Source organism: Rhizobium sp. BT03, assembly GCF_030053155.1.
Taxonomy (GTDB): Bacteria; Pseudomonadota; Alphaproteobacteria; order Rhizobiales; family Rhizobiaceae; genus Rhizobium.
On sequence record NZ_CP125645.1, the window covers coordinates 1 to 230686 of the forward strand.

211 protein-coding genes, 5 pseudogenes and 1 riboswitch (1 of these 217 cut by a window edge) are annotated in these 230686 nt (G+C 62.0%); of the genes and pseudogenes, 124 read left to right on the forward strand and 92 right to left on the reverse strand.

What is annotated here, in order from left to right; translation table 11 throughout:
- The 4 genes from QMO80_RS31075 to QMO80_RS31090 are packed head-to-tail and all read left to right on the forward strand — an operon-like array spanning position 1 to position 5027.
- Positions 1-939, forward strand: a complete 939-nt coding sequence (locus QMO80_RS31075; RefSeq protein ID WP_283201649.1) for an ABC transporter permease — start codon at positions 1-3, stop codon at positions 937-939.
- Positions 936-1787: an ABC transporter permease gene (locus QMO80_RS31080; RefSeq protein ID WP_283201650.1), complete on the forward strand. Its 852-nt coding sequence runs from the start codon at positions 936-938 to the stop codon at positions 1785-1787. Before QMO80_RS31075 ends, QMO80_RS31080 begins: the two co-directional genes overlap by 4 nt.
- Positions 1784-3493 carry an ABC transporter ATP-binding protein gene (locus tag QMO80_RS31085; protein ID WP_283201651.1) on the forward strand — a complete coding sequence of 570 codons (1710 nt, stop codon included), beginning with the start codon at positions 1784-1786 and terminating at the stop codon, positions 3491-3493. Before QMO80_RS31080 ends, QMO80_RS31085 begins: the two co-directional genes overlap by 4 nt.
- A 19-nt stretch (positions 3494-3512) precedes the next feature.
- Positions 3513-5027, forward strand: coding sequence for an ABC transporter substrate-binding protein (locus QMO80_RS31090; RefSeq protein ID WP_283201652.1), 1515 nt, complete (start codon positions 3513-3515; stop codon positions 5025-5027).
- 84 nt (positions 5028-5111) lie between these two features.
- Here the strand turns inward: QMO80_RS31090 and yghU are convergent, their stop codons facing one another.
- From yghU to QMO80_RS31130, 8 genes are all read right to left on the reverse strand, one after another.
- On the reverse strand, positions 5112-5987 hold the full coding sequence (gene yghU, locus QMO80_RS31095) for a glutathione-dependent disulfide-bond oxidoreductase (protein ID WP_283201653.1): 876 nt from the start codon (positions 5985-5987) through the stop codon (positions 5112-5114).
- Positions 5988-6143: 156 nt separating this feature from the next.
- On the reverse strand, positions 6144-7223 hold the full coding sequence (locus tag QMO80_RS31100) for an ABC transporter ATP-binding protein (RefSeq protein ID WP_283201654.1): 1080 nt from the start codon (positions 7221-7223) through the stop codon (positions 6144-6146).
- 22 nt (positions 7224-7245) lie between these two features.
- A complete protein-coding gene (locus QMO80_RS31105; RefSeq protein WP_283201655.1) occupies positions 7246-7626 on the reverse strand; it encodes a cupin domain-containing protein in 381 nt (126 codons plus the stop codon).
- 16 nt (positions 7627-7642) lie between these two features.
- Positions 7643-8734 carry a Gfo/Idh/MocA family protein gene (locus QMO80_RS31110; RefSeq protein WP_283201656.1) on the reverse strand — a complete coding sequence of 364 codons (1092 nt, stop codon included), beginning with the start codon at positions 8732-8734 and terminating at the stop codon, positions 7643-7645.
- A 2-nt stretch (positions 8735-8736) separates the two neighbouring features.
- Entirely contained in the window at positions 8737-9564 is an 828-nt protein-coding gene (locus QMO80_RS31115; protein ID WP_283201657.1) for a carbohydrate ABC transporter permease, read from the reverse strand.
- Entirely contained in the window at positions 9561-10556 is a 996-nt protein-coding gene (locus tag QMO80_RS31120; RefSeq protein ID WP_283201658.1) for a carbohydrate ABC transporter permease, read from the reverse strand. The genes QMO80_RS31115 and QMO80_RS31120 overlap by 4 nt, the downstream gene beginning before the upstream one ends.
- Positions 10556-11812: an ABC transporter substrate-binding protein gene (locus tag QMO80_RS31125; protein ID WP_283201659.1), complete on the reverse strand. Its 1257-nt coding sequence runs from the start codon at positions 11810-11812 to the stop codon at positions 10556-10558. Before QMO80_RS31125 ends, QMO80_RS31120 begins: the two co-directional genes overlap by 1 nt.
- Positions 11813-11848: 36 nt before the next feature.
- On the reverse strand, positions 11849-12544 hold the full coding sequence (locus QMO80_RS31130) for a GntR family transcriptional regulator (RefSeq protein ID WP_283201660.1): 696 nt from the start codon (positions 12542-12544) through the stop codon (positions 11849-11851).
- Between the two features lie 130 nt (positions 12545-12674).
- On the opposite strand from QMO80_RS31130, the gene QMO80_RS31135 reads away from it, so the two are divergent.
- Positions 12675-13886 carry a Tm-1-like ATP-binding domain-containing protein gene (locus QMO80_RS31135; protein ID WP_283201661.1) on the forward strand — a complete coding sequence of 404 codons (1212 nt, stop codon included), beginning with the start codon at positions 12675-12677 and terminating at the stop codon, positions 13884-13886.
- Positions 13883-14707, forward strand: a complete 825-nt coding sequence (locus QMO80_RS31140; protein ID WP_283201662.1) for a phosphoenolpyruvate hydrolase family protein — start codon at positions 13883-13885, stop codon at positions 14705-14707. The genes QMO80_RS31135 and QMO80_RS31140 overlap by 4 nt, the downstream gene beginning before the upstream one ends.
- A 74-nt stretch (positions 14708-14781) precedes the next feature.
- On the opposite strand, the gene QMO80_RS31145 is transcribed toward QMO80_RS31140, so the two are convergent.
- On the reverse strand, positions 14782-15627 hold the full coding sequence (locus tag QMO80_RS31145) for an NAD(P)-dependent oxidoreductase (protein WP_283201663.1): 846 nt from the start codon (positions 15625-15627) through the stop codon (positions 14782-14784).
- Between the two features lie 215 nt (positions 15628-15842).
- Between QMO80_RS31145 and QMO80_RS31150 the strand changes: the two genes are divergently transcribed.
- The 9 genes from QMO80_RS31150 to QMO80_RS31190 all read left to right on the forward strand — a co-directional run bounded on the left by QMO80_RS31150 (position 15843) and on the right by QMO80_RS31190 (position 22451).
- A complete protein-coding gene (locus QMO80_RS31150) occupies positions 15843-16310 on the forward strand; it encodes a universal stress protein (RefSeq protein WP_283201664.1) in 468 nt (155 codons plus the stop codon).
- Between the two features lie 93 nt (positions 16311-16403).
- On the forward strand, positions 16404-17318 hold the full coding sequence (locus tag QMO80_RS31155) for a J domain-containing protein (RefSeq protein WP_283201665.1): 915 nt from the start codon (positions 16404-16406) through the stop codon (positions 17316-17318).
- Positions 17319-17320: 2 nt separating this feature from the next.
- On the forward strand, positions 17321-17644 hold the full coding sequence (locus QMO80_RS31160; protein WP_283201666.1) for a chaperone modulator CbpM: 324 nt from the start codon (positions 17321-17323) through the stop codon (positions 17642-17644).
- Between the two features lie 163 nt (positions 17645-17807).
- Positions 17808-18002, forward strand: a complete 195-nt coding sequence (gene napE / locus QMO80_RS31165) for a periplasmic nitrate reductase, NapE protein (protein ID WP_283201667.1) — start codon at positions 17808-17810, stop codon at positions 18000-18002.
- 3 nt (positions 18003-18005) lie between these two features.
- A complete protein-coding gene (gene napF, locus QMO80_RS31170) occupies positions 18006-18509 on the forward strand; it encodes a ferredoxin-type protein NapF (protein ID WP_283201668.1) in 504 nt (167 codons plus the stop codon).
- Complete coding sequence (locus tag QMO80_RS31175) at positions 18502-18786, forward strand: chaperone NapD (protein ID WP_283201669.1); 285 nt, start codon at positions 18502-18504, stop codon at positions 18784-18786. Before napF ends, QMO80_RS31175 begins: the two co-directional genes overlap by 8 nt.
- On the forward strand, positions 18761-21265 hold the full coding sequence (napA, locus tag QMO80_RS31180; RefSeq protein WP_283201670.1) for a periplasmic nitrate reductase subunit alpha: 2505 nt from the start codon (positions 18761-18763) through the stop codon (positions 21263-21265). The genes QMO80_RS31175 and napA overlap by 26 nt, the downstream gene beginning before the upstream one ends.
- On the forward strand, positions 21235-21735 hold the full coding sequence (locus QMO80_RS31185; RefSeq protein ID WP_283201671.1) for a nitrate reductase cytochrome c-type subunit: 501 nt from the start codon (positions 21235-21237) through the stop codon (positions 21733-21735). Before napA ends, QMO80_RS31185 begins: the two co-directional genes overlap by 31 nt.
- Positions 21736-21743: 8 nt before the next feature.
- Positions 21744-22451, forward strand: a complete 708-nt coding sequence (locus QMO80_RS31190; RefSeq protein ID WP_283201789.1) for a NapC/NirT family cytochrome c — start codon at positions 21744-21746, stop codon at positions 22449-22451.
- A 24-nt stretch (positions 22452-22475) separates the two neighbouring features.
- On the opposite strand, the gene QMO80_RS31195 is transcribed toward QMO80_RS31190, so the two are convergent.
- The 3 genes and pseudogenes from QMO80_RS31195 to QMO80_RS31205 form a co-directional block, all read right to left on the reverse strand.
- The gene (locus tag QMO80_RS31195; RefSeq protein ID WP_283201672.1) at positions 22476-23405 is read right to left on the reverse strand and encodes a phosphatidate cytidylyltransferase; all 930 of its coding nucleotides are present in this window, start codon (positions 23403-23405) and stop codon (positions 22476-22478) included.
- On the reverse strand, positions 23402-24022 hold the full coding sequence (locus QMO80_RS31200; RefSeq protein ID WP_283201673.1) for a 1-acyl-sn-glycerol-3-phosphate acyltransferase: 621 nt from the start codon (positions 24020-24022) through the stop codon (positions 23402-23404). The genes QMO80_RS31195 and QMO80_RS31200 overlap by 4 nt, the downstream gene beginning before the upstream one ends.
- Before the next feature lie 35 nt (positions 24023-24057).
- A pseudogene (locus tag QMO80_RS31205) lies at positions 24058-24202 on the reverse strand (CDP-alcohol phosphatidyltransferase family protein); the annotation flags it as partial.
- A gap of 292 nt (positions 24203-24494) precedes the next feature.
- On the opposite strand from QMO80_RS31205, the gene QMO80_RS31210 reads away from it, so the two are divergent.
- The 6 genes from QMO80_RS31210 to QMO80_RS31235 are packed head-to-tail and all read left to right on the forward strand — an operon-like array spanning position 24495 to position 31726.
- Positions 24495-25481, forward strand: a complete 987-nt coding sequence (locus tag QMO80_RS31210) for a BMP family protein (protein WP_283201674.1) — start codon at positions 24495-24497, stop codon at positions 25479-25481.
- An 8-nt stretch (positions 25482-25489) separates the two neighbouring features.
- The gene (locus QMO80_RS31215; RefSeq protein WP_283201675.1) at positions 25490-26902 is read left to right on the forward strand and encodes an amidase; all 1413 of its coding nucleotides are present in this window, start codon (positions 25490-25492) and stop codon (positions 26900-26902) included.
- Positions 26899-28431: an ABC transporter ATP-binding protein gene (locus QMO80_RS31220; RefSeq protein WP_283201790.1), complete on the forward strand. Its 1533-nt coding sequence runs from the start codon at positions 26899-26901 to the stop codon at positions 28429-28431. The genes QMO80_RS31215 and QMO80_RS31220 overlap by 4 nt, the downstream gene beginning before the upstream one ends.
- The gene (locus tag QMO80_RS31225; RefSeq protein ID WP_283201676.1) at positions 28421-29470 is read left to right on the forward strand and encodes an ABC transporter permease; all 1050 of its coding nucleotides are present in this window, start codon (positions 28421-28423) and stop codon (positions 29468-29470) included. The genes QMO80_RS31220 and QMO80_RS31225 overlap by 11 nt, the downstream gene beginning before the upstream one ends.
- Complete coding sequence (locus tag QMO80_RS31230; protein WP_283201677.1) at positions 29467-30411, forward strand: ABC transporter permease; 945 nt, start codon at positions 29467-29469, stop codon at positions 30409-30411. Before QMO80_RS31225 ends, QMO80_RS31230 begins: the two co-directional genes overlap by 4 nt.
- Before the next feature lie 25 nt (positions 30412-30436).
- Positions 30437-31726: an amidohydrolase family protein gene (locus tag QMO80_RS31235; RefSeq protein WP_283201678.1), complete on the forward strand. Its 1290-nt coding sequence runs from the start codon at positions 30437-30439 to the stop codon at positions 31724-31726.
- A 264-nt stretch (positions 31727-31990) separates the two neighbouring features.
- Here the strand turns inward: QMO80_RS31235 and QMO80_RS31240 are convergent, their stop codons facing one another.
- Both QMO80_RS31240 and QMO80_RS31245 read right to left on the reverse strand, forming a co-directional pair.
- Complete coding sequence (locus QMO80_RS31240; RefSeq protein WP_283201679.1) at positions 31991-32689, reverse strand: ribonuclease activity regulator RraA; 699 nt, start codon at positions 32687-32689, stop codon at positions 31991-31993.
- Positions 32690-32714: 25 nt separating this feature from the next.
- On the reverse strand, positions 32715-33500 hold the full coding sequence (locus QMO80_RS31245) for an SDR family oxidoreductase (RefSeq protein ID WP_283201680.1): 786 nt from the start codon (positions 33498-33500) through the stop codon (positions 32715-32717).
- Between the two features lie 97 nt (positions 33501-33597).
- Here QMO80_RS31245 and QMO80_RS31250 point away from each other — a divergent pair, with 97 nt between their 5' ends.
- Positions 33598-34470 (forward strand): LysR family transcriptional regulator, encoded by an 873-nt coding sequence (locus tag QMO80_RS31250; protein WP_283201681.1) that lies wholly within the window; start codon positions 33598-33600, stop codon positions 34468-34470.
- A 4-nt stretch (positions 34471-34474) separates the two neighbouring features.
- Here QMO80_RS31250 and msrA read toward each other — a convergent pair whose 3' ends face one another.
- The 8 genes from msrA to QMO80_RS31290 form a co-directional block, all read right to left on the reverse strand.
- Positions 34475-34984, reverse strand: a complete 510-nt coding sequence (gene msrA, locus QMO80_RS31255) for a peptide-methionine (S)-S-oxide reductase MsrA (RefSeq protein ID WP_283201682.1) — start codon at positions 34982-34984, stop codon at positions 34475-34477.
- A 94-nt stretch (positions 34985-35078) separates the two neighbouring features.
- Positions 35079-35912 carry an inositol monophosphatase family protein gene (locus QMO80_RS31260; protein WP_283201683.1) on the reverse strand — a complete coding sequence of 278 codons (834 nt, stop codon included), beginning with the start codon at positions 35910-35912 and terminating at the stop codon, positions 35079-35081.
- 112 nt (positions 35913-36024) lie between these two features.
- A complete protein-coding gene (locus tag QMO80_RS31265; RefSeq protein ID WP_283201684.1) occupies positions 36025-37095 on the reverse strand; it encodes an ABC transporter ATP-binding protein in 1071 nt (356 codons plus the stop codon).
- Positions 37092-37919: a carbohydrate ABC transporter permease gene (locus QMO80_RS31270; protein ID WP_283201685.1), complete on the reverse strand. Its 828-nt coding sequence runs from the start codon at positions 37917-37919 to the stop codon at positions 37092-37094. The genes QMO80_RS31265 and QMO80_RS31270 overlap by 4 nt, the downstream gene beginning before the upstream one ends.
- The gene (locus QMO80_RS31275; RefSeq protein WP_003595640.1) at positions 37916-38818 is read right to left on the reverse strand and encodes a carbohydrate ABC transporter permease; all 903 of its coding nucleotides are present in this window, start codon (positions 38816-38818) and stop codon (positions 37916-37918) included. Before QMO80_RS31275 ends, QMO80_RS31270 begins: the two co-directional genes overlap by 4 nt.
- A 270-nt stretch (positions 38819-39088) precedes the next feature.
- Positions 39089-40321, reverse strand: coding sequence for a sugar ABC transporter substrate-binding protein (locus QMO80_RS31280; protein ID WP_097666700.1), 1233 nt, complete (start codon positions 40319-40321; stop codon positions 39089-39091).
- A 61-nt stretch (positions 40322-40382) separates the two neighbouring features.
- Positions 40383-41285, reverse strand: coding sequence for a sugar phosphate isomerase/epimerase (locus QMO80_RS31285; protein ID WP_283201686.1), 903 nt, complete (start codon positions 41283-41285; stop codon positions 40383-40385).
- A gap of 11 nt (positions 41286-41296) precedes the next feature.
- Positions 41297-42331: a Gfo/Idh/MocA family protein gene (locus QMO80_RS31290; RefSeq protein WP_283201687.1), complete on the reverse strand. Its 1035-nt coding sequence runs from the start codon at positions 42329-42331 to the stop codon at positions 41297-41299.
- 215 nt (positions 42332-42546) lie between these two features.
- Between QMO80_RS31290 and QMO80_RS31295 the strand changes: the two genes are divergently transcribed.
- From QMO80_RS31295 to QMO80_RS31320, 6 genes are all read left to right on the forward strand, one after another.
- Entirely contained in the window at positions 42547-43590 is a 1044-nt protein-coding gene (locus QMO80_RS31295) for a substrate-binding domain-containing protein (protein ID WP_283201688.1), read from the forward strand.
- A gap of 99 nt (positions 43591-43689) precedes the next feature.
- Positions 43690-43941: a type II toxin-antitoxin system Phd/YefM family antitoxin gene (locus QMO80_RS31300; protein ID WP_283201689.1), complete on the forward strand. Its 252-nt coding sequence runs from the start codon at positions 43690-43692 to the stop codon at positions 43939-43941.
- Positions 43941-44372 carry a type II toxin-antitoxin system VapC family toxin gene (locus tag QMO80_RS31305; protein WP_283201690.1) on the forward strand — a complete coding sequence of 144 codons (432 nt, stop codon included), beginning with the start codon at positions 43941-43943 and terminating at the stop codon, positions 44370-44372. The genes QMO80_RS31300 and QMO80_RS31305 overlap by 1 nt, the downstream gene beginning before the upstream one ends.
- Positions 44373-44481: 109 nt before the next feature.
- Complete coding sequence (locus tag QMO80_RS31310) at positions 44482-44763, forward strand: type II toxin-antitoxin system ParD family antitoxin (RefSeq protein ID WP_003595651.1); 282 nt, start codon at positions 44482-44484, stop codon at positions 44761-44763.
- A complete protein-coding gene (locus QMO80_RS31315) occupies positions 44753-45064 on the forward strand; it encodes a type II toxin-antitoxin system RelE/ParE family toxin (protein WP_283201691.1) in 312 nt (103 codons plus the stop codon). The genes QMO80_RS31310 and QMO80_RS31315 overlap by 11 nt, the downstream gene beginning before the upstream one ends.
- A 257-nt stretch (positions 45065-45321) precedes the next feature.
- Positions 45322-46539 carry an SfnB family sulfur acquisition oxidoreductase gene (locus tag QMO80_RS31320; RefSeq protein ID WP_283201692.1) on the forward strand — a complete coding sequence of 406 codons (1218 nt, stop codon included), beginning with the start codon at positions 45322-45324 and terminating at the stop codon, positions 46537-46539.
- Between the two features lie 236 nt (positions 46540-46775).
- Here the strand turns inward: QMO80_RS31320 and QMO80_RS31325 are convergent, their stop codons facing one another.
- Together QMO80_RS31325 and QMO80_RS31330 are read right to left on the reverse strand one after the other, a co-directional pair.
- Positions 46776-47984, reverse strand: coding sequence for an acyl-CoA dehydrogenase family protein (locus tag QMO80_RS31325; RefSeq protein WP_283201693.1), 1209 nt, complete (start codon positions 47982-47984; stop codon positions 46776-46778).
- Positions 47985-48061: 77 nt separating this feature from the next.
- Positions 48062-49108: a substrate-binding domain-containing protein gene (locus tag QMO80_RS31330; protein WP_283201694.1), complete on the reverse strand. Its 1047-nt coding sequence runs from the start codon at positions 49106-49108 to the stop codon at positions 48062-48064.
- A 235-nt stretch (positions 49109-49343) separates the two neighbouring features.
- On the opposite strand from QMO80_RS31330, the gene QMO80_RS31335 reads away from it, so the two are divergent.
- From QMO80_RS31335 to QMO80_RS31375, 9 genes are all read left to right on the forward strand, one after another.
- On the forward strand, positions 49344-50828 hold the full coding sequence (locus QMO80_RS31335; protein ID WP_283201695.1) for a sugar ABC transporter ATP-binding protein: 1485 nt from the start codon (positions 49344-49346) through the stop codon (positions 50826-50828).
- Positions 50825-51886: an ABC transporter permease gene (locus QMO80_RS31340; protein WP_283201696.1), complete on the forward strand. Its 1062-nt coding sequence runs from the start codon at positions 50825-50827 to the stop codon at positions 51884-51886. Before QMO80_RS31335 ends, QMO80_RS31340 begins: the two co-directional genes overlap by 4 nt.
- A gap of 18 nt (positions 51887-51904) precedes the next feature.
- The gene (locus tag QMO80_RS31345; protein WP_283201697.1) at positions 51905-53302 is read left to right on the forward strand and encodes an LLM class flavin-dependent oxidoreductase; all 1398 of its coding nucleotides are present in this window, start codon (positions 51905-51907) and stop codon (positions 53300-53302) included.
- A gap of 125 nt (positions 53303-53427) precedes the next feature.
- Positions 53428-55038, forward strand: a complete 1611-nt coding sequence (locus tag QMO80_RS31350; RefSeq protein WP_283201698.1) for an ABC transporter substrate-binding protein — start codon at positions 53428-53430, stop codon at positions 55036-55038.
- A 40-nt stretch (positions 55039-55078) separates the two neighbouring features.
- Positions 55079-56068: an ABC transporter permease gene (locus QMO80_RS31355; RefSeq protein ID WP_283201699.1), complete on the forward strand. Its 990-nt coding sequence runs from the start codon at positions 55079-55081 to the stop codon at positions 56066-56068.
- Entirely contained in the window at positions 56065-56898 is an 834-nt protein-coding gene (locus QMO80_RS31360) for an ABC transporter permease (protein ID WP_283201700.1), read from the forward strand. Before QMO80_RS31355 ends, QMO80_RS31360 begins: the two co-directional genes overlap by 4 nt.
- Positions 56895-57692, forward strand: a complete 798-nt coding sequence (locus QMO80_RS31365; protein WP_283201701.1) for an ABC transporter ATP-binding protein — start codon at positions 56895-56897, stop codon at positions 57690-57692. The genes QMO80_RS31360 and QMO80_RS31365 overlap by 4 nt, the downstream gene beginning before the upstream one ends.
- Positions 57689-58468, forward strand: coding sequence for an ABC transporter ATP-binding protein (locus tag QMO80_RS31370; RefSeq protein ID WP_283201702.1), 780 nt, complete (start codon positions 57689-57691; stop codon positions 58466-58468). Before QMO80_RS31365 ends, QMO80_RS31370 begins: the two co-directional genes overlap by 4 nt.
- An 11-nt stretch (positions 58469-58479) precedes the next feature.
- On the forward strand, positions 58480-59613 hold the full coding sequence (locus tag QMO80_RS31375; protein WP_283201703.1) for an alanine--glyoxylate aminotransferase family protein: 1134 nt from the start codon (positions 58480-58482) through the stop codon (positions 59611-59613).
- 119 nt (positions 59614-59732) lie between these two features.
- Here QMO80_RS31375 and QMO80_RS31380 read toward each other — a convergent pair whose 3' ends face one another.
- Complete coding sequence (locus QMO80_RS31380; protein ID WP_283201704.1) at positions 59733-60626, reverse strand: NAD(P)/FAD-dependent oxidoreductase; 894 nt, start codon at positions 60624-60626, stop codon at positions 59733-59735.
- Between the two features lie 204 nt (positions 60627-60830).
- Between QMO80_RS31380 and QMO80_RS31385 the strand changes: the two genes are divergently transcribed.
- Positions 60831-61478 carry a TetR/AcrR family transcriptional regulator gene (locus QMO80_RS31385; protein ID WP_283201705.1) on the forward strand — a complete coding sequence of 216 codons (648 nt, stop codon included), beginning with the start codon at positions 60831-60833 and terminating at the stop codon, positions 61476-61478.
- A gap of 33 nt (positions 61479-61511) precedes the next feature.
- Positions 61512-62375, forward strand: a complete 864-nt coding sequence (locus tag QMO80_RS31390; protein WP_283201706.1) for a class I SAM-dependent methyltransferase — start codon at positions 61512-61514, stop codon at positions 62373-62375.
- Positions 62376-62718: 343 nt separating this feature from the next.
- Here the strand turns inward: QMO80_RS31390 and QMO80_RS31395 are convergent, their stop codons facing one another.
- Both QMO80_RS31395 and QMO80_RS31400 read right to left on the reverse strand, forming a co-directional pair.
- The gene (locus QMO80_RS31395; protein WP_283201707.1) at positions 62719-64122 is read right to left on the reverse strand and encodes an aminomethyl transferase family protein; all 1404 of its coding nucleotides are present in this window, start codon (positions 64120-64122) and stop codon (positions 62719-62721) included.
- 50 nt (positions 64123-64172) lie between these two features.
- Complete coding sequence (locus QMO80_RS31400) at positions 64173-65051, reverse strand: methylenetetrahydrofolate reductase (RefSeq protein WP_283201708.1); 879 nt, start codon at positions 65049-65051, stop codon at positions 64173-64175.
- Positions 65052-65346: 295 nt separating this feature from the next.
- On the opposite strand from QMO80_RS31400, the gene QMO80_RS31405 reads away from it, so the two are divergent.
- The 8 genes from QMO80_RS31405 to QMO80_RS31440 all read left to right on the forward strand — a co-directional run bounded on the left by QMO80_RS31405 (position 65347) and on the right by QMO80_RS31440 (position 73567).
- Positions 65347-66099 (forward strand): GntR family transcriptional regulator, encoded by a 753-nt coding sequence (locus QMO80_RS31405; RefSeq protein ID WP_283201709.1) that lies wholly within the window; start codon positions 65347-65349, stop codon positions 66097-66099.
- 118 nt (positions 66100-66217) lie between these two features.
- Positions 66218-67396 (forward strand): ABC transporter substrate-binding protein, encoded by a 1179-nt coding sequence (locus tag QMO80_RS31410; protein ID WP_283201710.1) that lies wholly within the window; start codon positions 66218-66220, stop codon positions 67394-67396.
- Between the two features lie 80 nt (positions 67397-67476).
- The gene (locus QMO80_RS31415) at positions 67477-68337 is read left to right on the forward strand and encodes a branched-chain amino acid ABC transporter permease (RefSeq protein ID WP_283201711.1); all 861 of its coding nucleotides are present in this window, start codon (positions 67477-67479) and stop codon (positions 68335-68337) included.
- Positions 68334-69380 (forward strand): branched-chain amino acid ABC transporter permease, encoded by a 1047-nt coding sequence (locus tag QMO80_RS31420; protein WP_283201712.1) that lies wholly within the window; start codon positions 68334-68336, stop codon positions 69378-69380. Before QMO80_RS31415 ends, QMO80_RS31420 begins: the two co-directional genes overlap by 4 nt.
- Positions 69377-70126 (forward strand): ABC transporter ATP-binding protein, encoded by a 750-nt coding sequence (locus QMO80_RS31425; protein WP_283201713.1) that lies wholly within the window; start codon positions 69377-69379, stop codon positions 70124-70126. The genes QMO80_RS31420 and QMO80_RS31425 overlap by 4 nt, the downstream gene beginning before the upstream one ends.
- A complete protein-coding gene (locus QMO80_RS31430) occupies positions 70123-70848 on the forward strand; it encodes an ABC transporter ATP-binding protein (RefSeq protein ID WP_283201714.1) in 726 nt (241 codons plus the stop codon). The genes QMO80_RS31425 and QMO80_RS31430 overlap by 4 nt, the downstream gene beginning before the upstream one ends.
- A gap of 105 nt (positions 70849-70953) precedes the next feature.
- On the forward strand, positions 70954-71817 hold the full coding sequence (locus QMO80_RS31435) for a glycerophosphodiester phosphodiesterase (RefSeq protein WP_283201715.1): 864 nt from the start codon (positions 70954-70956) through the stop codon (positions 71815-71817).
- A gap of 94 nt (positions 71818-71911) precedes the next feature.
- The gene (locus QMO80_RS31440; protein WP_283201716.1) at positions 71912-73567 is read left to right on the forward strand and encodes a diguanylate cyclase; all 1656 of its coding nucleotides are present in this window, start codon (positions 71912-71914) and stop codon (positions 73565-73567) included.
- A 27-nt stretch (positions 73568-73594) separates the two neighbouring features.
- Here the strand turns inward: QMO80_RS31440 and QMO80_RS31445 are convergent, their stop codons facing one another.
- From QMO80_RS31445 to QMO80_RS31475, 7 genes are read right to left on the reverse strand one after another with little or no spacing between them, the layout of a single operon-like run.
- Entirely contained in the window at positions 73595-74404 is an 810-nt protein-coding gene (locus QMO80_RS31445; RefSeq protein ID WP_283201717.1) for an inositol monophosphatase family protein, read from the reverse strand.
- The gene (locus QMO80_RS31450; protein WP_283201718.1) at positions 74404-75408 is read right to left on the reverse strand and encodes a LacI family DNA-binding transcriptional regulator; all 1005 of its coding nucleotides are present in this window, start codon (positions 75406-75408) and stop codon (positions 74404-74406) included. Before QMO80_RS31450 ends, QMO80_RS31445 begins: the two co-directional genes overlap by 1 nt.
- Positions 75392-76171 (reverse strand): glycerophosphodiester phosphodiesterase, encoded by a 780-nt coding sequence (locus QMO80_RS31455; protein WP_283201719.1) that lies wholly within the window; start codon positions 76169-76171, stop codon positions 75392-75394. The genes QMO80_RS31450 and QMO80_RS31455 overlap by 17 nt, the downstream gene beginning before the upstream one ends.
- A complete protein-coding gene (locus QMO80_RS31460; RefSeq protein WP_283201720.1) occupies positions 76171-77226 on the reverse strand; it encodes an ABC transporter ATP-binding protein in 1056 nt (351 codons plus the stop codon). Before QMO80_RS31460 ends, QMO80_RS31455 begins: the two co-directional genes overlap by 1 nt.
- A complete protein-coding gene (locus tag QMO80_RS31465; protein ID WP_283201721.1) occupies positions 77226-78068 on the reverse strand; it encodes a carbohydrate ABC transporter permease in 843 nt (280 codons plus the stop codon). Before QMO80_RS31465 ends, QMO80_RS31460 begins: the two co-directional genes overlap by 1 nt.
- A gap of 2 nt (positions 78069-78070) precedes the next feature.
- Positions 78071-79372 (reverse strand): carbohydrate ABC transporter permease, encoded by a 1302-nt coding sequence (locus tag QMO80_RS31470; protein ID WP_283201722.1) that lies wholly within the window; start codon positions 79370-79372, stop codon positions 78071-78073.
- Between the two features lie 59 nt (positions 79373-79431).
- A complete protein-coding gene (locus QMO80_RS31475) occupies positions 79432-80778 on the reverse strand; it encodes an extracellular solute-binding protein (RefSeq protein ID WP_283201723.1) in 1347 nt (448 codons plus the stop codon).
- A gap of 348 nt (positions 80779-81126) precedes the next feature.
- On the opposite strand from QMO80_RS31475, the gene QMO80_RS31480 reads away from it, so the two are divergent.
- The gene (locus tag QMO80_RS31480; protein ID WP_054184262.1) at positions 81127-81585 is read left to right on the forward strand and encodes a YbaK/EbsC family protein; all 459 of its coding nucleotides are present in this window, start codon (positions 81127-81129) and stop codon (positions 81583-81585) included.
- Positions 81586-81668: 83 nt separating this feature from the next.
- Entirely contained in the window at positions 81669-82676 is a 1008-nt protein-coding gene (locus QMO80_RS31485) for a Tim44 domain-containing protein (RefSeq protein ID WP_283201724.1), read from the forward strand.
- Between the two features lie 295 nt (positions 82677-82971).
- Here the strand turns inward: QMO80_RS31485 and QMO80_RS33100 are convergent.
- Positions 82972-83166, reverse strand: a pseudogene (locus QMO80_RS33100) (hypothetical protein); the annotation flags it as partial.
- 74 nt (positions 83167-83240) lie between these two features.
- Positions 83241-83789: a hypothetical protein gene (locus tag QMO80_RS31495; RefSeq protein WP_283201726.1), complete on the reverse strand. Its 549-nt coding sequence runs from the start codon at positions 83787-83789 to the stop codon at positions 83241-83243.
- Between the two features lie 254 nt (positions 83790-84043).
- On the opposite strand from QMO80_RS31495, the gene QMO80_RS31500 reads away from it, so the two are divergent.
- The 4 genes from QMO80_RS31500 to QMO80_RS31515 all read left to right on the forward strand — a co-directional run bounded on the left by QMO80_RS31500 (position 84044) and on the right by QMO80_RS31515 (position 88180).
- Entirely contained in the window at positions 84044-84211 is a 168-nt protein-coding gene (locus QMO80_RS31500) for a hypothetical protein (protein ID WP_190237540.1), read from the forward strand.
- A gap of 88 nt (positions 84212-84299) precedes the next feature.
- Positions 84300-85268, forward strand: a complete 969-nt coding sequence (locus tag QMO80_RS31505; RefSeq protein WP_369685956.1) for a hypothetical protein — start codon at positions 84300-84302, stop codon at positions 85266-85268.
- A 23-nt stretch (positions 85269-85291) separates the two neighbouring features.
- Positions 85292-87226: a flagellar biosynthesis protein FlhA gene (locus tag QMO80_RS31510; protein WP_283201728.1), complete on the forward strand. Its 1935-nt coding sequence runs from the start codon at positions 85292-85294 to the stop codon at positions 87224-87226.
- 39 nt (positions 87227-87265) lie between these two features.
- The gene (locus tag QMO80_RS31515) at positions 87266-88180 is read left to right on the forward strand and encodes a pectate lyase (RefSeq protein WP_283201729.1); all 915 of its coding nucleotides are present in this window, start codon (positions 87266-87268) and stop codon (positions 88178-88180) included.
- Between the two features lie 61 nt (positions 88181-88241).
- Here QMO80_RS31515 and QMO80_RS31520 read toward each other — a convergent pair whose 3' ends face one another.
- From QMO80_RS31520 to QMO80_RS31585, 14 genes are all read right to left on the reverse strand, one after another.
- Positions 88242-89039, reverse strand: coding sequence for an EscU/YscU/HrcU family type III secretion system export apparatus switch protein (locus tag QMO80_RS31520; protein WP_283201730.1), 798 nt, complete (start codon positions 89037-89039; stop codon positions 88242-88244).
- On the reverse strand, positions 89026-89835 hold the full coding sequence (locus QMO80_RS31525; protein WP_283201731.1) for an EscT/YscT/HrcT family type III secretion system export apparatus protein: 810 nt from the start codon (positions 89833-89835) through the stop codon (positions 89026-89028). The genes QMO80_RS31520 and QMO80_RS31525 overlap by 14 nt, the downstream gene beginning before the upstream one ends.
- A gap of 10 nt (positions 89836-89845) precedes the next feature.
- Complete coding sequence (locus QMO80_RS31530; RefSeq protein WP_046977183.1) at positions 89846-90115, reverse strand: flagellar biosynthetic protein FliQ; 270 nt, start codon at positions 90113-90115, stop codon at positions 89846-89848.
- Positions 90116-90180: 65 nt separating this feature from the next.
- The gene (gene sctR, locus QMO80_RS31535; RefSeq protein WP_283201732.1) at positions 90181-90834 is read right to left on the reverse strand and encodes a type III secretion system export apparatus subunit SctR; all 654 of its coding nucleotides are present in this window, start codon (positions 90832-90834) and stop codon (positions 90181-90183) included.
- A complete protein-coding gene (locus tag QMO80_RS31540; protein ID WP_283201733.1) occupies positions 90834-91853 on the reverse strand; it encodes a FliM/FliN family flagellar motor switch protein in 1020 nt (339 codons plus the stop codon). The genes sctR and QMO80_RS31540 overlap by 1 nt, the downstream gene beginning before the upstream one ends.
- Complete coding sequence (locus QMO80_RS31545) at positions 91850-93169, reverse strand: FliI/YscN family ATPase (protein WP_283201734.1); 1320 nt, start codon at positions 93167-93169, stop codon at positions 91850-91852. The genes QMO80_RS31540 and QMO80_RS31545 overlap by 4 nt, the downstream gene beginning before the upstream one ends.
- Positions 93162-93725: a type III secretion system stator protein SctL gene (gene sctL, locus QMO80_RS31550; RefSeq protein ID WP_283201735.1), complete on the reverse strand. Its 564-nt coding sequence runs from the start codon at positions 93723-93725 to the stop codon at positions 93162-93164. The genes QMO80_RS31545 and sctL overlap by 8 nt, the downstream gene beginning before the upstream one ends.
- Complete coding sequence (locus QMO80_RS31555) at positions 93722-94351, reverse strand: hypothetical protein (protein WP_283201736.1); 630 nt, start codon at positions 94349-94351, stop codon at positions 93722-93724. Before QMO80_RS31555 ends, sctL begins: the two co-directional genes overlap by 4 nt.
- 2 nt (positions 94352-94353) lie before the next feature.
- Positions 94354-95184 (reverse strand): type III secretion system inner membrane ring lipoprotein SctJ, encoded by an 831-nt coding sequence (gene sctJ / locus QMO80_RS31560; protein ID WP_283201737.1) that lies wholly within the window; start codon positions 95182-95184, stop codon positions 94354-94356.
- The gene (locus QMO80_RS31565; protein ID WP_283201738.1) at positions 95181-95657 is read right to left on the reverse strand and encodes a hypothetical protein; all 477 of its coding nucleotides are present in this window, start codon (positions 95655-95657) and stop codon (positions 95181-95183) included. The genes sctJ and QMO80_RS31565 overlap by 4 nt, the downstream gene beginning before the upstream one ends.
- A gap of 50 nt (positions 95658-95707) precedes the next feature.
- The gene (locus QMO80_RS31570; protein ID WP_283201739.1) at positions 95708-95965 is read right to left on the reverse strand and encodes a hypothetical protein; all 258 of its coding nucleotides are present in this window, start codon (positions 95963-95965) and stop codon (positions 95708-95710) included.
- 304 nt (positions 95966-96269) lie between these two features.
- Positions 96270-99113: a hypothetical protein gene (locus QMO80_RS31575; RefSeq protein WP_283201740.1), complete on the reverse strand. Its 2844-nt coding sequence runs from the start codon at positions 99111-99113 to the stop codon at positions 96270-96272.
- A gap of 230 nt (positions 99114-99343) precedes the next feature.
- On the reverse strand, positions 99344-101953 hold the full coding sequence (locus QMO80_RS31580) for a hypothetical protein (protein WP_283201741.1): 2610 nt from the start codon (positions 101951-101953) through the stop codon (positions 99344-99346).
- Positions 101954-102110: 157 nt separating this feature from the next.
- Positions 102111-103142, reverse strand: coding sequence for a hydroxyacid dehydrogenase (locus tag QMO80_RS31585; RefSeq protein WP_283201742.1), 1032 nt, complete (start codon positions 103140-103142; stop codon positions 102111-102113).
- 302 nt (positions 103143-103444) lie between these two features.
- On the opposite strand from QMO80_RS31585, the gene QMO80_RS31590 reads away from it, so the two are divergent.
- The 7 genes from QMO80_RS31590 to cydX all read left to right on the forward strand — a co-directional run bounded on the left by QMO80_RS31590 (position 103445) and on the right by cydX (position 111279).
- Positions 103445-104044, forward strand: a complete 600-nt coding sequence (locus QMO80_RS31590) for a HupE/UreJ family protein (RefSeq protein WP_283201743.1) — start codon at positions 103445-103447, stop codon at positions 104042-104044.
- Between the two features lie 291 nt (positions 104045-104335).
- Positions 104336-104914: a GbsR/MarR family transcriptional regulator gene (locus QMO80_RS31595; RefSeq protein ID WP_283201744.1), complete on the forward strand. Its 579-nt coding sequence runs from the start codon at positions 104336-104338 to the stop codon at positions 104912-104914.
- Positions 104915-104918: 4 nt separating this feature from the next.
- Positions 104919-106649 (forward strand): thiol reductant ABC exporter subunit CydD, encoded by a 1731-nt coding sequence (gene cydD, locus QMO80_RS31600; protein WP_283201745.1) that lies wholly within the window; start codon positions 104919-104921, stop codon positions 106647-106649.
- On the forward strand, positions 106646-108334 hold the full coding sequence (locus QMO80_RS31605) for an amino acid ABC transporter ATP-binding/permease protein (protein ID WP_283201746.1): 1689 nt from the start codon (positions 106646-106648) through the stop codon (positions 108332-108334). Before cydD ends, QMO80_RS31605 begins: the two co-directional genes overlap by 4 nt.
- A gap of 76 nt (positions 108335-108410) precedes the next feature.
- Positions 108411-109991 (forward strand): cytochrome ubiquinol oxidase subunit I, encoded by a 1581-nt coding sequence (locus QMO80_RS31610; RefSeq protein WP_283201747.1) that lies wholly within the window; start codon positions 108411-108413, stop codon positions 109989-109991.
- A 6-nt stretch (positions 109992-109997) separates the two neighbouring features.
- The gene (gene cydB, locus QMO80_RS31615) at positions 109998-111152 is read left to right on the forward strand and encodes a cytochrome d ubiquinol oxidase subunit II (protein WP_283201748.1); all 1155 of its coding nucleotides are present in this window, start codon (positions 109998-110000) and stop codon (positions 111150-111152) included.
- A 13-nt stretch (positions 111153-111165) separates the two neighbouring features.
- Positions 111166-111279, forward strand: coding sequence for a cytochrome bd-I oxidase subunit CydX (cydX, locus tag QMO80_RS31620; protein WP_283201749.1), 114 nt, complete (start codon positions 111166-111168; stop codon positions 111277-111279).
- A gap of 46 nt (positions 111280-111325) precedes the next feature.
- Here the strand turns inward: cydX and QMO80_RS31625 are convergent, their stop codons facing one another.
- The 7 genes and pseudogenes from QMO80_RS31625 to QMO80_RS31655 form a co-directional block, all read right to left on the reverse strand.
- Positions 111326-112027 (reverse strand): uridylate kinase, encoded by a 702-nt coding sequence (locus QMO80_RS31625; RefSeq protein ID WP_283201750.1) that lies wholly within the window; start codon positions 112025-112027, stop codon positions 111326-111328.
- Positions 112028-112703: pseudogene (locus QMO80_RS31630) on the reverse strand (DJ-1/PfpI family protein). It lies immediately after the preceding gene.
- A gap of 181 nt (positions 112704-112884) precedes the next feature.
- Positions 112885-114888: an aldo/keto reductase gene (locus tag QMO80_RS31635; protein ID WP_283201751.1), complete on the reverse strand. Its 2004-nt coding sequence runs from the start codon at positions 114886-114888 to the stop codon at positions 112885-112887.
- 35 nt (positions 114889-114923) lie between these two features.
- Positions 114924-116006 (reverse strand): ABC transporter ATP-binding protein, encoded by a 1083-nt coding sequence (locus QMO80_RS31640; protein WP_283201752.1) that lies wholly within the window; start codon positions 116004-116006, stop codon positions 114924-114926.
- Between the two features lie 12 nt (positions 116007-116018).
- A complete protein-coding gene (locus QMO80_RS31645) occupies positions 116019-116855 on the reverse strand; it encodes a carbohydrate ABC transporter permease (RefSeq protein ID WP_283201753.1) in 837 nt (278 codons plus the stop codon).
- Positions 116852-117712, reverse strand: a complete 861-nt coding sequence (locus QMO80_RS31650) for a carbohydrate ABC transporter permease (protein ID WP_129416998.1) — start codon at positions 117710-117712, stop codon at positions 116852-116854. The genes QMO80_RS31645 and QMO80_RS31650 overlap by 4 nt, the downstream gene beginning before the upstream one ends.
- A gap of 82 nt (positions 117713-117794) precedes the next feature.
- Positions 117795-119069 (reverse strand): extracellular solute-binding protein, encoded by a 1275-nt coding sequence (locus QMO80_RS31655; protein ID WP_283201754.1) that lies wholly within the window; start codon positions 119067-119069, stop codon positions 117795-117797.
- 86 nt (positions 119070-119155) lie between these two features.
- On the opposite strand from QMO80_RS31655, the gene QMO80_RS31660 reads away from it, so the two are divergent.
- From QMO80_RS31660 to atzF, 8 genes are all read left to right on the forward strand, one after another.
- Positions 119156-120076: a helix-turn-helix domain-containing protein gene (locus tag QMO80_RS31660; protein WP_283201755.1), complete on the forward strand. Its 921-nt coding sequence runs from the start codon at positions 119156-119158 to the stop codon at positions 120074-120076.
- A gap of 214 nt (positions 120077-120290) precedes the next feature.
- Positions 120291-120399: riboswitch (guanidine-I (ykkC/yxkD leader) on the forward strand.
- A gap of 74 nt (positions 120400-120473) precedes the next feature.
- Positions 120474-121547 (forward strand): putative urea ABC transporter substrate-binding protein, encoded by a 1074-nt coding sequence (locus QMO80_RS31665; RefSeq protein WP_283201756.1) that lies wholly within the window; start codon positions 120474-120476, stop codon positions 121545-121547.
- A 62-nt stretch (positions 121548-121609) separates the two neighbouring features.
- Positions 121610-122428, forward strand: a complete 819-nt coding sequence (locus tag QMO80_RS31670) for an ABC transporter permease (RefSeq protein WP_283201757.1) — start codon at positions 121610-121612, stop codon at positions 122426-122428.
- Positions 122425-123255: an ABC transporter ATP-binding protein gene (locus tag QMO80_RS31675; protein ID WP_283201758.1), complete on the forward strand. Its 831-nt coding sequence runs from the start codon at positions 122425-122427 to the stop codon at positions 123253-123255. The genes QMO80_RS31670 and QMO80_RS31675 overlap by 4 nt, the downstream gene beginning before the upstream one ends.
- The gene (locus tag QMO80_RS31680; RefSeq protein ID WP_283201759.1) at positions 123252-124073 is read left to right on the forward strand and encodes an urea amidolyase associated protein UAAP1; all 822 of its coding nucleotides are present in this window, start codon (positions 123252-123254) and stop codon (positions 124071-124073) included. The genes QMO80_RS31675 and QMO80_RS31680 overlap by 4 nt, the downstream gene beginning before the upstream one ends.
- Before the next feature lie 12 nt (positions 124074-124085).
- Positions 124086-124736, forward strand: a complete 651-nt coding sequence (locus QMO80_RS31685; protein ID WP_283201760.1) for an urea amidolyase associated protein UAAP2 — start codon at positions 124086-124088, stop codon at positions 124734-124736.
- Between the two features lie 3 nt (positions 124737-124739).
- Positions 124740-128279: an urea carboxylase gene (uca, locus tag QMO80_RS31690; RefSeq protein ID WP_283201761.1), complete on the forward strand. Its 3540-nt coding sequence runs from the start codon at positions 124740-124742 to the stop codon at positions 128277-128279.
- 2 nt (positions 128280-128281) lie between these two features.
- A complete protein-coding gene (gene atzF, locus QMO80_RS31695) occupies positions 128282-130087 on the forward strand; it encodes an allophanate hydrolase (protein ID WP_283201762.1) in 1806 nt (601 codons plus the stop codon).
- 213 nt (positions 130088-130300) lie between these two features.
- On the opposite strand, the gene QMO80_RS31700 is transcribed toward atzF, so the two are convergent.
- The 4 genes from QMO80_RS31700 to QMO80_RS31715 form a co-directional block, all read right to left on the reverse strand.
- The gene (locus tag QMO80_RS31700; protein ID WP_283201763.1) at positions 130301-130696 is read right to left on the reverse strand and encodes a VOC family protein; all 396 of its coding nucleotides are present in this window, start codon (positions 130694-130696) and stop codon (positions 130301-130303) included.
- A gap of 17 nt (positions 130697-130713) precedes the next feature.
- Positions 130714-131808 carry a Gfo/Idh/MocA family protein gene (locus QMO80_RS31705; protein ID WP_283201764.1) on the reverse strand — a complete coding sequence of 365 codons (1095 nt, stop codon included), beginning with the start codon at positions 131806-131808 and terminating at the stop codon, positions 130714-130716.
- Positions 131809-131818: 10 nt separating this feature from the next.
- Positions 131819-132829: a Gfo/Idh/MocA family protein gene (locus tag QMO80_RS31710; RefSeq protein ID WP_283201765.1), complete on the reverse strand. Its 1011-nt coding sequence runs from the start codon at positions 132827-132829 to the stop codon at positions 131819-131821.
- A 121-nt stretch (positions 132830-132950) separates the two neighbouring features.
- Positions 132951-133202 (reverse strand): hypothetical protein, encoded by a 252-nt coding sequence (locus QMO80_RS31715; RefSeq protein WP_283201766.1) that lies wholly within the window; start codon positions 133200-133202, stop codon positions 132951-132953.
- Between QMO80_RS31715 and QMO80_RS31720 the strand changes: the two genes are divergently transcribed.
- The gene (locus QMO80_RS31720) at positions 133194-134354 is read left to right on the forward strand and encodes a fumarylacetoacetate hydrolase family protein (RefSeq protein WP_283201767.1); all 1161 of its coding nucleotides are present in this window, start codon (positions 133194-133196) and stop codon (positions 134352-134354) included. The two genes, QMO80_RS31715 and QMO80_RS31720, sit on opposite strands and share 9 nt — an antisense overlap.
- A gap of 69 nt (positions 134355-134423) precedes the next feature.
- On the forward strand, positions 134424-135185 hold the full coding sequence (locus tag QMO80_RS31725; RefSeq protein WP_283201768.1) for a hypothetical protein: 762 nt from the start codon (positions 134424-134426) through the stop codon (positions 135183-135185).
- Positions 135186-135242: 57 nt separating this feature from the next.
- Here QMO80_RS31725 and scpA read toward each other — a convergent pair whose 3' ends face one another.
- A complete protein-coding gene (gene scpA, locus QMO80_RS31730) occupies positions 135243-137381 on the reverse strand; it encodes a methylmalonyl-CoA mutase (RefSeq protein WP_283201769.1) in 2139 nt (712 codons plus the stop codon).
- Positions 137382-137478: 97 nt separating this feature from the next.
- On the opposite strand from scpA, the gene QMO80_RS31735 reads away from it, so the two are divergent.
- Complete coding sequence (locus tag QMO80_RS31735) at positions 137479-138837, forward strand: LLM class flavin-dependent oxidoreductase (RefSeq protein ID WP_283201770.1); 1359 nt, start codon at positions 137479-137481, stop codon at positions 138835-138837.
- Between the two features lies 1 nt (position 138838).
- Here QMO80_RS31735 and QMO80_RS31740 read toward each other — a convergent pair whose 3' ends face one another.
- From QMO80_RS31740 to QMO80_RS31760, 5 genes are all read right to left on the reverse strand, one after another.
- Positions 138839-139492, reverse strand: a complete 654-nt coding sequence (locus QMO80_RS31740; protein ID WP_283201771.1) for a methionine ABC transporter permease — start codon at positions 139490-139492, stop codon at positions 138839-138841.
- A complete protein-coding gene (locus tag QMO80_RS31745) occupies positions 139473-140561 on the reverse strand; it encodes a methionine ABC transporter ATP-binding protein (protein WP_283201772.1) in 1089 nt (362 codons plus the stop codon). The genes QMO80_RS31740 and QMO80_RS31745 overlap by 20 nt, the downstream gene beginning before the upstream one ends.
- An 88-nt stretch (positions 140562-140649) precedes the next feature.
- A complete protein-coding gene (locus tag QMO80_RS31750) occupies positions 140650-141489 on the reverse strand; it encodes a MetQ/NlpA family lipoprotein (RefSeq protein ID WP_283201773.1) in 840 nt (279 codons plus the stop codon).
- A 244-nt stretch (positions 141490-141733) separates the two neighbouring features.
- Positions 141734-142294, reverse strand: coding sequence for an FMN reductase (gene msuE / locus QMO80_RS31755; RefSeq protein WP_283201774.1), 561 nt, complete (start codon positions 142292-142294; stop codon positions 141734-141736).
- A 216-nt stretch (positions 142295-142510) separates the two neighbouring features.
- The gene (locus QMO80_RS31760) at positions 142511-143713 is read right to left on the reverse strand and encodes an MFS transporter (protein WP_283201775.1); all 1203 of its coding nucleotides are present in this window, start codon (positions 143711-143713) and stop codon (positions 142511-142513) included.
- A 355-nt stretch (positions 143714-144068) separates the two neighbouring features.
- Between QMO80_RS31760 and QMO80_RS31765 the strand changes: the two genes are divergently transcribed.
- The 8 genes from QMO80_RS31765 (at position 144069) to QMO80_RS31800 (ending at position 153861) form a co-directional block, all read left to right on the forward strand.
- The gene (locus QMO80_RS31765) at positions 144069-144527 is read left to right on the forward strand and encodes a helix-turn-helix domain-containing protein (protein WP_283201776.1); all 459 of its coding nucleotides are present in this window, start codon (positions 144069-144071) and stop codon (positions 144525-144527) included.
- 15 nt (positions 144528-144542) lie between these two features.
- Positions 144543-146507 carry an SARP family transcriptional regulator gene (locus tag QMO80_RS31770; RefSeq protein ID WP_283201777.1) on the forward strand — a complete coding sequence of 655 codons (1965 nt, stop codon included), beginning with the start codon at positions 144543-144545 and terminating at the stop codon, positions 146505-146507.
- A 129-nt stretch (positions 146508-146636) separates the two neighbouring features.
- The gene (locus tag QMO80_RS31775; protein WP_184344110.1) at positions 146637-146876 is read left to right on the forward strand and encodes a hypothetical protein; all 240 of its coding nucleotides are present in this window, start codon (positions 146637-146639) and stop codon (positions 146874-146876) included.
- A 266-nt stretch (positions 146877-147142) separates the two neighbouring features.
- Positions 147143-148357 carry a plasmid partitioning protein RepA gene (gene repA / locus QMO80_RS31780; protein ID WP_283201547.1) on the forward strand — a complete coding sequence of 405 codons (1215 nt, stop codon included), beginning with the start codon at positions 147143-147145 and terminating at the stop codon, positions 148355-148357.
- Between the two features lie 42 nt (positions 148358-148399).
- A complete protein-coding gene (gene repB, locus QMO80_RS31785) occupies positions 148400-149452 on the forward strand; it encodes a plasmid partitioning protein RepB (protein WP_283201548.1) in 1053 nt (350 codons plus the stop codon).
- Positions 149453-149601: 149 nt separating this feature from the next.
- Positions 149602-150894 (forward strand): plasmid replication protein RepC, encoded by a 1293-nt coding sequence (gene repC / locus QMO80_RS31790; RefSeq protein ID WP_283201778.1) that lies wholly within the window; start codon positions 149602-149604, stop codon positions 150892-150894.
- Positions 150895-151177: 283 nt separating this feature from the next.
- The gene (locus tag QMO80_RS31795; RefSeq protein ID WP_283201779.1) at positions 151178-151744 is read left to right on the forward strand and encodes a sugar transferase; all 567 of its coding nucleotides are present in this window, start codon (positions 151178-151180) and stop codon (positions 151742-151744) included.
- Between the two features lie 122 nt (positions 151745-151866).
- The gene (locus QMO80_RS31800) at positions 151867-153861 is read left to right on the forward strand and encodes a nucleoside-diphosphate sugar epimerase/dehydratase (protein ID WP_283201549.1); all 1995 of its coding nucleotides are present in this window, start codon (positions 151867-151869) and stop codon (positions 153859-153861) included.
- Between the two features lie 112 nt (positions 153862-153973).
- On the opposite strand, the gene QMO80_RS31805 is transcribed toward QMO80_RS31800, so the two are convergent.
- The 3 genes from QMO80_RS31805 to QMO80_RS31815 form a co-directional block, all read right to left on the reverse strand.
- Positions 153974-155248, reverse strand: a complete 1275-nt coding sequence (locus QMO80_RS31805) for an O-antigen ligase (protein ID WP_283201550.1) — start codon at positions 155246-155248, stop codon at positions 153974-153976.
- Positions 155249-155597: 349 nt separating this feature from the next.
- Positions 155598-155846, reverse strand: coding sequence for a hypothetical protein (locus QMO80_RS31810; protein WP_283201551.1), 249 nt, complete (start codon positions 155844-155846; stop codon positions 155598-155600).
- Between the two features lie 37 nt (positions 155847-155883).
- On the reverse strand, positions 155884-156285 hold the full coding sequence (locus QMO80_RS31815) for a DUF2934 domain-containing protein (protein ID WP_283201780.1): 402 nt from the start codon (positions 156283-156285) through the stop codon (positions 155884-155886).
- Between the two features lie 156 nt (positions 156286-156441).
- Here QMO80_RS31815 and QMO80_RS31820 point away from each other — a divergent pair, with 156 nt between their 5' ends.
- Positions 156442-157161 (forward strand): GntR family transcriptional regulator, encoded by a 720-nt coding sequence (locus tag QMO80_RS31820; RefSeq protein WP_283201552.1) that lies wholly within the window; start codon positions 156442-156444, stop codon positions 157159-157161.
- A gap of 43 nt (positions 157162-157204) precedes the next feature.
- Positions 157205-158392 (forward strand): mannonate dehydratase, encoded by a 1188-nt coding sequence (uxuA, locus tag QMO80_RS31825; protein ID WP_283201553.1) that lies wholly within the window; start codon positions 157205-157207, stop codon positions 158390-158392.
- Between the two features lie 206 nt (positions 158393-158598).
- On the opposite strand, the gene QMO80_RS31830 is transcribed toward uxuA, so the two are convergent.
- Entirely contained in the window at positions 158599-159468 is an 870-nt protein-coding gene (locus QMO80_RS31830; protein WP_283201554.1) for an aldose 1-epimerase family protein, read from the reverse strand.
- 100 nt (positions 159469-159568) lie between these two features.
- Positions 159569-159898 carry a DUF6665 family protein gene (locus QMO80_RS31835; RefSeq protein WP_283201555.1) on the reverse strand — a complete coding sequence of 110 codons (330 nt, stop codon included), beginning with the start codon at positions 159896-159898 and terminating at the stop codon, positions 159569-159571.
- A 143-nt stretch (positions 159899-160041) separates the two neighbouring features.
- Here QMO80_RS31835 and QMO80_RS31840 point away from each other — a divergent pair, with 143 nt between their 5' ends.
- From QMO80_RS31840 to QMO80_RS31860, 5 genes and pseudogenes are all read left to right on the forward strand, one after another.
- Positions 160042-161664 (forward strand): ABC-F family ATP-binding cassette domain-containing protein, encoded by a 1623-nt coding sequence (locus QMO80_RS31840; protein ID WP_283201556.1) that lies wholly within the window; start codon positions 160042-160044, stop codon positions 161662-161664.
- Between the two features lie 166 nt (positions 161665-161830).
- Positions 161831-162421 (forward strand): hypothetical protein, encoded by a 591-nt coding sequence (locus QMO80_RS31845; protein WP_283201557.1) that lies wholly within the window; start codon positions 161831-161833, stop codon positions 162419-162421.
- A 101-nt stretch (positions 162422-162522) separates the two neighbouring features.
- The gene (locus QMO80_RS31850) at positions 162523-162687 is read left to right on the forward strand and encodes a DUF1328 domain-containing protein (protein ID WP_003571841.1); all 165 of its coding nucleotides are present in this window, start codon (positions 162523-162525) and stop codon (positions 162685-162687) included.
- A 419-nt stretch (positions 162688-163106) separates the two neighbouring features.
- On the forward strand, positions 163107-163628 hold the full coding sequence (locus tag QMO80_RS31855) for a DUF992 domain-containing protein (RefSeq protein WP_283201558.1): 522 nt from the start codon (positions 163107-163109) through the stop codon (positions 163626-163628).
- Between the two features lie 38 nt (positions 163629-163666).
- Positions 163667-163753: pseudogene (locus QMO80_RS31860) on the forward strand (GNAT family N-acetyltransferase); the annotation flags it as partial.
- A gap of 15 nt (positions 163754-163768) precedes the next feature.
- Here the strand turns inward: QMO80_RS31860 and QMO80_RS31865 are convergent.
- The gene (locus QMO80_RS31865) at positions 163769-164698 is read right to left on the reverse strand and encodes a LysR family transcriptional regulator (protein WP_283201559.1); all 930 of its coding nucleotides are present in this window, start codon (positions 164696-164698) and stop codon (positions 163769-163771) included.
- 72 nt (positions 164699-164770) lie between these two features.
- On the opposite strand from QMO80_RS31865, the gene QMO80_RS31870 reads away from it, so the two are divergent.
- From QMO80_RS31870 to glpK, 14 genes are all read left to right on the forward strand, one after another.
- Positions 164771-165688 carry a DMT family transporter gene (locus QMO80_RS31870; RefSeq protein ID WP_283201560.1) on the forward strand — a complete coding sequence of 306 codons (918 nt, stop codon included), beginning with the start codon at positions 164771-164773 and terminating at the stop codon, positions 165686-165688.
- A 362-nt stretch (positions 165689-166050) separates the two neighbouring features.
- On the forward strand, positions 166051-169578 hold the full coding sequence (locus QMO80_RS31875) for an adenylate/guanylate cyclase domain-containing protein (RefSeq protein ID WP_283201561.1): 3528 nt from the start codon (positions 166051-166053) through the stop codon (positions 169576-169578).
- 41 nt (positions 169579-169619) lie between these two features.
- On the forward strand, positions 169620-169880 hold the full coding sequence (locus tag QMO80_RS31880; RefSeq protein WP_003595804.1) for a DUF4242 domain-containing protein: 261 nt from the start codon (positions 169620-169622) through the stop codon (positions 169878-169880).
- A 428-nt stretch (positions 169881-170308) separates the two neighbouring features.
- A complete protein-coding gene (locus QMO80_RS31885; protein ID WP_283201781.1) occupies positions 170309-170773 on the forward strand; it encodes an Hsp20 family protein in 465 nt (154 codons plus the stop codon).
- 52 nt (positions 170774-170825) lie between these two features.
- Positions 170826-171059: a hypothetical protein gene (locus QMO80_RS31890; RefSeq protein WP_116275571.1), complete on the forward strand. Its 234-nt coding sequence runs from the start codon at positions 170826-170828 to the stop codon at positions 171057-171059.
- A 409-nt stretch (positions 171060-171468) separates the two neighbouring features.
- Positions 171469-172242, forward strand: coding sequence for a DeoR/GlpR family DNA-binding transcription regulator (locus QMO80_RS31895; RefSeq protein WP_049733243.1), 774 nt, complete (start codon positions 171469-171471; stop codon positions 172240-172242).
- Positions 172243-172363: 121 nt separating this feature from the next.
- Positions 172364-173878: a glycerol-3-phosphate dehydrogenase gene (gene glpD, locus QMO80_RS31900; RefSeq protein ID WP_283201562.1), complete on the forward strand. Its 1515-nt coding sequence runs from the start codon at positions 172364-172366 to the stop codon at positions 173876-173878.
- A 42-nt stretch (positions 173879-173920) separates the two neighbouring features.
- A complete protein-coding gene (locus QMO80_RS31905; RefSeq protein ID WP_283201563.1) occupies positions 173921-175015 on the forward strand; it encodes an ABC transporter ATP-binding protein in 1095 nt (364 codons plus the stop codon).
- A 9-nt stretch (positions 175016-175024) separates the two neighbouring features.
- Positions 175025-176095 (forward strand): ABC transporter ATP-binding protein, encoded by a 1071-nt coding sequence (locus QMO80_RS31910; protein WP_283201564.1) that lies wholly within the window; start codon positions 175025-175027, stop codon positions 176093-176095.
- Between the two features lie 3 nt (positions 176096-176098).
- Entirely contained in the window at positions 176099-176962 is an 864-nt protein-coding gene (locus QMO80_RS31915) for a carbohydrate ABC transporter permease (protein WP_283201565.1), read from the forward strand.
- A gap of 12 nt (positions 176963-176974) precedes the next feature.
- A complete protein-coding gene (locus tag QMO80_RS31920; RefSeq protein WP_283201566.1) occupies positions 176975-177796 on the forward strand; it encodes a carbohydrate ABC transporter permease in 822 nt (273 codons plus the stop codon).
- A gap of 13 nt (positions 177797-177809) precedes the next feature.
- Positions 177810-178091, forward strand: coding sequence for a DUF2160 domain-containing protein (locus QMO80_RS31925; RefSeq protein WP_097607526.1), 282 nt, complete (start codon positions 177810-177812; stop codon positions 178089-178091).
- A gap of 79 nt (positions 178092-178170) precedes the next feature.
- A complete protein-coding gene (locus tag QMO80_RS31930) occupies positions 178171-179895 on the forward strand; it encodes an ABC transporter substrate-binding protein (RefSeq protein WP_283201567.1) in 1725 nt (574 codons plus the stop codon).
- Positions 179896-180044: 149 nt separating this feature from the next.
- Entirely contained in the window at positions 180045-181547 is a 1503-nt protein-coding gene (glpK, locus tag QMO80_RS31935; RefSeq protein WP_283201568.1) for a glycerol kinase GlpK, read from the forward strand.
- Positions 181548-181583: 36 nt separating this feature from the next.
- On the opposite strand, the gene QMO80_RS31940 is transcribed toward glpK, so the two are convergent.
- The 4 genes from QMO80_RS31940 to QMO80_RS31955 form a co-directional block, all read right to left on the reverse strand.
- Positions 181584-182585, reverse strand: coding sequence for an ABC transporter permease (locus QMO80_RS31940; protein WP_283201569.1), 1002 nt, complete (start codon positions 182583-182585; stop codon positions 181584-181586).
- 2 nt (positions 182586-182587) lie between these two features.
- On the reverse strand, positions 182588-183607 hold the full coding sequence (locus QMO80_RS31945; protein ID WP_283201570.1) for an ABC transporter permease: 1020 nt from the start codon (positions 183605-183607) through the stop codon (positions 182588-182590).
- Positions 183597-185147: a sugar ABC transporter ATP-binding protein gene (locus QMO80_RS31950; protein ID WP_283201571.1), complete on the reverse strand. Its 1551-nt coding sequence runs from the start codon at positions 185145-185147 to the stop codon at positions 183597-183599. The genes QMO80_RS31945 and QMO80_RS31950 overlap by 11 nt, the downstream gene beginning before the upstream one ends.
- A 64-nt stretch (positions 185148-185211) precedes the next feature.
- Entirely contained in the window at positions 185212-186225 is a 1014-nt protein-coding gene (locus QMO80_RS31955) for a sugar ABC transporter substrate-binding protein (RefSeq protein ID WP_283201572.1), read from the reverse strand.
- Between the two features lie 226 nt (positions 186226-186451).
- Here QMO80_RS31955 and QMO80_RS31960 point away from each other — a divergent pair, with 226 nt between their 5' ends.
- The 5 genes from QMO80_RS31960 to QMO80_RS31980 all read left to right on the forward strand — a co-directional run bounded on the left by QMO80_RS31960 (position 186452) and on the right by QMO80_RS31980 (position 191413).
- Positions 186452-186883 (forward strand): antitoxin Xre-like helix-turn-helix domain-containing protein, encoded by a 432-nt coding sequence (locus QMO80_RS31960; RefSeq protein ID WP_049733229.1) that lies wholly within the window; start codon positions 186452-186454, stop codon positions 186881-186883.
- A complete protein-coding gene (locus QMO80_RS31965) occupies positions 186880-187362 on the forward strand; it encodes an RES family NAD+ phosphorylase (RefSeq protein ID WP_283201573.1) in 483 nt (160 codons plus the stop codon). The genes QMO80_RS31960 and QMO80_RS31965 overlap by 4 nt, the downstream gene beginning before the upstream one ends.
- 197 nt (positions 187363-187559) lie before the next feature.
- Positions 187560-188645 carry a polysaccharide pyruvyl transferase family protein gene (locus QMO80_RS31970; RefSeq protein ID WP_283201782.1) on the forward strand — a complete coding sequence of 362 codons (1086 nt, stop codon included), beginning with the start codon at positions 187560-187562 and terminating at the stop codon, positions 188643-188645.
- Between the two features lie 20 nt (positions 188646-188665).
- Entirely contained in the window at positions 188666-190192 is a 1527-nt protein-coding gene (locus QMO80_RS31975; RefSeq protein ID WP_283201574.1) for a lipopolysaccharide biosynthesis protein, read from the forward strand.
- Between the two features lie 129 nt (positions 190193-190321).
- A complete protein-coding gene (locus QMO80_RS31980; RefSeq protein ID WP_283201575.1) occupies positions 190322-191413 on the forward strand; it encodes an acyltransferase in 1092 nt (363 codons plus the stop codon).
- Between the two features lie 22 nt (positions 191414-191435).
- Here QMO80_RS31980 and pdxA read toward each other — a convergent pair whose 3' ends face one another.
- The 4 genes from pdxA to QMO80_RS32000 all read right to left on the reverse strand — a co-directional run bounded on the left by pdxA (position 191436) and on the right by QMO80_RS32000 (position 196016).
- Entirely contained in the window at positions 191436-192422 is a 987-nt protein-coding gene (gene pdxA, locus QMO80_RS31985; protein ID WP_283201576.1) for a 4-hydroxythreonine-4-phosphate dehydrogenase PdxA, read from the reverse strand.
- Positions 192423-192436: 14 nt separating this feature from the next.
- Entirely contained in the window at positions 192437-193570 is a 1134-nt protein-coding gene (locus QMO80_RS31990; RefSeq protein WP_283201577.1) for an iron-containing alcohol dehydrogenase, read from the reverse strand.
- A 347-nt stretch (positions 193571-193917) separates the two neighbouring features.
- Positions 193918-195102 carry an exo-alpha-sialidase gene (locus QMO80_RS31995; protein ID WP_283201578.1) on the reverse strand — a complete coding sequence of 395 codons (1185 nt, stop codon included), beginning with the start codon at positions 195100-195102 and terminating at the stop codon, positions 193918-193920.
- 11 nt (positions 195103-195113) lie between these two features.
- A complete protein-coding gene (locus QMO80_RS32000) occupies positions 195114-196016 on the reverse strand; it encodes a dihydrodipicolinate synthase family protein (RefSeq protein ID WP_283201579.1) in 903 nt (300 codons plus the stop codon).
- A gap of 328 nt (positions 196017-196344) precedes the next feature.
- Between QMO80_RS32000 and QMO80_RS32005 the strand changes: the two genes are divergently transcribed.
- The 7 genes from QMO80_RS32005 (at position 196345) to QMO80_RS32035 (ending at position 203877) form a co-directional block, all read left to right on the forward strand.
- Positions 196345-197982, forward strand: coding sequence for an ABC transporter substrate-binding protein (locus tag QMO80_RS32005; protein ID WP_283201580.1), 1638 nt, complete (start codon positions 196345-196347; stop codon positions 197980-197982).
- 127 nt (positions 197983-198109) lie between these two features.
- Positions 198110-199066 (forward strand): ABC transporter permease, encoded by a 957-nt coding sequence (locus QMO80_RS32010; RefSeq protein ID WP_283201581.1) that lies wholly within the window; start codon positions 198110-198112, stop codon positions 199064-199066.
- Between the two features lie 2 nt (positions 199067-199068).
- Complete coding sequence (locus QMO80_RS32015) at positions 199069-200028, forward strand: ABC transporter permease (protein ID WP_283201582.1); 960 nt, start codon at positions 199069-199071, stop codon at positions 200026-200028.
- A complete protein-coding gene (locus QMO80_RS32020; protein WP_283201583.1) occupies positions 200025-201032 on the forward strand; it encodes an ABC transporter ATP-binding protein in 1008 nt (335 codons plus the stop codon). The genes QMO80_RS32015 and QMO80_RS32020 overlap by 4 nt, the downstream gene beginning before the upstream one ends.
- On the forward strand, positions 201032-202024 hold the full coding sequence (locus QMO80_RS32025; RefSeq protein WP_283201584.1) for an ABC transporter ATP-binding protein: 993 nt from the start codon (positions 201032-201034) through the stop codon (positions 202022-202024). The genes QMO80_RS32020 and QMO80_RS32025 overlap by 1 nt, the downstream gene beginning before the upstream one ends.
- Complete coding sequence (locus QMO80_RS32030; protein WP_283201585.1) at positions 202021-203091, forward strand: four-carbon acid sugar kinase family protein; 1071 nt, start codon at positions 202021-202023, stop codon at positions 203089-203091. The genes QMO80_RS32025 and QMO80_RS32030 overlap by 4 nt, the downstream gene beginning before the upstream one ends.
- 21 nt (positions 203092-203112) lie before the next feature.
- Positions 203113-203877, forward strand: a complete 765-nt coding sequence (locus QMO80_RS32035) for a FadR/GntR family transcriptional regulator (RefSeq protein WP_116408825.1) — start codon at positions 203113-203115, stop codon at positions 203875-203877.
- Positions 203878-203896: 19 nt separating this feature from the next.
- On the opposite strand, the pseudogene QMO80_RS32040 reads toward QMO80_RS32035, so the two are convergent.
- The 3 genes and pseudogenes from QMO80_RS32040 to QMO80_RS32050 form a co-directional block, all read right to left on the reverse strand.
- Positions 203897-204206: pseudogene (locus tag QMO80_RS32040) on the reverse strand (HigA family addiction module antitoxin).
- Between the two features lie 104 nt (positions 204207-204310).
- Positions 204311-204763: a DUF421 domain-containing protein gene (locus tag QMO80_RS32045; RefSeq protein ID WP_283201586.1), complete on the reverse strand. Its 453-nt coding sequence runs from the start codon at positions 204761-204763 to the stop codon at positions 204311-204313.
- A 10-nt stretch (positions 204764-204773) separates the two neighbouring features.
- Positions 204774-206006, reverse strand: a complete 1233-nt coding sequence (locus tag QMO80_RS32050) for a protein-L-isoaspartate(D-aspartate) O-methyltransferase (protein ID WP_283201587.1) — start codon at positions 206004-206006, stop codon at positions 204774-204776.
- Positions 206007-206408: 402 nt separating this feature from the next.
- On the opposite strand from QMO80_RS32050, the gene QMO80_RS32055 reads away from it, so the two are divergent.
- From QMO80_RS32055 to QMO80_RS32070, 4 genes are read left to right on the forward strand one after another with little or no spacing between them, the layout of a single operon-like run.
- Positions 206409-207929 carry an ABC transporter substrate-binding protein gene (locus tag QMO80_RS32055; protein WP_283201588.1) on the forward strand — a complete coding sequence of 507 codons (1521 nt, stop codon included), beginning with the start codon at positions 206409-206411 and terminating at the stop codon, positions 207927-207929.
- An 11-nt stretch (positions 207930-207940) separates the two neighbouring features.
- Entirely contained in the window at positions 207941-208879 is a 939-nt protein-coding gene (locus QMO80_RS32060) for an ABC transporter permease (RefSeq protein ID WP_283201589.1), read from the forward strand.
- A complete protein-coding gene (locus tag QMO80_RS32065) occupies positions 208876-209700 on the forward strand; it encodes an ABC transporter permease (RefSeq protein WP_283201590.1) in 825 nt (274 codons plus the stop codon). The genes QMO80_RS32060 and QMO80_RS32065 overlap by 4 nt, the downstream gene beginning before the upstream one ends.
- On the forward strand, positions 209697-211118 hold the full coding sequence (locus QMO80_RS32070) for an ABC transporter ATP-binding protein (RefSeq protein ID WP_283201591.1): 1422 nt from the start codon (positions 209697-209699) through the stop codon (positions 211116-211118). The genes QMO80_RS32065 and QMO80_RS32070 overlap by 4 nt, the downstream gene beginning before the upstream one ends.
- A gap of 36 nt (positions 211119-211154) precedes the next feature.
- On the opposite strand, the gene QMO80_RS32075 is transcribed toward QMO80_RS32070, so the two are convergent.
- Positions 211155-211703: a DUF3299 domain-containing protein gene (locus QMO80_RS32075; RefSeq protein WP_283201592.1), complete on the reverse strand. Its 549-nt coding sequence runs from the start codon at positions 211701-211703 to the stop codon at positions 211155-211157.
- A gap of 310 nt (positions 211704-212013) precedes the next feature.
- On the opposite strand from QMO80_RS32075, the gene QMO80_RS32080 reads away from it, so the two are divergent.
- Both QMO80_RS32080 and QMO80_RS32085 read left to right on the forward strand, forming a co-directional pair.
- Positions 212014-212280: a DUF2277 domain-containing protein gene (locus tag QMO80_RS32080; protein WP_283201593.1), complete on the forward strand. Its 267-nt coding sequence runs from the start codon at positions 212014-212016 to the stop codon at positions 212278-212280.
- Positions 212281-212373: 93 nt separating this feature from the next.
- A complete protein-coding gene (locus QMO80_RS32085) occupies positions 212374-212766 on the forward strand; it encodes an SMI1/KNR4 family protein (RefSeq protein WP_283201594.1) in 393 nt (130 codons plus the stop codon).
- 64 nt (positions 212767-212830) lie between these two features.
- On the opposite strand, the gene QMO80_RS32090 is transcribed toward QMO80_RS32085, so the two are convergent.
- From QMO80_RS32090 to QMO80_RS32120, 7 genes are all read right to left on the reverse strand, one after another.
- On the reverse strand, positions 212831-214129 hold the full coding sequence (locus QMO80_RS32090) for a mechanosensitive ion channel family protein (RefSeq protein ID WP_283201595.1): 1299 nt from the start codon (positions 214127-214129) through the stop codon (positions 212831-212833).
- A gap of 393 nt (positions 214130-214522) precedes the next feature.
- On the reverse strand, positions 214523-215596 hold the full coding sequence (locus QMO80_RS32095; RefSeq protein ID WP_283201596.1) for a GDP-L-fucose synthase: 1074 nt from the start codon (positions 215594-215596) through the stop codon (positions 214523-214525).
- A complete protein-coding gene (gene gmd, locus QMO80_RS32100; RefSeq protein ID WP_283201597.1) occupies positions 215589-216692 on the reverse strand; it encodes a GDP-mannose 4,6-dehydratase in 1104 nt (367 codons plus the stop codon). Before gmd ends, QMO80_RS32095 begins: the two co-directional genes overlap by 8 nt.
- 64 nt (positions 216693-216756) lie before the next feature.
- Positions 216757-218961, reverse strand: a complete 2205-nt coding sequence (locus QMO80_RS32105) for a polysaccharide biosynthesis tyrosine autokinase (protein WP_283201598.1) — start codon at positions 218959-218961, stop codon at positions 216757-216759.
- Positions 218958-220100 carry a glycosyltransferase gene (locus QMO80_RS32110; protein WP_283201599.1) on the reverse strand — a complete coding sequence of 381 codons (1143 nt, stop codon included), beginning with the start codon at positions 220098-220100 and terminating at the stop codon, positions 218958-218960. Before QMO80_RS32110 ends, QMO80_RS32105 begins: the two co-directional genes overlap by 4 nt.
- Positions 220094-221194, reverse strand: coding sequence for a glycosyltransferase family 4 protein (locus tag QMO80_RS32115; protein ID WP_283201600.1), 1101 nt, complete (start codon positions 221192-221194; stop codon positions 220094-220096). The genes QMO80_RS32110 and QMO80_RS32115 overlap by 7 nt, the downstream gene beginning before the upstream one ends.
- The gene (locus QMO80_RS32120; protein ID WP_283201601.1) at positions 221191-222141 is read right to left on the reverse strand and encodes a glycosyltransferase; all 951 of its coding nucleotides are present in this window, start codon (positions 222139-222141) and stop codon (positions 221191-221193) included. The genes QMO80_RS32115 and QMO80_RS32120 overlap by 4 nt, the downstream gene beginning before the upstream one ends.
- Before the next feature lie 610 nt (positions 222142-222751).
- Between QMO80_RS32120 and QMO80_RS32125 the strand changes: the two genes are divergently transcribed.
- The 6 genes from QMO80_RS32125 to QMO80_RS32150 form a co-directional block, all read left to right on the forward strand.
- The gene (locus QMO80_RS32125) at positions 222752-224071 is read left to right on the forward strand and encodes an O-antigen ligase (protein ID WP_283201602.1); all 1320 of its coding nucleotides are present in this window, start codon (positions 222752-222754) and stop codon (positions 224069-224071) included.
- Complete coding sequence (locus QMO80_RS32130; RefSeq protein ID WP_283201603.1) at positions 224068-226194, forward strand: right-handed parallel beta-helix repeat-containing protein; 2127 nt, start codon at positions 224068-224070, stop codon at positions 226192-226194. Before QMO80_RS32125 ends, QMO80_RS32130 begins: the two co-directional genes overlap by 4 nt.
- A gap of 511 nt (positions 226195-226705) precedes the next feature.
- Positions 226706-227563, forward strand: a complete 858-nt coding sequence (locus tag QMO80_RS32135; RefSeq protein ID WP_283201783.1) for a WecB/TagA/CpsF family glycosyltransferase — start codon at positions 226706-226708, stop codon at positions 227561-227563.
- A 15-nt stretch (positions 227564-227578) separates the two neighbouring features.
- Positions 227579-229072, forward strand: a complete 1494-nt coding sequence (locus QMO80_RS32140; RefSeq protein WP_283201604.1) for a sugar transferase — start codon at positions 227579-227581, stop codon at positions 229070-229072.
- 45 nt (positions 229073-229117) lie between these two features.
- A complete protein-coding gene (locus QMO80_RS32145) occupies positions 229118-230170 on the forward strand; it encodes a UDP-glucuronic acid decarboxylase family protein (RefSeq protein WP_283201605.1) in 1053 nt (350 codons plus the stop codon).
- Between the two features lie 125 nt (positions 230171-230295).
- A protein-coding gene (locus tag QMO80_RS32150; RefSeq protein WP_283201606.1) for a glycosyltransferase family 2 protein crosses the window boundary here: on the forward strand, positions 230296-230686 show its beginning. 425 nt of this gene lie beyond the right edge of the window; the window shows 391 of its 816 coding nt (coding positions 1-391); the start codon lies at positions 230296-230298; its stop codon lies beyond the right edge, outside the window.

The following is a 230686-nucleotide window of genomic DNA, read 5'->3' on the forward strand; positions in this document are numbered from 1 at the left end:
ATGCATCGCTATAAATTCGTTCTGACGCGACCGCTGCAGTTTCTGCCCGTCATCTTCGGCATCAGCGTCATCACTTTCATTCTGGTTCGGCTGATCCCCGGCGATCCGGCGCGCAACATTCTTGGCACGCGCGCGACGCCGGCGGCTCTCGCCAGCATCCGCGCCCAGTACGGTCTCGACCAGCCGATGTGGCTGCAATATGTCTATTTCCTCAAGAACCTCGCCAATGGCGAGATGGGCAAGTCGATCCTTTACAAGATCGACGTGCTGAAGCTGATCGTCACCCGCATCGAGCCGACGCTCGCCCTCGTCGTCTCCAGCGTGGTGCTTTCGGTCCTGATCGCGGTGCCGATGTCGGCAATCGCCGCACGCAATGCGGGCCGGGCGCCGGACCATGCGGTGCGCATCGTCTCGACCCTCGGCATCGGTTTCCCGCCCTTCTGGCTGGGGCTGATGCTGATCATCCTGTTCAGCGTCGAACTCGGCGTGCTGCCGGTTTCCGGCTATGGCGCCACACTCGGCGAAAAGCTCGCGCATCTCGTGCTGCCGAGCCTGACGGTGGCGCTGTCGCTTTCGACCGTGCTGACGCGCAGCCTGCGGGCGGCGATGATCGAGCAGCTGAAGTCGGACGTCGCGACGGCGGCGCGAGCCCGCGGCATGCCCGAAGGCATCGTCTTTTGGCGGCATGTGCTGCCGAATTCGCTGGTGCCGACAATCAACCTGCTCGCCGTCAACATCGGCTGGCTGATCGGCGGCACGGTAGTAGTCGAGAGCGTCTTTGCGCTGCCCGGCATGGGGCAGCTGCTGGTCAGGGCGATCTTCTCACGCGACTACATGGTGGTGCAGGGTGTCGCCATGGTCTTTGCCTGCGCCACCGTGCTCATCAACTTCATCGCCGACATCGTCACCGTCGCCGTCGATCCGAGGGTGAAGCTATGAGCATCGAGGCGATCGCCCCCGCATCTCTCGGCTGGCGCCGGTTCTTCGGCCGGCGGCCGATGCTTGTGCTCAGTGTCGGCCTGCTGCTGTTCTTCGTCCTGCTGGCGATCGGCGCGCCCCTCGTCGCGCCCTACGACCCGATCATGCAGAATGCCGAGGTGCGCCTGCAGGCGCCTTCATTGTTGCATCCTTTCGGCACCGACAACTTCGGCCGCGATATCCTCTCCCGCGTTATCTGGGGCGCGCGCCTCGACCTGCAGATGGCGCTGATCGGCGTCATCTTCCCGTTCCTGATCGGCACGACGGTCGGCACGATCGCCGGCTTCTTCGGCGGCATCGTCGATGCGCTGTTCATGCGTCTTGTCGATATCATCCTCGCCTTCCCCTTCCTGGTGCTGATGCTGTCGATCATCGCGATCCTCGGCCCGGGTCTTGGCAGTTTCTATATCGCCATGGCGCTGGTCGGCTGGGTCTCCTATGCGCGGCTGATCCGGGCGCAGATGCTGGTGCTGAAGGGCAGCGACTATGCCGTTGCCGCTGTCAGCCTCGGCTTCAGCCGCCCACGGATCATGTTCCGCCACCTGCTGCCGAACGCAATCGCCGGCTCGATCGTCTTTTCGATGTCCGATGCGACGCTGGTGCTGCTCAGCGGCGCTGCCGTCAGCTATCTCGGCCTCGGCGTCCAGCCGCCGATTGCCGAATGGGGCGTCATGGTCGCCGAAGGACAGAGCTTCATCACCACGGCATGGTGGATTACGCTGTTTCCCGGCCTCTCGATCGTCTGCCTCGCCTTCGGCTTCAGCATGCTGGGCGATGCCCTCGGCGAACTGCTGGGGGTGCATGAATGAGCGGCTCGGTGCTATCCGTTCGCGATCTCACGGTCAGGGCGCATGTTGATTCCGGCCCGCGCACGCTGCTCGATGCGGTCTCGCTCGACCTCGGCAAGGGCGAGATCCTCGGCCTCGTCGGCGAGAGCGGCTCGGGCAAGAGCCTGTTCTGCCGTTCCCTGGTGCGCTTGCTGCCCTCCTCGCTGCTGAAGATCGAAAGCGGTAGCGTGCTGCTCGAAGGGCGCGACCTCATGCGGATCGACGATGGCGAGATGCTTGAGGTGCGCGGCGGCGAGATCGGCATGATCTTCCAGAACCCGACCAGCCATCTCGACCCGGTGATGCGGATCGGCGATCAGATCGCCGAGGGCATCCGCTATCACCAGGGCCTCGGCGCCCGCGAGGCCCGCACCGCGGCGACGGAGATCCTGGCGCAGGTCGGTTTTCCCGATCCCGTGCGCCAATATGACAGCTACCCGCACGAATTTTCCGGCGGCATGCGGCAGCGGGCGATGATCGGCGTGGCGCTGTCCTGCAATCCGAAGATCCTGATCGCCGACGAGCCGACCACGGCGCTCGACGTGACCATCCAGGCGCAGATCCTGCGGCTGTTGATTGACATTCGCGATCGGCGCGGCCTGTCGATCATTCTGATCACCCACGATCTCGGTATCGTCGCCCAGACTTGCGACCGCATCGCCGTGCTGCGCGGCGGCAAGCTCATCGAAGAGGGGCCGAAGCGGACGATCCTGGCGCGGCCGCAGCATCCCTATACGATCAACCTGATCAACAGCCACCCGTCCTTGCCGGGCGCAATATCAGCGCCGTTGCCCGAGCTTGCCCAAGCCAGGAACCCAGCAAGACCGTTGCTCGAAATCGATGATCTCCACGTGCGCTTCAGAGCCGGCGGCGCCCTGCTCAGGGGCGGCGCCAAGACGGTCAGCGCCGTTGCCGGCGTCAGCCTGCAGATCATGCCGGGCGAGACGGTCGGCATCGTCGGCGAATCCGGCAGCGGCAAGAGCACGCTTGCCCGCGCCGTGCTCGGCCTGACGCGGCTTTCCTCAGGTCACGTCACGTTCGACGGCGTCGATCTCGCCCTGCAGAAAAGCGCCGGCCTGGCAAAGCTCAGGCGCGAGACGGCGATGGTGTTCCAGGACCCCTACAATGCGCTCAATCCGCGGCTGACGATCGGGCAGATGCTGGCCGAGGTGCTGAAGGTGCAGGGCAAGGTCGCCAAGGCCGATATTCCGGCGCGGATCGACGAACTGCTCGATCTCGTCGGCCTCGAACGCGAATTCGCCGGCCGCAAACCGCGCAGCATGAGCGGCGGCCAGTGCCAGCGGGCCGGCATCGCCCGGGCGCTCGCCGTCGACCCGAAGCTGATCATCGCCGACGAATGCGTCGCCGCCCTCGACGTCACCATTCAGGCGCAGATCATCGAACTCTTTCGCGAACTGACGGCGAAGATGAATCTCACGCTGATCTTCATCGCCCATGATCTGGCGATCGTCCGCAGCCTTTGCGAACGCGTCGTCGTGATGTATCGCGGCGAGATCGTCGAGCAAGGCCGCTCCGAAGAGGTCTTCGCGCGGCCGAGGCATGCCTATACGGCGTCGCTGATCGCCGCCATTCCCGACATCGATCCTGACAAGCCGCTGCTGCAAGACGCCGGCGGCAGGGACGATCGGCAATCGATACCGATCCAACCCATCAAACGCATGCCATAACAACGAAGGGAACGAATTCATGACAAACAGGTGGAAATCAATCGGGCTCGCGGCCTTGCTCGCCGGCCTGACGCTCAGCGCAAGCTATGCCGAGGCCGCCGGTGTGCTCACCATCGGCCGCCGCGAGGATTCGACGACGTTCGATCCGATCAAAACCGCCCAGAACATCGACAACTGGGTGTTCTCAAACGTTTACGACGTGCTGATCCGCGTCGACAAGACGGGCACCAAGCTGGAACCGGGCCTTGCCGAAAGCTGGACCGCCTCGGATGACGGGCTGACCTATACGCTCAAGATCCGCGACACGAAATTCTCCGACGGTTCGCCGCTGACGGCTGAGGATGCCGCCTACAGCCTGCTACGCATCCGCGACGATCCTGCCTCGCTCTGGAGCGATTCCTACAAGGTGATCGACACGGCGGTCGCGACCGACGCGCATACGCTGACGATCAAGCTCAAGAATCCGTCCGCGCCGTTCCTCTCGACGCTTGCGCTGCCGAATGCCTCGGTCATTTCCAAGAAGGGCATGGAATCGCTAGGGCCCGATGCCTATGCCGAGAAGCCGATCGCATCCGGCGCCTTCGTGATCGACGAATGGCGGCGCGGCGACCGCGTCATCCTCAAGAAGAACCCGAATTTCTGGGAAGCCGACCGCGTCAAGCTCGACGGTGTCGAGTGGATCTCGGTGCCCGACGACAACACCCGCATGCTGAACGTCCAGGCCGGCGAACTGGACGCGGCGATTTTCGTTCCCTTCTCCCGCGTCGAGGAGTTGAAGAAGGATCCGAACCTCCATGTCGATATCGATGCCTCGACCCGCGAGGATCATCTGCTGATCAACCACGCGCATGGCGCGCTCGGCCAGAAGGAAGTCCGCCAGGCGCTGGATCTTGCGATCGACAAGAAGGCGATCGTCGACACGATCACCTTCGGCCAGGGCACGATCGCCAATTCCTACATTCCGAAGGGCGCGCTCTACTACTATGCCGACAATCTGCAGCGGCCCTATGATCCGGCAAAGGCCAAGGAAATGCTGGCGGCAGCCGGGGCCTCCGACCTGACGCTGAATTACCTGGTCCGCGCCGGTGACGAAGTCGACGAGCAGACGGCCGTATTGGTCCAGCAGCAGCTGCAAAAGGCCGGCATCACCGCCAATCTGCAGAAGGTTGATCCCAGCCAGCAATGGGACATGCTGGTTGCCGGCGACTACGATGTCTCGGTCAACTACTGGACCAACGACATTCTCGACCCTGACCAGAAGACCACCTTCGTCCTCGGCCACGATTCCAACAATAACTATCTGACCAATTACAAGAACGAGGCGGTGAAGGACCTGGTCGCCAAGGCCCGTCTCGAACTCGACCCGAAGAAGCGCGAAGCGATGTATGTCGATCTGCAGAAGATGGCCAAGGACGACGTCAACTGGATCGACCTTTATTACAGCCCCTATATCAACGTCTCGCGCAAGAATATCGAGAATTTCTACCAGAACCCGCTCGGCCGGTTCTTCCTGGAAGATACAGTGAAGAACTAAGTTCCGGCAGCATGCAAATGCTCCCTCGCCGTAAAGGCGGCGGAGCGTCGTTTATGGCTGCGAAACGTGGCTGGGGCCGCCCGCTTACTCGGCGGCCGCGAGCTTGTCCTGCGTCCTGGTGTCGAAGTCGCTGGCGTCGTGGCGCTCGTGCAACTGGCTCGAAGGGTCGCCGGAGAGGCGGTTGACCATCCGGCCGCGCTGTGCGGCTGGGCGGCTGTGGACAGCGTCGGCCCAGCGCAGCACGTTCTTATAGTCCTCGACCTGCAGGAACTCGGCTGCCCCGTAGGTCCAGCCCTTCACCAGGCCGCCATACCAGGGCCAGACGGCAATATCGGCGATCGTATATTGGCTGCCTGCCAGATATTCGCTTTCGGCCAGGCGACGATCGAGCACGTCGAGCTGACGCTTTACCTCCATGGCGAAGCGGTCGATCGCATATTCGATCTTCGTCGGCGCATAGGCGTAGAAATGGCCGAAGCCGCCGCCGAGATAGGGTGCGCTTCCCATCTGCCAGAACAGCCACGACAGGCATTCGGCGCGTTCGCCCGGTTCGGTCGGCAGGAAGGCGCCGAACTTTTCGGCGAGATAGGTGAGGATGGCGCCGGATTCGAACACTCGGATCGGCTTTTCGCCGCTGCGGTCCATCAGCGCCGGGATCTTCGAATTAGGATTGATCTTGACGAAATCGCTTCCGAACTGGTCGCCATCGCCGATCCGGATCAGCCAGGCGTCGTATTCCGCGCCGCTATGGCCAAGGGCCAGCAGTTCCTCGAGCATGATCGTGACCTTCTGGCCGTTCGGCGTGCCGAGCGAATAGAGCTGCAGCGGATGACGGCCGATCGGAAGCTCCTTCTCATGCGTCGGGCCTGCTATCGGGCGGTTGATGCTGGCAAACTGGCCGCCATTCGCCTTGTTCCAGGTCCAGACCTTCGGGGGGGTATAATCGGAAGAACCGCTCATCTTTCAAACTCCTGGCATTGATCGGATCGAGCACGGCGCCTCGTTGGGCCGTCGCATTTTTCCTGACATAGCAGAGGCGATGAGGGTTTGGTACAGGTCTCAGAGCTGTTTCACGCAATCGTCAGAGTCTTGGCAAAGCTCAAGAAAACGACGGTTTCAGGCGTTCGCTTCGGGAAGGCGTCTGCCCGTCGCGGCCGAAAACAGATGTTCGCCGGCCGCTCGCAAGGTGAAGCGGATCGTGTCGCCGGGGTTTATCGCGATGCGCTCGCGAAACAGCATATTGACGTTTTCCTCGCCGATCCGGGCGACGACCTGCGTCTCCGCGCCGGTCGGTTCGACGACGACGATCTTCGCCGGTGTCCCCTCCTCGGCGATAGCGAATTGTTCCGGCCTGATGCCGTAGATGAGTTCCTCGCCGGGATCGGCCGTGCCGGGGCGCAGCGATAGCGGCATGGCGACGCCGCTGTCGGTGCGGAAGATCGAAGGCGCATCGGCCTGGATGCGGCCCTTGAGCAGGTTCATTGCCGGCATGCCGATGAAACCGGCGACGAAGGTGGTCGCCGGTCGGTCGTAGATCTCCAAAGGCGTTCCGATCTGCTCGACGATGCCGTCACGCATCACGACGATCCGATCGGCCATGGTCATCGCCTCGGTCTGGTCGTGGGTGACATAGACGGTGGTGATCTTCAGCCGCTGGTGCAATTCCTTGATCTCGGCGCGCATGGCGACCCGCAGTTTGGCGTCGAGATTGGAAAGCGGCTCGTCGAAGAGAAACACTTTAGGATCGCGCACGATGGCGCGGCCCATGGCGACGCGCTGGCGCTGGCCGCCGGAGAGATGGCGCGGATGACGGTCGAGATAGGGTTCCAGCGCAAGGATCCTGGCGGCGGACTGCACCCGCCGGTCGATCTCGTCCCTGGCCGTGCCGCGCAGCTTCAGGGAGAAGCCCATATTGTCGGCCACGGTCAGATGCGGATAGAGCGCATAGCTCTGAAACACCATGGCAATGTCCCGCTCCTTCGACGGCAGGCCGTTGACCATGCGGCCGTCGATAGAGAGCCGTCCCTCCGAGATTGTCTCCAGACCGGCGATCATGCGCAGCAGCGTGGACTTGCCGCAGCCCGAGGGGCCGACCAGCACGATGAACTCGCCATCGTCGATATCGACGTCGACGCCGTGGATGACAGGCAGAGCCCCGTAGGATTTGCGGATACTGTGAAGTGCGATCGACGCCATGATGGTTCCTCCCGTGTCGTGTTCAGGCCGCCCCCTCACCTTCATGATTGACCGCCGTCCTGGTGCCGGAGGAAAACATGATCAGGGCGAAGAGCGGTTCGCTGCCGACTGCGCGCGCCCAATGGCGTACGCTGCGGGGAATACGGATCGCATCGCCGGCTTCGAGCCGGTAAAGCGCATCGCCGAGCTTGTGCTCGCACTGGCCGGAAACGACGTAGAGGATCTCCTCGCAATCGGGATGCGAGTGCAGCTGGTTGCGCTCGCCGGGATTGATACGGCAGGTGCCGAAGGTCATCTCGGCGCCGGGCGTGCCGTCGCCGGTGATCTTCCAGTTGAGTTCGCCCCATGCGGTCGGCATGGATTCGCCGCCGGTTTTCCTGAATATAACGTCGGTCTCGCTCAAGGCGGTCCCTCCCCTGTCAGAGATTGGTGGTGACGCCGGCATCCGTGCGTCTGTAGAATTCGAAGAGCTTCATGATCTCGCGGGCGATTTCGAGCGTGCCCCTTGTGATCGGCGCGCCGGAAAGGATCGCATCGGTCAGGTGCAGGATCTCCGGCACATAGCCGAGATAGAAGAGGTTGTTGTTGTAGAGCTGGCCGAGCGAATGCTCCGGCTCGTAGAGCAGCGCCGCATTCTCGTCCGGCTGGATGAAGCTTGCGGCTCGGCCGTAGGACGGCAGATCCGCCTTGCGGAAGTAGGTCAGCCGGCTGCCGTTTTCGACGATGGCATTGGCGCCTTCGCCGATGATCTCGACCCGCTCGAAGATGCTGCCGCCGGATTGGCCGGCGGCAAGGTGCAGCGTGCCGATCGCGCCGGAGCGGAAGCGCAGGCTGGTGACCGTCGCCCCGGCCAGCGCTTCCCATTCATAGCCGGCGCGTTCGATCTCGCCGCCGAGGAAATTGAGGATCGCGCCGGGATGATAGATATGGTCGAGGAAGCTCTGCATCCTGACGAGATCGGCGCGGTCCTCGGGTCTCGGCAGGCTCTGGGGATAGCGGACATTGATCGAGGTCAACCGGCCGAAACCGGGCGAGCCGATCAGATCCTTGAGCTTCTCGATTGTGGGGAAGAAGGTCTTCTTGAGACCGGTCATGACCATGCGGCCGGCCGCGGCACTTGTCGCCTGCAGCCTTTCGATATCCTCGAGGCTCGCCGCGGTCGGCTTCTCCATCCAGACGTGGGCGCCGGCTGCCAGCGCATCGAGCGCCAGATCGGTCGCCTGCACCCGGCCGTCGGGATGATAGGCGGTGACGAGAAAGACCAGGTCCGGCTTTTCCTGATTCAGCATCGCGCGATGATCGGTATAGGCCTTCCCTGCCCCGAAGAGTTTGGCGAATTTCTCGGCGCGGCCGAGATCGAGATCGCAGATGCCGGCAAGCTCGACCGGCGCGTAACGCAGCGCCGGATAGACATTGCGATAGGCATGGCCGCCGGCGCCGATGAAGCAGGCCTTGATGCGGTGGTCGAATTCGAAATTGTAGCGGATTTCCCGCTGGACGTGGTGCGACATGGTCAGCCCTTGATTGCTCCCTGCGTCAGCCCCTCGGTGAAGCGGCGCTGCATCAGGATGTAGAGAAGAATGATCGGCAGGAAGGAAATGACGGTCCCTGAGAAGACCAGGCGGTAATCGGAGGCATAGGTGCTGGCGAAACGCACCAGCCCGAGCGGCAGCGTTTGGACCTCAGGGCTGATCAGCACGATCAGCGGCAGGAAGAAATCGTTCCAGGTGGAGAGTGCGCTGATGATGACGAGCGCCTGCACCGCCGGCGTGGAGATCGGCAGAAAGACCTTGGTGAGGATCTGGACATGCGAAGCGCCGTCGATCTTGGCGGCCTCGATCAGATCATCCGGCACGCCGATGAAGAAGCTCCGCATCAGGAATATGCCGAAGGGAATGCCGTTGCTGACCTGCACCAGCACGATACCAGCCAGCGTGTTGACGAGATTCAATCCGAAGAGCACCTGGTAGAGCGGGATGACGATCGCCTGGACCGGCACGGTGAGGCCGAGGATGAAGGCGTAGAACAGCCATTCCCGGCCGGGAAAGCGGATCTTGGCGAGCGCATAGCCGGCCGGCGCGCAGGTGATCAGCGACAGGGCGACGACGCCGACGAGGTTGATGAGGCTGTTGCCGACGAGGTCGCCGAAGCCGCCGATCTGCCAGGCGTCGAGATAGTTCCGCCACATCAGGTCGGCGGGCCAGGTGAAGGGATCGGCCCGGCCGATCTCGGCCTCGGTCTTGAAACTCGAGACCAGCAGCCAGACGAAGGGGGCGAGGATCAGGATCAGAACAGGGGCCAGTGCCAGCGCCAACGGCCATTCGCGATTGCGCACACTCATTGGGAAAGCCTCGCGCGCCAGCGGTTGAAGACGATGGTGATGGCGATCGCAAGTAGGCTGAGCAGGATGCAGAGCACTGCCGCAAGTCCGTGATCCTGGGACTGGAAGGCAAGCCGGTAAATATAGGTGGTGATCAGTTCGCTCTGGTAGAACGGCCCGCCATTGGTCATGACGAAAACCGTGGCGAAGCCTTTCAGGCCGTTGATCATCGCCAGCGAAACGACGAAGGTCGTCACCTCGCGAAGCCCCGGCAGCGTGACATGGATCAGCTTCTGGAAGCTGTTGGCGCCGTCCACCTCAGCCGCGTCGTAGAGCGAGCGGTCGATATTCTGCAGGCCGGCGATAAAGAGCAGCATGTAAAGGCCGAAACCCTGCCAGGAGCTTGCGAGATTGACGGAAAAGAGCACCAGCGCCGGATCGGAAAGCCAGCCCTGCGTGAAGGCGCCAAGCCCGATCCGCGTCAGCGCCGTATTCATGAGGCCGAAAAACGGATCGTAGATATTGGCCCAGATGACGCCGACCACGGCCAGCGACACCAGATGCGGCAGGAAGAACGCGGTGCGGAAGAAGACCTGGGTGATCCTGAGCCGGCTGACGGCAAGTGCCAGCAGCAGGCCGAGCCCGCCCGCCATCACCACGTGATAGGCCAGCCAGACGAAGGTATGGGCCAGGCTCTTCCAGACGATCGGATCATGCGCCGCCTTGGCATAATTTCCGAAGCCGACGAAGCTTGCGGACGTATTGAAGCCGGCCGAGCTGTTGAAGCTCAGCCAGAAAGTGGCGGCGATCGGCAGCAGGGTGAAGACGGCATAGAGGCCGAGCGCCGGCGCCATCAGCCAGAACGCGGTGCCGGCATCGCCGTCGGGCGAGGCGGACCTGGCCGTCCGGCGTTTGGACATACGGGCGGACAGACCGCCCGTATGTCCCGCCACGGCAGGTGCATCCCTGAGAGGAGCCACGACCTTGCTGCCTGATGTTTCGGGGATGGCCACTATTTCGCCTCTGCCATTTTGGCCTGGATCTGCTTCATGCCTTCCTCGCCGCCGATCTGGCCGGAGATCAGGCCCTGGATGACCTGGAAATAGGTGTCGAGCACGGTGCCCGGCAGATAGACGCTCGGATTGTAGCCGACGCCGCCGGTCGCGGCCGCGAAGATATCCTTCAGCACGGGGGTCGGCGGTTCGACGCCGGCGATTTCGCGCGGATAGATCATCGTGCTCGCCGGATCCTGGGCGCGCTTCTTCATCACCGCATCCGACAGCATGAAGTCGATCCATTTCATCGCGAGTTCCGGCTGCTTGGAGTTGACGGGCACCAGCCAGCTCCAGCCGACGCCGCCGGTCGGCATCGCCGCGCCCTTGATGTCGGAAGGCATCGGCGCATAGCCGGCATTGGTGAGGTCGTAGCCTGCCTTGCGGGCATTGGCGGTGAACCAGGGGCCGGCGACGAACATGGCCGCGCGTTTGTTGAACCAGAGGCGCGAGGCGCCATCGAGATCGAGACCCGCCATTTCCTTTTTGATGTCGCCTGCCTCGACCAGTTTCTGCAGCCGGATGGCGCCGGCGGCGACCGAGGGATCATCCCAGGCGATCTCGCGGCGCAGCGCCTTGCCGATCACCTCCTTGCCGCTTGCCGATTGCAGCAGGTTGCCGAAGAGATGGCCGGCGCTGCCCGGCGTGCGCGGACCGATGGCGATCGGCTGCAGGCCGGTCTCCTCGATCGATTTCATCAGCGCTTCGAATTCGCTCCAGCTCGCCGGGATCTTCCAGCCGGCCTGCGCGAAAAGATCCTTGTGATACCAGATGCCAAGCGCGTCGAGGCCATCGGGAACCTCATAGATCTCACCGCCGAACTGGCCCTTCAGCTCGGTGTAGAGCCAGGGATAGATCTGGTCCTTCCAGCCGCGCTTTTCATATTGCTCGGTGAGCGGCATGACCTGCTTGGCGTTCTTGACGACGCTGATGCGGCCGATGCCTGAATTGGTGAGGATCACGTCCGGTCCGGCATCCGATTGGATCGCCGCCTGTACCGCACCATTGCTGATCGTCCCCGTCGGCGGCATGAACTCGACGGTCACGCCGGGATTGGACTTTTCGAAATCGGCTTTGATGCCGTTCCAGAGCTGCGCGACCAGCGGTTCGGTGATTTGTTCCGGACCCCACATCTTCAGGGTCTCGGCATGTGCCGCCAGCGAACTTGCGGCAAGCATCGCCGCCAGTGCCGTGCTGCGGGCAAGAAATTTCAGCATTGTTCCCTCCTCCGGGCCGCTCCTCGACCCATATTTTCAGTTGCTGAAGGAGACCTCCCTCTCCTTCACCTCCGTCGGATAACCCTTCTGAAAGCGCGCCATCACCGCCTGCTGGACGTCGCTGATATGCGCGTGCATCAGCGCCTTGGCGCGGGCAATATCGCGCGCTCGGAAAGCCTGCAGGATCTGATCGCGCTCCTCGGCCGCCCTTTCGGCCAGGTCGCGGCTCTCATTGGCGATCGAACGGCAGATCTGGATCTGCAGCGCGAGCCGCGCCAGCGTCTCGATCAGCGGCAGGCTTCCCGACAGCTCGGCGATGGTCTCGTGAAATTCCTTGTCGCGGATGCCATAGGTTTCCATGTCGCCGCGGCGCAGCGCCGCCACCGCCTCGTCCAGGATGCGTTCGAAGCCTGAAATGTGCCGGTCGCTCATCTGCGGAACGGCGAGCTCGACGGCGAAGCATTCGAGCGTCTTGCGCAGATTGTAGAGGTCGTCGATCTCCTTCGGCGTGAAGCTGCGCACGAAAAAGCCGCGATAGGGCTTGATCTCGATCAGCCCTTCCTTGGCAAGCGTGCCGATCGCCTCGCGGAACGGCGTGCGGCTGACCTGCAGGCGTTCCGTCAGTTCCTTTTCATCGATCGACACGCCGCTCGGCAGCTCGCCGGAGACAATCAGGCGAACGATTTCCTCGTAGATCCGCTCGCGAAGGGTGAGGTGGCGCGGTGCGTTCATGGTCTCCATTTCCGTCTGGCGTTCGTGATTTAAGTATGCAATATACGAAAGAATATACAATATGGAAAATACAAAATCGGAAATTTTATCGAAAACACACAGAGAAAGTTCAAAAAGAGGAGGAAAACCAATGGGAAAGGTCTATGTCGTCGGCACCTGCGACACCAAGGGAGCGGAACTGAATTACGCCCGGGAGGTGGTTCGTACGGCCGGCGCCGATGCCGTGCTGGTCGATGTCGGCACAGTTGGGGAGGGTGCCGAAGCCGACATACGGGCGCGCGAAGTCGCCGAATTTCATCCCGAGGGTGCGGCGGCCGTGCTCGGGCAGACCGATCGGGGAACGGCGGTCTCGGCCATGGCCAAGGCGCTGACGGCATTCCTCAGATCGCGGGATGATATCGGCGCCGTTCTCGGCCTCGGGGGGACCGGCAATACCGCGCTGGTGACGGAGGCGATGCGCTCGCTTCCGATCGGCCTGCCGAAACTCATGGTCTCGACGGTCGCCTCAGGCAATGTCGCGCCCTATGTCGGACCGAACGATCTGACCATGATGTATTCGGTCGTCGATGTCGCCGGCCTGAACGCGATCTCGCGCAAAGTGATCGGCAATGCGGCGAACGCTGCGGCCGGCATGGCCTGCAACCCCATTCCCGCGTCGAGCGACGATCGGCCGGGTATCGGCATGACCATGTTCGGTGTCACCACGCCTTGCGTCACGCAGGCGCGCGAGATGCTCGGCAAGACGCATGAACTCTACGTCTTCCATGCGACCGGCGTCGGCGGGCAGTCGATGGAGAAACTTGCCGATTCCGGCCTGCTGCAGGGCGTGATCGACGTGACGACGACGGAGGTTCCCGACCTTCTCGTCGGCGGTGTCTTTCCGGCGACCGAGGATCGCTTCGGCGCCATCATCCGCACCGGCCTGCCCTATGTCGGTTCGGTCGGCGCCGTCGACATGGTCAATTTCGGCGCGCGGGAAACCGTCCCGGCGCCTTTCCGCGACCGCAGGCTTCACGTCCATAATGCACAGGTGACGCTGATGCGCACCACGCCGGAGGAAAACGCCAGGATCGGCGCCTTCCTCGTCGAAAGGCTCAACCGGATGCAGGGTCCGGTCCGCTTCCTGCTGCCGCTCCAGGGCGTTTCGGCGATCGATGCCGCCGGCCAGCCATTCCACGATCCTGAAGCCGATGCGGCGCTGTTTTCAGCCATCCGAAACGGCTGGCGCGATGCGCCGAACAGGCGCCTTGTCGAGATCGACGCCCATATCAACAGCCCGGAATTCGCTGCGGCACTCGTTTCCAATTTCCACGATATCCATGCCCCAAGGAGAGAGTTTTGACCCGTATCGACAGAAACGACATTCTGACCAAGCTTCGCCGCAAGATCGCCGAGGGCCGCCCGATCATCGGCGGCGGCGCCGGTACCGGCCTTTCCGCCAAGAGCGAGGAGGCCGGCGGCATCGATCTGATCGTGATCTACAATTCCGGCCGTTACCGCATGGCCGGGCGAGGCTCGCTCGCCGGCCTGCTCGCCTATGGCAATGCCAATGAGATCGTCAAGGAGATGGGCCGCGAGGTCCTGCCGGTCGTGCGCCACACGCCGGTGCTCGCCGGCGTCAACGGCACCGATCCTTTCATGCTGCCCGATTTCTTCCTCGACGAATTGAAGGCGATGGGTTTTGCCGGCATCCAGAACTTTCCCACCGTCGGCCTGATCGACGGTACCTTCCGCGCCAATCTCGAAGAAACCGGCATGGGCTTCGATCTGGAAATCGACATCATCGCCCGCGCCCACGCCAAGGACATGCTGACGACCCCTTATGTCTTCAGCAGCGAGGACGCTATAGCCATGACCAAAGCCGGCGCCGATATCGTCGTCTGCCATCTCGGCCTGACCACGGGCGGCGCCATCGGTGCCGAAACGGCGCTGACGCTCGACGGATGCGTGGAGAAGATCAATGCATGGGCCGATGCCGCGCGGTCGGTGCGCGACGACGTCATCGTACTCTGCCATGGCGGACCGGTCTCCATGCCGGCGGATGCCGCCTATGTGCTCGCCCGCTGCAAGGGCTGCAACGGTTTTTACGGCGCAAGTTCGATGGAGCGCTTGCCGACCGAGGTCGCGATCCGGGCGCAGGTCGAGGACTTCGCCAAGATATAGGCGCGGTTTGGACCGGCCGTACGCCAGCTGTCGGCGCCTGCGTTGGGGGCGCCGGCGGCGAAGAGCCATAGTGGTCAGCCGCCGGTTTCCGCCAGGATCTCATCCAACTGACTGACGAGCATGCGGCTGCCCTTGACGTCGTCCGCCAGCCTGGCAAAAACCTCCGCCATGCCCCGAAAAATCGTCGCAGCCGGATCGTCTTCTCCGAGGAAATCGGCGATCTCCTGCATTTCGGCGACCCAGCGATAGGCTTTCGGATACATGTCGGGAATGGATTTCGAGAGCTTGCGGTCGACATCGGGAAGGCTTTCGGCAAGTTCGGCCTTCAGGCTTTCGGCAGCACCCGAGCGCGATGCGGCAAGCAGCATCGCCGCGCCGAGGCCGGTAAATCCCTTGTTGATGCCGGCGTAACACATCTTCAGCGCCGAAGCTGCGCCAAGCGGCCCGTCGAGTCTGCGGACCTTGAGGCCGTAATCTTCGAGCAGCCTGCTTCGCTCGGCGCTATCGCCGCTGACATAAAGGGTCGGGCCTGGTTTGCCGGTAACCGGAGGCCCGCCGATGATGGCGCCGTCCAACACGTCCACCGTGCCGCCGCCGAACCGTGCCGCCAATGCCTGCATGGTTTTCGGCGCAATCGCGTTGAGGTCGATGAAGGGCGGCGGCGCCTGTACCCCCGACGATATGTCCGCGATGAACTCGGCAACGCCGATCGCTTCCGCCGGCGGAACGATCGACAGGATGAGCGCGGCCTTCGCCAGATCCTGCCTGCCGACCGGCACCATGCCGGCGGCCGCAGCCCGTGCGATCGTCTGTTCACTGCGGCCTTCGAGGCAGGTCCGCACCGTGGCGCCATGGTCGATAAGCCGTTTGGCGACAGCGCTTCCCATGGCGCCCGCTCCGATAATCGCAAAATCCTGCATGTGAACCTCATGGTGTGACGGCATCGCATGAGAGCTATGGCCGATCGGGCCGCCGTCAACTGCGACAAGTCGGCGGAACTCTCGTGTTGAAGGGGCGTTTCCGTCCGCCCCGCCGATGCGTGGTTGCGCATTTCGGTTTGATTTTGGTCAAAGCAGACACGGTCGATACGGGTATGATCGGGGCGGCTATCTGCATTCTCAGGACATGGATCTCAATGTATCGGACGATCATCTGCGGCATCGGCATGGGTTCCAGGCAAACGGCAAACCGGCTGTTGCGCCGGGCGGCGGCGCTGGTGGAGGAAGGCGGCAGCATCGTTGTCGTGCACGTCGTCGAAAATATCCCGCACCGTCACCTGATGGAGCTTCCCGAGGAATTCGAAACGACTGCCATCGCCGATGCGGAAAGGAAACTTGCAGCGCTCTGCAAGGAGCTTGGGATTCCGGCGACGATCGAGGTTCGCGTCGGCACCGCCGCCTCCCTGCTCGTCACAGTCGCCAGGGAGACGTCGGCCGATCTTATTCTGCTGTCATCGCATGTGCTCGATATCACCGACTACGTCTTCTCCTCGATCGTCGACAAGGTCGTGCGCCACGCCGGATGCTCGGTTCTCATTGATCGGCGTTTCGATTGCAGGCACTCCGGCGCGGAGTCGCAAGCGGAAGACACAGCGCTGCTCTAATCCAATGCAGTCTCCCCTCCCCAGCGGCGGCCTGAGAGCCTATATCTCTGCTAAGCCAACCGGCAGTATCGACTGCCCTGACCGGAGATATGCATGAGCCAGGATCCCTATGAGCTTCTGGGCGTGAAACGGGATGCGACGCAGAAGGATATTCAAAGCGCCTTCCGCAAGCTCGCCAAGAAACTTCACCCCGACCTTAACCCCGGCGACAGAAAGGCCGAGGAGCGGTTCAAGGAAATTTCGACCGCCTACGAGATCTTGAGCGACGAGGAAAAACGCGGACGCTTCGATCGCGGCGAGATCGATATGACGGGCGCCGAGCGGGCGCAGCGCAGCTATTACCGCGACTATGCCTCGGCGAGCGGTCCCGGTAATCCCTACCGCAACAGTTCCGGTTTTGCCGATTTCGCCGATGCCGATAATTCCTTTGCCAATTTCTTTTCGCGCCGCGCCGGCGGAGGGAGGATGCGCAGCCAGGGCCAGGACCGGCGTTTCTCCATGGAGGTCGATTTTCTCGAGGCGGTCAACGGCACCCGGACCGAGATCAAACTGCCGGACGGGCCGCAGCTCGATGTGCAGATCCCGCCCGGCACCCGCGACGGCCAGACCTTGCGACTGCGCGGCAAGGGCGAGCCGGGCATTGCAGGCGGGCCGCCGGGCGATGCCCTCATCGAAATCCGCGTGGGGCCTCACCGCTTCTTCACGCGCGACGGCGACGACATCCGCCTGGAGCTGCCGATCTCGCTTGGCGAGGCGGTGCTCGGCGGCAAGGTCCGCGTACCGACACCGTCGGGACCGGTCAACCTGACGCTGCCCCCGCACTCGAATGCCGGCAAGGTCCTGCGTCTCAAGGGCAAGGGTGTCGCTACACGCGGCGGCGGGCACGGCGACGTCTATGTCGCCCTGAAGATCGTGCTGCCCGACAATCCCGACGAACGGCTGACGTCTCTGATGAAGGAATGGGCGACGGCAAATTCATACGATCCGAGGAAGAACATGGAGGCTTGATCGTGGATGATCTCGAATTCCGTCTTTGCTTGAAAATCGATGTCGTCCAGCTCGATCTCTGGGTCGAACAGGGCTGGCTGATCCCGGAGATGTCGAATGAAGGACGGCAGTTTCATGACGCCGACGTCGCGCGCGCCCGGCTCATCCTGGACCTGATGGGCGACATGGGCGTCAACGAAGCCGGCGTCGATGTCGTCATGGATCTGGTCGACCAATTGTACGGCCTGCGGGGAACGATGGACAGGCTGGTGACCGCCATCGGCAGGCAGGAGCGGGATGTTCAGCGCCGGCTGTTCGAGAGCCTCGAGGATATCGACCGGTTTTAGACGTGCACCTGCGCGAATGGTTTTGATCGCCTGCTTCTATGGCGGCTATGGCTGCGACAATGCAGGTCATGCCACCAGATCGGAGATAGTTGTAGCCTGGGGAATGCACGTCAACTGGTCATGATTGCCTGAGCATGCTACCATCTGCACTTGGGGGCCTGTCATGTCTGAATTGCTTCAAAAAGCATCGGGGCAGAGCGATCCGCGCGCGAAGCGCCGGGCGGAAATGCTGGCTTTCCTTGTTCTTGCATTCGGAATATGGCCTCTGGTGGCCGTCGGTGTCGTTGGCGGCTATGGCTTCCTCGTCTGGATGTTTCAGATCATTTACGGCCCTCCGGGGCCGCCGGCCGGACATTGAGCCATGTCCCAAGCGCCGATGTCGCGACGTCAATTCCTTTCAGGCCGGCCGCCAATGGCCGATCATCGGGTTTGCCCGCCGGGAGCCTCGATGGAAACCCTTGCCGCGGCATGCACGGCGTGCGGACGATGCGAGGAACGCTGTCCGACCAACATAATCCGCCTCGTGGGCGGATTGCCATCGCTCGACTTTACCAGAGGCGAATGCACCTTCTGCGGTGAATGCAAGGCAGCGTGCCCTGAACCCGTCTTCGCGGCGGACCGGGTCGATCGCTTTGCCCATGTTGCTGCGGTCGGCGATACCTGCCTGGCAAGGCAGGGCATCACCTGCCAGTCCTGCGGAGAAGCTTGCCCTCAGCAGGCGATCCGTTTCCGGCCCCGTATCGGCGGCCCGTTTCTTCCCGAGCTGCGCGCCGACCTCTGCAACGGATGCGGGGGATGCATTGCCGGATGTCCAGTCAGCGCCATCACGCTGCAGCCACGCAGCATGGAGGTGGCCGATGCCTGAGCGAGGCCAGCGCTATCATATATCGAGCGCCGTGGTCGCGACCATGCCGGCCCGCACCGAGGCGGTTCTCGAGGAAATCGCCAAAATGCCAAGCGTGGAAGTTCACGGTCAAGCCAATGGCAAGATCGTCATCGTCATCGAGGGAACGAGCACGGGCATGCTCGGCGATCGTCTGTCGCAAATCTCGCTCCTGGACGGGGTGATCGCGGCGAACATGGTGTTCGAGCATGTCGAGGAGGAGATGCAAGGCCATGACGGGAGAATTGAGCAGGCGTGAGATTCTGAAGGCCCAGGCCGCTGCCATAGCCGCGGCCGCCGCGGGAATGGCGATGCCGGCCGCCGCTCAGCCGGTGCCGGGCGGCGTCAGTGCGCTGGAGATCAAATGGTCGAAAGCTCCTTGCCGTTTCTGCGGCACCGGCTGTGGCGTCATGGTTGGCGTCAAGGAGGGCCAGGTCGTTGCGACACACGGAGACATGCAGGCGGAGGTCAATCGCGGCCTGAACTGCATCAAGGGCTACTTTCTGTCGAAGATCATGTATGGCGAAGACAGGCTTCAGACTCCCCTGCTGCGCAAGCGCGATGGCCGTTATGCCAAAGACGGCGAGTTCGAACCGGTGAGCTGGGACGAGGCCTTCGACGTGATGGCCGAGCAATGCAAGAAAGTGCTGAAGGACAAGGGCCCGACGGCCGTCGGCATGTTCGGTTCCGGCCAGTGGACGATTTTCGAAGGCTATGCCGCCACCAAGCTGATGCGGGCCGGCTTCCGTTCCAACAATCTGGATCCCAACGCCAGGCATTGCATGGCCTCGGCCGCCTATGGGTTCATGCGCACCTTCGGCATGGACGAGCCGATGGGCTGTTACGACGACTTCGAAAACGCGGACGCCTTCGTGCTCTGGGGCTCCAACATGGCGGAGATGCATCCGATCCTCTGGACGCGCGTCGCCGATCGCCGGCTCGGGCAACCGCATGTGCGCGTCGCGGTGTTGTCGACGTTTACGCACAGGAGCATGGATCTCGCCGATATTCCCATCGTGTTCAAGCCGGGAACCGATCTGGCAATCCTGAACTTCATTGCCAACCACATTATCCAGACGGGACGCGTGAACGAGAATTTCGTCCGCGATCACACGAAGTTCGCAAGGGGCGTCACCGATATCGGTTACGGCCTGCGCCCGGACAATCCGGTGGAAACCGCTGCGGCCAATGCCAAAGATCCCGGCAAGACCGAGCCGATGGATTTCGACGCCTTCAAGGAATTCGTCGGTGAATATACGTTGGAGAAGACCTCCAAGCTCACCGGCGTCGATCCGGAATTCCTGGAGCAGCTTGCGGAACTCTACGCCGATCCCGGCCGCAAGGTGATGTCGCTGTGGACGATGGGCTTCAACCAGCATGTCCGCGGCGTCTGGGCAAACCAGATGGTCTACAATCTGCATTTGCTGACCGGGAAGATCTCCGAGCCGGGAAACAGCCCGTTCTCCCTCACCGGCCAGCCGTCGGCCTGCGGGACGGCTCGTGAGGTGGGAACCTTCGCGCATCGTCTTCCCGCCGACATGACGGTGACGAACCCCGAGCACCGCAAGCATGCCGAAGAAATCTGGCATATCCCGCAGGGGATTATTCCGGAACAGCCCGGATATCATGCGGTCCAGCAGGACCGTATGCTGAAGGACGGCAAGCTGAACTTCTATTGGGTGCAGGTCAACAACAACGTCCAGGCAGGACCGAACACCAGCAACGAGACCTGGCAGGGTTATCGCAACCCCGACAATTTTGTCGTGGTTTCGGATGCCTATCCGACCATAACCGCGTTGAGTGCCGACCTGATCCTTCCCGCAGCGATGTGGGTCGAGAAGGAAGGCGCCTATGGAAATGCCGAACGGCGCACACATGTCTGGCACCAGCTCGTCCAGGCCAAGGGCGAGGCGCGATCCGATCTCTGGCAGATCGTCGAGTTCTCGAAGCGCTTTACCACCGACGAGGCGTGGTCGAAGGAGATCCTCGACGCCAATCCGGACTATCGGGGAAAAACGCTCTTCGACGTGCTCTTTCACAACGGCGAGGTCGATCGATTTCCGCTTGGCGAGATCAGCGCCGAATATGACAATGCCGAAGCCAAGGCCTTCGGATTCTATATCCAGAAAGGCCTGTTCGAGGAGTATGCCTCCTTCGGGCGCGGGCACGGCCATGACCTCGCGCCTTATGACACATATCACGAGGTGCGTGGGCTGCGCTGGCCGGTGGTCAATGGCCAGGAAACGCGTTGGCGATATCGGGAAGGCTACGACCCCTATGTAAAACCCGGCGAGGGAGTGAAGTTCTACGGCCAGAAGGACGGCAGGGCCGTCATCCTGGCCGTGCCCTATGAGCCGCCGGCCGAATCTCCCGACGACGAATTCGATTTCTGGCTCGTCACCGGGCGTGTCCTCGAACACTGGCACTCCGGATCGATGACGATGAGGGTCCCGGAGCTCTACCGGGCGTTTCCCGGCGCGCGATGTTTCATGAACGCCGAAGATGCCCGCAAGCGCGGCATCAACCAGGGAGCGGAGGTGCGCATCGTTTCCCGCCGCGGCGAGATTCGCTCGCGCATCGATGTCAGGGGCAGGAATCGAATGCCGCCGGGTGTCATCTTCGTCCCCTGGTTCGACGCCAGCCAGTTGATCAACAAGGTCACGCTGGACGCCACCGATCCCATCTCCAAGCAGACGGATTTCAAGAAATGCGCGGTCAAGATTCTTTCCGCCGTGTAAGGCGACCGGAATGGCAGGCAATCGCAGCCGGCATCGTCGTATTCCTGGCGACGGCAGCCGTTGGCCAGGTGCTCCAGCAAACCGTCCCGCAGCTGGAGGGCCCGACAGCCTCCATGGAAACCGGGGCTGCCAAGCCCCTGCCGAAGTGGATCGTCGATGACCAGCGCAGGATGCGAGCCTATCCGGATCAGCCGCCGATTATCCCGCATTCGATCGAAGGCTATGAACTGTCGGTCAATGCCAACCGCTGCCTCTCCTGCCACAAGCGGGAATTCACCCAGGACAGCGGCGCCCCGATGATCAGTGTCACGCACTATATGACCCGTGACGGCCAGATGCTCGCCGACGTCTCCCCGCGCCGCTACTTCTGTACGGCATGCCATGTGCCGCAGGCCGATACCCAGCCGCTCGTCCCCAATCAATTCAAGGATATGAGCGACCTGGGTTTCAAACCAGCCGGAAGCGAGTGAGCGTCATGATCGCATTTGTCAGGAAAGCGATTTTGTGGGCGTGGTCGATCCTGACGACGCCGGCGGCAACGATCGGGTTGGGCGTGCTGACGCTTGGCGGCTTTGTCGGCGGCGTCATCTTCTGGGGCGCGTTCAATACCGCGCTCGAACTGACCAACACCGAAAAATTCTGCACCTCCTGCCATGAAATGCACGACAACGTGTATCAGGAGCTTTCGCGCACCATCCATTTTTCCAACCGGTCGGGTGTGCGGGCGACCTGTCCCGACTGCCACGTGCCGCATCAGTGGACCGACAAGATCGCCCGCAAGATGCAGGCCTCGAAGGAGGTCTGGGGCAAGATATTCGGCACGATCAACACCCGGCCGAAGTTTCTGGAGAAGCGGCTGGAGCTCGCCCAGCACGAATGGGCGCGCATGAAGGCCAATGACAGCCTGGAATGCCGCAACTGCCATTCGGCGGTGGCAATGGATTTTCAGAAGCAGACACAGCGTGCCGCCGATATCCACAGCCGATATCTGCTTTCAGGCCAGGCGACCTGCATCGACTGCCATAAGGGTATCGCCCACGAACTGCCGAACATGGAAGGCATCGATCCTGGCTGGAAAATGCCGAAAGAGCTCGAGGGCAAGAAGATGGTGGACGCGACGCCGATCGACGATCTCCAGGACGCCATGGCGAGGGCGCACGCATCGTCGATGGAGATGATGAAATAAGCCTTCGCTTTCGCGTGTCGATCTTCAGGTGGTGAACCAGTAGCGGACGATGTGGAAGAACAGCGGTGCGGCGAAGGTGATGGAGTCGAGGCGGTCGAGCACCCCACCATGGCCTTCGATCACATAGCCCCAATCCTTGGCGTTGAGGTCGCGTTTGATCGCCGACAGCACGAAGCCGCCGAAGAAGCCGGCGACGACGATGACGGTGCTGACGGCCGCCGCCTGCAGCGGTGAGAACGGCGTCAGGCGATAGAGCAGCGTTCCCAGAAGGATGGCCGAGGCGCCGCCGCCGATCAGGCCTTCGAGCGTTTTCGACGGGCTGATATTCGGCGAGAAGCGGTGCTTTCCGAGAAGCTTGCCCCAGACATACTGGAAGACGTCGCTGAGCTGCACGACGATGACCAGATAGACGAGAAGAAGCGCGGACGGCGTACCGGTCTCAAGCATCAGCAGTGCCGGCGCGTGGCTGATCGAATAAACCGTCAGCATCAATCCCCATTGCACCCTGGCGGTCCGCGCCAGGAACTCGTTGACGTCGCCCGTCAGCGTCGCCACTGCCGGCAGGATCAGGAAGGCATAGACCGGGATGAAGATAGAAAACAGGCCGTACCACTGCGTTCCGAGCAGCACGTAATGCACCGGCAGGACCACGAAAAAGGACAGGAACAGTGCCAGATGATCGCCGCGCCGCGACGGCGTCAGCGTCCAGAATTCGCGCAGCGCCATGAAGGACAGAACTGCGAACAGGATGACCGTCGCCGTATCGCCGAGCAGGATGGCGCCGCCGAACACCGCGACCATGATCCACCAGGAGCGGATACGGGCGTTGAGGTTGTGGACGGTGGCGACGGAGCCGGGCTCGGTCGCGCGCCGCTGCAGGATGAAGCCGATCGCCGAGGCGACGGCAAGCAGGCCGAGGATTGCGGCAAGGACGATGGAGAAAAGGCTGGTCATGCGATGTGCCCTCCATCCGCGAGCTCGATGACGGCGGCGCGGGCGCGGGCCAGGAAGGCGCCCTTTTCCTCGCCCGGTTCGACGCGCAGCGGCTTGCCGAAGCGCGCCGTGCAGGTGATCGGCACGATCAGCATGCTCCCCTTGGGCAGGATGCGCTGGAGGTTGTCGAGATGGATCGGCACGAGATCGACGTCGGGGAAACGGCAGGCCAGGCGATAGATGCCGCTGCGGAACGGGGCGACCTCGTCGGTGGCGCTTCTCGTCCCTTCCGGAAAAATCAGGATCGAACGACCCTCCTCGAGCAGGCGCTCGAGTGGTTCCAGCGGGTTGCTGTCCGGCAGAGGCTTGCGGTCGATCAGGACGGCGCGCAGACCTTTCTCGGCGATGAAACGACGAAAGGCGCCGGTACCCCAATAATCGCGCGCTGCAACCGGATGGGTCAGCCGCCGCACCTGATACGGCAGGGCGGCCATGACGGCGACCGTATCGACATGGCTGTTGTGATTGGCGAAATAGATGCGGCGGCGCGTGTCGGGCGTACAGCCCCGCCACTCGCTTCGGGCGCCGACCATGACACGGACGAGCAGCACGAGAAGACGACGGACGAGTGCGCTCATAGTCTCTCCAGTGAACGGGCAAGCCTTGTCGTGCGCGTGACGCCGGTGCGCGCCTGCCACGCACTCAGGCCGATCGCCCAGGACGACGACCGGCTCGCGATCGGCCGCCGCGAGGCGTCTTCTCCATCACCCATTTTCTTATTTCCCCACCCAATAGTTCTCTGCATATCCTGCAAATATCGTCGCGCCAAGCCCTGCGGATCCGGTCCGCGCTCTCCTCGCGCCGAAGCGAAAGAGGTGATTATTGGAACGGAAATTCTCAACCGGGAAGCGCGGCGGTATCGGGGTGCAGCCTGCCACGCCGCGGTCTTTCCGCCAAGTCGCGACGCCATGGAGGCACGCAAAAATTCGGCGGACGAGGAAAGAGCCGAAGGGGTCGATCAGCCTGATTTTTAAGCCTGTTCTCTCCTTGACACCTTTTTAGGCGCTACTATGATTTTTGAACCAGACGGTAAAAAAAGGGGAGCAATCGATGACCAAAGACATCCTGATTTCACGCCGGGCAGTGATTGCATCGGGCATTGCGCTCGGCGTCAGCAGCTTCGTCCCGCTCGCAAGGGCCGCCGCCCCGCTGAAAGTTGCCGGCATCCATGCGTCGCCGGTTGAAAACGCCTGGAATTCCTGTCTTCACAAGGCCCTCCAGGACGCCGCCAAGGAAGGCGTCATCGAATATGTCTTTTCCGAAGGTGTCTCCGGCACCGATTATCCGCGCGCCATGCGCGAATATGCCGAACAGGGCAACAAGCTGATCATCGGCGAAGCCTATGCGGTGGAGAAGGAAGCGCGGCAGGTTGCTGCCGACTATCCCGACACCGCTTTCGTGCTGGGTTCGAGCGGCGAGCAGGCCGGCGACAATTTCGGCGTCTTCGGCACCTGGAATCATGACGGCGCCTATCTGGCCGGCATGCTTGCGGGCAAGATGACCAAGTCGAACGTCGTCGGTTCGGTCGGCGCCATTCCGATCCCCGAAGTCAACATGCTGATCAACGCCTTTGCCGCGGGCGTCAAGGCCGTCAATCCCGACGCGAAGCACCTCGTCTCGTTCATCGGCACCTTCTTCGACCCGCCGAAGGCCCGCGAGGCCGGCCTCGCCCAGATCGACGCCGGCGCCGATATCCTGTTCGGTGAGCGCATCGGCACGGCCGATGCCGCCAAGGAACGCGGCATCAAGTCGGTCGGCTCGCTCGTCGATTATACGCCGCGTTATCCCGATACGGTGTTTGCCAACGCCATGTGGTATTTCCGCCCGATCCTCGATGCCGCGATCGCCGATGTCGCTGCCGGCAAACCGGTCGGCAGGAACTACACCTCTTACGGTCTGATGAAGGAAGGCGGCAGCGATATCGTCTTCGTCAAGGGTGTTGCGCCTGCCGAGGCGGAAGCCGCGATGGAAGCCAAGCGGGCGGAGATCAAGGCCGGCACCTTCGAAGTTCCGAAGATGATGGAAGAGCCGAAGTAGTTCGGCTGATGCAGGGCGATGCGACGGAGTTGGCGGCAGCGATCAGGCATGGCAGCCTGAGCGCTGCAGAAGCGATGCAGATCTCGCTTGAGGCCGCCGCGCGGCATGCGCCGCTCGGCGCGATCGCCTATCTCGACGGCGCTTTGGGTCTCGCGGCCGCAAAGGCCTGCGACGAGGAACGGCAGCGCGCGCCCGATCGTTTCACCGCGCGGCCCTTTGCCGGCGTGCCGACCCTGGCGAAGGATCTCGGCGGTCCCTTCCGCGGACTGCCGGTAACGGCCGGTTCCCGCCTCTTCGAGAGAAAAGGCGGCGGAGCCGACTCCGATCTCGCTTCGCGGTTCCGCGACGCAGGCTTCTGTCTGCTCGGCCTGACGACGAGCCCGGAATTCGGCCTTTCGCTCGCCAGCGAACCGGCAATCGGGCCTGTCTGTCGCAACCCGCTCGATCCCACGCGCACCGCCGGCGGCTCGTCGGGCGGTGCGGCGGCAGCGGTTGCCGCCGGAATCGTCGCGATTGCCCATGCCACCGATGCCGGCGGCTCGATCCGCGTGCCCGCCGCCTGTTGCGGCCTGGTCGGAATGAAGCCGACCCGCGGCGCTATCCCCGGCGGACCTTCTTTCGGCAACTACCTTGCCGGCATCGCGAGTGAATTTGCGGTCTGCCGCTCGGTGCGGGATACGGCACTGATCTTCGGCAGTCTGAGCGGCAATGCACACGGACCCGTTCCGGATCCCGCTCCCGTCGATGTCGACACAGGCCGTTTGCGGATCGGCCTGTTGACCGATACCGGACCGGCCCACCCGACCGAGGGTGATCGCCTTGCAGCCGTCGCGGACGCCGCGCGGGTGCTGGAGAAGGACGGACACGCCATCATTCCATTGGCCTGGGCCGATTTCGAATGGAGCGCCGCCGCCAGCAGCTGTGCCTTCGCCGATATCGTTTCCGTCAACCTCGCCGCCCTCATCGAGGCGGCAGACCTTGAGGAAAGCAGGGCCGAGCCCCTCACGCAGGCTTTCGCTAGACGCGGACGTGCGCTTGCGGCCACCGAACTCTGGAAAACGCTGAACGATGCGGTGCTGGTGAGCCACGCCGTCTGGGCGCTGTTCGACAAGGTCGACTGCATCCTGATGCCGATGCTCGCCTCCGCGCCTCTTGCGATCGGCTCCTTTCCGTCCGATCATGCCGACACCGATCTGCATCTGGAGCGAATGACCGCGTTTGCGCCGCTTGCCTGCCTTGCCAATATTTCGGGTTTTCCTGCTTTGACGCTGCCTTTCGGAGAGGATGAGCACGCCATGCCGCTGCCGGTGCAACTCATGATGCCGATGGGGCACGAGCCCCGGCTTCTGTCGCTGGCGGCGCGCCTGGAGGCCGAGGGGCGATGGCAGCACCGTTTTCCGGTGGCGGGGTTGCCGTCATGACCGGGCCTGTTCTGGAAATTGTCGGCGTCAGCAAACGCTTCGGCGCCAATCTCGCCAATGACGATATTTCCATGACGCTTGCCAAAGGCGAGGTCGTCGCCCTGCTCGGCGAGAACGGCGCGGGCAAGACCACGCTGATGAGCATCCTTTTCGGCCACTATGTGCCGGATGCCGGCCGAATTCTGATCGAGGGCGCCGAGCTGCCGCAGGGCAAGCCGCGCGCGGCGATCCGCGCCGGCGTCGGCATGGTGCATCAGCATTTCTCGCTCGCGCCCAATCTCACCGTTCTCGAAAATGTCATGACCGGCACGGAAGGGCTGTGGTCCTGGCGCTCGGCAACATCCCAGGCGCGCAAGAAGCTCCTGGCGATTTCAGGGCGCTTCGGCCTTCAGGTCGATCCGGATGCCCGCCTCGGCGACCTCTCCGTCGGCGAGCAGCAGCGGGTGGAGATCCTCAAGGCGCTTTACAACGACGCCCGCATCCTGATTCTCGACGAGCCGACGGCGGTGCTGACCAATATCGAGGCCGAACGGCTGTTCACGACGCTGAAGGAAATGGCCCGCCAGGGCCTGTCGCTGATCTTCATCTCGCATAAGCTCGACGAGGTGATGGCGGCGGCCGACCGCATCGTCGTGCTGCGCGCCGGCAAGATGGTTGCCGAGCGCAGGGCGTCGGAAACCAGCAAGGCGGAACTCGCCGAGCTGATGGTCGGACGCCGGGTGACGCGGCCCGTTCGCGAACCGTCGACACCCGGCGCCGTTGCGCTCGAGGCTTCAAGTGTGACCGTGCGCACCGGCGGCATCGAGCGACTGAAATCGATCAGCTTCCGGCTGCACCAGGGCGAGATCCTCGGCATTATCGGCGTTTCGGGCAACGGCCAGGCGGCGTTGGCGCATCTTCTTTCCGGCACGCTGGCGCGCAGCGGCGGCGACCTCAGCCTGTTCGGCGAGGTGGTCGGCAATCTCGGCGTCGCCGATGTCGTCGATGCCGGTATCGGCCGCATTCCCGAGGACCGCAACCATGAGGGCGTGATCGGCGAAATGGCGATCTGGGAAAACGCCGTGCTGGAGCGCATCGCCTCGTCGGCCTTCTCGCGCCACGGTCTCGTCAACCGCAAGGCCGGCATGGCCTTTGCGAGAGAGATCATCGACGGCTTCGACGTTCGCGGCGGCGGCCCGGCGATCCGCACGCGGCTGCTTTCCGGCGGCAATATGCAGAAGCTCATTCTCGGGCGCAGCCTCTATCGGCGGCCGCGCATTCTGATCGCGGCACAGCCTGCCCGCGGCCTCGATGAAGGGGCTGTTGCCGCCGTGCACGCGCGCTTGCTCGAAGCCCGCCGGCAGGGAACCGCCGTGCTGCTGATATCGGAGGATCTCGACGAGGTGATCGCGCTTGCAGACCGCATACAGGCGATTGTCGGCGGCCGCTTGTCGCCGCCCGTTGACGCCGACGGCGCCGATGCCCGCAAGCTGGGGCTGATGATGTCGGGCGAATGGCAAGAGACCCGCGAGGCCGACCATGCGATTTGAGCGCCGCGAGCACCGCCCGCTTTACCTGCTGATCGTCACGCCCGTCATCGCCATCATAGCGGCGCTGGCGCTGGCGGGCATCCTGATCTCGATCGCCGGCGCACCTGTTCTCGATGCCTATTGGCGCATCCTGACCGGCGCCTTCGGCTCGCGGCTTTCGGCGACCGAAACGCTGACGCGGGCAACGCCGCTGATGCTGACCGGACTTGCCGCCGCCGTCGCTTTTCGGGCGCGGCTCTGGAATATCGGCGCCGAGGGCCAGTTCTATCTCGGCGCCATCGCCGTTGCGGCGGCAAGCTCGAAACTGCTCGGCAATCTCCCGGCACCCATTCTCATTCCACTGCTGCTGCTGGTTGGTGCCATTGCCGGCATGGTGCTGATCTTGATCCCGCTTTGGCTGAGGTTGCGCTTTTCGGTCGATGAGGTCGTCACAAGCCTGCTGATGAATTTCATCGCCGTGCTGTTCGTCTCGATGCTGATAGACGGCGTGCTCAAGGATCCGCTTGCCTTCGGCTGGCCGCAGTCGCAATCCGTCAGCGATCATGCCATGCTGCCGAAGCTGATCGCCCGCTCGCGCCTGCATATCGGCCTTGCGATCGCGATCGCCTTGGCGGTCGCCGTCCACTTCGTCCAGTCCCGCACGGTCTTCGGCATGCAGTCCCGCGCAGCAGGCCTTAGTCCCGCCGGCGCGGTCTTCGCAGGCGTGCCGCTCGGCAGGACGCTGGTGAAAGTAGCCTGTGTCTCGGGCGGGCTTGCGGGCCTCGCCGGCGCGATCGAGGTGATGGGCGTCAAGGGTTATGTGACGACGGACCTGTCGCCCGGCTTCGGCTATGCCGGCATCGTCGTCGCGATGCTCGCCAATCTCAATCCGCTGGGCGTGGTCTTCGCCGCCATTTTCACGGCCACCATGTTCGTCGGCGCCGACGGCATGAGCCGCGGTCTCGGCATCCCGACCTATATTGCCGACGTCACGGTGGCGCTGTCGCTCCTGACGATGCTGATCGCCTTGTTCTTCACCCAATACAGGATCCGGCGATGACGCAATTGTTCGATATCATCGCGTCTGCCGGGCTCTGGGCGGCAATCTTGCGGATCGCCACGCCGCTGATTTTCGGCACGCTCGGTGCGCTGCTCTGCGAACGGGCCGGCGTGCTCAATCTCGGCATCGAAGGCATCATGACCTTCGGCGCGATGATCGGCTGGCTTTCCGTCTATCACGGCGCCGATCTGTGGACCGGCCTGCTGATCGCCGCAATCGCCGGCGGCGCCTTCGGCCTGCTGCATGCGTCGCTGACGGTGACGCTCGGCCTGTCCCAGCACGTCTCCGGTCTCGGCGTCACGCTCTTTGCCTCCAGTTTCAGCTATTATGTCTTCCGGCTGATCGTGCCGCTTGCCAATACACCGCCCACCATCGTGCCGTTCCAGCCGATCGCCATCCCCGGTCTCTCGACGCTGCCGTTCATCGGCCCGGCCTTCTTTACGCAGACGGCGCCGACCTATCTTGCGATCCTTATCGCCCTGCTGATGGCCTATATCATCTTCCGAACGCCCGTGGGGCTTGCAATCCGCATGACCGGCGAAAATCCGCATGCAGCCGAAGCCCAGGGCGTCAATCCGATGAAGGTGCGATACGGCGCAGTCATCATCGGCAGCGCGCTGATGGGAATGGGCGGCGCTTTCCTGACATTGTCGGCGTTCAACAGCTTTTTTCCGACCATGGTGCAGGGGCGCGGCTGGATTTGCATCGCGCTCGTCGTGTTCGCCTCCTGGCGGCCGGGCCGCGCGCTGTTCGGGGCCCTGCTCTTCGCCTTCTTCGATGCCTTTCAGCTTCGGCTGCAAACGGCGCTGAGCGGCCTCGTGCCCTATCAGCTTTTCCTGATGACGCCCTATATCCTTTCCATTGCCGCTCTTGCCATCATGGCCCGCCGCGCCCGCGTCCCGCAGGCGCTGATGCAGCCCTATCGTCGCGGTGAGCGGTGAAGCCGCCTTTTCCAACGAGGTTCCGATGTTCGATCTAATCGTCAGAAACGCAAATCTCCCCGATGGCCGAACAGGCATCGACATCGGCATTGAGGGCGACAGGATCATGGCGGTCGAGCGCAATCTGCAGGCGCAGGCGCCGGAGGAAATCGACGCAACCGGCAGGCTGGTCAGCCCGCCTTTCGTCGATCCGCATTTTCACATGGACGCGACGCTATCGCTCGGCCTGCCGCGGATGAATGTGTCGGGTACGCTGCTGGAAGGGATCGCGCTCTGGGGGGAGCTGCGCCCGATCGTGACCAAGGAGGAATTGGTTGACCGCGCGCTGCGCTATTGCGATCTCGCGGTCACGCAAGGCCTGCTTTTCATCCGCAGCCATGTCGATACCAGCGATCCCAGACTGGTGACCGTCGAGGCGATGATCGAGGTCCGCGAAAAGGTCGCGCCTTATATCGATCTACAACTGGTCGCCTTTCCCCAGGACGGTTATTACCGCTCGCCGGGGGCGATCGACGCGCTCAGCCGGGCGCTCGATATGGGCGTTGACATCGTCGGCGGCATTCCTCACTTCGAACGGACGATGGGCGACGGCACGGCGTCGGTCGAGGCGCTCTGCCGCATCGCCGCCGAGCGCGGCCTGCCGGTCGACATGCATTGCGACGAAACCGACGATCCGCTCTCGCGCCATATCGAGACGCTGGCCGCGCAAACCATCCGCTTCGGTCTGCAAGGACGTGTCGCCGGCTCGCATCTGACCTCGATGCATTCGATGGACAATTATTATGTTTCCAAGCTCATCCCGCTGATGGCGGAGGCCGAGATCAATGTGATCCCCAATCCGCTGATCAACATCATGCTGCAGGGCCGGCACGATACCTATCCGAAACGCCGCGGCATGACCCGGGTCCGCGAGCTGATGGATGCCGGGCTGAATGTCTCCTTCGGGCACGATTGCGTCATGGATCCCTGGTATTCGATGGGGTCCGGCGACATGCTGGAGGTCGGCCACATGGCGATCCATGTCGCACAGATGGCCGGCATCGACGACAAGAAGAAGATCTTCGCCGCGCTGACCGTCAATTCGGCGAGGACGATGGGGATTGCAGCCTATGGCCTGGAGAAGGGATGCAATGCCGACCTCGTCATCCTCCAGGCAAGCGACACGCTGGAGGCGTTGCGGCTGAAGCCCAACCGGCTGGCGGTAATCCGCCGCGGCAAGGTCATCGCCCGCTCGGCGCCGCGCATCGGCGAGCTTTTCCTGGACGGGCGCCCGACGCGGATCGACGGCGGTCGGGATTACACGCCTCATTATTGAGAGGCGGCGGAGACTTGCCGGCCTACGGGAGCGGCTTTGGATCGGAGTCAGCAATATGGGGCAGCAAAGCTGCGACCCGCGAGACTGCTGACAAAGGCCGGCCAACTCCTCTTTCGTCATGCTCGGGCTTGTCCCGAGTATCTACAGCCGGCTCAGCAGGTCCTCGGCACAAGGCCGTGGATGACGCCGAGTAAAGAACGAGGCTTTCAACAAACTGAGGGGTCGCGAAGCCGCAGCCCCCTTCAATCCGTCTTATTCAGAGGCCTATTTCTTCGAAGTCTCGTAGAGCGCCCTGGTGTCGGCGTTCATCGGATAGAGGCCGGGCAGCGGCACGCCGTCATCGATCCTGGCCATGATCCAGGCTTCCATGCGCTCCTGTTCCGGCGCTTCATCAAGCACGGTGTCCAGGAGATCGGCTGGGATCAGCACCGCGCCGTCCTCGTCGACGACGATGATGTCATCGGGGAAGACCGCGACGCCGCCGCAACCGATCGGCTGCTGCCAGGCGACGAATGTGAGGCCGGCGACCGAAGGGGGAGCTGCGACGCCGCGGCACCAGACCGGCAGGCGGCTGTCGAGTACACCGGCGAGGTCGCGCACGACGCCGTCGGTGACGAGGGCCGCGACACCGCGCTTCTGCATGCGAGCGCAGAGGATATCGCCGAAAATGCCGGCATCGGTGACACCCATCGCATCGACGACCGCAACGCAACCTTCAGGCATCGCCTCGATTGCGGCACGAGTCGAGATCGGCGAGGCCCAGGATGCGGGTGTCGCCAGATCTTCACGGGCCGGAACGAAGCGCAGGGTGAAGGCCGGGCCGACGATGCGCGGCTGGCCGGGCTTCAACGGAACGGCGCCGCGAATCCAGACGTTCCGCAGTCCCTTCTTCAGAAGAACGGTCGTCAGGGTTGCCGTCGAGACGGTGTTGAGGGTTGCTATCGCTTGAGCGTCGAGGGCCATGGTATCGTTTCCAATCGGGTTTCGTTCAGATGCTCTGGATCATGCCGCCGTCGACGCGGATTACCGATCCGGTCAGATAGGAGGCGGGTTCGCTCGCCAGGAAGGCGACGACATTGCCGTATTCTTCCGGCCGGCCATAACGGCCGAGCGGAATGCCGCCGGTACTCTCAGTGATGACGTCATCGATGGATCGGTTTTCGCGCTTGGCCTTCTGCTCATCGAGGAAGGTGATGCGGCCGGTGGCGATGCGGCCCGGCAGAACGATGTTGACGGTGATGCCGTCGCGGCCGACCTCGCGCGCCAAGGTTTTCGACCATCCCACCAGCGACAGGCGCAACGCGTTCGAGATGCCGAGATTGGGGATCGGCGCGACCACGCCCGACGAGGTCGAGGTGACGATGCGCCCCCATTTGCGCGCCCGCATCCCAGGCAGGACACGATCGGCTATCGAGATGACGGAGAGCACCATGCTCTGGAAATACCGGTTCCAGATATCAGCGTCCTGGCCGGAGACCGTGGTCGGCGGCGGGCCGCCGGTATTGTTGATGAGGATATCGACCGGTCCGAAGTCACGTTCGATTGCTGCGACCTGCGCATCGATCGAGGCGAGATCGGCAAGGTCCCATTGCAGCGCCAGCGCCTTGCCGCCTTCGGATTCGATTGCGGCTGCGGTCTTTTGCGCGGCGGCGAGATCGATATCCGCAGCGGCAATTCTGGCGCCTTCGCTCGCAAGCCTGGCGGCGATCGCACTGCCCAGTCCGCCGCCGGCGCCAAGCACCAGGGCCGTCTTGTCCGTGAGGCCAAAATCCATGTCGCTCGTCTCCTCATAGGGTCGAGCCATCTTTCGGAGCATCGGACTGTAAATAAAATATCGCTTTTGCTTCGTTCAGGAGATAGAAAAACTATCGATGGACACGCGTTTTCTCGAAACCTTCATTGTCGTTGCCGAGCGGCACTCGCTGGCGCAGGCCGCCCAGCGGCTGAACCTGACGCCGGCCGCCGTCGCCCAGCGCATCCGTGCGTTGGAGGCCGAATTGGGGGTACGGCTGCTGGTGCGTTCCGGCCGCGTCATGCGGCCGACCGAGGCGGGTTTTGCCATTCTCGAACGCTGCAGGGACCTGGTGCGCGATACACGCGACCTGAAAGCGATGGCCGGTACCGCAACGATCTCGGGCGAGATGCGGCTCGGCGCGATCAACACGGCTCTGACGGGTCTTGTTCCCGACATTCTCCACCGCCTTGCCCAGGATTTTCCGCTGATCGAGATCTTCATCCGGCCGGGCGCTTCGATGGATCTCTATACCGAGGTTCTGAACGGCGCGCTGGATGCGGCCTTCATCATCGAACCGCGATTTCCGATGCAGAAGACGTTGACCTTCAATACGCTGCGCCAGGAACCCCTCGTGCTGATCGCGCCGCGAGGCTTCCAGGGGGCCGATCCGCTCGAGCTGCTGAGGACCCAACCCTTCATCCGCTACGATCGCAACCAATGGGGCGGCCATATCGCCGACGAATATCTGCGCGAGATCGGCATTCGCCCCATCGAGCGTTATGAACTCGACGCGCTCGAGGCGATCGCGGTGATGGTCAATCGCGGTCTCGGGATCTCGATTGTGCCGGATTGGGCGCCGCCATGGCCGGCTGGGCTCGATATCGTCAAGCTGCCCCTGCCGCGTGCGTCGGCCATGCGCACGGTCGGCATTGTCGCGACGCGTTCATCGCCGCGGGCAAACCTCATCGCCGCACTTCTGCAAACCAGCCGCGCGGCGATGGAGGCCTGATGGCTCAGGCGATCTTCTGACGAACCGGCAGTTTCCAGCCGGGCCGGACGAAGTGGCAGGTATAGCCGTTCGGGATCCGCTCCAGATAGTCCTGGTGCTCGGGCTCGGCCTCCCAGAAATCGCCGACCGGCACGACTTCGGTGACGACCTTGCCGGGCCACAGGCCCGATGCGTCGACATCGGCGATCGTATCCCTGGCGACACGCTCCTGCTCGGGGCTGGTATAGAAGATCGCCGAGCGATAGCTCGTGCCGACGTCGTTGCCCTGGCGGTTGCGCGTGCTCGGATCGTGGATCTGGAAGAAGAATTCGAGGATGTCGCGATAGCTGATCCTGGCGGGATCGAAGATGATTTCGATCGCTTCGGCATGGGTTCCGTGGTTGCGGTAGGTGGCGTTCGGTACGTCGCCGCCGGTGTAGCCGACGCGGGTCGAGATCACGCCCTTATACCGGCGGATGAGGTCCTGCATGCCCCAGAAGCAGCCGCCGGCGAGCACTGCACGTTCTTCGGTCATTGGGTGTCTCCTTGTTTCCCGGGAGATAGTGTTTCCAACCGCCGATTTCCATACGGCGCAGCAGGTACTGTCGTGCAATTCCTTCGTCGCCGCTTCAGCCCTTGATCTCGAAGCCTTCCTTGAGCCAGGGGTGCAGTACCTTGCTGGCGGCAAGGATATCGCCGGGGCCTTTGACTTCTGCGCCGGAAAATCGGGTGACGATGCCGCCCGCCTCCTCGACCATCAGCGCCGAGGCGCCGAAATCGTGGATCGAAAGCCCGTCCTCGAAGAATCCATCCAGCCGGCCGCAGGCGACATAGGCGATCGACAAAGCCGCCGAGCCGAGGCGGCGCACGCCCGCCGTATTGGCTATCAGCCGTTTGATCGCGTCGAAATAGGTCTCTTCCGCAACCGCCTTGACCTGGCCGGGGATCGGCAGGCCGGCACCGATAAGCACGTTCTCGACGTCGCCGACATCGGCGCAGCTGATGCGCTCGCCATCGAGATAGGCGCCGCCGCCGCGCTCGGCGCTGAACAACTCGTCCTGCATGGCGTCATAGACGACGCCGGCGACGAGCCTGCCGCCTTCGGCGATCGCGATCGTCATGCCGAAATGCGGGAGGCCCCAGGCGTAGTTGGTGGTGCCGTCGATCGGGTCGATGTAGATGATCGGCGTGTCCGGTCCGCCCATGCGGTTGCCGACGGCTTCCTCGCCCTGGATGGCGTAATCCGGGAAGGCCTTGGTCATTTCGTCGACGATGATCCGCTCGACGGCGACATCGATCTCGGTCTGATAGTCGCGCGGCGCCTTGGCCAGCATTTCCGCCGACGTCCGCCGCCGAAGCGAGGCGCGGGCGGTTTCGCCCGCCTTCAGGACCGTTTCGGCCAGCACGACGAGGCGGGGCGACGTGGCCGGCGAAAGACGCGCTGATATCGGGGAGGATGCCATGAGAAGATCCGGATGCTGCAGATGTGACGGAAATGACTCGTGCGGAAGCAATCCCTTCGCAGAGGCCGATGATGGTTTTATGAAGCTGACCGCCGCCCCTGTCCACCGGTTGTTATATCAATCGGTCCGTCGACGCATCGAAGAGATGGATCTGGGCCGGATCGACCGAGAGTCCAATCATGTCTCCCGCCTTGACCCTGTCGCGGCGCGTCTCGACGATTGTCAGTTCCGGTTCGGTGGCTGCGACGATGAAGGTCGACGAGCCGGTCGATTCGACGAAGGCGATCGGCACGTCGAAACTGCCATGCCCGGGCTCGACGACGCCGATATGTTCCGGCCGGATGCCGGCGACGAGCTTGCGTCCCGGTTCAAGGGCGCGAGAGCTCGCGAGCCTCGGCTTTACCGCGCCGAAATCCAGCACCAGGCTCGTCCCATCTTCGGCGACGATCGCGGGAATGAAATTCATCGCCGGCGAGCCGATGAAGCCAGCGACGAAGCGGTTTGCCGGCCGATCGTAGAGATCGAGCGGCGCGCCCTGCTGCTCGATGATGCCGTCGCGCATCACCACCACGTGGTCGGCCATCGTCATCGCTTCGACCTGATCGTGCGTGACGTAGACGAAGGTTGCGTTCAGCCGGTCGTGCAGCGACCGGATTTCCTTGCGCATATGGACGCGCAGCGCCGCATCGAGGTTGGACAGCGGCTCGTCGAACAGGAAGGCCTTGGGATGGCGGATGATGGCGCGGCTCATGGCAACGCGCTGGCGCTGTCCGCCGGACAGTTCGCGCGGGTAGCGCTTCAGGAGATGCGAAAGGCCTGTCGTTGCCGCCACTTCCTCGGCCGCCTTCTTGGCTTCCGCCTTGGCGATGCCGCGGATGCGCAGGCTGTAGGTCAGGTTCTCCTCGACTGTCATATGCGGGTAAAGCGCATAGGACTGGAAGACCATGGCGACGTCGCGCTTGCGCGGCGGCACGCCGTTCATCAGCTCGCCGGCGATCCGGAGGTCGCCGGTCGAGATGCTTTCAAGACCGGCAAGCGAGCGCAGCAATGTGGACTTGCCGCAGCCCGAAGGGCCGACGAGCGCGACGAAAGTACCCTTGGCGATCGACAGGTCGATGTTCTTCAGGGCGTGGAAGGCGCCGTAATATTTGTTGACGCCTCTTAGCTCGATCTGTGTGGTCATTTGAGGGCTCCAGAGGTGAGGCCGGATACGATGCGGCGCTGCAAGAGAACGAAGATGGCAAGGATCGGCGTCACATACATCGTCGCGTAGGCCATGATGTTGTTCCACTCGTTGGTGTTCGGCCCCATGAAGGAGTTGAGACCGACGCTTGCCGGCTGAAGGTCGACCGCCTGGATCATCGACTTCGAATAGACGAATTCGCCGAAGGCCTGCATGAAGATCAGGATGGCGCTGACGAGAATGCCGTTGCGGGCGAGCGGCAGCACGATGTTGAAGAAGGCGCCGACGCGGGAATTACCGTCGACGAGGGCCGCCTCTTCCAACTCCTGGGGAACGCTCATGAAGGTGGCGCGCACCAGGATGACGAAGAAAGGCATGCTCTTGGCCGCGACCGCGATGATGACGGCAAGCCTGGGATAAGAGAGCATGCCGATCTGCGAGAATCCGACGAAGATCGGCGTGATCATCAGCGAGGCCGGCAGGACCTGCAGCATCAGGATCAGGAACAAGCCGATGTCCACCCAGACGTTGCGGTATCTGGCCAGCACATAGGCGCAGCCGACGCCGAGCACGGTGATCAGCGCCATGGAACCGAGAGCGATGACCAGCGAATTCCAGAGGTAGCGGCCCATGTCGCGGCTTTCCCAGACATAGGTGTAGGTGCCCCATTGGGGTGCTGCCGGCCAGAAGCTCGGCGGGGTGGCGAACATTTCCGAGCCGCTTTTCAGTGCGGTGATGTACATCCAATAGAGCGGGAAGAGATAGATCGCCGCCATGACGATCGATATTGCCAGCATCAGCCGGTCGCGATTGGTCGTCGTCATCCGCGCACCTCGTGACGTGTGGAGCGGACATAGACGACGGAGGCGAACATGACGAAGACGATCATGATGACGGAGATCGTCGCGCCCTTGGCGAAGTCGTATTGGCGGAAGGAAAGGTCCCAGGCCCAATATTGGGTGACGTTAGAGGAATTGTTCGGCCCGCCCGAGGTGATCGCGGCGAAGAGATCGAACTGCTGCAGTGTGAAGATCAGGCCGAGCGCGATGATGGCGCCGATGGTCGAGCGCATCATCGGCAGTGTGATCGTCCAGAACCGCTGCCAGACATTGGCGCCGTCCAGTTCGGCCGCTTCGTAGAGATCGGCGGGAATGCCGGCAAGGCCGACGGACAGCAGGATCATGTTGAACGACGTGCCGAGCCAGATATTGGCGATGATCACGGCATAGAGCGAATAATGCGGGTCCGAGCGCCAGAAGATGTTGCCGGAGATGATGCCGCTTTCCCTGAGGATGAAGTTCAGCACGCCGAAATCACCGGAGAGAATCCAGTTCCAGATGGCGCCGACGACGAGGCCGGGCATCACCCAGGAGACGAGGAACAGGCCGCGCATCCATGAGGCGCCGGGAAAATTGACCCAGAAGAACAGCGCCAGCCCGAAGCCGATCAGGAACTGGCCGGCGATCGAGCCGGTGACGAAGATGACGGTATTGTAGAGGATAGGCAGCGTTTCCGGCTGCGCGAAAAGGTCGGTATAATTCTTGAAGCCGACGAAGGGGCGCGAGAAGGTCCCGAGGCTGAACATGTCGACCTCCTGGAAACTCATCACCACATTGTAGATGAGCGGCAGGCCCGCCATCAGGAACAGAAAGCCGAGCGGGAAAGCGACGAGCACGATATCGAAACCGCGGCCGTCTCTGACGCTCATCAGGATCCTCTTCATGCGTCCTCCGATGTGCTCCGATCGGGGCCGCCTGGCGCTTGATGCGAGAAGACGGCCCCCGCCGGGAGGAAATGGTTGATGGCCTTCGCCATCGATGGGTAGTCCCCTTCTCCCCAGCGGGGAGAAGGTGGCGGCAGCCGGATGAGGGGACTCCGAGTTCGGCGTCTGCTATTCTTCACTTGCGTTCAGAATGCTCGTCGCATGCGCTCCTCACCCCCTCATCTGCCCTTCGGGCATCTTCTCCCCGCCGGGGAGAAGGGGGAGCAAGCCTCACCCAAGTACAGCCTTGATCTTATCCGCGGCCTGGTCGAGCGCGTCCTTCGGGCTCATCTGGCCGGTCAGCGCCGCCTGGATGGCGTCCTGGATCGCCTTGGAGATCTTCGGCCATTGCGGATGCGGGCCGCGGGGCTTGGCGTATTTCAGCTGTTCGAGGAAGACCTTGAGGGCGGCGTCCTTCAGCGGCTGGCCGCTTTCGGGGATCGAGATGTCGGAACGGGCCGGAAGCTGGCCGAAATTCTTGAACATCTTGTCGTCCTGCGAGGCGAAATATTCGAGCGCCTTGAAGGCTTCGGCCGGATGTTTGCTGCTGGCGAAGATCGCCCAGTTGAAATCGCCCATGGCCGACGAGCGTTCGGCCCCTTCCTTGGGAACCGGAAGCAGGGTGACGCCCCAGTCGAATTTCGCTTCCTGCGTCATGCGGTCGAGTTCCCAGGGGCCGGAGATCGCCATGGCCGCGTTGCCGGAGTTGAACGTGCCGGTCGAATCCCACTGGCCGCGCGTCAGCGTGTCTGGAGAAGCGAGCTTCTCGTCCATGATCGTCTTCCAGATCCCGAGCGCCTTCACCGCGCCGTCGGCATTGATATGCTCGTAGCTGCCGCCGCCCATCTGCGCCCAGGGCAGGAACTGGAAGGTGCCCTCCTCATTGGCCTTGGCCGAGAAGGCGAGACCGTAGATGTTTTTGGCGGGGTCGGTCAGCTTGCGCGCATCCTCGACCAGCTCGTCCCAGGTCTGCGGCGGCTTCGCCGGATCGAGGCCCTTCGCCTTGAACATGTCCTTGTTATAGTAGAGCGCGATCGTGTTCGTCGCTTTCGGCACGCCGTAATATTTGCCATCCCACTCGACCGATTTCAGCGGGCCGGGGAAATAATTATCCGGCTTGATGACGGTCGACTTGGCGATCATGTCGGTGAGGTCGAGGAAGGCGCCGCGCGATGAGAACATCGCATGCTCCGGATTGTCGACGGCGATGATATCGGGCGCCTGGCCGGTGGCATAGGCGCGCATGGCTTCGGTGACGACGTCGTCGAACTGGATCAGCCGATATTCGATCTTGATGCCGTTGTTCTGGGCGTTGAACTCCTTGACGAGGTTCGGCGCCGGCTGGGTGTCCTTATCCAGCGACCAGAGCGTCAGTGTGACGTCCTCGGCCTTGGCCGAAAGGCCGAAGAGTGAAACGCCTGCAAGCGCCAGAGCGCCGAGAATTGCATATTTGCGGATAGCCATGGTTCTCCTCCTTTGTGGTTATCCCCGTTCCGGCAATTCCTCCTTGCCGGAAACGATATCATCAGACCGGATCGACGACGAATTCGCCGCCCCGGGCATGCTTGAGGTGGTTGAGCGCATAGACCTGGCCGGTCATTTCGAGTTCGTCGCGATAGACCGGGTCGTGCCAGCCTTCGATGTCGATCGAGCCGGACCAGCCGGCAAGGCGCAGCTCGGAAATGATGTCGGTCCAGTTGCTGTCGCCGAAACCCGGCGTGCGCATGAAGACGAATTTCTCCTTGCCGAAGATGCCGTGCTCCTTGATGACCTCCCAGCGGATGGTCGCGTCCTTGCCGTGGACGTGGAAGAACTTGTGCGCCCATTTGCGGATCTGCGGCATGGGGTCGATCAGATAGACCATCTGATGGCAGGGCTCCCATTCCAGCCCGATATGATCATCCGGCGTCTCGTTGAAGATCAGTTCCCAGGCATCCGGATTGTGGGCGATGTTCCAGTCGCCGCTTTCCCAGTTGCCGTCCATGGCGCAATTCTCGAAGGCGATCCTGATGCCCTTGTCGGCGGCACGCCTGGCAAGCTCGCTCCAGATCTGCTTGTAGCGAGCCAGGCTGTCGGTCAGCGGCTTGCCGCGGACGCGGCCGGTGAAGCCGGCAACGCAGGTCGCGCCGAAATGATGGGCATTGTCGATGCAGTCCTTCCAGCCCTGCAAGGTCTCGAGGTCGATTGCGCTCTCTTCCAGCGGATTGCCGAACATGCCGAGCGTCGAGATGGTGATGTCACGGTCGCCGATCGCCTCGAGGCAGCGCTTGCCGAGTTCGGCAAGGTTCTGCCCCTTGGTCGTCTGCCAGAAGAAGGGTTCGAAGCTCTCGAAGCCCATATCGGCGATCTCGCCGATGCGCGTGGCAGCATCGCCCTTATTGCCGCTGACCATGGTGCCGATGCGAATGGATTTTGCAGGGTTGCTCACGTCACTTTATCCTATGCTGAAATTTCGATGCGCTTGCCGGTCTTGGCGCTTTCGATGGCGCCGAAGACCATGGCGAGGCTTCGGATATTGTCGGAATTGACCGTTTCGGGCTGTTTGCCGGTTCGGATCGCCGCGATGAAATCGGCGATGACGCTGGCATGGCCGTGGGTTTCCGCGTCGTGTTCCGGGCCGAGAACGTTTACGGAAGCAGAGCCACGCAACAGGCCGGGCTCCTCGCCCGCGACAGTCGCCTTGAAATTTTCCTCGCCGTCCCAGGTGAGCATGCCCTTCGAGCCGACGAGGCGCCACTGGCTTTCCCAGCTGGTGCGCTCGCCCTCGGCGCACCAGGAGCCGCGATAGGTGAAGACGATATCGTCGGAAAATTCGAAGATGGCATTGGCCGAAGCGCCGTGCCGGTACCACGAACCCTTCGGATTACGCTCGACGCAATAGACGGCGAGCGGTTTCCGGTCGGCGACGTAGCGGGCCGCATCGAAAGTGTGGATCGCCATGTCGAGAAGAAGCACATTGTCCATCTCCTCGCGGAAGCCGCCGAAATGCGGCGCGAGGAAGAAATCGCAGTGAATGCCGGTGAGCTCGCCGATCGCGCCGCTATCGACGAAACGGCGCAGCCGCCTGATACCCGAGATGAAGCGGCGGTTCTGGATGACGGCGTGGATGCGGCCGCTCTCTGCGGCGAGATCGACCAGCGCGGCCCCGTCGGCGAGCGAGGCGGCCATCGGCTTTTCGCTGAGCACATGGCAGCCGGCCTTGAGCGCCGTCGAAACGACATCGTAACGGGCGGCCGGAATGACGATGTCGAAGACCAGGTCGGCCTTGGTGGCGGCGATGACCTCGGAGAGATCCGAACCGATGACGGCGTCCTTAAGGCCGAACTCGGCGGCAAGCTGTTCTGCCGTCTCGCGGTTGAGGTCGATGAGGCCGACGATGGCGATGGATTCAGCCAGTTGAGGGTTGGACGCGATGGCGCGCAACCAACCTTTGGACATAGCTCCGCACCCGCACAGAATGGCATTGAATTTCACGATTTCCTCCGGGGAATGGCGCCAATTCTCCTGGTGACACGCACTCCGTAAACGTTTACGAATGTTGGCGGAAACATTTTGCGATGTCAAGAGACGCCAAATGCGAAATTGCGGACCCAGATCCGGATGGATCGAATTCAGAGAAGTAGGAGCATGATGTCGTCCGAAACCCGTGCAGTTTTCGGACGACATCATCCTCCGGGGGAATGCAGCCGATGAAAGGGATTCGCCAGCTTGCCGAACAGCTTGATATTTCGATCGGCACCGTTTCCCGGGCGCTGAACGGCAAGCCCGATGTGAACGAGGAAACGCGGCGGCGCGTGCTGGCGGCGGCCGAGGAGCTGGGCTACGTCGCCAACCAGTCGGGCCGGAGCCTGAGGCAGGGAGAGACGAAGGTCATCGGGTTGATGATCGAATCCAGCGCGGAGGCGGTCGAAAATGCCGACAACTTCTTTCTCGGCGTCACCAGCGGGTTGCAGGGCGTCTTTGCCCGCCACAAGCTCGACCTGATCATGCTGCCCTGCCCGAGCGACGAGGATCCGCACGAATATCTGAAGCGGATCGTGGCGCGCCGGATCGTCGATGCGATGATCATCTCGAATATGCAGCGCATCGACCGGCGCATCGATCTTCTGTCGCGGGCAAAGATCCCCTTCGTTGCGGTCGGCCGCAGCCTTTCCCCAGGCAATTTCCCCTGGATCGATCTCGATTTCGAAGGCGTGGCCGACCGTGCCGTTGAACGGCTGGTCGCGCGCGGCCATCGCCGGATCGCGATCACGGCGCCGTCGAGCGAGGTCAACCTCGGCTATGTCTTTATCGAGAGCTATCGCCGCGCGCTGGCGCGGCACGGTATCGCCTTCGATCCGTCGCTCGTCATCCGCGTCAAATCGAGTGAACAGGGAGGCTACCAGGCGGCCCATGAGCTGCTGCTCCTCGAAGAGCGGCCGACGGCGGTGATCCTGATCTACGAGCTGATGGCGATCGGCCTCTACCGCCGCCTGATGGAATCGGGCGTCGTGCCCGGCCGCGACCTTGCCGTGATCGGCTTCCGCGATGCCCCGCGCGCACGGTTCCTGAACCCTTCGCTCAGTTGCTTCCGTATGTCGCTCTATGATCTCGGCGTCGCGCTCGGACAGACGCTTCTCGCCAATGTGCCGGCCTATCGCGCGTTCTATCCTGATGCCGGCCGCAACGTCGTCTGGCCGCTCGAACTGATGCCGGGAGAAAGCGACGCCTTTCAGGTGGGAGCCATGGTCTGAGCGTTGGCTCGTTAAGCAGCCTCCCCTCGCTCCTTGCCGATCTTGTAAAGCGGATACGATGTAGTATATTTGCTGTCGGATGTAGTATGGGTGGTTTCGATGAGAATGTCCTTCATGACCAGCGCCGCCTTCAACCAGAACCCGAGCAAGGCGAAGAAGGAAGCGAGCGAGCGGCCGCTTGTCATCACCGATCGCGGCGAGGCCGCCTATGTGCTTGTGAGCTATGCGGAATTCGAAGCGAACTGGAAAGCGCCGAAGACGCTCTTTGCGGCATTGCGTGATCCCGGGGCGGATGAAAGGGAGTTCGAGCCGGAACGGCTCGGTTTTGGCGGCAGGACCGTCGAGTTCTGATGGTTTTCCTGCTCGACACGAATGTTGTCTCTGCTGCGCGCAGGGCCGAGCGACAGGCGCAGGGATTCCAGGATTTCATGAAGGAGTTTTCCGTTGCCGAAGCCTATCTCTCGGCGGTGACGATCATGGAAATCCAGTTCGGCATAACGCGCGAGCAGGCAAGAGACCCGGGTTTTGCCGAGGATCTCCGCCGCTGGATGGATGAGATCGTGCTGACGGAATTTTCCGGCCGCATCCTGCCTTTCGATACAGTAACGGCAAGCCGGGCGGGCCTGCTGCCGACTGCCGACAAACGCCCCGCCGCCGATGCGATGATCGCCGCCACGGCGCTGGAACATGGGCTGAAACTCGTGACCCGCAACGTCGCGCATTTCATTCCGCTTGGCGTCGAATGCATCGATCCCTGGCGTTTTGCCGGCACGCGGTGCTGAGCGGCGAGGCGACCACTGGCACGAAAACTCGGCGATTAATCGAAGTGGTGCTTGGCAGAGTGTTCAGACGGTAGTAAACTTTACCACTATCAGATCAAGGATATGAGAAATGCCGAATGTCGAGAAAGTAAGCGTGGCCGTTACCACGCATCAGGCGGCCCTGCTTCGCGACGCGGTCAAGACCGGCGCCTACGCCACCACAAGTGAAATCGTGCGCGAAGCAGTCCGCGACTGGGAGGCCAAATGGGAAGCCCGTCAGGCAGATGCTAAACGCTTGCGGGAACTTTGGGACGAAGGCAAGGCTAGCGGTGACCCCGTGCGGGTCGATTTCGACAAGCTTCGCGAGGAGGCTCGTCAGGAACTAAGTGCTGCCCTCAACAATGCCCGTTGATCTCGTTTGGTTGCCCCAGGCCCTGGCCGACGTTCGTGACATTTATGTTCAGGTCGGTCTGGAACAGCCGCAGGCAGCCGAGCGGCTTTTCGATAGCTTCGAACGGAAGGCGAAGTTGTTGATGGAGCAGCCGCGTATCGGCAGGCGCCGACCAGAAATCCGGCCGGGCGCGCGCATGTTGGTCGAAGCGCCGTTTGTTATGCTCTATGAGACCGTTCCGGACACCGATGAAGGACCCGTCCAAACCGTCAATATCGTGCGCGTCCTTCACGGCAGGCGTGATCTCGCATCGCTCGATTAAGCTGGCGCGCGACGCGGGAGCACCGGATGCTTCTCAAACACCTCAATCTTCTCCATTTGCAGAATATTCGAAGGCGGGAATTTTATCGTCCCTCCCCGGGCGCGTCGCCGCACGAAGGTTGGACCGAAACCCTAATCGCAGCGGTCGAAGGCCGATAAGCAAACACTTTTTATTTTCTATCACATCTATAGAATTTGTACTCTTATCTCGGCGCCCGATTTCTTTCACCGATAGGATCGTCAGAATTGGAGAGATCGATGAATACCGTGCTGAGGCAAGCAGATCAGATCCGGCCCGTGGCCGACCGTATCGGCAGCGACGAGGAAGCGATCGCAACCGCCCGCAGGCTGGCGGCGCAATTTGCAGCACGCGCCGCCGAGCGCGACAGCGACCGGCTTCTGCCCTTTGCCGAACTCGATCTTCTCGCGCAGTCCGGCCTTCTGGCGATCACCGTGCCGGCGCAATATGGCGGCCTCGACGTTTCGAACGCGGTGCTTGCCGAGATCACCGCGATCCTGTCGCAGGCGGACGGTTCGATCGGCCAGATCCCGCAGAACCATTTCTATATTCTCGAGGCGCTCCGAACCGACGGCAGCGAGGAGCAGCAGCGCTATTTCTTCAGCCGGGTGCTTGCCGGCGACCGTTTCGGCAATGCACTTTCCGAGCGCGGCACGAAGACGGTCGGGCATTATAACACGCGCATCAGCCGCGACGGTCCGGGCTACCGGATCAATGGCCGCAAATTCTATTCCACAGGCGTGCTCTTCGCCGACTGGATCACTGTCTTCGCCCTCGATGCGGACGAGCGGCTGACCATGGCCTTCGTGCCGAGGGGCACCGAAGGCGTCGAGATCGTCGACGACTGGGACGGCTTCGGCCAGCGCACCACCGGCAGCGGCACGACTGTTCTCGACAACGTCTATGTCAGTGCCGATTCCGTCGTCTTCCATCATAAGGGCTTCGAGCGCCCGACGACGATCGGCTCCGTCGGCCAGATCATCCATGCCGGCGTCGATCTCGGCATTGCGCGCGCCGCTTTCGCCGAAACGCTGGATTTCGTCAGGACGAAATCGCGCCCCTGGATGGATAGCGGCCTCGACCGCGCCTCCGACGATCCGCTGACGATCGCCAAAGTCGGGCAGATCGCCATCCGGCTCGAAGCCGCGACCGCCCTTGTCGAGCGCGCCGGCCACAAGGTCGATGCCGCACAGGTCGAAACGACGGAGCAGAAGGTAATCGAGGCAACGCTTGCGGTCGCCGCCGCCAAAGTGCTGACGACCGAGGTGGCGCTCGAGGCTTCGAATACGCTCTTCGAGCTTGCCGGAACCTCGTCGGTGCAGGTAGGCCTCAATCTCGATCGCCACTGGCGCAATGCCCGCACCCACACGCTGCACGATCCCGTGCGCTGGAAATATCACGTCGTCGGCAACTACCATCTGAACGGCGTGACGCCGCCGAAGAACGGCGCGCTCTGAGTTTTTATCGCTGCAAGGAAAAACCACCACCTCTGGCGACGGCGGTGGTCAGGCTGCCAACAAGTCGGCTAACTCCTCTTTCGTCATGCTCGGGCCTGTCCCGAGCATCTGCCTCCGGTCGATGGGGCAGCAGATCCTCGGCACAAGGCCGAGGATGAAAAGAGCGGGTTTGTCATCAAACTAGCCACCGCCGGTGATGGCGGCGGTTTTCTTTTTCGATGAAGGCGGCGCGCGCCTCAGCTGTAGAGGCTGACCTCTGGTATCCTGTCGTTCAGCACGAATTCACCGACTTCCCTCGCCTTGTAGAACACCGGATCGTGCAGCGTGTGGGTGCGGACATTGCGCCAGAACCGGTCGAAGCGGTATTTGTCGGCCGTCGAGCGCGCGCCGGTCAGTTCGAAGACGCGCGAGGTGATGTCCAGCGACACATGGGTGGCATGGACCTTGGCGGCATAGGCTTCCGCCGCCGCCTCGCCGCGCTCGCGCGCCGTCACGTCGCGGCCGCGGGCAAGACCGGCCTGCACGGCCGCTGCCGCACTGTCGGCAAGGGCGGCCGAGGCCTTCAGGGCAGCGGTGAATTCGCCGACGCGTTCGAGGATATAGGGATCGTCGGCCGCGCGCTCGACGCCTGACGTAATCCACGGCCGGGTGGTGGTGCGGACATAATCGACGGCCGCCTGCAGCGCGCCTTCGGCGGTGCCGAGATAGAAGTTGACGAAGACCAGCTGGATGAACGGCGTGTTGAAGGTCGACAGCACCGGCGGCGGCACATCGGCTGCTGCGGGCGCGCCGACGAAATCCTCCTCGTAAACGGGGAAATCGTGGAACTCGACACTGCCGCTGTCGGAGAGGCGCTGGCCGATATTGTCCCAGTCGTCATTGGCAACATAGCCAGGACGATTTGTCGGCACGGCAAAGCCGGCGATCTTGTCGTCGAGCGCCGCATTGGCATTGATGTAGTCGGAAACCCGCGCCGCGGTCGAGAAGGACTTGCGCCCGTTCAGCACATAACCGTTGCCGCGGCGGGTCAGCACCAGACCGGGATCGCGGGGATTGACGGCCGCACCCCAATAGAGGTTCTTCGCCACCGTCTCGTTGCCCAGCGCATGGGCGCGCGCCGCGTCGAGAGCCCAGTAGACGTACTGGCTGTTGACATAGTGATAGCCGAGCAACTGGCCGATCGAGCTCTCGCCGCGGGCGAGAATGCGCACCAGCCTCAGTCCGTCGACCCAATCAAGGCCGCCGCCGCCGATCTCTGTCGGATGCAGCACGTTGAGCAGCCCGGCATTCTTCAGCTTGACGATTTCCGCAAGCGGCGGGCGGCCGTCGCGGTCGAGCTCGGCGGCGCGCTCGGAAAGGTCGGCCGAGATGGTCTCGGCACGGGCAAAGAGGTCTTCTCGCGTCAGGTTGCGGGGGGCCGCGAAGACGACATTGGACTGGCTCATGGGCGGAACTCCAATTCTTCAAAAGATGATCCGGCGTGAGCCGCACGCTCCCGCCGGAGGGATCGAGCTGAAACGTCTCAGAACAGCTTGTCCGGGATCCAGCTGGCGGTCGCTGCGTCGCTGGTGCTGAAGGCCGGGATCTTCTGCGCCAGATCCTCGATCGTCTTGACGCCGGCAGCGCGCAGGCTCTCCTGGGTCAGCAGCGTCGGCTTCACGGTAATCTCTCGGGGAACCGTCTGGCCGGCGATTTCGAGGGCGGCGGCGCGGATGGAGACGGCGCCGACGACAGCCGGATTGGTCGCGACGGTGGCGACCCATGGGCTGCCCTCCTCGGTGATCTCCTGGATATCGGCCGTGGAAACGTCGGCCGAATAGATTTTGAGCTTGCTTGATATGCCGAGATCGTTGGCGGCGAGTTTCACGCCGCGGGCGAATTCGTCATAGGGGGCGAAGACCACCGAAATATCGGGATTGGCAGTGAGCGCGGCCTTCGCCTGGTCGGCGGTCGAGGTCGCCGTCGTATCGCTGACATTGCCGAAGCGAGCCTTTTCGACCACGCCGGTATTTTCGGACTTGAACTTGTCCCAGACTTCGTTGCGGCGGTCGAGCGGCGCAAAGCCGGCGACATAGACATAGCCGGCTTTGAAGTCCTTGCCATTATCCTTCACCACCTGCTCGAGGGCGAGCGACGCTAGCTCGTGATCGCTCTGCTCCACCTGCGGAATCTTGGGATTGTTCAGATTGACGTCGAAGGCCACGACCTTGATGCCCTTGTCGAGCGCCTGCTGCACGACGTCGCCGAGCGATTCCGGCAGGCCGTGGTCGATGACGATGCCGGAGACGCCGAGATTGATCGCCTGAAGGATCTGCTCGCGCTGTTCGGCGGCATCCTGGCGCCCGGGGAAGACGCGCAGGTCGATATCCAGAGCCTTGGCCTGGGCCTCGGCACCCGCCTGGTAGGCCTGAAAGAAATCACCGGCCGAGATGTAGCTGATCAGCGCCACCTTGACCCCACCCTTGTCGAAGGGAGCCGGAGCGCCGGAAAGGCCGTCGGCCCGCGCGCCCTGAATGAAAATAAACGGAATGACGGCGGCGGACAGTGCGAGCCGTGCGAGGGATTTCATCGTCGCGTTCCTTCTAGCAATCGGAAGCGTCGTCTGACAGGTCTGAAAGCCCCCCGCGACGCGTCGGATAATTAGATATAATCTCTATGTTTTTAGTAGATTAAATGATCCGATTTTGCGGGTTGCGGGAGATTCTTTGTTTCCGGGGCGGTGGCTGCCGGGGAAATGCATGCCTGGAATTCGACCGTCCGAACGAGGCACACTTCCGAGACAAATACAGTCCCGGATCATGTCGATGCCGCTTCTTCACGTTGAAAACATAAGCCGCAGTTTCGGCTCGACGCGGGCGCTTGCCGGCGCCGATCTTGTGATCGCGCGCGGTGAGATCGTGGCGCTGATGGGCGCAAACGGCGCGGGCAAATCGACGCTGGTCAAGATCCTGTCCGGCGTGCTGCCGGCCGATGGCGGCACCATCCGTCTCGATGGCCGCCCCTTCGCGCCGCAGAGCCCGGCCGAAGCGGCAAGGGCCGGCGTTGTCACCGTGCATCAGTCGACGGATCTGGTCGGTGCGGCCGGCCTGACCGTCGCCGATGCCCTGCTGCTCAACCATTTCGCCGACCGCAGCACGCCTTTCTTCGTCTCGCGCGCCGGCATTCGCCGTGCCGCGCAGGCAATGCTCGATGCCGCCGGCTTCACCCTGCCGCTCGATCGCGATTTCGGCGAACTCGCCAGCGCCGACCGGCAATTGGTGGCGATCGCCCGCGCCCTTGCCAACCGCGCCGATCTCCTCATTCTCGACGAGCCGACGGCGAGCCTTTCCGGGGAAGAGAGCCGCCGGCTCTTCGATATTCTTTTGAGGCTTCGCAGCCGCGGGCGGGCGATCCTCTATATCTCGCATCGCACCGCCGATCTTGAAGCGATCGCCGACCGCGCGCTGGTGATGCGCGGCGGCCGCGTCGTCGGCACTTTCACCCGGCCGATCGATTTTTCGAGCGCCATCGAGACGATGATCGGCCGCAGGCTCGATGCGGCGCGGCTGGATTCGCGGCCCGCGACCGGCCCTGTGATTTTCGAAATGCGCGACGCCAGTCTGCTGCCTGCGGGCGCGCCTTTCGATCTGTCGCTGCATGAGGGCGAGGTGGTGGCGGTGACCGGCGTGCTCGGCGCCGGCAAGAGCCGGCTGCTCCAGGCGATCTTCGGCGTGACGGCGCTCAAGGGTGGCGCGATGTATCTCGACGGCCGGCCCTACCGGCCGAAAAGTCCGGCCGAAGCGATTGCGGCGGGTGTTGCCATGGCAGCGGAAGACCGTCACCGGTCCTCGTTGATGCCGCCGGCATGGCCGGGCCATTCGCTGGCGGCGACGATCAGCCTGCCGCATCTTTCCAAATGGTATCCGCATGGTTTTCTTGCCGGCGGCCGCGAACGGCGCGAGGCCGAGCAGGCGATCAACCGTCTCGGTATCAAGGCGGCAGGCCCGCTTGCCTCTGTCTGGTCGCTCTCCGGCGGCAACCAGCAGAAGGCGGTTATCGGCCGCTGGGAGGCGGAGCCGAGCCGGTTGCTGCTGCTCGACGAACCCTTCCAAGGCGTCGATGTCGGCGCCCGCCGCGACATCATTCGGGCCATCCGCGCCCGCACAGACCGGGCGACGCTGATCGCGACCTCCGATCCGGAGGAGGCCTATGAGGTGACCGACCGCATCCTCGTCATCGACCGCCACGTATTGAGACCCGCAGCAGGCGGGCTCGCCCTTCATCCCGAAATCCATGGAATGTCCGCATGACGACAATCGATGACGACGCTCTTTCAAAGACTAGCGCCCGGCCAACGGCTTCGCCGCAAACCGCTGGCGGCCATCTCGCCGCTTTCGGCGCGTTTCTGCGGGCCGGCGCGGTGCTCATCCTGCTTGCGGCTCTCATCGTCGGCTTCACCATCGCCGAGCCTGCCTTCATCACCATCGCCAATCTGATGAGCATCCTGCAGGCAGTATCGGTCGTCGCCATTCTCGGCGCCGGCGTCACCGTCACGCTCGCCGTCGGCGGTTTCGACCTGTCGATCGGCGCCGTTGCCGCATCGAGCGTGATGGCCGCGAGTTATGCAATGATCGTCTGGGGGCTCGACGCCTATGCGACGGTGCCGCTGGTGCTCGCCTTCGGCGCCCTGGTCGGCCTCGTCAACGCCCTGCTGATCGTCCGCCTGAAGGTGCCGGATCTGCTGGCGACGCTGGCGATGATGTTCCTGCTCTCGGGGCTGCAACTGATCCCCACTGCCGGCCGGTCGATTTCATCAGGCCTCATCTTGCCCTACGGCACGAAGGCGACCGGCGCTTATGATCCGGTCTTCCTGCTGATCGGCCGCTACAGCATCCTCGGCACCCTGCCCGTTTCCGTCGTGCTAATGGCGGCGGTCGCCGTCCTGCTTTTCGTGCTCACCGAACGCACCCGCATCGGCCGGCTGCTGTTTGCGACCGGCGGCAACGAGGTCGCCACCCGGCTCGCCGGCGCCTCGACCGTCAGGTTGAAGACGCTTGCCTATATCTTGTCGGGCACGCTGGCCTCGCTCGGCGGCATCGTGATCGCCGCCCGCGTCGGGCGTGGCGACATCTCTTCCGGCGGCTCGCTGCTGATGGATTCGGTTGCCGCCGCTCTGATCGGTTTTGCGGTTCTCAACCTGCGGCGTCCCAACGTGCTCGGCACCATTGCCGGCGCCGTCTTCGTCGGCGTGCTCTTGAACGGCCTCACCATGCTGAACGCTCCCTATTACACCCAGGATTTCGTCAAGGGCGCCGTGCTCGTCGGAGCCTTGGCCCTGACCTACGGCGTCGGCCGCAGCAATCCTTAAATTCCAAGGAAGAAAGACATGACCCGCCAAATCAGGCTGAACGCCTTCGACATGAATTGCGTCGGACACCAGTCGCCGGGGCTCTGGCGCCATCCGCGCGACAAGTCCTGGACCTACAAGGATCTCGACTACTGGGTGCATCTGGCAAAGACGCTGGAGCGCGGCAAGTTCGACGGCCTGTTCATCGCCGACGTGCTCGGCGTCTACGATGTGCTGAACGGCAATGTCGATGCGGCCCTTCGCCATTCGGCGCAGGTGCCGGTCAACGATCCGCTGCAGCTCATCCCGACCATGGCTTATGCGACCGAGCATCTCGGCTTCGGCCTGACGGCCTCGCTCTCCTTCGAGCATCCTTATACTTTTGCCCGCCGCATCTCGACGCTCGACCATCTGACCAAGGGGCGCGTCGGCTGGAATATCGTGACCTCCTATCTCAACAGCGGCGCGCTCAATATCGGTCAGCCCGCCCAGACCAGGCATGACGATCGTTACGATCTTGCCGAGGAATATCTCGAAGTCTGCTACAAGCTCTGGGAGGGCAGCTGGGAGGACGGCGCCGTCGTCCGCGACCGGGAAGCCGGCATCTTCACCCATCCCCACAAGGTCCACCCGATCGGCCATTCCGGACGGCATTTCACCGTGCCCGGCATTCACCTGAGCGAGCCTTCGCCGCAGCGAACCCCGGTTCTTTATCAGGCCGGCGCCTCCAGCCGCGGCAAGGATTTCGCCGGCGCCCATGCCGAATGCATCTTCGTGGCGTCGCCGTCGAAGGCGGTGCTGAAACGTTATGTCGCCAATGTCCGCGAGGCGGCCGAGCGCGTCGGCCGCAACCCGCGCGAAATCCTCGCCTTCAACCTGCAGACCGTGGTCCTCGGCGAGACCGATGCCGAGGCGCAGCGCAAGTTCAACGAATACCGAAAATACGCCTCCTTCGAGGGCGCGCTGACGCTGATCTCCGGCTGGACCGGCATCGATTTCGGCCAGTTCGGGCCGGACGAGGTGCTGCGCCACCGTCATACCAATGCGGTGCAATCGGCTGTCGAGACCTTCACGACCATCGATCCGACCAAGGAATGGACGGTGCGCGAAATGGCCGATTGGGTCGGTGTCGGCGGGTTCGGTCCGGTTTTCGTCGGCTCGCCGCAGACCGTCGCCGATCTGATGCAGGAATGGGTCGAAGACACCGATGTCGACGGCTTCAACCTTGCCTATGCCGTGACGCCCGAGAGTTTCGAGGATGCGGTCGATCTGCTGGTGCCGGAACTGCAGAAGCGCGGCGTCTACAAGCGGGAATATGCCAAGGGCACGCTGCGGGAAAAGCTCGGGGGAGCAGGACCGCGGCTGGTCGCTCCGCATCCCGGTGCCGCCTACCGCGATCTCTTTAGCGAGCCAAAACGCCTCGCCGCAAGCGGCTGAGCAAATAATGGCTGGGTGACAAAAAATGTCTCGCAGAGTTCTGCCATTTCGAATTTAACTGTCCATGACTATTGGCGTTTCGCCCTGAATATGGGCGCTCTAGATTTGATCGATCAGGAGGGGTCATGACCGTACCATCTATCTCGCGGCGCACGCTGATGAAGGGCACCGCCCTGCTGCTGGCTTCGACGGCGCTTGCCCGCCAGGCGCTGGCGCAGGCCGCGCCCGCCGGTGGCCGGCTGATCGTCGCGGCCGATTCCGAGCCGAAGAATCTCAATCCCGCCATCGTCGCCTCGAACGGTGTTTTCTTCATCGCCAGCAAGGTGATCGAACCACTGGCCGAAGCCTCCTTCGACGGCAAGGACGGGCTTGCGCCGCGGCTTGCCACCGCCTGGGAGGGCTCGGCCGACGGTCTTTCCGTCACCTTCAAGCTGCGCGACGGCGTTACCTGGCACGATGGCCAGCCGTTCACCTCGCTCGATGTCGCCTTCTCCGCCCTCAACATCTGGAAGCCGCTGCAGAATCTCGGCCGCCTGGTCTTCGCCAATCTCGAAGCCGTCGATACGCCGGATGATTACACCGCCATCTTCCGCTTCTCCAAGCCGACGCCGTTCCAGCTGATCCGCAATGCCCTGCCCGTGGTGACCAGCGTCGTCGCCAAGCACATCTTCGACGGTTCCGATATCGCTGCCAATCCTGGTAACAACAAGCTCGTCGGCACCGGTCCGTTCAAATTCGCCGAATACAAGCCCGGCGAATATTACCGGCTGACGCGCAATGAGAATTATTGGGACAAGGACCAGCCGAAACTCGACGAGATCGTCTTCCGCGTGCTGCCGGACCGCGCCTCGGCGGGGGCGGCGCTCGAAGCCGACGAAATCCAGCTCGCCGCCTTCTCGGCCGTGCCGCTGGCCGATCTCGACCGCCTCTCCAAGGTCGACGGCATCAAGGTGATCTCCAAGGGTTATGAGGCCTTGACCTATCAGCTCGTCGTCGAGATCAATCACCGCCGCAAGGAACTCGCCGACCTCAGGGTCCGCCAGGCGATCGCCCACGCCATCGACAAGAAATTCGTAGTCGACACGATTTTCCTCGGTTATGCCGCCGCCGCCACCGGCCCCGTGCCGAAGAATGCGCCGGAATTCTACACATCGGATGTCGCGGCCTATGATTTCAATCCGGCCGCCGCCAACGATATTCTCGACAAGGCGGGTTACACCAAGGGGGCTGACGGTAACCGCTTCAAGCTGAAGCTTCGCCCCGCGCCCTATTTCAACGAGACCCGGCAATTCGGCGATTACCTTCGCCAGGCGCTCGCCGCGATCGGCATCGATGCGGAGATCGTCAATGCCGATGCGGCCGCGCACCTGAAGGCGGTTTATACCGATCACGATTTCGACCTTGCCGTCGGCCCGCCGGTCTTCCGCGGCGATCCGGCGATCTCCACCACCATTCTCGTGCAGTCCGGCACGCCGGATGGTGTGCCCTTCTCCAACCAGGGCGGTTACGTCAATCCCGAACTCGACAAGATCATCAAGCAGGCCTCCGAGACCGTCGACACGGCGGCGCGCACCGATCTCTACCGCAAGTTCCAGCAGCTCGTCGTCGCCGACCTGCCGCTGATCAACGTCGCGGAATGGGGCTTTATTACCGTCGCCCGCGACACCGTGCTCAATGTCTCGGACAATCCGCGCTGGGCTGTCTCGAACTGGGGCGATACAGCGCTCCGATCGTGATAGGATCGGCGGCAATTCTCTTCCGGAGGCTCTGTCCGGCGTGAAACGTGCAATCCTCCTCCTGCGTCGCAGGGCGATCAGCAGCCTTCCGGTGCTGCTGATCGTGGTGATCTTCACCTTCTTCCTGCTGGAATCCGCCTCGGGCGATGCCGTCGATGCCTATCTCGGCTCGATCGGCGGCGGCGATGCGGCACTGAAGCAGGCGCTGCGTGAAAGCTACGGTCTCGACCGGTCCACGCTGGCGCGGCTCTGGCTCTATCTTTCCTCGCTGGCGCGGCTCGATCTCGGCTGGTCGGTCGCCTTCGACCGGCCGGTCGGCGTGCTCATCGCCGAGCGCCTGCCCAACACGCTGCTGTTGATGGGAAGTGCCACGGCGCTTTCCTTCGGCGTCGGCTCGGCGCTCGGCATCCTCGCGGGGGCGCGGCCGGGGTCGGTGCGCGACCGGCTGCTGTCGATCGGCTCGCTGATCGTCTACGCCATTCCGAGCTTCTGGCTCGGCCTGGTGCTCAGCATCGCCTTTTCGGTGAAGCTGCGTTGGTTTCCGATCGCCGGCATCGAGACGATCGCTTCGGGCAAGACAGGGTTTTCCCGGGCGCTCGACATATCGGCTCATCTGGTCCTGCCGGTCAGCGCGCTCGCCTTGATCTATCTCGCCTTGTTCCTGCGGGTGATGCGCGCCGGCATGGGGCAGGTGTGGAAGCTCGATTTCGTCCTCTTCGCCCGCGCCAAAGGCCTGTCGCGCAGCCGCATCGTGCTGCGCCATGTCGCGCGCAATGCGCTGCTGCCGCTCGTCACCATGCTCGGGCTGCAATCGGCGGCCATGCTCGGCGGCAGCGTGGTGATCGAGAGCGTCTTTGCCATTCCGGGTTTCGGGCGGCTGGCGCAAGAAGCGGTCAATGGCCGCGACGCGCCGCTGTTGATGGGGATCATCCTCACCAGCGCCGTGCTGGTCATTGCGGTCAACTTCCTCGTCGATCTCGTCTATGCCGGGCTCGACCCGCGCATCGGCGCTTCGGAGGGCGGAGCATGAGCCGTCTCCGGCGCATCCTCAGCACACCGGAAGGCATGATCGGGCTTGCCATCCTTGTCATCCTGCTTCTGTTCGGGCTGCTTGCTCCCATCATTTCACCCGGCGATCCGCTTAGGATCGCCGGGCGGGCGCTCCTTCCACCCTTCACCGATCCTGCCTTTCCGCTCGGCACGGATCGCTTGGGCCGTGACGTGCTCGCCGGCCTCCTTTATGGCGCGCGCACCTCGATCGCCGTCGGCCTCGCGGCGGCCTTTTCGGCCATGATCCTCGGGCTCTGCGTCGGCATGGCGGCCGGTTTTGCCGGCGGGATCGTCGATGAGGCGCTGATGCGCGTGGTCGATGCCTTCCAGATCGTGCCGGCCTTCCTGCTTGCGCTTGCCTTCGTCAGCACCATCGGCGTCTCGACGCCGGTTGTCGTCCTTGCCATTGCGCTCGGCGCCTGGGCCGATCCGGCGCGGCTGACGCGGGCGCAGGTGCTGGCGATCCGCGAGCAGGATTACGTCGCCTCGGCAAGGGTAATCGGCATGCATCCCGCGGAGATCGCCTTCCGGGAGATCCTGCCGAACGCGCTGCCGCCGGTGCTGGCGCTCTCCGCCACCATCGTCGCCGGCGCGATCCTGACCGAGTCGGCCCTTTCCTTTCTTGGCCTCGGCAATCCGAATATCGCCACCTGGGGTTCGATGATCGCCGAGGGCCGCAGCGTGCTGCGCTCGGCTGCTTATCTCTCCGTCATACCGGGCGCGGCACTTGCCGCGACCGTGCTCGGCGTCCATCTCTTCAGCGAAGGTCTTGGCAAGGCGATTGGCGACGACGGCGGGAGGACGGCATGAGCGACATCTTCTGCAGCCTCCGGCAGCTCTCGGTCACCTATGGGCGCGGCAAAAACAATGCTGCTGCCGCGCTCGACCGTATCGATCTTGATATCGTCGCCGGCGAAAGGCTGGCGATCATCGGTGAAAGCGGATCCGGCAAGAGCACGCTCGCCCGGGCGCTGGCCGGTCTGCTGCCTGACGGAACGAAGGTCGCAGGCGAGATGCTCTGGCCGGGACTCGGCCATCCGCCCTGCCCGGGCCGTTATTTCGGTTTCGTCTTCCAGGATCCGGGCGCGAGCCTCAATCCCGTCCTGACGATCGGCGAGCAAATTGCCGAGGGCGCCAGGCGTCATCTCGGCCTCAGCTGGAAACAGGCTTCTCTCCGAGCCGAGGAATTGCTCGAACGGGTGCGGATGCCTGAGCCCGGCAAGGCGATGCGGGCCTTTCCGCATCAGCTTTCCGGCGGTCAGCGCCAGCGCGTGGCGATCGCCGCGGCAATCGCTGCCAAGCCTGCGCTGCTGATCGCCGACGAGGCGACGAGCGCCCTCGATGTCGTCGTCCAGGCCGAGATCGTCCGCTTGCTCGATGGGCTGGTGCGTGAGGACGGCATGACGCTGCTCTTCATCACCCACGATATCGCGCTCGCTTCCGGCTTCGTCGACCGGATCGCCGTTTTCCGCGATGCGCGCCTTGTCGAGGCCGGTCCCGTCCGTTCGGTGCTTTCTGCGCCGGCAAGCGGCTATACTTCAGCCCTCATCGCCAGCCATCGCGACCTCACGACGCCACCACTGATCGCAGAGGTGTCGCCGTGAACGCGTTGCTTTCCATCGAGAACCTGTCGAAAGGCTTTTCATCGGCTGGCCGGAAAGTCGCTGCCCTCGACAATATCTCGCTGACGATCGCAGCGGGCGAAACACTCGGTCTGGTCGGAGCCTCCGGCAGCGGAAAATCGACATTGTCGCGCATCCTGCTGCGGCTTCTGCCTGCCGATGCCGGCTCGATCCGCTTCGAAGGAGAGGATTGGCTGGCGCTGAAGGGTGCTGCCCTGCGCCGCAGGCGGGCGCGCCTGCAGATGGTGTTTCAGGATCCGCTGGCCGCCTTCAATCCGTTGGCGAATGTCGGGTCGGTGCTCGATGATCCCTTGCGTATCCACGGCGTCGTTTCGAAAGACCGGCGTGCCGGCGAGATCGAAAGGCTGCTCGAACATGTCGGCCTGCCCGCCGATTATGCCCAGCGCCCGGTTCGCGCGCTCTCCGGCGGCCAGCGCCAGCGCGTGGCGATTGCCCGGGCGATGGCGACGCGGCCGTCGCTGCTGGTGCTCGACGAGGCGGTCTCGGCGCTCGACGTCACCGTGCGTGGCAAGATTCTCGAACTTCTGGTCGATCTGCAGAAAGAACAGGGCATTGCCTGTCTGTTCATTTCGCACGATCTTGCCGTGGTCCGCGCCGTCTCCCACCGCATCGCCGTCATGGATGGCGGGCGGATCGTCGAGACCGGTCCGGCAGCGGCAGTCGTCGCGGCGCCGCAATCCGAGGCCGCTCGCGCCCTCGTTGCAGCCGTCCCTCGTCTCGTGACCGATCCGTCCTGAAGGAGATGTCCATGTTCGATCCCGGTTGGAATCCCTTGCACGGCGTCCCCTCCTATCCCGTTGAACGCTACGCCGCCCTCGCCGACAGGATCGGCGGCATCCTGATGAGCCGCAGCGACATCGTGCTGGTGCAGGCCGAGGCGGTGGTGGCGCTGGAGGCGGTGGCGGCCAGCCTTGCGCGCCCCGGCCTTTCCACCCTCAATATCGTCACCAGCCCCTATGGCGGCTGGTTCGGGCAATGGTTGCGGCGGGGCGGTGCCGCGGTCCAGGATATCATCGCCGAACCCGGCCTGCCGGTCGAGAGCGAAGCGGTTGCCAAGGCGCTCGACGCTGGTCCTCCGGTCGATGTGCTGGCTTTGGTTCATGCGGAATCGGCGAGCGGCATTCTGAACCCCCTCCCCGAGATATTGGCGCTGGCACGTGCCCGCGGCATCGTCACCGTCGTCGATGCGGTCGCCTCGGTCGGCGGCCACCGGCTCGACGTCGATCATCTCGGCATCGATATCGCGGTGATCGGCCCGCAAAAAGCGCTCGGCGGTCCGGCCGGCGTGTCGGCGCTCTCGGTCAGCCCTCGCGCCTGGGATCTGATCCTGAGCGACGACGCACCGCGCGATTCGATCCTGTCTTTGGCCGATCTCAAATCATGGCTCGACGGTGGCCGGCTGACCCTGCCGGGAACACCGGCGCCTTTGGAATTCTTCGCGCTGGAAGCCGCGCTCGGCCGTATCGAGGCCGAAGGCCTGGAGAGCGTCGTTACCCGCCATGCGCTGGCGGCATCGGCGACACGGGCGGGGCTCGCCGCGCTCGGAACCCCGGCCTGGGTGCCGGCAGCCAAGGCTTCGAACCTGGTGACGGCGGTGCCCGTGCCGAAGGGCTTGGCGCCTGCAGTCCTGATTGCTGCCGCCGGGCGGCTGGGCGTCGAGCTGACCGAAAGTGTCGGGACCGCGCCGGCCGGCCTGGTGCGGCTGAACCACACAGGCCCGCGCGCCGCATTCCAGACGGTGCTTGCGAATGTCGTCGCCTATGGCACGGCCCTCAGGCAGGCCGGCCATGCCTGCGATATCGCCGCCGCTGCGGAGGCGATATCCGTGGTTTACAGGGGCTCCATGGGCATTTCTGCAGGCGGTTCGCGCGGATCGGCCTGAAGCGGCCGAGGGACGGTCAATCTCTGCAGGATCGGCGGGCCAGCCGGTTTTCCGTGACACCAGCCCGCAACCTTCTGAATACGATAGCCCGCCGCACCCGAAGAAGGGAATCTGCGCTCTCAAACCAGCATCGACTGCTGGGCGAAGATACCCGCCATCGCGCCTTGCCATGATGCCGTGGTGACCGACGGCATTCCGGGGTTGGCGAGATCGCCGGCGGCGTAGATGCCGGGCATGCTGGTCTCGCGGCGCTCATCGACCTTGAGGGCGATGCCGCTGGGCGTATCGACCGTGGCGAGACCCAGTGATTCATGCAGGCTGGCGGACGGCTTGTTGCGCGGATGCGCGAACAGGATGTCGACCGCGACATCGGCGCCGGTATCGAGCCTGACGATGGAGCTATGGTCCCCGTGTTGGGCGATCCCCGCGATCCGGCCCTCGACGACAGGTAGGTTGCGACGTGCCAGATCGGCCCGGATATCGGGTGCAATGTCGTGACCATCTGCGAACAGCGTCAACCTGTCGGTCCAATCGTGGAACAGCCTGGCCTGATTGTGCGACTGCTGGCCGGACCAGACGAGGCCCCAATGCTGGCCCGCGACTTCAAAGCCGTCGCAATAGGGGCAGGGTACGATGGAGGTGCCCCAGCTTTCGGCAAAGCCCGGGACATCAGGCATCTGGTCCGCGATGCCATAGCTCAGGATCAGTCGGCGCGCCTTAAGGCTTTCGCCGTCGGACGTGAGGACGTGGAAATCGTCGATGGCGCCGGAGACACTGTCGGCCCGGCTACTGACCAGCCTGATCGTGGGATAACGCGCCAGCTGCTGCCGCGCCTCGGCCAGGATGTCCAGCGGCGGCTTGTGATCGTGGCCGAGCAGGCCATGCGAGTGGCCGGCGAAGCGGTTGCGCGGCAGGCCGGTATCGAGAACGGTGACCTTGCGGCGAGCACGGCCGAGCTGAAGGGCGGCGGCGAGGCCCGCAAAGCTGCCGCCGATGATGATGACGTCATCCATGGTGATAAGCTCCGTGCTGTTGAGGGAGTGTGATTGGCTGAGCCTTGGCGCGCCTCGTCCGCCGATACACATCGATATTGCCAAGCGGCTTAGAGAAACGCGATCTGGGGGACAGGATAAAATCCGTTCTTTGGCTTGCATATTTCCGATACTGCGTGGTATCATAAAATATGAATAACGATACTGTCAAGGATCTTAATGCTCGTGACCGAAAATAGTCGAGGCCGGCGCGGACGGCCAGCCAACGAGGCGCTTGGCCAAACGATAGTCGACGCAGCATACGAACTCTTTGTGGAACTGGGTTTTCAAGCGACGACATTGGACAAGGTCACCCAGCGAGCGAAGATATCCAAGCTCAGCATCTATCGGCACTTCGAGAACAAGGAGGCGCTGTTCAGCGCGGCCGTCGCCGCCCGCTGCCATCAGTTTGCGCCACAAGCCCTTTTTGAAGGCGTCGACGGTTCGGCCGAAGAGCAACTCATGGCGGTGGGGTCATCCCTCCTTCGCACGCTGTTGAGCCCGGACGTCCGCAGTGTCGAAGCCATGGTCATGGCCGACAAGACGAATCAAAAGTCGTTAAGCAAGCTCCATTACGAAGCCGGCCCCGTCCATGTCGTCGCCCAAATCGAGGCCCTGTTGTGTCAGTTGCACGCGAAGGCGGTTCTGAACGTGCCCGATCCTCTCCAGTCCGCCCGCTTGTTTGCCGCACTTTTCAAAGGATCCGATCTCCTGATTATCGCACGCTTCGATGAGGCGCGAGCAGAGGACGACAACGAAATCGAAGCCTATTGCCGATCGGCCGTCACCATGTTCATCGCCGCGCACGGTGGCAGCGGCCACGCGGGCGGATAGCCTGGTTAAGTACGGATCAGAACAGGATATGGCATGGCAGAGAAAAATGTTTATCAGGTAGCCGACTGGAATGGCCAAAGCGGGGAGCGCTGGGTCGCTCACCAGGTCCGGCTCGATGCCATGATGGCGGTTTTCGGCCAGGCCGCGATCGAAGCCGCCGCGCCCGCCACGGGTGAGCGCGTACTGGACGTTGGCTGCGGCGCGGGGGCGTCTAGTCTGGATCTGGCCGCCCGCGTCGGCGCGGGGGGCCATGTGCTGGGCGTGGACATATCCGAACCGTTGATCGGCAGAGCGCGCGCGTTAGCGCCGCAGGACACGCCGGTCCTGTTCCAGGTGGCAGACGCCAGCAGCACCGAGTTGCCTGAAGGCGCGTTCGACATCCTGTTCTCGCGCTTCGGAGTGATGTTCTTTGACGATCCGACAGGGGCGTTCGCCCATATGCGTCGTGCGCTCAAGCCGGGCGGGCGGGTCGCTTTCGTCTGCTGGCGCGGCATGATCGAGAACGATTGGGTGCGCCTGCCGATCGGCGCGATCAAGGGCATCGTCCCGCCGACGGCGCCGCCCGATCCCGAAGCGCCCGGCCCATTCTCGTTCGGCGACCGGGGGCGGGTGGCGCGTATCCTGACGGCGGCCGGCTTCACCGATGTCGCTATCGCGCCCTTCGATGCTTCCATCCCGTTCGGCGAGGGCGGGACGCGGGAAGCGGCGATCGACGACGCGGTGGAGATGACACTCGAGGTCGGCCCGCTATCGCGCGCGCTCGCTGATCAGCCCGACGACATCCGCGCCCGCGCCTCGGCCGCGGTTCGTGCCGCCTTCGCGGGCTGCCCCGGTGAGCGGTCGGTGATGATCGACGGCGCGGCGTGGATCGTCACGGCGCGCAATCCGGCAAGCTGACAGGAATTGACGCCCCGCGGCATCGGCCGTGACGCGATCGTCACCGCTTGCGGCCGGAACGCAGAGGAGGTAGGGCGGCCGACTTTTGTCCCAGCTCGCACCGCTGCCATTGATTTATATCGCGCTCATCGGCGATTGCCTCTGGAACGAAATTGACCGCCCCCTCGAACGATTCAGGCCAATCCGCGCTGACCACCTCAATCCAAACAAGTCAATTTCCCTTAGCGGGTATTCGTGCAGAAATGCCCACAGAGCCCCTTACAGCCGCCGAGAGAATGCGGTCGGAATCGGCAAAGCGGCAGGGAACCGCCCGGCGTGGATGGCCAGGCGGTCGGGCCTTGGCTTACGCCGTCTGCCGGGTGCGCCAGCTGTCGGCATAGGCCTCGCGGGCGTCGCGCGCGTAAGGGACCGGCGCGACCTTGACGCGGATTTCGAGCTGCTTGTGACGTTCGACGGTGGTCTTCCGGGTTCCGCCATCCGGTTCGCCCCAAACGAGGGTCAGCACGTCGCCGACCTGCACGTCCGGCTCGACCGTGCCGAGCGAAAGCATGGTGCGTTCGTTATGGCTGTAGCCTGAGAACATCGACACGCCGATCGTCCTGCCGTTCTTCGTCACCTGGTCGTAGCTTGAGGAAGCGTAGTTCGACAGCGGCAGGTCGATATATTTATAGTTATCGCCTGAAGGGTCGAACAGCGATTGGAAGACTTTGGCGACATCGTCCTGGTTCCAGGCGAATGTCACCTTCTTGCGATGAGGCTTGTCGGCGATCTTTTCCAGTGCGGCGCGGCCGATGAAGTCGTGATCGAACTTGACGAAGGGGCCGTAGCCGAGTTCGTACGGGGTCAGGTAATAATCCTCGATATTGTCGGAGACGAAGCTGCCGCCGATCGAGCCGGTTGCTTCATAGCTGTCGGCGCCCAGCCATTCGCGGAAGGGTTTCATGCGCTCGTCGGTATAGACTGCCGGCAGCGGCGACGGGATCCAGCCGGATTCCAGCGTGTTCGTCGCATAGGCACGGGCGCCGACCTGGCGCAGGCCGAATTCCTCGCCCGCTTCCAGGATGACGTTGCGGATCTCGTCGCCTTCTTCATAGGGTCCGAAAATCTCCAGGCCCGGGGCGCCCGACATGCCGTGGCGCAGCGTGCGCACGCGGCGACCGCCGATGTTCATCGTGTCCATGTTGAAGAACTTGACGTCGGCGAGCGGCCCGCCATTGACCTTTTCGAGGATCTTCCAGGCGTTCGGCCCCTGTATCTGATAGCGGTACCGCCGGCGCACGACTGGTTTGCCGCCCGGTCGCGACGGCGAACGGTCGTCGCGGTCGAGCGTCACGTTATAGCCGCCGGTCTGCCCGTGGAACTCCACCCAGTTGATCGTCGGCGCGCGGCCGACGATTAGATACTGGTTTTCGGCCAGATGGAAGAGAATGACATCGCCGATGACATGGCCGCTATGGCTGACCGGCACGAATTGCTTGGCGCGGTTGACCGGGAAATTGGCGAAGCTGTTGATGCCGAGGTAGGAGATGAGCTTCAGCGCATCCGGCCCCTCGATCATCAGTTCGGCCATATGGTGCGACTGGTCGAAGAGCACGGCGGTTTCGCGCCAGGCGCGCTGCTCGTCGCGCCAGTTGCTGAATTCCGGCGGTACGACGGGATAGATATAGGCGCCGATCGGCGAATTGCGGAGCATGTTCACCGTGTTGCCGACGGCGCTAAGCTTCTGCTCCAGGCTCTGTTTCGTCATGATATTCCTCCCATTGAACGATGATGATGGTCGAGGCCTTGCGGCCGGTTTCAGTCAGAGGCTGCCTGCTGCTCAGCCCAGCGGATGGATTGGGCCGGATCGCCGAAGGTGAAGAAATGCACGCCGCTGATGCCGAGATCCGGTTCGGCGGCCTCAGCTGCGGCGATATCGATCAGCAGCTCTTCCGGCGTTTCACCCGAAAGCACGTTGCGGGCGACTTCGCTTCTTTCGCGCAGCGCCCGCAAGGATGCGCCGACACCGCAGCGAAGCGCGTATTTGAGAAGCTTGGTGCGGCTGGCCGGTCCGGCGATGCCGACCCTGAGCGGCACTGTTACGCCCCGTTCGCGAAGCCGCCTTGCAAAGCTGAGGAGCGGTTTCTGATCGAACAGGAACTGGCTCACCAATAACACATCGAGCCCGGCACGGGCAGCCGCATCGACCTTTGCGGTCAGCGCCGTGTCGAGGACGGCACCGGCGATCCGCGGATGCCCTTCCGGGTAACAGGCGATGGCGATACGGCCGATGCCATATGTCTGGAAAAGCCCGGTTTCGATCAGGTCCAGGGCGGAGCCGAAGGTCCCGGCGGCATCGTCCCGATCACCGCCGAGGACGAGCGCATGGCGGACGCCGGCTTCCTCGGAAAGCCGGGCAAGCATGATGTCGAGTTCCCCGCGGTTCCTGATATTGCGGGCGACGATGTGGGGAACCGGGATGAAGCCGGCCGCTCTTAAGCCCGCCGCGGCCCTCACCAGAAGACCGATATCCTCCTTTGGAAGATGGGCGACGAAGACCTCGCTGCCCGGTGGCAGGGTCACCGTCATGCTCCGCAGCGACGGGAGGTCGCGCGACGTCACCTCAATGGAATAATGGGTGAGAAGATCGGCAAGAGGCGCCTTCTCCCGGCTCTCGCTTTGCAGCGCAATCATCATAAGCCTCTCCTCACCGTATGAGAATTTTCTGTGTCCAGCCTGTATACAATGATAGGCTCAAAATTGTGCCGGCAGCAAGTGACATAACAGGTTTCATGAAAAATTACCGGAAAATAGCCAGATAGATAACCATTTTGATATGGAATTGTATGGCGATCCTCATGTATTAATTGCTTGACAGGCGTCGGTATACACGTCGTACTCTTTTCGAGAAGGAATGTGGGAATCGTCCGATGCCTGAAGGTTCAAGCGCTTCGAACAGGCCGCGGACCGCAAATTGCGGATGGAACGGGAGATGGCTGCGGAAAAGGGAAACGTCGATCGCAAGCGCGATAGCCAGGCCTTGAAAGGCCTTCTTGGGGTGCGCGATCTCGTGCTCGGCGGCGGCGTCTCGCCGGGCGAGCGTCTTTCGGAAATCTGGCTCGCCGAAAAGCTCGGCGTTTCGCGCACGCCGCTGCGCGCGGCGCTTGCCCGTCTCGAACAGGAAGGCCTGCTCGAGCAGATCCCGTCCGGCGGTTATGCCGTGCGCGGTTTCACCACGGCGGATGTTTTCGACGCCATCGAGCTGCGTGGCGTGCTTGAAGGCACGGCAGCCCGGCTTGCAGCCGAACGCGGCGTCACGCCAGCCAAACTCAAGGCGATCAAAGGACTGATCCTCGAACTCGACAAATGCTTTCGCGATCGGCCGGAGGACATGCTGTTTGCCCAGTATGTCGAGCTCAATGCGGAATTCCATTCCATGCTCGCCGGTCTTGCCGGCAGCGAGACGATGCGGCGCGAGGTGGAACGGGCCGCGCAGCTGCCGTTCGCCTCGCCGAGCGCCTTTCTGGAGAAGCAGGAGGATGTGCTGGCCTTTCGCCTGTCGCTGGTGCATGCGCAGCGTCAGCACCGCGACATCGTTGCGGCGATCGAGATGCGCGAAGGCACGCGCGCCGAGGCGCTGGCGCGCGAACATGCGCGCCTTGCACGGCACAATCTGGAATTTGTCATGGAAGAGGATCGCAGCCTGATCACCCGCGTTCCGGGACTGACGCTGATATCGACGTGAGACGCGGCCGGCGATCGAGGGCGGGGAGGCCCTGCCGGCCGGTCGGCTGAGAAAGCCGATGGAGAAGAGAGGAGGCCGGTGGATCGCATTGATCGCCGGTAAGAGGAGGAGAAAAGCCGTGATTGCCAGAAGAAGTCTGATCGCCCTCTCCGCAGGGCTTGTGATGTCGGCCGGCCTTGGCCTGCCGTCCTGGGCCGAGGAGACATTCAAGGTGGGTTTGATCCTGCCGATGACCGGCCCCTTCGCATCGACCGGCCGCCAGGTCGAGGCCGGGGTCAAAGCCTATATCGCCGCTCACGGCGATACGGTCGCCGGCAAGAAGATCGAACTCGTGGTGCGCGACGATGCCGGCACGGCCGACCAGACCCGCCGGATCGCGCAGGAGCTGATTGTCAACGAGAAGGTCAATACGCTTGCCGGTTTCGGACTGACGCCGCTGGCGCTTTCCGTCGCGCCGGTGATCACGCAGGCCAAGGTGCCCGCCGTCGTCATGGCCGCCGCCACCTCGTCGATCACCCAGGCATCGGAATATTTCATCCGCACCAGCGGCACGCTGCCGCAATATTCGGTGCCGGTGGCGACCTGGGCGCATGAAAACAACATCACCAAGGTCGTGACCCTGGTGACCGATTACGGCCCGGGCATCGATGCGGAAACCTGGTTCACCAAGGAGTTCAAGGCCAAGGGCGGCGAGGTCGTCGAAGCCGTGCGCGTCCCCCTGCAGAACCCGGATTTCGCGCCTTTCCTGCAGCGTGTGCGCGATGCCAAGCCGGATGCGGTCTTCGTGTTCCTGCCATCCGGCGTCGGCTCGCTGTTCATGAAGCAGTTCGTCGACCGCGGTCTTGCCGAAGCCGGCATCAAGCTGATCGGCACCGGCGACATTACCGACGACGACATCCTGAACGGCATGGGCAAGCCTGCGCTCGGCACCATTACCGCTCATTTTTACGCGGCTGCGCATGACAGCCCGGAGAACGCAGCCTTCGTCAAGGCCTTCAAGGACGCCAACAAAGACATGCGCCCGAATTTCATGGCGATGGGCGGTTATGACGGCATGCACGCCATTTATGCCGCGCTCGAAGCGACCAAGGGCGATGCGGACGGCGCCGCGCTGATCAAGGCGATGAAGGGCCTTGCCTGGACGAGCCCGCGCGGCCCGATCTCGATCGATCCCGAGACCCGCGATATCATCCAGAACATCTACATGCGCGAAGTCAAGGACGTGAACGGCGAGCTGCAGAACGTCGAATTCAAGACCTTCAAGGATGTGAAGGATCCGGTCAAATCAGGCCAATAAGCGCGGAGCCGCTTAAGCTCCGATGATAAAATGCGGCGGAGATCGCTCCGCCGCTTTGCTCCTGGAAAGTCGGGTTTATCATGCTGACTATTCTGTTCGACGGCATCGCCTACGGAATGCTGCTGTTCATTCTCGCCTGCGGACTGACCATCACGCTTGGATTGATGAATGTCATCAACCTCGCCCATGGCGCCTTCGCCATGGCGGGCGGCTATATCACCGTCGTCCTGATGAACAGCTACGGCGTCTCCTTCTATTGGTGTTTGCCGATCGCCTTCCTCGCAGTCGGGCTTGCCGGGCTGGTTCTGGAGCGTTTGCTCTACCGGCACCTCTATTCCAAGCCGCATCTCGACCAGGTCCTGTTCTCCGTCGGTCTGGTCTTCATGTCGGTCGCCGGCGCCTATTATTTCATGGGCGGCCAGCAGCAGATGATCCAGCTGCCGCAGGAGCTTTCCGGCCGCTGGGATCTCTATGGCGTCGGCATCGGCCGCTACCGGCTGTTCATCGTCCTGGTCTGCGTCCTCCTGACGATCGTGCTGCAGCTGCTCCTGACCAAAACCCGTTTCGGCAGCCAGCTGCGTGCCGCCGTCGACGACGGGCGGGTCGCCCGCGGACTCGGTATCAATGTCTCGGCGGTCTTTGCGTTGACCTTTGCCGTCGGCTCGGGCCTTGCCGGTCTCGGCGGCGCCATGGGCACGGAGATTCTCGGCCTCGATCCGAACTTTCCGCTGAAGTTCATGATCTATTTCCTGATCGTGGTGACGGTCGGCGGGACCTCCTCGATCACCGGGCCGTTTCTTGCCGCCCTGCTGCTCGGCATCGCCGATGTCGCCGGCAAATATTACGTGCCGCAGATCGGCGCCTTCGTCATTTACGGCGTCATGGTCGTCGTGCTTCTCCTGCGTCCGCACGGTCTGTTTTCGCGGGAGGGCGGCCGATGAGCGGAGCCCGCAGCGAGGCGAGAGACCGCGCCACCGAACAGCTTCGCCGCGGCAACGCCTGGCGGCTCTATGAGATCGCGCTCTGGATCGCGGCGGCGGCCGCCATCTTCGTGCTGCCCTCGAAGATGCTGCTGCTGACCGAAATCGCCATCACCGCGCTTTTTGCCATATCCCTCGATCTGGTGCTCGGCTATGCCGGCATCGTTTCGCTCGGTCATGCCGCCTTCTTCGGCCTCGGCGCCTATGCGGCCGGTCTCTTTGCCAAACATGTCTTTGCCGAGCCCGTCACCGGCCTCTTTGCCGCTGCCGTGGTCTCCGGCCTTGCCGGCTTCGCAGCGAGCTTCCTCGTTCTGCGCGGCTCGGACCTGACGCGGCTGATGACGACGCTCGGTATTGCCCTGATGCTCGCCGAACTCGCCAATCAGCTGGCATGGGCGACGGGCGGTGCGGACGGCCTCAGCGGCATCACCATCGGGCCGATCCTCGGCGTTTTCGCATTCGATCTCTGGGGCCGCACCGGTTATGTCTACAGCCTGGCCGCACTCTTCATCCTGACATTCGTCGCGCGGCATCTGGTGAATTCCTCCTTCGGCCTGTCGCTGAGGGCGATCAAGGCCAATCCGGTGCGCGCCGCCATGGTCGCCATTCCGGCGAGGAACCGGATCATCGTCATCTATACGGTCGCCGCCGCCTATGCCGGCGTTGCCGGGGCGCTGCTGACGCATACGACGAGTTTCGTTTCGCCTGACGTGCTCGCCTTCCACCGCTCGGCCGACGTTCTTCTGGTGCTGGTCATCGGCGGCGTCGGTTATCTCTATGGCGGCATTGTCGGCGCGGTCATCTTCACCGTGCTGCGCGACTGGCTGTCGGTCTCGACGCCGCAATACTGGATGTTCTGGATCGGCCTGATCCTGATCGCCATCGTTCTCATCGGCCGCGAGCGTATCGCCCGCTGGGACAGTTTTCTGCCGGCCTCGCTGCAGCTCGGCATCAAGCGGCTGGCGACCTGGCGGCCCGGCGCGACGCTGAGGGAAAGCCGATGACCGTCGCGCTGGAAACCCGCAATCTCGTCAAGCGTTTCGGCGGCTTCACCGCCACCAACGATGTTTCGCTGTCGATCAAAAGCGGCGCACGCCATGCGCTGATCGGTCCGAACGGCGCCGGCAAGACCACGCTGATCAATCTGTTGACCGGGGTGCTGAAGCCGACCTCCGGCCAGGTGATCGTCGGCGGCGAGGATATTACCGGCCTTCCCCCGCATCGGCGTGTGCGGCGCGGCGTTGCCCGCACGTTCCAGATCAACCAGCTGTTTTCCGGCTTCACGCCGCTGGAATCCGTTCTGCTGGCGATCAACGAGCGGGATGGCCTCGGCCGCTCCGCCTGGCGCCCGCTCGCAGCCCATCTGAATGCGACCGATGAGGCGGTGGATCTTCTGGAACGGTTCGGCCTTGCCGGCGTCATGGGCGAGAAGACCGGCCGGATCGCCTATGGCAAGCAGCGGCTTCTTGAAATCGCGCTTGCCTTCGCGAGCCGGCCGCGGGTGCTTCTGCTCGACGAGCCGGCGGCCGGTGTCGCCGAAGAAGAGCGCAGCGAAGTGCTCGCCATCGTCCGCAGCCTGCCTCCCGAGGTGACGGTGGTGCTCATCGAACATGACATGGATCTCGTCTTTTCCTTTGCCGACCGCATTTCGGTTCTGGTCGCCGGCGCCGTGATGGCCGAGGGAACGGTCTCGGAGATCGCCGCCGACCCGCGCGTCAAGGCGGTCTATCTCGGGGAGGACGCGGCATGACGGCGCTTTTGCGGATCGACAGGCTCGTCTCCGGCTATGGCGAGGCCCGGGTTCTCGGCGGCGTCAGTTTCGAACTCGATGAGGGACAGTCCCTGTCGCTGCTCGGCCGCAACGGTGCCGGCAAGACGACGCTGGTCGATACGATCGCCGGCGTCACCACCCATCATTCCGGCACGATCGGCTTTGCCGGCACCGATCTGACCCGCATGCGGCCGGAACGGCGGGCGGCCGCCGGCATCGGCTGGGTACCGCAGGAGCGCAATATCTTCAGGTCGCTCACCGTCGAGGAGAACCTGACGGCGATCGCCCGTCCCGGCCGATGGTCGCTCGAGCGCGTCTATTCGATGTTCCCGCGCCTGAAGGAGCGGCGCCTCAATCGCGGCAACCAGCTTTCCGGCGGCGAGCAGCAGATGCTGGCGCTCGGACGGGCGCTGATGCTCAATCCGAGGCTGCTGCTGCTCGACGAGCCGCTGGAAGGATTGGCGCCGATCATCGTCGACGAGCTGCTGGCGGCGCTGCGCAAGATCATCGACGGCGAAGGCATGTCGGCGATCATCATCGAGCAGAAGGCGCGCAAGATACTGCCCCTGACCGACCGCACGGTTGTTCTGGAGCGCGGCCTCGTCACTTACGCCGGCGAGAGCGCAACCCTGCTTGCCGACGGCGAGATGTTCGACAGATATCTGGCGCTCGGCGATCACAGGGCGGTCAGGCCGGCTTGATGCATGTCGCCGAAAATTCTCCAGCATCCCGATGAAGCCGAATCCGGCCCTTGATAATCACGGCTCGTCAAGGCAGGAGAGTAGCATCGCGGAGATTGGATGCAGATGACGAGATTGGCGGATGCGCAGGGCCTGGAGATTTCGCATGAGGGACATCGCACCCGCCTGAAATGGCATCGGCTGCGCAAGCGGTTTGCCGATCCGCTGTTCTCAGCCGACGTGATGGCGGAAGGTTTTGCCGTCGGCGCCTCGATGGAACTCGATATGCGGGTGCGCGCCGACCGCGGCTTCGTCGTACTGCACGATGAGGAGCTCGACGGTGAGACGACGGGACATGGGCCGATCGCTCAAAAGAGCATCGGCGATCTCGGCGATATCAGGATGAAGGACGGAGACCGGCCGCTGATCCTCAGCGAGGATCTCGCCGCCATGATGCAATCGACGCATCCGGCCGCATTGCTGCAGTTCGACATGAAGGACGATTATGAGGCGATCGGCGCGAGGGGCATCGAGCACCTTGCCGTGCATTTCCGCGATATCGCCGCCTCGGTGATCGTCAGCGCCGGCAGTCTCGAGCTGATCGTCGCGGTCAAGGAGAAGCTGCCGCATCTGTTGCGCGGCATCGATCCCACAGACAAGCTCTACGGTATCGGGCAGGCCAGCGGCTGGAAGGCCGTCGAGATGGAATTGCGCGCCGACCTGCGCGGCCCGACCGAACCGGACACGATCTATCTCCACTGGCCGCTGATCCTCGACGCCGCCAGGGAAGGTCTCGACATGATCGCGCTCTGCCAGGACGAAGGCAAACGGGTCGATGCCTGGACCTTTAGCCTCAAGCATCCCGAGGCCGGTTTCAGCGACGAGGAATGGCGGAACTTCCAGGCGCTCATGGCCCTGAAGCCGGATCAGGTCACTACCGACGAGGCGCCGGCGACCGAACGCGCCTGGAGCCGCCGCATGGCGGATTGACGTCGGCGCTTGCGGCACATTTCCGGGCTTGTCGCATGGTTTGCACAATTTTCATCATTTTAAACTTCTGATGTTATCCCTATCCGACAGTCAGATGTTGGTGCGCCATATGCAAGTTGTTGATACTGTAGCAATTACTCAACAAGCAAATTCCAGCTTACAGAAAGCGTGGCATTTTGGGTGTACCGGCCGTTCGATCGAGGCACTCGCACTGGCCGGCGAAATTCTTGCCGTTGCCAGGGCGCGTGGCGACGATCGGCTCGCCGCTCGATGCGATACCGATATTGCCTGGTACTGTTTTCAAACAGGCAAGGCCGAACTGGGGCTGACGCATGTCCGCCGGGCGGTGGACTTCTGGAAATCGACCGGAGAGCTCAACGAGGAAGCCTATGCCCGGGCCTATTTCGGATGGCTTCTGCTGGAATTGGGCTTGCCTGAGGAAGCAATCGAAGAGGCCACCCGCGCGCTGGATCTCGCCGACAGGACCGCGGACCCGAAAGCGCAGAGCCTCGCCACCAACGTCATTGGAATTATCTTCTGGTACAACAAGCAGCCCGACCGGGCCATCCTGATGAGCGAACGCTCCGTCGAGCTCGCCAGATCGATCGGCGACAAGACCTATGAATGCTGGTGGCTCGTCAATCTCGGCGGCGCCCATTCGGAAGGCGGATATATTGCGCAAGCGCTCGGCCAGACGGAAGAAGGACGCCGGCTGCTGACGAGAGCGCTTGCGCTGACCGATGAGGCGCTCGACCTGGCGATCGAGATCGGCGACAGCTGGGCTGCGCGCATCTGCCTCGGCAACAACGCCGATTATTACAGTCATCTCGGCGAACATGAGAAGGCGCTCCAGTGCATGGAGCGCTATCAGCTGTTTCAGGAAAACAGCTATGTCAGGGACAGACAGCAATATCTCTACACCCTGGGCCAGATCTACAATAGTTACGGAAAATTCGAGAAAGCCCGATCGCTGCTGCTCGAGGCGATGGCATTGATCAGCGAGGGCGGCAGTTTCGATTCCTACATTCAGATCTATTTTTATCTGTCGCAGGCGCATGAAGGGCTGGGGCAGTTCGATCTGGCGCTGGAGGCGCATAAGAAATACCACCAGGCATATCTGCAGAACAGCGCCGAGAGGACCCAGCAACGTGCACGTCTGGCCGAAATCTACTATGAAACCAAGCGGCTGAAGGAAGTAGCCGAAACGGAAACGAAGCGCGCCGATACGCTGGAGGCCTCCTATCAGAAACTGCAGGAAGAAACCGATATCCTTGCCAGTGCCGTCTATCTGGACGCTTTGACCGGGCTTTATAACCGCAAATATCTCGACAGCCGCTTCAAGGAACTGACGTCGGAGAAGCGTCCCTATTCCATCGCGATGCTTGACGTCGATCACTTCAAGTCGGTCAACGACAACTTCTCTCACATGATCGGCGACCAGGTTCTGAGCGCCATCGGGGCGATTCTGCGCAACCAGCTCAGGATCACCGATCAGGCGATCCGCTTCGGCGGCGAGGAGTTCGTCGTCCTGCTGGCCGGCTCTCCCCGAGGGGCCGCCGATGTCTGCGATAGGCTGCGGGCGGCCGTCGAACAATGGGACTGGTCGGAGATCTGCAACGGGCTGCGCGTCACGATCAGCATCGGCGTGGCCGGTACGCTGTCTGCCAATTCCCCGAGCGATATTTTAGCGATCGCCGACCAGAATCTCTACACGGCGAAAAAGACCGGCCGCAACCGCGTCGTTGCGTAACCGCTGCCCGCTTCGGCGCGACATGCTCTATAGCCCCTCGATGTCGAGGATGAAGGCAAATTCGCCGGCAAGCCCCGGCGCGTGGGCGATGACCGGTCCGCCATCGGCAAGCAGCCTGTCGACGCCAGGCATCGCCACCGTGGCGCCGGCCTCTTCGGCGATCAGCGCGCCGGCGAGCATGTCCCAGGCATTGAGATGGCGTTCGTAATAGAGATCGGCAGCGCCTTCGGCGACGCGAAGGAGGTCGATCGCCGCCGCGCCGGTGCGGCGATAATCCATGCCGCGTTCGTGCAGCCGCTTGGAGAGCGCCAGATGGTCGTCGAAACTGGTCTTGCGGGAATGGCCGAGAATGACGAGCGCATTGGCGGGATCAGTGGTTGCGGCCGCACGGATCGGCAGCCCGTCCTTGAAGGCACCGCCGCCGCGGACGGCGTGAAAGACCTTGTCCTCGGTGGCATCGTAGACCACGCCGATCTCGACCCTGCCGCCGGCGACGAAGGCGATCGAGACGGCCCAATGCCGGAAGCCCCTGATATAGTTGGTCGTGCCGTCGATTGGATCGACGACCCAGGTGCCGCCCTCGCCCGATCGCCCGCCACTCTCTTCGCCCATGAACGTATCGCCCGGAAAATGTGAGAGCAGCCCGTCGCGGATCGCCTGCTCGGCCTGCTTGTCGGCGACGGTGACGAAATCCTGCAATCCCTTGTTCTCAACGGCCAGCGTGCCGGGATTGGAGTCGCGCCGAAACCGGGCGGCTTCCCGTCCGGCCTCGAGGGCGACTGTCATCGCGACCTCCGCCCGGCTGCGGATGGCGGCGGCATCGAATGGGGAATTCATCAGGCAGTCCTTCTTCGTATCAGTGTCACCGGCGTGAATTCGACGCGCGCCGTCAGGTCCGGTTCGGCCATCCGGCCCATCAGCAGGTCCACCGTCTGTTCGGCCTGGAGATCGCAGGGTTGGCGGATGGTCGTAAGGTCGTAGGCGGTCCAGGCCGCCTGGGGAATGTCGTCATGGCCGATAATGGGGAGCGGCGGCGCATCGCCGCGGCTGCGGCCCTGCATGACCCGGTCGACCACGCCGCAGGCCATATAGTCGTTGGCGCAGAACAAGCCGTCGATGCCGGATGCGGCAAGCTCGGCGGCGGCATCATAGCCGCTCTTGTAGTCGTTGATCCTCACCTGCAGCAGCTGCGCTTCGACGCCGAGCTGCTTGCAGCGCGCGATGAAGGCCTCGCTGCGCCGCCGCGCCGTATAGGATATGGCGGGAGCGGCCATCACCGCGGGCTTTCGCGCGCCGCTATCGATCAGGTGGGCGGCGGCGAGATAGCCGGCCATGCGATCGTCGGAGATGATGCGGTCGACGAAGGGGATGTCGTTGCCCTTGTTGATCAGCACGATCGGCACGCCCTCGGCAGCACATTGCTCGCAGATCTCGGTCGGCGGCGCGTCCGAGGTGACGATGACGCCCGAGACGGCGTAATGCAGCAGCTGGCCGATAACCGTCGAAGTATCCGCCTCCTGCGAGGTCGGCAGCAGGATGGGGCGGAAGTTGCGGGCGAGCAGCACCCTTGAGAGATGCTCGATCTGCAGCGTGCGGAACGGATTGTCGAATCCGGCGGCGACGACGCCGACGAGATCGGAGCGTTTGTTGGTCAGGCTTCGGGCAAGATAGTTCACGCGGTAGCCGAGATCCTTGGCGGCCTGGAAGACCTTCTCGCGTGTTTTCGGCGAGACGCTGGCATCCGGCGTGAAGGCGCGCGACACGGCGGCGCGCGAGACGCCGGCCGCACGCGCCACGTCGAAGGAGGTTACCTTGCGCGGTCCCTTATCCCTGCCTGGCAACTGCTTTTTCCCTCTCTGCCGACGGCCGCATCAGATCGGGAAGATCGGTGCAGATGCCGAGAACCGGAAGCGTCATGATGTCGTCGAGGATGGTCCGCCGCTCCTCGTGCCAGAGCACGATTTCGCGGCCGGCCTCGAAGGCGCGGCCTATCAAGGCCTCGGTTACCAGATCTTGCGGCCGCTCGCCTGCCCTCTCCCAGCAGAGATGCAGGATATCGGCGCCAGCCTCGTCACCCAGCGCATGCGGATCGTGGCCGACGCGGATCAGCACCGAAAGCGGAAAGTCGCAGCCCGCGTCGCGGAGTTCGCGCACCTGCGCCGTGTCGAAGGAGCCGAGGCAGGCGAAACGCTGGTTCATCTCGGCAAGATGGCGCCAGCAGAGCAGGCCGGTCCCTGATGCCTTCAGCTCGACATAGAGACCGGTTCCGGTCTCGCGGCCGAGAGCGGCGACCTCCGAAAAACGCGGCACGTCGACACCGTCGAGGGCGGCGAGCTCGGCGGCGGTCATTTCGGAAATGCGGCGGTCGATGCCGAAGACGCGCTCGAGATGATCGTCATGCGAGACGACGACCACGCCGTCGCGGGTGAGCTGCGTGTCGAGCTCCCACATCTCGGCGCCGAGTTCGGCAGCGCGGCGGAAAGCGGTGATGGTGTTCTCGCGCTCATGGCCGCTGGCGCCGCGGTGACCGATGCAGAAGGGAAGCCGGCCCTTGGCGGTCGGCCAGCCGTAACGCTCGAAAAATGCCTGGAAATCGCTGGTCATCAGAGCCTCCTGCCGCTTTCGTCGAAGACGAGAACGCCGCGGCTGTCGATCGCCCAGCGGACGTCGTCGCCGACGTGAATATCGTTGCGCACCGGCTGGATCGAGCGCAGCAGCGGCCCGCCGGCCAGCGCCACGTCGTAAAGGTTCTCGCGCCCTTGCGTTTCGGCGAAGGTGACCTTGCCGGACACAGTGACGTCTCCCGCCGGGGTGAAATGCTCCGGCCGGACGCCGAGCATCAGCTTCGTACCCTCGGCGGCGCCGACGGAACCTGGCAAGGGCACGCGGATTTCGCTTTCCGGAATGGCGAAGGCGCCCTTGTCGACGACGCCGCGCAGGAAGGTGATCGGCGGATTGCCGAGGAAGCCGGCGACGAAAGCGGTCTTCGGATCATTGTACATTTCCGCCGGTGTGGCGATCTGGACGATCTCGCCTTCCTTCATGATGGCAATGCGGTCGCACATGCTCATCGCCTCAACCTGGTCATGGGTGACGAGAATGGCGGTGATGCCGGTCTCGCGCTGCAGGCGGCGGATTTCCGAGCGCATTTCGAGGCGCAGCTTGGCGTCGAGATTGGCGAGCGGCTCGTCGAGCAGCAGCACGTCGGGCTTGCGGATCAGCGCGCGCGCCAGCGCCACGCGCTGCTGCTGGCCGCCGGAAAGCTGCGCCGGCCGGCGCTCCATGAGATTGCCGATATGGACAAGCTCGGAAATGCGGTCGACCTCCTTGCGGATGTCTGAGGCCGGCACGCCCTTCACCTTCAGGGGAAAACCGATGTTTTCGGCGACCGTCATGTGCGGATAAAGCGCATAGGACTGGAAGACGACGCCGACATTGCGGGCCTGGCTCGGCAGGTCGGTGACGTCGCGGTCGCCGAAGAGGATGCGTCCGCTGGTCGGCCGGTGAATGCCGCAGACCGCAAAAAGCGTCGTCGATTTGCCGCAGCCGGAAGGGCCGAGCAGCGCCAGCATCTCGCCGTCGCCGACTTCGAGCTGCATGTTTTCGATGACCTTGGTGGAGCCGAAGCTCTTCGAGAAATTGTCGAGGAGAATGCGCATCAGCCTTTGCTCCCGCCGCCGTAGATGTTCATGAGATATTTGTTGAAGAGCGCGTAAGCAATCAGCACCGGGATGAGGTAGAAGAGGCCGACCGCCTTGAACATATTGAAATCGTAATTGTTGTCGTCGGCAAGGAAGCCCGCGAGATAGACCGACAGCACCTGCACGTCGTTGCCCGGCGCCAGCACCTGCGGCAGGATGAACTCGCCCCAGCCGGCGAGGAAGGAGAACAGGCCGAGCGCCATGATGCCCGGTTTGACCTGCGGCAGCACGAGGCTGCGCCAGACGCGGAAACGCGAGGCGCCGTCAACGACGCCGGCCATTTCGATTTCCCAGGGCACGGTGTCGTAGAAACCCTTCATCAGCCAGATGCCGAGCGGCAGGTCGATCGCGGCCTTCACCAGGATGACGCCGATCAGCGAATTATAGAGGCCGATCATCTGCAGCACGATGAAGATGGCGATGATCAGCGTCACCGACGGGAAGGCGTGCAGCACCATGACGCCGGCCAGGAAGAAGCCGCGCGCCGGCACGTTGAGCCGCGACAGCACGTAACCGGCCATCGACGAGACGATGAGCACCAGGCTGGTGGTGCAGGCCGAAAACAGCAGCGTATTTACCGTCACCTGCCAGATATTCGCCTTACCCGCCGTCGTCTGCCACAGGAAGCGCCAGTGATTGAGCGTCAGGCCGGAGGGCAGCAGCGCATCCGGCTGCTTCACCGTCACAGTATCGAGGAAGAGATAGACATACATCAGGAGCAGCGGCAGGCTGACGATGGTCAGCGCCGCTATGACAGGCCAGTTGCTGTAATTTGCCGAGGGCTGCGAGTGTTCGGCCATGGTCAATCCTCGATCAGGGGCTTGGCGACGAGCGTGCCGTAGTTGAAGACGCGCAGATAAAGGAGCGACATCGCCACGCCAATGACAACGAGCACCAGCGCCATGGCGGCGCCGAGCCCATATTCGAGATTGCCGGCATAATTCCGGAGCGCCGTGTGATAGGCGGAGAGCGCCCAGACCTCGGTGGCGTTGCCAGGCCCGCCATTGGTGGCGAGCAGGATTTCATTGAACGAGGCGAGCAGCGACAGCGTCTGGTAGCAGGTGACGAAGAGGATCGGCCAGCGCATCTGCGGCAGGATGATGTAGCGGATCTGCTGCCAGCGCGAAGCGCCGTCGACCTCGCTCGCATGGAACTGGCTCTTCGGAATGGCCTTCATCGCCGAGGAGAACACCAGCATGCCCATCGAGGCGCCGATGAAGCCGTTGATCAGCACGACGAAGAACCAGGCATTATAGGCGGTATCGAGCAGGTAGTTCTTCGGGGGGTAGCCGAATTTGCCCATCAGGACGGAGATGAAACCGCTGTCCCAGGCGAGCCACTTCCACAGCATGACATAGATGACGACGGGCGTGATGCGCGGCAGAAGCCAGATGCCGCGAAAGATCGAGGCGGACGTCGGCGGCATGTAATGCGTCCAGATGGCGAGCAGCAGGGCATAGCCGACATTGAACAGCGTCAGCACCAGCGCGACATAGAGCACGGTGTTGAAAAGTACCCGCGCCATGTCGGGCGAACTGGCCATGCGTGAGAAATTGTCTGATGTCCAGGTCCAGCCGGTATAGGTGATCTTGGCGACGATTTCCTTTTGCTCCGGCGTCAGCTTGAAACCCAGACCGTCCAGCGCTGAAAACAGCTGCTCCTTGCTGTCGAAGCGGGTGTTGAGGACGGAGCGGTTGAACTGTTCGGAGATCTGCTTGACCTCGCGTGTCGAAGGCCGCTCGGCTAGATCCTTGATCATCCGCTCGACGTCGCGGCGTGCCGGGAAGACCTCACCTGTATGTTTGGCGCGCAGTTCCGCGACAATCCCCGGCGCAAGCCCCAATCCCTCGACGGCCGCGAGGCCCGCCTCGTCGATGGTGTAGCGCGGTTCGGCCATCTCGGTGGCGATCTCGGGCATCGCCGATTTCAGCGCGATCAGGGAGTTGGGCGCGATCTGGTAGACGCCACCGGAAATGCCGGTCGCCGTCGTCATGTTGGTCATCGAGAAGACCGCCGTCAGAACCACCGGCATCAGGAAGAACAGGATGATCATGACCGCCGCAGGGGCGATCATCACCAGTCCGAGCGTTCTGGACGATTTCATGGAAGGCCTCCTCGCGGAACCGACCGGGCGGCGGGGTTGCCGCCACCCGGAGGCGTGTTTCAGCGAATGACGATCTTGTCGCCGAGCGTGCTTTTCAGCTCGCTCTCGGCATCGCCGACGGCGGCGTCGACGGTCTTGGCGCCGGTCCAGGATGCTTCGAGGTTCTTCCACATGATGTTCCAATATTTGCCGAAATCGGAATTGTTCGGCATCGCATTGGCATGCGGCAGCAGGCGCTCGGTGGCTTCGCGGGTCCAGCGGTCGGCCGAGTAGAAGTCGACGGTGGACTCCGACTTGGAGATGCCGAGATGGGCCGATTTGACCGCATGCAGCGCGTTGGTGCGCGGCTCGGAGGCGATCTTGACCAGCTGGGCGGCGATCTCGGTGTCTTCCTGGTCGTGACCTGCGGTCAGGAGGTAGACGAGCGGATGGGTCAGCGTGTTGGCCTTGCCGCCTTCGCCGGCGGGGATCAGCGTGAAGATCACGTTACCGAAGAAGTCCTTGAGGCCTTCCTGGTTGACGAGGCGGGCATAGTGCCAGGTGCCGGCGTCCCAGATGCCGGCCTTGCCGGTGGCGACTTCCTTCCACCACTGATCACCAGGCATGCCGATGTGGTTCTTCTTGGTGACGCCCGATTTAACGGCGTCGGCGAAGAACTGATAGGTGCGGGTCATCGCCGCCTTGTCGAAAACGAGCTTGCCGCCTTCTTCCATCGTGCCGCCGAACGAGGTGTAGAACTGCCAGTAGTCGGGGCCGTTGCTGGTGCGCGGATAGAAGCCGTATCCGGGCTGGACGAGGCCCTTGTCCTGCATCTTCTTGGCGTCTTCGAGCACGTTCTTCATGGTGTACTTGCCGTCCTGCACACTCTGCGGCAGCGCATCCAGATCGGCGTCGCTGTAGCCGATCGCCTTCATATAAGGCTTCCAGAAGAACATCGGACGGGATTCGGCATCCTGCGGAATGCCGTAGACGGTGCCGTTGTAGGAGGCGATCTGCAGCAGGTTTTCATAGATGTCGCTGAGCGGCCAGGAGTCGAGATCGACGTAATCCTCGATCGGAACGATGAGGCCTGCCTGCGACCAGGGCGCGATGTCTTCATGGCCGCTGACGACGATGTTCGGGGCGGTCTTGGCTTCCGCCGCAAGGGTCAGCGCCTGCTTGAAGTCCTCCCAGGCGGAATAGGGCTTCTTCTCGACGGTGATCTTCAGGTCTTCGCCCTTGAGGGCGGCTTCGCGCTGCAGCTGCTGGGCTGCGATCTCGATGGCGTCGAGGCGATAGACGTCGTTCGGGCCGGTGCCGCCGGCCCAGACGCTGATGTGAACGTCCTTGGCAAGCGCAATTGCAGAGCTGGAGGCCAGGATGGCGGCAGCAATGGTGAGGGATTTCAGTGTCGGCAAGATAGTCATCTTCTTCGTCTCCCTAGAAGAGCAGTGTGAAGCCTCTTGGCGGGTCAGCACTGCTGATGATGGCCGCTCCGAAACCCCACGAAAACGTGACGATGTCCGCTCTAGGGGTTTGATGTAACGGCCGAATGACAAAATTGAGCACGTGTGCAAAATTATTATGACGATGTCTGCCAGACTTGCAAGCGGCGGTTTTCAGGCGGCGCCTTTTGCGCTTCAAATCGCGCTTTTCCTCCTGCAGCGCTGCGTGTTTTTCGAGACGCGGACGTAATGCTGCAACGCTTTCAATCCGCGCATCGTGCTTTCCGAAAACCGGTTCCGATTTTGGGGCCGATGCGCTAGCATGCGTCTATGAGCCTTGAATCCGTCCGCGCTTTCCTGCGTGCGCATGCACCCGATATCGACATCATCGAAACCGCCGAGAGTTCCTCGACGGTGGCGCTTGCCGCCGAGGCCCATGGCGTCGAGCCCGCGCAGATCGCCAAGACGATCTGCCTGCGCGTCGGCGAGCAGATGATGCTGGTCGTTGCCGGCGGCACGGCAAGGCTCGACAATCGCAAATTCAAGGATACATTCGGCGCCAAGGGACGCATGCTCGACGCCGAAGAGGTGGTGGCGGTCACCAGCCATCCGGTCGGCGGCGTCTGCCCCTTCGGTCTGCCCTCGCCGCTGCCGATCTATTGCGATATCTCGCTGAAACGCTTCGATGAAGTCGTGCCGGCGGCCGGCTCGACGAATTCGGCCGTGCGCATCGAAACCGGACGGCTGGCCGAGCTGACCGGCGCCAGCTGGGTCGACGTCTGCCAGTAAGCGGCGAAAAACTTCAAACCTGGAAAAGAGTACCTATATCCTATCCCAACCATGCCGTGACTGCGCATGACAGGAGATCAGGAATGCCGAGTGCCATTTCGCGTTTTGCCAAGTTCGCGGCGATTGCCGCTCTGACGGGCGCTACCGTTTTTGCTTCCCTTGACGATGCAGAAGCGCGCCGGGCCGGCAGCAGCGGTTTCGGAAGCCGCGGTACCCGCACCTTCCAGGCTCCGCCTGTCACCCAAACCGCGCCCGCGCCTGCCGCGCCGATCGAACGGTCGATGACGCCGCGTCCGCAGACCACGGCGCCAGCGACCGCGCAGCAGCCCTTCGGCGCCCAGCGCTCCGGTCTCTTCGGCGGCTTCGGCCGTTCGATGGTCGGCGGCCTGATTGCCGGCGGCCTCCTCGGCATGCTGCTCGGTCACGGTTTCGGCGGTGGCTTCGGCTTCCTCGGCATGCTGCTGCAGATCGCGCTGATCGGCGGCGCCGTCATACTCGCCATGCGTTATTTCGCCAATCGCCGCCAGCCCTCCTACGGCGCCGGCGGCCAGAGCGGATCCTTCAGCCGGTCCTATAACATGTCGCCCGCCAACAATTCGTCCTTCCATATCCCGGCGATCGGTTCTGGTGCCGGTTCAGGGGCGTCCTCACGCGGCAACCGGCCGAGCGACGAGATCGGACTGGCGCAGGCCGATCTCGATCAGTTCGAGGAATTGCTGACCGACGTTCAGACCGCTTACGGTGCCGAGGATTACGGCACGCTGCGCCGGCTGACGACGCCCGAGGCGATGTCTTATCTTGCCGAGGAACTCGGAGAAAACGCCACCAACGGCGTGCGCAACCGCGTTTCCGACGTCAAGCTGCTGCAGGGCGACATTGCCGAGGCGTGGCGCGAAGACGGCCAGGAATATGCGACGCTCGCCATGCGCTACTCTTCGATCGATGCCATGGTCGAACGCGACAGCGGCCGCGTCGTTTCCGGCGACGACCGCCGCCCGATCGAAAGCATCGAGGTCTGGACCTTCGTGCGCAAGCCCGGCGCTGACTGGAAGCTGGCGGCGATCCAGGGAAGCGAGCAACGCGCCGCCTGAAGCCGTCTGGCGCCTCGCGATGACGTGATGCGGCCTCTGCCTTTGCCGATCTTGCCTGAAACCGCCAAGCCGTTTCGGGCAAGATGCTTTGGCTCGGCAGGCGGTTTTATCAGGTCGTCAGTGACCTTGGTCGACCCCAGGTCTTGGCGTCAGTTTCTCCGCTGTTTCAAGCGAAAATTCGGTGCGCAATACCGCCTTCTGTGCCCGCGAAAAATCGGCCGCGACTTGTTCTGCCTGCTCTTGCGCGGCGAGCCGGGCGATTTTGCGCTGCTCGAGCGATATACCGGCATCGGCTTCATGGCTGCGCAATACGGATTGTCGGATCAGCGCGTCCTGAAGCTCGGCGGCGGAGATAACGCCGCTCTTGCGCAATGCGTCGACGACAGGATTGCCCGCGGCCCGGCTTGCCGCGATGTCGAGCGCTTCGGAGGCTTTCGCCTCCCGCTCCCGCGCTCTTTCGGCATCCGCCCGTGCCTCGGAGAGGCTGCGGGAAAGATTGTCTGCTCGCAGATTGCGTATCTCCAGCAACTGCCTGAGAGACTTCAGCGCCTTCATATCAGCCCTTCAGGCGCCGTTGTTCGTCGTCAGGATTTCCAGCTGGCCGCCCTTGATGACCTTGATGCTGTCGGCCTGCTGCCGGCTCAGCACGTCTTCGACGGCCTTGGTGAAGACGGCAGGCCCGCGCACCAGAACCAATCCGCTGGCGGGATCTTCACGCAACGCGTCATCAGGCAGCAGCGGAAACAGCGCGCGTATGGCGCTTTGCTCGGTCTTCCAGCTGCGGCCACGGCGATCGAGGACGACGGTGGAGACCTCCTGCTTCGGCGCGATGATGATGCGGCTGCCGTCATAGGCGACGAAGAGATTGCTGGCATCGCCAAGCTTGACGAAGGCCTTGGCTCCGCTCTCCCGGACCGACCAGTGCTCGACCTTGCCGCTCAGCGTCCCGACTGTGGTGACCGGGATGCCGGACATGAAGGACAACGTCTGGACGACATCGCCAAGCGGCAGCGAGACGACATCCAGGCGCACTTCCCGCTCGCTGGCCCCGGCCGATAGAGGAAAAGCCGCCAGCAGTCCGATAGCTGCCATGTAAACAAAACGCGCGAACATCTGAGTTTACCTCACGATCCGGATATCGCCCGACAACTAATGAACGAAGGCAGGCAGCGAGTACGGAAGCCAGTCTATTAATAATTATCTGATCTACTGTTGCAGATCATCGGTCCGCTGGGAACAGGATCAATATCCATTTCGCGCATTTGTTGTACATATCGCGAATTAATAACTTTTTAACATAAGCTATTGAATTCGATCTTGAATTCTGCAAGGTTCTGGCCGCCAAAACCATGCAAGGAGTTCAAGACATGGCTACCAGCACTAGCACTTCGACACTTGATGCGGGCATCGGCTCCGCGATTTCCGCCTTCAAGGCGGCCCAGAACGAAGCGACCGCGCAGAGCTTGCAGGTTGCAACCGAGATCACCAAAATCAACGGCGTCGCAAACGCCATCAAGAAGATCGGCCCAGGCTGATTGACGCAATGGCGAGACGGGTTCGCCCGTCTCGCTTCCCCGCTCTCGAAGACAATAGAAGCCGCTCGACGGACGGTTCGGGAACAAGATGGCCATGGATTTAGATCCCTCTTCGCCGACATTCAAAGGCGCCGCCGGCAGCGCTGCGTCAGGCAGTATCGGACCGGCCTTGCGAATCACGCGCGCCGGGCGCAGCTCCATTCTGACGTTGACGACGGAGCGGCAGGTGGTCGGCGGCAGCGCCGATTGCGACCTGATCATCCTCGGCGCCAAACCGGAACCCGCCCTGGCCATCAGTCTGCAGCGCTCCCGCGGCTCCGACACGGTGTCGTTGACCGCGCTGCGCGATGACGTCGCGGTCGACGGTCGTTCGATTGAGCGCGATCGGACAATGACCCTTACGAAGAGACAGACCATCTCCTTCGACGGCACGATCTGTGAGCTCGAAGGTCTCAGGCCCGGGCGCGTGCGGTTCGCGCCGCGCAGGATCGCCGCTGCCGGCCTTCTCGGGCTGGCGGCGATGCTTTTGCTGGCCGGCCTTTACAACGGCGATGCGCCGGCTCATGAGGCCCCGCTCGTCAAGGTTTCCGCCGCTCCCGAACCGGCGCCGTCATCGGCGGCGATCGCTGCCGAAATCCGCCAGGCCATTCGTATGGCCCAGCTTCCCCAAGATCTGAGCATCGTCGCCACCGCCGCCGAAATTCGCATCGGCGAAGGATCGCGGCCTCTCGGCCTGCCCGACAAGACCAAGCTGCGCAGCATCATCGCCTCGATGAGCCGGCGCAGTTCCGTCTCCCTCGTCGATCTCACCGCCCTCTCCTCCGGCCTCGACGGCTTCGTCGCCGCCGCCGGCTATACGCCGGTCAGGTTCATCATCGGTTCCGACGGGCACCGGTACGAGGAAGGCGATGTCGTTCCCAGCGGCTGGCGGATCAAGGAGATCGGCAACGACCAGATGATCGTTTCCCGCGACAGCGAGGACGATACGGTCGATTTCGCCTCGGCCGGCAATGCCGAGCCGAAGCTCGCCGAAATTTCCAGCAGCGAACAAGAATAGGCGATGGCGTCGGAAACCGGATCATGAAGGTAAGGTCATCCGCCATCGCCATGCTTGCGCAGCGCACGGACATGCTGCTTGCGGTGTTTTTCGCCTCCGTCGTCACGATGATGGTGCTGCCGCTTCCGACAATCGTTGTGGACGTGCTGATCGCCTTCAATCTTTCCTTCGCCTTCGTGGTGCTGATCACCACGACCTATCTGAAGAGCGTGCTTGAAATCTCGACCTTTCCAGCGGTCATTCTGATCGGCACGCTGTTCCGGCTGGCCTTGACGATTTCCTCGACGCGGCTCGTGCTGGCGGATGCCGATGCCGGCGAGATCATCATGGCCTTCGGCGACTTCGTCGTTGCGGGAAACGTCGTCGTCGGCCTGATCATTTTCCTGATCGTGGCGCTGGTGCAGTTCATCGTGGTGACGAAGGGCGCCGAGCGCATCGCCGAAGTCGGCGCGCGTTTCACGCTCGACGCCATGCCGGGCAAGCAGCTCGCCATCGACAGCGACCTGCGCAACGGCCATATCAGCACGGAAGCCGCGCAGAAGCGGCGGTCGCGCCTCGAACAGGAGAGCCAGTTCTTCGGCGCAATGGACGGCGCCATGCGCTTCGTCAAGGGCGATGCGGTCGCAGGATTGGTGATTGTCGCCGTCAATCTCATCGGCGGCCTGGCGATCGGCATCTTCCAGAAGGGCCTGAGTTTTGCCGAAGCCGCCCATCTCTATACGCTGCTGTCGATCGGTGACGGCCTGGTCTCGCAGATCCCATCCATTCTGATGGCAGTCTCGGCCGGCATCGTCGTGACCCGCGTGTCCGATGACGGCAATGGCAGCCTCGGCAGCGATATCGGCCGCGAACTCTTCCGGGAGCCCCGCGCATTGGCGATTGCGGCGGCGCTGACGATCTGCGCGGGCTTCGTTCCGGGATTCCCGTCGAGCGTGCTCGGCACGATCGGCCTGTGCCTGGCGGGCCTGGCCTTCATGGTTCATCGCCGGCGCGCAGGCCCGGCCGCGGCCGGATCGGCGAATGCCGTGGAAGGCGCCAATTCCTATCCGCTCGACCGGACGAAATATGGCGATCCTGTTGTCGCCACCGTCTCGATGGCAACGCTGGCGCGGCTTGAAGCGATGCGGCTCGGCGAAATGCTGGACGGGCGTATCCGCATGGCGGCGCGCGCCGTCGGCGTCTCCGTGACGGTGCCGACGTTCAACGCTGATCCCCGCATGGCCGAGGATCTGATCCATCTCCAGGTTGAAAACGTGCCTGCCGGCCTCATCAGCTGCGGTCCTGAACGAACGGCCGAACAGATTGCCGACGACATCGTGCGCATTGTCCGCCGCCACATCGGCGCGCTGTTCAGCGTCGACGATGCCGCGCAATGGCTGGGCAGTCTCGAACCGCGTCTGGGAAAACTGGCAATCGATGTCGCCACCCAGGTGCCGCTGATGCTGACGGTCGCTGTCGTCAGGCGCCTGCTGGATTCCGGCGTGACGCTTTCCCAGCCGCGCGGACTCCTGGAAGTGATGCTGCACGCCGGCACCGATCACGCGCCGGATGCCCTGGCCGAAATGGCGCGGGCCTCGCTGGTCAAGCAGATTGCCTTCGGGCTTCTCGACCGGCGCGGATTGCTGCCGGTACTGGTGCTGCCCGCCGAATGGGAGCACTTCATCCGGTCCTATGAGGCGGGCGGCGCGACCGAGAAGATCGAGATCGCCGAAAGACTGCGGCTGCTGGCCGAGAAAACCAGACAGGCTCTCGAAGATGCCAACGAGCAGGGATACGATCCCGTCATCATCGTGCCGGGCGAATGGCGCCTGCTCACCCAGATGCTGATGATCCGCCACAACTGCCGCATTCCGGTGCTGGCGGCGCAGGAGATCGACAGAGATATAACGATCGAAACCGTCGGAGAGATCGGGCAAATCCGGAACGCTGCCGGATCGAAACAAAGGTCGAGCGCATAGACCAGGTGCAGTAGAAGAGACAACAGGGGGATGAATGCAATGCATGGCGTAGATGGACAAAGACCCATAGACTTCGACAGAACCTCCCATTTCGACCTTGAGTCCGGTTGCCATGGCGGCAGCAATAGGATCGACACGGATTTCACCACCAGCCGAACCCGCAAGGTCTCGCCCTTCGAAGATTCCTCCGGCAACCCGCCGATGCTGAGTTCCTATGTGCCGAAGTCGCGGGAAACGTCGGAAAGCGGCGTGGATTCCGATGCCAAGGACGTGCTGCGCAAGCACATCAACTGGCAGTCCGACTCCAAGAAGCTGGATCCATCCGACGAGAAACAGACCACGACTTTGCTGACCACGGCGGAAAAGCCCGACCTCTCGAATGAAGGCAGCGTCATCACCGTCAACGAGCCGATCGTCGTGGATGGCGGCGTGTTCGACGGCAAGGGCGCGACCTATACGGCCTCTTCCAAGCTCGGCGATGGCGGCCAGTCGGAAACCCAATCGCCGCTGTTCATTCTCAAGAACGGCGCGACGCTCAAGAATGTCAATCTCGGCGAGAATGGCGCCGACGGCATTCACGTCTATGGCGGCGCGACGCTCGAAAACGTCAATTGGCAGAATGTCGGCGAGGATGCGCTGACGGTTAAAAGTGCCGGCGACGTCACCATTCTCGGCGGCTCGGCCAAGGGCGCAACCGACAAGATCTTCCAGATCAATGCCGATACGCATTTCCATCTGAAGGATTTCGTCGCTGACGGCTTCACCACGCTCGTGCGCACCAACGGCGGCAAGCAGATCGACGCCGACGTCACCATCGACGGCGGCGCGTTCTCCAACGGCAGCAACGTCTTCCGCACCGACAGTTCGCTTGCCAGCGTGACGTTCCTGTCCGATATCACGCTGGACAAAGTGAAGAACTGGACGCGTGTCGGTGACAACCAATCGGGCGTCTGAGATATCAGACCACCGCGACCACAAAGTGAAGAAAAAGCGGGCGCCTTGAGCTCCCGCTTTTTCATTGCCGGTCTGGCCCTTGCCTGCGCGGCGGGCCGTTGCGCATTTCCGCGCCGATCTGCCGGCGCGCCGATTTCAGCTTCGGGTCGCCCTGGGTATCCTTGTATTCGCGCCGCGCTTCGGTCTTGGTCATGCGGTGTTCGTGCCTGAACAGCGCGCGCGAAATGCGGATATCGAAAAACGCCGCCGCCACCATGATGCCGGCGGCAATGACGAGGATCGAGCCGAGGAGATGGGCTGCCGTGGAGAGCGAGCATGCTTCTCCGCAAAGAGGCGACCAGAAGATGCTGTTGAGGAAATAGAGGATCGCACCGCCGCCGGCAGCGGCGAGCAAGATAAACTTGACGAGCCCCTTGATGAACTCGGCGACGCTGGCGAGCGAAAATAGCCTTTTGATGCCGTCGAACGGATTGAGCCGGTTAAAATCGAAGCTCATATGTTTGAACGATACGGGAAAGCCCTGCGCGTCGAGGATCGAGACCAGGATGGTCGCGGCAAGACCCATCGCAAGTGGCAGCCAGATGAGATCGAGCAGCGCCACGCCGGTTTCGCTCAAGCCGGTGGTGACGGCGTCGGAGAGGTCGGCCCGGCCGGCGGACTGCAGACCGGCGTCGAAACTGCGGGTGAAATCCTCAAGGATATCGGGCAAGCCCCAGGTGACATAGATCGCGATGGCGAGGACGGAAATCGCAACCGGGAGTTCCTTCGAGCGCGGCACCTGGCCCTCGCGCCGAAGCCGGTCGAGCTTCACCCGGCTCGGCGGCAGGGTTTTTTCCTCGGTATCCTCATTTTTGGCCATCAGCCACCTCCAGCATGGCTTTCACCTCGTTGAATCCATCGACCCAGAGATCGTGGAAATAGCTGGAGATGAAGGCCGTGTAGATGACGAGGATGACCATGACCGCGAAGTTCTTGATGGCCGGCAGGCTGTCGTTCAGCGGGAATTGTTTGGACGAGCGGCCGACGAAGGCCAGCGACAATTCGAGTGCGCAGGTGACGATCATGAACGGGGCGGCGAGCAATCCGGCCGCCTTGAACAGCCGGCCGAAAACACCTGATATCATGTCGAGCGGATCGTCGGGGATAGTGGGCGCCAGCTTGAAGAGCGGCCAGAGCTCGAAGGATTTGTAGAAGATCGCAACCAGATCGATGATGCCGCCGGCGCTGACGAAAATCACCAGGGCGATCGACATCATCAGCGAACCGAGCGGCGCGGTTTCCAGCGCGTTGATCTGGTCGAACAGATTGGCGGCATTGGCGCCGCGATAGACATCGGTCATATCACCAGCCGCCTGGGCTGCCCAGAAGGGGACGCCGAGCCCCATGCCGATGAGCGCCCCGAAGCAGAGTTCCTTGATCGAAAGAGCGGCCAGATCGAACCAGGACGTATCCCCCAGCGCCAGCACCGAATAGGCGAAGGCCACGGAAGGCGCCGAGAGGCCGATTGCGAGACCGAAACGCAGGATACCGACGATGCTGAACAGCGAGAAGATCGGGAAGATCAGCAGGATGCCGAGCGCGCGGGCGGCGCCGAGCATGGCCGCGGCCGGAGCCGCGACCTCGATGCCGACGAGCGGAAGATGATCCGGCCCCATCCGCCTCGCCTCACTGAACCATGGTCGGGAAGTCGTTGAGGATATGAACGGAATGTTCGATCAGCGGCGTTGCCAGCACCCGGCCGAACAGAAGCAGCGTGATGGAGATCACGAAAATCTTGACGATCTGGGCGATGGTCTGTTCCTGGATCTGCGTCGCCGCCTGGAAAATGGCGATGACGAGCCCGAGAAGTGCGGCCAGGCCCAGAATGGGGCCGGCCAAGGCGAAAGTCGCCATCACGGACATGCCGATTTCGGCCGCGACCTGATCCTCACCCATGGCGGCAAGCCTTTCCCGCGGGCGAGGCAGGCACCCGAACCAGTGCTTTCGTGAAGGCGCGATGCTCACTGCGCATAGGACAGCACCAGGCCTTCCAGCAATCGCCGCCAGCCGTCGATCGAGACGAAGAGCAGCAGCTTCAGCGGCGTCGAAACCACGGTCGGGGACATCATCTGCATGCCGAGCGCCACGAGAATGGCGGAGATGGCGAAGTCGATCATCAGGAAGGGCAGATAGATCAGAAATCCGATTTCGAAGGCCCGGGTCAGTTCCGAAACGAGGAAGCTCGGCGTCAGCACGGTGATGTCGTCGGAGGCAATAGGGGTAACCGGCGCATTCGCCCAGACCTTCTGCGAGGCCTGGACGAAAAAGTCGCGGACCTCGGCATCGGAAAATTTCAGCATGAAATCCTTCAGCGGCGCCGCCACCTTGACCATGCCGTCCGCCATGCCACCGATCGTGCCGAAATCGCCGCTATGGGCAAGCAGCAATTGCCAGCTGTTTTGCAGCACCGGGTTCATGACGAAGGCCGAGAGAACGATGGCGATGGCGAAGACCAGGAGATTGGGCGGCGTCTGCTGGATGCCGATCGCATTGCGCACGATCAGCAGGACGACCGAAATCTTGGTGAAGGATGTCGCGATCACGGCAATGACCGGCAGCATCGAGATCGCCGCCATCGCCACGAGGCTCTGGGCAAGAGGAAAACTCTGTTCCATCAGTCGTGCAGCACTGTCACGCGAACGGCGCTCAATCCATCCACGGAGATGATTTCTCCGCGTCCGATGACACGGCCCTGGGCAATGATGTCGACGGCGTCCGACAATGGCCTGTCGAGGTTGAACACATAACCTTCGCCGATCGTCTCGAGCGTGCGAAGCGGAAGCTCCAGCCGTCCGGCATCGAAGACCAGCTTGATCGGGATGCTGTCGACAGGCGACGGACGCGGCTCGCCCTGCAATTCCTGATCGATGGTTTCATTCGTCATGAAATGCCTCATTGGTCCGGTTGGCGTCGACAGCAGCGGCTCGGTGAGAACAGCGCCTTTGTCCGACCGCATACAGTTTGCAAGGTAACGTTCCCCGGTGATCGCGATGACGGTCTCCGTCGTCCCCCCATCGATGACGATGCCGTCCCCCAATCGCAGGGATTTGATCTCGCCAACCGACAGCACGGCATAACCGCGGCGGATGTTGACCATTGTCGTCAGGGCATCGAGCGTGCGGCGCGGCAGGCGGCTCGCCCAGCCGACCAGCCCGGCAAGCAAGGTTTCATCGAAGCGGCCGCTCAAGGGCAGGCTCATGCCGCTCCAGCCGATTTCGAAGCCGAAATTGCCGCTGAAATCCGGCTGCGGCTCGGCGCCGATCTGCAGCAGCGACAGGCCGATGCCGATCTTGTTCTCGATTGCCTCGAAGGCCTCGGCGAACTGATGTTCGACCACCGCCGCCTGTTCGCGCGGCGACAGTTTTTCCCAGAGGAGCAGCGGTTCCAGCCTTTCGGCCAGCAACCGCAATGCTCCGGCCGAAGCAATCAGCATCTGATCCCACTCGCCGACGCGGCAGAGAATGCCGACCGGGTCGGCGATCCGCCCGGCTGCGATATCGGGGGACAGCGGGCGTACGGAAAGCGTCTGCTCCCGGACCGGAATTTTCCAGGCGGCGCGCATCATCGTGTCGGAGCGGGAAAAGAAGCTCTCGGCCATCGATGCGTGGGGCCATGCGGACGCTGCGATATTCATCGGACAAGCTCCTCGAGCGCTTCGACGATCGCGCCGAACGGCTGCGGCTTGCGCTCGCCGTCAAACAGGAAGCGCTTGATAAGGCCGTGTTTGGCGACGGCCTCGTCGACGGCGGCATCGCGCCCTTGACGATATTCGCCGACGCGGATCAGCAGTTCCACCTCGTCATAGAGGGCGAGCAGAGCGCGCAGCCTGTCGGCTGCCTGGCGATGGCTCTCGCTGACCACCGCGCTCATCGTCCGGCTTCGGCTGGCCAGCACATCGATCGCCGGAAAATTGCCCGCCCGGGCAATCTTGTCGGAGAGCACGATATGGCCGTCCAGCAGCGATCGGGTTTCTTCGGCAATCGGATCGTCCTGCTCTTCGCCTTCGACGAGCACTGTATAGAAAGCGGTCATCGTGCCGTTTGCGCTGTTGCCGGCACGCTCGAAGATTTGCGGCAGGACGGCGAAGACGGAGGGTGGAAAGCCGCGCCGCACCGGCGGTTCGCCGGCGGCGAGCCCCACTTCGCGCAAGGCGCGGGCCATGCGGGTGACGCTGTCGATGACGAGCAGCACATGTTTTCCCTGCTCGCGAAAATGCTCGGCGATCGCCGTTGCCGTCATCACCGCCTTGAACCGCTCCAGCGCCGGGCGATCGGATGTGGCAACCACCAGCGCCACGTTCGAGGGAGCGCCTTCCGGCATGTTGCCGGTGACGAATTCGCCGACTTCGCGTCCGCGTTCGCCCACCAGGGCGCAGACGATCACATCGGCCTTGCTGTTGGCGACGATCTCAGACACCAGCGTCGACTTGCCGGCGCCGGGCGCGCCGAAAATACCGATGCGTTGGCCCTGCCCGCAGGTCAGCACTCCGTCCAGGGCGGCAATTCCCGAGGTAAACGGCTGCCGGATGGGGCGGCGCGACAGGGGATTGACCGGCTGGCCGTAGAGCGGCTGCAGGAAGCGCGCCTCATCGCCGGCAGGATTGGGGGAGGGACGCAGGACATTGCCGTGTGCATCGACGATCGCGCCGAGCAGGAAACTGCCGACGGAGATGGCCGGCTCTCGGCCGGTCGGGACGATTTCCGTGCGCTGGGAGATGCCGCGGGGTTCGCCGTGAAGCGAGAGAAGCGCCGTCTCGCCGTCGATGCCGACGACATCGGCAAGGCCGATGCGGCCCCTGCCCGGCTCATGCAGTTCACAAAGCTCGCCGATCCTGACCGAGGGGATGAGCGCCCGTACCAGCAGGCCCGAAACACTCTTGACGCGGCCGCTCTGGCGCCGCACTTCCGTTTGTTCGAGTGTCCGCTCCATCCGAAGCAACGCGTCAACCATGGACGAGAGCCTCGATCACGGTGGCAAGCTGGTCTTTCAAGCCGATCTGGCTTCGTCCCGCCGACGTCTCCAGGACGATCTCGCCTGGAGACATCAGCGGATCCGTTTCGACAGTGATGCGATGATCGATATCCGCAATCGCCTGGGCGATCATGGCGGCATCCTCGGGGGCGACATGCAGGGCGATCTCCTGGGCCTCTGCGGTCTGGGATATGGCGTGGCGGACCAATCGCCTGGTGCGCTCGTCGGCCTCCATCGATCCGAGGATCAATCCGACTGATTTCAGAACCACCGCCTCGACCCAGCTGTCGAGATTGGAAATCTCCTGTTCGGCTTTTCCGAGCGAGGCGGCAAGCCGTGCGGCAGCATCACGAACGCCCTGTTCGAAGCCGTCGCGATAGCCGTTCTGGGCGGCCTGCTCGCGGGCGGCTGCAAGCGTGGCCTCGGATTGGGCGGCGTCCTGGCGGGCAGCCTCCAGAATTTGCGCCGCTTCCCTGATCTGGCCGAAACTTTCTGCCGGAATGATGCGGTCGTGGCGTGCAAATACCGAGCTCATCGTCCGGCGCCTTCCTGTAAGGAGGCAACTTCCTCGACGGCCGCCGCCGCCAGGGCAAGCGCCGGGCCCTTCAGGAGGGAAGCCGAACCGTTTCCGGCCATATTGCGCCAGCCTGCCGACCGCCAGGCCGCGGAGATCCGGTATTCCTCTGCCAAAAGCGCCAGCATCGACCAGCCATCGGCCTCGACGACATGCCTGGCCTGTTCGCTCAACAGATCGAGCGGCGGCGTTGCCGCGGAAAGATGGGTGTGGCCGAGAGCGAATGCGACCGCTTCCTCGCCGTAGGCAGCCCGGAGTTTCGCAAGGGTCGGGCGATCGACTGCAGGGCAGAAGGCCGCGAGATGATAGGCGAGGCCCGCCCGGATCGCTGCCTTTGCGCGTCCGTCTGGGCTCGTAGACATCAGGCGGCGGGCGGTGTCGGGAAATGTGGCGGGATCGCCATGGGCTTCGGCGATCTCCGTGAAAAGCCGCCGATGCAGCCGCGGCGACAGGATAGCCCCATCGGCCAGGAGCGGCGCGGTCCCATCCCATCGGGCGGCCGTCAGCATATCCGCGGAGAGCAGCGCCGCCTTGCGGACCTTTGCCGCATTCGAGATCGCCTCGCCGTCGGACCGCGGCGCGCGCATGCTCAGCGCTCCTTCCGCTGCGGCAATAGCAGCAGCAGGCATGCCCCGATGGCGAAGATGATTGCGCCGATCACGGCCAGATTGGCGGCCTTGAAAGCCGAGAGAGTGCTTTGCACGATCGAGAATGGCGCTGCGGCAGGTGCCGGCGTTGCGGTTACCGCCGGGGCGGGCGCTGCCGCTGCCACCGGAGCCGCCGGCGCGCCGACCTCCGACCAGGGGCTGACCACCACCGAGACATCCTCATAGGAGAGGTCGCGGATGCTGTTGACCAGAACGGATCGGCTTTTCATGTCGATCTCGTTGAGATTGGCGCCGGGGCGATATTGCAGCACGGCCGCCGCCCTCGCCTTCTCCTTGATGAGCCCGCGGCCGTTCTCCTCCGGCAACACCACATGGACGCGCGCCGTCGCCACGCCGTCGAGCCCGGAGAGCGTTTCGGCAAGCTGCTGCTCGATGGCGTAGCTCATCCGGGCTTTCTGTTCGTAGGGCGTCACGAGGAAGCCGTTGCCGGGAAAGAGTTCGGCGACATTGCCGAACGACTGGCGCGGCAGACCGGCGCCGGCCAAAAGCTCGATCGCCCGGGCATGGTCGGCCGATTCAGCGGCGATCGCATAAGTCCCGCCCTTTTCGCTCTTCATCGTGACGGAGATGCCGGCGCGTTCCAGCAAGACCTGCGCATCCAACGCATCGCGTTGGTCGAGGCCCGTCAGCACGTCCTGGCTGCAGGCGGCGAGGAACAGACAGAGGGCGAGCATGGCGGTCTTCGAAAGGACTTTGCGCGCGGGCGAAGAGATCGATGATCTCGAATGGGCCGATGTGGTCATGATGCTCACTGGCCCTGCGTCAACCGTTTGGACGACGACATCACCGACTGGGTGAGCGACGACAGCAGCGTCGTGCCGGTCGCGAATTGCTGCGATTTCTCCAGCCGGTCGATCGATGTGGCGATGTCTTCGATCTTCGGGCCGCTGTGAGCCTTGTCGGTGGCAAATCGCACCAGCGGCGTTTCCGGCTGGCCGCCTGCGGCCACGGGCATGAAGAATGCCGACAACCGGTCGAGAATGCTGGAGGGCCGCGTATTGCCTTCCGGCGAATAGGAAGGCGGGACGGCGTCGGATTCAGGCGCGATCTTGCGGCCCTGGCTATTGGGAATGGATGCGAGTTCGGTTGGCCGAAGGCCGGCGAAATCCGCCGGCTGCAGCCCGATCCGCTCCGCCACGATTTCCGAGGTCTTCAGGACATTGCCTGTCGATACGCCATCGACGGGCGGCGTGAAGGCGCGGCCGGAAAGTTCTTCTCCACTCATTGCAATTCCTCAACTCGGTACACGTCAACTGCAAACGATGAACGGGAACGCTACTCGTCGCTGCCTTCGTCGATCGCCTCCTTGGCGAAATTGAAAAGCGAATTGTTCAGCATCAGGGTGTTGGAAATCATGCCCGGCAGAAACGCATCCACGGCAGCGGAGAGAACCTCGCTCTCGCTGTTCGGATCGACCTTTTTCGTCGTGCTGCCGGTCGTGCTCGTGGAACCCGTCTTATCAGTTGTCAGCTCCACCGAGACAGGGTTCGCAGGCGTCAGGTTCAGGTCGGAATTCACTGCATCTACGGCCATATGAGCACTTCCATCAAGGAGTTATCAAAATGAATGCATGATTTGATATGGATAAAAAAACGGCTGGTCAATTGTTTAAACTTAACCGATGGTTAATTTTCAGATGGCACAGTCTGCTTTGACAATTTTATCGGCTATTATATTATAGTTTAACGATTTTTATCCATAAAACGCAGCCAATATCCAGATTGCGCATAAAATTTATACTTCGATTACTGTCACGTAATGTTCACAAGCCCGGCCGGCGTCGAGCCGGCCGGGCTTGTGAATACCCAGATATTTGGTGGTGTGAAAGCGTCCCGGATCAGCCCACTGGCGTACCGCGGCGCTTCTCGACATCGGCGGTGATCGCGTCCCAGTTCTCAGGCGTAAGCTCGCGCTGTTCCGGTTCGCGGGGCGCGGGATTGACGCCGCCCTTGGCGCCGACGATCGGGCCGGTTTTGGCGTAGATGCCGACCGTGTCGTTGACCGTGCGCTTGAGCATGTCGTTCATCATGTCGGTCTGCTTGTGGAAAGCCTTTTCCTGCTTGATGCTCTGATAGATGGTAAAGCCCGACCAGGCCGCCCAGGACACCGCGCCGGCGACCGCGAAGGCGAGCGAGAAGCCGCCGGAGACCAGCGCTACCGTTGCACCCGTGCGCCCGAGGAAGGTGGAATTCACCAGCATATTGGCAACGCCGGCAATGCCCTCGATCGCGCCGATTGTGTCCGCCGCGGTTCCGATGCCCATGAAGATGAGATCGACCGGGTCGCCCTTGCCGCTCGTGAGCCCCTGCAGGAACTGGTAATACTCCACCGGCAGCCAGGCGACGCCGGCAACGGCGCCGACCGTCGTCCCGGTATTTTTGAAGAAGGCGGAAAGCACGCTGCGCTGCGCCCGCGCCAGCTCGTCGGAAACGCCGACGAGCGAGCTGATCCCATCCAGCAGCGAAAAATTCGACGCCTTGATCGCCGAGCCGAGTGCACTGCCCATGTGAGCCAGCGCGCCAAGGGCGTGCAGAACCACGACGCCGATGCTGTCCCAGGTCGGGCTCGTCATGTTGAGGCCGGCATAGATGGAGCGGGAGGCGGTGAGCACCGACATCACGCCGGAGGAGAGCGCCGCCTTGTATTTCACCGGATCGACGCCTGCCGGCGCCGCGGTGGCGGTCTTGTCGATCAGCTTGCCAAGTTCGGCCTTGATGGTTTCGATGCTGCCGCCCGGACGCATCAACCCCCAGAGCGAGGTGAAGACCGTCGTGAAGTTGGTCTTGTATAGCGCCATGGCTTCGGCATTGCCCTTGAACAGGGTTTCGGCCAGTGCGTCCAGGCTCGGGGCAATGATCTTCTTGATCGCCTCTTCGGCGGTTTTGCCGTCGACCATGATCGGATCGATCACATCCGTACCCGGCATCAGCGTCTTCATCAGCCCCGACATGGAAAGCCCCATGTCCTTGAGGCTCGATGTCAGATATTCGCTGTCGATATAGGGCAGGTCGAGAGCCTGGATGGTCTTGCTCCAGCCGTTGTCCTTGGTGCCGAACATGCGCTCGGCGATCCAAGCGTCGCCGCCGCTGCCTGCGAAGAAGCGCCCGTCACCTGAGCCGTTGGCGGCGATCCCCTTGCCGGCCAGTCCGGTGCCGACCATGATCATCGCCATGACGTCGTTGAACGAATAGCTGGCGAGATTGCTGGAGGGTAGCGGCGAGATGCTCTTGTCCCAGTCGGTATTGGTCGGCAGCTTCGAGACCAGGCTGGTGCCCATGACGAGCCCTTCCAGTGCCGTCTGCACCGCATGGCGGTAGCCCCAGACCTCCTTGCCGCCGGGGGCGTTCAGCCGCGACGTCAGGCGCTCCAGATTGCCGGCGAGATCGCCGATGCCGATTTCTCCGGCGCCGACCTTGTCGAGCAGCGGACCGAGAAGCGCCTTGACGTCGGCCTTGAACTGATCGCGAACCTCGGCGCTGTCTCCCCCGTAAAACTGGTTGGCCATCGCCTGGATGGTTGGGTTGAACAGGTGGGTGATATTGTTGGGAACGGTGCTGCCGAATTCGGAAGCCGCAACCTTCTTCAAACCGTCGAGGTCGATCTTCAGATCCGGGAACAGGCTGCCGCCGAGCCCGAGCGACTGGTCGGAATCGACCACCGGCAGAACGGAGCCGAGCCCCTTCAGCTCCCGTTCGGTCTTGTCGCCGGCCAGTCCCATGCGGATCAGGCCATCGAGCGCCGTCGTCGGATCGGAGATCGTCGGCAGCACGTTCTTGTCGAAGAATTCGGCATAGGTCTTGTCGGCGATCGCCGAGCGCTGCTTCACGAAATCGTCGGGAAGCACCATGGAATAAAAGCCGAGCGCGGCATTATATTCCTTGAGAATGGTGGCGACATCCTTGCCGGATTTGAGGCCGTCGTTCAGCAGGCCGCCATTGACGATGTCGCGCTCGAAGGCATCCTCGACCTTCGTACGCAGGTCCTTCATCTTCTCGTCACGCGTGATCGTGTCGTTGATGATCTCGGACGCATCCTTGTTCGTATCGGCCGGTGCGACGCGGTAGCCGGAGAAGATCAGCTTGAAGGCCTTCAGCGCCTTCTCCGTCATCAGCGAGTTGACGTCGGGGTCCGATCCCAGGATGGCGATCGACTTGTCGAGATCCTTCAGGATCTCCTGGTCGTTATAAATGCCGCGCTGGTTGTCACCGAGGCTGTCCTTGTATTTGCCGAAGGTCGCCTTGGTCTGAAGCAGATCGAGATACATGATCAGTTTCTGCTCGGCGGTGTAATTCTGCGGGTTTTTGACGACGTCGATGCTCTCGAAGGACTTGTCCTTGTCCTTCAGCCCTTCCATGAAGCCCTGGTTGATCTCGCTCATGAAATCGGAATTGAACAGGAGATCGATGACCGGCTGGATCGGCGCGGTCGGGCTGGAAACGCCATTCGATGTGCCGGCGAGCGAAACGAACTTCGGGCTGGTCGTCTGCGCCGATGTGGACGAGAAAATCGTCAGGCCTGCCGTCGTCGTCCCGTCAGAGGCAAAGGGCGATGCCTTCTTGACCGTGGTGCTCGTGGTCTTGCCCTGGCTCGTGGAATTTTCGGACTTAGGATCGGACTTGGCGTTTAGCCGGAGAAATGAAACCGTATCGATATCCGAAGATGCTGGTGCGATCGATGACATGCGTTCCCTTTGATTTTCTTTTTCCGCTTTCCGCGGGTGACGTCGTTTACCTTACGTTAGGCATAAGATCGACCTTTGCGTGATAATTCAAGCCCGATCGCGACATCGCGGTTGCATAAAATGCGGCGGCCTCGCGCGGAGAGATCAAAAATCGCATTTTACCGGGGCTCGCACGGCATTTTCCCGGTTTTTGCCGGGGCGGCGGTCATCGTTGCCGCCGACGAATGCCTTTACCAGATGAATGACGGGTCCGGCCGGAACTCGAGATGCACGGACTCGCCGGTGTAGCGCTCCAGCTTCTCGTTCAGCTGCTTTTCCATCTTGTCGAGCTTCTTCACGCCATTGGCCATATCCCATAGGCCAAGCGCCAGCCCGACGCCTGATGCGACGAGGCCGGTGACCAGCCCGGCCGCGGCAAGGCCGGCTTTGGCGGCGTTGCTGAAGATGGTCACCACTTCGGGCGCCACCGTTCCAAGCCCTGAGAAGGCGCGGGACATGGCGTTGGTCAGATAGAGCATCGCTTCGGAGAAGCCGATCAGTGCATTGCCGGTGCCGGCAATGCCGCCGATGATTTCGAGCGCGCCCTTGGCGCGGTCACCGGCCTTCATCGACCGCGACGCCGAATAGAAGCCGAGGCCCGCCATGGCGAGGCCGCCGGCCGCGCCGAGAATCTTGCCGGCCGCTTCCATCGTCTTCGGCGAGAAGCTCATGGAGATCCCCTTGCCCCAGCTGCCCGGCTGATTGCCGAAGGCGCTGAACGGCTTGCCGGCAACGTCGAGATTCTTGCCCAACCCTTCCATCGTCATGCCGACGATCTGCGTCGCCGAGCCGACCGCGGCGGCGATATCGGCCGGCGTCCACTTGCCGCCGACGCCGAGGCCGCGCGCCACCAGCACGCTCGACATGCTGAGCATCTGGACGGCATGGACGAGGCCGGCCTTGTACACCTCGGCATCGATGCCGGCGGGTGTGCGGGTCTGGCGCGGCAGGTCGAGCGAATCCTTGAAGGAGGCGACCGCGTCGTCGAGCTTCATGCCGCCGCGCACCATGCGCAGAACACCGTCGACGTCGCGCGCTATGTCCTGCGCCAGGTTCTGTTTCAGGGTTTCGCCGCTATCCGCCGGGCCGTTTTTGCTGATGAAATCCTCGGCGAACGTGTTTGCCAACTGGCTGATGGCGTCATTCGTCGCGCCGGGCACGAAGGTGTCATCCGGCCCCGACAGCAGCGGCTGGAGATCGACGCCCTGGCCGTCGCCGATATAATGTTCCTTGACGATGTTGGCGAAGGTGACGTTCGCGGCGTCGATATGCGCGTCGATATAATCCTGGGGCAGGAGATCGACGAGCGTGTTGAGCTCGGAATAATAATTCTTCAGGGCGTCGTCGAAGCTCTTGCCGGCGCTGAGCGCCCGGTCGATCGCCTTGCCGCCGCCGATATCGATCAGATAGGCGTCTTCGATGTTGGTGAGCAGATCGGAATTCTCAGGACGCTGCAGATATTCCTTCATGCCGCTCGCGAATATGTCCGAGAGATGCTGCTGCGTCGCAGGATCGGCCGTCAGCTTTTCGATCCGTGCGTCGAGGTCCTTGCCGACGCGCTCGCCATCGGGCACGCTGTCGCCATATTGGCTCATATAGCCATTGAACTGCTGCTTGATCTCGATGAGGTCGTAGAGCAGCGTCGCCTTCTGCTCCGGCGTCAGCTGGTCGAGGTGGTCCATGTTGTCGGGCGCGACGAAATCGCGGTTCACGTCCTTCACGGCGTCGCCGAGAATGCCGTATTTGAGTTCGTCGAGCTTCTTCAGCGTCGGTTCATAGGCCGTCGACGGCGCATAACCGCGCAGCACCTTGCTTTCGAGGATGTCGTTCTCGTCGATCGGGCGCTCCACGACGGGCTCGGTGACCTCCACGCCCATGGCGCGCGCCATCTTCTTCAGGCTCGATGTTAGATATTCGCTGTCGATATAGGGCAGGTCGAGAGCCTGGATGGTCTTGCTCCAGCCGTTGTCCTTGGTGCCGAACATGCGCTCGGCGATCCAAGCGTCGCCGCCGCTGCCTGCGAAGAAGCGCCCGTCACCTGAGCCGTTGGCGGCGATCCCCTTGCCGGCCAGTCCGGTGCCGACCATGATCATCGCCATGACGTCGTTGAACGAATAGCTGGCGAGATTGCTGGAGGGTAGCGGCGAGATGCTCTTGTCCCAGTCGGTATTGGTCGGCAGCTTCGAGACCAGGCTGGTGCCCATGACGAGCCCTTCCAGTGCCGTCTGCACCGCATGGCGGTAGCCCCAGACCTCCTTGCCGCCGGGGGCGTTCAGCCGCGACGTCAGGCGCTCCAGTAGGCCGCCGAGGTCAGCTTGACTGACCTCTCCGGCGCCGACCTTGTCGAGCAGCGGACCGAGAAGCGCCTTGACGTCGGCCTTGAACTGATCGCGAACCTCGGCGCTGTCTCCCCCGTAAAACTGGTTGGCCATCGCCTGGATGGTCGGGTTGAACAGGTGGGTGATATTGTTGGGCACGGTGCTGTCGAATTCGGAAGCCGCAACCTTCTTCAAACCGTCGAGGTCGATCTTGAGGTCGGTGCCCGGATCGGTTTCGGTCGTGCTCGCCTTTGCATCGACCAGTATCGCGGAGCCGCCGCTTTTGGCCGGCGTAGGCCCGACGAAGCCCAGCCGCGCGGCGGAGATGTCGAGCGCCTGGCCGTCGCCACTCGGCGCGATCTTGCGTATTTCGCTGGCGTCGATGGTTTTTGCCGATGCATAACGGCCGGTCACGTCTTTCTGCCCGAGGTCCACGACCAGGGTTTCAACCTCTTTCGATCCGCTGCCAACACGTTCCAACATGATTTCGTCACTCCTGATCGACGGCCGCACCAGCGGAGACCCGGACGTCTCGTTAGGTCAGAAGTTTTTCAGTTATGTGACAAAGTGGAGCGTTGGAACATCGGTAACGGATCGTACCGGACGTCGTCGCGGTGGCTCTTTCCGTCGACGGTCGAAGCTAATTGACCGCGACCGGTTTGGAACGCATGCGCGAAACCGTTTCGCGTTCCGCCCGCTTGCAGCGCATCGGCGGCAGGCCGCGATCCATCAGGTCCATATCCTCGAGCACCATGTCGCCCATCTTCTTGAAGGCGCTGTCGAGGGCGCCGGCCCGATGCGCCGAGCGGATGAAGCCTTTCAGGCTCCGCACCGGGTGGTCGGCCGGCAGCGGCTCCTCCGGGTAGACGTCGCTTGCCGCGACGATATGACCAGACGAGACGGCCGCCATCAGCGCTTCGAAATCGACGACGTCGGCGCGGCTGAGCAGGATGAAGGCCGCCCCGCGGCGCATGCCGGCGAAGGCGTCGGCACCGAGAAATCCCTTGTTTTCACTGGTGACGGCGGCGACGACGAAGACGAAATCGCTCTTTGTCAGCACATCCTCCAGGCTTGCCGGCTCGACGCCGTTTTCCTCGAGGATCGAGCGGGGCAGCCAGGGATCGAACACCCTGATGCGCGCCCTGAAGCCGGACAGCAGCCGGCGCAGGGCCTTGCCGAGATCGCCGAAGCCGACGATGCCGATCTCGGAACCGGCGATCAGCCGGGCACTCGCATTGCCCTCCCCGCCCCAGAGTTCGGCGCCCTGGCGGAAGGCGACATCCGCATCGACGATGCCGCGCGCCAGGGCCAGCGCGAAGCCGAGACCGATTTCGGCGACCGGCTCGGCGAAGACCTGGCCCGTCGTCACGACATGGATGCCGCGCTCGAAAAGCACCTCATAGGGCATGTTGTTCAACAGATTGCTTTCGACGTTGAGGATCGAGCGCAGGGCCGGCATTCCAGCCAGCGTTTCCACTGAGAGCGGCGGCTGGCCGATGATGTAACGGGTCCTGCCGAGGATCTCGTCGCCGAGCCCGGCGATATTTTCGGGATCGGCCTCGACGATTTCATATTTCGCCTGCAGTTCGGCGCGCGCCTTGTCGGTGAAGATCAGATCGAGCGTGCGCGGCTCGGGCGCGCTGATTACCAGCGGCCGTTCGGTCTTCGTCATGGGGATCTCCTCCATCGCGGCGATCTGCCGCCTCGGCTGGATTGATAGCCGCTGTGCCTGGCTCTTTCCAGCATGCGGAAGAAACTGTTTAAAACGCGAAGGGGCTCGGCACGCCGGCCGAGTGATGGGCGGCGCTATCGAAAGCGGCATCTGCCTATCAGATAAGCAATTGAATCGGCTTGGTATTTCACGGCATTTTCGTTGACGGCGCGAATTCTTTGAACTAGCGTGATGCGCGCGACCTGGAACCGGGCCTGTATTCGGCCGCCGCCGGATTTCGAAACCTCACGAGGAAATGAACCATGAAATCAGCACTCAAGAGCGGCCTGCTGGCCTTGGCTGCCGCCGCGCTTCCAGCCGTCGCCTATGCGCATACCGGTGTTGGTCAAACCTCCGGTTTTGTCCACGGCTTCAGTCATCCCGTTTCCGGTCTCGATCATGTCCTCGCCATGGTGATGGTCGGCGTTTTCGCATTTCAGCTCGGTGGCCGCGCCACCTGGCTGGTGCCGGCGACCTTCGTTCTGGTGATGGCGCTTGGCGGTGCTCTCGGCGTTTCCGGCGTCAATCTTCCCTTCGTTGAAACCGGCATTGCGCTTTCCGTGGTCGTCCTCGGCGCGATCGTTGCGCTCAATGTCAAGGCGCCGACCGCCCTTGCGATGGGTGTCGTCGGCCTCTTCGCGATCTTTCACGGGCATGCCCACGGGGTGGAGATGCCGGAGGATGCCGGCGGTGCCGCTTATGCTGCCGGTTTCATGATTGCGACCGCGCTTCTCCATGCCGCCGGCCTCGGTCTTGGCTATGTCATCGGCCGTGCCGGTGAACGGCAGGGCGCCTTCGTAACGCGCGCGGCTGGCAGTGTTGCCGCCATAGCAGGCGTCGGCATCCTTGCCGGCATGATTTAAGCCAACGGCATTCCGTCTGCCTCCATCAGTGGCGGCAGTCGCGTCTATCATCGCAGTTCAATCAGAACGCCCGGTAACGCATTGCCGGGCGTTTTTGCGTTACCGCGGTAAAGTGTGGCGGAATTGACCCAAATCAAATCCAGCCATGTTGCGTCAGGCTATAGCTGACGCAGGATCGAAGAACGGGCATCCAAATTGACGCAGGACCGCCTTGCCGATTGTCGGCGAGCTGTAACAGTGAGTATAGTGATTTCAGAAATTTCTGAAATCACAGACGTAACGGAAACAACGATGAACCTGCCGCCTCTTGTCCAGTCCTTCGTTCTCCACTTCGGCGAAATGGGCTCCCGCTGGGGAATAAACCGCACGGTCGGCCAGATCTATGCCCTGCTATTCGTCTCGCCGTCGCCGCTTTGCGCCGAGGAGATCGCCGACTCGCTCGGCATCTCGCGCTCCAATGTCTCGATGAGCCTGCGCGAATTGCAGGCCTGGAACCTCGTCCTTCTCAGACACAGGCCGGACGACCGCCGCGATTTCTTCACGACGCCGGATGATGTCTGGCTCATCTTGCGAACGCTTGCCGAGGAACGAAAGAAGCGTGAGGTCGATCCGACGCTGTCGGTTCTGCGCGAAATCCTGATGCAGCGCCCCGCCAGCGAGGCCGAACGTCATGCGCAGCAGCGTATGAGCGAAATGCACACGCTGATCGAGCAGCTGACCCATTGGTATGAAGACGTAAAACAACTTGAAACCGAAAGGCTCGCAACGCTACTCTCGCTGGGCGCGAAAGTGACAAAGCTTCTGGAGGCCAAGGACCGGGTGGTTTCGCTCGGCCGCAGCCGCCGGCCGAATCCTGCGAACAAGAGTTAGCGCCATGGGCACTGCTTTCTTCGACGCGACAAACGGATCAGAGACGCCACCGCCGGACGGCGATGCCGTTTCGGCCCGCGGTGAGGCGGCGAAAGCCGGGCTGCGCGGGGCGGCTATGCTGCAGGCGCTGGCCGCCGTCATCTGGATCCCGCAGGCCGGCTTGCTCGCCGTCTCGGTCGGCCGCATTGCCGATGGCGGCGGCTTGCACGACGTCCTCTGGCCGGCTCTCGGCATCCTCACCCTCGGATTGGCAAGAAGCTGTCTCGACGCAGCCGGCGGCCGTCTTGCCTTTCAGGCTGCGCGCGCCGAGCTCAGCCGCAGGCGGCAGGTCGCGGCGGCGGCCCTTTGCCTGTCGTCGCCGATCGATCGTGGCCGGCCGGCCTCCGGCGAAGCCGCGAGCGTCATCGGCGAGCAGGCCGAACTCATCGTGCCCTATCTCGCCCGCTTCCAGCCGGCGCGGGTGAAGGCGAGCCTCGTGCCGCTGGTCATCCTTGCCGCGATCCTTCCCGTCTCCTGGATCGCCGCGCTGGTTTTGCTGTTCGCCGCGCCGCTCATCCCCATCTTCATGGCGCTGATCGGCTGGCGTGCGCAGGCGGCCAGCGAAAAACAACTCGTTGCAACAGGTGGCCTCAACGGTTTCCTGCTCGACCGACTGCGTGGACTGGCGACGATCCGGGCGCTCGATGCGGTGGAGGCCACCGCGCTCAGGCTGCGCCGCGAGGCGGAATCGTTGCGTATGCGCACCATGGCGGTGCTGAAGATTGCTTTTCTCTCCTCGGCCGTGCTCGAGCTTTTTGCCGCACTCGGCGTGGCGATGATTGCCGTCTATGTCGGCTTCAGTCTGCTCGGTGAGATCCGCTTCGGCACGTGGGCAGGCCGGCTCGACCTGGCCGAGGGATTGTTCATTCTGCTGCTGGCGCCGGCCTTCTTCGAACCGCTGCGCGAGCTTTCGGCCGTCTGGCACGATCGGGCGGCCGGCGAAGCGGCGCTGAAAGCGCTGGATACTCTGGCTGCTGGTGGTTTGCCGATCCGGGGATCGGCCGAGGCCGCGGCGCTTACCCGCACCGAGGCGCCGGCCATCCGCTTCGATAGTCTCGCTTTTCGCTATGGCGCAGACGAACCGCTGATCCTCGACGGTTTCAACCTCGATATCGCTGCCGGCGAACATCTGGCGCTTCTCGGCGCCAGCGGATCCGGCAAATCGACGCTCCTGTCGCTGATGGCGGGACTGGCCCCCTGCACCGGCGGCCGCATCGTCATCGGCGATGTCGAGCTCGCGGATGAGACTGCTGCGGCATTGCGCAGCGGCATGGCCTCGATCGGCCAGAAGCCGCATATCTTTGCCGGCACCGTTGCGGGGAATATCGCACTCGGCAGAGCCGGCGTGCTGCGCGGCGATGTGGCCGACGCACTGGATGCCGCCAGACTCGGAAAGGTGGCGGAGGCCTATGGCGGCCGGCCGCTCGGCGAGGGCGGCATCGGACTGTCCGGCGGCGAGGTGCTCAGGCTTGCGATCGCGCGGGCGGCCTGTAATCCGCATCTGAGGATCATCCTCGCCGACGAGCCGACCGCGCATCTCGATGCCGCCACCGCAGCCGACGTGACCGAGAGCCTGCTTTCGCTCGCGAGGGGCCGCACGTTGATCGTTGCCACTCACGATCCGCGGCTGGCCGCGCGCATGCATCGCAGCATCCGCATCGACGCCGATATCATGATGAGGGAGGCCGCCGAATGAGCAGATTTGCTGCAGACCTCAAGCCGATCCTGCGTCTGTTTCTTGCCGAGCGCCGGCCCGCTCTGCTGCTCGGCGCCGCCCTTTCGGCGGCGACGGTCACGGCGGGCATCGCCCTGCTCGGCCTGTCCGGCTGGTTCATCACCGCCACCTCGCTTGCCGGCCTTTCCGCCGCCGCCATCACCTTCGATGTTTTTGCGCCCTCGGCCGGTATCCGCCTGCTCGCCATTGTCAGGACGGCGGCGCGCTACGGGGAAAGGCTTGCGACCCATGACGCGACGCTCGGTGTGCTCGCAGCCTTGCGCGAAAGACTGTTTCGCGGCTTTGCCGAACCGGGCGCGGCGCGCGCGCTCCTGCATCGTCCGGCACGGCTGCTCTTCCGTCTGACGGCCGATATCGATGCGCTCGACTCCCTTTATCTCAGGATCCTCGTGCCGGCCGCGGTGGCGATCGGCGCCACCTTTGCGGCAAGCCTGGTGCTGGGACTCATGCATCCCTTGCTCGGTCTGTTCTCCGGCCTTTTTCTCGCCGGTGCCGGCCTCGGCCTGCCCTTGATCGCCGCCCGGGCGGCTCGCAAACATGCCCGCCGGCGCGCCCACGGCATCGAGGCGCTGCGGTCGCGGACGATCGATCTCGTCGCCGGCCAGACCGACCTCCTGATGGCCGGCCGGCTTGCGGCGCAAAGGCAGGCAATCGCTGCGGCAGACCATTACACCGCCGGCGCCGACGACCGATTGAACCGCGTCGAGACCGGCCTGACCTTCGGCTTCGGCTTGGTCTCCACCCTGCTGTTGACGGCATCGCTGCTTGCCGTCGCCGCTCTTGCGGAGACCAAGGCGATCACCGCTCCCGTCGCAGCTCTCGGCCTGCTGGTCGCCTTCGCGGCGACCGAACCCTTCGCGGCACTGCGCCGCGGCGCGCTGGAACTTGGGCGGACGCTGCTTGCGGCAAGGCGCGTGGCGCCGCGGCTTGCCGGCGCGCGGGCATCCGATCCATTGGCGGCGGCGCTGCCGGGATATGCTTTTTCGCTGACGGATGTCTCCGCCTTCCACGAAAATTCCGCCGTGCCCGCACTCCAGGGCATCGAGCTGACGCTTCGGCAAGGCGAACGCTTGGCCGTGATCGGCAGCAGCGGCGCCGGCAAGTCGAGCCTGCTCGCCCTGCTTTCCGGCGAGCTGCCGGCGAGCGCGGGGGATGCTGCGGCGACAAGGGCGACCTTGCTGACGCAGCGGACGGAACTCTTCGAGGATAATTTGCGCGGCAATCTCGCTCTTGCCAACCCAGGCGCCAGCGAAGCGCGTCTGCGGGAAGCGCTCGCTGCCGCCGGTCTGCTTGCGGATGTCGAGGCCATGGCGCGGGGGATCGATACGCCGCTCGGCGAAGGCGGGCTCGGCCTTTCCGGCGGTCAGTCGCGCCGGCTGGCGCTGGCCCGGCTCTTCCTGCGCGACACGCCGCTCTGGCTGCTCGATGAACCCACAGAGGGCCTCGACGGCGCCACGGCCCGCGACGTGCTCGGTCGCCTGTCGGCGATGGCGGCCGGCCGCTCGCTGGTGATCGCCACCCATATCCGCCGCGAGGCTGTTATCGCAGACCGCATCGCCGTCATCGAAGGCGGCCGCATCACAGAAGTTTCGCGCCGCGGAGAGGCGGCGTTCGAAAAGGCGCTCGACCGGCTTCGGCCGGACTGAGCGAATTCGCATGCCCTCAGGCGCCACCCGGCGCTGAGGAACGCTCCGTACCCCGTGGGACCGTGGGAGAAAGACAATGGAACTAGATATCGTTGCGCTATCGCGCTTTCAATTCGCGCTGACGGCGCTTTACCACTTCCTGTTCGTACCGCTGACGCTCGGTCTGTCCGTGCTGCTCGCGATCATGGAAACCGTCTATGTGATGACCGGCCGCCAGATCTGGCGGCAGATGACGAAATTCTGGGGGACGCTGTTCGGCATCAATTTCGTGATCGGCGTCGCCACCGGCATCGTCATGGAATTCCAGTTCGGCATGAACTGGAGCTATTATAGCTATTATGTCGGCGACATCTTCGGCGCGCCGCTGGCGATCGAAGGCCTGATGGCCTTCTTCCTCGAGGCGACCTTCGTCGGCCTGTTCTTTTTCGGCTGGGACAAGCTGTCGAAGGTCGGCCATCTCGTCGCCACCTGGGCGGTGGCGCTCGGCTCGAATTTTTCAGCGCTCTGGATCCTCATTGCCAATGGCTGGATGCAGAATCCGGTGGGATCGGCGCTCAATCCGCAGACGATGCGCATGGAGATCACAAGCTTCTTCGACGTGGTCTTCAATCCGGTCGCCCAGGCGAAATTCGTCCATACGGTATCGGCGGGTTATGTCTGCGCCTCGATCTTCGTGCTCGGCGTCTCGGCCTGGTATGTGCTGAAGGGCCGGCATGTCGAGCTTGCCAAGCGCTCGATGACGGTCGCCGCTTCCTTCGGTCTCGCTTCGGCGCTCTCGGTGGTCGTGCTCGGCGACGAGAGCGGTTATCTCGCCACCGAAAACCAGAAGATGAAGCTCGCGGCGATCGAGGGCATGTGGAAGACCGAGCCGGCGCCGGCCGCCTTCACCGCCTTCGGCTTCCCGGATCAGGAAGCGCGCGAAACGCATTTCGCCGTCCACATTCCCTGGGTCATGGGCCTGATCGGCACACGGTCGCTGACGACAGAGATCCCCGGCATCGACAAGCTCGAACAGCAGGCCGAAACCCGCATCCGCGACGGCATCAAGGCTTACGACGCGCTGATGCAGATCCGCTCAGCCCCGGCGCAGGATCAGGTGGCGCAGGAGGTGCGCAGCTCCTTCGAGGATCTCGGCCATGATCTCGGTTATGCCCTTCTGCTGAAGCGCTATGTCGACGATCCCCGGCAGGCCACCGACGCGCAGATCGTCCAGGCGGCGCGCGATACGATCCCGCATGTGCCGACGCTCTTCTGGTCCTTCCGCATCATGGTCGGCCTTGGCATCTTCTTCATCCTCTTGACATCAACCTTCTTCTGGCTTTCGGCGCGCCGCCATCTCGACAAATATCCGCTGCTTCTCAGGATTGCCGTGCTGGCGATCCCCCTGCCCTGGGTCGCGATCGAGCTTGGCTGGGTCGTCGCCGAGTTCGGCCGCCAGCCCTGGGTGATCGAAGGCGTCCTGCCGACGGCGGCGGCCGTCTCCAGCCTCGGCGCCGGCACCGTGTTGCTGACGATCATCGGTTTTGCAGCACTTTACACGGTGCTGATCGTCATCGAGATGAGCCTGATGATCAAGACGATCCGCCAAGGGCCGGAGCCGGACGACGAGCCGGAAGCCGTGCTGATTTCCGAAACCCTCGTCCCGGCCGCGGAGTGAGCCGCCATGATCCTTCACGAACTCCTCGATTATGAAACCCTGCGTCTCATCTGGTGGCTGCTGCTCGGCGTTCTGCTGATCGCCTTTGCGGCGACAGGCGGCTTCGACCTCGGCGTCGGCACGCTTCTGCCCTTCGTCGCCAGGACCGATACGGAACGGCGCGTGGTCATCAACACCATCGGCGCCACCTGGGAAGGCAACCAGGTCTGGCTGATCCTCGGCGGCGGCGCCATCTTCGCCGCCTGGCCGCCGCTTTATGCAGTCTCGTTTTCGGGCTTCTACCTGGCGATGTTTGCGATCCTTTTCGCGCTCATCCTGCGCCCGGTCGGCTTCAAATATCGCTCGAAGCGGGACAGCGCCCGCTGGCGCAACGGCTGGGACTGGGCGCTCTTTATCGGCGGCTTTGTGCCGTCGCTGATCTTCGGCGTCGCCGTCGGCAATGTGCTGCAGGGCGTGCCCTTCCGCTTTGCCGACGACATGCGGATCTTTTACGAAGGCTCGTTCTTCGCTCTGCTCAACCCCTTTGCCCTGCTTTGCGGCCTGCTCTCCCTCGCCATGCTGACGATGCATGGTGCGGCCTGGCTGGTGCTGAAGGCGAGCGGCTTGGTTGCGGAACGGGCCAGAAGTTATGGCAGCATCGCCGCCCTTGTTACCATCGTGCTGTTTGCGCTGGGCGGCCTCTTTCTGTGGGTCGGCGTCGGCGGCTACCGTATCACCAGCGATATCAGCCCGATCGGACCTTCCAATCCGCTGCTGAAAACGGTGGTGATCGAAAAGAGCGCCTGGCTTGTCAATTACGCCGACCATTCCTGGATGATCGCCGCACCCGTTCTCGGCTTTGCCGGCGCGGCCCTGGCCTTTATCGCCATGCGGGCAAGGCGCGAGGTGATGACACTGCTCTTCAGCACCGTCGCGATAACAGGTATCATCTCGACGGTCGGTCTCTCGATGTTCCCGTTCATCCTGCCCTCCTCGCTCGATCCGCGCTCGAGCCTGACGGTCTGGGACGCATCCTCCAGCCATATGACGCTGTTCATCATGCTGGTGGTGTCGGCGATTTTCCTGCCGATCATCTTTGCCTACACGGCCTGGGTCTACAAGGTTCTGTGGGGCAAGGTCGACGAGAAGTCCGTGACCGACAAGAACAGCCACGCCTACTGAGGGAGACGAAACGATGTGGTATTTTGCATGGATCCTCGGCCTGCCGCTGGCAGCCGCCTTCGCCGTCCTCAACGCCATGTGGTATGAGCTGACGGACGACGCAGCCCGGAAGAAGGGGTCTGAGTAGTAACGAAGCAGAAAGGGCGATTCTGGCTCGACCCGAGGTTCGCTGCTCAGCGATTTGTGAGAGAAGCGGCCCTCAATCTGCCATTTTGCCGGCACTCAATTCGAGGATGTTCAAAGTCGTCATTGTTGAAAATCACGTATGCAGTTGAAGCCGGTAAGCTGAAGCGTTGGTAGATATCAAAGGCTGGTCGATACCGTTCTGCATAGAGGAGGCGAGCGGTCTCTACGCCTCCGAGACGGCTTGCATCCCTGTTGATACCTCTCTCCTCCGAAACAAGTTCCGAAGTTTCGACGAAGATCGTCAGATCCCATCCGTTGCAGAGTTCGGGCCGCTGGAGAAATGTGCCGTCGACGATGAGAATGGCATTCGCCGATGCCAATTGTGCCTCCTGTTCAATAGGCTGGTCAGTGTCGAGATCGAACGAGGCTGTGCGATATCGGCGATCGCCAAGTGGGCCCAAAGGAGCGAGGAGAAGTGTATTGATAGCCTGAAGGTCACGAGCGTCATGGTAATAGCCTTCAGCGGAATACCGTCCGCGTGCATAACGTTCCGACTGCGGTCTATGGAAGCCGTCGACAGAAGTACGAATAACCTCCCTACCTTGAATTAACGCGGCCAGTTCGTTCGCCAGCGTTGTCTTCCCCGATGCCGTTCGCCCATCAATTGCGATCCGGACGGGGGATGCTGAACGCATGTCTGCGATGTCCGACGCCAGCATTTTCAGCGCAGCAAGTCGATAATTTCGCATTCAAATATCTCCCGACAATCGAGACAATATCCTCTCGCGCGCGACGCGCGATGCAACAAGACGGTGCTTGGTATCCTCCAACACTTTCGGTGATGCTTCCTTTGGCGTGCCGGAAGAAAATGGCGGTGCAGGAGTTTATTCCAGTGCGAGCTGGATTATTTCTGCTTCTGTTCGTCCGAAAAGCGCAGCAATCACGGACAATCCGAAATCGATGCCCGAGGTTACACCGCCTGCGGTGATCAGATTGCCATCCTGAACGACACGCTCCTCGACAGGCGTGGCGCCAAAGCGAGGCAGGAAATCGAGCGCATTCCAGTGGGGTCGTCGCGCGTTTGCCCTTGAGCAACCCCGCTCCCAGCACCAGCGCGCCAGTGCAGACGGATGTGATGTAGCGCGCCTTCGCCGCCCGCTGCCGAACAAAAGCGAGCACCATTTCGTCGAGCAACAGCGCGTTGATACCGCTTCCGCCCGGAATACAGAGAACGTCGAGTGGCGGGCATTCCGCAAAGGTCGTGGTCGGCGTCAAAGACAGTCGGGTAGAGGCCAGAACGGGCTGCAAATCCTTCCAGATCAGATGAACCTCTGTTCCTTCAGCCGAGGCGAAGACCTCGTAAGGGCCGGTGAGATCGAGTTGTTGAACATCGGGGAAGACGAGGATTCCGCAAGAATGCGGCATGGGGAAACTCCTGATTGACTTTCCCAATCCTAGTGGAACTATGATTGGCGAATCACCCCTCGGTTTATGCCAAATAACCCTCGCCGTATCGAAATCCTGACCTTCCCCGACAGCCAGCTTCTTGATGTGGCCGGCCCCTCGGAAAGGGCGCGGCTTCGAGCCGCGCCCTTTCTTCTATTTATCAGCCTTCCAGCCATTTCACCTGATCGGGCGTCAGCTTGATATCGAGCGCCGAGAGGCTGTCTTCCAGCTCGGCAACGGTGCGCGGCCCGATCAGCGGGATGACCGGGAAGGGCTGGGCGATCACATAGGCGAGCGCGATGTGGATCGGATTGCGGCCGAGCTTGTTGGCAAGCTCGATGGCACGGTCGCGGCGTCCGAAATTGCGCTCGGAATACCAGACCCGAACGATCTCCTCGTCATCCTTCTTGTCGCGGCCGGCGCGGTCGGTGAAGAAGCCGCGGCCCTGGCTCGACCAGGCGAAGTTCGGGATCTGCCTCTCGTTCAGCCACGTCTTCCAACCGTCATCGGAGGCGGCGACGCAGCCGGCCCAGATCGGATCGAGCATCTCGGCAAGCGAGAAGTTGTTGGAGAGCGCGGCCGGCGCTGCCTTGCCTGATTTTTCGGCATAGGCGATCGCCTCGTCGAAACGCGCCCGCGTCCAGTTCGAGCCGCCGAAGATGCCGCGGATGCGGCCGCGCTTGACCTCGGCATCCATGGCATCGACAAACTCGCCGACGGGCACGTCGGTATTGTCGCGATGCATGAAATAGATGTCGACATAATCGGTCTTCAGCCGGGCGAGCGATTGATCGAGCTGCTTGGCAATCATGTCGGGATAGCAGAGGGGCGAATGCGCGCCCTTGCCGATCAGCACGATCTCCTCGCGCGGCACCTTGCGGCTCGTGTGCCAGTCGCCGAAGATCGCCTCCGTCTTGCCGGCGCCATAGACAAAGGCCGTATCGAAGGCATTGCCGCCGGCCTCGTAGAAGGCGTCGAGCGTCAGCGAGGCGGCGGCGAAGTTCGGGAAGAATTCGAAGCCGAGTGTGACGACCGAGGCCGGCTTGGAAATGCCGGGAATCTGCCGCTGCGGAATGCTGTTGCCGCGCGTGACCGCACCGCCGGCAATGTTGGCCGTGCGCTTTGCCGCCTTCTCGACGCCGTATTCGAGGCCGACCGAGGCGCGCCACTGGTCGAGCACGCGCAGGTTTCCGATCGAATCCACCCAGCTCATGCCCGGAGCGCTGAACTCGGTTCTGCCGGCGCGAATGGCATCGCCCGCCGCATCGGCCTCGAAGGAATAGAGCCAGCGATCTTCCTTGATCTCGACGGTTTCCTGCTTGCCGCCCTTGAAGATCTCGATCTTGCCGACGCCGCCCTTATGGCCGGAGGCGAACCAGAAGTCGGCGACTTCGATCCGGCCTTCGGAGCCGATGATGCGCAGCACATTGTCCTGCTGCGCCATGATCGAGCAGGAGACTTCGGCGATGATCTCGTTCGGAAATTTGAGCACGGCCGACGCCCATTCATCGACGCCGCTCTCGCCGAGATGGGCGACACCAGACACCTTCTCCGGTTCGAGGAAGGCCTTGCCTTCCGCAGCGCCCGCGATCAGCCGCGCCATCGAGACCGGGTAGCCGCCGACATCGAGAATGCCGCCGCCGGCGGTATCGTTGGCGAACAGCCGGTGTTCCGGCCTGTAGCTGCCCATGTTGAAGCCGAAGCTGGAGCGAATGATGCGCGGTGTGCCGATGACGCCGCTCTTGATGAGCTCGACCAGCTTTTCCGTCTGCGGATGCACGCGGTACATGAAGGCCTCGCCGGCAAAGACGCCGGCCTTCTTGGCCTCGTAATAAACGGCTTCGGCATCATAGGCCGAAAGCGCGATCGGCTTTTCCACCAGGATATGCTTGCCGGCGCGCGCGGCCTTGATCGCCCATTCGGCATGGCCGGTATGGGGCACGGAAATATAGACCGCATCGACCTCGGGATCGGAAAGCAGCGCTTCATAGCCATTGACGATGCGGGCGCCGGGGAAGTTTTCGGCAAGTCCCGGCTTGGAGGGATTGCGGGTGGCGATCGCCACCAATTTGCCGGTGCGTGAATGGGCGACGCCGTCTGCAAAGGTGCGGGCGATGGTGCCGGGGCCGATGATGCCCCAGCGGATCGGTTGATCGGAAGTCATGGAAACCTCTTTCGTCTTTCTGCCTTGGGAGGGGTTTAGCGAAGCCGTTTGCCGGCGCCGTCGAAAAGGAATGTGTGGCGTGCGGGAAGGCCGACGGTCAGTGTCTCGCGATTGCCTGTTGTGCGCGATTCCGGCCGTTCGATGATCAACTGCTCGCCGCCGAGGGCGGCATAGATGTAGCTGGTGTTGCCGAGATGCTCGGCGACGTCGATGGCGACGGTGAGATCGGCATCGCCCATGCCGGCATCGACGAAATGTTCGGGACGGATGCCGAGCGTCACCTTCGTGCCGGATTCGATGGGTTCGGTGACGGGCAGCGGCAGGCGCATATTGGCGTCGCTTTCCAGCGCGATCACCGCCCTGCCCGGCTGCGTCTCGACTACGACGGCTTTCAGGAAATTCATCTTCGGCGAGCCGACGAAGCCGGCGACGAACTGGTTGGCGGGGTCGTCGTAAAGGTCGAGCGGGGCGCCGATCTGTTCGATATTGCCGGCGCGCAGCACGACGATCCGGTCGGCGAGCGTCATCGCTTCCGTCTGGTCGTGGGTGACGTAGATCATCGTCGTGCCGAGCTGCTTGTGCAGCCTGGAGATTTCGACGCGCATCTGCACGCGCAGTTCGGCGTCGAGGTTCGACAGAGGCTCGTCGAACAGGAAGACCTCCGGTTCGCGGACGATGGCGCGGCCGATTGCGACGCGTTGGCGCTGGCCGCCGGAAAGCTGCTTCGGCCGCCGCTTCATCAGCTCGGTGATCTGCAGGATCTCGGCGACGTGGCGCACACGCCGTTCGGTATCGGCCTTCGGGTTGCCGTTCATCCGCAGACCGAAGCTCAGATTTTCCTCGACGGTGAGGTGCGGATAGAGCGCATAGGACTGGAAGACCATGGCGATGCCGCGATCGGCCGGTTCGACGTCGTTGACGACCCTGCCGCCGATCCGCAGCTCGCCTGAGGTGATGTCCTCGAGACCGGCGATCATGCGCAGCAGCGTGGACTTGCCGCAGCCGGAGGGACCGACGAAGACGACGAATTCGCCATCCTTCACCTCCAGATCGGCGCCATGGATGATCTCAAAGCCGCCGAAGCGCTTGACGATATTGCTGAGTGAAAGCTCTGCCATGCGGCCTCCCGATTATTTAATTGCGCCGGCCGCGATGCCGGCGATGAAATGGCGCTGAAGAGCCACGAAGACGACGAGGATCGGCGCCGTCAGCAGCACCGCGCCGGCCATAATGCCGCCCCAGGAGACCTTGGTGAGGCCGATCAGCGTTCCCAATGCCACCGGTGCCGTCATCATCCCCGGTCTGGAATTGATCAGCAGCGGCCAGAGGTAATTGTTCCACGAGTGCAGGAAGAGAATGATCGCCAATGCCGCCATGGTCGGGCGCGCCAGCGGCAAGGCGATGCGCAGGAAGATCTGCCATTCCTTGACGCCTTCGACCCGGGCCGCATCGAAAAGCTCGCCCGGCATCATCGAGAAGGATTGCCGCATGAACAGCACGCCGAGCGAATTGAACAGCGGCGGCACGATCAGCGCCACCCAGGTGTTTGCCAGCTTGAATTCGCGGGCCACCATGATGAATTGCGGGATGACGACCACGGAGAAGGGAAGCGTGATCGTGCCGAGGATGATGGCGATGACGACGGAGCGGCCGACGAAACGGTAACGTGCCAGTGCCCAGCCGGCCATCGAAGTCAGCAGCACCGAGAGCACCGTATAGATGAGCGCCACGCCGATGGAGATCACCATGGCCCCGATGAAATCGGTATCGGCCTGCAGGTTCTTGAAATTCTCTACGAAGTTGGTCGATGGCCACAGCACGATGTCAGGGCTGAAGATGCCGTTGTCGGGCATTGTGGAGAAGACGAACATCATCCAGAGCGGAAACAGCCAGATTATCGCAAGCGGCGCCAGTGCGGCATGCAACGCGATCTGACGCAGCAGAAGGGATTGCGATTTGGATTTCATTTCGGATCCCTCCCGACCCAGAGATTGAGAAGCGAGATCGCCACGGCAAGCGCAGCCATCGTATAGGCGATCGCCGAGGCATAGCCGAAGTTCAGCGAGGTGAAGCCCTGGCGATAAAGCAGCAGGCCGAGCGTCTCCGTGCCGCCGCCGGGGCCGCCACGATTGGTGATCAGGAAGGGCTCGGTGAAGAGCTGCATGGTGCCGATCACCGAAAGCACCACACAGAAGAGGATGATCGGTTTGAGAAGCGGCAGGGTGATATGAAAGAACTGCTGGACCTTGCTCACCCGGTCGAGCGTCGCCGCCTCGTAAACGTCATCGGGAATCGACTGCAGGCCGGCAAGAATGATGATGGCGTTATAGCCGGCCCAGCGCCATGTGACGGCGAGAATGATCAGCGCCATGGCGGCATTGGCATTGTCGAACCAGGACACCGGGCTGAGGCCGACGGCGGAGATCAGCTTGTTGATGATGCCGAAATCGAGGCTGAACATCAGCCGGAACACGGCGGCATAGGCGACCTCGCCGACGACGACGGGCGCAAAGAAGGCGAAACGGAAAAGCGGACGCGCTTTCAAGAGCGGCGAATTGAGCATCACGGCCATGACGGTCGCAAGCGCGATCATGACCGGCACCTGGATCACCAGGATGATCAGCGTGTTATAAAGAGCGTTGTAAAAGGCCGGGTCGTAGAAGAGCCTGCCCCAATTGGCCTGGAAACTGTATTTCCACGGGTTGATGCGGGTGTTCTGAAAGGAAATCAGGAACGAATTGATGATCGGCCAGACCCAGAAGGTGGCAAAGACCAGCAGATAGGGGGCAAGGAACGCATAGGCGCTCCGGGTTCTGAACGGCATCGAGCCTCCTCCTCACGAACGAATGACCGGCCGCCTTGCAAGGCGGGAGAAAGCCGGGCGCCGAAGCGCCCGGCATCGTCATTCATTGCGCCACGGGAAGCCCGGTCGCCGAAGCGATCTGCTTGGCGGCATCGTCGAGGGCTGCCTTCGCGTCCGGATAACCGCCGGCGAAGAATTTCGTCTGTGTTGCCTTGAAGATGGCCTCGGCATCGCTCTGGAAGGCGGTGCCGCGGCTCGGCACGATCTTCGGCAGCGTCGCCAGGATATCGGCCCAGACCTTCTGGCCGCCCCAATAGGGCTGCGGTTCGCTGATGAAGGGGTCCTTCTCAGCCGAGAGCAGCGACGGCACCAGGCCGAATTCCTTCAGCATGGTGATCTGGCCTTCATTGGTGCCGAGGGCGTAGTTGACGAATTTCCAGGCGGCTTCCTTGTTTGCCGAGGTCGCCGAAATGGCGAGCGACGAACCGCCGAGATTGGCCGCATGCGGGCCGTCGGCCGTCAGGCTCGGCATCCTGTAGACGCCCCACTTGCCCTTGAGGTCGGGCGAGGTCGAGCGCACGGTGCCTTCGTACCAGCCGCCATAGAGCTGGCTTGCGGCCTTGCCGGCGGTATTGGCCTGGATCTTTTCGTCCCAGTTGGCTGCCGTCAGCGTGCCGGCATCCTTCATTTCCTTCACCTTTTGCAGCGAGGCGACGCAGGCCGGCTGGTTGATGGTGATATTCTGGCCATCGGTCGAGTAATAGCCGCAGCCCTGTTCGTTGGCGATCATGCGAAACCATTCGCTGTCGCCGTTGAAGTCGGCCTGGGCCATGACGACGCCGGGATTGGCGGCGGAAATCTTCTTGCCGGCGGCGATGAAATCGTCCCAGGTGCTGATGGTGCTCGGATCGACGCCGGCCTTTTCATAGAGATCGCGGCGGTAGAAGACGGCGACAGGGCCGGAATCCCACGGCATGGCATAGGCGACATCGCCGACTTCGAGCTCGGTGCGCTTGAAGTCAGGGAATTTCGCCTGGATCTCGGGGGTGTAGCCGAGTTCCTTCAGATTGGCGAAGCAATCCGGGAAACGGCTCCAGAAGATTTCAGCCTCGAAATTCTCGATGCTGACGATGTCGGGCAGGCCGTCGCCGCCGGCGGCGCAGGCAGCCAGCGTCTTGTCGAAGACCTGGCTGTTGCCGAGGTCCTCGACGGTGATCTTGATATCGGGAAACTGTTTGTTGAAGCCTGGAAGCGTGGACTTCAACGCCGATGCGGCGACATTCCAGCTCCAGATGGTGAGATTGGCCGACTCAGCGAATGCGGAGCCGGAAGCAAGCAGTGCGACAGCTGCCGTCGCAGCGAGAAGTTTGAAGCGCATTGAAAATCCTCCCTTTTCAATTGCCGATTTTTCACGAACGCGGTTAGACTATCCGCAAGGGAGCGGCTGTCTCCTAAAAAGGGAACATGGATTTGGCGGAAAGTAAGGTCGGCACGAGTGCAATCTATCAGCCCGGCGCAAGCAGCATCGAGGGTTCGCCGACGGCGCTGCAGATGTTTCATGACCATCCGCTCGTCATGGCCATGCCGCACTGGCATGCGCAGGTTGAGGTCAACTTCGTCGTGCGCGGCACTGTCCATTATCGGATGAGCGACCACGAATTTCGGCTGAACGCCGGCGAAATGTGCCTCTTCTGGGGTGGCCAGCCGCATCAGATGGACGAATCCTCGGATGATTCGCTCTATGCCGGCGCCCATCTGCCGCTCATTTATTTCTTCCGGCTGCGTCTGCCGATCAGCATTTCCAGCCGGCTGATGAAGGGCGAGACGCTGCTGACCTCGGCGACCGATGCCGCCGACAACGAGAATTTCGCCCGCTGGTTCCGCTATTCCAAATCAGGCGATTCCGCCAAGGCCCAGCACGCGGTCGACGAATTGCTGCTGCGCATCGAGCGCATTGCGCTCGAACCCTATTCGATGACGACATCGAAGACGGTCGCGAGCCTTGAAGGCGATCAGCCGCATCCGAATTCCTCGCGCAGCGTTGCGCGCATGTGCGATTTCATCGCCGCCAATTTCCTGCAGGACATCGATACGGTCGATATCGCCCGCGCCGCCGATCTGCATCCGAAATATGCGATGAACCTGTTCAAGCGATCGACGGGTATGACGCTCAGCAAATATGTGACGCTGCTCAGGCTGTCGCGCGCCCAGGCGATGCTGATGAGCGAAGGCGCCAACGTACTGCAGGTGGCGATGGACAGCGGCTTCGGCTCGATCAGCGCCTTCAACAAATCCTTCCGCCATATCGCCGGCATGTCGCCATCGGATTTCCGCCGCGATATCCGGCTGGTAACGACGGTTCCAGCCGGCGCCTTCCGGAACTAGATCGGGGACGTGTCGCAATTCGGCATTCCACGTGTTCTGCTGGCCGCTTGCCTTTCCTTTGAGCAGAGGGGGTCGGCGCCTAAGGAGACGGCAGAATGCGCACATTTTCTGTGCAAGTGCATGCACTATGCAGATTGCTGGGAAAAGGGATCCTGTTCACCCTCAATGAATTCAACAATTTATAATTTGGCACACCCTTTGCTTCGATAGTTGCAGAGTTGGTGGCTAGGGTTCCGGCGTCGCAGGGCGCGGCTGGTCCGAGAGCTACCACCGGCGGGGGAGACATCCCGCCGGGTGCACGGCGGGATAAAAGCCCGGGAGACCTCGTAAGCCAAGGGATTGGCGGCACGATGGTCATTGCCGATCCCTTTTGACGAAAAGCAAAAGGGGAATTTCAATGCAGACTTTTTCGAAGCTTCTTTCCATCACCGCGCTGACGGCATCCTTGGCCCTGGGCTTCGGCTCTATTGCGAAGGCCGAACAGAAGACCGATTTCAAGGTCGCATGGTCGATCTATGTCGGCTGGATGCCGTGGGGTTACGCGGCCGATCACGGCATCGTCAAGAAATGGGCCGACAAATACGGCATCAAGATCGAGGTCACCCAGTTCAACGACTACGTCGAATCGATGAACCAGTATACGGCCGGCGCCTTCGATGCCGTGACGCTGACCAACATGGACGGCCTGTCGATCCCGGCGGCCGGCGGCGTCGATACGACAGCCGTGATCGTCGGCGACTTCTCGAACGGCAATGACGCCGTCATCCTGAAAGACAAGGCGAGCCTTGCCGACATCAAGGGCCAGAACGTCAATCTCGTCGAATTCTCCGTCTCGCACTATCTGCTGGCCCGCGCGCTCGAAAGCATCAAGATGACCGAGCGCGACGTCAAAGTGGTCAATACCTCCGATGCCGATATGGTTGCGGCCTACAAAACGGCTGACGTAACGGCTGTCGTCACCTGGAATCCGCTGGTCTCGACCATCCTCGAAGATCCCACGGCCAAGAAGGTTTTCGACAGTTCGCAGGTGCCGGGCGAGATCATCGACCTGATGGTCGCCAACACCGGTGTGCTGAAAGACAACCCGAATTTCGGCAAGGCGCTTGCCGGCATCTGGTATGAGACGGCAGCGCTGCTGACATCAGACAGCGCCGACGGCAAGGCCGCGCGCGAGGCGATGGGCCAGGCGTCGGGCACCGATCTCAAGGGCTTCGAATCCCAGCTTGCCGCCACCAAGCTGTTTGCCAAGCCGGCCGATGCGGTTGCTTTTACCGCGTCGGGCAGCCTGCCGAAGACGATGGATCTCGTCCGCACCTTCCTGTTCGAAAAGGGTCTGCTCGGCAGCGGCGCACCGTCCGCTGACGTGATCGGCATCGAAATGCCGGATGGCAAGGTTCTCGGCGACAGCGGCAACGTCAAGCTGCGCTTTACCGAGACCTACATGAAGGCGGCCGCCGACGCTTCGCTCTGAGCAATCTTCGAGAGCGGCGTGGCTTGCCCACGCCGCCATCCTTCATCAGCGGAGCTTCTCTCATGCGTTGGATCAACACGAGGCCGAGCCGGGGTGCGCAGCTTGCTTTGACGCTGCTGCCCTTCGTGCTGCTAATCGTCGCCTATGTTTTCGGCTCTGCGGCGCGACTGGCGGAAAACGCCAATGACAAGCTGCTGCCGGGCTTCGCAGATTTCGCCGATGCGATCAATCGCCTGGTCTTCGTCGCCGATCCGCGCACCGGCGAATACCTGCTGTGGTCGGATACGGCGGCGAGCCTGGTGCGGCTGTTTGCCGGTCTCGGCATCTCCACCGTCACTGCCCTCGTCATCGGCATGCTGATCGGCATGCTGCCGTATCTCAGGGCGCTGCTCTCCCCATTCGTCGCCGTCATCTCGATGGTGCCGCCGCTGGCGCTGCTGCCGATTCTCTTCATCGTCATGGGGCTTGGAGAAGCCTCCAAGATCGCGCTCATCGCGATCGGCGTTGCGCCGACTATGATCCGAGACCTCGCGCTGAAGGCGCTGGAACTGCCGCGCGAACAGATCGTCAAGGCTGAAACGCTCGGGGGCTCTTCCTGGCAGATCGGCCTGCGCGTCGTGCTGCCGCAGATCCTGCCGCGGCTCATCACCTGCCTCCGGCTTCAGCTCGGTCCTGCCTGGCTGTTCCTGATTGCGGCCGAAGCGATCTCGTCGGATTCCGGCCTTGGTTACCGTATCTTCCTCGTGCGCCGCTACCTCTCCATGGACGTGATCTTTCCCTATGTCGTCTGGATCACCCTGCTCGCCGTGGTCATGAATTACATCCTCGATCGCATCCGCATCGCTCTCTTCCCCTGGTCGGAACTGGAGAAGCAGGCATGAGCGAGTTGGTGATCGAAAGAGTCTGGAAGGAATATGGCGACCAGATCGTGCTTGAGAACGTGTCGCTGACCGTCGCCTCGCGCGCCTTCGTCGCTCTAGTCGGCCCGTCCGGCTGCGGCAAGACGACATTCCTGCGCATGCTGCTTGGCCAGGAACGGCCGACGCGGGGCACTATACGGCTTGACGGCGAAGCGCTGCCGCTTGAGCCGGGGCCGGATCGCGGCGTCGTTTTCCAACGCTACTCGGTCTTTCCGCATCTGACCGTGCTCGGCAATGTGCTGCTCGGCCGCGAATTTTCCACGGCGCGCTACAAGGCAAAGCTTTTCGGCGCTGCCCGCCACAGCGCGGTCGACGAGGCGCGGCGGTTGATCGGCGAAGTCGGCCTTGCCGGCGCCGAGGACAAATACCCGGCACAGCTTTCCGGTGGCATGCAGCAGCGCCTGGCGCTGGCGCAGGCGCTGCTCATGAAGCCGAAAGTGCTGTTGCTCGACGAGCCCTTCGGGGCGCTCGACCCCGGCATTCGCGCCGAAATCCATACCTTGATGAAACGGCTCTGGCACGAAACCCAGATGACCGTCGTCATGGTGACGCACGATATGCGCGAGGCCTTCACGCTGGCGACGCGCGTCGTCGCCTTCGAGCGCCGCCGTGACCGGCCGGAGGAGAAGGAGCGTTACGGCGCGACCATCACCAAGGACATTTCCATCTGGCCGCCCAGGCTCGCCGGCGCGCCGTCCATCTTCAGCCCCGACCGGGACGGCCCGGTCATTTCTCTGGGCCATCGCCGGGACGACCCGGCTTCCAGTCCGTCAGGAGAAAAGCCATGATGCATGTCAGACGTTCGCCCGAAGAAATATCAGCCAACCGGCAGCGTTACGAGGAACATCAGAAGAAGGGGCTGGAATTCGCCCCGAAGGCCCTGCCGGCCCCGAGCCCCCTGCCCGCCCCCGCCATCGATGCGGCTGCGATCATCCACCAGGAAACCATTCCCGGCGGCTGGTACTGGTCGACCGCGCTGAAGCGCGGCGAAGCGCTCCGCATCGATCAGGGCGAAGGCGGATCGACGGTGGCGCTCGTTGCCTGGAACGCCGCTGACACGAGCGAGCGGCTCAATCTCGTCGATACGGTCAAGGTGCAGTGGACGACCGCCCTCGGCAAGGGCCGCGTCATCTTCTCGGATATGGGCCGGGTGATGCTTTCGCTGATCGAGGACAGTTCCGGTGCTCATGACTGCCTGATGGGCGGCTCGACGGCCGCCTCGAACGCCGCAAAATATCCTGGCGTCAAAACCCGCAACACCCGCGACAATCTCGTGCTCGTCGCCGGCAAGCTCGGTCTCACCAGGCGCGACATCCCTGGGATTCTCAATCTTTTCGCCCCTGTTCGGGTCGACGACGACGGTGGCTTCCACTGGCGCGGCAAGTTTTCCAACAACGGCGATTATGCCGAACTGCGCGCCGAGATGGACATGATCGTCGGCTTTTCCAATTGCCCGCATCCGCTCGATCCAGATCCAGTTTATGCGCCGAAGCCGGTGATCGTGACACGCTTTCGTGCAGGTGCGCCCGCGGCCGACGATCTCGCGCGCACGGCGACCGCTGAAGCCCTTCGCGGCTTCGAGAACAACGCCGCGATGCTGGCCTGAGGAGGGATGGAGATGACCGATTTCATCAAGACTTCAGCCTCACGCAGCCTCGAAAACGCGGTGCAGGATCATTTCATCCCGGCCGAAGCGCCGTGGTCCGGCATCGTGCGCAAGGGTCAGACGATCCGCATCGAAGACAGCTACGGCCAGCAGGCGATCGACACGCTGTTTTATCGCGCCGGTGACTTTGCCGAGCGCTATTCCAACCAGGACACGATGCGGGCGCAGGGTGGCGCCTATATCGGCGTCGGCACGAAGATCATCTCGAACGAGGGCAACGTCATGCTTGTCATGACGGCCGATAGCTGCGGCCGGCACGATACCTCCGCCGGCGCTTGCTCGTGCGAAAGCAACACGGTGCGCTTCGGCCATGGCACGAAATACCTGCATGCCTGCCGCGACAATTTCGTGCTCGAGGTGACCAGGCACGGCATGAGTAAGCGCGACATCGTGCCGAACATCAATTTCTTCATGAATGTCCCGATCAGGCCGAATGGCGAGATGACCATCGTCGACGGCATTTCCGCGCCCGGCGACTATGTCGAACTGGTGGCTGAAATGGACGTGCTCTGCGTCATCTCCAACTGCCCGCAGGTCAACAATCCTTGCAACGGCTTCGATCCGACACCGATCCGGGTGCTGATCTGGGACGGCGAGGACTGATCGATGTTCGCCAAGGTTCTCATCGCCAATCGCGGCGAAATCGCCGTCCGGGTGATCCGGACATTGAAGAGGATGGGCATCGCCTCGGTTGCCGTCTATTCCGATGCCGATCGCTTCTCGAAGCCGGCGCTGCACGCTGACGAAGCCGTGCGCCTCGGCCCGGCGCCTGCTGGAGAAAGCTATCTCAACGTGGATGCCGTCATCGCCGCCTGCAAGGCAACGGGCGCCGAGGCTGTGCATCCGGGCTATGGCTTCCTCTCGGAAAATATCGGCTTTGCCGAGCGGCTCGCCGCGGAAGGCATCGCTTTCATCGGCCCGCGGCCGAAGCATCTGTCGGCTTTCGGCCTGAAGCACACGGCGCGTGAATTGGCAAAAGCGAGCGGCGTGCCGCTGCTGCCCGGCACCGATCTGCTGCGAAGTCTCGAAGAGGCGCTCCTGGCCGCCGAGACCGTCGGTTATCCCGTCATGCTGAAAAGCACGGCGGGCGGCGGCGGTATCGGCATGCAACTCTGCGCCGATGCGGCCGGTCTCAAGGCCTCTTTCGAAAGCGTGCAGCGGACGGCGCGTGCCAGCTTCGGCGACGCGCGTGTCTACATCGAGCGTTTCGTTGCCGAAGCACGCCATGTCGAGGTGCAGATCTTCGGCGACGGCAAGGGCAGAGTGATCGCGCTCGGAGAGCGCGACTGCTCGCTGCAGAGGCGAAACCAGAAGGTCGTCGAGGAAACGCCTGCCCCCGGCCTGTCCGCGGAAACACGGGCGCTGCTGCACAAGGCGGCGGTCGATTTGGGAAGCTTGGTCTCCTATGAATCGGCCGGCACCGTCGAATTCATCTATGACCCCCAGCGCGGGGAATTCTATTTCCTCGAGGTCAATACCCGCCTCCAGGTCGAGCATCCCGTCACCGAAGCCGTCTTCGGCATAGATCTCGTCGAGTGGATGATCCGGCAGGCGGCGGGCGAGGATGTGCTCTCGGGCGCGAGCGACCTGACGCCGAAGGGTGCGGCGATCGAAATCCGCATCTATGCCGAGATGCCGCATGCCGATTTCCGCCCGAGCGCCGGCCTGCTCACCGAGGTCGTCTTTCCCAACGACGCCCGTGTCGACGGCTGGATCGAGACGGGAACCGAGGTGACGCCCTTCTACGACCCGATGCTTGCCAAGCTGATCGTGGTGGCGGAGGACCGGCCGGCGGCGATCGAGAAGCTGAAGGCAGCGCTTGCCGCGACAGCGATATCCGGCATCGAAACCAATCTCGATTATCTCAGGGCGATCGCCGCTTCCGAACTGCTTGCCGGCGGTAAGGTGGCGACGACGGCGCTGCGTGACTTCGTCTTCGTTCCCGATATCGTCGAGGTTATCGCACCCGGCGCGCAATCGAGCATTCAGGAGCTGCCGGGCCGGCTCGGCCTGTGGCATGTCGGCGTGCCGCCGAGCGGGCCGATGGACGAGCGCTCCTTCCGCCATGCCAACCGGCTGGTCGGCAATGCCGATGAGACGGCCGCGCTGGAACTGACGGTTTCCGGTCCGACGCTGCGATTTTATGCCGACCAGACGATCGCCCTTGCCGGCGCGCGGATGGCGATGACATGCGATGGGGTCAGGCTTCCCCACGACCAGCCGGTCCTGATCCGGGCCGGTCAGGTGCTGTCGGTCGGTGCGATCGAAGGGGCGGGACAGCGCGCCTATCTCGCCGTTGCCGGCGGTTTTGCCGCGCCTGTTTTGCTCGGCTCGCGGGCGACTTTCGGCCTTGGCCAATTCGGCGGCAACGCCACCGGCACGCTGAAGACGGGGCATGTGCTGCATTTCGCCCGGCAGGCGCCGGTGGAACCGGCCAAACCTGCATCCGAGCCGGCCGCCTTGTCCCGAGAATGGGATGTCGGCGTCGTCTACGGTCCGCATGGCGCACCGGATTTCTTTCAGAATAGTGATATCGAGACGCTGTTCTCCGCAGCTTACGAGGTGCATTTCAACAGCGCCCGCACCGGGGTGCGCCTCATCGGCCCCGCCCCGCTTTGGGCTCGCCGCGACGGTGGCGAGGCGGGGCTTCACCCCTCCAACCTGCATGACAATGCCTATGCGGTCGGCGCGATCGATTTCACCGGCGATATGCCGATCATTCTCGGGCCTGACGGCCCGAGCCTTGGCGGGTTCGTCTGCCCGGCGGTGATCGCGCGTGACGAGCAATGGAAGATGGGGCAGTTCAAGCCGGGCGACCGTATCCGTTTTCATGCCGTGGCCCGGCCGGAAGACCCGATCGCCGGTCCGGCGGTGCGGCGGACCGCGGAAGAGACGGGTTCGCCGATCGTCGGCGCCAGCGAGGACGGCCCGGTCTCGGTCGTTTATCGCCGTCAGGGCGACGACAATTTGCTCGTCGAATATGGACCGATGACGCTCGACATCGCGCTCCGGCTGCGCGTCCATCTGCTGATGCAGGCTGTCGCCGAGGCCCGCCTGCCCGGTATCGTCGATCTTACGCCTGGCATCCGCTCGCTGCAGATCCATTATGACGGCACGCAGCTGACGCGCCGGCGCCTGCTCGGGCTGCTCGCCGAGATCGAGACAAGGCTGCCGGCAGCACAGGATGTCAAGGTGCCGAGCCGTATCGTGCACTTGCCACTGTCGTGGAACGATCCGGACGCGGCGCTTGCCATGCGCAAGTATCAGGAGCTCGTCCGCCCAAATGCGCCCTGGTGCCCCGATAACATCGAGTTCATCCGCCGGATCAACGGTCTTCCCGACGAGCAGGCCGTCCGTAATATCGTCTTCGATGCGAGCTACTTCGTTCTCGGTCTCGGCGACGTCTATCTCGGCGCTCCGGTTGCGACCCCGATCGACCCGCGCCATCGTCTCGTCACGACCAAATACAATCCCGCCCGCACCTGGACACCGGAAAATGCGGTGGGTATCGGCGGGGCCTATATGTGCATCTACGGCATGGAAGGACCGGGCGGCTATCAGCTCTTCGGCCGGACCATCCAGGTCTGGAACACGTGGCGGGAAACGCCGGCCTTCGCCAAAGGCAAGCCCTGGCTCCTGAACTTCTTCGACCAGATCCGTTTCTTTCCGGTCAGCAATCAGGAGCTGACGGAGGCGCGCGCCGCCTTCCCGCATGGCGGCTATCCTGTCAGGATCGAAGAGACGGAGTTCTCCTATGCCGCCTATGATGAGGAGCTGCAGGCGAATGCGGCATCCATCGGCCGCTTCAAGGCGACGCAGCAGGCGGCCTTCGATGCCGAGCGCCAGCACTGGAAGGAAGCCGGGCTCGACAGCTTCGTCGCCGATGAAGGCACGAGCGAGAATCCGGACGCGGATATTCCCGACGGATGCTTCGGCGTTGCCAGCGCCGTGCCCGGCAATATCTGGAAATTGCTGGTCGAGCCGGGCGCCCCGGTTGCGGCCGGCGACACGCTTGCCATCATCGAATCGATGAAAATGGAAATCAACGTCACCGCCCATGCGGCAGGCCGCGTCCGCGACCTGCGCGCCGGGCCGGGGAGAAACGTCAAAGCCGGCGATATCATCGTCGTCCTGGAGGAATGCTGAACATGCTGCCGACCATTCTCGATCTCTTAAGCCTTCGTGCTGCCTATCGCTCCGGCCTGACGCCGCTCGACATCGTCGAAGAGGTGATCGCCCGCCGCGCCGCCTCGGAAGATCCGGCAATCTTCATTACCCCGGTGCCGGACGACGAGTTGCGCTCTGCCGCCAAAGCGCTGATGGCGCGTGCGCCTCAGGCAAACAGCCTGCCGCTCTGGGGCGTGCCCTTCGCGGTGAAGGACAATATCGATGCCGCCGGCCTGCCGACGACCGCCGCATGCCCAGCCTATGAATATCGGCCGGATGTCGATTCCACCGTCGTTGCCAGATTGAAGGCAGCCGGCGCCATCGTGATCGGCAAAACCAATCTCGACCAGTTCGCGACCGGCCTCAACGGCACGCGCTCGCCCTATGGGGCGCCACGTTCGGTCTTCGATAAGGCCTATATATCCGGCGGCTCGAGCTCGGGATCCGCGGTCACGGTTGCCTCCGGCCTCGCCGCCTTTGCGCTCGGCACGGATACGGCAGGCTCCGGCCGCGTGCCGGCGGCGCTCAACAATCTGGTCGGCATCAAGCCGACGCCGGGGCTTCTTCCGAATACCGGCGCCATTCCGGCCTGCAGGAGTGTCGACTGCATCACGATCTTCGCGACGACCGTCGGCGACGGCATTGCGATCCGCAAGGTTGCCGAAGGGTTTGACGCTGCCGATTCTTTCTCGCGTCGAGCCACGCCGGCGACGCTGCCGGTGTCGGGGTTGCGCATCGGCGTCCTGACCGGCGCGGAACGGGAATTCTTCGGCGATAAGGAGGTGGAGGCGCTTTACGACCAGGCGATCGAGCGGGCCAGAGCGCTCGGCGCGACCATCGTGGCTTTCGACTACGCGCCCTTCCGCGAGGCCGCCGCCCTGCTTTACGACGGGCCGTGGGTCGCCGAACGCCTGGCGGCGGTCGAGGACTTCCTCGCCACGAATGCGGCCGATTTCGACCCGACGGTGCGGGGGATTATCGAGGGCGCCAGGGGCAAATCAGCGGTCGACGCCTTCAATGGCCGATATCGGCTGGAAGAACTGCGCCGGAAAACCGAGGCCGAGTGGGAAAAGGCAGACGTGCTTCTGCTGCCGACCGCGCCGACCACCTACACGGTCGCAGACATGCAGGCCGATCCCGTCGTGCTGAACGGCCGTCTCGGCCGCTACACCAATTTCGTCAACCTGCTCGATTGCGCGGCGATCGCCGTTCCGGCCGGCTTCGGAAAGGGCGGCTTGCCGGGCGGCGTGACAGTGATCGCGCCTGCTTTCACCGACGATGCGCTGGCGCCGCTTGCCGATGCGCTGCATCGCGCAGCCGCTTCCGGCATGGGTATCGACCGGCAGGCGGCAATTCCTGAGGCGAGCCGCGTTGCGGCCGTCGATGACGGCTTCGTCGAGATCGTCGTCGTCGGCGCGCATCTGACCGGCATGCCGCTCAATCATGAATTAACCGGCGTCGGCGCCCGGTTGGTCAAGACCTGCAGTACATCAGGCGAATATCGTCTCTTCGTGTTGCCGGACACGGTGCCGCCTAAGCCAGGCCTCATCCGTGAACCTGGCCACAAGGGCGCCGGACTGGAGGTTGAGGTCTGGGCATTGCCGGCCGATGCCTTCGGGCGCTTTGTCCAAAAGATCCCGGCGCCGCTCGGCATCGGAAAGGTAGTGCTTGACGACGGCACGAGTGTTTCCGGTTTTCTCTGCGAGGCACATGCGGTGAACGGCGCCGAAGACATCACCTCGCTCGGCGGCTGGCGGAGCTATATCAGCGCCAGATTGGCGAGCTGAGCGTGAGGAGCGAAAAATGGCGACGATGTTCAAGCAGCTGGTTGCGCTTCTCCTGACGGGGCTGATCGCGCGAACCAGGGCGATCGGCAGCCCCGGCCAGCGCTGACGGCTTAATGCATGTCGCCCGGAAGTGTGCAGCGGTTCCGGGATAACGACATGCATCAAAACAAGGAGCTAAAGCGCGTCACATGGACAAGTGTAATGCGACGCGCTTTAGCGTTTTTCGGCGAGCTCGATCTGAATGCCGTCGGGATCGCGCAGAAAGGCCACCTTGTGCAGCACCTCGGCGTTGACAGCCAGGCGCGGCCGTTCCTTGATCTCGACGCCGGCCTTTTCCAGTCGGGCGAAGGTCTCATCGACACTGTCGAACAGGAAGGTCAGGTGACGTAGGCCAGCCCAACCCTCCTGCACATCCACCGCCCTTGCCGCACCGCCCGCCGGCGCGACGATTTCGAGCATGCCGTCGCCGGCATCGAGAAAGGCGATCTCCCCGCCGTCAGCCATGACCTTGCGCAGATGCAGGCGCAGGCCGAGCAGGCCACAGTAGAAATCGACCGTGCGGTCCATGTCGCTGACCGTCATGCCGACATGCTCGAAGGATTTCAGCATGAACCGCCCTCCCCCGCTCAGTCCGCGGCCGGGCGCCGTTCCTCTTCCGGAAGCCAGGACCGGTAGAGCGGGTGATCGGCGGCGATCGGCATCGGCGTCGGCCGGCCGGTGCGCTGCGAGAAATAAGCTGAGGTCACCAGCTCCAGCGAATTGCGGGCATCCTGCAGCGTCACCGGCGGCTCCCTGTCCTCGACGATCGCCTTGTGGAAGAGTTCGAACTGACGGGTGTAGCCATCCTCGCCGGGCACATAGGCTGAGAGCGCCGCATCGATTTTCGCCTGATGTTCCTCGGTTCCCGCGGTGAAGACCCAGGGATCGCGGCCCATCGTGTAGGGCTCGATGATGCTTTCGGCGACGAGATCGCTGAAGCAGAAGCGCAGCCGCGATATTTCCTTGCGCGAGCCGAGCGTCATCGACAGCGTCGCCAGCGAGCCGTTCTGCATCTTCACCGAAAGCGCCGCCGTATCCTCGACCTCAATCGGATTGACCAGGGTGGCGCCATAGGAAAACACCTCGGCGCAGGGGCCGTGCACATAATTCAGCATATCATGGGCATGGATCGCGTGACCGAGAAGTCCGCCACCGAGTTCGGTCGCCCATTTGCCGCGCCACGGCACGGCGTAATAATCCGGTCCGCGCCACCAATGCGTCTCGATCGTCGTCAGGAACGGCTTGCCGGCAAGGCCGCTTTCGATCAACAGCTTCAGCTTCTGCAGGCCGGAGCCATAGCGATACTGGAAGATCGGCATCAGTTTCCTGCCGGGGAAGCGGGCGAGGATGCGGCCCATCTCGTCGACCTCGGCGATCGAGCCGAACAGCGGCTTCTCGCAGATCACATGTTTGCCGGATTCGATGCCCTTGCGGCAAAGCTCGAAATGCGAGCTCGGCGGCGTCGAAATGTCGATGATATCGAGGTCTTCGCGGGCAAACAGCGAATCCGTATCCTGCGTGTATTCGCCAATGCCGTATTCCTCGCACAGCGCCCGACCGCGCTCCTCATCGAGCGAGCAGAGCACGGGAACCTCGAAGAGATCCTTGTTCCAGCCGAAGCCGGCCAGATGCCGCGCGGCAATGCCTGCGCCGATGACCCCGACGCGCAATTTCCTCGTCATGATATCCTCCTCAGCGAGCGCCGATGCGCGCGGCTTTCGCCTGGGCGTCGAGCGAAAGGCGGCAGACCTCGAAAACGTGATCCTGCGTCATCGCCGTCTGCGTGCGGTTGCCGACATCGGCGGTGAAAGCATCGAAATAGTCGAGTTTTTCATCGCTGCAATCGATATGGGTCATCTCCTTGCCGTTGACGAGGAAGAGGTGATCCTTGCCCGGCCGGCCGGCGATATCGATATATTTGCGCAGCTCGATATAACCCTCGGTGCCGAGAATGGTCAGGCGCCCGTCACCCCAGGTCGGCAGCGCCTCCGGCGTGAACCAGTCGACGCGGACATAACCCGCCGCTCTGTCGGAGCGCAGCAGCACCTCGCCGAAATCCTGGAAGGCGGGTTTGTCGGGCATGCCGAAATTGCCGATCGAGCTGGCGATGACCTCGCCCGACGTTGAGCCGGTATAGAACAGGAACTGGTCGACCTGATGCGAGGCGATGTCGACGATGATGCCGCCGAAGGCTTCCGGATCGAAGAACCAGTCCGGCCGGGTCGGCAGCTGCAGCCGGTGTGGGCCGACGCCGAGCGTCTGGATCACCTTGCCGATCGCGCCTTCGGCGACGAGCTTGCCGGCCTTGACGGCGGAGCGCACGCAGTGGCGCTCGGAAAAGCAGATCGAAAAGATCTTGCCGGTCTCGGCAACGGTGCGCCTGACTTCTTCGAGCTGGGCAAAGGTGGTCACACCTGGCTTGTCGGTCATCACGTCCTTGCCCGCTTTCATCGCCCGGATGGCAAGCCCGGCGCGGTCGCGCGGGATCGCGGCAATGCAGATGACGTCGATCGACGGATCGTCGAACAGCTTTTCCCGGTCGATCTGCGGCGCGTCAGGATAGGTCTTCTCGAACATCTCACGCAATGCCGGCACCGAGGTCTGCGGGCAATAGCCGACGAACTCGCCGCCTGCGGCCAGCAGTCCCTTCACGTGATCGAACGTATGCCCATGGTCGATTCCGACGACGGCAAATCTCAACATCGCTGCAATATCCTCCCGGGATTTCTGAGCGCCGGCTGAACGCCGGCATCCTTCATATCGGGCAAAACAGATAACGAAACTTGCCTCCTGTCAAGGCGAGACAGAGGCTGATAGTGCGCATCTATATATGTAAATATTTGAAATTAAATAGATATTTTGTATCTAAATAGTTATTTACCGCGTTCTGGCGCCGTTTGCCGACACGCCGCTCATTGGATCCGATTGGACGAAAGTCTTTTTCTCCAGCATCTCTTGCCCCGTCTGCGCGAATGTGGTCGATTTCAGCCGCTGCCGGCTTTGGGGGCGGCACCATCTCGGAAATTTTCAAAGCACACGCCTCGCTTGCCTGTGACGGAGGATCACCATGTCTCATCCCCTTCTCGATGCCGCTGCATCGGCAGGTCTTTTTGTCGGCCGTGTCTGGTCCCCGGAGGTTGCCGGGCCGAGCGTCGTGACGCTACGGGAGGGCCTGCTGGTCGACATCACCTCGCGCGAGGCGCCGACACTGAGCGCCTTGCTCGAGAGAGCGGATACCGCCGACTTCGTGCGAGCTGCAGATGGCAAGGCGATCGGCTCGCTGGAAGAGATCGCCGCCAACAGCACCGGAGCGCCGGATGAAGCTCGTCCCCATCTACTGGCACCCGCCGACCTTCAGGCGGTCAAGGCCTGCGGCGTGACCTTCGCCCAGTCGATGATCGAGCGCGTCATCGAGGAGAAGGCCGCCGGCAATCCGGAGCGCGCCGCCTCGATCCGCGAGCGCGTCAGCACGCTGATCGGCGGAAGTCTCACCAATCTGAAGGCCGGCTCGCCGGAGGCGGCCAAGGTCAAGCAGGCGCTGATCGACGAAGGCATGTGGTCGCAATATCTCGAAGTCGGCATCGGTCCCGATGCCGAGGTCTTCACCAAGGCGCCGGTGCTCTCCTCGGTCGGTTGGGGTGCGGATGTCGGCCTGCATCCGATCTCGACCTGGAACAATCCCGAGCCGGAAATCGTCCTCGCCGTCAACAGCCGCGGTGAAATCAAGGGCGTGACGCTCGGCAACGACGTCAACCTGCGCGACGTCGAGGGCCGCTCGGCGCTGCTGCTCGGCAAGGCCAAGGACAACAATGCCTCCTGCTCGATCGGTCCGTTCATCCGCCTGTTCGATGCCGGTTACGGCCTGGACGACGTGCGCAAGGCCGAACTCGACCTGAAGGTCACCGGCGAGGACGGATTCGTGCTGCACGGCAAGAGCTCGATGTCGCAGATCAGCCGCGACCCGACCGATCTCGTCAAACAGACGCTCGGCCCCCATCATCAGTATCCCGACGGGTTCATGCTCTTTCTCGGCACGCTGTTTGCGCCGACCCAGGATCGCGACGCGCCGAAGCAGGGTTTCACCCACAAGATCGGCGATGTCGTCGAGATTTCCTCGGCAGGCCTCGGCGCCCTCGTCAACACCGTACGGCTCTCCACCGAATGCCCGCCCTGGACCTTCGGCATTTCGGCGCTGATGGGCAATCTCGCAAAGCGCGGACTGCTGTAAGTTGTTGAGCGCATAGCTTGTCGCGAAATGTACCGGCTTGGCGTCAGCCGCTCTGATCACAGGTTTGCTATGACCAATAGCTCTTTACAAAGCGGTATCCACGCACGCTCAGATGAAGAGAAAGTGCACCTTTGTGCCGCTAACAATGCCGATCTGTATCAGGCAATATTCCGTGCCCATGGATTGCCTGATCAGCGAACCAGCGCATTTTGGGCAAGTGATGCAGTCGCACCTCCATACTATTCCAACATGACGACCCTCGACCGGGATGCAACAGAGGAGCAGCTGATTGAAATCGATCGGTTGACAGATCGGCTAGGACGGAGACCTGGAATCAAAGACGGCTTTTCCAAGCTAGATCTCAACAACAACGGGTTCCGGTCGTTGTTTTCCGCATCATGGATTTGGGCTGAACCTCATAAAACTTCATCGAGTGCGCCTCAAGGTTGGGTACGCGTTCGCGAGGCGGCAGCGCTGGATCGCTGGGAACGTTCCTGGAAAGAATCTGGTAGCCCGACCGATGCCAACGTCTTCACACCTGCCCTGCTTTCCGATCCCGACATGCACATCTATGGTCGACTGGCCGGCGACGGCTTTGATGCGGGATGCATCGCAAATCGATCGCCGCAGGTTGTAGGGATCTCCAATATTTTTAGTTTGGCTGGTACGCCGCAGGCCTTCCAGGATGCAATTTCATTGGCCACTTTCGCCTTTTCAGCCGATTTGCCCCTTGTCGGATATGATCGCGGTGAAGCGCTAGACGAAATGAAAAAACTGGGTTTCAAGCCCGTCGGCCAATTGCGGATCTGGCTATCTGATGAGGGCGCCTAAACGCTTTCCCCTTGTTCTCCATCAGCCTTGTCTAGCGGGAAAACAACGTGACGCCTCCTACTGATTCCGCCGCCTCCCCTCCAGCAGGTCGAGGACGGAGTTTGCCGCCTCGAGGACGTTGGTGCCCGGACCGAACACGGCCGCAACGCCGTGTTCGTGCAGGAACTCATAATCCTGCCGCGGGATGACCCCGCCGCAGACGACGATGATATCGTCGCCGCCCTGCGCTCTCAGCCTGTCGATCAGCTGCGGCAGCAGCGTTCTGTGACCTGCCGCTAAGGACGAGACGCCGACGACATTGACCTTTTCGCCAAGCGCCATCGCGACGGCCTCGTCAGGCGTCTGGAACAGCGGGCCGGCAAGCACGTCGAAGCCGATATCGCCGAAGGCCGAAGCGATCACCTTGGCGCCCCGGTCGTGCCCGTCCTGGCCGAGCTTGGCGACCATGATTTTCGGTCGGCGCCCCATCGTGTCCGTAACCCCCGCCATGCGCTCCTTGAGGACGGCGAGTTCCGGCTCGTTGTCATAGGCCTCGCCGTAGACGCCCGCGATGACCTCGGGTGTTGCCGCATGATCGCCGAAGGCAGCGCGCATGGCGTCCGATATTTCGCCGACGGTGGCCCGGGCTCGCGCCGCTTCGATCGCGGCTTCGAGCAGGTTGCCGCGGCCGCTGCGTGCGGTCTCGGCCAGGGCGGACAGCGTCTCGCGCACGGCGCTGCCGTCGCGGCGGCGCTTGGTTTCCTCGATGCGTTTGATCTGCGCGGTGCGCACCGCGCTGTTGTCGATCTCCAGAATGTCGATCGGCTGTTCGTTGTCGAGCCTGTAGCGGTTGACGCCAACGATGACCTCCTCGCCCTTGTCGACGGCAGCCTGGCGGCGCGCGGCGGCCTCCTCGATCAGCCGTTTCGGCAGGCCCTCGTTGACGGCCTTGGTCATGCCGCCGAGCGCCTCGACTTCCTCGATCAGCGCCCAGGCCTTGTCGGCAAGTTCCTGCGTCAGGCTCTCGACGTAATAGGAACCTGCGAGCGGATCGACCACCTTGGTCACACCGGTTTCATGCTGCAGGATGAGCTGGGTGTTGCGAGCGATGCGGGCGGAAAATTCCGTTGGCAGCGCGATCGCCTCGTCGAAGGAATTGGTGTGCAGCGATTGCGTGCCGCCGAGCACGGCCGACATCGCCTCGAAGGCGGTGCGGATGATGTTGTTGTAGGGGTCCTGCTCCTGCAGCGAGACGCCGGAGGTCTGGCAATGGGTGCGCAGCATCAATGAGGATGCCTTCTTCGGCTCGAACTCCTCCATGATCCGGGTCCAGAGCAGCCGTGCGGCGCGCAGTTTTGCCGCCTCCATAAAGAAGTTCATGCCGATCGCGAAAAAGAAGGACAGCCTTCCGGCGAAGTCGTCGACATTGAGGCCCTTGGCGAGCGCAGCCCTGACATATTCGCGGCCGTCGGCCAGCGTGAAGGCGAGTTCCTGGACGAGCGTCGCGCCGGCCTCCTGCATGTGATAGCCGGAGATCGAGATCGAGTTGAATTTCGGCATCTCTCTTGCCGTATATTCGATGATATCGGCAACGATCCGCATCGAGGGTTCCGGCGGATAGATATAGGTGTTGCGGACCATGAACTCCTTGAGGATGTCGTTCTGGATGGTGCCCGACAGATCGGCCTTCGAAACGCCCTGCTCTTCGCCGGCGACGATGAAGGAGGCAAGGATCGGGATGACGGCGCCGTTCATGGTCATCGACACCGACATGTCGGCAAGCGGTATGCCGTCGAACAGGATCTTCATGTCCTCGACGCTGTCGATCGCCACACCCGCCTTGCCGACGTCGCCTTCGACGCGTGGATGGTCGCTGTCATAACCGCGGTGGGTGGCGAGATCGAAGGCGACGGACAGGCCCTTCTGGCCGGCAGCCAAATTCTTCCGGTAGAAGGCGTTCGACGCTTCCGCCGTCGAGAAACCGGCATATTGGCGGATCGTCCAGGGCCGGCCGGCATACATCGTCGCGCGCGGGCCGCGGGTGAAAGGTGAAAAACCGGGAAGCGAGCCGAGGTGATCGGCGCCCTCAAGATCCTCTGCCGTGTAGAGCGGCTTGACGGCGATACCCTCAGGCGTCTGCCAGGTCAGCGTCTCGGGCGAGGCGCGCAATTCCTTTTGCGCAAGCTCCGTCCAATCCGGCAATGTCTTCTTCGTCATGCGTTCCTCCGGCTTTTTCATCGGCAGCCTACCATTTCACAGGATCGCCGTGCGATACAAATCCTTGAATTTTTATTCCCGGCCGAGGAGCCGTCCCATGAAGACAATGCAGATCTATGCCTTCGACATGAATTGTGTCGGGCATATCAACCACGGCCTGTGGACGCATCCGCGCGACCAATCGACGCGCTATACCGATCTCGGTTATTGGACGGAGTTCGCCAGGACCGCGGAGCGCGGTAAGCTGGATGGAATCTTCTTAGCCGATATCGTCGGCGTCTATGACGTCTACAAGGGCAGCCCAGCCCCGGTGATCGAGGCGGCGGCGCAGATCCCGGTCAATGACCCGCTGATCCCGATTTCGGCGATGGCCCATGTGACGAAAAACCTGGGTTTCGGCGTCACCGTCAACACCACCTACGAGCCGCCCTTCCTGCTGGCGCGGCGCATGTCGACGCTCGATCACCTGACCAAGGGGCGGATCGGCTGGAACATCGTCACCGGTTATCTCGACAGCGCCGCCCGCAGCATGGGCTTCGCCAGGCTGCCGGAGCATGATGCGCGCTACGACGCAGCCGAGGAATATCTCGAGATCCTCTACAAACTCTGGGAAAGCAGCTGGGACGACGATGCGGTTTTGCGGGACAAGGCGGGCGGCATCTATGCCGATCCCTCGAAAGTGCGGGTCGTCAGTCACGACGGCAAATATTACCGGATGGAGGGCATCCATCTCTGCGAGCCCTCGCCGCAGCGCACGCCCCTGCTCTTCCAGGCCGGCGCCTCGGCCCGCGGCCAGGATTTTGCCGCCCGCCACGCCGAATGTGTCTTCATCGCCAGCCCGAATCCTGGGGCGGCCCGGCCGACCGTCGATGCGCTCCGCGCGAAGACGGAGGCATTCGGCCGCGGCAGAGCCGCGTTGAAGATCCTGAGCCTGATCACCGTTGTGGTCGGGCGGACGGAGAGGCAAGCGCAGGACAGGCTGGAGGATTATCGCCGCCATACGAGCGTCGAGGCTTCACTTGCGCACTACTCCGCCTCTATCGGCATCGACCTGGCGAAATACCGGTTGGATGACGTCATCGACCAGAGCTCGACCAACGCCAATCAATCGGCGCTAGCCACAATCACCAAGCAGGCAGCAAAGCCGGTGACGAAGCGCGAGATCGTCGACCAGATGGTGCTCGGCAGCCGGATGAAGCCGATGGTGGGCTCGCCGGAGCAGATCGCCGATCGTCTGCAGGCGTGGATCGAGGAAGGTGATATCGATGGCTTCAACCTGGCGCGGACCGTAGCGCCGGAGAGCCTGCGCGATTTCGTCGATTTGGTGGTGCCGGTGCTGCAGGAGCGCGGCGTCTTCAAGGCGGACTATGCGCAAGGGCCGTTGCGGCAGAAGCTTTTCGGCGGCGGAACCGGCAGATTGCCCGCCGCTCATCCCGCCGCCAGGTTCCGCCGCTGACCTATCTCCGGTCCAGCCTGGCGACGAGCCGGTCGCCAAACCACTGGATGCCGCAGACGAGGACGATGAGCACGGCGACGACCGCGATCATCACGCTGGTTTCGAACCGCTGATAGCCATAACGGATGGCGAGATCGCCGAGGCCGCCGGCGCCGATCGCGCCAGCCATCGCCGAGGCGCCGATCAACGTCACCAGCGTGACGGTGAAACCGGCGACGATGCCGGGCAGCGCTTCGGGCACTAGCACCTCGCGGATGATCGTCCAGCGGTTGCCGCCCATGGCGCGCACGGCGTCGATCAGCCCGCGGTCGACTTCGCGCAGCGACACTTCGGCGATGCGGGCATAATAGGGCGTCGCTGCGATGGCGAGCGGCACGATGGCCGCCCAGGTGCCGAGCGCCGTGCCGACGATCAGCCGCGTCAGCGGGATCAGCGCCACCAGCAGGATGATGAATGGCACCGACCGGAAGCCGTTGATGACGGCGCCGAGCGTGCGGTTGATCCAGAGATTTTCGGCGATGCCGCCGCGTGCCGTGGCGACAAGGGCAAGGCCGAGCGGCAGGCCGGCGACCAGCGAGATCACGCCCGAGGCGACGGTCATCAGCACCGTCTCCCACAGCGAGCGAAGAAGCAGTTCAAGCATGATCGGTGTCATAACCAAGTACCTCCACCCGGGCGGACCGGGCCGTCAGAAATTGTTCGACCTTTCCGGCAAGCGCGGGGTCGCGTGCGGCAACGGCGATGAAGAACCGCGCCACCGGCTGGTTCTGGATGTGGTCGATGCCGCCATGGACGAGGCGGAAGGAATGCGGCAGTGCTGCCGAGAGTTCGGCAAACAGGGCACCCTGCGCTTGCGGCCCGGCGAGATCGACGCTGAGGATCGCCTCGTCGCCTAATGTCGCCGACAGCCGGCCGGCGATATGATCGGGAAGCTGGGGGCGGATGCCGCCGAGCAGGCTCCTGGTGATGGTCTCTCGTGGATCGGCAAAGACCGACCAGACCTGCCCCTCTTCGACGATCCGTCCGGCGTCGATGACCGCCACACGATCGGCAATGCCGCGCACCACTTCCATCTCGTGGGTGATCAGCAGAATGGTCAGGCCAAGCTTACGGTTGATATCCTTGAGCAATGCCAGGATCGACCGGGTCGTCTCAGGATCGAGCGCCGATGTCGCCTCGTCGGACAAGAGCAGCGCCGGGCGCGCCGCAAGCGCCCGGGCGATGCCGACGCGCTGCTTCTGGCCGCCGGAGAGCGATGCGGGATAGGCTTTCGCCTTGTCGGCAAGGCCGACGAGATCGAGCAGTTCATGCGCCCGTTTCAAGCGTTCGCTCCTGGCGATACCCTCGATCTTCAGCGGCAGCGCGACATTCTCCTCGACAGTCTTGGCGGACAACAGGTTGAAATGCTGGAAGATCATGCCGATGCGGCGGCGCAGCGGCTGCAAGTCCTGCTCGGCAAGCGTCGTGATATCGCGGCCTTCGATGAGGATCTCGCCGCTGTCGGCGCGCTCCAGGCCGTTCAGGCAGCGGATCAGCGTTGATTTGCCGGCGCCGCTGCGGCCGATGATGCCAAGGATCTCGCCTCTCCTCACCGTCAGCGAAATACCGTCGAGCGCGGGTGTGGTTCCGAACCGCCGCTTCACATCGGTCAGCCTCACCACCTCTTCGGCAGCGGCTGCTTGCGGCTGTGCCGCGATCGCCGTGGTGGAAACAAAGGAATTCATGTGCTTTTCCTTACAAAGACCGAAGGCGGCCCGGGCAAGCAACGCCCGGACCGCCTCTCGGCAGGCCTTAACCCCGGCCTATTGCGGATCAATAGGCGCTGAGACCCGTCCCCTTATAGACCTTGTCGAACTCGGCCTTGACGGTGTCGTTCTGATAGGAAGAGACGAGCGTCTTGACCCAATCCGCATCCTTGTTGTCGTCCTTGACGGCGATGAAGTTGCGATACGGATTGTCGGCGATCGGCTCCTGCGCAATGCGCTCGGCCGGAGAAAGGCCGCTCTTCAACGCCCAGTCGGTGTTGACGACACCGGCATCCAGATCGTCGATCGAACGGCCGACGATGCCTGCGTCGAGCTCCTTGATTTCGATCTTCTTCGGATTGCCGGTGACGTCGGCGACGGTCGCCAGAATGCCGGTGCCGTCCTTCAGTTTGATCAGGCCTTCGTTCTGGAGAACGCGTAGCGCCCGGCCTTCGTTCGAGGGATCGTTCGGCACGCCGATGACGGCGCCCTCAGGAATCTCCGCGACGGATTTGTACTTTTTGGTGTAGAGGCCGATCGGCCAGACACCGGTATAGCCGACCCGAGTGATGTGGTAGCCGTGCTGCTTGATCTGGTTGTCGAGATAGGGCTGATGCTGGAAGGCGTTGGCGTCGAGTTCGCCGCGCTCCAGCGCTTCATTCGGCTGCGTATAATCGTTGAAGATGATCGTTTCGATCTTGAGGCCCTTCTTGGCGGCCTCGCTGGCGACCACGCGCCAGATATCCTCCTCCTCGCCGGCCATGATGCCGACCTTGATCGACTTGTCCTCGGCAAAGGAGGGAGCGGGTGCTGCAAAGGCAAAGAGTGTGGCAGCGGAAACGGCGACAGCGGCAAGGGCCGCGCGGCGCGAAAGGTGGAAGCCGTGAAGATTTTTGTTCTTGGTCATTTTATATCCCGTCTGACTGAATGAGGCCGAACGCCCCGAGCAGGCGGATATTGGCAAATGCATGGATCGGGAGCGACGAAGGAAAGTCTGATGTGGAGGAAGGGCCGGAAAAACTCTTGCCCAGTCATCGAGATCGGCAGGATAAATTTCTACCAAATTTATGGATTAATCGCGGCTTGTAAGCATATTCTAAAAATGAAGACGGCGCCCTCGGAGCGCCGCCTTCGAGCCTGTTCCGCGACCTTTACTCGGCAGCGATGAGGGTTTGCGTGCGGGTGGGAAAGAAAGCCGAAAGCTCGCCGATGACTTCTCCAATCCGCTTGGCAAGCGGTTCGGATGAGACACGGTAATCGGTGAAGTCGCGATCGGACGCATAGACGGCCGTTGGCAGCGTATGCGACATGAAGAAGCCGAAGAGCGGGCGCAGCTGATGCTCGACCATCAGCGCATGCCGGTCGCCGCCGCCTGTCGCGGTGATGACGATCGGCTTGGCGCGCAGCTCGTGCGGGTCGATCAGGTCGATCAGATGTTTGAACAGGCCGGGATAGCTGCCCTTATAGGTCGGCGCGCCGATGACCAGCAGATCGGCATTGACGATATCGTCGATCACTTCCCTGGCGCGGCTGTCGAGATCGCTGCGGCGCAGCGCCTGGCCGAGCGAGGGGCCGACATCGGTGAGGTCGTAGAGGGTGTTTTCGAAGCCGTACTTCTCGCCGGCAAGGCCGGCAATGTTTTCGACCAGCGTGAAGGTCTTCGAGGGACGGTTGAAGCTACCCGCCAGGCCGACCAGTTTGTAAGCAGACATGCCATTTCCTTCCGATATCGTGCCGCGACCGATTATTGGATAGATATTATCTATAAAAATAGTGGATTAAAGCAAGCCTATCCCTCTTCATCATGATGAGGAGAAAAATACATTCTCATCCGCAGGTGATCGCCTGCTTGCGACACCGCATCATACATTGAGCCCGGAATATGGCGGATATTCCGGGTCGATGCGTTGTCGAAGCGTGATATCGCCTCAGGCTGGTTTGGACTTCGGGATGCGCGGCAGGAAGATCGTCAGCAGGCCGAGAAGCGGCAGATAGGAACAGAGGCGATAGACGAAGTCGATGCCGTGGGTGTCGGCGAAACTACCGAGCAGTGCTGCACCCAGCCCCCCTGCCCCGAACGCAAAACCGAAGAAGACGCCGGCGATCAGCCCGACGCGGCCGGGCACCAGTTCCTGTGCGAAGACGACGATCGCCGAAAAGGCCGAAGCGAAGATCAGGCCGATGACGACGCTGAGAACGCCCGTCCAGAACAGGTTTGCATAGGGCAGCAGCAGCGCGAAAGGAATGACGCCGAGGATCGAGAACCAGATGACGAAACGGGCGCCGAAGCGATCGCCGATCGGCCCGCCGAGGAACGTGCCGACGGCGACCGAGCCGAGGAAGAGGAAGAGCATCAGCTGAGCCTGCTGGACGCTTAGCGCAAACTTGTCGATGACATAGAAGGTGAAGTAGCTCGACACGCTGGCCATGTAGACATTCTTCGTCGCCGTCAGCAGCACGAGGATCAGCAGCGCCCAGATGACCCTGTTCTGCGGCAGCGGCAGAGCCCGGCTCACCGCCGGTTTGCTGGCGTTCTGGCGGCGATGGCCAATATACCAGTTGCCGACCCAGCTCAGCACGACCATGCCGACCATGGCGATGGCGGCAAACCAGGAGACGCTGTGCTGGCCGAGCGGCAGCACGATGAAGGCGGCGAGCAGCGGACCGATCGCCTGGCCGGCATTGCCGCCGACCTGGAAAAACGACTGCGCGAAACCGTGGCGGCCGCCGGAGGCGAGGCGGGCGACGCGTGAGGATTCCGGATGGAAGACCGCCGAGCCGAAACCGATCAGGCTGGCGGCGACGAGCAGCAGCGCAAAGCTGCCGGCATTGCCGAGCAGGATGAGGCCGCAAAAGGTGCTCGCCATGCCGACCGGCAGCGAATAGGGCATCGGCCAGCGGTCGGTGACGATGCCGACCAGCGGCTGCAGCAGCGACGCCGTGACCTGGAACGTCATGGTGAGGAGGCCGATCTGGACGAAATCGAGATCGTAGTTCGCTTTGAACAGCGGATAGAGCGAGGCGAGCAGCGACTGCATGATGTCGTTCAGCATGTGGCAGAAGCTGACCGCCACCAGGATGGACATCGTTGTTTTTTCGAAACGGGGCGCGCGTTCGGCAACGGTTGCCATGGACATTTCTCCTGGACGGCCCGGTTGGTCGCCGTGCCGCGTCGCTTTGTTCGATGGATTTCGGGCGATCGGGGCTGGGAAGATGATCAAGCGACGGTCGCTGACTTGGATTTAGCGTAAGGAGGACGGCAATTACAGCCCAGTTTCATCAGGATCGGTACGGCTTTTGTTCGATTTGCCCTTTTGCCGTCTCATCCTGCTTCGCTTCACCTCTTGCCGGACGGGGGTTTTCCTACCACACTCGGTTGCGATCATCGCCTATCTAGTATGCGATGTGAAAACAACCATGGAAAACCGGGGCGGGGAATACTACAGCTGCGCCGATTGAAAATGCGATCGAGGCTGAAAACACGCGATGAATGTCAAGACACCGAATGCGATAGACGGCTATGTCGGAGCGCGCATAAGAATGCGCCGGCAGTTGCTCGGAATGAGCCAGGAACGGCTTGCCGAGCAAATCGGCGTGACCTTTCAGCAGGTTCAGAAATACGAGAAGGGCATCAACCGCATCGGCGCAAGCCGTCTGCAGCGGATAGCCGATGTGCTTCACACATCGCCGAGCTTCTTCTTCGAACAGGAAAATTCCGAGCCGTTGACGTTGCAGGGGCTGGATCTGCCCGCAAATGCCGACCCAGTCGCCGAATTCCTGCGAACGAAAGAGGGATTGGTGCTCAATCGCGCCTTTCTGAAGATCGCCGACCGGAACATCCGTGAAACCATCATCCAATTGGTGAAGGCGATGGCGCAGGCGGAAAGCGGCGGTATCGCATTGGGTGTTCCCGCCGCGGACATCACCCTTCCGCTCGGAGAATAGTCAGGCACTATCCGCATGAAGCTCAGGCTCGAGTCATTTGGTGAGTTGCGGCTGATCGACCCGGCCGGGCGACCTGCGGCTTTCCCGGAAAAAGGCCTGCTGGCGATTTGCTATCTGCTGGACCGGGATCTGCGGGACGGAGCCGGGAGCGAATATCCGCGCTCGGCGCTGGCGCGGTTCCTGTGGGACAGCCATGACAAATCCGACATCATGGCCAACCTGCGCAAAACCATATCGCGCATTCAGACGCGTCAGTCCGAGCTCGGCGCCGAGCTTCTGGCCTTCACGGCAACCGGTGTGCGGGTCAGGCCGGATGCATTTTCGGGAGATCTCGTCGAATTTGCCAACCCCGAAGGTGAAGGCGCCCTTGACAGGCTGCAGCGGCTGGTTGCCATCCTTCGCCAGGATTTCCTGGCTGGGCTCACCGACCAAAGCGCCAATACGCGGCAATGGATCGCCGGCCAGCGCGACCGGCACATGGCAGTGCTGGTGGATGCGCTGAAGACGGCGCTGCCGATGGCGCGGTCGCGAGAGGATGTCAGCCTGATCAAGGAGGCGGCGCTCAGGATTTTCCGCGAGGCACCGGATGACGAAAACATTCGTCGTATCCTCCTCGAGGCCTATGAGTCCGAAGGACAGCTGGAGAAAGCCCGCCGGCTGTTCGAGACGAGCAGGCATGCGCTGGAAAGCACATTCGATATCGGCCTTGACGTCCAGGCGCTGGGAGAGGTCCGCAAAATCTTTGCCGGCAGTCAACAACCGCAGAGCTTTGCGGTGCCGCTCACCGACGGCGGCGTTCGGGTGCCTGGTCCCCTGCCCCGTGGCCCTCTGCCCCGTCTGGTACTGTTGCCGCCGGGCGGAACGGATGCGCTCGGCGCCTTGCCGATGCTCTCCGAGGCGCTGATCGAAGACGTGACTATTGGCCTTTGCGCGCTGAATACGGTTTCGGTGGTGGCGCCCCATACGGCTGCCCGCATCGCACACAATGCCGACAAGGCTCAACTGATCCAGCGCCATTCGATTTCATATGTTCTCGACACCAGGCTGACCAACAGCGCGGGCATCCCTGCGCTCTTTGTCCAGCTGATCCATGCCGACAGCGATGAAGTCATCTGGGCCGAGCGTTTCAGCCTCGAGAAATACGAATTAATAAGCCACCGGCGCGACATCGCGCGGCAGATTGCCAGAGAGCTTGCCGGCCAGGTCCGCCGGCATGAAACCATGCGCGATTCCTTCGAGGGTAATTCGGCCGCCTATCACAGCTACCTTCTCGGTCTGCGGGATGTGAAGCGGCTTGCCCTCCCCGACGTGCGCCGCTCCCGAAAGGCTTTCCGCGAGGCGCTTCAACATAGCGCCCATTTCGCCCCCGTGCTCAGCGGATTGTCGCGCACGTTTCTCGTCGAGTGGCTGCTGACGGCACGCGGCGACAGCCAGTTGCTCGGCCTTGCGGAGGACTATGCGAACCGGGCGATCGTCGCCGATCCTTCGTTTGCGGCCGGCTTTCGTGAGCTCGGCGTTGCCAAGCTCTATCTCGGCGACCTTGATGAAAGCGTCCTGGCGTTGAAGCTTGCCGAAGAGCTGAGCCCGCATTATGCCGACGGCATTGCGAGTTATGCCGATACGCTCGTCCATGCGTCGCGCCCGGCCGATGCATTGGCCAAGATCGAGCGGGCCATCTCGCTCAACCCGCTGAGCCCGACCGACTATCTATGGACGGCGGCCGGGGCGAATTTCGCCCTCGGCCATTATGCCGAGGCGCTCGAGCAGATCTCCATAATGGACGACCGCACTCCGGCGGACCGGCTTTCGGCTGCCTGCTGGGCCATGCTCGGCGATATGAAAAACGCGCGTATCTATATGCGCAAGGTGCGCGCGATCTACCCGGATTTCGATGTCGACAAATGGCTGTCGGTCGTCCCTTTCAAAGAGCAATGGCAGAAGGAACAGTATCGCGAGGCGTTGCGCAGGGCCGGCTTCTGAAGTCTGGCCCCGAAACTGTAAGCCGGCAGATCCTGTCACGCCTGTGTCACGCGCATCTTTCGTTCAAGAGGACTAAACTGACTTTGCTCTGCCGGCATACACCGGCAAGGGAAGCCGGAGAGTTCTCAGATGTACGACGCAACCGAAGCAACGATCACCCCGAAAAGTGACGAAGAGCTCAAGGAACTGGTATCGCTCGCCAGGCTCGTTGCCTATGCCCGAGAGAACGCCAAAGACTTGAATGCCGAATTCTCCGCCTATTGCCTGGACCTTGCGCTCGGCGCCTTGCTGCAGGACCTCGACAGAAGCGGCGTGTCCCTTTCTCCCGAGAGCGGCCAGGACAGTAGTCTGCTCGGCACGCGGCACTGAAGCTCGGCGCGCAGCGATATTTCGATTCCTGCTTATTGCGATCGGCTATGATGCCGATGCGATTTTCGTTGCGGCGATTCGGCCCGTCAAGACGCGATTGCCGCGTGGACCCGCCATAAGGCGGGTATGTTCAAGCCTTTGAAAAAGATTGGACAACCCAGCGGTAGGGTGTTGTTAACCCTATTTGCCTTGCCACTCCTCCAGAATCGGCGCTAAATGCGGTTTCAAAGCTTGCAGGGCTTTTAAATCGCATTTTCGAGATTTCCATGAATATGGCACCGCAGATAGAAAAAGCAATTTCCGATGTCGACCAGCTGATCATTGGCCAGGCGCAGGAGCTATCGGACAAGCTGAAGCAGCATCGGCTCGAAATGTTTCCGCCACGCGCACTGAAGGGCCTTAGGGAATTTCAGCTGGCCGAAGTGGCGCGTTTTCTCGGCGTGACCAGCGGCTATCTTCGCAATCTGTCGCTGGAAGGCAAGGGCGCCCTTCCCCAGGTCACACCGTCGGGCCGCCGGTCCTATACGGCCGAGCAGATGGAAGAGATGCGCAGCTTCCTGGAGCACAATGCCCGGGCCGGAACGCATTATATGCGTCACCGCCAAGGCAGCGAACATCTCCAGGTCGTTGCCGTCGTCAATTTCAAGGGCGGCAGCGGTAAGACCACGAGTGCTGCGCATCTTGCCCAGCACCTTGCTCTGACCGGCCACCGTGTGCTTGCCGTCGACCTCGACCCGCAGGCGTCGCTCTCCGCCATCCACGGCTTTCAGCCTGAATTCGACGTCAGCGAGAATGAGACGCTCTACGCCGCCATCCGCTATGACGATCAGCGGCGGCCGCTCCGAGAGATCATCCGGCCGACGAATTTCCCGAACCTGCATCTGGTGCCGGGCAATCTCGAGCTGATGGAATTCGAGCATGATACGCCGCGCGTGCTTGCCCAGGGTAAGGCGGGTGACTATGGGCGCGTCTTTTTCGCGCGGCTGGACGAGGCGCTGTCCTCGGTCGCCGACGATTATGATGTCGTCATCATCGACTGCCCTCCCCAGCTCGGTTTTTTGACGATGAGCGCCATTTGCGGCGCAACGGCGGTTCTGATCACCGTCCATCCTCAGATGCTCGATGTCATGTCGATGTGCCAGTTCCTGCAGATGCTCGGCGAGGTGCTGAATACGCTGAAGGGTGCGGGCGGCGACATGAACCTCGACTGGCTGCGTTATCTCGTTACCCGCTACGACCCGCAGGACGGGCCGCAGACGCAGATGGTCGCGTTCATGCGTTCGATGTTCAAGAACCATGTGCTGACCAATCCGATGTTGCGCAGCGTTGCGATCTCGGATGCGGCAATGACCAACCAGACGCTTTACGAGGTCGAGCGGAGCCAGTTCACCCGCGCGACCTATGATCGCGCCATGGAGGCGATGGATGCCGTCAACAATGAGATCGCCGATCTCATTCACAAGGCCTGGGGGCGGAAATGACCGAGAAGTTTACTGCGGTAAACTGGGACGAGGAGCTGGCTGATGGCGCGTAAGAATCTCCTCTCGGGCCTGATGGACGATTCCAAGAAGTTTACTGCGGTAAACAATGAGGATGAGCCGCTCCATAAGGACGACAAACAACAGATCACCTATAAGGGAATCGGCGCTCTCGGAGCCGTTACCCGCAGTATCGATGCGCTGGCCGCCAAGGCGGATGCGGCCAAAGCGATCGAGGAGAAGCTGGCGACCGGCGAAACGGTGATTGATCTCGATCCTGCGCTGATCGAAGATTCGTTCGTCACGGATCGGCTGGCGCATGCCGACGAACAGTTTCGCGAATTGGTCGAGGCGATCCGTCTGCGTGGTCAGGATTCGCCGATCCTCGTCCGCCCGCATCCTGAGAAGGATGGCCGATATCAGATCGCCTTCGGCCATCGTCGTGCCCGCGCCGCCAAAGAACTTGGCAGACCTGTCCGTGCCGTCGTCAAGAAGCTTGACGATCGCGACCATGTCATCGCGCAGGGCCAGGAGAATTCGGCGCGCGCCGATCTCTCGTTCATCGAGAGGACAATGTTCGCCGACAAGCTCGACTCGCTGGGTTTCGATAGGGAAACGATAATGTCGGCGCTCAGCGCCGACAAGACGACGGTTTCCAAGATGCTGTCCGTTACCAAGCGAATCCCAGCCGAAGTCCTGGCCGCGATCGGTGCGGCAAAGACCACCGGCCGTGACCGTTGGCACGACCTGTCGGTCAAATTCGAGACTGAAAATATTTCTGCCCGGGCAATCGAGTTCAGCAGGTCGGCGGAATTCGAGACGGCGGAACCGGATGCCCGCTTCGATATGCTGGCTGCCTTCATCAGCAGACGGCAGCAATCGGCGTCATCGATAGCGGCGGCTCAGCCCGCGGCTCACGCCTGGCAGCGCAAGGACGGCGCGGTCAAGGCGAAGATCAAGGATGACGGGAAACAGTTCACCATCGCGCTGAAGGCGGAAAAGGCGTCTGCCTTTGGGGCCTATATCGCCAGCAATCTGGATCGTCTCTACGAGGCGTTCGAGAAGACACAGGATTTGACGAAGAACGGAGATCAATAAGCAAAAGAAAAGGCCCCCGAACGTTGCCGTCGCGGAAGCCCTCTCTGATCTAGACACCCAGAGAATCACATTTCCGCGAATCATAGTCAAGAGTCTTTGGCACCGAATTTGGTGAGCTGCGATCTTTTGCCTTGAAGAAGGCGAAGACAATGGAAAGCGGAAGTGTGACGACGCCCTTCGGGCGGCGGCCGATGACGTTTGGCATGCTGGCAAGCCAGGCGGCGGCTCGAAAGATCGAGCCCGGCCAATCAATTGATAAGTGGAAACTCTATCGTGCGCTGTGCGAGGCCAGGCCGCTGCTCGGCGTCACCGACCGGGCGCTCGCTATTCTGAACGCCTTGCTGAGCTTCTATCCGAAGGGGGAGATCTCTGAAGACAACGGGCTTGTCGTGTTTCCGTCCAATGCACAGCTGTCCCTGCGTGCGCATGGAATGGCGGAGCAAACCATCCGCCGGCATCTGGCGAGCTTGATCGAGGCCGGGCTGCTGATCCGCAAGGATAGCCCGAATGGCAAGCGCTACGCCCGCAAGGAGCAGGGCGGAGAACTGCGCGAGGCATTCGGCTTCTCGTTGGCCCCGCTGCTCGCGCGCTCCGAGGAGATCGAGCGGCTGGCAGCGGAGGTGGTTGCGGAGCGATTGCACCTGCAGCGGCTGAGAGAGCGGTTAACGCTTTGCCGGCGCGACGTCACCAAGCTTATCGAGATGGCGTTGGAGGAGGGGGCTGCTGGCGATTGGGATGCGATCCATCTGCATTTTCGCCATGTCGTCGAGCAGTTGCCGAGGTCGTCATCCGCCGCGCAGGTCGCATCCGCACTCGACGAGTTGGAACTGCTGCGCGAGGAAATCACCAATCAGTTGGAAATGCAGATTAAAACGCACAATCAAAGCGGCAATGCCCAACATTTTGAGCGGCACATACAGAATTCAAACCCACATTTCACTTCTGAACTTGAACCAAGCTTCGAACCGAAGCAGGGCGCGACGGCGGAGGATCGATCTGCAGGTCGGGCCGAACCGATAGCCCAGATACAGAAAGACGAAGGGAGAAACGAGCATGTCTCCGGGGCGCGGGCTGCCTCGGCCGCCAACGGTGGGCTCAAATCTTTCCCGCTGGGGCTGGTGCTGCAGGCCTGCCCCGAGATTGCAGCTTATGGGCCCCAGGGCTCGGTCGGCACATGGCGTGATCTGATGGCCGCGGCTGTCGTGGTGCGTTCGATGCTCGGCGTCAGCCCGTCGGCCTATGAAGAGGCCTGCGAGATCATGGGCGCCGAAAATGCCGCCACCGTCATGGCCTGCGTCCTGGAAAGGGCAGGGCATATCAATTCCGCCGGCGGTTATCTGCGCGATCTGACACGCCGCGCCGAGAGAGGCGAATTCGCCATCGGCCCGATGTTAATGGCCCTTGCCCGCACCAATTCGCCGGTGAGAGGGAAGACGGGATGAAGGTTTGCTTCGCGGCCGGTCCCGCTCAACTTTTATGGTTAACGAAATGTGACGGAAGTGAAAGTGGAGATAACTTCTGATTGAGAGCTTCTCGGCTTGAGATCAATGAGTTAGAGGCTGCTCGGGTCCACGGGGACAGGGGGAAGGAACGCGTGGGGATCGACCAAGCCGGTCCAGCGCGGAATCGCCATACCCTGCAGTTGACTGGAAATGCTTTTTTGACGATACGGCAAGGCGAGGGCAAAGGCGGAAGCCGCCGGTAAGCATGGAAGAGCTGCGGAGCATGGGGTTGAAACGGGCGGTGGATTTTTTCCTGGCTTTGATAGCGTCCGCGATCCTGCTCGTCCCAATCCTTATCGTCGCTCTCTGTGTTCGCCTTACCTCGCCGGGACCAATTCTCTATTGGTCAAAACGTGTCGGTCGTTTCAACCAGATCTTCCTGATGCCGAAATTCCGCAGCATGCGCGTCGACACGCCAACGGTCGCCACGCACCTGCTCGAAAACCCGGATCTGTTTTTGACACCCATCGGCTCGTTTCTGCGCAAATCGAGCCTCGACGAACTGCCGCAACTCTGGTGCATTCTGGGGGGGAGGATGAGTTTCGTCGGCCCACGGCCGGCGCTCTACAATCAGGATGATCTGATCGAGTTGCGGACGGCCCATGGGGTCGACAAGCTTCTGCCCGGATTGACCGGGTGGGCGCAGATCAACGGCCGCGACGAGTTGCCTGTTCCGGAGAAGGTGAAGTTCGACGTCGAATATCTTAAGCGGCGTTCATTCTCCTTCGACATGCGCATCCTGTTTCTGACCGCGGAGAAGGTAATCCGCCGGAAGGGAATTCGGCATTAGGCTACCTACTTCTGATAGATAAGCGGTGCGGAAGACCTTGGTTTCCGATTATTTCAGTTGCGCTCGTTGCAGAAAGCGACAAGAAGGTGGTTGTCTGTTGATCTGCGAGACGCTGGTAAGCGATGCCTGAAAATTCTTCCTCTGAGACATCGCGCTCACGATGGTTGTTAGTGCCGATGCAAGCGCTCGTCGCCCCTTTGCTGGCGATGCCGCGGGTTGCCAAACGGGCTCTGGCATTGCTGGTGGATTCGAGCTTTTGTGTTCTGACGATCTGGCTGGCCTATTGCTTCCGGCTGAACGAATGGACGGTGCTGACCGGCGTGCAGTGGTTGCCGGTTTTCGTTTCGCTGTGCATGGCGCTTCCCATCTTCATCGTCATGGGCATGTATCGGGCGATCTTCCGTTATGCCAATCTGGCTGCGTTCATTACCGTTTTAAAGGCGATTGCGATCTACGGCTTCGCCTTCATGACGATATTTACGGCTCTCAGCGTTCCGGGTGTTCCGAGAACCGTCGGTATTCTCCAGCCTTTCCTGCTGCTGATCGGGATCGGACTGTCGCGGTTGGGTATCCGCTATTGGCTCGGGGATGCCTACCAGCGAATCCTGCACAAGAATATGCTCGCGAAGGTCCTGATCTATGGGGCAGGGAAGGCCGGGCGGCAACTGGCGGCTGCCCTGACGAACAGCGCCGAACTCAACGTCGTCGGCTATCTGGATGATGATCCGCGCCTCAAGGGCGGCGTCATGGGCGGCCTGCCGATCTATGACCCCTCGGATCTTCCGGTGCTTGCCGAAGCCCTTGGTGTGCACAATGTGCTTCTTGCGCTCCCATCTGCCTCCCGGCAGCGGCGCAACGAAATCCTGGAGCATATCCGCAAAGCCAGGGTGAATGTTCGCACATTGCCGGATCTCACGGCGCTTGCTCAGGGACGGGTCGCCGTCTCCGACATTCGTGAGCTGGAGATCGAAGATCTGCTGGGCAGAGAAGCGGTGGCGCCGCGCCAAGAGCTGCTCGACAAGGCGATGCGCAACAAGGTGGTGATGGTCACCGGCGCCGGCGGTTCGATCGGCGGCGAGTTATGCCGCCAGATTCTGCGCAACGCGCCTTCCAGCCTGATCCTCCTCGATCAGAACGAGTTTGCGCTTTATAATATCGATGCCGAATTGCGGAAGCTGGCCGAACTCTACGAGCATGAAAATCTGCAGATCGTTCCGATCCTCTGTTCCGTCCGCGATCAGGACCGCATGGAGCATATCATCCAGAGCTGGCGGCCGCAGACCCTTTATCATGCCGCCGCCTACAAGCATGTGCCGCTTGTCGAACACAATGCCGTCGAAGGCATCAAGAACAACGTCATGGGTACGCTTGTTGCCGCACGCGCGGCGCATAAGTACGGCGTCTCGAATTTCGTGCTGATCAGTACGGATAAGGCCGTGCGTCCGACAAATGTGATGGGCGCCAGCAAGAGGCTGGCGGAGATGGTTCTGCAGGCGCTCGCCGCAGAATCGGCGGCCGACAGAATGCGAACGAATTTTTCCATGGTCCGCTTCGGAAACGTCCTCGGCTCCTCCGGATCCGTCGTGCCGCTTTTCAGGCAGCAGATCAAGGAAGGCGGCCCCGTCACGCTGACACATCGCGAGATAACCCGCTATTTCATGACCATTTCGGAAGCCTCGCAGCTGGTCATCCAGGCAGGCGCGATGGGCGAAGGCGGCGATGTTTTCCTGCTCGATATGGGAGAACCCGTTCGCATTGCCGATCTCGCCCGCAAGATGGTGGAGCTGTCCGGATTGACCGTCCGCGACGACAACAGTCCCGAAGGGGATATCGAGCTTTCCGTGACCGGTCTCAGGCCCGGCGAGAAGCTCTATGAAGAACTGCTGATCGGCGATAATCCTGAGACAACCGAACATCCCCGGATCATGAAGGCGCGGGAGGATTTCCTGTTCTGGCCGGAGCTTTTGAAAAAGCTCAACGCGCTCAACGCGGCATTGGATCGGAACGATATGGTCGCTGCCCGTGCGACATTGGCTGAACTTGTTTCGGGCTATTCGTCAACCGGCGAGGTCTCGGATCTGGCTTTCACCGGCGCCGAAACCAATACGGCCGCCTGAGCCATCACAGACGTCAAAACGCGACTGCGTCAAACTTGATTCATGCAACGCGCTTTTGGCTTTATGCGTGTCGTGATCTCGGAACCGCTGACCCCTTCCGGGCCGACCTGCATCAGTTTCGAACGACGGGCAAAAAGCCCGTGCTGCCGCGATCCACGCAAATAAGAGCGACGAGATAGGCGAAGATCGGATCCAGGGCCTTCTGATTGAACATGATGCCGAAGCTGCCGGTTATGACGTAGCTGCTGACGAGCAGCAGAGCGAGCGCAATGGCCAGATCCCGGCCCGGCCCGGCTTCCTTTCTCCAGGCGCCGATCACGGGCGTTGCCAGCATCAGCGAAAGCGCTGCAATGCCGAAAATGCCGGCGTCGATCCCCGCAGTCAGAAAACCGTTGTGAACATGCGAATAGGTCAGCTGCGGCCTGATACTGTCGGGCAGCTCCGCCAACACCGAAGCCATCCGGTTTTGCGGGCCATAACCAGTCAACGGGTCCTTGCTGATCGCCGATACTGCGCCTTTGTAAAGGGCAAACCGTGCACTGAGCGATGTAACCTCGCCGTCGCTGCGTTCGAGCGATGCCATATTTTCCTGCAGCGCCTCGATGCGATGGAGGATTTGGCCGCTGCCCAAAGCGATAAGTCCGGCAAACAGCAAAGAGCCGGTGATGGCGAGGCTGCGCAAACTCAGATGGAAACTGTGTTTGCGGAAATACCAGAGAAAAATGACGATATGAACGGGAATGACCAGCCAGGCCGAGCGCGTTCCCGAAAGCAGGACGCAGCCTAGACCGGCGGCATATCCCAATATGGCGATTCGCTGCTCGACACTCTTAGGCGATTGGACGTTGAGGAGCGCAATACCGCCGAAAAGCACGCCTATGACGCCCAACAGGGCAGCGTTCGATGTCCCGGCCTCTGCCCTCTCCATCAGGAACATGATCTGCAGCAGACTGAAGAGAAAGGTAACGATCATGCCGATACCTGCGCCGAGGATAAACAGTGGCACGAGGCGGCCATCGGGAGACTGGCGCATTCGCGACAATAACAGCCAGACCGAAAAGAAAGGCAGCAGCCGGAATATCCAGTCCAGTTCTTCGGAGTAAGGTGGATTGACGAAGATGCTCGCGATCATCACCAGCGGGTAGATCGACATGCCAATGGCGACCAGCCGGTCGGATTTTGACAGGTTCAAGGCCAGGCTGCCCGTCGCCAGACAGTAGAGGCCCCACACCATCGATGCCAGAAGGATGAATGAGTTAAAGTTCGGCGAAAGTCCGGGAAGGATTGCAAACAGAAAGACCGCAATGCGGTTGTTTCGATCGAGTGCGCTTCCCGCCCCATTTTCGGGATAGAGCACTGCTATCTTCAGTTGTCTGAGGTATTTCACGTGCCGATCCTGACCATGCCGATGCCGTCTCGCTAAGGATCGTCATCACGCCTGTCAAGCGGGGGGAATGCGTGCAATCTATGGCTTTGGGCCTCGTGGTATTCCAGCAACAGGATCTGTTGCCGGAGGTGGCTTCATGAAATGCCGGAATCCGAGACGAGGCCAGCTTCAGCAGTAAACACGTCTGAGGTGCAGCTTTGGTCGTGACATATTCTTGCATAAGATAAGATTGCTGAGCGCGACGTCACACTCGAGGAGTGCAGGGCAGGCTGCGAAGCATTGACTGATAATGCGGTAGGTCGCCTCGAGGCGACCAGCTCATAATCACTCCGCCCCTGTGTCACCGCTATCACCAATATCGGCGTGTCATATTATCGGTCGACGATCGACCGAGGAGATAACCGAGGCCGAATGCCAGAATGCCGGTGCCGAGCAATAATGCGCTTGCGGTTTGCGGGTGAGACCTTGCGCCCGAGACGACGGCGTAGGCCTCCCGCTTCACCCCATCGACCGCCGACTTCGCGGCTTTGGTCAATCCTTCCGGCTGCTCGGCGGGTGTTCCGGTGAATCCGGCGTTCAAGTTTTGTTTGTCGGCCATGTCGAGACCTTTCCTGAAATGAGCTCGAGGCGGAAGTTCAACTCTGCTCGCGCGTGCCGGGGGAGGCTTCGCGTTGATCGGCATCTTCGAGATCCGTTTTGACGAGGAATGCATCGGTATGTTCGCGCAAGGCCTCTCGCAGTGCGGCGAGATCTGGAGGATTGCCGGTCGCGCCCTGTGCATCGAGTTCATGCTCGGCCAAGCTCCAGTGATGCCGGTGCTGGCCTTCCGGCCTGCCTTCCTTCTCCCAGAGGGAATAGGCCCTTTTGCGAATTTCCTCCTCGCGGTTGGCTGCCGGCGACCCGCTGTTCTGCCTGTCGGTTTCGTTTGCGGCTTGCCGAACTCTCTTTTGTCGGCGCGCATCCGCGGCGGATGGAAATTCCGGCTGGGCACCGTCTGCCTTCGTTTCGCTTGTCCTGCGTCTTGCTGGATTTTTCATGAGCGTCTCCTTGGAGATTTCAACCAACTCGGCCGATCTAAGTTCCCAACAAAGGGTCATGACGCGATGCATGCCGTCACCTCGGCGGCATGTGTTGGCAAGGCGAGGTAACTGGTATACTAGTATGCCAAACAGTTGCATCCTCCTGGTATCGTCATGCCGCAGGCATCAGAAGCCGAAGTTTTGGTCGTCCCATCGCAAGCAATCAGCGGCAGGCTGCGTCGGGTCACCACGGCCGGCGCCATTTATGAGCGCCTGCATGCCAATATCGTCTCGCTGCGGATGCCGCCTGGCATGGCACTGCAGGAAAAACGCATCGCCGACGATTTCGGTGTCAGCCGCACGCCGGTGCGGGAGGCGCTGCTCAGGCTTTCCGAAGGCGGATTGGTCGACATTTACCCACAGTCGGGCACCGTTGTGTCGCGCGTGCCGGTTTCTGCTATTCCCGAGGCGGTCGTCGTGCGCAAGGCGCTCGAAGGCACGACCGTCGAGACTGCTGCGCTGCTCGCCAACGCTGCCGACATTGCCCGTCTCGATGCCATCATCGCCCGGCAGCGGTCGCATGCCGCAACCGGCAATGCCTCGAGCTTCCATGAGGAAGACGAGAGCTTTCACGAGGCGATCGCACAAATATCAGGGTATCCCGGAATCTGGGTGATCCTGAAGACGGTCAAGGTGCAGATCGACCGGGCGCGGCGGCTGACGCTGCCGGTGCTCGGGCGGATGGACAATGTCGTGTCCGAACATATCATCATCCGCGATGCGCTCGCCGCCCATGATGCGGCGGCGGCACGTGCTGCAATGATCCATCACCTGAGCGCCGTCATTCCCGATGTCGACGAGCTGCGCTCGCGTTATCCCGATTATTTCTGCTGACGGCAGGCTCAAACACAAACGAAAAGGCGAGGAAGGAAGAAAGATGCGGCAAGGTTGGAGATGGTTCGGACCGGAAGCGCCGGTGACGCTCGATGATGTCCGCCAGACGGGGGCGACCAATATCGTCTCGTCGCTGCACCAGGTGCCGATCGGCAGGGCGTGGACGGAAAAGGAAGTGCGCGAGCGCCAGTCGCTGATCGAGACGACGCCTGGCGACCGGTCGCCGCTCGTCTGGTCGGTGGTCGAGAGCATCCCGATCCCCGATGCGGTCAAGCGCAAGGGCGGGGAGGCGAGGGCCGAAATCGAGGCGTGGATCGCCAGCCTCGAAGCGGTCGCCGCCTGCGGCATTCCAATCGTCTGCTACAATTTCATGCCTGTGGTGGACTGGACCCGCACCGAGCTCGATTTCGTGACGCCGACGGGCGCCACCGCCATGCGTTTCGATCACGAGCGCTTCGCGGCCTTCGACCTCTTCGTTCTCGAACGGCCGGATGCGGGCCGGCACTATTCCGCCGAAGACCGTGAACGGGCACGTGTCGTCTTCGAGGCGATGTCGGAGGAGGAGATCGCCGAGATCACCCGTATCATCACCTCGGCTCTGCCGGGCTCCACCACCGAGCCGCTGACCATTCCGGCCTTCCGGGAAAAGCTGGTCGCCTATGCCGGCATCGATGCGGCCAGACTACGCCGGCACCTGATCGAATTCCTGGAAGCGGTGACGCCAGCTGCCGAAGCCCGCGGCGTCAAGCTGACGCTGCATCCCGATGATCCGCCGCGTTCGCTGTTCGGCCTTCCCCGCATCGCCTCGACGGGCGATGATTATGCCGCTCTCTTCGATGCGGTGCCGTCGCCGGCCAACGGCATGTGTTACTGCACCGGCAGCCTCGGCGTGCGCGCCGAGAACGACCTGCCGGCGATCGCCCGGCGCTTCGCCTCGCGCATCCACTTCGCCCATCTGCGCGCCACCACCCGCGAGGGCGACGGCCGGACGTTCCATGAAAGCGCCCATCTGGAAGGCGATGTCGACATGGTCGCGGTGCTCAGGGAACTGGTTGCAGAAGATAAGCGCCGCAGTGCCGAGGACACCATCGTCTTCCGCTCGGACCACGGCCACCGCATGCTCGACGATCTCGATAAGACGGTCACCCCCGGCTATCCCGCCATCGGCCGCATGCGCGGCCTCGCCGAACTGCGCGGCATCCTGCATGCGCTGGGCGCCCCGCCGACCTGACCACGCCTAGCCGGCGTTGCCGGCTGGCGATGAAGCCCGGATGACGCGTCAGCGCCATGAACGATCTCGTTCATGGCGGACGTGCGGGCTTCGATAGAAATGCTAATGCATGTCGCCCGGAAGTGTGCAGCGGTTCCGGGATAACGAGATGCATCAAAACAAAGAGCTAAAGCGCGTTGCATGAATCAAATTTGATGCGACGTGCTTTATTGTAAAATCTCGACGGTAAAGGCGAAGCGAGCGACCGCGCCCGGTGCCAGGATCGTCGTGGATGGCCGCTTCGAAAGCTCGTTCGAACGTCCCGCTTCCGCGGCCGTTCCATGCCAGGGCTCGATGCAGAGGAAGGGCGCCCCCGGTTTGGTCCACAGGGCAAGATTGGGCAGATTTTCGAACCGGAACTGCATGGTCGGCCCGCCTTCGGCGCCATACGTTAAGCCTTCGCCTGCCCCTTTCGGAAAGATCATCGCATCCTCATCGAACATTGCGTGATCGAGCACCAGCCGGCCGGCCTTGAACGGCGAGGGCAGCGGCGCAGGATTGATGAGGCCAGCCTGCAGGCGCACAAGCGGCGGCTCGCCCTTATTGTCGAGCGCAACGACATGGGCGTGCCCGGCAGCCCCCGGCAGCGGCCAGGCAAACGCCGAATGGAATCCGAGACCGAACGGCATCGCTTTTTGGCCGCGGTTGGTGACTTCCGCCGTCACCGTCAGCGCGCGGCCCTCGATCGCATGGGTCACCGCCAGCTGAAAATCGAATGGGTAAACCGCCCGGGTGGCCGGCGAGGCGAGCAACTCGTATCGGCACATCGTCGCGGTGGATGCCGCCAGCGCGAATTCGCTGCGGCGGGCAAAACCATGCTGAGCCATCGGATAGATCGTGCCGTCGATTGCTATCTTGTCGTCGGGCGCCTTGCCGACGATCGGAAACAGGATCGGCGACCGTCCGGTCCAGAAGGCTGCATCGCCCGTCCACAGCCATGAGCGTCCGTCGCTGGTGGCGAGCGCCTGCATCTCGGCGCCGAGGGAGGAGACGTCGACGGTGAGATGCTGGTTTCCAATCCGGATCGAGCTTGGCATCACAATTCCTTTTCGCCTGGTTCGGCACCAAAGCCATATCTTTCTGCGCGGTTGATTTCCACTCAATAGGAAGGGGCACGGCCCGCGCCGTCGCCGCGCGTTATTTCCGCACCGCGCCCAATCTCGCGATCACTTCATTCGGGATGCCGTAGCGCTGAATGGCGTCGCGGTTGTTCCGCAGTCCGCAGATCTCTCGCTGGATGAAGAAGGCCCAAACGGCGTCGGAGGCTGCATTGAGAAGTGCCTCGCGTTCCCCGGCACTCTGGCGGTCGGCGGTCCAGGCCTTCAGCGCGGCAAGTGCTGCCTCCACCTTCAGCCCGTGACGCCCGAGCGCATCGGCGCGTTCCGACATCAACTCGTATTCGAGGACGTTGAAGCCGTTTCTGTCCTGCTCGGATTGTCTGAAGGACTGCGGCGGACGAACGCTCATTGGCACAGGTCTCCGTTGGCGCGAGCCGCAATATTATCCAAATCAAACGCGCCGATCGAGAGGGTCGGAAACGGGACTATCCCCCGATTTCCCCGCATGGCATAAGCGCGCCAAAATCTCTTTCCCAGGCTCCTACGCACACCATGATTCGTATCGAGAATATCAGCAAGCAGCTCAGCCACCGCATCCTCTTCATCGAGGCATCAGCAGCGCTCAACAGAGGCGAAAAGATCGGTCTCGTCGGCCCGAATGGCGCCGGCAAGACGACGATCTTCCGGATGATCAACGGTGAGGAACAGCCCGACGAAGGGCAGGTCTCCTGTGAGAAGGGCGTCACCATCGGCTACTTCAACCAGGACGTCGGCGAGATGGCGGGACACAGTGCCGTCGCCGAGGTGATGAACGGCGCCGGCCCGGTCAGCGTCGTTGCCGGGCAATTGCGCGAGCTCGAGGCGGCCATGGCCGATCCCGAGCAGGCCGATGATATGGACAAGATCATCGAGCGTTATGGCGAGGTGCAGGCGCGCTATGAGGAGCTGGACGGTTATGCGCTCGAAGGACGCGCCCGCGAAGTGCTCGCAGGCCTGAGCTTCAGCCAGGAGATGATGGACGGCGATGTCGGCGCGCTGTCGGGCGGCTGGAAGATGCGCGTGGCGCTCGCCCGCATCCTGCTCATGCGTCCCGATGTCATGCTGCTCGACGAGCCGAGCAACCATCTGGATCTCGAAAGCCTGATCTGGCTGGAGGAATTCCTGAAAGGCTACGAAGGCGCGCTGCTGATGACCTCGCACGACCGCGAGTTCATGAATCGGATCATCACCAAGATCATCGAGATCGACGGCGGCACATTGACGACCTATTCGGGCGACTACGAATTCTACGAGCAGCAGCGGGCGCAGAACGAAAAGCAGCAACAGGCCCAGTTCGAACGCCAGCAGGCAATGCTCGCCAAGGAAATCAAGTTCATCGAGCGGTTCAAGGCGCGCGCCTCGCACGCCTCGCAGGTGCAGAGCCGCGTCAAGAAGCTGGAGAAGATCGACCGGGTGGAACCGCCCAAGCGCCGTCAGTCGGTTTCCTTCGAATTCCAGCCGGCGCCGCGATCCGGCGAGGACGTGGTCAGCCTGAAGAACGTGCACAAGAAATACGGCAGCCGCAGCATCTATGAAGGGCTGGATTTCATGGTGCGGCGCCGGGAACGCTGGTGCATCATGGGCATCAACGGCGCCGGCAAGTCGACACTGCTGAAGCTGGTGACGGGTACCGCCGAGCCTGATGAAGGCAGCGTCGCTCTCGGCGCCAGCGTCAAGATGGGCTACTTCGCCCAGCACGCCATGGATATTCTCGATGGTGAGCACACCGTCTTCCAATCGCTGGAGGACCGGTTTCCCCAGGCGGGGCAGGGGCCTTTGCGGGCGCTTGCCGGATGTTTCGGCTTCTCCGGCGACGATGTCGAGAAGCGCTGCCGTGTGCTCTCCGGTGGCGAGAAGGCGCGGTTGGTCATGGCGATGATGCTGTTCGACCCGCCGAACCTGCTGGTGCTCGACGAGCCGACGAACCATCTCGACCTCGACACCAAGGAGATGCTGATCAAGGCGTTGTCGCAATATGAGGGCACGATGCTGTTCGTCTCGCACGACCGGCATTTCCTCGCCGCACTCTCCAACCGGGTGCTGGAGCTGACGCCTGAGGGCATCCATCAATATGGCGGTGGCTACACGGAGTATGTGGCGCGCACCGGCCACGAGGCGCCTGGTCTCAGGAGCTGACGGCTATTTTTGTGCTGCATGTCGAAACCGTCGGCGTCGAAGCGACCAGCAAAGAGCCTGCCGTCGAGGTCAGGAGGTCGCGCAGGCACTGCGCCAAACGTTGTATCGAACGCCTTGGCGGGCCGCTTCCTGCACGTGAGGGGCGGATTCGGTGGCTGTTGCCACGATGATGACCAAATTCCGTGGTGTTCGGAGCCCTCTTCATGCAATCGGGGACGGGCGCAACGGCATGGACTGGATCAATCGTTATATCGATCAGCCGCTACTGCACGGCGCGGCGGGCTTACTGCGGAGCTGGCATCTCCGCACGCGGCAACCGCCGGAGCTGCTGGAGCCGACATGGAATCTCGTCGTGCTCTCCTTTCTCCTGATCGCGAGCGGGCAGGTCCTGGCCGGCAAACCTTTCGCGCTTGCTGTTGCCGCGCTTGTCATGCTGGCGCTGCCGTCCGCGCGAAAACTGCTTTCGGCGGTCAAGGCGCCGGGAGGCGGCTACGGCGCCCGGCAATACAAGTCGCTGAGAGCGCGCGCCATCGCCAAACGCGAGGCGGAGTGGTCGGTGCGGATCATCGTCCTGTTTTCCTCCGCCTGCCTTCCCTTCATTGCCCGCATCGACGATCCGGCAGGAGCCTGTTTCATGCTGGGCGCAAGCATCTGGTTCGTCCTGACCGGGCCGCTCAAGGCCTATCTTGATGCCGCCGAACCTCCCGAGCCGAATGAAGGCGACCGGATGTTCAGCGGCGCTTTTCATTTCGGCTGAACAAGGCCGATGTGGCGTGGTATCCGCCGGCTTTGAGAGGGACAGGGAACCAAATGGGGGCGGCCTCCGTTATGTGAGCAGCAACGTAAAAGGAGATTGCGATGCTTTATTACGCTCTGGTGTTTCTCGTTGTGGCCTTGATAGCCGGCGTCCTCGGATTTGGCGGTATAGCAGGAGCTTCAGCTTCCATTGCCCAGGTTCTGTTCTTCATTTTCCTGGTGCTGTTCGTCGTATCGCTTGTCATGCGCTTTATGCGCAGAGTATAGCGCGAATTGAACAAGTATAAAAACCCGGCGAACACATCGCCGGGTTTTTTGTTGCGATGTTTGACGTCTCCACCACGCACGGTTTCCGTTCCGGTTGCCGTCAGCTGTCGCGACCTCCGCATGCCCCGCTGCATCAGTGCCGCCCGCAGAGAGGTGACGGCAATCAGATCGTGCCTTTCCGGCAACCATCCCTGACAACATCATGAAATAACCGGATGACGCGAAATAGTGCCTTCGAAATGTCCCATTGGGGGCTGAACCGTAAACCTGTTTGTCGCCTGCGCCTCCCATGCGCTTTGACATGCAATGCGAAAAGGGTGCCGTGTCGGGATCGTTTTGCGGTTCCGCCGTTATCTGTTGCCGAATCTGGTGGCGAGTAGCCGGGTATGCTCCCGTCACGATTTGAGAAGGAGAGACTTATGAAGAAAATTCTTGCGACGGCGTTCGCCGCGGTATCGTTGACGCTGGTCGGCGCTGGGGCGGTCAACGCCGCCGACCCGGTCACCAGGTCATATGAAGAGCCGGACCTGCGCAATGGCGTCAAGATCGGTTACCTCACCTGCGATATCGGCGGCGGTACCGGTTATGTGCTCGGTTCCTCCAAGGAGGCAGATTGCATCTTCCAGTCAACCGTTGGCAATGAGCTTTCGGATCGTTATACCGGCGAGGTGAGAAAACTCGGCATCGACCTTGGCTTCACCACGCGCAGCCGCCTGATCTGGGCCGTGTTCGCGCCGACGGCCGGTTATCACCGCGGATCGCTCGCAGGCCTCTATGTCGGCGCCACCGCCGAGGCGACGCTCGGCGCCGGTGTTGGCGCCAATCTCCTGGTTGGCGGCACCTCCGGCTCGATCCATCTGCAGACGGTCAGCCTGACCGGCCAGCTTGGCCTCAACGTTGCGGCCGGCAGTGCCTCGATGACGCTGACGGCCGACAATTGATATGCCTTCTGGCGCCCCGCCGCGACGCGGCAGGGGCGCACCCCTCGGATGCCGGTGAGCCGGTCTATCGGGCCGCTGGTTTCGAGCTGGCCAAGGAAATGCGCCTGCAGTTTCCGGCGGAGTAACGAAGGGCTTTCCGCTTACGTTTTCGCCCGGCCGGGTGCGATAAAGGCGGCGATCGTCGCCTCGTCATGGCCGGCCTCGCGCAGGAAGCGGCTGGCAAATTCGATGGCAGGGCTTCTGAGCGCATCGTCCGGTCGGATCAGATGAAAGGCCACATGATAATCGAGTGTCCGATCCGAGACGGCGACGACGCGCCCGGCGGCCAGCGCGGCATCCGATAGCGGCGGCCGGGCGAGCGCTATGCCGAGCCCTTGTGCACAGGCATCGATCACCAGATTGTAATCCTCGAAGCGGCGATCGTGGCCGCGCGGCGTATAGTCGACGCCCTCGCGGGCAAGCCAGCGGCGCCAGCCTTCGATATTTGAATCGTGCAGGATCGGCAGGTCGAGCAGCGAAAGCGCGTCGGAGCGCTGGCCGAGCCGGTCTGCGAGCACCGGGGCGGCGATCGGAAAGGATTTCTCCTGCCAGAGCGGCAGGGCGCGCACGCCGGCCCACGGCCCTTTACCGCAGCGGATCGCAAGATCGGTGCCTTCGCCGAAATCCGCCAGCCGGTGTTCGAGCGTCAGCTCGACATGCAGCTCGTTTCCTTCGAGCTTCGGCAGGCGCTGGAACAGCCATAAGGAGGCGACGGACGGCGTCACCGACAGGCGCACCACCGCCTTGTTGCGGCGAGGCAGCCAGCGCTCGCCGCTATTGCCGAGCAGCGCAAGCGCTTCCTCCGCCCGCGCGAAAAACCGCATGCCCTCCGGCGTCAGGCGCACTCCTCTGGCCTCGCGGGCAAACAGGCGCACCCCCATCCAGCGCTCGAGGCGCGAGACCTGCCGCGACACGGCGCCATGGGTAATGCCGCTTTCCTCGGCCGCGGCGGAAAACGATCCGAGCCGGGCGGCGCGGGCAAAGGTCTCGAGGGTGTCGAGTGGCGGGAGCACGGGCGAGCTGTGAACCATAGGCACATTTGATCATCGATTGCGATGCTTTTCAAGCACGCATCCTCGGCTTAATCCTTGGTCAAAGCACAAATGGAGGCGACAATGAGCATGGCGGCAAGCGCAGCGGTTTCGGCGAAGGAACAAGGCAGGTTCGATCTGGTCGCCTTTGCGGCGATCGTCGTCACCATTCTCTTCTGGGCGTCTTCCTTCGTGGTAATCCGCATCTGCCTCGGGCCGCTGACGCCGATCGAGCTGGCGACAGCGCGTTATGTGGCAGCCGGCGCCATCGCACTGGTGTACCTCGTGATCTACCGGCCGTTGCCGGAAAAACGCGATGTCGTCCGCCTCTGCGTCGCCGCGGTGCTCTTCATCGCCGCTTATGCGGTTTTGTTGAACACCGGTGAGCAGACGGTTGCGGCCGGGCCGGCGAGCTTCATCATCAACACCATGCCGGTCTTCACCGCCCTCATCGCCACCTTCGCGCTCGGCGAGCGCTTCGGCCGCTGGGGCTGGGCGGGTACCGCGGTTTCCTTCGGCGGTGTGGCGCTGATTGCGGTTGCCTCCGACGTCGGCTTCAAGCTCGATCCGAATGCCATCCTCATCCTCGGCGCAGCCCTTTGCTCGGCGATCGCCAGCGTGTTGCAGAAGCCGTTGCTCGGCCGGATGCCGGCGCTTGCCGTCACCGCCTGGATCCTGCTGATCGGTTCCGTGCCGCTGTTTCCGGCTGTCCCCGCGACCATCCAGGCGCTGGCCGCCGCCCCGGCGGCGGTGAACTGGGGCGTTGCCTATCTCGTCATCTTCCCGACGGCGATCGGCTACCTCACCTGGGCGATCGCGCTGAAGCGGCTGACGGCCGCCCGCGCTTCCAACTTTCTCTATGGCGTCCCGCCGGTCGCCACGCTGATCGGTTTTCTCTGGCTGGGCGAGATACCGACGGCGCTCGGTGCGGTCGGCGGCGTCATGGCGATCCTCGGTGTGCTCGTCGTCAATGTGATGCGCAAGCGATAGAGGCAAATTCGCCCCGGAAGGTGATCGGCTCTCACCCCAGATCTGGAGCAACTCCAGCAAAACCGCGTAGCGGTTTTGCGTCCGGAATTGCGTGAAAACAAAAAGATAGAGCATTTCCGTGATTCGGAGAAAAACGGAAATGCGGCTAGCGGAGCAGCCCGTCCCGCCCAAACTCTTCCCAGCTCCGCAGCTTGCCGACGCTTCTCCGGTGACGTCCTGCGATGCCGCAGTCGCCCATTGTCCTTCTTCAGTGAAGCGTCTGCTTCGCCTTGCAGGCCGCCTTTCGCCTGTTTTCCGCGGCAGCGTGGTACGGCGCCGACGTTCGTGGTATTTTTGAGGACGGTGGAGCGGGATCAACGTCGATGCAGACGATTGAGGATTGGCTAGGTCAACTCGGTCTCGGCAAGTACGCCGATACCTTCGTCGAGAATGACGTCGATCTGCGAGCACTCCCTCATCTAGCCGAATCCGACCTCCAGGAGCTCGGCGTCTCGCTTGGGCACCGGAAGATCATTCTCGCTGCTATAAACGAACTTGCGCATCAACGTCCGGACGAGCAGCCTCCTGCTTTAGCCGCTGCCGGGGTCGAATCCGAAACTGCGGCTGACCGGCGATTGCTCAGCGTGCTTTTCTGCGACCTGGTCGGGTCGACAGCGCTATCGGCGCAGCTCGACCCGGAAGACATGCACGAGTTGACCCGCCATTACCAGGATAGCGTCGCCGGCGCCGTCACGCGCTTCGGGGGCTATGTCGCCAAATATCTCGGAGACGGCGTGCTGGCCTATTTCGGATGGCCTATGGCTTACGAGGACCATGCCGAGCGTTCGATCCGAGCCGGCCTCGAGGCGATGGCCGCCGTCGACGCCTTGCAGTTGCCCAACGCGCAGCGATTGAAGGCTCGCATCGGCATCGCATCCGGGCGCGTGGTCGTCGGCAACACCGACGGCAGCGCGAAGGAGCGTGCATCGATCGCGGGAGACACTCCCAACCTGGCAGCACGCCTGCAGGCGGCGGCCGCCCCGGGCCAGATCGTGGTCTCCGACAGCACCCGCCGCCTCGCGGGGCAGTCGTTCGAAATCGAGAGCCTCGGCGCGCAGGAGCTCAAAGGCTTCACCTCGCCCATTGCGCTGTTCGAAGTCCGCGGTCAGCGAGAGGTGGATAGCCGTTTCGAAGCCGCGCATGCCAGCGGGCTTTCGAAATTTGTCGGCCGCGTTAGCGAGATCGGCCTGCTGCTCGAACGGTGGGAGTTGGCGAAGGCCGGGCAAGGCCAGGCGGTCTTCCTGTCGGGGGAGGCTGGCATCGGGAAATCCCGGCTTGTCGAGGCTTTCGAAGAACACCTGCGAGAGACACAGCACGAACTCATCCGATTGCAGTGTTCACCCTATCACGCTACCTCGGCCTTTTACCCGATCATCGAGCGACTGAGCCGGGTTGCATCGTTTACGCCGGCAGATGACCGGAACACGCGCATCGAAAAGTTTCGCACGCTTGTGCGCCGCTACGGCGAAAATCCTTCCGACGTTGGCGCCATCTATGCCGAGCTGCTTTCGCTCGACGTCGGCGACGAGTTCAAGCCGCCGGATCTCTCCGCCCACCAGCGCAAGGAGCTTCTCGTTCGCACCTTGGTGAACCGCTTGCTGCTTGCAGCCAGGATCGCACCGGTGCTCATGGTTTTCGAAGACGCTCACTGGATAGATCCATCCACCAGCGAAGTGCTGAGAGAACTCGTCAGCCGGCTGCACGGCGCCGCCGCCCTCGTCGTTGTGACCCACCGACCGGAATGGAGCGCGAACTGGGCAGGCGGACTGGCGCAGGTGACGACGCTCTCCGTTGGGCGCCTGACCAGGCAGCAGATGCGTGAACTGATCGAATCCATGGTGTCCGACATTCCCGAACAGCTCGCCGAAAGGATTGCGGAGCGGACGGACGGGGTGCCGCTGTTCGTCGAGGAGTTGACCCGCTCGGTCGTGGAGAGCGGAAAGCCGTCGTCGCTCAACGCAGAAATCCCGGACAGTCTGCAGGGCTCCCTGATGACACGTCTCGATCATTTAGCGCCGACGGCCAAGGAGATCGCGCAGATTGCCGCCGTAATAGGCAGGGAATTCGATCGCGGCCTTCTTTCGAAGATCGCAGGCGTCGACGACCGAGCGCTCGAGACAGCACTGAACCAGCTCGAGTCCAGCCAGATCGTCGTCGAAGGCGGCGTCTTGCATGATGCGCTCGTTTTTCGACATGCGCTCATTCAGGATGCGGCTTACCAATCGCTCCTCAACCGGCGCCGGCGGCATTTCCACGAGAGGATCGCAAGGGTTCTCGTCGAACATTATGACGATGTCGCTGCCACGCAGCCCGAACTCATCGCTCAGCACTACGAGAAAGCCCAACGGATTGAGCTCGCGCTTCCCTACTGGATGAAGGCTGGAGAACGCGCCCTCGCACGATCCGCCAACTACGAGGCGGTCGACAATTTCCAGAACGCCTTGGCAATTGCAGAACAGTTGCCTGAAGGGCCTGAGCGGCAAAGAGACCTGCTCACCGCGATCCTCAAACTCGGCGACGCCCTGTTCGCTGCGGGTCGCATGACGGATTCGCTGGCGAAATATAGGCTGGCCGCGCCATTGGCCCGCAAAGCGGCCGACACACAAGCCTTTATTCGTGCGGTGATTGGTCTAGACGGTACCAAATTCCTCTCCTCGAATTCGCTTGCCGAAACGATGCCGCTTCTCGAGGAAGCCCTCGAGATGGTTGAACCAGCGGATATGAGTTCACGGTGCCAGATTCTCAGCCGCCTTGCGCGGGCATACACCTATCTCAGCGACGGCCAGAAGGCTGCAAAATGCCATGCTGAAGGAATAAAGCTGGCTCGACGGGTTGGAGATAAGACTGCGCTTGTGGAGCTTTCCGCCCTGCCATTCCTGACGCCGGCACCGGTCAGGTCCGCCACGGAAAGAAACGACCGAATCGCTCGTATCGATGAAATAAGGCGCCTCGCGGATGAGATCGATGACGACGATGTGCGGAGCCGAGCGCTTTCCGTTGACGCCTATGTCTCCACGGAACTCGGCGATCGCGCACGAGCCGATCGGGCGGTTGACGCCCTCGACGAACTTGGTACCGAGCGGCAGCATCTCAACGTCCAGTTCTACGCTCGCACTGCAAAAGCGATGATGGCCATCCTCGATGGAAGGTTCACCGTCGCCGAGGAGTTTGCAGAGGAAGCGCTAAAGCTGGGTATGCGGATCCTTGGCGCTGCGCCGGAGGGCGTTTACGGCATGCAGATGTTCGCGATCCGACGGGAGCAAAGCCGCCTCTCGGAGGTTGCACCGATCATCAAGCTGTTGATTGAGGAAAGCCCGGAGGGAATCACCTGGCTGCCGGGTTTTACGTTGGTTGCCTTTGACCTCGGCTATCGCGATGCGGCCCAGCGGAGGTTGAGCGAGCTTGCCCGCACCGGCTTTGCCCTTCCGCTTGACGGAAAGCGAAGTGCGTCCCTCTCGTTCCTGACGGAAGTCGCCGCCGGTCTCGGCGACGCAGATGCTGCCCAGACCCTCTATAAGCTTATGCTCGACTACAAGGAGATGACCGTCACCATCGGTATGGCGACCGTTTGCTTCGGCGCGGCAAGCCGCTATCTGGGCGTGCTGGCAGCGGCGCTGGGTGAATTCGACAGAGCGTCGGAGCACTTTGAGCACGCACTTGAGATGAACGCGGCGATCGGCTCGCGGCCGTGGCTCGCACACACACAGGCAGATTATGCGGACTTGCTAATGAAAATAGGTAGCCGGGCCGCGATAAAGAGAGCAATGTTGCTATCCGAGAATGCCCGTTCAACCGCGGCCGACCTGGGAATGGTCCGGCTGCAACAGCGACTGAAGCCAACGATTCATTAGAACCAACAGTTCGTTGCTTTTGGTGGGAAGAAGGTCTCGTCATGCCACGCTACATCATTGAAAGAAACTTCGCGGAACAACTCGATCTGTCGAAAGAGGGGGTAGAGCAAATCAACCTGATCAATGACCAGGAAGGAGTGAAGTGGATCTTTTCCTTCCTCAGCGCCGACAGAAAAAAGACTTACTGCCTCTACGAGGCGCCTAGTACGGAAGCCATTCTCGCTGCGGCCCGGAGGAACAATGTCCCCGCGGATGTGATCATAGAAGTCAGCGAGGAGATCGGTCCCAATATGTTTGCGTAGCGCTCCTCGGCCACGCCCGGAGCAAGGCATTGCCGCGCTTCCAGTTAGAAGATTCACCAAACCGTAAGGGCCGCTTCGGTCGGCCGGCGTTGTTGCGACCGCAGGATCTAGGATCCTGCGAATGCCCAGAAGCCATCTCCTTGGCATGCACGTGCTCGTGTCCTGCCAGGGGTCTGCGACAACTGCCCGAGCTTCCTGGATCATAAAAACCTTCGAGGCGGTGCCCGTGAGATTCTTCCACATTTTCAGTCTTCACGAGCTGTCCTGTGGTCCAATATGCGAGGTCCAAATTTTTTCAAAAGGGCATCTTGAAACCGAAAATACCGAAAACCAAATCGATATCGTCGGCAGCCCAGAAGGGGGCCGACAGCCGGGGACGCAGGTTTCCGCCGCGTTCCTTTCCATCTCGCTTCTAGGAGGTTTTGGTCATGAGAACTGAGTTTGACTTCGCACCACTCTACCGCTCCAGCATCGGCTTCGACCGGGTTTTTTCGCTGCTGAACAATCCGCAGCGCCTGCAGGCCGTCGACGCCTGGCCGCCCTACGACATCCTTAAGGTCGGTGACAATGAGTACCGCATTGTCATGGCAGTCGCGGGCTTCGAGGATGGCGATCTCGACATCACGCAGGAGCGCAACGTGCTTCTCGTCAAAGGCGGCAAGGTCGATGACACCAAAGCTGAATACCTGCACCGTGGTATCGCCACGCGGGGCTTCGAGCGCCGCTTCGAGCTTGCCGACCATGTGAGCGTGGAAAACGCTTCGCTGAAAAACGGTCTTTTGCACATCGATCTGAAACGCGAGATTCCGGAGGCGATGAAGCCACGCAAGATCGCGATTGGCGACGGCGCACAGGTGCCGCTGCAGATCGAAGGTGAGAAGCAGGTCGCGTAAGTGTCGATCGAGGGAGGCGGGCGACGCTTAAGGCGTCGCCTGCTGCAAAACGATGAATACATCCGGTTTCGATAAGCCAGACTACTTCGGAGCTGCCGATCTGCGTATTTGCCAGGGCGTCTTCGACATTGTCACTTCGGAAGCAGGAGTGGAGCCGACGTCGGAGGAGGGCGAGCGCATCGCGGCCATCGTCGTGCAGCTCTATCGCCAAGGAGTGAAAGAGCCAGACCGCCTGCGGGTTGTGGTCGAATCCGCCCGCGGGATTAATATTGCGAAAGCTGCGTAAGGGGTAGGACGCCGCACGACAGCGGCGTCCTTCATCCCGCCTGGTCATAATCCGTCGTCATCTTGAGGTGGCGGTTCCAAGCAGCCCGGCTCTCGCGGCTCAAGCCTTCGTTTTTGGTCATGAGGCGGCGGCGACTTTACTTGGACGCTTTCGGAGCGGATGTGCGTCCGGCGGGTCGATCCGTACGTTAATCTCAAAATCGTGAATCAGGTCGGCTGGATTACCCCATAGCGCGGGTCCGAGGAGGAAGGTTTAAGGTGCAGATGTCGTTTAAAGACGATGTCCATCCGGCAAGAGCTTCGCACCGCAAAAAATGGTTATCTTACTCTCAGGTTGAGAGCAGGTGACAGATAGGCATTGCGCAGGCGTTCGCTTTCTTTAAAACGAAAGCAGATCGAAAGGCGCGCCGATGTTCTTGACCGACCGACAGACTGAAATCGTGGCGATTGCGAAATCGAGCGGCAGGGTTCTGGTCGAAGAACTCGCTTCCCGCTTTTCGGTGACGCCGCAGACGATCCGCAAGGACTTGAACGATCTCTGCGATGCGCAGGTGCTGACGCGCATCCATGGCGGCGCGACATTCCCGAGCGGCACCGAGAACGTCAAATACGAGGCGCGCCGCCAGATCGCCGCTTCCGAGAAACAGGCGATCGGCATGGCTGCGGTCGAGCTGATCCCGAGCGGGGCCTCGCTCTTCATCAATATCGGAACGACGACCGAGGCGGTGGGCGAGGCGCTCGCCAATCATCACGAGTTGATGGTTATCACCAATAATATCAACGTTGCCAATAGGTTACGCTTGCTTCCAGCGATCGAGGTGGTGATCGCCGGTGGCGTCGTGCGCGGCTCGGACGGCGGGATCGTCGGCGAAGCGGCCGTCGATTTCATCCGTCAGTTCAAGGTCGACTACGCCGTGATCGGCGCGTCGGCGATCGACATGGACGGCGCGCTTCTCGACTATGATTTTCGCGAGGTCAAGGTCGCCCAGGCGATCATCGCCAATGCCCGGCATGTCATTCTCGTTGCCGATTCCACCAAGTTCGAACGCACCGCACCGGTCAGGATCGGCCAGCTTTCCCAGGTTCATACCTTCATCACCGACCACTGTCCGGTGCCGTCGATCCGCAATCTCTGCCTCGAAAACAATGTGAAGCTGATCGAAACGAACGGAAGATCGCGCTAGGCCCGTCAACCCTCGCAAACATTCGTTTGACATTCGTATCTCTTTCGTTTTAACTGCCTTCACTTTCGCAATCGCGCAAGTTTTGTGCGATGCGAAATCTGCAGCAGGCTCGGAGGGGATATTGGGCCGGGAGATCTACGACATATTCGTCATCGGTGGCGGCATCAACGGCTGCGGCATTGCGCGCGATGCCGTCGGGCGCGGTTATTCCGTGGCGCTGGCGGAGATGAACGACTTCGCCTCGGGCACCTCGTCGGGCGCCACCAAGCTCATTCATGGCGGCCTGCGCTATCTCGAGCATTACGAGTTCCGCCTGGTGCGCGAATCGCTGATGGAGCGCGAGATCCTCTGGGCGATGGCGCCGCACATCATCTGGCCGCTGCGCTTCGTGCTGCCTTATCACAAAGGCGGCATCCGGCCGGCCTGGCTGATCCGGCTCGGCCTCTTCCTCTACGACCATCTCGGCGGCCGCAAGCTGCTGCCGGCGACCTCTGTGCTCGACATGCGCCGCGATCCGGCCGGCAAGCCGCTGAAGGCGCTGTTCGCCAAGGCTTTCGAATATTCCGACGGTTGGGTCGACGACGCCCGCATGGTGGTGCTGAACGCCCGCGACGCCGCCGACAAGGGAGCGGCCATCATGCCGCGTACCAAAGTTGTGTCGGCACGGCGCGAGAATGGCCTGTGGCACATCGAGACCACTGATACGGTCACCGGCCGCAATGACAGCCATCAGGCCCGCATGCTGGTCAATGCCGCCGGTCCCTGGGTCGACCACGTCATCCGCTCCGCTTTCGGCCAGAACGAGGCGCACCATGTCCGCCTCGTCCAGGGCAGCCATATCGTCGTGAAGAAGAAGTTCGACGATCCTCGTGCTTATTTCTTCCAGAATCCCGACAACCGCATCATCTTCGCCATTCCCTACGAGGGCGACTTCACCCTGATCGGCACCACGGACCGCGATTACACCGCCGATCCGAGGGATGTCCGGATTTCCGAGGAGGAGACCGTCTATCTCTGCAATGCGGCCTCGGAATATTTCAAGGAGCCGGTCAGGCCCGAGGATATCGTCTGGACCTATTCGGCGGTCCGGCCGCTTTATGACGACGGCGCCTCGAAGGCGCAGGAGGCGACGCGCGACTACGTGTTGAAGCTGGAGGGCGAAGGCAATGCCGCGCCGCTGCTCAACGTTTTCGGCGGCAAGCTCACCACCTATCGCCGGCTTTCCGAACATGCGCTGGAGAAGATCGGCGCCGCGATCGGCGTCAAGGGCGCCCCGTGGACGGCCAAAAGCCATTTGCCCGGCGGCGACTTCCCGGTCCGCGGTTACGAGGGGCAGGTCGCCGATCTGAAGCGGCTCTATCCGTTTCTCGCTGATCGGCATGCCCGCCGGCTCGTGCGCCGCTACGGCACCAGGACCAAGGCGCTGCTCGGCCAGGCCCGCGGCGTCGAGGACCTCGGACGGCTGTTCGGCGGCGATCTCTACGAGGCCGAGGTCGCCTATCTCGTCGAACATGAATGGGCCCGGCACGCCGAAGACGTGCTGTGGAGGAGAACAAAGGATGGTCTGCGCCTTTCGAAGGAGCAGGCTCAGTCACTGGAGGAGTACATGGCTGCCATGCCGGCGATGGCCGGATAAGGCGGCGTGTGGTCCCCGCTGCGTGGAGGCACGGGAACGGGAATGCTGGAACTGCGAAACGCCGCCAAGATGGTGGGCGCCGACTATCACATCTATCCGACCGATCTGGTCCTCGAGCGGGGTTCGCTGAACGTCCTGCTCGGGCCGACGCTGTCGGGCAAGACGTCGCTGATGCGGCTGATGGCCGGGCTCGACCGTCCCACAGGCGGGTCCGTGCATTTCGACGGCGCCGATGTCACCGGCATGCCGGTGCAGAAGCGCAATGTCGCCATGGTCTACCAGCAATTCATCAACTATCCGGCGCTGACCGTCTATGAGAACATCGCCTCGCCGATGCGCATCTCGGGCAAGGATGCCGCCACGATCGACCGCGAGGTGCGCAAGGCGGCCGATCTTCTGAAGCTCACGCCCTATCTCGACCGCACGCCGCTTAATCTCTCCGGCGGCCAGCAGCAGCGCACCGCGCTTGCGCGCGCCCTCGTCAAGAATGCCAGCCTGGTGCTGATGGACGAGCCGCTCGCCAATCTCGACTACAAGCTGCGCGAGGAACTGCGCGAGGAACTGCCGAAGATCTTCGCCCAATCCGGCGCGATCTTCGTCTACGCCACCACCGAACCGTCCGAGGCGCTACTGCTTGGCGGCAACACGGCAACGCTGAACGAGGGCCGGGTCACCCAGTTCGGGTCGACGATCGATGTCTATCGCCGCCCTGTCGATCTCGACAGCGCCGGCATCTTCGCCGATCCGCCGCTGAATACCGTTGATGTCGTCAAGTCGGGTGGTGTCTTTACGCGCCCGGGCGGAGGGACGCTTCCGGTTCCCGCGCATCTGGCCGCCGTGCCGGACGGTCCCGTCACCATCGCCTTTCACCCGCACCATCTCGGCCTTCAAGCCCAGACCGGCGATGCCGCCCGCCTGCAGGCGCGCACGCTGGTTTCCGAGATCACCGGTTCGGAGAGCTTCGTTCACCTGGAATATGACGGCGTACGCTGGGTGATGCTGGCGCACGGCATTCACGATATCGATCCCGACGTGGAGATCGAGGCCTTTCTCGACACCCGCCACCTGATGGCCTTCGGCGCCGACGGCCGTGCCATCGCCACGGTCGGCGCCGTCGCTGCAACCGGAAAGGCATAGGAGAGCACAATGGCACGCATCACGCTCGACCATATCCGCCATGCCTACGGCGCCAATCCGCAGACGGAAAAAGATTATTCGCTGAAGGAAGTCGACCACGAATGGAACGACGGCGGCGCCTATGCGCTGCTCGGCCCTTCCGGCTGCGGCAAGACCACGCTGCTCAACATCATCTCCGGCCTGCTGCAGCCCTCGCACGGCCGCATCCTCTTCGACGGCAAGGATGTGACGAACCTTTCGACGCAGAGCCGCAATATTGCGCAGGTCTTCCAGTTTCCGGTTATCTACGACACGATGACGGTCTACGACAATCTCGCCTTTCCCCTGCGCAACCGCGGCGTGGCCGAGGCGGATGTCGACCGGCGCGTCCGCGAAATCCTCGAGATGATCGATCTCTCCGGCTGGGCGAAACGCAAGGCGCAGGGGCTGACTGCCGACCAGAAGCAGAAGATCTCGCTCGGTCGCGGCCTGGTGCGCAACGATGTCAACGCCATCCTGTTCGACGAGCCGCTGACCGTCATCGACCCGCATATGAAATGGGTGCTGCGTTCGCAGCTGAAGCGGCTGCACAAGCAGTTCGGCTTCACCATGGTCTATGTCACCCACGACCAGACCGAGGCGCTGACCTTCGCCGAGAAGGTCGTCGTCATGTATGACGGCCAGATCGTCCAGATCGGCACACCGGCTGAACTCTTCGAGCGGCCGAGCCACACTTTCGTCGGCTATTTCATCGGTTCGCCGGGTATGAACGTCATTCCGGCAAGGATCGAAGGCAGCGCCGTCAAGGTCGGCGACGAGACGCTGACGCTCGATTACGCGCCGAAGACCACTGGCAGCGCCAAGACCGAGCTCGGGATCCGTCCCGAATTCATCCGCCTCGGACGGGAGGGCATGCAGGTGACGATCAGCAAGGTCGAGGATATCGGCCGGCAAAAGATCGTGCGGGCCCGTTTCGCCGGCCAGCCGATCGCGATCGTCGTGCCTGAAGATGCCGAGATCCCCGCGGATGCCCGCGTCACTTTCGATCCGTCCGCCATCAGCATCTACGCCGACAGCTGGCGTGTCGGCAGGGAGGCCTGAGCCATGCAGAAGACGTGGAATAATAAAGCCTGGTTTCTAGTTCTGCCGGTGCTGCTGCTGGTGGCATTTTCGGCCGTCATCCCGCTGATGACCGTCGTCAACTATTCGGTCCAGGATACGTTCGGCAACAACGAGTTCTTCTGGGCCGGCACCGACTGGTTCGTCCAGACCCTGCACTCCGACCGCTTCTGGGAGGCGCTCGAGCGCAACCTGCTCTTCTCCTTCATCATCCTGGCGCTGGAAATTCCGCTCGGTATCTTCATCGCGCTCAACATGCCGAAATCAGGGCCGGGCGTTCCCGTCTGCCTGGTGCTGATGGCGCTGCCGCTGCTCATTCCGTGGAATGTCGTCGGCACCATCTGGCAGGTCTTCGGGCGCGTCGATATCGGCCTGCTCGGCCATACGCTCGAAGCGATCGGTCTCGACTACAATTATGTCCGCGATCCGATCGATGCCTGGGTCACCGTCATCGTCATGGACGTCTGGCACTGGACGAGCCTCGTCGTGCTGCTCTGCTATGCCGGCCTCGTCTCGATCCCGGACGCCTATTATCAGGCGGCCAAGATCGACGGCGCCTCGCGCTGGTCCGTCTTCCGCTACATCCAGCTGCCGAAGATGAAGCGTGTGCTGTTGATCGCCGTGCTCCTGCGTTTCATGGACAGCTTCATGATCTATACCGAACCCTTCGTCGTCACCGGCGGCGGTCCCGGCAACTCGACGACCTTCCTTTCCATCGACCTTGTGAAGATGGCGGTCGGCCAGTTCGATCTCGGCCCGGCAGCGGCGATGTCGATCATCTATTTCCTCATCATCCTGCTGCTCTCATGGGTGTTCTACACCGTGATGACCAGCAGCGACGCGAGCTAAGGGGAGGGGAGCATGAGCACCAAGTACAAACCCGCCGGCAGCCTCTCCTGGCTCGTCCCGACCATCTACATCCTCTTCCTGATCCTGCCGATCTACTGGCTCGTCAATATGAGCTTCAAGGAGAATGCCGAGATCACCGGCGCCTTCTCGCTCTGGCCGACGAGCCCGACGCTGCGCAACTATACGGTCATCTTCACCGATCCGTCCTGGTATAACGGCTATATCAACTCGATCATCTACGTCGTGATGAACACGGTGATCTCGGTGGCCGCGGCGCTGCCGGCGGCCTACGCCTTCTCGCGCTACCGCTTCCTCGGCGACAAGCACCTGTTCTTCTGGTTGCTGACCAACCGCATGGCGCCGCCGGCGGTCTTCGCGCTGCCGTTCTTCCAGCTCTATTCGGCTTTCGGCCTGATCGACACGCATATCGCCGTGGCGCTTGCCCACTGCCTGTTCAACGTGCCGCTCGCCGTCTGGATTCTCGAAGGCTTCATGTCGGGCGTGCCGAAGGAAATCGACGAGACCGCCTATATCGACGGTTATTCCTTCCCGCGCTTCTTCATCAAGATCTTCATTCCGCTGATCGCAAGCGGTGTCGGCGTGGCGGGCTTCTTCTGCTTCATGTTCTCCTGGGTCGAGCTCTTGCTTGCCCGCACGCTGACGACGACGGCGGCAAAGCCGATCTCGGCGATCATGACGCGAACGGTTTCCGCCTCCGGCATGGACTGGGGCGTGCTGGCGGCGGCCGGCGTGCTCACCATCATTCCGGGCGCGCTCGTCATCTATTTCGTCCGCAACTACATCGCCAAGGGCTTCGCGCTCGGGCGCGTTTGAGGAGGAGACGGTCATGAATTTTTCCTGGATGGCCTGGACGCTGCCGACGGCGCTGTTCTTCCTGACGATCCTCGCGCTTCTGATCGCGATGAGCGTCTGGGAATATTTTTCGCCGGGCGGCTCGCCGCGCACGGGCGTGCTGCGGTTCGAGACGACGCGCGGCGACCGGCTCTTCGTTTCGCTGCTGGGCAGCGCTTTCATTCATCTTGCATGGCTTGGGCTCGCTGGGCCCAACCTTTGGTGGGCTCTTGCCATCTCCGTGGTCTACGCCATCGGCGTGTTCCGCTACGTGTGACGGCAAAGTGAAGACAGATGGCCGGGGGTCCTTGGCCGCCTGAGTATGTGACTGCAATCGCAAACCCTGGGAGGATATTATGCGACGGCACTTATTGACGACGACAGCAGGCTTGCTGCTGGCGATGACCGCATCGGCCTATGCCGGCATGGACGAGGCCAAGACGTTCCTCGACAAGGAGGTCGGTGACCTCTCGACCCTGCCCCGCGCCGATCAGGAAAAGGAAATGCAGTGGTTCGTCGATGCTGCGAAGCCTTTCGCCGGCATGGACATCAAGGTCGTGTCCGAAACGATCACGACCCATGAATATGAATCGAAGGTGCTGGCGCCCGCCTTCACGGCGATCACCGGCATCAAGATCACCCATGACCTGATCGGCGAAGGCGATGTGGTCGAAAAGTTGCAGACGCAGATGCAGTCGGGCGAAAACATCTATGACGCCTATATCAACGACTCGGACCTGATCGGCACCCATTGGCGCTACCAGCAGGCCCGCTCGCTGACCGACTGGATGGCCAACGAAGGCAAGGATGTCACCAATCCGGGCCTCGACATCGACGACTTCATCGGCAAGTCGTTCACGACGGCGCCTGACGGCAAGCTCTACCAGTTGCCCGACCAGCAGTTCGCGAACCTCTACTGGTTCCGTTACGACTGGTTCAACGACGAGAAGAACAAGGCCGACTTCAAGGCGAAGTACGGCTACGATCTCGGCGTGCCGGTCAACTGGTCGGCCTATGAGGATATTGCCGAGTTCTTCACCGGCCGCGAGATCGACGGCAAGAAGGTCTACGGCCATATGGACTATGGCAAGAAGGATCCCTCGCTCGGCTGGCGCTTCACCGATGCCTGGCTGTCCATGGCCGGCAATGGCGACAAGGGCATCCCGAACGGCAAGCCCGTCGACGAATGGGGTATCAAGGTCGACGAGAATTCGCGTCCTGTTGGTTCCTGCGTCGCGCGCGGCGGTGACACCAACGGCCCTGCTGCAGTCTATTCCATCCAGAAATATCTGGATTGGATGAAGGCCTATGCACCGGCCGCTGCCCAGGGCATGACCTTCTCCGAATCCGGCCCGGTCCCATCGCAGGGCGAAGTTGCCCAGCAGATGTTCACCTACACGGCCTTCACCGCCGACTTCGTCAAGGAAGGCCTGCCGGTCGTCAATGCGGACGGCACGCCGAAATGGCGTTTCGCGCCGAGCCCGCATGGCGTCTACTGGAAGGACGGCATGAAGCTCGGCTATCAGGACGCCGGCTCCTGGACGCTGATGAAGTCCACGCCTGTCGACCGCGCCAAGGCGGCCTGGCTCTATGCTCAGTTCGTCACCTCGAAGACCGTCGACGTGAAGAAGAGCCACATGGGCCTGACCTTCATCCGCCAGTCGACGCTGGATCATAAGTCCTTCACCGACCGCGCGCCGAAGCTCGGCGGCCTGGTCGAATTCTACCGTTCGCCCGCCCGCCTTCAGTGGTCGCCGACCGGTACGAACGTTCCTGACTATCCGAAGCTCGCGCAGCTCTGGTGGCAGGCGATTGGTGATGCTTCTTCCGGCGCCAAGACGGCGCAGGAGGCGATGGACTCGCTTTGCTCCGAGCAGGAAAAGGTGCTGCAGCGCCTCGAACGCGCCAAGGTCCAGGGCGATATCGGCCCGAAGCTTGCCGAGGAGCATGATCTCGCTTATTGGAACGCGGATGCGGTGAAGAAGGGCAACCTTGCGCCGCAGCTGAAGATCGAGAACGAGAAGGAAAAGCCGCTCACTGTCAACTACGACGAACTCGTCAAGAGCTGGCAGAAGAAGTAAGGCGGACCCGGCCGGAGGCGACGAGGCTCCGGCCACCCCTTCCTGCCACCGGCTACGGCCGGTGGCACACACAATCTTTCTCTCATGAAACGTCAGCGTCCTGCCGACCACCTGCAGGCTGAGCGGCTTCGTGTGAGCCGGAGACGGATATGAGCGGCTATATACTTTCAATCGACCAGGGCACGACATCGTCGCGTGCGATCGTCTTTGATGGCGACATGAAAATGGCCGGCTCGGCGCAGGCGGAGATCACCCAATATTATCCGCAGCCCGGATGGGTGGAGCACGACGCCACTGAGATCTGGCAGTCCGTCATCGATACGGTGCGCAAGGCGATCGCCGATGCCGGTCTCGAAGCCACCGCCATTGCCGCGATCGGCATTACCAACCAGCGCGAGACGGCGGTCGTCTGGGACCGCAGATCCGGCAAACCGCTTCACCGTGCGATAGTCTGGCAGGACAGGCGCACTGCCGAAATGTGCGAAAGCCTGAAGGCCGACGGATATGAAAAGCTGTTTTCCGCCAAGACCGGCCTGCTGCTCGACCCCTATTTCTCAGGAACCAAGCTGCGCTGGCTGCTCGACAATGTCGACGGCCTCCGTGAGAAGGCTGAGGCGGGCGATGTCTGCTTCGGCACGATCGACAGCTGGCTGATCTACAATCTGACTGATGGTCGTGTGCACGCCACCGATGCGACCAACGCGTCGCGAACGCTGCTTTATAATATCGATGACGGCGTTTGGGACGAGGAGCTGCTCGGCATTCTCGGCATTCCCGCCGCGATGCTTCCCGAAGTCAGGGAATGCGCCGATGATTTCGGCCGCGTCGACCGCGCGCTGTTCGGTGCAGAGCTTCCGATCCTCGGTGTTGCCGGCGACCAGCAGGCAGCAGCGATGGGCAATGCCTGCTTCGAGCCCGGCATGATGAAATCCACCTACGGCACCGGCTGCTTTGCCCTTTTGAACACCGGCAGGGATCGTGTTTCCTCCTCCAACCGGATGCTGACGACGATCGCCTACCGGCTCGACGGCGAGACGACCTATGCGCTCGAAGGCTCGATCTTCATCGCCGGCGCCGCCGTGCAATGGCTGCGAGACGGCCTCGGCATTATCGATCAGGCATCGGAGGCGGGCGTGCTTGCGGCCAAGGCCGATCCCGGGCAGCAGGTCTATATCGTCCCCGCCTTCACCGGCCTCGGCGCGCCCTATTGGGATCCGGCCGCACGCGGCGCGATCTTCGGCCTGACCCGAAACAGCGGACCGGCGGAATTTGCCCGGGCCGTGCTCGAATCCGTCGCCTATCAGACGCTCGATCTGCTGGTGGCGATGAAGAAGGACTGGGGCGTCAACCAGCTGGAAACCGTGCTGCGTGTCGACGGCGGTATGGCGGCTTCGGATTGGACGATGCAGTGCCTGGCCGACATGACGGGGAACCCGGTCGACCGTTCGGCGATCCGCGAGACGACGGCGCTCGGAGCCGCCTGGCTTGCCGGCTCGAAAGCCGGCATCTGGCCCGGCAGACGGGATTTTGCGCAGGCCTGGGCCTGCGACCGCCGTTTCAACCCCTCGATGGAGGAAAGCGAACGGCAGGCCAAGATCATCGGCTGGAAGAATGCTGTCTCGCGGATGATTTCGGACGCTTCGGCGGGGTAGAACCGCTTCCCGAATACGACCGCGACGGCGCTTGTCTCATGCGCCTCCTGCTGCCTTTCGGTTGATGAAGCTCACGGCGAGTACGGCGAAGATCAGCGTTCCCGTGCCGACCTGCTGCCAATAGAAGTTCAGATCGGTCAGCAGCAGCCCGTTGGCGACGATACCGAGCAGCAGCGCGCCGAGAACGGTGCCGCCGACATTCGGCCGCCCGAGCGGGCTGAGCGTCGTGCCGATGAAGGTCGCGCCGATCGCGTTCAGCAGGAAGGCATTGCCCGAAGACGGGATGTAGGTGGTGACGGTTGCGGTCAGGATCAGGCCGGCGATTGCCGCGATCAACCCGACCAGGATGAACGTCACCGCGACATGGGCAGGGGCGGCGATGCCGGAATAGCGCACGACGCCCGGCTGGATGCCGATCGACAGGATGACGCGGCCGAAACGCGTGCGGGCAAATACGACGGCAGCGGCCGCGATGACGAGGATGGCGACGGCAAGCGGCACCGGAAAACCGGCGATCGCGCCGTGGCCGAGGAACCGGAAGGCCTCAGGCACGCCATTCGGCGGCAGATAGACCGGATTGCCGCCATTGGTCAGCAGCTGCTGGACGCTGCGGCCGATGAACAGCGTGCCGAGCGTGGCAAGGAATGGCGACACGCCGATCCCGGAGATCAGAAACGCGTTGAATGCGCCGACGAATGCGCCGGCCGCCAGTCCCGCCAGTGCTGCGACCGCCACCGGCTGCCCGGTAAGCACGAGCGAGACGAAGGCGAAGCTGGCAAAATCCATCGCCGTTCCCACCGAAAGATCGATGCCCCCCGACGCGACGGCAAAGGTCATGGCGATGGAGACGATGGCCAGCAGCGTGAAATTATTGACCAGGATGCTCTGCAGGTTCGCAAGCGTCAGGAAGGTCGGCGTTGCCGCTGAGAAGGCGGCAAAGACCACGATCAGGGCGAGGATCAGCCCATAGCGCAGCAGGCCATGGGCGATCAGATGCGGCGAGCCTGTGGTGGCGGGTGTGGGGGGTTGGAGCGACATGGTCAGGCCTCCTGCCGGCGCAGCAGCGTGGTCGCGGAAACGACGATGAGAATGAGCACGCCCTGGACGCCGCTGACCAGCGTGCTCGATATGTTCAGCAGTTGGAAACCGTTGGTGAGGAAGCCGACCAGCAGAGCCGAAAGCAGCGTCCCGGTGATCGTCGGAACCAGCCGGCGCGAAAAGACCGCGCCGAGCAGGGCCGTGACGACGACGGGCAGCAGCATCTCGCCGGAACCGGTCGTGCTGCCGCTCAGATAGGAAACCGACAGAATGCCGGCGATGCCGCCGGAGAGACCGCTGGCGACGAAGGCGCCGGCGAGCAGGCGGCGAAGCGGCAGGCCGGCGGCGCGCGCCGCATCCGGAAACTCACCGACGGCATAGAGACGCAGGCCGATCGGAGTATATTGCACGATCGCCGTCGCAATCGCCGTGAAGCCGAGAAGCACATAGGCAAGAACCGGTATGCCGAAGAGATCGGAAGCCGAAAGCGCTGATAGGAAGGGCGTCGAGGCCGGCAGGACGGTATTCCCGGTCAGCACCAGCTCCAGACCGGCGACGATATTCATGACGGCAAGGGTGGCGAGCAGCGGCACGATGCCGGCATAGACCGCGGCAATGGCATTGACCGTGCCGATCAGTGCGCCGGTGAGGATCGATGCTGCGATCGCTGTCGCATCGCCATAGCCGAGTTGCGTCAGGCTGGCATAAACGGCGGCGCTGAGGCCCATATTGGCCGCCAGCGACAGGTCGATGCCGCCGGTGACGACATTGGAGCCGCCGGCAATCAGCACGACCGTCAGTCCGATGGCAAGCACGCCCGAGATGGCCGATTGGCCGAGCACGTTGCCGATATTGCCGATGCTGAGGAAATAGGGCGCGGTCAGCGAGAAGATCAGCAGGATGGCGGCAAAAGCGATCAACGATCCGAAGCGCAAAGCCGCAGCCGCAATATTGCCGCCCGGCCGGGCAGGCGATTCCCCAGCGGCAAAGCCGGAAGGCGCGAATTCCACTTCAGCCGACATGGCGCTGTCCCTTAGATGATCCGGTCGATTGCGCCAGCACGGCATCTGCCGTGGTCTCCGACGAGATGAATTCCCGCACCACGCGGCCGCGGAAGAGCACAAGGATGCGATCGGTGATGCCGACGAGTTCGGGCAGATCGGAAGACAGCACGATGACGCCGGCGCCGCGCGCCGCAAGTTCGCCGATCAGCGTATAGATCTCGACCTTGGAGCCGATGTCGACTCCAACCGTCGGCTCGTCGAGGAGATAGACCTCGGAGCGGCGGCTCAGCCATTTGGCGATGGCGATCTTCTGCTGGTTGCCGCCCGAAAGCGTGCGCAGCAGGGCATTTCGCCCATTGGTTTTTACCTGCAGGCGCACAATCAGCGCATCGACCTCGCTCTGTTCGCGTTTGCGATCGAGAAAACCGAAACGCGTGAAACGGCCAAGGCTGGAAAGGCTGATATTTTCGGCGACGCTGAGGTCGAGCGCGACGCCGTGACGGCGGCGATCTTCCGGCACCAGTGCGATCTGGCGGGCGGCCGCCTGTGTCGGGCTGGCAAAACGGGCAGGCTTGCCGTTGATCTCGATGTGGCCGGAAGCCGGTGTCTGCAGCCCGAAGAGAGTGCGAACCAGCTCCTTTGCGCCGGAGCCGAGCAGGCCGGTGAGGCCGAGGACCTCGCCGCGGCGAAGCGTGAAGCTGATGTCGCTGTATTTTCCCGGCGCCGACAGCTGCTCGACCTTGAGGATCTCCTCGCCTGATGTGACCTGCGGCTTCGGAAACATCTCCTTGATGTCGCGCTCGACCATCAGCCGGGCAATCGCTGCGGCCGAGGTGTCCCCGATCGGCAAGGAGGCGACATCAAGGCCGTTGCGCAGCACGGTGACGTGGTCGCAGAGTTTCTCGATTTCGTTCAGATAATGCGAGATATAGATGATGGTGACGCCTTCATCGCGCAGGCGGCGGATCAGCCGGAAGAGGATATCGGCCTCGCGGGCCACCAATGCGGCCGTCGGCTCATCGAAGACGAGCACCTTCGGCTGATTGAGGAGAGCGCGGGTGATTTGCACGATCTGCTTTTCGGCCGTCGACAATTCGCCGATCAGGGCGGCGTTCGGCAACCGGAGACCGAAATAGTCGTTGAGAATATCGGATGCGCGGCGCTGCATCAGTCGCCGGTCGAGGAAGGGCGTGCCCGCTATCCGCGGTTCCCGGCCGAGGAAGAGGGCTTCGCCGACGGTGAATGTCGGCACCAACAGCCGGTCCTGGTGAATGAAGTGGATGCCGAGTTCTTCGGCAAGATGCGGCGTCAGCCTGTCGAATATCTGCCCTTCGATCCCGATCCGGCCGTCATCCGGCTGGTGAAGGCCGGCCAGCAGTTTGATCAGCGTCGACTTGCCGGCGCCGTTCTGGCCGACCAGACCGTGGATGGTGCCGCGCCTGACGATCAGCGACGCGCCGGCCAGCGCCTGCGCACCGCCGAAATGCTTGACGATGCCTTCGAGGCGAATGATGTCGTCTGGCGCCGTCACCGGCGGGCTCAACGAATTGGCCGTCATATCGATCTTTCCGGGTGGGTAGATGTTGGACGATCCGGCACGGCCGGATCGCCCATGAGCCTTGTCAGCCGATGCCGAGCTTCTTGGTGACTTCGCCGACATTGGTCTTGTTGGCGAGCAGCGCAGAAACATAGGTCTCGCGCGGCAGGGTCTCGCCGGCGAGCAGCTTGGCGACGTTGCGGATGGCGGTGCGGCCGATTTCGGCCGGCTGCTGCGCGACGTCGGCCCCGGCCGGCGAATTCGGATCGGCGACGAGTTGCAGTACCTCAGGACTGCCGTCGACGCCGTAGGTGCGGATCTCGGTACGGCCGGCAGCCGCCAAAGCCTGGGTCGCGCCAAGCTGCGGAATATCCCAGGCCGACCAGATTGCCTTGATCGAACCCTTTTCCGGATATTTGTTGAGAATTGCGGTGATCTGCGTGAAGGCGTCCTGCACGGTATTCGGGATCACGTCGCGCAATTCCGGCTCAAGGATTTTCACCTTCGGAAAGTATTTGACGACATTGACCAGCTGGTCGTAGCGGATCGCGCAAGGGGTGACGCCGTAGAAGCCGTTGAAGACGATGATATTGCCTTCGCCGCCGATATCGGAAACCAGCTGCAGCGCCAGGTCCTTGCCGATGCCCCAATTGTCGGAGGTGGTGTTGTTGATCGAATTGGTCGAGCCGACGTCGACGGTCAGAACCGGGATGCCAGCGTCACGCGCCTTCTTCAGCCAGGGGTCGATGACGCTGAGCGTGCCGAGGATTTGCACGATCGCATCCGGCTTCTGGGCGATCAGCGTCTGCAGCTGCGAAACCAGCTTGCCGTCGTTGCGCCCGGCATCGACGGCGATCGGCTCGCCGCCGAGGCGCTTCACCTCTTCGATCTGGGCGTTATAAGCCTGCAGGTCGAAGAAATGATCGGTGCCGGTGGCGCTGATGGCGATGCGCTTGCCTTTCAGCGACGGTTCTTCGCCGGCTGCCAAAACCGTCTTCTGCCCGACAAGCGAAGCGCCGGCGACGGCGACCCCGGCCGCTGCGGACAGTTTCAACAGGTCTCGTCTTCCGAAGCGGCTTCCGGACTTTTCGATGCTCATGACCACTCTCTCCAATTAAGTTATTTCTATAAATTAAGTAGACTAACCAAAATGAGGAGAAAGGAATTTCCAAAAAGGTGCTCTCTGGGAAAAAGACTGGGCGGACCGCAAGCTCGTTCATGGCCGGGGTTTGCCGCAAACGATGGTGCGTGGCTCGGCAAATGACTCACTTGATCATCGGCCCACTTGATACTAAATATAACCTCAAGTGAAAAGGAGCATTGTCATGATGGGGTTTGCTGTCGTTGCCGACGTTCTCGGACTGCCTGCCAGGGAACCGGCGTCGCGTTCGGCCTTCGGCCTGCTCTCCAGCATCGAGGCGGGATTGCCGGTCAAGGCGCTTGACCGCATGGCGCTGCTTCTCGCCCCAAGCGACGCGCAGTTCAAATACCGGCTCGTTCCCAAGGCCACCTATGAACGGCGCAAGTCTAAGCATCGGCTCTCCTCCGATGAGGGCATAAGGCTCGCCCGTCTCGCGCGTGTCTGGGGGCTGGCGCTCGATGTCTGGCAGACCGAGGCCGAGGCGCGCGATTTCCTGTTTCGCCCGCATGCGATGCTGGAGGACAGGCGGCCGATCGACGTCGTCATCCAGAGCGAGATCGGCGGCGAGCTCGTGCTCGATATCCTTGGAAGCCTGAAATACGGCAGCGCTGCGTGAGCGCACAGCTTCTTGACCGTACGCTGACATCCGTCCGGATCGGAGATCCCAACGGAACCTACCCGATCTTCGATGCCACCGGCTCGACCATCGCGCCGGGGCGGTGGAACACGTCGGGCAGCCCGATCATCTATACGAGTGAGCACTATTCGACGGCGCTGCTGGAAAAGCTCGTCCATGGCAGCGGCAGGCTGCCGCCCAACCAGCATTACGTCACGATATCAATGCCGCGCGGGCTCAGCTATGAGATCTTTTCCGAGCCGGCGCTGCCGGGCTGGGACAGCATGCCGGCCGGCGTCAGCAAGGTTTTCGGCGAAAAGTGGTGCCAGGAAAAGCGCAGCGCCATCCTGCTGGTGCCGAGCGTCGTTGCCCGGGTCGACCGCAACGTGCTGATCAACCCGGCCCACCCGGAATTCCCATCGATCGCGGTCAGCCTCCACCAACCCGTCTACTGGGACCGCCGCTTGTTCGGCATGTGATAAGCCCAATTTTTCGCGCATCCTGGTCATGCTTCCGCATCCCTTTCGACCGTTGCGCGCAAGGTCCGAACCTCGTTCTCATTTACCTTAAAAAGTAAGGCAAATTTGGTGCGTAGCTATGACGCACGGCTGTCCAATTGACTCCTAAACTTGGGCATGTAATTGCTGATCCAATTTTGAAAATGCAAGTAGAATATATGTATCATCTCGGCGAAGTTGTAATCCGGCGACTGCAGGAAAAGTTGATTAGATCGGTAAGGAAATTTGTTAGTAGAGGACAGCCTTACATTATAATGGATTTTCCATCCAATAAAGATCCAGGCCACCACGCAAGTTGGCTGGGATTGGCGAAGGTATTGCAGGAGGTAACAGGGCGCCTGCCGGTACTTACCGGCGGCTCTCTTCAAAGTATTAACGAGATAAAATCCACGCCCGGCGACGCTCCAATATTCATTTGTGGGTGGTCCGACTTCGGAGATGCGCGGACCGGCAGAGACGATATTCGCTACCGGTTGGCGTGCAAATATCCGGATCGAACCATCATTCAGATGCCTCAAACAGTCGATTTCGCCAACGAGGCCCTTATGGACTACGCGAAGCGTACGATTGGGAGGCATCGCAAATTTTTCTTTATGACGCGCGACGAGCAGAGTTTCGAGCTGGCAAAAGCGAACTTCGATTGCGATGTCGAGGCTGGGCCGGACACGGCATTCGCTATCGACCTGCTTAAACCGTTCGAAGCCGATCCTCTCCGGGCATTATACGTCATGCAGCCTTTTGGAGAGGACGACGTCGATATAGCTGAAGCCCGAGCGATCGTTGACGGACCTCTTACCAATTGGATCAACGGTCCGGATAGTTTGTCGCGCCTGCGCAAGTCGAGTGTCCTCAAGGCCGCAATGCGGCGTGGCTTTAGCCGTTCCGAGATGGTGGCCCAACATCACGAGGATGTCGCTGCTCGGTATGTCGATTATGGTGTGAAGATGCTGTCCGGCGCGCAGCGGATTATCACCAACCGCCTCCATGGTCATACTCTTTGTCTTTTGCTCAATAAGCCGCATGTCGCGGTTGCGAGAAGCGGAAGCAGGCTGCACGACTTCATCGGTAGCTGGACCGGCGACACTCTGCTGGTGGAGAAGGCGACAAATGCCGGTGAGCTTTTGGCGGCCATGTCCCGCCTCCCGTATGAGATGAACGGCACCTGGTACAAGTCGAGTAGACCGATGGATCTACGTCCCGGTCTTCCCGCCCCGGATCTCGTCCCCCATCCCTCTATAGTTTGATTCCCTGTAGGAGTTCAGTTTTGTCGGTTGCACGAGACGATGATATTCTATTCAGCCATGTCAATAAGAACCGATCCTCGGCGGCCGTAACGGGTGCCTTCTGGTCGGCGATGAGCACGCTCATTCCGACAGTCCTCACCTTCGCAGTTTTCGTGGTGACGTCTCGAGTCCTCCAGCCTCAGGATTTCGGTCTTGTCGCCCTGGCATTCAGCATCGTGTCGTTTGCCGGCAGTTTTGGACCGACCGCATTTGGCGAAGCAATCATACAGCGATCCGAAATAAGGCGAAGCCACCTCGATACGATATTTATGCTTTCGCTTGCTTTTTCATTCTTGGTCTATGGCGTTTTGTGTGTCGCCGCTTCGCCCATCGCGGCCTACGTGGGACATAAGGAAATCACGTCCCTTATCTACATCATGGGACTGAAGGTGTTCTTCGACTTCACGGCCGTCGTTCCGAATGCGATCGTCAACAGGAAGATGTCATTTCACCTCGTTGCCGTCCGGACTGTTATCGCCACAATTACTTCTGGTTGTATTTGTCTTGTTTTGGTTCTCGCGGGTTTCGGCTTGTGGGCGCTTGCGATTGCCCAGATCGCGGCCACAGCGGCATCATGCGGCGCTGCTTTCTGGGGTGCCGGGTGGTCGCCCGGGCTTAACGTGAAGCGAGAAAGCCTGAACGACCTGCTGCATTACGGCTTTTTTGCATCCGGCACTCGGTTCTTACAAACGATGAGCTTGGACAATTTGATCATCGGTGTGCTCCTGAGCCCGTCAGCGCTCGGTATCTATAATTTCTCGAAGCGTTTGTTCGATATGATCAACAACGTCATCGCCGGGGGCTTAACATCGGTCACCCACGTCTTGCTGTCCTCGTTGCGGACTGATCCGAAGAAAGTTCGAGAAGCATTTTTGATGGCGACGTTTGGCTGCGCCCTGGTTTCCTATCCCGTCTTCATCGGCCTTGCCGCAGTTGCCGGCGATGCGATCACGACAATTTTCGGTGCGCATTGGATCGAGGCCGTTTGGCCGGTTCGGTTCTACTGCGTTATCGGGTTGATGGCTGGGATCGGCTACGTGCAGGCATCCTTGATCAAGAGCCAGGGGGAGATGGATTGGTGGTTCTACTACCAGTTGGCACGAAATCTCCTCACGCTCGTGACGATCGCAGTTCTTTATCCTTTCGGCGTCACAATAGTTGTTTTCGCGATTATGATCGAAGTTCTGTTGTTTTGGCCGATCACCAGCTGGAAGGTTTCGCGCCATATAGAGCTGAGCGTCGGGGCCTATCTGATGCAATTCCTTCGGCCAAGCCTGGCTTGTGCAGGAATGGTTGCTGTCGTTTTGCTCCTGCATGAAGCGCTGATGCATTGGTCGCCTTATCCACGTCTGGCCGTGGAAATCGTCGCCGGCGGAATTGCATATTGCTGCCTGATCTTTGTTCTGTGCAGATCTCATCTCAATGTCTTGATCGGCAGCATAAAGCAGGTACGACAGCGCAAAACCAACAGGGACGAGCTTGTCGACCCTGTGGCACATCAATCGTGATATCTGGGCACCTCCGCAGACCAGCCTCGCGGAGGTGCCACTGATGCGCAAAGTGGTCGGCACGGATGTCAGTTTCAATCCACCGCATCTGACCGCCGCTCAGGCACAAGCGAATAGGATATCGATCAGATGACCAGTCTCGACCGCGGTTATTCGCCATCGACGATTGACGCCGCGGAAGTCTCGATTCCCGACCGCAGCCGTTACTATTCCCTGGATGCAATGCGCGGCTTTGCCGCGATCTGTGTCGTTGCCACACATTTCCAGGAACGATATGCCCCGTCGGCCTATCTGGCGGTCGACTTTTTCTTCGTACTCAGCGGGTTTATCATCGCCGAGATTTATGGAAAACGGCTTGCACGTGGCCTGCCGTTCCCGGCGTTCATGGCGGCTCGAATCAAGCGCCTTTATCCGCTCTATTTGATCGGAATTTTGGTCGGTCTCGTACAGATCATATTGTTAACAGGCTGGGGCCTGAGACATCAGAGCGTCATTGACCTGTTGGCGTCGACCGTTGCCAACGGGATTTTTCTGCCCAGCCCGATGTATTTCCTTCAAACCAACCCAATGCAGGGTATGTTTCCAATCAATGGCCCTGCATGGTCGATGTTCTGGGAACTGTTGGTAAACATAGTCTTCGCGCTATGGCTCTTCCGGCTCTCCGTCCGTGCCCTTTGCCTCGTCGCTTTGATTTCAGCTGCGCTTTTGGCCTTTGTGGGTCTTAAGTACGGTATGTTGAATATCGGCTGGGAATGGCCTTCCGCAATAGGTGGTCTTCCAAGGGTCATGTTTTCATTTACTGCAGGGGTCGTGATCAGCCGTCTATTCGGTGGCATGCCGGCCTGGAGGAAAGGTTGGACGGCGATCCTGCCGTGCCTTCTTCTGATGATTTTCATGGCCGCGCCGGTTCCTTCCCTCCTGCGGCCCTACTACGATCTGATGTTCACGATGGCCCTGGCGCCGCTCATCGTGATGCTTGGCCTCTTTCTGGAGATGCCCGCAAAAGCCGAGAGGTTGGCGACGTGGGTGGGCTATATCTCCTACCCCGTCTACATTCTGCACCGCGGTGTGATCGGTGTTTTCAAGCCAGTCGCCGGGTCGATCGGGTTGAGCGGCCCTCTCGCTTTTTTCGTGCTTCTCAGCGCGGTCGTGTGTTTCGCTTACGGAACGGCTCGTCTCGTAGACAAAACAATGACCATGCGGGCTCGGCCAGCTCGATGAGCCGTCAACGGATCTCGTCTGATTATGCGCTCTGCCGCGGCGAGCGCGCCATCAGCCGGGCATAGGCGATGGCCGAGAGCATGTTGACGTGGTTGGCCTTCCCCGTGCCGGCAATGTCGAAGGCGGTGCCGTGGTCGACCGAGACGCGGTCGATCGGCAGGCCGAGCGAGACGTTGACCGCCGTCTCGAAGGCAACGAGCTTGATCGGGATGTGGCCCTGGTCGTGATATTGGGCGATGACGAGGTCGAAGGCGCCGTTATAAGCGCGGGCGAACACCGTATCGGCCGAGATCGGCCCGACGACGTCGATACCCCTAGCCTGCGCCTGCTCGACGGCGGGTGCCAGGAATTCCGTATCCTCGGTGCCGAACAGGCCGTTTTCGCCGCAATGCGGGTTGAGGCCGGCAACGGCGATGCGCGCCTTCTTGCCGAGGCGCAGGAAATGGCGGTGGCCGGCCTCGATGGTCGCCAGCACCCGCTCGGTCTTGGCGCGCTCGATTGCGCCCTTCAGCGAGATATGGGTCGAGACATGGATGGTGTTCAGCCGCTCGGAGGCAAGCAGCATGAAGGAGCTCTTCGAGCCGGTGAGATGGGCGAGCAGCCCGGTATGGCCGTCATGGTGATGGCCGGCAAGGTTCATCGCCTCCTTGTTGATCGGCGCGGTGACGATGACATCGGCTTGTCCGGACATGGCAAGATCGACGGCGCGGGTGATGTAGCGCACCGAGGCATCGCCGGCGACGGGGCTGACCTTGCCGATCTCGGGCAGGGCGGCGCCGAGCGGGACTTCGTCAACGGCGATCCTGTCGTCGCCTGCGGCATCGGCGGGGCCGAACCGCAGGCCGGCGCCGGTGGCGCGGTCGGCGCGCTCCAGCGCTTCGACATTGCCGACGATGACGAAGTCGCGGCGCTCTTCTTTGGGAAGGGCCGCCAGAGCCTTGACGATCACTTCTGGGCCGACGCCGGCGGGATCACCAAGCGTCACGGCGACTTTCGCATTCCTGTCCATCGTCCAAATCCCTTCTAGAACGCGGCTGCGTAGATCGAGCGAATATCGGCGCGCGTCAGGTCGCGCGGATTGTTGTCGAGCAGACGGCGGATGGCAAAGGCGTCGTCGGCCATGGCGTCGAGATCGCTTTCCGGCACGCCGAGCGCGGAGAGTTTCATCTCGATGCCGAGCTCGGCGCAGAAAGCATAAGCCGCATCGAAGACGGATGCGATGTTGTCGGAGGTCCGGCGCCCGAGCGCCTCCATCACCGCTTTCGTCTTCTCAGGGGCCGCCGGCGTGTTGAAGGCGAGGACATGCGGGAAGATCAGCGCATTGGCCGCACCATGCGCCACATGCCAGCGCGTGCCGAGCGGATAGGCAAGCGCATGGCCGCCGGCGGTGTTGACCGGGCCGAGGCAGAAGCCGCCGTAAAGCGAGGCGAGCGACAGGCCGGCGCGCGCTTCGGCGTCGTTGCCGTCCTTGACGGCGCGGGCGAGATATTTGCCGACCAGCCGCGTTCCCTCGATCGCATAGATATCGACCATGGGATGGGCCTTGCGGTTGGTGAAGGCCTCGACGCAATGGGCCATTGCGTCGACGCCGGTGGCGGCCGTCGTGCGCGCCGGCACGGTGAAGGTCAGGGCCGGATCGATGACGGCGATGTCGGCCAGCATGTGCAGGCTTTCCACCGCAAGCTTGGCCATTGTCCTGGGATCGGTGACGAGTGCGCGGATGCCGGCCTCGCTGCCGGTGCCCGAGGTCGTCGGCACCTGGGCGAGTGCCGCCTTGCGCGGCCCATGCACCTTGTTCGGGCCGACGACGTCATGCAGCGTCTGCGCGGAGCCGGCAAGAACGGCGGCAAGTTTTGCCAGGTCCATGGCGCTGCCGCCGCCGAAGCCGACGATCAGCTCGGCGTCGGCGCCGTTCGCCGCCGCCAGCACCTTTTCGAGGTTGGCCGTATCCGGCTCGGGCGTCACTTCGGCAAAGACCGTCACCTCGCCCTTCAATTCCAGCACGTCGATGCGCGAGGCGTTGAAAGCATCGGAGATGACAAGCGTTCGCCGATAACCTTTTTCGACAGCCCATTTGCCGAGCTTTCCCGCCGTACCGATGCCGAATTCGATCAGATGCGGCCGAACGATCGTGATCGGCGAATCCAAGCTGGCCATGAACCAGTCCTCCCTGCAAGATCTTGCGGCGATAGTGTCGCTCCATTTATTGTAAAGTTGTAAGATAATTGTCAAGCCGACATTCTCGATCGGCCGGAATTTTATCGGCGAGCATGCCGCAGAACAGGTTTCAAGCGATTGTTCTGTGGCGGTATATGATTTAAAATCAAATGCTTATGATGTTTATGGATAGAGCGCTCAGTTAATAGGTCAGCCACCGTCATGTCGGCGGCGGCGAGGCCAAATCTGTTGTCAAATCCTCGGCGTGACCGGGCGATCTGCCTGTGTCCCGCATCGTCTCATGCGGGATCGGAAAGCAGATTTACAATTCCAGGCCGGCATTTTGCTTACGGCAGCGCTTGCGGGGCGAGCCGCACATATTTGATGGCGCGCCGGTAATAGGTGTAGGCGACATGGAGCGTGCCGTCGCTGCCCTGGATGACCGAGGGATAGGAGAATTCGCGGTTCAGCGAATCCTTGGAATTGTTGCTGAGACAGAAGCCGTCGCCTGTATCAAGATCGATGCGATGCCGAAAGGTCCTGCCGCCATCCTTCGAGATCGCCAGGCTGAGCGGCGCGCGCGGCACACCCCAGACCGCCTTGCGGCCGGTATCGGCGACAATAGCGGCCTCCGAGGCCTCGCCACCCTCGATTTCGTCGTAGAGAGACTGGCGCCGCGCATCCGAGGTGCTTGCATTCGAATGGTTGTAAACCATTGCGATTGCTCCATCATTCAGCACGGTTGCCTGGATCGAGGAGTTGTTGTTCGGCAGTTCGGTCGGCTCGGGCGCGCTCCAGCTCTCGCCGCCATCGGACGATCGGCTGGATAGAATGTTTTCGGCGAAACGGTTGCGGTAGAAGGCGATCATATCACCGCCGCCGAGCGGCAGGATATTCATGTGCACGGCGCCGATGCTGTCCGGAATATCGCGCATCTGCCAGCTCGCGCCGCCGTCGCGCGAGATCAGCACCGCAGCCGTATCGGCATCGCCGCTCCAGCGCTGGCCGCTAAGGCCGACGCAGCGGAAGACCGGCAGCAGCCAGTCGCCCCTGCCGTTGACGACGATCTGCTGGCGAACGAAGGTGCCGGGGCTGTCGCAGAGGATGCGAACCGGGCCGAAGCTTTTGCCGCCGTCATCCGATATGCGGCATTTGACAATCGAGCCATCCTGATTGCCCGAGGTCTGCGAGGTATAGAGCAGCCACGTCTTTCCATCAGGAGCGTTGAAAATCAACGGGTTCTGCTCGGATTTCTGAGGGTCGTCGCTCATCTTCTCCGGCTCGGACCAGCGCTCGGAGCCGGGCGCCAGCCGCGACATGTAAATCGAAATATCGCCCATGCCTTCCATCGTGCCGCCGAACCAGACGCAGCTCAGCGTACCGTCGGGCAGAAAGGCGAGATTGGCTGCATGGTTCTGGATGCAGGGCGAGGGCAGATAGGCATCGGCACGGCCGGCGACAGAGGGGTTGCGGGTAACGACCCCGGTCATCAAAGCGGGCACGGCTTCCGAAGGCAGGCCGGTAAAATTCATGGCGGATCTCCTCAAGGCAGCTTGGCGTAGCTTTCGGCGAGTGCGGCATAATCCGTCTCGCTCAGCGGCATCAGCGGCGCGCGCGTGCGCTTCCAGGCAGGATTGCCGGTCTTCAATCCCACCATTGCCTTGATGGTCGGGATCTGCACGTAGGAATTGGAAAGCGTGCGATAGGCGTTGATGCGTGCTTGCGCCGCCTCGACCTCGGCGGCTCGCGCCTCGTCATGGATATGGTCGTAGATGGTGCGCAGCGAATCCGCCACCAGATTGGAGGTGGCCGTGATGCAGCCAGCGCCGCCGGCCTTCATGAGTGGCAGCAGCAGCGGATCGGCGCCGGCCAGGACCGAGAAACCGGGATGAGCTGCGATGACGGCCTGCATGTTATTGAAATCGCCGGCAGATTCCTTGATTCCGACGACCGTTTCCGGGAAGGCCGCAATCAGCCTGCCGATCAGCGGAATGGAGAGCGGCACGCCCGAGACCTGCGGAATATGATAGAGGATGACCTGCAGGCGGGTGTCGGCGACCTTTTCCAGAACTTGCGAATAGGCGGCAAACAGGCCGTCGTCGGAGACGCCCTTGTAATAGAAGGGCGGCAGCATCACCACCTTGGTGACGCCGAGCGACAGGGCGTGCCGCGTCAGTTCCACGGTCTCCGGAATGGCGACGACACCGGTGCCCGGCAAAAGCCTGTCGGCCGGAATGCCGGCCTTCACCGCCGCCTCCAATATGGCGCGGCGCTCGGCTCCGGAGAAGGAATTGGCTTCTCCGGTCGTGCCGAGCAGGGCCACGCCATGACATCCCTCGGCCAGCAGCCGCCGGCAGTGATCGGTGAAAAGGGTGAGGTCGGGCCTATTGTCTGCCGTCAGCGGCGTTGCGGCCGCGCTGAATACGCCTGTGATCCTGTGGCTCATTCCGCCCTCCTCGGTGCGTCCTGTCTTTTCCGGTGCGCGTTCGAACCGCACGGCTGCACGGGCAATTGTCATTCGTCTGTCGCGATGGATTGCGAAAAACTTTGCCATTGCAGCGCTTTTGTCAAGAAGACAAAATGCGCTCATTCCGGATTGAAAAATTATCTATTTGTTATTGTTGCAATATTTTTCGTCATAAATTTTGTTGCAGCAAAAATTGCGATTTTTTGTTGACATATTTACAATAACGAGAGAACGATATGGGACGGATTGTGCTGCGCCTGGCAGGTGCAGGGAGAGCGCTGCCGAATTCACCGTGGGAGGGAATGCCATGTCTTTTGATCAATCTGAAAAAACCAATCTATCGCGCCGCAACGCGCTGAAGCTCGGTCTTGCGGCCGGCGTCGGCCTCACCGTGTTCGGGATGAATGCCCGCATCGTGATGGCCGATGAGGGCCAGGTTCTGAAGGTCGCGCATCCGGCCTTCGACCAGGACTGGTCGCCGCTGCGCGGCGGCGGCAGGACGTTCCGCTGGAATTCGATCTGGTGGGCGGCGCCGATGTATTTCGACAGCCAGGGCAATATCAAGCCTTACGTCTTCACCAGCTGGGAATCGGCCGACAACACGGTATGGACCTTCAAGATCGATCCCAAGGCCGTCTTCTCGGACGGCAGCAAGATCACCTCGGCCGACGTCAAGGGATCGTGGGAAGTCGCCTCGATGCCGAACACCAAGAGCCAGCGCGCCGACCAGGTGCTGAGCAAGGTCAAGGGTTACGCCGAAATCGCCGCCGGCTCCGGCAACGAGCTGACGGGTGTGGCCACACCCGACGAGGGCACGGTCGTCGTGACGCTCGCCGCTGCCGATCCGATCTTCTTCATGCGCCTGGCAAACCACATCGCGCCGATCACCAAAGCGTCGCAATCGCGCGGCAGCGACGGCGAGGAAATCATCGACTGGTATAAGCCCGAAAACAAGCCGGTCTTCTCCGGCCCCTTCAAGCTGACGAGCATCGATATCGATGCCGGCAAGATCACATTCGAGCCGAATGAGAACTTCTTCGGGTCGAAGCCGAAGCTTGCCCGCATCGACATCACCTCGATCGAGGACAATGTCACCGCGACATCGCTGATCAAGTCCGGCGAGTTCAACGCCCATACCGAGCTCGTCACTTCGACGATCATCCAGGATCTCGGCCCGGAATTCTCGGCCGGCCCGCTGATCCCGACCAGCCAGCACTTCTGGTTCAACATCTCCCGCGCGCCGATGGACGATCCGAAGGTGCGCCAGGCGCTGATCATGGCGGTCGATCGCGACGGCCTGTTCAAGGCCTCCTATCCCGATGGGCCGCACAAGAAGGCCGATCAGATCCTCAATTCGGTTCCCGGCGCCGACAATTCCGGCTTTGAGCCCTTTCCCTATGATCCGGCAGCCGCCAAGAAGCTGCTTGCCGAATCGAGCTATGGCGGGCCCGAGCGCCTGCCGAAGATCCTGTTCGTCGGCATTTCGGCGCCGGCCATCCAGGCCGCCGCCCAGTTCATCGCCGAGCAGTGGCGCCAGAATCTCGGCATCACGGCCGTCGACATGAAACCGCAGCAGGACGCCTATGCCGGTCCGGATCAGAACTCGGTCCAGATCTTCCGCGACGACGTCGGCACCCGTGTTCCCGACGCCGTTTCCTATCTCACGGGCAGCATCGCCTCGACCTCGTCGAACGCGCAGAACAAGCTCGGCGGATACAAGAACGACAAGGTCGACAGCGCCCTTGCCGAAGCGGCGACCAAGGCTGCGGACGATCCGCAGCGCATCTCTCTCGCCCAGGAGGCCCAGAAGGCGTTCCGCGAGGATTGGGCCTTCATCCCGTGGTATTCTCAGGCGATGTCGCGCTGGGCCACCAAGGAGGTCAAGGGCATGGAGAAGAACCTCGACTGGCAGATCGCCGAACCCTGGAACATTTCGATCGGCTGATTGGGCCTCTCGTTTCTGACAATGAGCGCGCGAGGGCCGCAAGGCCTTCGCGCAAGTTTCAAGAAGAGATGCGATCCGCCGGGCTTCTGCAAAGGGCGGGAACGCATCGAACAGGTGGGAGGTGGCCTTGCTGCGCTACGTGCTAACCCGGTTTGCCATCTGGATTCCGTCCGTCCTGGTGGTGATGCTGGCGGTCTACGCGCTGGCCTTTTATGGCGCCGGCGATCCGATCAAGCTGATCTTCCTGCGCGCGCCGGGCGACGTCGCCTATAATCCGCAGCGCATCGAGGCCATCCGCGAAAGCGCCGGCCTCAACAGGCCCTTCATCGAGCAATTCGGGCTTTACATCTGGAATCTGCTGCACGGCCAGTTCGGCAATTCGCTGACCTCGGGCCGCGCCGTCTGGGCAATGGTCTCGGCCGCGGCCCCGGTTTCATTCCAGCTTGCCCTCTGTTCCGTCATCCTGACGACCGTCGTCGCGATCCCGCTCGGCATGATCGCGGCGCTGAACCAGAATTCGCGCCTCGACTATGCCATTCTGGGCTCGGCGCTTTTCCTCTGGGCGATCCCGGCCTATGTCGCAGGCCCCTTGCTGATGGTCGGCCTCATCGTGCTGCTCCCGGGCGCGAGCGTGCCTTATGGCTGGGGCGGCATCTTCGATGTCCGCATCCTGCTGCCGCTGCTGGTGCTTTCCTTCCAGCCGATCGCGCTGATCGTGCGCCAGACCCGGGCCGCCGTCATCGAGGTGCTGTCGGAGGATTTCGTCCGCACGGCGCGCGCCAAGGGCGTGCCGGAGATCATCGTGGCGCTGCGTCATATCCTGCGGCCGGTGCTGACGCCTGTCGTGACGCAGCTCGGCCTGATCATGATCACCATCGTCAACGGCGCGATCTTCGTCGAACTGGTCTTCGGCCTGCCGGGTCTTGGGCGCCTGACGGTGCAGGCGCTGATCAATTCGGATTACCCCGTCATCCTGGCGATCACGCTGATCGGATCGTTCCTGGTGATGGTGTCGAACCTTTTGGTCGACGTGCTCTATCCGCTGCTCGATCCACGCGCCAATGATGCAAGAAGGAGCCGCTGACCATGTCCGCAATCCCTCTTTCCACCCCTGAAACCATCGAGGAACAGCCGGTCAGCCTGTGGCGCGACGCCTGGTACCGGCTGAAACGCAACAAGCTCGCGGTCTTCGGTCTCGTCGTCGTGCTGATCCTTGCTTTCACGGCGATCTTCGGGCCTTACCTGACGCCCTATGACTATCTCGGCCAGGACCTCAACGCCCGCAACGCGCTGCCGTCGATGAGCCATCTCTTCGGAACCGACGATCTCGGCCGTGACGTCTTCAGCCGTGTGGTCTTCGGCACGCGAACCGCTTTCCTCGTCGCCGTCATCGTCACCTTCTTCGCCGTGCTGATCGGCCTGACCCTCGGCGCTGTGGCCGGGTTCTTCGGCAATCCCTTCGACCGCGCCATCATGTGGCTGACCGACGTGACGATGTCGGTTCCCAACCTGCTGCTCGTCGTCGTCATCAACGCCTCGCTGAAATCGCCGATCACCCGCTGGATGGAGGCGCGCTACCTCGAGACCCTCAATCCCTTCTACCGCCAGACGATCTGGGTGGATTTCATTCTCGTCTTCGGGTCGATGGCGCTGATCTCCTGGCCGCCTTACGCGCGCCTGGTGCGCGCCCAGGTCCTGTCGATCCGCAGCCGGCCCTATATCACTGCGGCCCAGGCGCTCGGCCTGTCGAACTGGGTCATCATCAAGCGTTATGTCGTGCCGAATGCGCTCGGGCCGCTGATCGTCTCGGTCAGTGCCGGTCTCGGCACGGCGATGGTGCTGGAAAGCGCCTTCAGCTTCCTCGGAGTGGGCGTCAATCCGCCGACGCCGAGCTGGGGCAACATGATCTCGGACGGCCTTCGCGTCTGGCAGCATTATCCGCATCTTCTCGCCGCTCCGGCGGCCGTGCTCGGCCTCGCCTCGGTTGCCTTCAGCTTCCTCGGCGACGGCCTCAACGACGCGCTCAATCCGCGGGGGAGCAAATGATGGACACGCAAAACACAGCACGCCTGCTCGATGTCAGGAACCTCACGGTCGAGATCGACGGCCGCAACGGCCCGGCCGTCGTGGTCGACGGCATCGATCTCCATGTCGACAAGGGCGAGACGCTGGGCGTCGTCGGCGAATCCGGCTGCGGCAAGAGCCTCACCATGCTGAGCCTGATGCGGCTCCTGCCGAACAAGATCAAGGTTACCAAGGGAACGGCCACCTTCGCCGGCCGCGACCTGCAGACCATGTCGAATGGCGAGCTGCGCAAGGTGCGCGGCGGCGATATCGGCTTCGTCTTCCAGGATCCGATGACCTCGCTCAATCCGGTCATGCGCGTCGGCGACCAGATCTGCGAGCCGCTGATCTATCATCGCAAAATGAAAAAGGCGGAAGCCCGCGCCCGCGCCGTCGAGCTTCTGCGCCTGGTCGGCATTCCCGGCCCGGAGGAACGGCTGCAGGCCTTTCCGCACGAACTCTCAGGCGGCATGCGCCAGCGCGTGATGATCGCCATCGGCCTGGCCTGCAATCCCAAACTGCTGATCGCCGATGAGCCGACGACGGCGCTCGACGTCACCATCCAGGCCCAGATCGTCGATCTGGTGAAGGATCTGCGCGCCAAGCTCGGCATGTCGGTCGTCTGGATCACCCACGATCTGGCATTGATTGCCGGCCTCGTCGATCGCGTCGCCGTGCTCTATGCCGGCACGGTCGTCGAGGACGCGCCGGTCGACGAGCTCTATGCCCGGCCAAGCCATCCCTATACGCGCGGCCTGCTCTCCTCGATCCCGAAACTGTCCGATCCGCCGGCAAGCCGGCTCTCCTCGATCGGCGGCACGCCGCCGGAGCCGGGGCGCCGCCCGAAGGGCTGCCCGTTTGCGCCGCGCTGCCCGCTCGTCGAGGCGATCTGTCACGAGAAGGTGCCGCGGCTCGAACCCTTGAGCGGCAGCAGCAATCACCGCGCCGCCTGTTTCGTCGTCCAGAGAATGCAGGAGGCCGCGTGATGGCTGCGCAACCGCTGCTCAAGGTCGAAAACCTGGTCAAGCATTTCCACGTCAAGCTCGGCGCCTTCGGTGAACGCTCGGCAACCGTCTACGCGCTCGACAATGTCGATCTCGACATCATGGAAGGAGAGACGCTGAGCCTCGTCGGCGAATCCGGCTGCGGCAAATCGACGACCGGCTTCACCATCCTCAATCTCTACAAGGCGACCAGCGGCAGGGTCGTCTATAAGGGCCAGGATCTCGCCACACTCGACGAGAAGCAGATGCGGCCGTTCCGCCGCGACCTGCAGATCGTCTTCCAGGATCCCTATTCGACACTCAATCCGCGCATGACGGTGGGCGAGGCGATCGGTGAGCCGATCCTCTTCCACAAGCTCTGCACCAAGGCCGAACTCAAGGAAAAAGTAGCGGCGCTGCTGACCGATGTCGGCCTGCCGACACGCTTTGCCCAGCGTTACCCGCACGAACTCTCAGGCGGCCAGCGCCAGCGCGTCGTCATTGCCCGGGCGCTGGCCTGCCAGCCGAAATTCATCGTCTGCGATGAGGCAATCTCGGCGCTCGACGTGTCGATCCAGGCGCAGATCATCAACCTGCTGCTCGATCTGCAGGAGAAATACGGGCTGACTTACCTCTTCATCGCCCATGACCTTGCGGTGGTGCGCCATATCAGCACCCGCGTCGGCGTCATGTATCTCGGGCGGCTCGCCGAACTGGCGACTCGCGAGGAGCTTTTCGACAATCCGCTGCACCCCTATACTAGGGCGCTGCTGTCGGCCGTCCCGGAGACCGATCCGGAGCATGAGCGCACACGCCAGCGCCAGATCCTGCAGGGCGATGTGCCGAGCCCGCTGAACCCGCCATCCGGCTGCCGTTTCCACACGCGCTGCCCGATTGCCATGGATGTCTGCAGCAAGGTCATCCCTGTCTGGAAGGAAGCCAGGCCCGGTCATCTCGTGGCCTGCCATGCGGTCAATACGGAAGAGATCGCATGACGCTGAAGGCCGCGATCATCGCCGACGATCTGACGGGCGCGCTCGATACGGGCACGCCCTTCGTCGCGGCCGGCCTTTCGGTCGCGGTCGCCGTCGATGTCGAAGCGGCGCAGGCAGCGATCGCCACCGGCTGCGATGTCGTGGTCGTCAATACCGCCTCGCGCGCGCTTGGCGAGCACGAAGCCGCCGAAAGGGTGCGATCGGCGACGAAGGTGTTGCGTGATGTGAGGCCTGCCGTCGTCATGAAGAAGATCGACTCCCGGCTCAAGGGCAATGTCGCGGCGGAAAGCCTGGCGCTGGCGGATGCGCTCGGCCTGAAGAATATCCTGGTGGCGCCCGCCATCCCCGATCAGGAGCGCCTGACCTACCGGGGCTGCGTCGTCGGCCGGGGTGTCGACAGGCCGCTGCCGATTGCCGATCTGTTCGCGGGTCGCGCGGATAATGTTGCCGTTGCCGTTGCCGATGCCGAGGACGATACCGATCTCGATCAGATCGTCGAGGGTCATGTCTGGCTGACGACGCTCGGCGTCGGTGCGCGCGGCCTCGGCGCGGCCTTCGCCCGCCGGCTCGGCGAAACCGAGCGACGGCCGGTGACGGAATTTGCGGCGACTCCGCGCACGCTGTTTGCCTTCGGCTCGCGCGATCCGATCACCTCAGCCCAGATGAACCGGCTCGAAACCTCCGGCGCCTTGCGTATGGTGGTGGATGCCCCGATGGGGCAGATCGAATGCGGGGAGGGGCTGGCGCTGCCGGTGCTGCTGCGCTGCAGCGGCGAGATGGCGGCCGATGCGGCGCTCGTCGCCGGTGATTTTGCGGCAGGCGTCAAAAGGGTGATCGACGATACGAGACCCGATATGCTGATGGTCGGCGGCGGCGATACGGCGCTTGCGGTTTTCCAGGCGCTTGGTGTCAGGGTGCTCATGCCGAAGGGCGAGATCGAGGCCGGTGTCCCCTGGTTCGATGTCACGGCCGCCGATGGGCGGTCTTTTCGGTGCGCCGTCAAGTCGGGGGGCTTCGGTAAGCCGGATAGTTTGTTAAAACTGGTTCTTCGGAATCAGGCGGCATAAGATACCGCCGGGGAGAATGATGTGGTTGAAGTGAACGGCGAATCTTTGAACGCGGAAGCCGGCCCGCCGGGCAAGCCCGAGCGCGGCAAGGCCGTCAAGCTGGTCGATCGTGTCTTCGACCAGCTGCTCGAGCGTATCCGCGGCGGGAACTATCCGCCGGATTCACGCCTGCCCGGCGAGCATGAACTTGCCTCGATGCTGGGTGTTTCCAGGCCGATCGTGCGCGATGCGCTGGCCCGCCTGCGCGATCAGGGCATGGTCTATGCCCGACAGGGCGCCGGCACCTTCGTCAGCGCCCATGGCTCGCCGACAACGCAGCTCGCCTATTCGCCGGTCAAGACTATTGCCGACATTCAGCGCTGCTACGAATTCCGCCTGACCATCGAACCGGCCGCCGCCTATTTCGCCGCCAAGCGCCGCAATGAGCAGGCGATCCAGAAGATCGCCAGCGCCCTTGCCGATCTGCGCGAGGCGACCAGCCACCAGCTTCACCGCACGGATGCCGATTTCATCTTCCACCGCGCCGTGACTGAAGCAGCCAACAATCACTATTATACGGCCTCGATCGATGCGCTGAAGGCCCATATCGCCGTCGGCATGCATCTGCACGGCCTGTCCCTGCTTGGCCCCCGCCAAGGGCTGGAACAGGTCTATGAAGAGCATAACGCCATCTACAAGGCGATCGCCGACGGGCGGGCCGACGACGCGCAAAGGCTGATGAAGGCGCATCTCGAAGGTTCCCGCGACCGTCTGTTCGAGGGCAGGGCGCTCGACCTGTCCTTCTGAGGCGGATCGGCGCTTTCCCTCAGGTGGCCCGGGTTGTCGGGATGCCTGAGACGTCCACTTCCCGTTCGGCATGCCAGGCATCATAGGCATGCCTGCATGCGCAGCCAGATTGCGGGACCATCACCGAACAATTTCCCAAGCCGGGCAGCGACATTGGGCGATACGGGCTTCTTCTCGTTCAGAATATCGTAGAGTTGCTGGCGCGAGATACCCAGCAGATTGGCGATTTCCACCTTGGTCTTTCCCGTTGCCGGGATGATGTCTTCGAGCAATGCCCCAGGGTGGGAAGGGCAGCGCGTCATGGGCCTCGTCGTTTCATACACGGGCATTAAAATCATTCCCCAGTCCGAGCCGCCTTAATGATATTGCTCGAAATCGGCGCGAGCGGCATCGGTGCCGTCGAATTCGAATGTGATGCACCAGAGGCCTTTTGTCAGCCGGATTTCTGCTTCTTGATGATGCTGATGTTGCCGCTCACTTCGAGGATGGCAAATTTTATCTCCGTCACACTCTCGATGCCTTCCTGGCTTCGGGCCGCTTGCATGACATCCTCTTTCTGCAGCCGGGCTCCTCTGAGCGCGCGTTCGTCGTAGACGCCGTCCGTCACCAGGACGGTGGGAACTCCGTCGATGATATGCGCTGCGCGCGGCCACCACCTCTTCACGTAGGAGAGGCCGATGTCGGTGGTAAACAGCGTCAGGATCAGGACGACGGCGTTGGTGATCGAGAAATCGTCGCCCAGCATCGCCTGCTGCGTGGTCTCGGAGATAACCAGCACGATGACAAGGTCGAACGGCGTCATCTGCGCCAACGTCCGTCTTCCCGACAAGCGGATGATCACGAGCAGCGTAAAATAAATTGCTAGTCCGCGGAATACTGCATCCACCGTGCCGCCCTCATGGAAAGATGAACGTGGATTGGTTACGGACCTCTCGGCCCATACCGATGGTGGCGCGGCGAGCGCCCGGGAGTTGCGTCTGCAGACGGAACACGATCTGTGTCGGTTCTGCCGGATCGGCCGGGAACACGTAACCTATCCGGCCCTCGCGCGCGAAGGTCGCCTTCTGGGGCGGGTCGATGGCCTGAACCGAGAAGGTTTGAAGAAAGGCGGCATCGATCGTGAAGACCCTGTCTTCGGATGACGCCGTGAAATTCACCGTCATATCCTCGGGAGCATTCCATCGGGAAATGACGGGAAAGTCCACGGACCCGTCGGACAAGACGAGCGTTTGCCGCGAAAACGGGCCGCCTCTGCCAAGTAAACCCAGCAAGCAGATCGCCAGAAGAAGCGTGAAGATGATCCAGGAAAGACGTTGAACTGCCCAGAACCGTAGCTGGAATTCGGTATGGTCGAGCACGCCTTCGGGCAGCGCAGGCAATGTGTGTATTTTTCCCATGCCCTCTCGCTGTACGTTTGGCAGAGAAGCTGGACCGGGCGCGAGAGTTCCCTGTGATAACGACACCGTTGCCGTGTACATCGGATGTGCGGCAGTCCAGGCGTCTTCGCCGATCAGGGGAACGAAGACCACCCCGCCGAGATCGTCTTCCTCGAACGCGGCGGGCCTGGTGCGCGTGACGCGTATCAGGCGCTGCTCTTGATCGCGGCCGACCGGGATGACGAGCCGCCCTCCGAGGTTCAACTGCTCCTTCAAGGCGGACGGCACTTCGGGTGCTGCCGCAGAAACGATAATGGCATCGAATGGCGCGGCTTCCGGCCAGCCCTTGCTGCCGTCACCCACGCGAACGTCAATGTTGTCGTATCCGAGCGTCTCGAACCGTTCCCTGGCCTGAAATGCCAGCCTTTCATGGCGCTCGATGGAATAGACCTGTCTTGCGATCCGGCTCATCAGGGCCGAAGCGTAGCCGGAGCCCGTGCCCACCTCGAGCACTTTGCCGCCGGCTTTCAGATCGGCCTTTTCGAGCATCAGAGCCACGATGAACGGCTGCGAAATCGTCTGGCCCTCGCCGATCGAGAGCGGCGCATCCTCATAGGCGAATTCCTCGAAGCCTGGAGAGACGAATTTTTCGCGCGGCACCGTGCGCATCGCCTCGATGACGCTTCGATCGCCAATGCCACGTCGCGTCAGCTGGTGCTCCACCATGCGATCTCGGCTTTGCGTCATATCCATGGATCGGCTCCGCTGTCGCCTGATCTACCTGGGGCAAGCTTCTCGGCCGGGCAGACGATGGAAAACAACGGGAGAGCCCCGTCATTCCGATGCGCTGCTCGGTCCATATGGAGAACTTAGTGTGAAGAGCGAAGTTCGACAGGCATATGCCAACAGGAAATACCCTTTCCTCAGGCGTTCGTGTCCACGAACCCATTCCCCGGTCCGCAGATCGCGCAGGCGGTTACCCTGATGATGGCGTCGCGCCCGTCCTCCCGGCTGGCTCGGCTGGCGCCTCGGGCAACGGGAGTGGATCCGCTAAATATGTTATTACGTTACATTTCGTTTGACCGGTGTAATAACATTACATATGCAGTCGCTGCCATTCCTGAATGAACCTGAACACTATGGGGAGAAATCGTAATGCGGGTGATGAAGAGGATTTTCCTCACGCTGGCGCTCGGAACGTCGACAGTGGTGGGTTCCGCCTATGCCGAGACACTCAAGGTCGCCGGCCCATGGGAAATCACCGGGATCGAGCCAGCGCAGACCGGCTACGTCTTCAGCCGCCTTCAAGTCGCCGAAACGTTGGTGACGACGGACAAGCAGGGCACGCTCGTTCCAGCTCTTGCGGAGAAGTGGGGCGTCTCGGATGACGGCCTCACCTGGACCTTTGCGATCCGCGGCAACGCCTCCTTCCATGATCGAACAGCTGTCACTGCTGAGACCGCCGCCGCCAGCCTTCGGCGAGCGCTTGCCGGTGTCGGCGTGCTGTCGCAGGCACCGATTGCGGAGATCACGAGCAGCGGCGCCGAACTCGATATACGGCTGACAAAACCCTTTTCCCCGCTGCCTGCCTATCTCGTGCATTTCAGCACCATCATCCTGGCGCCATCTTCCTTCGATGCCGCGGGCAAGGTCACGCAGATCGTCGGTTCCGGACCCTACAAGGTGAAAGCCCTCACACCTCCGGCACGGCTTGAGCTTGAAAGTTCGGGGAATTGGTGGGGCGGCAGGTCCGGCATCGAAGATGTGAGCTACCTTGCCGTCGGGCAGGGAGAAACCCGCGCCCTGATGGCGGAAAGCGGCGAAGCCGACCTCGTCTTTTCCATGCTTCCCGTTTCGGTCGACCGGTTGAAGGCCAATCCGAAACTCGACGTCCGGATCGCGACAATCCCCCGCACCCGCATCCTCAAGATCAATGCGGCATCGCCTTTCTTCGACCAGGTGGAGGAGCGGCAGGCGGTCAGCGCGGCTATCGACCGCGTCGGCATCACTAAGGTCATCCTGCGCAATTCCGATCTTGCCGCGACCCAGCTTTTCCCGCCGGCAATGAAGGGATGGAACGTTTCGGGCGTTCAGCCGCTGGCGCGGGATCTGGAAAAGGCAAAACAGCTGTTGGCGGCTGCAGGCTGGGTGCAGGGCAGCGACGGCGTTCTGGAGAAGGATGGCAAGCGTTTCAGCGTGACGATGCTGACCTATTCCAGCTGGCCGGAACTGCCGCCGATCGCAACCGCGCTTCAGGCCCAGCTCCGGCAAGTGGGTATCGAAGCCAAGGTATCCGTCGGCAACAGTTCGGAAATCCCGGCCCGTCACAAGGATGGAACGCTGGAAATGGGACTGATCTCGCGGCTCTACTCGATCGTACCCGATCCGGTCGGCACCCTGCTCCAGGACTACGGCCCAGGCGGAAGCGACTGGGGCTCCATGGGCTGGGACAACAAGGAGATGCAGGGCATCGTCGATAAGCTTGCGGCGACAAGCGATGCGGCCATCCGTGCTCCGCTCCAGGCCCGCGCGGTCGAGATCCTGCAGGAGGAGCTGCCGAGCATACCGGTCACCTGGTCCGAACTCGCCATCGTGTCGAGCAAGCGGATCACCGGCGTCGAGGTCGACCCTCTGGAGGTGAACTACGGCCTCTCCTCGGTCCGCTGGGCAAAATGACGGAAAGCGCGATGCGAAGCTTCCTTCTTGCTCGTCTTTTGCAGGCCGGCATCGTGGCGGTCGTGGTCGGGGCCCTGTGCTTCGTTCTGATGCGCGTCCTGCCGGGCGATGCGGCCATGCGCATTGCCGCCGGCCGCTATGGGCCTGACGCCCGGATCGCCGACGCGGCCGCCAAGGTCAGGCTGGAACTGGGTCTCGACCGGCCGATCGCGGCTCAGTTCCTGGAATGGTTCGGCAGTCTCCTGCGGTTCGATCTCGGACATTCGCTGGTGACAGGCGCTCCCGTCGTTCACGAACTGCAGGTGCAGCTCGGCGCGTCCCTCTGGCTTGCCCTTACGGCTTTAGCCTTGTCGCTGCTGATCGGTCCGATCGTCGGGCTGTTTTCCGGATTGAAACCCGGCGGAGCCATCGACCGGATGGGATTGGCAGGCGCCGTCATTTTCCGCGCCATTCCGCCCTTCGTGCTCGGGCTCATCCTGATGCTGGTGTTTTCCAAACATCTCGGCTGGCTGCCGCCGGCCGGCTTCGGCTCGCCGCGCGAAATCCTGCTGCCGGCCCTGACCCTGGCGCTCGGGCTTGCCGCCATGTCGAGCCGTGTCGCCCGTAATTCCGTCGCAGCCGTTGCCCGGGCGCCCTACTTCGCCTTCGCCCGTTACAAGGGGCTTCCGGAGGCCGTAGTCGTGCGCCGGCATGGGCTGCGCAATGCGGCCATTCCGGTGGTCTCCTATCTCGGCTTGCAGGCGATTTATCTGATCGAGGGCGTCGTGGTGGTCGAATCCCTGTTTGCCTATCCAGGCATCGGCCATGCCCTGGTGCATGCGATCGTCGAGCGGGACATTCCGATGGTGCAGGGGACCGCGCTGGTCATGGGGCTGATGTTCGTCGTCATCGGTGCGGTCGTGGATAGTCTCACTCTCTGGCTCGATCCGCGTTTGAGGAAAAACGCATGAGCACTATCGGGCAAACTTCCCATACGAGATCGAAAACAGGCATCGGCCTGGCGCGATCGGTCGGCGCCGGCCTGCTGCTTCTGCTCGGCGGCTTTGCCATTGTCGGGCCGGCGGTCATTCCGGCCGATCCTGCCGCGCAGGATTTTGGCGCGAGCCTGGCGCCGCTCGGCGGCGACTACCTGCTGGGCGCCGATCACTATGGGCGCAGCCTGCTGGCGCGGCTTGCACACGGGGCGCGTCTTTCTTTCGGCATGGCGTTGCTGACCATGCTGGCCGCAGCCATACCCGGCGTAGTGCTCGGCCTTTGTGCCGCCTGGAGGGGCGGGTGGACGGAACGGGTTCTCGAACTCGTCGCGACCATCGTGCTTGCCTTGCCCGGCCTCATGCTGGTGCTCCTGCTTCTCGCTTTCTCGCCCGGCAATTACGGTCCGCTGTTCCTCGGCCTGGCGCTGACGCTCTGGGTCGAGTTCTATCGGGTGACGAAGGCGGCGACGAAAACGGTGTTGGCCCAGCCGCATATCGAGGCGGCGCGCATGCTCGGTTTCGGCTCGCGTTACATCCTCGTCCATTATGTCCTGCCGGTCATCAGGCCGATGATCGCCACTCTTTCAGCCTTCGCAATGGCCACCGCGATCATCGCGGTTTCGACCTTGAGCGCGATCAGCGTCGGTCTTCAGCCACCCACGCCGGAACTCGGCAGCATGATCGTCGAGCTTCTGCCCTATTACACCGAGACGCCGGTGCATGTGCTGCTCCCCGCAGCGCTGATCTTCCTGCTCGTTCTCGGCTTGCAGATGCTCGCGCAGGGAGATCGAGCATGACGATAAACATCGCATCCGACCTTTCAGTCTCGGACCTGTCGATCCGCACCTCGGCGGGCAGCATCGTGTCCGGCGTGTCGCTTGCCTTGGGTCCAGGCCGGCCCCTGACCCTGCTCGGCGAAAGCGGTTCGGGAAAATCGCTCGTCGCCCAGGCGATCATGGGCAATCTCCCGCCGGAGCTGCATGCGAGCGGGCGCGTGATCTTCAAGGGCGCGGATCTCCTGAAGGAGAGGCCAGCCGAGCGCCGCCGCCGCTGGGGCCGAAGCATCGGCCTGCTACCGCAGGAGCCATGGCTGGCGCTTGATCCGACCGTGCAGCTCTTGCCGCAGGTGTCCGAGATCCATCGCTATGTCAGGGGAAGAACTGCTGCCGAAAGCGTCATAGCCGCGAAGGCAAACCTTTCCGAAGTGTCTCTGTCATCTGCCGAGGGTCTTTATCCCTTTCAGATTTCCGGCGGCATGGGGCAGCGGGCGGCCATCGCCATGGCGCATGCCGGCGACACCGAGCTGCTGATCGCCGACGAACCGACCAAGGGCCTCGATGCCGCGCTGAGGGACTCGGTGACGGCCCGCCTGAGACAGGAAGTGGAGGCCGGCCGTCTGCTTTTGACCATCACTCACGACGTCGCCGTCGCGCGGGCTCTTGGCGGAACGGTGGGCGTCATGCTCGATGGCCGGCTCGTCGAATACGGCCCTGCCGAACGGCTGCTCGAACGCCCGGAGCACGCTTATACCGAGGCACTTCTCGCGGCCGAACCGTCCCGGTGGCCGCGTCAAATCGGGAGGTCATCCGGAAAACGCGTGATTGCCGGCCGCGGGCTGGAAAAGAGATATGGCGACAAGGTGCTGTTCTGCGGCCTCGACATCGAGATCGCCGCAAGCGAGATCGTCTCGATCTTCGGCCCGAGCGGCTGCGGCAAGACGACGGCCGGCAACATTCTGCTTGGCCTGACCGCACCCGATGCAGGCGTGGTGGAGCGAAAGCCGGGGCTTTCGCCGCTGCATTTCCAAAAGCTCTACCAGGATCCGCCGGCGGCTTTCGCGCCCCATCAGACGATCCGCAAAGGGCTGAAGGATCTGGTGCGCCTTCATCGGAAAGACTGGGCGCAAGTCGAGGAACTGCGTGCGCGGTTGCGGCTTTCCGAGGCTTTGCTCGATCGTCTGCCGAGCCAGATCTCCGGTGGTGAATTGCAGCGTTTTGCGCTGCTTCGCGCATTGCTGCTCGAGCCTGCCTTTCTCTTCGCGGATGAGGCGACCTCCCGGCTCGATCCCGTCAGCCAGAAAGACGTGATCATGTTCCTGCGCGAGATCGTCGAGGAAACCGGAGTTGCTGTTCTCCTGGTCACCCATGACCGGGATGTTGCCGAAAAGATTTCGACGCGGGTAATCGGTCTCAAGGCTATGGCACGCGATCAATAGGGCACCGTGCTGATATTCCCCAAAGCGGAGATCCGGTTAGGGCCGGGACAGAAGGCTGCCGGGTGGGAGTGCACGGACATCGGGATCGACCACTTTCGTCGCCTTGGCTACCCTGGCATGGCGCATGCTGTAGCCGTAGTCCAACACGCGCGTTCCATCCATGATGAACAGTTGAGCCCTGTCAAAGCCGGGTCGCAGCATCGCCGTGACGGTGATTGCCTCGTAAACCCGCGCGATACGGAAAGGCTCTTCGGGGTATACGTGAACGAGCTGGTTCACTGCGGGCGAAGCGCTGTGGCTGCACGCGCCGGCCCACGGCACCAGCATGAACTCGTAAACCAGGTCTCCTTCCTGGTCGATCGGCAGGATGAAGCCCGTTAAATCGACGGTCTGTGCATCATCTCGCCATGCAAGAAGTTCAGCTTCCGGCCGGTCCCTCGCGAGCGGTTGAACCGATCGGGCCGGTTGGTCATCCGGTCGCAAATCGCTCCACGAAATCGACTTGGCGCCCGCATCTGCGGCCGAAGCCAGACAGGTGAAGCCAACCAGAAACAACACGGTCCTCAAGACGGGATGATGGCCCATCACTTTGCGCTCCGAACACAGTGGTCGGCACAGCATTGATCGAATAGGCAGCCTTTTCAAGCTGTCCGCATGATGAACAGACGCCCGATCCGCGTCGGTTTTTCTTCCTCCACCGGGGTGCTTGCACTGAGCGCCATACCCGGCACCGGCCGTCACTGAGAACGCCGAAGCAACGCGGAGGCTGTTCCGCCTCGCGGCGCGTAGATCCGCCGTGGCGAAACGGTCCGTTTGTCAATCACGCTCACGCGACTACTTTATGTGAAATCATCCCTCCTCTCGGTGGAGGAGAGGAGACGAGCGGGAGCAAGTCATGTGCAGAAATATCAAACCCCTGTTCAATTTCGATCCGCCGGCGACGGACGAGGAGATTCATGACGCCGCGCTTCAGTTCGTGCGCAAGCTGAGCGGAACCACCAAACCGTCGAAACGCAATGAGGCGGCGTTCAAGCAGGCTGTTGTGTCGATCGCCAAATGCGCCCACGAGCTGCTCAGTTCGCTTGAAACCTCCCAACCTCCTCGCGATCGAGAGGAAGTTGCCGCAAAGGCACGAGCGAGAACAGCGATCCGCTTCGCGTAAGAGAGCCCTCCGGCTAAGTCGGGGCGGGTTGCCAAGCGCCTTGGATCGCCTATCCTGACAGCGATGGATGTGCGGTTCGATGGAGCGGGCCCCTTGTTCGAAAAATTGCGGCATGGATTTCAACTGCCCGGAGCCAGCTTGGCTGAAATCGAAGAATGCGAAACCAAACTCGGGGTCATATTGCCTGACGACTATAAGGCGTTCCTGCGTGTCTCAAATGGGTTCAATGACGAGATCGGTCGGGGATACCTGGTTCTTTGGAATATGCAGGAGCTTTCATTGGCTGCTGGGTACGAAATGTTTGAACTCCAGGAGCGTCGCTTTCTGATCGGTTCGAACGGCGGGCCGACTGCCTATGGCATCATAGATGGAGACTACGTCTCGATCCCGTTTGTGTGCGCCGGCCCATGGGAGGATGAGGTCAGAGTGCTTGGGAGCGGCTTCGAGCAGTTCATCATTGCGATCGAAAGCGGGGAAGGTTGGTAACGGCCCCGCCGTTTCGGGTTTTGAAAGAGAGCCCAATCTCGAGCTCGTTGCGCACCTGTCGCGGTTAGTCCTCGCGCGACCGCTTGATCTCGACAGGCGTCTTCATGATGATTTCCCGATGCGGGAACGGGATGGAGATGCCGGCTTGCTTGAAAGCATCCCACAGCGCCATCAGCACCTGGCCCCTGACATTCGTCAGGCCATTTGCGGGGTCGGAGATCCAGAAGCGGAGCCGGAAATCCAGCGACGAAGCGCCAAAGCAGGTGAGCCAGCATACCGGCGCCCTGTAGTCGTTGGCGACGCGATCCACCGTCGAGGCGGTCGCGATTGCGATCCTGACGACCTCATGCGGGTCGCTGTCATAGGCCGTGCCGAAGTCGACGTCGATCCTGACGTAGTCACTGGAGAACGACCAGTTGACGACCTGTTGGGAGATGAAGTCCTCGTTGGGGATGAGGTATTCTTTGCCGTCACGCGTGATGACCGAGACGAACCGCGAGCGCAGATCGCGGATCGAACCGAAGGTATCGCCGAGCGTGATCGTGTCGCCCGGCTTGATGGATTTATCGAGGAGGATGATGATGCCGGAGATGAAGTTCGATACGACCTTCTGAAGGCCGAAGCCTATTCCCACGCCAACCGCGCCGGAAAAAACGGTCAATGCGGTGAGATCGATTCCGGTGGCTGACAAGGCGATTGCGCCGGCGATCATGATCAGGCCGATTTTTATGAACTTGCTGATCAGGACCTTGATCGATGGCGAAAGATCGCCCGATCTCTGCACCCAATGGGACAGGACATTGCCGATGAGAACCGCGACCCAGATGAGCGCGGCGGCCAAGACGACGACTTTCAGCACAAGAAGGAGTGAAAGGCGCATAGCGCCCAGATTGACAGCCAGCCCATCGAGCGCGGAGAGCACAGGACCGTCAAGCCGGAGTGCGTACAACGCGACGTAGCTCCAGCTGAAGATTGCGACGAAACGCGACAAGGTGGGATTGCGGATAATCTTGGTCAGAACGGAGATGATGAACCACGCCGCCGTCAGCGTCAGGGCGGTCGAGATCAGCCAACGTCGCGACGGCCAGGTCGTTTGAGTGAGCACGACGTTTGCAAGCCATAGCCACATGGCAAGAAAGAGCCATTTCAAGCGGCGCATGAAAGCGATTATGACGCGCAGCAGGTCCGGGTTACCTTTGATGCGCCTCGCTCTCGATTCCAACGCAGGCTCAGTGCGTGACGCCAGGAAAGACGCTGCGACGTAACCGACGGCGATGATCCCGAATTGGTAAAACGTCCATTCGCTCAACACGAACGTTCTGAGCCATAGTTCGAACGCCTCGATTGTCTGCCTGACGTCCATGGTTCCGGCCTTTTGAGAGCTTCAAGGCAGATAAGGCGCCGACACGAGTTTTGTTCAATTCACCCGGGATAGTCGGTGATCGGGCGACGGCCTTTGGCTGGATGACAGCGAGGCTCTTTCTGCCGCGACCGAAGGCGGGTATCCGCCAATGGGCGACCTCATTCAGCAGCGCAGCGATGGCCGTCCGACGTGGATTATCCGTGCAAGAGAGCGACAAGCGATATCGGTATCTCGACCGCGAAAAAATCCATTGCCGCACCGATAATCACCGCCCACACGACCATTAGGAAAATGAGCGCTGCAATCCTGATTTCTACTGGTTGCATTATCTGCCCCATCCCAGCATATGCGCGTCCCCCCGGACAAACCCTTTTTATCCCTCGGGCAAATTCGCTATACGCGAGGATGATGTGCGACCGTAGAGAGCGGCGGCGCATGCAGTGCGGAAGTCTCGGCTCTCTCCAAACCGATGTCGCTTTGACCCATCAAGTCGCCGGACATAGCTCCGTTGCTGCTGCGTTCGAGATAGTGGCCATCCAGGAAGGAGCGGTAGGCGTCTGCGATGCCTTCCTTCAGACCAATCTTGGGAGACCAGCCGAGCGCGCGAAGCTTGTCGACGCTCAAAAGTTTACGGGGCGTGCCATCCGGCTTGGTCAAGTCGCGCTTGATACTGCCTTTGAAGCCGACGACCTTGGAGACGAGGTATGCCAATTCGAGGATGGTAATGTCTTCGCCGGAACCGACGTTCACATGACTGTCGGCGGAATAGGTCTTCATCAGATGGACGCAGGCATCGGCACAATCGTCAACATGCAGGAATTCGCGCCGCGGCGTGCCGGTACCCCAGATGCCGATCTCTTGCTGCCCGTTGATCTTGGCCTCATGCGCCTTGCGTATGAGCGCCGGCATGACATGGCTTGACCCGAGGTCAAAATTGTCCTCCGGACCATAAAGATTGGTCGGCATGGCCGAAATGAAATCTCTGCCGTGCTGTTTGCGATAGGCATGGCAGAGCTTCAATCCGGCGATCTTGGCGACCGCATACCATTCATTCGTGGGCTCAAGCGATCCAGTCAGAAGTGAATCCTCGACGATCGGCTGGTCAGCGAATTTCGGATAGATGCAGGACGAGCCCAGAAACATCAGTTTTTCGACATGAGCTCCATGGGCCGCGTGGATGACGTTGGCCTGGAGAATCAGGTTGTCGTAAAGGAAGTCGGCCGGATAGGTAGCGTTCGCGAGAATGCCGCCGACCGTCGCAGCGGCCAGGAAGACGGCGTCGGGACGATTCTTGCTCATCCAGGCTTCCACCTGCTCCTGCCGTCTGAGGTCGACCTCGGCACGGGTGGCCGTCAAAATCTCGCAGCCCTCGGATGCGAGACGCCGCACGATCGCAGAGCCGACCATGCCGCGGTGGCCCGCGACATAGACTTTTTTTCCGGCAAGGCTGTAGATCACCTCAGGCATAAGCAAACCCTCTGGTTACGCCTGCCGAAGGAACGTTTCGCGCCATGACCTTCAGGTCCTCGCGAACCATCTCCGCGACCAGCTGGTCAAGACTGGTCTCATGTTTCCAGCCAAGCTTGGTGTGCGCCTTCGTCGGATCGCCGATCAGAAGATCGACTTCAGTCGGACGGAAGTAAGCCGGATCGATCTCCACCACACACCGGCCGGATGTCTTGTCGTATCCCTTTTCCTCAACCCCGTTCCCGCGCCAATCGATTGGCATGCCCACCTTGGCAAAGGCCTTGTCGACAAAGGAACGAACCGAGTGCGTTTCGCCGGTTGCAAGGACATAGTCCTCCGGTTCGTCCTGTTGCAGCATCAGCCACATGCCGCGGACATATTCTCGTGCATGTCCCCAGTCGCGCTTGGCGTCCAGATTGCCGAGATAGAGCCTTTCCTGCAGTCCAAGATGGATCGCCGCCGCCGCCCGGGTGATCTTGCGGGTCACGAATGTTTCGCCGCGGATCGGGCTTTCATGATTGAACAAAATGCCGTTCGAGGCGTGCATGCCATATGCCTCGCGATAATTGACCACAATCCAATAGGCGTAGAGCTTGGCCGCCGCGTAGGGGGATCGAGGGTAGAAAGGCGTCGTTTCGCTCTGCGGGACTTCCTGGACTTTGCCGTAGAGCTCGGAGGTGGACGCTTGATAGAAGCGGGTTTTCTTGGTCAACCCCAGGAGGCGAATTGCTTCGAGCAGCCGAAGGGTGCCGGTTCCATCCGCGTTCGCCGTGTATTCCGGCGTCTCGAAGGAGACTTGAACGTGGCTTTGTGCGGCGAGATTGTAGATCTCGTCCGGCTGCGTTTCCTGAACGACACGGATGAGATTCGTCGAATCGGTCATGTCCCCGAAATGCAGGATAAAGCGGGGATTCTCGATGTGGGGATCCTCGTAGAGATGCTCGATGCGACTGGTGTTGAAGGACGATGAGCGGCGCTTGAGGCCGTGAACGATATAGCCCTTCTCCAAGAGCATTTCGGCCAGATACGCGCCGTCCTGACCTGTTATACCAGTAATCAGCGCAACTTTTCGGGTTTCTCTCATTCCACTATCCATGGTTCCTCCGACTCGATACCAATGCAGAAGCAAATTGAGCGTTTAAACATCGCGTGTGATGCATTCATGCTTTGAGTTTGTAGTATTTCATCAGAGATTTCGAAAACAACTCCGAGTCGCTGAAGTTATACAATGCATGCTTTTCAGGGTTTACGTTGTTGATCGCGACAACGATTTCCGAATTTCGCGAGCTTTTCATTTGCTGCAGGCTGAACTCGACCGCGCGGCGGCTTGTCTTCCCCCATCTGACGATCGCCAGTGTTCTTTCCGCCAGGGCCGTCAAATGGACGGTATCTGTCGAGGCGAGCACAGGCGCGCTGTCGAAGATGACGATCTGGCCGGCGGCGACCGCCGTCTCGATGATTTCTGCCAGGCCGTTCGGACGGACGCGCCGCTGGAGACTGAATTTTCCAGATGGAATGAAATCGATGCCGCTTGGATGGTGGTAGACGATGTCGCGGAAATCGGCCTGGCCATTCAGGAATTCGTTCAGTCCGTACATGACTCCCGACCTGAAAAACGTATCGAGTTTTCCCCGTCGAAGGTCGCCATCGACCAGCAGCACCGGAATTGCGGCGGCGGCTAGTTCCATAGCCAGCGATCGCGCGACAAGCGACTTGCCGTCTCCGCTGTGCGCTGACGTAACGACGATGCTGTTCGGCAACTTGCCGCCATTGGACTGCTTGAGTGAAAGCACGACGGTACGGATTGCTTCGTCAAACATCGGCACCGGCATATGTGAGAACATCGTCTTCGAATTTTCTCTGCGCGCCAGACGCGGGATAAGTCCAGCCGGTATCGAGCGCGCCATTCCAGCTATTTGGTCGAAACTCCGGACCGTCCGGTCCCACATTTCGACCACGAAAGCAGCCGTTACGGCGGCCGAGATCGCAGCCAGGAGGGCGCCCACCAGATAGGAAAGCCGTCCACGTCCCTGTGACGCGAGCGGTACTGTAGCCGGTGTTAAAACTTCCAACTCCGCCCCCGGCAGCATGGCCTTCGCGGCAAGGTCGCGGCGCTGGTTCTCAAGCTTGTCGAGTGCCGTTTGTTCCTTTTCGGCGATTTTCTGCAGTCGCAGCAATTCCGTCTGCACCAGCGCATCGCGTATGCGTTTTTCATTCGCAACAACCAACCTGGATTGTACTGCCTCAGCTTCATGATCAAGGGCGACGAGCTTGGCGCGCATTGTCTGGAGATATTGTTTGGTCGCAAGTTCGAGATCGGCACGGGATTCTTCGATCTCTCCACGTAGCTCCACCACGGCCTCGGCATTGCCGTCATATGTCTCAAGAAGACGGGCGAGATCCTGCTCCTGTCCGCGAAGATCGCGTTGCTTTATGGCAATGCTGTCGGGAACGACGATATTCTGCGCAGCGACCGAAGTGTTATCCGCGGCCTCAAGCGCCGAGATCACCGCCCCTACCTCAACCCGGCTTTCTTCGATTTTCCCTTCCCGGCCAGTGAGTTCCAGAAATGACTTGATCCGTTCCTCCTGAGCGTCCTCTTTCGAGACGACGTCCATCGATTCTTGATAGTTGCGGGCAGCGTCGCGAGAAATGTCCGCGCGCGCCTGCTGTTCCGTGATGCGCTGTCGGATCCATTCCTCCGCTGCATCCAGACGGCCACTGACATTCTCCTTCCGCTCATCGAGGTAAATGCTGATGACCCGGTTCGGAACCGCGGCTGCGAGTTCAGGATCAGTCGAATTGAAGCTGATCTGGACAACGTCACTCTTGTCTTCATGCCACACGCCGAGCGCCCTGTAATATTCCGGGATGATGGCGTTGATGTTGTTCCGGTCAGGCGAGGCGGTTTTTTTTGTGTCGAACAGGCCGCGCAACTTTGCCCGGATCTTTTCAATGAACGAGATCTTCCGCAGTGCTGGATTGAATTCCTCCCGCAGGTTAAGCTGCAATTCACGGACAACTCGCTCTGCGATACTTCTGGATAGAAGCCGCTCAGTCTCGGATTTCGCGTCAAGTAGATCACTGCGGCTGGTATCGTCCGCATCAAGTGATATTGCGAGAGGCTGGTGGACAATCAGCCGGGCCCAGCCCTGGTAGGTGGGCTTCAACCCAAAGATCATAATCGCCGCGGGCACCATGAGCAGTGCGGCTATCGAGATGATCATGATCATTCTGCGACGGACGAGACGGTAGATGGATGCCAGATCGAAGTTATCAGCCTTTGTCTCTACCTGAAAGCGAGGGTCGTATCGCATCGGCGAGATCGGAAGATTGCGGTCCGGCGGAAGAGTGGAAATCGTCATCGTGCGCCAACCATTGCTTGAGGTTTCGCGGAAACGGTTTCGTAGAGTTTCTCGAGCGACCGCATATAGGCCTTCATGCTGAAATGGTTGAGGTAATGCATGCGCCCCTGGACTGAGAGGCGGATGCAGGTTTCCGGATCGGTCACCAGTTTCGCCAGGGCTGCAGCCAAGGCATTCGGATCTCCGACGGGGACGAAGATCCCGGTTTCACCGTCGGTAATGACTTCGTCATGCGCTCCGACACGCGTGGTGACGACGGCGAGCCCGTGGGACAGCCCTTCGAGCACGGCCATTGCCAGACCTTCTGCGTGCGAAGGCAGGACCAGGATATCTGCACGCGCACACAGGGCCCGCGCCTCGGCGGCGTCGAGCCAGCCGGGCATCTCTACCAAATTGGAAAGCGACATGGCGTCAGCCTGACGGCGATAATCCTCAACGGGCCCGTCGCCTGCCAATACAGCCGTCCACCTGAGCTCTTTCATCACGGGGTGGCTGAGGGCCAGCAGAAGCTCCGTGACGCCCTTGCGTTCGCTCAACCGGCCAAGGAATACGATCAACGGTGTCTGGCCGGCGCGAATATCGTGCGCCCCGGGATCGGGGACGCAATTATGGGCAATGACCGTGCGGCGCTCGTCAACGCCCAGAAGGGTCGTCAGCGTTATGCGATCGCGCCGGCCCAGCGCCACAACGCAATCGGCGTTCTGAAACATCCGACGGATGAGGCGTTGTTGGCGCGGCGAGCGTTGAGCAAAGTCGCCGGCGTAGTCGTAATCGTGCAGGTGCAGCATGTGGCAGCACCCGAATAATCGGGCAGCCTCCGTCAGGATCAGTTTTCGCGACGTGCTGCCGCGGCCGGCGATATGGATATGGTGAATGCGGTCGGGTGCAACGATCCGGTCCTTTGCCATCGTCAGGATGGCGCCGATGAGGCGCGCCGGCGACGTCAATTTAGACCATCGCGCCCCTCTCGTATCGGTGACGAAATGTTTGGCGCCGGTCTCTTTCGCCGTCTCTGTTATATAGCCGACCAGCCTGCCAATGCCGCCGCCGTTCTCGCAGCCGCCCGGAACATAATGGCGGACGCTGGCCGCGCTCCGTGCCGACAGCCGACTTCTGTCCGTGAGGGCTTCCATCAGCATGACCCGACCACCTCCCGATAGACGGCGGCGGCCTGGCCGCCGACCCGTTCAGGCGAATTCGGTCCTTTGGCCCATTGAAGCGCATTGGTGCCGAACGTGTTTCTAAGCTCGCCGCTGTCTGCCAATGTCCTGATCGCTGCCGCGAGCTCTTTGGCATCTCCGGGAGGAACCACCATTCCCAACCCGTTGGGCTGAACCGTGTTCCGCAACTCGCCGACATCGGTGACGATGACCGGTTTGCCAAAGGCGGCTGCAAGGTTGAGCACACCGCTTTGGGATGCCTCCGTATAGGGAAGCACGACGATGTCGGCATCCAGGAAAAGCTGGGCGACCTCCGCATCCTCGATGAAACGATTGCGAATATCGTAGCGGCCGGCATCCCCCATAAGCGGCTGGAATATCAGCGGGTCGTCGCCACGCCCTGCGACCGTGATGCGCAGGTTGGGAAGCAGGTCCTTGAGCATCGCTTCGGCCCGGACCAGATGTTCCAGGCCCTTGTAGGCAAAAATCCGTCCGAACAGCAGGACGCGGATCGTTCCATCGGCGTCGCGCGGCGTCATATTCTGTCGCTGGGCGAGTTCCGCATAGCGAAGGATGGAGGGATGCGACAGGACATGGACGCGATCGGCGGATTTCGCGTATCGATCGAGAACCAGCTGCTTCAGTCCCTCGCCGTGGACGACAAGATGCCCGGATTGCCTCACCATCAATTCGGGGGCCCAGCCGGGCAGGGTGCGCGTCTCCAAATCGCCGGGATGGATTTCCACGTCATGGATGGTCGTCACAAGCGGGATCGGGCGCCAGAACGGCACGGCGAGGTTCAGCCAAAGCGTAGAATTGCTAAGGAGATGAATGAGGTTCGGCTGTTCCCGCCGGATCAGGCGCGTAAGCTGGTACAGGAACCAGGGATTGGAGAGAGAACGGTGTCTCGGCCAGTCCAGAAGGTGCAGGTCGACAGCCGGATCGAAGGAAGAGGCGAGATGTGCATAGCGCCGGCGCGGCACGGCAAGCACAACGTCCAGGTGCTGGGCAACGCCGCTGGCGAAGGAGATGGTATAATCTTCCAGTTCGGAAACCAGTAGCAGCGCCTTCATTTCGCTGCCTCCGACAAGCCTACGTCAAGGCCGAGCCGTGAAAGGCCGCGCGCCGAGCGCAGACTATCGCGCGTCCGCCTGAGCAGGTTCGGTTCGCCGGCAAAGAAGAGGCCTTCGACGGCAAGTTTGAGCCGGCTGAGGGCATCGGCTCCCTGCAGCTTCGCCGACGCAACGCGATAGGGATAGTGATCCGCCAGATGCAGCCTTGCCGGCAGTTCATGGGCTGAGAGAAACAGGTTCGTTGCCTCAACGGTATGCCGCCAGTGCGTCATCCGCCTTCTTAGCGTGGCGGCGTCCTCGGTCGAGCGATACCAGTTGTTATTGTGGATGCGGTAGAAGCCGAGCGGATCCGGCATGGCAATCACGTCCCCCAGAAACGGATAGATCCCCACGAGCCAGGCGTCGGCTGATATGCGGAACTGTTCTGGAATGGCGCCCGCAGCATCCCATGCGCTCCGTCGCACCGCGACGGCTGACGTCATCGGAAAAGGCCACCAACCAGCCGATCTGGCGAGCAGCGACGACAAGGCGCCCGAACACAGGGTCCGAGGGATCGGCTTGGACGTCGGCGTGCCATCGACAAGCGTCGGCTGCAGTCGATGATAGACGAGCGACGCTTGAGGGTTTGCGCGGAACGCGGCTGCCGTCGCCGACAGCTTGCCCGGCGCCCACCAGTCGTCGGCATCCAGAAAACAGAGGATCTCGCCCATGCTTGATCCGACAGCGGTATTGATCGCAGCGGCCTGTCCTGCGTTCTCCTGAAAGATCACCTTTACGCGGCTGTCATACGCTTCCAGAACAGCCCGCGACTGGTCGGTCGAGCCGTCGTCGACGACGATTATCTCGACGTTGCGCGCGTCTTGGCTCAACACGCTGTCTATCGCCCGCCCAAGGAAGCGAGCGTAGTTGTAATTATTGATGAGGACACTGAGGGCCGGCCGCTCCATGACGCGCTCTCAGGCGGGTTGCCGCGATGCGCCGCTGTACAGCGCAAAGTTGCTTAAGAGATCGGCCTTTACGCAGCCATCGCGGTTTGCAGCGTCGGTGACGGCGATATCCGAAATAGCGTGTCGGCCGAACAGCATTCTGCGCAGAGCCGATGAGATCGCCGCTGATAATGCCACGACGAGTAGAGCGCCCGTCGTGCTGCATAGAGAACTAGGATCATGACGCAGAAACATAGCAATCCTAACCTTCCAGGCTTCGACTGCAGAGATAGACCCTGCCAGAATTGTTGCCTCATTGCAGTGGAACCGCGGCTTAACCACCACGCTTCATAAGACATTCATCGCCACGGTACCGGTGAACGGACACGTGCAACATCTGCTCTTAAGGGCAATTCGCGGACATGAAGGCCCGTCTTTTGGGTAAATGCCGGCTGAAAGCGTAGGCGCAACATCGTCTTTGGGTGAAGCGAAGGTGCATTAGGCGTAGCCCGCCCTTCACTAGGACAGGTTGACCGCGGATGCGGCTGGATGATTGCCTGAGAGCAGCGCCAGCCGCGAAGGCCGACAGCTGTTTTTTGATCTTGTCTGTTCAACTCAGTCGGGACGGATAATGAGAGTAGATAGCCTTAGAACTGCCAGCGGACCAACCATCAGTTGGCGAGTCATAGAATGCTGGGGCGCCGGCATATCTCTTTTTCTTCAGGCAGGCGCCTTTCTGCCACTTGTCCTTTCAGATGCGGACGGAACGCTCAGCGAATCTGCCAAATCCATCCTGCGTCTTCCTTGCCTTCCTATATATGCATTTACAGCCGTGATCCTGATACGCAATTTTCCGCAGTTTCTAACGGCGCTCAGGCGAAATCTCATTCTTCCCCTGATGCTCGTCTTGCCGTTTTTGTCTACCCTGTGGTCGATATCACCGCCAACGACCTTGAGGCGCGCAATCGGCCTTTTGTTTTGCATGCTTCTTTCCTATGTCCTGGCAATACGTTTCACGCCGAGGCAGCTGCTGTTCCTGCTATTTGTGACGCTCGGAGCCTGTATCGGCCTGAGTGTGGTTATATCCGTGGTGTCACCAAGCCTCGCCAGTATGCCGGACGGTGCTATGCGGGGCGTCTTCATTCACAAGAATGTCTTGGGCTGGTACGCGGCTCTGATGATCCTGGTGGCGACGGCGGTGCTGATCGACGGGACGTTCGGCCTGCGGCGAACCGCGTTCATCTTGTTGGCGGCAGGTGTGATCTGCCTTGCAAGCTCCGGATCGATGACCGCGATCATTGCAACGTCGGTGGCGTATTGCCTGATCGGCTTTTATTCCCTGCTGCAAAGAAGCAGCAGCATTGGCCGCGTCGTCATCGTCCTGTTTTTCGTTCAGCTGTCTCTTGCCATTCTGATTTCGCTTCACGAGTTCCTGGTTCCGGCCCTTGAAGCGCTCGGCAAGGACGCGACTTTGACGGGTCGGGTGCCATTGTGGGAGCTGGTTGATCGCGAAATATCCGATCGTTGGTTGCTTGGCTATGGTTACCAGGCTTTCTGGACAGTGGCGAACCCCGAAGCGACGCATATCTGGTTGAAGATCGGCTGGGCGGCGCCCCACGCGCACAATGGATACCGCGATATCTTGATGAGCTTTGGGATCACGGGAATGATTCCGTTCGTTCTGATGGTTCCCTATGCAATCCGCCAGGGCGGATTCCTTCAATGTCATGATTCGCAGTACGGGTGGCTCTGGCTCAATGTCCTGACGATCATGATTCTGGTGATGAACCTGACCGAAAGTATTTTTTTCGTTCAGAATGACGCCATCTTCATCCTGTTTACCACAGCCATCATCATGTTTTCGCTATACGCGCCCGTCGTTTCGATCAGCCATTCGCCGCCTTGGCAGGCGCCCGCGCGTGGCCTTACGAGCGGGCTGCAGGCATCATGAGGCGGCGTCTTGGACTGATCCTGAGCATTTTGCCTGTGATGCTTTTTCCGCAGTCCAGCAATCCGGCTCCAGTTGGGACAGAGATAGATCCGCCCGAGCGCCTGCAGATGCTCGTCAGGGAGGCAACTTGCGCGGAAGCTTCCGCGACTTTGCCAGCCGAGCTGAGTGGAACTTCTTTAAGCGGCGTCTTCAGCGGCAGCACCGGGCCGCGGACAATATTTTACGTTTCTCCCGATGGCAAAGACACCTGGAGTGGCCTTCTTCCGACCGCAAATCAGCAGGGAGGCGACGGCCCTTTCGCCAGCATTGAAAGAGCCCGTGATGCTGCCCGTGAGAAGGGCGGCGCCAACACAATCGCGCTGGGTAAAGGCGATTACTACCTTACTCAGCCGATCGTCTTTGACGCCCGTGATGCGGGTTTGATCCTGACGGCAAGATGCGATGAAGCGCCGATTTTGCATGGGGGCTCACGCGTGCCCAACTGGGCACAGCAGGCTGACGGTCGCTGGACGGCGCCGCTGAAATTGCCGCCGGATGCAGGGATCGGTGACCTCTTCGTCAATGGGATACGCCAAACCAGGGCGCGATTTCCCAACGCCCCCGCAGATGGCGATCCACGCAAGGGATGGTTGTTTGCCGCAAAGTGCCAGCCTGCCATCGACGTGTCGGAAGGAAACACGCGCTTTTGTTTCCATGCCGGCGATCTTCCGGCGGTGGATGATATAAGTGGACTGGTCGCGGACATCGTTGGAGGGTATCGACCCGGAAGCCAGTGGGGCAATGATACGCTGCCGGTTGTATCCATCGATGGCGCCGGTCGGACCGTCCATACCAAAGGCACAGGCTATTTCTTTACCGCGGAAGGCAGCCGCTATTTCCTTACAGGAGCCAAGGCCTTGCTCGATGCTCCCGGAGAGTGGTGGTACGACCTTGCCGGGGGCCAGCTTCATTATATCCCTGTCGATCGATCATTGCCCAATTCCGTCGTCGTTGCCGGCGTTCTGCCGACATTCTTCAAGTTGGACGGGGCCAATGGGATGGTTATTTCAGGGCTCGAGTTGAGAGATGGAGCCCCTGACGGCAGCGGCAAGTTTTATACGGAAACCAGAGGATTTGGCGCCATACGGATCGAGCACGCCGATGGCGTCAGGATTGTCGGCAACAGCATCGAGAATGTCGGCGTCGGGGTCCATGTGACGGAAAGCAAGGATGCGTTGATTGCCGCCAATGTGATTGCGGATGTGGCTGGCAACGGGATCTACATCGGCACAAATTATGGCACGTTCGGCAAGTCGAACGGCGCCAGAATCCTTTCAAATCATATCCATGACATCGGAACGATCTACATTGAAACCGCCGGAATATGGTTCCAGGCGGCAGACAATGTCAGGATCGCCGACAACCTGATCGAAAACACGGCGCAGTTCGGAATTGCCGGCGGCTCGCTGTGGGGTGCCAATGATGCCGTCTATAATGCCGTCATCGAGCATAACGTGATCCGTAACGCCAATCAGCAGACGGCAGATGGCGGCGCCATCAAGATGATGGGTGAGCAGGCCGACCCTCTGAACAGCACCATCCGCTCCAATCTTGTGACCGGGACCGGTCATCTCATGAACAGGGCCGACGGGACGTTCTGGCCCCCCGGATATGAGAATACCCGCGAATGGCCGTCTCCCATCAGCTGGGCGATCTATACGGATGGCAAGGCGAGCGGGCTGCGCATCGAGGGAAATACGCTGTCGGGCAACGTCGCGGCGATCGGTATCAACGGCGGTTGGAGCAACCTGGTGGCGGGAAACGTCATCACACACGGATCGGGCGCGGCTTTTCGCGTTGATGACGGTACGGGCAGGGGTTGGCATCCGCCATGGGCGCGCCCTAATCGTATCGAGGAGAATATTGTCTCGGTTGACAGTGACAGCGGCATTGTCGCCTATGTCAACGCTCCCGATCTTGGGCTTGGATTTGTGCAATTCGCGCGCAACCGCTACAGCGGCAACTTGAACAGCCGGAGCTTCCGAATAGATCCGAGGATCATGCGTTCGGGAGAATTTGGCAGTCTACGGGATCTTCAGAAGGCTGGCGCAGACACCGGAAGCTTGATCGCGCCGCCCGAGTAACAAAGGCGCCGCGACGCGCGGTGTTCTGCGGCGATAAAGCCGGCAGCGGTCCTGCCGATCCATAGAATGATCGATCGCGTCAAGGTAAGCCGCAGCCTCCACCAGCGTCGGCATTTGCCCGGCATGTGCGATCCGCACATCAAAAATGACGGCATCGCCGCTCATACGCGCAGGCCTTCCTCCGGCACGCTCTTTACCAGGCCCTTGCCATCAGCTTTCGGTCGAACCTTCAACTCGCTGGCGGGGTTTCATTCTGATCCTGGAGATGGAACGCCATCCTTCCCGGCTTTGTTCGCGCGAGGGCGAATATCTTCTGCGGCTCTGCGGTCATCAAAAGGAGCAACATGGCAAGCCATGGGGTACATGGACTTACTTCGAATATCGTACGTCATCCCGGCGTAAGACGTAAATATCAAGTCTCTTCTACGTCCAATAGCTGGAGCGGCAAGTATGGAGGCAATCGACCTGCCGGGATATTCTGATGACAGTTTCAGTCGCGAAAGCGCAGGTCATGAGAAAACAACCAGTACGCAGCAGCCCAACTTCTGTTCTTCACCCGGAGGGCTCTTTAGGATGGACGAATGTCCTTGGTGTTCGCGTCTCGGCAGTCAATCTCAAAAGCGCGACCGGGTTTATTCAAAAAGCAATCGAAGACGGCCGGAAGGAATATGTCTGCGTTCGCGACGCACACGGCATCGTCCGATGTCAGGACGATCCCGAGCTCCGGTCGATCCATAACCGCGCGTTCCTCGTAACCCCCGACGGCATGCCGCTTGTCTGGGCGCTGAGACATGCTGGTCATGCGGAAAGCGACAGGGTCTATGGACCGGACCTCATGCTGTCCGTTTTCGCTGCCGGCAGCGAAAACGGCTTGCGCCACTTCCTTTATGGCGCAACGCCCGAAACGCTGGAACAACTGCAGGCGCGCCTTCTCGCAAAATTTCCGCAGGCACGGATCGTCGGCTCCTATGCGCCGCCTTTTCGCAAACTGTCGACGCGGGAGGAAGCGGATGTCGCCGACCGGCTCAATCGGTCGGGCGCCGATATCATCTGGGTCGGGCTGAGCAGCCCCAAGCAGGAACTCTGGATGGCGCGCATGCGCGATCGCCTTGATGCATCGATGCTCATCGGTGTCGGAGCCGCATTCGATTTCCATGCCGGTCTCAAGCGCCAGGCTCCGAGGTTCATTCAAAGAAGCGGCTTCGAATGGGCGTTTCGTCTTCTGTGCGAGCCGCGGCGGCTGTGGCGGCGCTATGCGCTCGTCGTGCCGGCCTTCATCTCACTGACAGCATTCCAGAAACTGGGACTTCGGAAGTTTCCGATCGACGATGCCGTTTCCGGATCGGGTGCGTCGGGACAAATGCAGTAGAGGGGTAAAAGCGTCATGTCCATATTTGTGCCGTCAGCGATGACATCGGGTCGATCGAAGGCACCCACACCAAATGACATGACATCGCGGGCGATTCCGGCAGGGTCCGTGCCGCCCATAGCAGCCAAGACCGCCGATGCCTTCGTATGGGCGGGGCTGACTATGCCCGTCGCACTACGGCGCCGGCTTCCTCGGCTTGCAACGTCGTCCTTCCTGGTCGCCGGCGACATTGCAAGCTATTTGATTGTCTATTTCGCTCTCCTGTCCATTCTTCCCAGTGGTTCTGAGGGCACGATAGCGGAGCGTGCGTTCACGGTCGCCGCACTGGCTGCGATTGTTCTTTACGCATCGGCCGGCCTCTATCCCGGATATCGGTTGCATGACCACGAACATCTGCGGCGGCGCACGATCGCTGCCGTCAAGGTGGCTGTCCTGGCGGCATTCGGAGCCATTATCCTGCCGGAGGGGGAACGCCTGCTGCTTGCCATTGTTGTGTTCCTCGGTCTCGGGCTGATCGTTCAGCCATTTGTGCATTGGCTTGCACGAGGCCTGTGCTGGAGACTTGGAATTTGGGGGGAGCGCGCGGTTGTCATAGGGGGACGCAACCTTGCCCCCGCGCTCGTGGCGCATTTCAACAACCACTGGCAGTATGGCATCAGGCTGGAGCCCTTTTCCCCCGATAGTTTGGAGGCACTGCCAGGTGGCGGGCCGTCCATTGCGGTGATTACGGGCGACACGGGCTCATTTGTGCCCGACCTGGCGGCGATGCGTCGGAAGTTCGCCGAGGTCATTTTGCTGTCCGACACGCCGAACCTCAAGGTAAGCGGATTGCGACCCGCGGATATCGGCGGAGAGATCGGTATTCGCCTCACCACCGGTGGGAGTTCGATCAACTCGGATCCGGTCCGCCGGATCCTCGATCTCGCAATCGCCATCCCTGCAACGATCGTGGTCGCGCCATTCATCGCGATTGCAGCGGCTGCAATCTATGCCATCGATCCAGGTCCTGTCTTCTTTCGGCATGCCAGGGAAGGACGGTCCGGCAAGCCGGTGCACGTCCTGAAATTGAGGACGATGTACCAGGATGCAGAACAGCGCCTTGAAGCACTGTTCCGAGACAACCCTGCCATGCGCGCCGAGTGGTTGAGCCACTTCAAGCTCAAGGACGATCCGCGCGTCCTTCCGATTATAGGACATATGCTGCGCTCTTCGAGCATCGACGAGCTCCCGCAATTGGCGAACATCATTGCGGGCGAGATGGCCTTTGTGGGACCGCGCCCGTTCCCGGAATATCACCTTTCGGCGATGGACGGCGAATTTCGGGACAAGCGCCGTTCCGTCATGCCGGGGCTCACGGGTCTCTGGCAAATATCCGAACGAAGCGATGCGGATATCGAGCTGCAGCAGCAACTCGACGAGTTCTACATCGACAACCGGTCCCTGTGGTTCGACTGCCAAATTCTTCTCGGCACAATCCCTGCGGTCTTCAAGCGCAGAGGAGCCTGCTGACCATCCTCGCTTCCACGAGACAACCATCAACAACGGAGCACACCAATGCACGGACACAAGCGGATTATGGTTACCGGCGGCACCGGGTTTCTAGGATCATTCCTGTGCGAAAGGCTTTTGCGAGAGGGCAACGACGTCCTCTGCGTGGACAATTACTACACCGGTTCGCGCGACAATGTGCTGCACCTTCTCGACGATCCGCGCTTTGAGATCCTTCGCCACGACATTACCTTCCCGCTCTATGTGGAGGTCGACGAGATCTACAACCTCGCCTGCCCGGCATCTCCGGTCCACTATCAGCACGACCCCGTGCAGACAGTGAAGACCAATGTGCACGGCGCCATCAACATGCTCGGCTTGGCAAAACGCACCAAGGCGAAGATCTTCCAGGCCTCCACCAGCGAAGTTTACGGTGATCCGGCCGTCCATCCTCAACCCGAGGAGTATCGCGGCAGCGTCAATCCCATAGGCCCGCGAGCATGTTATGATGAAGGCAAACGGTGTGCCGAAACATTGTTCTTCGACTATCATCGTCAATACGGTGTGGAAATCCGGGTGGCGCGGATCTTCAACACCTACGGGCCGCGCATGCAGACCAATGACGGCCGCGTCGTCTCGAATTTCATCGTTCAGGCGCTTCAAAACGAACCGATCACCATCTTCGGCAACGGCACGCAGACGCGCTCCTTCTGCTATGTAGACGATCTGATCGAGGGCTTCATCCGCCTGATGGGCGCGCCGGCCGGGGTCACGGGTCCGATCAATCTCGGTAACCCGGGAGAATTCCAGGTTCGGGAACTGGCCGAAATGGTCATCGAGATGACGGGATCGAAATCAGGCATCGTTTACAATCCTCTGCCGATTGACGATCCGACCCAGCGCAAGCCCGACATCAGTCGCGCAAAGCACGATCTGGGCTGGCAGCCGACGGTGAACCTGCGGGAGGGGCTCGAGAAAACCATCGCATATTTCGAGTGGAAGCTTTCTGGCGGAGCCAAAAGCGCGCCTGGCATCCGGTCCTCGCGAACGGCTTACACCTATCTGCCTACCCCGGCCGTCGGCCTTCCCGTTCCGCAAGCTGCGCCGCTCGGAAGGTGAACAGAAACGGCAAAACGCAAATCAAGGCTCGGTTCCGGTCAATGAACCGAGCCTCAAACCGCGGTTTGCAAAGAGCCGCGACCGTCGGACCTGCAAATCGCCGCAAAACACTGAGGACATGAAGCATGCGCATTGCTGTTGTTACGCCATACTACAAGGAGCCTAACGAGCTCCTTGAGCAGTGCCGGGCGAGCGTTCTCGACCAAACCGTTGCATGCGATCATATTTTTGTTGCCGACGGGTTTCCGAACGCTGTCGTCGGTGGCTGGCGCGCAAAACATTTCATCCTGCCGAATGCCCACGGCGACGCTGGCAACATGGCGCGCGTGATCGGCAGCCTCAGCGCCTTTGCCCAGGGCTATGACGCAGTGGCGTTCCTCGATGCGGACAACTGGTACCAATCCGACCACGTCCAGCGCCTGCTTGACCTTCACCGCCGCACCGGTGCTGCGGTTTGCACCTCGAGACGTTCGATGCACCGCGCGGACGGCAGCTACATGTTCGACGACTCAAAGA

Bases quoted from the DNA above. Each gene is read 5' to 3' on its own strand.
- QMO80_RS31075 (WP_283201649.1), top strand. From the start codon at position 1: ATGCATCGCTATAAATTCGTTCTGACGCGACCGCTGCAGTTTCTGCCC.
- QMO80_RS31080 (WP_283201650.1), top strand. From the start codon at position 936: ATGAGCATCGAGGCGATCGCCCCCGCATCTCTCGGCTGGCGCCGGTTC.
- QMO80_RS31085 (WP_283201651.1), top strand. From the start codon at position 1,784: ATGAGCGGCTCGGTGCTATCCGTTCGCGATCTCACGGTCAGGGCGCAT.
- QMO80_RS31090 (WP_283201652.1), top strand. From the start codon at position 3,513: ATGACAAACAGGTGGAAATCAATCGGGCTCGCGGCCTTGCTCGCCGGC.
- yghU (WP_283201653.1), bottom strand. From the start codon at position 5,987: ATGAGCGGTTCTTCCGATTATACCCCCCCGAAGGTCTGGACCTGGAAC.
- QMO80_RS31100 (WP_283201654.1), bottom strand. From the start codon at position 7,223: ATGGCGTCGATCGCACTTCACAGTATCCGCAAATCCTACGGGGCTCTG.
- QMO80_RS31110 (WP_283201656.1), bottom strand. From the start codon at position 8,734: ATGTCGCACCACGTCCAGCGGGAAATCCGCTACAATTTCGAATTCGAC.
- QMO80_RS31115 (WP_283201657.1), bottom strand. From the start codon at position 9,564: ATGAGTGTGCGCAATCGCGAATGGCCGTTGGCGCTGGCACTGGCCCCT.
- QMO80_RS31125 (WP_283201659.1), bottom strand. From the start codon at position 11,812: ATGCTGAAATTTCTTGCCCGCAGCACGGCACTGGCGGCGATGCTTGCC.
- QMO80_RS31130 (WP_283201660.1), bottom strand. From the start codon at position 12,544: ATGAACGCACCGCGCCACCTCACCCTTCGCGAGCGGATCTACGAGGAA.
- QMO80_RS31135 (WP_283201661.1), top strand. From the start codon at position 12,675: ATGGGAAAGGTCTATGTCGTCGGCACCTGCGACACCAAGGGAGCGGAA.
- QMO80_RS31145 (WP_283201663.1), bottom strand. From the start codon at position 15,627: ATGCAGGATTTTGCGATTATCGGAGCGGGCGCCATGGGAAGCGCTGTC.
- QMO80_RS31150 (WP_283201664.1), top strand. From the start codon at position 15,843: ATGTATCGGACGATCATCTGCGGCATCGGCATGGGTTCCAGGCAAACG.
- QMO80_RS31155 (WP_283201665.1), top strand. From the start codon at position 16,404: ATGAGCCAGGATCCCTATGAGCTTCTGGGCGTGAAACGGGATGCGACG.
- napE (WP_283201667.1), top strand. From the start codon at position 17,808: ATGTCTGAATTGCTTCAAAAAGCATCGGGGCAGAGCGATCCGCGCGCG.
- napF (WP_283201668.1), top strand. From the start codon at position 18,006: ATGTCCCAAGCGCCGATGTCGCGACGTCAATTCCTTTCAGGCCGGCCG.
- QMO80_RS31175 (WP_283201669.1), top strand. From the start codon at position 18,502: ATGCCTGAGCGAGGCCAGCGCTATCATATATCGAGCGCCGTGGTCGCG.
- napA (WP_283201670.1), top strand. From the start codon at position 18,761: ATGACGGGAGAATTGAGCAGGCGTGAGATTCTGAAGGCCCAGGCCGCT.
- QMO80_RS31185 (WP_283201671.1), top strand. From the start codon at position 21,235: ATGCGCGGTCAAGATTCTTTCCGCCGTGTAAGGCGACCGGAATGGCAG.
- QMO80_RS31195 (WP_283201672.1), bottom strand. From the start codon at position 23,405: ATGACCAGCCTTTTCTCCATCGTCCTTGCCGCAATCCTCGGCCTGCTT.
- QMO80_RS31200 (WP_283201673.1), bottom strand. From the start codon at position 24,022: ATGAGCGCACTCGTCCGTCGTCTTCTCGTGCTGCTCGTCCGTGTCATG.
- QMO80_RS31210 (WP_283201674.1), top strand. From the start codon at position 24,495: ATGACCAAAGACATCCTGATTTCACGCCGGGCAGTGATTGCATCGGGC.
- QMO80_RS31215 (WP_283201675.1), top strand. From the start codon at position 25,490: ATGCAGGGCGATGCGACGGAGTTGGCGGCAGCGATCAGGCATGGCAGC.
- QMO80_RS31220 (WP_283201790.1), top strand. From the start codon at position 26,899: ATGACCGGGCCTGTTCTGGAAATTGTCGGCGTCAGCAAACGCTTCGGC.
- QMO80_RS31225 (WP_283201676.1), top strand. From the start codon at position 28,421: ATGCGATTTGAGCGCCGCGAGCACCGCCCGCTTTACCTGCTGATCGTC.
- QMO80_RS31230 (WP_283201677.1), top strand. From the start codon at position 29,467: ATGACGCAATTGTTCGATATCATCGCGTCTGCCGGGCTCTGGGCGGCA.
- QMO80_RS31235 (WP_283201678.1), top strand. From the start codon at position 30,437: ATGTTCGATCTAATCGTCAGAAACGCAAATCTCCCCGATGGCCGAACA.
- QMO80_RS31240 (WP_283201679.1), bottom strand. From the start codon at position 32,689: ATGGCCCTCGACGCTCAAGCGATAGCAACCCTCAACACCGTCTCGACG.
- QMO80_RS31245 (WP_283201680.1), bottom strand. From the start codon at position 33,500: ATGGATTTTGGCCTCACGGACAAGACGGCCCTGGTGCTTGGCGCCGGC.
- QMO80_RS31250 (WP_283201681.1), top strand. From the start codon at position 33,598: ATGGACACGCGTTTTCTCGAAACCTTCATTGTCGTTGCCGAGCGGCAC.
- msrA (WP_283201682.1), bottom strand. From the start codon at position 34,984: ATGACCGAAGAACGTGCAGTGCTCGCCGGCGGCTGCTTCTGGGGCATG.
- QMO80_RS31260 (WP_283201683.1), bottom strand. From the start codon at position 35,912: ATGGCATCCTCCCCGATATCAGCGCGTCTTTCGCCGGCCACGTCGCCC.
- QMO80_RS31265 (WP_283201684.1), bottom strand. From the start codon at position 37,095: ATGACCACACAGATCGAGCTAAGAGGCGTCAACAAATATTACGGCGCC.
- QMO80_RS31270 (WP_283201685.1), bottom strand. From the start codon at position 37,919: ATGACGACGACCAATCGCGACCGGCTGATGCTGGCAATATCGATCGTC.
- QMO80_RS31275 (WP_003595640.1), bottom strand. From the start codon at position 38,818: ATGAAGAGGATCCTGATGAGCGTCAGAGACGGCCGCGGTTTCGATATC.
- QMO80_RS31280 (WP_097666700.1), bottom strand. From the start codon at position 40,321: ATGGCTATCCGCAAATATGCAATTCTCGGCGCTCTGGCGCTTGCAGGC.
- QMO80_RS31295 (WP_283201688.1), top strand. From the start codon at position 42,547: ATGAAAGGGATTCGCCAGCTTGCCGAACAGCTTGATATTTCGATCGGC.
- QMO80_RS31300 (WP_283201689.1), top strand. From the start codon at position 43,690: ATGAGAATGTCCTTCATGACCAGCGCCGCCTTCAACCAGAACCCGAGC.
- QMO80_RS31305 (WP_283201690.1), top strand. From the start codon at position 43,941: ATGGTTTTCCTGCTCGACACGAATGTTGTCTCTGCTGCGCGCAGGGCC.
- QMO80_RS31310 (WP_003595651.1), top strand. From the start codon at position 44,482: ATGCCGAATGTCGAGAAAGTAAGCGTGGCCGTTACCACGCATCAGGCG.
- QMO80_RS31315 (WP_283201691.1), top strand. From the start codon at position 44,753: ATGCCCGTTGATCTCGTTTGGTTGCCCCAGGCCCTGGCCGACGTTCGT.
- QMO80_RS31320 (WP_283201692.1), top strand. From the start codon at position 45,322: ATGAATACCGTGCTGAGGCAAGCAGATCAGATCCGGCCCGTGGCCGAC.
- QMO80_RS31325 (WP_283201693.1), bottom strand. From the start codon at position 47,984: ATGAGCCAGTCCAATGTCGTCTTCGCGGCCCCCCGCAACCTGACGCGA.
- QMO80_RS31330 (WP_283201694.1), bottom strand. From the start codon at position 49,108: ATGAAATCCCTCGCACGGCTCGCACTGTCCGCCGCCGTCATTCCGTTT.
- QMO80_RS31335 (WP_283201695.1), top strand. From the start codon at position 49,344: ATGCCGCTTCTTCACGTTGAAAACATAAGCCGCAGTTTCGGCTCGACG.
- QMO80_RS31340 (WP_283201696.1), top strand. From the start codon at position 50,825: ATGACGACAATCGATGACGACGCTCTTTCAAAGACTAGCGCCCGGCCA.
- QMO80_RS31345 (WP_283201697.1), top strand. From the start codon at position 51,905: ATGACCCGCCAAATCAGGCTGAACGCCTTCGACATGAATTGCGTCGGA.
- QMO80_RS31350 (WP_283201698.1), top strand. From the start codon at position 53,428: ATGACCGTACCATCTATCTCGCGGCGCACGCTGATGAAGGGCACCGCC.
- QMO80_RS31360 (WP_283201700.1), top strand. From the start codon at position 56,065: ATGAGCCGTCTCCGGCGCATCCTCAGCACACCGGAAGGCATGATCGGG.
- QMO80_RS31365 (WP_283201701.1), top strand. From the start codon at position 56,895: ATGAGCGACATCTTCTGCAGCCTCCGGCAGCTCTCGGTCACCTATGGG.
- QMO80_RS31375 (WP_283201703.1), top strand. From the start codon at position 58,480: ATGTTCGATCCCGGTTGGAATCCCTTGCACGGCGTCCCCTCCTATCCC.
- QMO80_RS31380 (WP_283201704.1), bottom strand. From the start codon at position 60,626: ATGGATGACGTCATCATCATCGGCGGCAGCTTTGCGGGCCTCGCCGCC.
- QMO80_RS31390 (WP_283201706.1), top strand. From the start codon at position 61,512: ATGGCAGAGAAAAATGTTTATCAGGTAGCCGACTGGAATGGCCAAAGC.
- QMO80_RS31395 (WP_283201707.1), bottom strand. From the start codon at position 64,122: ATGACGAAACAGAGCCTGGAGCAGAAGCTTAGCGCCGTCGGCAACACG.
- QMO80_RS31400 (WP_283201708.1), bottom strand. From the start codon at position 65,051: ATGATGATTGCGCTGCAAAGCGAGAGCCGGGAGAAGGCGCCTCTTGCC.
- QMO80_RS31405 (WP_283201709.1), top strand. From the start codon at position 65,347: ATGGCTGCGGAAAAGGGAAACGTCGATCGCAAGCGCGATAGCCAGGCC.
- QMO80_RS31415 (WP_283201711.1), top strand. From the start codon at position 67,477: ATGCTGACTATTCTGTTCGACGGCATCGCCTACGGAATGCTGCTGTTC.
- QMO80_RS31420 (WP_283201712.1), top strand. From the start codon at position 68,334: ATGAGCGGAGCCCGCAGCGAGGCGAGAGACCGCGCCACCGAACAGCTT.
- QMO80_RS31425 (WP_283201713.1), top strand. From the start codon at position 69,377: ATGACCGTCGCGCTGGAAACCCGCAATCTCGTCAAGCGTTTCGGCGGC.
- QMO80_RS31430 (WP_283201714.1), top strand. From the start codon at position 70,123: ATGACGGCGCTTTTGCGGATCGACAGGCTCGTCTCCGGCTATGGCGAG.
- QMO80_RS31435 (WP_283201715.1), top strand. From the start codon at position 70,954: ATGACGAGATTGGCGGATGCGCAGGGCCTGGAGATTTCGCATGAGGGA.
- QMO80_RS31440 (WP_283201716.1), top strand. From the start codon at position 71,912: ATGTTGGTGCGCCATATGCAAGTTGTTGATACTGTAGCAATTACTCAA.
- QMO80_RS31445 (WP_283201717.1), bottom strand. From the start codon at position 74,404: ATGAATTCCCCATTCGATGCCGCCGCCATCCGCAGCCGGGCGGAGGTC.
- QMO80_RS31455 (WP_283201719.1), bottom strand. From the start codon at position 76,171: ATGACCAGCGATTTCCAGGCATTTTTCGAGCGTTACGGCTGGCCGACC.
- QMO80_RS31460 (WP_283201720.1), bottom strand. From the start codon at position 77,226: ATGCGCATTCTCCTCGACAATTTCTCGAAGAGCTTCGGCTCCACCAAG.
- QMO80_RS31465 (WP_283201721.1), bottom strand. From the start codon at position 78,068: ATGGCCGAACACTCGCAGCCCTCGGCAAATTACAGCAACTGGCCTGTC.
- QMO80_RS31470 (WP_283201722.1), bottom strand. From the start codon at position 79,372: ATGAAATCGTCCAGAACGCTCGGACTGGTGATGATCGCCCCTGCGGCG.
- QMO80_RS31475 (WP_283201723.1), bottom strand. From the start codon at position 80,778: ATGACTATCTTGCCGACACTGAAATCCCTCACCATTGCTGCCGCCATC.
- QMO80_RS31480 (WP_054184262.1), top strand. From the start codon at position 81,127: ATGAGCCTTGAATCCGTCCGCGCTTTCCTGCGTGCGCATGCACCCGAT.
- QMO80_RS31485 (WP_283201724.1), top strand. From the start codon at position 81,669: ATGCCGAGTGCCATTTCGCGTTTTGCCAAGTTCGCGGCGATTGCCGCT.
- QMO80_RS31495 (WP_283201726.1), bottom strand. From the start codon at position 83,789: ATGTTCGCGCGTTTTGTTTACATGGCAGCTATCGGACTGCTGGCGGCT.
- QMO80_RS31500 (WP_190237540.1), top strand. From the start codon at position 84,044: ATGGCTACCAGCACTAGCACTTCGACACTTGATGCGGGCATCGGCTCC.
- QMO80_RS31505 (WP_369685956.1), top strand. From the start codon at position 84,300: ATGGCCATGGATTTAGATCCCTCTTCGCCGACATTCAAAGGCGCCGCC.
- QMO80_RS31510 (WP_283201728.1), top strand. From the start codon at position 85,292: ATGAAGGTAAGGTCATCCGCCATCGCCATGCTTGCGCAGCGCACGGAC.
- QMO80_RS31515 (WP_283201729.1), top strand. From the start codon at position 87,266: ATGCATGGCGTAGATGGACAAAGACCCATAGACTTCGACAGAACCTCC.
- QMO80_RS31520 (WP_283201730.1), bottom strand. From the start codon at position 89,039: ATGGCCAAAAATGAGGATACCGAGGAAAAAACCCTGCCGCCGAGCCGG.
- QMO80_RS31525 (WP_283201731.1), bottom strand. From the start codon at position 89,835: ATGGGGCCGGATCATCTTCCGCTCGTCGGCATCGAGGTCGCGGCTCCG.
- QMO80_RS31530 (WP_046977183.1), bottom strand. From the start codon at position 90,115: ATGGGTGAGGATCAGGTCGCGGCCGAAATCGGCATGTCCGTGATGGCG.
- sctR (WP_283201732.1), bottom strand. From the start codon at position 90,834: ATGGAACAGAGTTTTCCTCTTGCCCAGAGCCTCGTGGCGATGGCGGCG.
- QMO80_RS31540 (WP_283201733.1), bottom strand. From the start codon at position 91,853: ATGAATATCGCAGCGTCCGCATGGCCCCACGCATCGATGGCCGAGAGC.
- QMO80_RS31545 (WP_283201734.1), bottom strand. From the start codon at position 93,169: ATGGTTGACGCGTTGCTTCGGATGGAGCGGACACTCGAACAAACGGAA.
- sctL (WP_283201735.1), bottom strand. From the start codon at position 93,725: ATGAGCTCGGTATTTGCACGCCACGACCGCATCATTCCGGCAGAAAGT.
- QMO80_RS31555 (WP_283201736.1), bottom strand. From the start codon at position 94,351: ATGCGCGCGCCGCGGTCCGACGGCGAGGCGATCTCGAATGCGGCAAAG.
- QMO80_RS31565 (WP_283201738.1), bottom strand. From the start codon at position 95,657: ATGAGTGGAGAAGAACTTTCCGGCCGCGCCTTCACGCCGCCCGTCGAT.
- QMO80_RS31570 (WP_283201739.1), bottom strand. From the start codon at position 95,965: ATGGCCGTAGATGCAGTGAATTCCGACCTGAACCTGACGCCTGCGAAC.
- QMO80_RS31575 (WP_283201740.1), bottom strand. From the start codon at position 99,113: ATGTCATCGATCGCACCAGCATCTTCGGATATCGATACGGTTTCATTT.
- QMO80_RS31580 (WP_283201741.1), bottom strand. From the start codon at position 101,953: ATGTTGGAACGTGTTGGCAGCGGATCGAAAGAGGTTGAAACCCTGGTC.
- QMO80_RS31585 (WP_283201742.1), bottom strand. From the start codon at position 103,142: ATGACGAAGACCGAACGGCCGCTGGTAATCAGCGCGCCCGAGCCGCGC.
- QMO80_RS31590 (WP_283201743.1), top strand. From the start codon at position 103,445: ATGAAATCAGCACTCAAGAGCGGCCTGCTGGCCTTGGCTGCCGCCGCG.
- QMO80_RS31595 (WP_283201744.1), top strand. From the start codon at position 104,336: ATGAACCTGCCGCCTCTTGTCCAGTCCTTCGTTCTCCACTTCGGCGAA.
- cydD (WP_283201745.1), top strand. From the start codon at position 104,919: ATGGGCACTGCTTTCTTCGACGCGACAAACGGATCAGAGACGCCACCG.
- QMO80_RS31605 (WP_283201746.1), top strand. From the start codon at position 106,646: ATGAGCAGATTTGCTGCAGACCTCAAGCCGATCCTGCGTCTGTTTCTT.
- QMO80_RS31610 (WP_283201747.1), top strand. From the start codon at position 108,411: ATGGAACTAGATATCGTTGCGCTATCGCGCTTTCAATTCGCGCTGACG.
- cydB (WP_283201748.1), top strand. From the start codon at position 109,998: ATGATCCTTCACGAACTCCTCGATTATGAAACCCTGCGTCTCATCTGG.
- cydX (WP_283201749.1), top strand. From the start codon at position 111,166: ATGTGGTATTTTGCATGGATCCTCGGCCTGCCGCTGGCAGCCGCCTTC.
- QMO80_RS31625 (WP_283201750.1), bottom strand. From the start codon at position 112,027: ATGCGAAATTATCGACTTGCTGCGCTGAAAATGCTGGCGTCGGACATC.
- QMO80_RS31635 (WP_283201751.1), bottom strand. From the start codon at position 114,888: ATGACTTCCGATCAACCGATCCGCTGGGGCATCATCGGCCCCGGCACC.
- QMO80_RS31640 (WP_283201752.1), bottom strand. From the start codon at position 116,006: ATGGCAGAGCTTTCACTCAGCAATATCGTCAAGCGCTTCGGCGGCTTT.
- QMO80_RS31645 (WP_283201753.1), bottom strand. From the start codon at position 116,855: ATGAAATCCAAATCGCAATCCCTTCTGCTGCGTCAGATCGCGTTGCAT.
- QMO80_RS31650 (WP_129416998.1), bottom strand. From the start codon at position 117,712: ATGCCGTTCAGAACCCGGAGCGCCTATGCGTTCCTTGCCCCCTATCTG.
- QMO80_RS31655 (WP_283201754.1), bottom strand. From the start codon at position 119,069: ATGCGCTTCAAACTTCTCGCTGCGACGGCAGCTGTCGCACTGCTTGCT.
- QMO80_RS31660 (WP_283201755.1), top strand. From the start codon at position 119,156: ATGGATTTGGCGGAAAGTAAGGTCGGCACGAGTGCAATCTATCAGCCC.
- QMO80_RS31665 (WP_283201756.1), top strand. From the start codon at position 120,474: ATGCAGACTTTTTCGAAGCTTCTTTCCATCACCGCGCTGACGGCATCC.
- QMO80_RS31670 (WP_283201757.1), top strand. From the start codon at position 121,610: ATGCGTTGGATCAACACGAGGCCGAGCCGGGGTGCGCAGCTTGCTTTG.
- QMO80_RS31675 (WP_283201758.1), top strand. From the start codon at position 122,425: ATGAGCGAGTTGGTGATCGAAAGAGTCTGGAAGGAATATGGCGACCAG.
- QMO80_RS31680 (WP_283201759.1), top strand. From the start codon at position 123,252: ATGATGCATGTCAGACGTTCGCCCGAAGAAATATCAGCCAACCGGCAG.
- QMO80_RS31685 (WP_283201760.1), top strand. From the start codon at position 124,086: ATGACCGATTTCATCAAGACTTCAGCCTCACGCAGCCTCGAAAACGCG.
- uca (WP_283201761.1), top strand. From the start codon at position 124,740: ATGTTCGCCAAGGTTCTCATCGCCAATCGCGGCGAAATCGCCGTCCGG.
- atzF (WP_283201762.1), top strand. From the start codon at position 128,282: ATGCTGCCGACCATTCTCGATCTCTTAAGCCTTCGTGCTGCCTATCGC.
- QMO80_RS31700 (WP_283201763.1), bottom strand. From the start codon at position 130,696: ATGCTGAAATCCTTCGAGCATGTCGGCATGACGGTCAGCGACATGGAC.
- QMO80_RS31705 (WP_283201764.1), bottom strand. From the start codon at position 131,808: ATGACGAGGAAATTGCGCGTCGGGGTCATCGGCGCAGGCATTGCCGCG.
- QMO80_RS31710 (WP_283201765.1), bottom strand. From the start codon at position 132,829: ATGTTGAGATTTGCCGTCGTCGGAATCGACCATGGGCATACGTTCGAT.
- QMO80_RS31720 (WP_283201767.1), top strand. From the start codon at position 133,194: ATGTCTCATCCCCTTCTCGATGCCGCTGCATCGGCAGGTCTTTTTGTC.
- QMO80_RS31715 (WP_283201766.1), bottom strand. From the start codon at position 133,202: ATGAGACATGGTGATCCTCCGTCACAGGCAAGCGAGGCGTGTGCTTTG.
- QMO80_RS31725 (WP_283201768.1), top strand. From the start codon at position 134,424: ATGACCAATAGCTCTTTACAAAGCGGTATCCACGCACGCTCAGATGAA.
- scpA (WP_283201769.1), bottom strand. From the start codon at position 137,381: ATGACGAAGAAGACATTGCCGGATTGGACGGAGCTTGCGCAAAAGGAA.
- QMO80_RS31735 (WP_283201770.1), top strand. From the start codon at position 137,479: ATGAAGACAATGCAGATCTATGCCTTCGACATGAATTGTGTCGGGCAT.
- QMO80_RS31740 (WP_283201771.1), bottom strand. From the start codon at position 139,492: ATGACACCGATCATGCTTGAACTGCTTCTTCGCTCGCTGTGGGAGACG.
- QMO80_RS31745 (WP_283201772.1), bottom strand. From the start codon at position 140,561: ATGAATTCCTTTGTTTCCACCACGGCGATCGCGGCACAGCCGCAAGCA.
- QMO80_RS31750 (WP_283201773.1), bottom strand. From the start codon at position 141,489: ATGACCAAGAACAAAAATCTTCACGGCTTCCACCTTTCGCGCCGCGCG.
- msuE (WP_283201774.1), bottom strand. From the start codon at position 142,294: ATGTCTGCTTACAAACTGGTCGGCCTGGCGGGTAGCTTCAACCGTCCC.
- QMO80_RS31760 (WP_283201775.1), bottom strand. From the start codon at position 143,713: ATGGCAACCGTTGCCGAACGCGCGCCCCGTTTCGAAAAAACAACGATG.
- QMO80_RS31765 (WP_283201776.1), top strand. From the start codon at position 144,069: ATGAATGTCAAGACACCGAATGCGATAGACGGCTATGTCGGAGCGCGC.
- QMO80_RS31770 (WP_283201777.1), top strand. From the start codon at position 144,543: ATGAAGCTCAGGCTCGAGTCATTTGGTGAGTTGCGGCTGATCGACCCG.
- QMO80_RS31775 (WP_184344110.1), top strand. From the start codon at position 146,637: ATGTACGACGCAACCGAAGCAACGATCACCCCGAAAAGTGACGAAGAG.
- repA (WP_283201547.1), top strand. From the start codon at position 147,143: ATGAATATGGCACCGCAGATAGAAAAAGCAATTTCCGATGTCGACCAG.
- repB (WP_283201548.1), top strand. From the start codon at position 148,400: ATGGCGCGTAAGAATCTCCTCTCGGGCCTGATGGACGATTCCAAGAAG.
- repC (WP_283201778.1), top strand. From the start codon at position 149,602: ATGGAAAGCGGAAGTGTGACGACGCCCTTCGGGCGGCGGCCGATGACG.
- QMO80_RS31795 (WP_283201779.1), top strand. From the start codon at position 151,178: ATGGGGTTGAAACGGGCGGTGGATTTTTTCCTGGCTTTGATAGCGTCC.
- QMO80_RS31800 (WP_283201549.1), top strand. From the start codon at position 151,867: ATGCCTGAAAATTCTTCCTCTGAGACATCGCGCTCACGATGGTTGTTA.
- QMO80_RS31810 (WP_283201551.1), bottom strand. From the start codon at position 155,846: ATGGCCGACAAACAAAACTTGAACGCCGGATTCACCGGAACACCCGCC.
- QMO80_RS31815 (WP_283201780.1), bottom strand. From the start codon at position 156,285: ATGAAAAATCCAGCAAGACGCAGGACAAGCGAAACGAAGGCAGACGGT.
- QMO80_RS31820 (WP_283201552.1), top strand. From the start codon at position 156,442: ATGCCGCAGGCATCAGAAGCCGAAGTTTTGGTCGTCCCATCGCAAGCA.
- uxuA (WP_283201553.1), top strand. From the start codon at position 157,205: ATGCGGCAAGGTTGGAGATGGTTCGGACCGGAAGCGCCGGTGACGCTC.
- QMO80_RS31830 (WP_283201554.1), bottom strand. From the start codon at position 159,468: ATGCCAAGCTCGATCCGGATTGGAAACCAGCATCTCACCGTCGACGTC.
- QMO80_RS31835 (WP_283201555.1), bottom strand. From the start codon at position 159,898: ATGAGCGTTCGTCCGCCGCAGTCCTTCAGACAATCCGAGCAGGACAGA.
- QMO80_RS31840 (WP_283201556.1), top strand. From the start codon at position 160,042: ATGATTCGTATCGAGAATATCAGCAAGCAGCTCAGCCACCGCATCCTC.
- QMO80_RS31845 (WP_283201557.1), top strand. From the start codon at position 161,831: ATGATGACCAAATTCCGTGGTGTTCGGAGCCCTCTTCATGCAATCGGG.
- QMO80_RS31850 (WP_003571841.1), top strand. From the start codon at position 162,523: ATGCTTTATTACGCTCTGGTGTTTCTCGTTGTGGCCTTGATAGCCGGC.
- QMO80_RS31855 (WP_283201558.1), top strand. From the start codon at position 163,107: ATGAAGAAAATTCTTGCGACGGCGTTCGCCGCGGTATCGTTGACGCTG.
- QMO80_RS31865 (WP_283201559.1), bottom strand. From the start codon at position 164,698: ATGGTTCACAGCTCGCCCGTGCTCCCGCCACTCGACACCCTCGAGACC.
- QMO80_RS31870 (WP_283201560.1), top strand. From the start codon at position 164,771: ATGGAGGCGACAATGAGCATGGCGGCAAGCGCAGCGGTTTCGGCGAAG.
- QMO80_RS31875 (WP_283201561.1), top strand. From the start codon at position 166,051: ATGCAGACGATTGAGGATTGGCTAGGTCAACTCGGTCTCGGCAAGTAC.
- QMO80_RS31880 (WP_003595804.1), top strand. From the start codon at position 169,620: ATGCCACGCTACATCATTGAAAGAAACTTCGCGGAACAACTCGATCTG.
- QMO80_RS31885 (WP_283201781.1), top strand. From the start codon at position 170,309: ATGAGAACTGAGTTTGACTTCGCACCACTCTACCGCTCCAGCATCGGC.
- QMO80_RS31890 (WP_116275571.1), top strand. From the start codon at position 170,826: ATGAATACATCCGGTTTCGATAAGCCAGACTACTTCGGAGCTGCCGAT.
- QMO80_RS31895 (WP_049733243.1), top strand. From the start codon at position 171,469: ATGTTCTTGACCGACCGACAGACTGAAATCGTGGCGATTGCGAAATCG.
- QMO80_RS31905 (WP_283201563.1), top strand. From the start codon at position 173,921: ATGCTGGAACTGCGAAACGCCGCCAAGATGGTGGGCGCCGACTATCAC.
- QMO80_RS31910 (WP_283201564.1), top strand. From the start codon at position 175,025: ATGGCACGCATCACGCTCGACCATATCCGCCATGCCTACGGCGCCAAT.
- QMO80_RS31915 (WP_283201565.1), top strand. From the start codon at position 176,099: ATGCAGAAGACGTGGAATAATAAAGCCTGGTTTCTAGTTCTGCCGGTG.
- QMO80_RS31920 (WP_283201566.1), top strand. From the start codon at position 176,975: ATGAGCACCAAGTACAAACCCGCCGGCAGCCTCTCCTGGCTCGTCCCG.
- QMO80_RS31925 (WP_097607526.1), top strand. From the start codon at position 177,810: ATGAATTTTTCCTGGATGGCCTGGACGCTGCCGACGGCGCTGTTCTTC.
- QMO80_RS31930 (WP_283201567.1), top strand. From the start codon at position 178,171: ATGCGACGGCACTTATTGACGACGACAGCAGGCTTGCTGCTGGCGATG.
- glpK (WP_283201568.1), top strand. From the start codon at position 180,045: ATGAGCGGCTATATACTTTCAATCGACCAGGGCACGACATCGTCGCGT.
- QMO80_RS31940 (WP_283201569.1), bottom strand. From the start codon at position 182,585: ATGTCGCTCCAACCCCCCACACCCGCCACCACAGGCTCGCCGCATCTG.
- QMO80_RS31945 (WP_283201570.1), bottom strand. From the start codon at position 183,607: ATGTCGGCTGAAGTGGAATTCGCGCCTTCCGGCTTTGCCGCTGGGGAA.
- QMO80_RS31950 (WP_283201571.1), bottom strand. From the start codon at position 185,147: ATGACGGCCAATTCGTTGAGCCCGCCGGTGACGGCGCCAGACGACATC.
- QMO80_RS31955 (WP_283201572.1), bottom strand. From the start codon at position 186,225: ATGAGCATCGAAAAGTCCGGAAGCCGCTTCGGAAGACGAGACCTGTTG.
- QMO80_RS31960 (WP_049733229.1), top strand. From the start codon at position 186,452: ATGATGGGGTTTGCTGTCGTTGCCGACGTTCTCGGACTGCCTGCCAGG.
- QMO80_RS31970 (WP_283201782.1), top strand. From the start codon at position 187,560: ATGTATCATCTCGGCGAAGTTGTAATCCGGCGACTGCAGGAAAAGTTG.
- QMO80_RS31980 (WP_283201575.1), top strand. From the start codon at position 190,322: ATGACCAGTCTCGACCGCGGTTATTCGCCATCGACGATTGACGCCGCG.
- pdxA (WP_283201576.1), bottom strand. From the start codon at position 192,422: ATGGACAGGAATGCGAAAGTCGCCGTGACGCTTGGTGATCCCGCCGGC.
- QMO80_RS31990 (WP_283201577.1), bottom strand. From the start codon at position 193,570: ATGGCCAGCTTGGATTCGCCGATCACGATCGTTCGGCCGCATCTGATC.
- QMO80_RS31995 (WP_283201578.1), bottom strand. From the start codon at position 195,102: ATGAATTTTACCGGCCTGCCTTCGGAAGCCGTGCCCGCTTTGATGACC.
- QMO80_RS32000 (WP_283201579.1), bottom strand. From the start codon at position 196,016: ATGAGCCACAGGATCACAGGCGTATTCAGCGCGGCCGCAACGCCGCTG.
- QMO80_RS32005 (WP_283201580.1), top strand. From the start codon at position 196,345: ATGTCTTTTGATCAATCTGAAAAAACCAATCTATCGCGCCGCAACGCG.
- QMO80_RS32015 (WP_283201582.1), top strand. From the start codon at position 199,069: ATGTCCGCAATCCCTCTTTCCACCCCTGAAACCATCGAGGAACAGCCG.
- QMO80_RS32020 (WP_283201583.1), top strand. From the start codon at position 200,025: ATGATGGACACGCAAAACACAGCACGCCTGCTCGATGTCAGGAACCTC.
- QMO80_RS32025 (WP_283201584.1), top strand. From the start codon at position 201,032: ATGGCTGCGCAACCGCTGCTCAAGGTCGAAAACCTGGTCAAGCATTTC.
- QMO80_RS32030 (WP_283201585.1), top strand. From the start codon at position 202,021: ATGACGCTGAAGGCCGCGATCATCGCCGACGATCTGACGGGCGCGCTC.
- QMO80_RS32050 (WP_283201587.1), bottom strand. From the start codon at position 206,006: ATGGATATGACGCAAAGCCGAGATCGCATGGTGGAGCACCAGCTGACG.
- QMO80_RS32055 (WP_283201588.1), top strand. From the start codon at position 206,409: ATGCGGGTGATGAAGAGGATTTTCCTCACGCTGGCGCTCGGAACGTCG.
- QMO80_RS32060 (WP_283201589.1), top strand. From the start codon at position 207,941: ATGCGAAGCTTCCTTCTTGCTCGTCTTTTGCAGGCCGGCATCGTGGCG.
- QMO80_RS32065 (WP_283201590.1), top strand. From the start codon at position 208,876: ATGAGCACTATCGGGCAAACTTCCCATACGAGATCGAAAACAGGCATC.
- QMO80_RS32070 (WP_283201591.1), top strand. From the start codon at position 209,697: ATGACGATAAACATCGCATCCGACCTTTCAGTCTCGGACCTGTCGATC.
- QMO80_RS32075 (WP_283201592.1), bottom strand. From the start codon at position 211,703: ATGGGCCATCATCCCGTCTTGAGGACCGTGTTGTTTCTGGTTGGCTTC.
- QMO80_RS32080 (WP_283201593.1), top strand. From the start codon at position 212,014: ATGTGCAGAAATATCAAACCCCTGTTCAATTTCGATCCGCCGGCGACG.
- QMO80_RS32090 (WP_283201595.1), bottom strand. From the start codon at position 214,129: ATGGACGTCAGGCAGACAATCGAGGCGTTCGAACTATGGCTCAGAACG.
- QMO80_RS32095 (WP_283201596.1), bottom strand. From the start codon at position 215,596: ATGCCTGAGGTGATCTACAGCCTTGCCGGAAAAAAAGTCTATGTCGCG.
- gmd (WP_283201597.1), bottom strand. From the start codon at position 216,692: ATGGATAGTGGAATGAGAGAAACCCGAAAAGTTGCGCTGATTACTGGT.
- QMO80_RS32105 (WP_283201598.1), bottom strand. From the start codon at position 218,961: ATGACGATTTCCACTCTTCCGCCGGACCGCAATCTTCCGATCTCGCCG.
- QMO80_RS32110 (WP_283201599.1), bottom strand. From the start codon at position 220,100: ATGCTGATGGAAGCCCTCACGGACAGAAGTCGGCTGTCGGCACGGAGC.
- QMO80_RS32115 (WP_283201600.1), bottom strand. From the start codon at position 221,194: ATGAAGGCGCTGCTACTGGTTTCCGAACTGGAAGATTATACCATCTCC.
- QMO80_RS32120 (WP_283201601.1), bottom strand. From the start codon at position 222,141: ATGGAGCGGCCGGCCCTCAGTGTCCTCATCAATAATTACAACTACGCT.
- QMO80_RS32125 (WP_283201602.1), top strand. From the start codon at position 222,752: ATGAGAGTAGATAGCCTTAGAACTGCCAGCGGACCAACCATCAGTTGG.
- QMO80_RS32130 (WP_283201603.1), top strand. From the start codon at position 224,068: ATGAGGCGGCGTCTTGGACTGATCCTGAGCATTTTGCCTGTGATGCTT.
- QMO80_RS32135 (WP_283201783.1), top strand. From the start codon at position 226,706: ATGAGAAAACAACCAGTACGCAGCAGCCCAACTTCTGTTCTTCACCCG.
- QMO80_RS32140 (WP_283201604.1), top strand. From the start codon at position 227,579: ATGTCCATATTTGTGCCGTCAGCGATGACATCGGGTCGATCGAAGGCA.
- QMO80_RS32145 (WP_283201605.1), top strand. From the start codon at position 229,118: ATGCACGGACACAAGCGGATTATGGTTACCGGCGGCACCGGGTTTCTA.